Annotated in this window: 191 protein-coding genes, 1 tRNA gene and 4 pseudogenes (2 of these 196 only partly in view); 140 read left to right on the top strand and 56 right to left on the bottom strand. The window is 62.2% G+C overall.

Going from position 1 to position 230,686, the window contains the following annotated elements:
* From P3T23_RS01275 to pstS, 3 genes are all read left to right on the top strand, one after another.
* On the top strand, positions 1–717 hold the 3' portion of the coding sequence (locus tag P3T23_RS01275; protein WP_429314378.1) for an MFS transporter. 600 nt of this gene lie to the left of the window's left edge; the window shows 717 of its 1,317 coding nt (coding positions 601–1,317); the start codon falls outside the window, past its left edge; the stop codon is at positions 715–717.
* Positions 718–802: 85 nt separating this feature from the next.
* Positions 803–2,107, top strand: coding sequence for a methyl-accepting chemotaxis protein (locus tag P3T23_RS01270; RefSeq protein ID WP_429314377.1), 1,305 nt, complete (start codon positions 803–805; stop codon positions 2,105–2,107).
* Positions 2,108–2,475: 368 nt separating this feature from the next.
* Positions 2,476–3,501: a phosphate ABC transporter substrate-binding protein PstS gene (gene pstS, locus P3T23_RS01265; RefSeq protein WP_429314376.1), complete on the top strand. Its 1,026-nt coding sequence runs from the start codon at positions 2,476–2,478 to the stop codon at positions 3,499–3,501.
* Between the two features lie 133 nt (positions 3,502–3,634).
* Here the strand turns inward: pstS and P3T23_RS01260 are convergent, their stop codons facing one another.
* A complete protein-coding gene (locus P3T23_RS01260) occupies positions 3,635–4,108 on the bottom strand; it encodes a hypothetical protein (RefSeq protein ID WP_429314375.1) in 474 nt (157 codons plus the stop codon).
* A gap of 114 nt (positions 4,109–4,222) precedes the next feature.
* On the opposite strand from P3T23_RS01260, the gene P3T23_RS01255 reads away from it, so the two are divergent.
* Positions 4,223–5,587, top strand: coding sequence for a leucine-rich repeat-containing protein kinase family protein (locus P3T23_RS01255; protein ID WP_429314374.1), 1,365 nt, complete (start codon positions 4,223–4,225; stop codon positions 5,585–5,587).
* Between the two features lie 119 nt (positions 5,588–5,706).
* On the opposite strand, the gene P3T23_RS01250 is transcribed toward P3T23_RS01255, so the two are convergent.
* Positions 5,707–6,309 (bottom strand): phosphatase PAP2 family protein, encoded by a 603-nt coding sequence (locus P3T23_RS01250; protein WP_429314828.1) that lies wholly within the window; start codon positions 6,307–6,309, stop codon positions 5,707–5,709.
* A gap of 302 nt (positions 6,310–6,611) precedes the next feature.
* Here P3T23_RS01250 and P3T23_RS01245 point away from each other — a divergent pair, with 302 nt between their 5' ends.
* The gene (locus tag P3T23_RS01245; protein WP_429314373.1) at positions 6,612–8,561 is read left to right on the top strand and encodes a beta-galactosidase; all 1,950 of its coding nucleotides are present in this window, start codon (positions 6,612–6,614) and stop codon (positions 8,559–8,561) included.
* Between the two features lie 44 nt (positions 8,562–8,605).
* Here P3T23_RS01245 and P3T23_RS01240 read toward each other — a convergent pair whose 3' ends face one another.
* A complete protein-coding gene (locus P3T23_RS01240; RefSeq protein ID WP_429314372.1) occupies positions 8,606–10,576 on the bottom strand; it encodes an enterotoxin in 1,971 nt (656 codons plus the stop codon).
* Positions 10,577–10,635: 59 nt separating this feature from the next.
* Positions 10,636–11,469, bottom strand: a complete 834-nt coding sequence (locus P3T23_RS01235; RefSeq protein WP_429314371.1) for an amidohydrolase family protein — start codon at positions 11,467–11,469, stop codon at positions 10,636–10,638.
* A gap of 228 nt (positions 11,470–11,697) precedes the next feature.
* Between P3T23_RS01235 and P3T23_RS01230 the strand changes: the two genes are divergently transcribed.
* The 26 genes and pseudogenes from P3T23_RS01230 to P3T23_RS01105 form a co-directional block, all read left to right on the top strand.
* Complete coding sequence (locus P3T23_RS01230) at positions 11,698–12,441, top strand: DUF3348 domain-containing protein (RefSeq protein ID WP_429314370.1); 744 nt, start codon at positions 11,698–11,700, stop codon at positions 12,439–12,441.
* A 10-nt stretch (positions 12,442–12,451) separates the two neighbouring features.
* Complete coding sequence (locus P3T23_RS01225) at positions 12,452–14,548, top strand: DUF802 domain-containing protein (protein ID WP_429314827.1); 2,097 nt, start codon at positions 12,452–12,454, stop codon at positions 14,546–14,548.
* Positions 14,545–15,192, top strand: a complete 648-nt coding sequence (locus P3T23_RS01220; protein WP_429314369.1) for an OmpA family protein — start codon at positions 14,545–14,547, stop codon at positions 15,190–15,192. The genes P3T23_RS01225 and P3T23_RS01220 overlap by 4 nt, the downstream gene beginning before the upstream one ends.
* On the top strand, positions 15,185–15,844 hold the full coding sequence (locus P3T23_RS01215; protein ID WP_429314368.1) for a DUF2894 domain-containing protein: 660 nt from the start codon (positions 15,185–15,187) through the stop codon (positions 15,842–15,844). The genes P3T23_RS01220 and P3T23_RS01215 overlap by 8 nt, the downstream gene beginning before the upstream one ends.
* A 683-nt stretch (positions 15,845–16,527) precedes the next feature.
* Entirely contained in the window at positions 16,528–18,555 is a 2,028-nt protein-coding gene (locus tag P3T23_RS01210) for a sigma-54-dependent Fis family transcriptional regulator (protein WP_429314367.1), read from the top strand.
* A gap of 298 nt (positions 18,556–18,853) precedes the next feature.
* The gene (locus tag P3T23_RS01205) at positions 18,854–21,001 is read left to right on the top strand and encodes a hydantoinase/oxoprolinase family protein (RefSeq protein WP_429314366.1); all 2,148 of its coding nucleotides are present in this window, start codon (positions 18,854–18,856) and stop codon (positions 20,999–21,001) included.
* A 10-nt stretch (positions 21,002–21,011) separates the two neighbouring features.
* Positions 21,012–23,336, top strand: a complete 2,325-nt coding sequence (locus P3T23_RS01200) for a hydantoinase B/oxoprolinase family protein (protein ID WP_429314365.1) — start codon at positions 21,012–21,014, stop codon at positions 23,334–23,336.
* A gap of 43 nt (positions 23,337–23,379) precedes the next feature.
* Entirely contained in the window at positions 23,380–23,886 is a 507-nt protein-coding gene (locus tag P3T23_RS01195) for an acetone carboxylase subunit gamma (protein WP_429314364.1), read from the top strand.
* A 356-nt stretch (positions 23,887–24,242) separates the two neighbouring features.
* The gene (locus tag P3T23_RS01190; RefSeq protein ID WP_429314363.1) at positions 24,243–26,267 is read left to right on the top strand and encodes a sigma-54-dependent Fis family transcriptional regulator; all 2,025 of its coding nucleotides are present in this window, start codon (positions 24,243–24,245) and stop codon (positions 26,265–26,267) included.
* A 332-nt stretch (positions 26,268–26,599) separates the two neighbouring features.
* Complete coding sequence (locus P3T23_RS01185) at positions 26,600–27,136, top strand: aromatic-ring-hydroxylating dioxygenase subunit beta (protein ID WP_429314362.1); 537 nt, start codon at positions 26,600–26,602, stop codon at positions 27,134–27,136.
* Positions 27,137–27,153: 17 nt separating this feature from the next.
* A complete protein-coding gene (locus tag P3T23_RS01180; protein ID WP_429314361.1) occupies positions 27,154–28,008 on the top strand; it encodes an aromatic ring-hydroxylating oxygenase subunit alpha in 855 nt (284 codons plus the stop codon).
* Positions 27,932–28,600, top strand: a complete 669-nt coding sequence (locus P3T23_RS01175; protein ID WP_429314360.1) for a hypothetical protein — start codon at positions 27,932–27,934, stop codon at positions 28,598–28,600. Before P3T23_RS01180 ends, P3T23_RS01175 begins: the two co-directional genes overlap by 77 nt.
* Positions 28,597–29,247 carry an isochorismatase family protein gene (locus P3T23_RS01170; protein ID WP_429314359.1) on the top strand — a complete coding sequence of 217 codons (651 nt, stop codon included), beginning with the start codon at positions 28,597–28,599 and terminating at the stop codon, positions 29,245–29,247. The genes P3T23_RS01175 and P3T23_RS01170 overlap by 4 nt, the downstream gene beginning before the upstream one ends.
* Complete coding sequence (locus P3T23_RS01165) at positions 29,244–30,515, top strand: NADH-ubiquinone oxidoreductase-F iron-sulfur binding region domain-containing protein (protein ID WP_429314358.1); 1,272 nt, start codon at positions 29,244–29,246, stop codon at positions 30,513–30,515. Before P3T23_RS01170 ends, P3T23_RS01165 begins: the two co-directional genes overlap by 4 nt.
* Positions 30,512–30,703: a ferredoxin gene (locus P3T23_RS01160; RefSeq protein ID WP_429314357.1), complete on the top strand. Its 192-nt coding sequence runs from the start codon at positions 30,512–30,514 to the stop codon at positions 30,701–30,703. Before P3T23_RS01165 ends, P3T23_RS01160 begins: the two co-directional genes overlap by 4 nt.
* Before the next feature lie 104 nt (positions 30,704–30,807).
* Complete coding sequence (locus P3T23_RS01155) at positions 30,808–31,584, top strand: SDR family oxidoreductase (protein WP_429314356.1); 777 nt, start codon at positions 30,808–30,810, stop codon at positions 31,582–31,584.
* Between the two features lie 36 nt (positions 31,585–31,620).
* Positions 31,621–32,634: a hypothetical protein gene (locus P3T23_RS01150; protein WP_429314355.1), complete on the top strand. Its 1,014-nt coding sequence runs from the start codon at positions 31,621–31,623 to the stop codon at positions 32,632–32,634.
* Positions 32,635–32,673: 39 nt separating this feature from the next.
* On the top strand, positions 32,674–33,777 hold the full coding sequence (locus P3T23_RS01145) for a hypothetical protein (RefSeq protein ID WP_429314354.1): 1,104 nt from the start codon (positions 32,674–32,676) through the stop codon (positions 33,775–33,777).
* Entirely contained in the window at positions 33,774–34,664 is an 891-nt protein-coding gene (locus tag P3T23_RS01140) for a carbon-nitrogen hydrolase family protein (RefSeq protein ID WP_429314353.1), read from the top strand. Before P3T23_RS01145 ends, P3T23_RS01140 begins: the two co-directional genes overlap by 4 nt.
* Positions 34,657–34,911 carry a hypothetical protein gene (locus P3T23_RS01135; protein WP_429314352.1) on the top strand — a complete coding sequence of 85 codons (255 nt, stop codon included), beginning with the start codon at positions 34,657–34,659 and terminating at the stop codon, positions 34,909–34,911. Before P3T23_RS01140 ends, P3T23_RS01135 begins: the two co-directional genes overlap by 8 nt.
* A gap of 48 nt (positions 34,912–34,959) precedes the next feature.
* Positions 34,960–35,787: a GntR family transcriptional regulator gene (locus tag P3T23_RS01130; protein ID WP_429314826.1), complete on the top strand. Its 828-nt coding sequence runs from the start codon at positions 34,960–34,962 to the stop codon at positions 35,785–35,787.
* A gap of 4 nt (positions 35,788–35,791) precedes the next feature.
* Positions 35,792–36,535 (top strand): maleate cis-trans isomerase family protein, encoded by a 744-nt coding sequence (locus tag P3T23_RS01125; protein ID WP_429314351.1) that lies wholly within the window; start codon positions 35,792–35,794, stop codon positions 36,533–36,535.
* Positions 36,536–36,707: 172 nt separating this feature from the next.
* Positions 36,708–38,330, top strand: a complete 1,623-nt coding sequence (locus tag P3T23_RS01120; protein WP_429314350.1) for a purine-cytosine permease family protein — start codon at positions 36,708–36,710, stop codon at positions 38,328–38,330.
* A 132-nt stretch (positions 38,331–38,462) separates the two neighbouring features.
* Complete coding sequence (locus tag P3T23_RS01115; protein WP_429314349.1) at positions 38,463–40,403, top strand: FAD-dependent oxidoreductase; 1,941 nt, start codon at positions 38,463–38,465, stop codon at positions 40,401–40,403.
* 366 nt (positions 40,404–40,769) lie between these two features.
* The gene (locus tag P3T23_RS01110; protein WP_429314825.1) at positions 40,770–41,900 is read left to right on the top strand and encodes a porin; all 1,131 of its coding nucleotides are present in this window, start codon (positions 40,770–40,772) and stop codon (positions 41,898–41,900) included.
* Between the two features lie 108 nt (positions 41,901–42,008).
* A pseudogene (locus P3T23_RS01105) lies at positions 42,009–42,183 on the top strand (helix-turn-helix domain-containing protein); the annotation flags it as partial.
* Positions 42,184–42,370: 187 nt separating this feature from the next.
* Here the strand turns inward: P3T23_RS01105 and P3T23_RS01100 are convergent.
* From P3T23_RS01100 to P3T23_RS01090, 3 genes are all read right to left on the bottom strand, one after another.
* Positions 42,371–43,654 carry an SUMF1/EgtB/PvdO family nonheme iron enzyme gene (locus P3T23_RS01100; RefSeq protein WP_429314348.1) on the bottom strand — a complete coding sequence of 428 codons (1,284 nt, stop codon included), beginning with the start codon at positions 43,652–43,654 and terminating at the stop codon, positions 42,371–42,373.
* A gap of 121 nt (positions 43,655–43,775) precedes the next feature.
* On the bottom strand, positions 43,776–44,534 hold the full coding sequence (locus tag P3T23_RS01095) for a helix-turn-helix domain-containing protein (RefSeq protein ID WP_429314347.1): 759 nt from the start codon (positions 44,532–44,534) through the stop codon (positions 43,776–43,778).
* A gap of 199 nt (positions 44,535–44,733) precedes the next feature.
* Entirely contained in the window at positions 44,734–45,216 is a 483-nt protein-coding gene (locus P3T23_RS01090; protein ID WP_429314346.1) for a universal stress protein, read from the bottom strand.
* Positions 45,217–45,524: 308 nt separating this feature from the next.
* Here P3T23_RS01090 and P3T23_RS01085 point away from each other — a divergent pair, with 308 nt between their 5' ends.
* Both P3T23_RS01085 and P3T23_RS01080 read left to right on the top strand, forming a co-directional pair.
* The gene (locus P3T23_RS01085; RefSeq protein ID WP_429314824.1) at positions 45,525–46,214 is read left to right on the top strand and encodes a FadR/GntR family transcriptional regulator; all 690 of its coding nucleotides are present in this window, start codon (positions 45,525–45,527) and stop codon (positions 46,212–46,214) included.
* 137 nt (positions 46,215–46,351) lie between these two features.
* Positions 46,352–47,866, top strand: coding sequence for an MFS transporter (locus P3T23_RS01080; RefSeq protein WP_429314823.1), 1,515 nt, complete (start codon positions 46,352–46,354; stop codon positions 47,864–47,866).
* A gap of 72 nt (positions 47,867–47,938) precedes the next feature.
* On the opposite strand, the gene P3T23_RS01075 is transcribed toward P3T23_RS01080, so the two are convergent.
* On the bottom strand, positions 47,939–48,532 hold the full coding sequence (locus P3T23_RS01075) for an acyl-homoserine-lactone synthase (protein WP_429314345.1): 594 nt from the start codon (positions 48,530–48,532) through the stop codon (positions 47,939–47,941).
* Between the two features lie 148 nt (positions 48,533–48,680).
* Between P3T23_RS01075 and P3T23_RS01070 the strand changes: the two genes are divergently transcribed.
* Positions 48,681–49,004 carry an XRE family transcriptional regulator gene (locus P3T23_RS01070; protein ID WP_429314344.1) on the top strand — a complete coding sequence of 108 codons (324 nt, stop codon included), beginning with the start codon at positions 48,681–48,683 and terminating at the stop codon, positions 49,002–49,004.
* Here the strand turns inward: P3T23_RS01070 and P3T23_RS01065 are convergent.
* Positions 48,988–49,692, bottom strand: a complete 705-nt coding sequence (locus P3T23_RS01065) for a helix-turn-helix transcriptional regulator (protein WP_133666928.1) — start codon at positions 49,690–49,692, stop codon at positions 48,988–48,990. The two genes, P3T23_RS01070 and P3T23_RS01065, sit on opposite strands and share 17 nt — an antisense overlap.
* 632 nt (positions 49,693–50,324) lie before the next feature.
* Here P3T23_RS01065 and P3T23_RS01060 point away from each other — a divergent pair.
* The 9 genes from P3T23_RS01060 (at position 50,325) to P3T23_RS01020 (ending at position 61,899) form a co-directional block, all read left to right on the top strand.
* On the top strand, positions 50,325–51,257 hold the full coding sequence (locus P3T23_RS01060; RefSeq protein ID WP_429314343.1) for a dihydrodipicolinate synthase family protein: 933 nt from the start codon (positions 50,325–50,327) through the stop codon (positions 51,255–51,257).
* Between the two features lie 91 nt (positions 51,258–51,348).
* On the top strand, positions 51,349–52,929 hold the full coding sequence (locus P3T23_RS01055) for an aldehyde dehydrogenase (NADP(+)) (protein ID WP_429314342.1): 1,581 nt from the start codon (positions 51,349–51,351) through the stop codon (positions 52,927–52,929).
* A 136-nt stretch (positions 52,930–53,065) separates the two neighbouring features.
* Complete coding sequence (locus P3T23_RS01050) at positions 53,066–54,004, top strand: SMP-30/gluconolactonase/LRE family protein (protein WP_429314341.1); 939 nt, start codon at positions 53,066–53,068, stop codon at positions 54,002–54,004.
* Positions 54,005–54,278: 274 nt separating this feature from the next.
* Positions 54,279–55,448: an extracellular solute-binding protein gene (locus P3T23_RS01045; RefSeq protein WP_429314340.1), complete on the top strand. Its 1,170-nt coding sequence runs from the start codon at positions 54,279–54,281 to the stop codon at positions 55,446–55,448.
* Between the two features lie 100 nt (positions 55,449–55,548).
* On the top strand, positions 55,549–56,628 hold the full coding sequence (locus tag P3T23_RS01040; protein ID WP_429314339.1) for an ABC transporter ATP-binding protein: 1,080 nt from the start codon (positions 55,549–55,551) through the stop codon (positions 56,626–56,628).
* Complete coding sequence (locus P3T23_RS01035; RefSeq protein ID WP_429314338.1) at positions 56,625–57,500, top strand: ABC transporter permease; 876 nt, start codon at positions 56,625–56,627, stop codon at positions 57,498–57,500. The genes P3T23_RS01040 and P3T23_RS01035 overlap by 4 nt, the downstream gene beginning before the upstream one ends.
* Complete coding sequence (locus tag P3T23_RS01030) at positions 57,500–58,441, top strand: ABC transporter permease (RefSeq protein ID WP_429314337.1); 942 nt, start codon at positions 57,500–57,502, stop codon at positions 58,439–58,441. The genes P3T23_RS01035 and P3T23_RS01030 overlap by 1 nt, the downstream gene beginning before the upstream one ends.
* Before the next feature lie 53 nt (positions 58,442–58,494).
* Complete coding sequence (gene araD / locus P3T23_RS01025) at positions 58,495–60,228, top strand: L-arabinonate dehydratase (RefSeq protein ID WP_429314336.1); 1,734 nt, start codon at positions 58,495–58,497, stop codon at positions 60,226–60,228.
* A 624-nt stretch (positions 60,229–60,852) separates the two neighbouring features.
* On the top strand, positions 60,853–61,899 hold the full coding sequence (locus P3T23_RS01020; RefSeq protein WP_429314335.1) for a M23 family metallopeptidase: 1,047 nt from the start codon (positions 60,853–60,855) through the stop codon (positions 61,897–61,899).
* 257 nt (positions 61,900–62,156) lie between these two features.
* On the opposite strand, the gene P3T23_RS01015 is transcribed toward P3T23_RS01020, so the two are convergent.
* Both P3T23_RS01015 and P3T23_RS01010 read right to left on the bottom strand, forming a co-directional pair.
* Entirely contained in the window at positions 62,157–62,762 is a 606-nt protein-coding gene (locus tag P3T23_RS01015) for a short chain dehydrogenase (RefSeq protein ID WP_429314334.1), read from the bottom strand.
* Between the two features lie 224 nt (positions 62,763–62,986).
* Positions 62,987–63,442, bottom strand: coding sequence for a DUF3005 domain-containing protein (locus P3T23_RS01010; RefSeq protein WP_429314333.1), 456 nt, complete (start codon positions 63,440–63,442; stop codon positions 62,987–62,989).
* Positions 63,443–63,735: 293 nt separating this feature from the next.
* Here P3T23_RS01010 and P3T23_RS01005 point away from each other — a divergent pair, with 293 nt between their 5' ends.
* The 4 genes from P3T23_RS01005 (at position 63,736) to P3T23_RS00990 (ending at position 66,946) form a co-directional block, all read left to right on the top strand.
* Positions 63,736–63,969: a hypothetical protein gene (locus P3T23_RS01005; protein WP_429314332.1), complete on the top strand. Its 234-nt coding sequence runs from the start codon at positions 63,736–63,738 to the stop codon at positions 63,967–63,969.
* A gap of 118 nt (positions 63,970–64,087) precedes the next feature.
* A complete protein-coding gene (epsC, locus tag P3T23_RS01000) occupies positions 64,088–65,014 on the top strand; it encodes a serine O-acetyltransferase EpsC (RefSeq protein WP_429314331.1) in 927 nt (308 codons plus the stop codon).
* Between the two features lie 42 nt (positions 65,015–65,056).
* The gene (locus tag P3T23_RS00995) at positions 65,057–65,875 is read left to right on the top strand and encodes an AraC family ligand binding domain-containing protein (protein WP_429314330.1); all 819 of its coding nucleotides are present in this window, start codon (positions 65,057–65,059) and stop codon (positions 65,873–65,875) included.
* A gap of 159 nt (positions 65,876–66,034) precedes the next feature.
* Positions 66,035–66,946 (top strand): DMT family transporter, encoded by a 912-nt coding sequence (locus P3T23_RS00990; protein WP_429314329.1) that lies wholly within the window; start codon positions 66,035–66,037, stop codon positions 66,944–66,946.
* 16 nt (positions 66,947–66,962) lie between these two features.
* Here P3T23_RS00990 and folE read toward each other — a convergent pair whose 3' ends face one another.
* Together folE and P3T23_RS00980 are read right to left on the bottom strand one after the other, a co-directional pair.
* Positions 66,963–67,607, bottom strand: coding sequence for a GTP cyclohydrolase I FolE (folE, locus tag P3T23_RS00985; RefSeq protein ID WP_429314328.1), 645 nt, complete (start codon positions 67,605–67,607; stop codon positions 66,963–66,965).
* A gap of 59 nt (positions 67,608–67,666) precedes the next feature.
* On the bottom strand, positions 67,667–68,590 hold the full coding sequence (locus P3T23_RS00980) for a LysR family transcriptional regulator (RefSeq protein ID WP_133665437.1): 924 nt from the start codon (positions 68,588–68,590) through the stop codon (positions 67,667–67,669).
* 121 nt (positions 68,591–68,711) lie between these two features.
* On the opposite strand from P3T23_RS00980, the gene pobA reads away from it, so the two are divergent.
* The 6 genes from pobA (at position 68,712) to pcaC (ending at position 74,204) form a co-directional block, all read left to right on the top strand.
* The gene (gene pobA / locus P3T23_RS00975) at positions 68,712–69,893 is read left to right on the top strand and encodes a 4-hydroxybenzoate 3-monooxygenase (protein ID WP_429314327.1); all 1,182 of its coding nucleotides are present in this window, start codon (positions 68,712–68,714) and stop codon (positions 69,891–69,893) included.
* A 273-nt stretch (positions 69,894–70,166) separates the two neighbouring features.
* Positions 70,167–70,856, top strand: coding sequence for a 3-oxoacid CoA-transferase subunit A (locus P3T23_RS00970; protein ID WP_429314326.1), 690 nt, complete (start codon positions 70,167–70,169; stop codon positions 70,854–70,856).
* 13 nt (positions 70,857–70,869) lie between these two features.
* On the top strand, positions 70,870–71,532 hold the full coding sequence (locus P3T23_RS00965) for a 3-oxoacid CoA-transferase subunit B (RefSeq protein WP_429314325.1): 663 nt from the start codon (positions 70,870–70,872) through the stop codon (positions 71,530–71,532).
* A gap of 109 nt (positions 71,533–71,641) precedes the next feature.
* A complete protein-coding gene (locus P3T23_RS00960) occupies positions 71,642–73,021 on the top strand; it encodes a 3-carboxy-cis,cis-muconate cycloisomerase (protein ID WP_429314324.1) in 1,380 nt (459 codons plus the stop codon).
* Positions 73,022–73,026: 5 nt separating this feature from the next.
* Positions 73,027–73,818 carry a 3-oxoadipate enol-lactonase gene (pcaD, locus tag P3T23_RS00955; RefSeq protein ID WP_429314323.1) on the top strand — a complete coding sequence of 264 codons (792 nt, stop codon included), beginning with the start codon at positions 73,027–73,029 and terminating at the stop codon, positions 73,816–73,818.
* A complete protein-coding gene (gene pcaC / locus P3T23_RS00950) occupies positions 73,815–74,204 on the top strand; it encodes a 4-carboxymuconolactone decarboxylase (protein WP_429314322.1) in 390 nt (129 codons plus the stop codon). The genes pcaD and pcaC overlap by 4 nt, the downstream gene beginning before the upstream one ends.
* 21 nt (positions 74,205–74,225) lie before the next feature.
* Here the strand turns inward: pcaC and P3T23_RS00945 are convergent, their stop codons facing one another.
* From P3T23_RS00945 to fdxA, 3 genes are all read right to left on the bottom strand, one after another.
* Positions 74,226–74,930 (bottom strand): TetR family transcriptional regulator, encoded by a 705-nt coding sequence (locus P3T23_RS00945; protein WP_429314321.1) that lies wholly within the window; start codon positions 74,928–74,930, stop codon positions 74,226–74,228.
* Positions 74,931–75,013: 83 nt separating this feature from the next.
* The gene (locus P3T23_RS00940) at positions 75,014–76,105 is read right to left on the bottom strand and encodes an NAD(P)/FAD-dependent oxidoreductase (RefSeq protein ID WP_429314320.1); all 1,092 of its coding nucleotides are present in this window, start codon (positions 76,103–76,105) and stop codon (positions 75,014–75,016) included.
* A gap of 108 nt (positions 76,106–76,213) precedes the next feature.
* Positions 76,214–76,537 (bottom strand): ferredoxin FdxA, encoded by a 324-nt coding sequence (gene fdxA, locus P3T23_RS00935; RefSeq protein ID WP_429314319.1) that lies wholly within the window; start codon positions 76,535–76,537, stop codon positions 76,214–76,216.
* A 265-nt stretch (positions 76,538–76,802) separates the two neighbouring features.
* On the opposite strand from fdxA, the gene P3T23_RS00930 reads away from it, so the two are divergent.
* The 11 genes from P3T23_RS00930 (at position 76,803) to P3T23_RS00880 (ending at position 90,871) form a co-directional block, all read left to right on the top strand.
* Positions 76,803–78,392: a 6-hydroxynicotinate reductase gene (locus P3T23_RS00930; RefSeq protein ID WP_429314318.1), complete on the top strand. Its 1,590-nt coding sequence runs from the start codon at positions 76,803–76,805 to the stop codon at positions 78,390–78,392.
* A gap of 5 nt (positions 78,393–78,397) precedes the next feature.
* Positions 78,398–79,357, top strand: a complete 960-nt coding sequence (locus P3T23_RS00925) for a UPF0280 family protein (RefSeq protein WP_429314317.1) — start codon at positions 78,398–78,400, stop codon at positions 79,355–79,357.
* Positions 79,333–79,923, top strand: coding sequence for an amino acid synthesis family protein (locus P3T23_RS00920; protein ID WP_429314316.1), 591 nt, complete (start codon positions 79,333–79,335; stop codon positions 79,921–79,923). The genes P3T23_RS00925 and P3T23_RS00920 overlap by 25 nt, the downstream gene beginning before the upstream one ends.
* A 66-nt stretch (positions 79,924–79,989) precedes the next feature.
* The gene (locus tag P3T23_RS00915; protein ID WP_429314315.1) at positions 79,990–80,574 is read left to right on the top strand and encodes an amino acid synthesis family protein; all 585 of its coding nucleotides are present in this window, start codon (positions 79,990–79,992) and stop codon (positions 80,572–80,574) included.
* Positions 80,575–80,647: 73 nt separating this feature from the next.
* On the top strand, positions 80,648–82,588 hold the full coding sequence (locus P3T23_RS00910) for an ABC transporter permease (RefSeq protein ID WP_429314314.1): 1,941 nt from the start codon (positions 80,648–80,650) through the stop codon (positions 82,586–82,588).
* Positions 82,585–83,382 (top strand): ABC transporter ATP-binding protein, encoded by a 798-nt coding sequence (locus P3T23_RS00905; RefSeq protein WP_429314313.1) that lies wholly within the window; start codon positions 82,585–82,587, stop codon positions 83,380–83,382. The genes P3T23_RS00910 and P3T23_RS00905 overlap by 4 nt, the downstream gene beginning before the upstream one ends.
* Positions 83,379–84,092, top strand: coding sequence for an ABC transporter ATP-binding protein (locus P3T23_RS00900; RefSeq protein ID WP_429314312.1), 714 nt, complete (start codon positions 83,379–83,381; stop codon positions 84,090–84,092). The genes P3T23_RS00905 and P3T23_RS00900 overlap by 4 nt, the downstream gene beginning before the upstream one ends.
* A gap of 63 nt (positions 84,093–84,155) precedes the next feature.
* A complete protein-coding gene (locus P3T23_RS00895) occupies positions 84,156–85,355 on the top strand; it encodes an amidohydrolase family protein (protein ID WP_429314311.1) in 1,200 nt (399 codons plus the stop codon).
* 23 nt (positions 85,356–85,378) lie between these two features.
* A complete protein-coding gene (locus P3T23_RS00890; RefSeq protein WP_429314310.1) occupies positions 85,379–85,882 on the top strand; it encodes a (2Fe-2S)-binding protein in 504 nt (167 codons plus the stop codon).
* Positions 85,879–89,511 (top strand): molybdopterin cofactor-binding domain-containing protein, encoded by a 3,633-nt coding sequence (locus P3T23_RS00885; protein ID WP_429314309.1) that lies wholly within the window; start codon positions 85,879–85,881, stop codon positions 89,509–89,511. Before P3T23_RS00890 ends, P3T23_RS00885 begins: the two co-directional genes overlap by 4 nt.
* Positions 89,512–89,662: 151 nt before the next feature.
* Positions 89,663–90,871 carry an ABC transporter substrate-binding protein gene (locus tag P3T23_RS00880; RefSeq protein WP_429314308.1) on the top strand — a complete coding sequence of 403 codons (1,209 nt, stop codon included), beginning with the start codon at positions 89,663–89,665 and terminating at the stop codon, positions 90,869–90,871.
* 65 nt (positions 90,872–90,936) lie between these two features.
* Here P3T23_RS00880 and P3T23_RS00875 read toward each other — a convergent pair whose 3' ends face one another.
* Positions 90,937–91,188, bottom strand: coding sequence for a hypothetical protein (locus P3T23_RS00875; protein WP_429314307.1), 252 nt, complete (start codon positions 91,186–91,188; stop codon positions 90,937–90,939).
* A gap of 243 nt (positions 91,189–91,431) precedes the next feature.
* Positions 91,432–92,760, bottom strand: a complete 1,329-nt coding sequence (locus P3T23_RS00870; protein WP_429314306.1) for an aspartate aminotransferase family protein — start codon at positions 92,758–92,760, stop codon at positions 91,432–91,434.
* 136 nt (positions 92,761–92,896) lie between these two features.
* On the opposite strand from P3T23_RS00870, the gene P3T23_RS00865 reads away from it, so the two are divergent.
* From P3T23_RS00865 to P3T23_RS00805, 13 genes are all read left to right on the top strand, one after another.
* Positions 92,897–94,342, top strand: a complete 1,446-nt coding sequence (locus P3T23_RS00865; protein WP_429314305.1) for a PLP-dependent aminotransferase family protein — start codon at positions 92,897–92,899, stop codon at positions 94,340–94,342.
* Positions 94,343–95,216: 874 nt separating this feature from the next.
* On the top strand, positions 95,217–96,626 hold the full coding sequence (locus P3T23_RS00860) for an undecaprenyl-phosphate glucose phosphotransferase (protein WP_429314304.1): 1,410 nt from the start codon (positions 95,217–95,219) through the stop codon (positions 96,624–96,626).
* Positions 96,627–96,778: 152 nt separating this feature from the next.
* Positions 96,779–97,927, top strand: coding sequence for a polysaccharide biosynthesis/export family protein (locus tag P3T23_RS00855; protein WP_429314303.1), 1,149 nt, complete (start codon positions 96,779–96,781; stop codon positions 97,925–97,927).
* Positions 97,924–98,361: a low molecular weight protein-tyrosine-phosphatase gene (locus tag P3T23_RS00850; protein ID WP_429314302.1), complete on the top strand. Its 438-nt coding sequence runs from the start codon at positions 97,924–97,926 to the stop codon at positions 98,359–98,361. The genes P3T23_RS00855 and P3T23_RS00850 overlap by 4 nt, the downstream gene beginning before the upstream one ends.
* Positions 98,362–98,367: 6 nt before the next feature.
* A complete protein-coding gene (locus tag P3T23_RS00845) occupies positions 98,368–100,569 on the top strand; it encodes a polysaccharide biosynthesis tyrosine autokinase (protein ID WP_429314301.1) in 2,202 nt (733 codons plus the stop codon).
* A 76-nt stretch (positions 100,570–100,645) separates the two neighbouring features.
* Positions 100,646–101,791 (top strand): non-hydrolyzing UDP-N-acetylglucosamine 2-epimerase, encoded by a 1,146-nt coding sequence (gene wecB, locus P3T23_RS00840; protein ID WP_429314822.1) that lies wholly within the window; start codon positions 100,646–100,648, stop codon positions 101,789–101,791.
* Between the two features lie 33 nt (positions 101,792–101,824).
* On the top strand, positions 101,825–103,081 hold the full coding sequence (gene wecC, locus P3T23_RS00835) for a UDP-N-acetyl-D-mannosamine dehydrogenase (protein WP_429314300.1): 1,257 nt from the start codon (positions 101,825–101,827) through the stop codon (positions 103,079–103,081).
* Between the two features lie 8 nt (positions 103,082–103,089).
* Entirely contained in the window at positions 103,090–104,424 is a 1,335-nt protein-coding gene (locus P3T23_RS00830) for a flippase (protein WP_429314299.1), read from the top strand.
* A gap of 9 nt (positions 104,425–104,433) precedes the next feature.
* Positions 104,434–105,243 (top strand): glycosyltransferase family 25 protein, encoded by an 810-nt coding sequence (locus P3T23_RS00825; protein WP_429314298.1) that lies wholly within the window; start codon positions 104,434–104,436, stop codon positions 105,241–105,243.
* Positions 105,240–106,556 (top strand): hypothetical protein, encoded by a 1,317-nt coding sequence (locus tag P3T23_RS00820; protein ID WP_429314297.1) that lies wholly within the window; start codon positions 105,240–105,242, stop codon positions 106,554–106,556. Before P3T23_RS00825 ends, P3T23_RS00820 begins: the two co-directional genes overlap by 4 nt.
* Complete coding sequence (locus P3T23_RS00815) at positions 106,546–107,676, top strand: glycosyltransferase family 4 protein (protein ID WP_429314296.1); 1,131 nt, start codon at positions 106,546–106,548, stop codon at positions 107,674–107,676. The genes P3T23_RS00820 and P3T23_RS00815 overlap by 11 nt, the downstream gene beginning before the upstream one ends.
* A gap of 9 nt (positions 107,677–107,685) precedes the next feature.
* Positions 107,686–108,609 (top strand): heparin lyase I family protein, encoded by a 924-nt coding sequence (locus P3T23_RS00810; protein ID WP_429314295.1) that lies wholly within the window; start codon positions 107,686–107,688, stop codon positions 108,607–108,609.
* Positions 108,560–109,360 carry a WecB/TagA/CpsF family glycosyltransferase gene (locus P3T23_RS00805; RefSeq protein WP_429314294.1) on the top strand — a complete coding sequence of 267 codons (801 nt, stop codon included), beginning with the start codon at positions 108,560–108,562 and terminating at the stop codon, positions 109,358–109,360. Before P3T23_RS00810 ends, P3T23_RS00805 begins: the two co-directional genes overlap by 50 nt.
* A gap of 98 nt (positions 109,361–109,458) precedes the next feature.
* Here the strand turns inward: P3T23_RS00805 and P3T23_RS00800 are convergent, their stop codons facing one another.
* From P3T23_RS00800 to P3T23_RS00780, 5 genes are all read right to left on the bottom strand, one after another.
* A complete protein-coding gene (locus P3T23_RS00800) occupies positions 109,459–110,082 on the bottom strand; it encodes a LysE family translocator (RefSeq protein WP_429314293.1) in 624 nt (207 codons plus the stop codon).
* 102 nt (positions 110,083–110,184) lie between these two features.
* Positions 110,185–110,787, bottom strand: coding sequence for a hypothetical protein (locus tag P3T23_RS00795; protein ID WP_429314292.1), 603 nt, complete (start codon positions 110,785–110,787; stop codon positions 110,185–110,187).
* Between the two features lie 753 nt (positions 110,788–111,540).
* Positions 111,541–113,124 (bottom strand): alpha/beta hydrolase family protein, encoded by a 1,584-nt coding sequence (locus tag P3T23_RS00790; RefSeq protein ID WP_429314291.1) that lies wholly within the window; start codon positions 113,122–113,124, stop codon positions 111,541–111,543.
* A gap of 388 nt (positions 113,125–113,512) precedes the next feature.
* Complete coding sequence (locus tag P3T23_RS00785; RefSeq protein WP_429314290.1) at positions 113,513–114,853, bottom strand: APC family permease; 1,341 nt, start codon at positions 114,851–114,853, stop codon at positions 113,513–113,515.
* Positions 114,854–114,942: 89 nt separating this feature from the next.
* Positions 114,943–115,788: a carbon-nitrogen hydrolase family protein gene (locus P3T23_RS00780; RefSeq protein WP_429314289.1), complete on the bottom strand. Its 846-nt coding sequence runs from the start codon at positions 115,786–115,788 to the stop codon at positions 114,943–114,945.
* Positions 115,789–115,914: 126 nt separating this feature from the next.
* Between P3T23_RS00780 and P3T23_RS00775 the strand changes: the two genes are divergently transcribed.
* Positions 115,915–116,736, top strand: coding sequence for a response regulator transcription factor (locus P3T23_RS00775; protein ID WP_429314288.1), 822 nt, complete (start codon positions 115,915–115,917; stop codon positions 116,734–116,736).
* Positions 116,737–116,822: 86 nt separating this feature from the next.
* Here P3T23_RS00775 and P3T23_RS00770 read toward each other — a convergent pair whose 3' ends face one another.
* Positions 116,823–117,569, bottom strand: coding sequence for a glucose 1-dehydrogenase (locus tag P3T23_RS00770; RefSeq protein WP_429314287.1), 747 nt, complete (start codon positions 117,567–117,569; stop codon positions 116,823–116,825).
* A 275-nt stretch (positions 117,570–117,844) separates the two neighbouring features.
* The gene (locus P3T23_RS00765) at positions 117,845–119,065 is read right to left on the bottom strand and encodes an alkaline phosphatase family protein (protein ID WP_429314286.1); all 1,221 of its coding nucleotides are present in this window, start codon (positions 119,063–119,065) and stop codon (positions 117,845–117,847) included.
* Positions 119,066–119,487: 422 nt separating this feature from the next.
* Here P3T23_RS00765 and P3T23_RS00760 point away from each other — a divergent pair, with 422 nt between their 5' ends.
* A complete protein-coding gene (locus P3T23_RS00760) occupies positions 119,488–120,024 on the top strand; it encodes a carboxymuconolactone decarboxylase family protein (protein ID WP_429314285.1) in 537 nt (178 codons plus the stop codon).
* Positions 120,025–120,051: 27 nt separating this feature from the next.
* Here the strand turns inward: P3T23_RS00760 and P3T23_RS00755 are convergent, their stop codons facing one another.
* Complete coding sequence (locus tag P3T23_RS00755; RefSeq protein WP_429314284.1) at positions 120,052–121,824, bottom strand: cytochrome P450; 1,773 nt, start codon at positions 121,822–121,824, stop codon at positions 120,052–120,054.
* Here P3T23_RS00755 and P3T23_RS00750 point away from each other — a divergent pair.
* Positions 121,823–122,245, top strand: a complete 423-nt coding sequence (locus P3T23_RS00750; RefSeq protein WP_133665406.1) for a phasin family protein — start codon at positions 121,823–121,825, stop codon at positions 122,243–122,245. The two genes, P3T23_RS00755 and P3T23_RS00750, sit on opposite strands and share 2 nt — an antisense overlap.
* A 34-nt stretch (positions 122,246–122,279) precedes the next feature.
* Here the strand turns inward: P3T23_RS00750 and P3T23_RS00745 are convergent, their stop codons facing one another.
* A complete protein-coding gene (locus P3T23_RS00745) occupies positions 122,280–123,374 on the bottom strand; it encodes a zinc-binding metallopeptidase family protein (RefSeq protein WP_429314283.1) in 1,095 nt (364 codons plus the stop codon).
* Between the two features lie 321 nt (positions 123,375–123,695).
* Here P3T23_RS00745 and P3T23_RS00740 point away from each other — a divergent pair, with 321 nt between their 5' ends.
* From P3T23_RS00740 to P3T23_RS00665, 16 genes are all read left to right on the top strand, one after another.
* The gene (locus tag P3T23_RS00740) at positions 123,696–127,178 is read left to right on the top strand and encodes a DUF2126 domain-containing protein (RefSeq protein WP_429314282.1); all 3,483 of its coding nucleotides are present in this window, start codon (positions 123,696–123,698) and stop codon (positions 127,176–127,178) included.
* 26 nt (positions 127,179–127,204) lie between these two features.
* Positions 127,205–129,802, top strand: coding sequence for a circularly permuted type 2 ATP-grasp protein (locus P3T23_RS00735; protein ID WP_429314281.1), 2,598 nt, complete (start codon positions 127,205–127,207; stop codon positions 129,800–129,802).
* Complete coding sequence (locus tag P3T23_RS00730; protein ID WP_429314280.1) at positions 129,799–130,689, top strand: transglutaminase family protein; 891 nt, start codon at positions 129,799–129,801, stop codon at positions 130,687–130,689. Before P3T23_RS00735 ends, P3T23_RS00730 begins: the two co-directional genes overlap by 4 nt.
* A gap of 110 nt (positions 130,690–130,799) precedes the next feature.
* Positions 130,800–131,222, top strand: coding sequence for a MarR family winged helix-turn-helix transcriptional regulator (locus tag P3T23_RS00725; RefSeq protein ID WP_429314821.1), 423 nt, complete (start codon positions 130,800–130,802; stop codon positions 131,220–131,222).
* Positions 131,223–131,300: 78 nt separating this feature from the next.
* Positions 131,301–131,717 (top strand): MarR family winged helix-turn-helix transcriptional regulator, encoded by a 417-nt coding sequence (locus tag P3T23_RS00720; RefSeq protein WP_429314279.1) that lies wholly within the window; start codon positions 131,301–131,303, stop codon positions 131,715–131,717.
* An 87-nt stretch (positions 131,718–131,804) separates the two neighbouring features.
* Positions 131,805–132,902 (top strand): HlyD family secretion protein, encoded by a 1,098-nt coding sequence (locus P3T23_RS00715; protein WP_429314278.1) that lies wholly within the window; start codon positions 131,805–131,807, stop codon positions 132,900–132,902.
* Between the two features lie 46 nt (positions 132,903–132,948).
* Complete coding sequence (locus tag P3T23_RS00710; RefSeq protein WP_429314820.1) at positions 132,949–134,532, top strand: DHA2 family efflux MFS transporter permease subunit; 1,584 nt, start codon at positions 132,949–132,951, stop codon at positions 134,530–134,532.
* A gap of 10 nt (positions 134,533–134,542) precedes the next feature.
* Positions 134,543–136,000, top strand: coding sequence for an efflux transporter outer membrane subunit (locus P3T23_RS00705; RefSeq protein WP_429314277.1), 1,458 nt, complete (start codon positions 134,543–134,545; stop codon positions 135,998–136,000).
* An 80-nt stretch (positions 136,001–136,080) separates the two neighbouring features.
* Positions 136,081–137,265, top strand: coding sequence for a thiolase family protein (locus P3T23_RS00700; protein ID WP_429314276.1), 1,185 nt, complete (start codon positions 136,081–136,083; stop codon positions 137,263–137,265).
* Positions 137,266–137,419: 154 nt separating this feature from the next.
* Complete coding sequence (panE, locus tag P3T23_RS00695; protein ID WP_429314275.1) at positions 137,420–138,379, top strand: 2-dehydropantoate 2-reductase; 960 nt, start codon at positions 137,420–137,422, stop codon at positions 138,377–138,379.
* A gap of 352 nt (positions 138,380–138,731) precedes the next feature.
* Entirely contained in the window at positions 138,732–140,192 is a 1,461-nt protein-coding gene (locus P3T23_RS00690; protein ID WP_429314274.1) for a PLP-dependent aminotransferase family protein, read from the top strand.
* 414 nt (positions 140,193–140,606) lie between these two features.
* Positions 140,607–141,056 (top strand): HU family DNA-binding protein, encoded by a 450-nt coding sequence (locus P3T23_RS00685; protein ID WP_133665386.1) that lies wholly within the window; start codon positions 140,607–140,609, stop codon positions 141,054–141,056.
* A gap of 377 nt (positions 141,057–141,433) precedes the next feature.
* Positions 141,434–142,843, top strand: a complete 1,410-nt coding sequence (locus P3T23_RS00680; RefSeq protein ID WP_429314819.1) for a circularly permuted type 2 ATP-grasp protein — start codon at positions 141,434–141,436, stop codon at positions 142,841–142,843.
* A 113-nt stretch (positions 142,844–142,956) separates the two neighbouring features.
* Positions 142,957–143,907 (top strand): alpha-E domain-containing protein, encoded by a 951-nt coding sequence (locus tag P3T23_RS00675; protein WP_133665384.1) that lies wholly within the window; start codon positions 142,957–142,959, stop codon positions 143,905–143,907.
* 10 nt (positions 143,908–143,917) lie between these two features.
* The gene (locus P3T23_RS00670; RefSeq protein WP_429314273.1) at positions 143,918–144,718 is read left to right on the top strand and encodes a transglutaminase family protein; all 801 of its coding nucleotides are present in this window, start codon (positions 143,918–143,920) and stop codon (positions 144,716–144,718) included.
* Between the two features lie 235 nt (positions 144,719–144,953).
* On the top strand, positions 144,954–145,832 hold the full coding sequence (locus tag P3T23_RS00665) for a peptidase (RefSeq protein WP_429314272.1): 879 nt from the start codon (positions 144,954–144,956) through the stop codon (positions 145,830–145,832).
* 149 nt (positions 145,833–145,981) lie between these two features.
* Here P3T23_RS00665 and P3T23_RS00660 read toward each other — a convergent pair whose 3' ends face one another.
* Positions 145,982–147,172 carry a porin gene (locus tag P3T23_RS00660; RefSeq protein ID WP_429314271.1) on the bottom strand — a complete coding sequence of 397 codons (1,191 nt, stop codon included), beginning with the start codon at positions 147,170–147,172 and terminating at the stop codon, positions 145,982–145,984.
* 355 nt (positions 147,173–147,527) lie between these two features.
* Positions 147,528–148,823: a YhjD/YihY/BrkB family envelope integrity protein gene (locus P3T23_RS00655; protein WP_429314270.1), complete on the bottom strand. Its 1,296-nt coding sequence runs from the start codon at positions 148,821–148,823 to the stop codon at positions 147,528–147,530.
* Between the two features lie 267 nt (positions 148,824–149,090).
* Here P3T23_RS00655 and fdnG point away from each other — a divergent pair, with 267 nt between their 5' ends.
* From fdnG to P3T23_RS00640, 3 genes are read left to right on the top strand one after another with little or no spacing between them, the layout of a single operon-like run.
* Entirely contained in the window at positions 149,091–152,162 is a 3,072-nt protein-coding gene (fdnG, locus tag P3T23_RS00650) for a formate dehydrogenase-N subunit alpha (protein ID WP_429314269.1), read from the top strand.
* A gap of 10 nt (positions 152,163–152,172) precedes the next feature.
* Positions 152,173–153,093, top strand: coding sequence for a formate dehydrogenase subunit beta (gene fdxH / locus P3T23_RS00645; protein ID WP_429314268.1), 921 nt, complete (start codon positions 152,173–152,175; stop codon positions 153,091–153,093).
* Complete coding sequence (locus tag P3T23_RS00640) at positions 153,083–153,709, top strand: formate dehydrogenase subunit gamma (protein WP_429314267.1); 627 nt, start codon at positions 153,083–153,085, stop codon at positions 153,707–153,709. Before fdxH ends, P3T23_RS00640 begins: the two co-directional genes overlap by 11 nt.
* A 122-nt stretch (positions 153,710–153,831) precedes the next feature.
* Here the strand turns inward: P3T23_RS00640 and tssJ are convergent, their stop codons facing one another.
* From tssJ to tssF, 3 genes and pseudogenes are all read right to left on the bottom strand, one after another.
* A complete protein-coding gene (gene tssJ / locus P3T23_RS00635) occupies positions 153,832–154,362 on the bottom strand; it encodes a type VI secretion system lipoprotein TssJ (RefSeq protein ID WP_429314266.1) in 531 nt (176 codons plus the stop codon).
* A 15-nt stretch (positions 154,363–154,377) separates the two neighbouring features.
* A complete protein-coding gene (gene tssG, locus P3T23_RS00630; protein WP_429314265.1) occupies positions 154,378–155,541 on the bottom strand; it encodes a type VI secretion system baseplate subunit TssG in 1,164 nt (387 codons plus the stop codon).
* Positions 155,505–156,599: pseudogene (gene tssF / locus P3T23_RS00625) on the bottom strand (type VI secretion system baseplate subunit TssF); the annotation flags it as partial. The pseudogene tssF and the gene tssG, both read right to left, overlap by 37 nt.
* Here tssF and tssD point away from each other — a divergent pair.
* The 7 genes and pseudogenes from tssD to P3T23_RS00590 all read left to right on the top strand — a co-directional run.
* Positions 156,541–156,828, top strand: a pseudogene (gene tssD, locus P3T23_RS00620) (type VI secretion system tube protein TssD); the annotation flags it as partial. The pseudogenes tssF and tssD sit on opposite strands and share 59 nt — an antisense overlap.
* Positions 156,829–156,975: 147 nt before the next feature.
* A complete protein-coding gene (gene tssH, locus P3T23_RS00615; protein WP_429314818.1) occupies positions 156,976–159,711 on the top strand; it encodes a type VI secretion system ATPase TssH in 2,736 nt (911 codons plus the stop codon).
* 11 nt (positions 159,712–159,722) lie between these two features.
* On the top strand, positions 159,723–160,145 hold the full coding sequence (gene tssE, locus P3T23_RS00610; RefSeq protein WP_429314264.1) for a type VI secretion system baseplate subunit TssE: 423 nt from the start codon (positions 159,723–159,725) through the stop codon (positions 160,143–160,145).
* Positions 160,146–161,010: 865 nt separating this feature from the next.
* Positions 161,011–161,943 (top strand): formate dehydrogenase accessory protein FdhE, encoded by a 933-nt coding sequence (gene fdhE / locus P3T23_RS00605; protein WP_429314263.1) that lies wholly within the window; start codon positions 161,011–161,013, stop codon positions 161,941–161,943.
* 14 nt (positions 161,944–161,957) lie between these two features.
* Complete coding sequence (gene selA, locus P3T23_RS00600) at positions 161,958–163,400, top strand: L-seryl-tRNA(Sec) selenium transferase (protein ID WP_429314262.1); 1,443 nt, start codon at positions 161,958–161,960, stop codon at positions 163,398–163,400.
* On the top strand, positions 163,397–165,319 hold the full coding sequence (gene selB, locus P3T23_RS00595) for a selenocysteine-specific translation elongation factor (RefSeq protein WP_429314261.1): 1,923 nt from the start codon (positions 163,397–163,399) through the stop codon (positions 165,317–165,319). The genes selA and selB overlap by 4 nt, the downstream gene beginning before the upstream one ends.
* A gap of 35 nt (positions 165,320–165,354) precedes the next feature.
* Positions 165,355–165,447 (top strand) — tRNA-Sec (locus P3T23_RS00590).
* Between the two features lie 79 nt (positions 165,448–165,526).
* Here P3T23_RS00590 and P3T23_RS00585 read toward each other — a convergent pair.
* Together P3T23_RS00585 and P3T23_RS00580 are read right to left on the bottom strand one after the other, a co-directional pair.
* A complete protein-coding gene (locus tag P3T23_RS00585) occupies positions 165,527–165,754 on the bottom strand; it encodes a tyrosine-type recombinase/integrase (protein WP_429314260.1) in 228 nt (75 codons plus the stop codon).
* Between the two features lie 23 nt (positions 165,755–165,777).
* A complete protein-coding gene (locus P3T23_RS00580) occupies positions 165,778–166,662 on the bottom strand; it encodes a hypothetical protein (RefSeq protein WP_429314847.1) in 885 nt (294 codons plus the stop codon).
* On the opposite strand from P3T23_RS00580, the gene P3T23_RS00575 reads away from it, so the two are divergent.
* The 11 genes from P3T23_RS00575 to P3T23_RS00525 all read left to right on the top strand — a co-directional run bounded on the left by P3T23_RS00575 (position 166,661) and on the right by P3T23_RS00525 (position 176,783).
* A complete protein-coding gene (locus P3T23_RS00575; protein ID WP_429314259.1) occupies positions 166,661–167,707 on the top strand; it encodes an LLM class flavin-dependent oxidoreductase in 1,047 nt (348 codons plus the stop codon). The genes P3T23_RS00580 and P3T23_RS00575 overlap by 2 nt on opposite strands.
* Before the next feature lie 47 nt (positions 167,708–167,754).
* Entirely contained in the window at positions 167,755–169,227 is a 1,473-nt protein-coding gene (locus P3T23_RS00570; RefSeq protein ID WP_429314258.1) for an aldehyde dehydrogenase, read from the top strand.
* A gap of 10 nt (positions 169,228–169,237) precedes the next feature.
* Positions 169,238–169,552, top strand: coding sequence for an NIPSNAP family protein (locus tag P3T23_RS00565; RefSeq protein ID WP_154563629.1), 315 nt, complete (start codon positions 169,238–169,240; stop codon positions 169,550–169,552).
* A 78-nt stretch (positions 169,553–169,630) separates the two neighbouring features.
* Positions 169,631–170,674 (top strand): ABC transporter substrate-binding protein, encoded by a 1,044-nt coding sequence (locus P3T23_RS00560; protein WP_429314817.1) that lies wholly within the window; start codon positions 169,631–169,633, stop codon positions 170,672–170,674.
* 85 nt (positions 170,675–170,759) lie between these two features.
* On the top strand, positions 170,760–171,593 hold the full coding sequence (locus P3T23_RS00555) for an ABC transporter permease (RefSeq protein ID WP_429314816.1): 834 nt from the start codon (positions 170,760–170,762) through the stop codon (positions 171,591–171,593).
* 1 nt (position 171,594) lies between these two features.
* Complete coding sequence (locus P3T23_RS00550; protein WP_429314257.1) at positions 171,595–172,392, top strand: ABC transporter permease; 798 nt, start codon at positions 171,595–171,597, stop codon at positions 172,390–172,392.
* On the top strand, positions 172,389–173,471 hold the full coding sequence (locus P3T23_RS00545; RefSeq protein WP_429314256.1) for an ABC transporter ATP-binding protein: 1,083 nt from the start codon (positions 172,389–172,391) through the stop codon (positions 173,469–173,471). The genes P3T23_RS00550 and P3T23_RS00545 overlap by 4 nt, the downstream gene beginning before the upstream one ends.
* Before the next feature lie 91 nt (positions 173,472–173,562).
* Positions 173,563–174,255, top strand: a complete 693-nt coding sequence (locus tag P3T23_RS00540; protein WP_429314255.1) for a GntR family transcriptional regulator — start codon at positions 173,563–173,565, stop codon at positions 174,253–174,255.
* 185 nt (positions 174,256–174,440) lie between these two features.
* Positions 174,441–175,028, top strand: a complete 588-nt coding sequence (locus P3T23_RS00535; protein WP_429314254.1) for an amino acid synthesis family protein — start codon at positions 174,441–174,443, stop codon at positions 175,026–175,028.
* Positions 175,018–175,845 (top strand): alpha/beta fold hydrolase, encoded by an 828-nt coding sequence (locus P3T23_RS00530; RefSeq protein ID WP_429314253.1) that lies wholly within the window; start codon positions 175,018–175,020, stop codon positions 175,843–175,845. The genes P3T23_RS00535 and P3T23_RS00530 overlap by 11 nt, the downstream gene beginning before the upstream one ends.
* A gap of 11 nt (positions 175,846–175,856) precedes the next feature.
* Complete coding sequence (locus P3T23_RS00525; protein WP_429314252.1) at positions 175,857–176,783, top strand: flavin reductase; 927 nt, start codon at positions 175,857–175,859, stop codon at positions 176,781–176,783.
* Positions 176,784–176,833: 50 nt separating this feature from the next.
* Here P3T23_RS00525 and P3T23_RS00520 read toward each other — a convergent pair whose 3' ends face one another.
* The 5 genes from P3T23_RS00520 to P3T23_RS00500 are packed head-to-tail and all read right to left on the bottom strand — an operon-like array spanning position 176,834 to position 182,093.
* On the bottom strand, positions 176,834–178,507 hold the full coding sequence (locus P3T23_RS00520; RefSeq protein ID WP_429314251.1) for an electron transfer flavoprotein-ubiquinone oxidoreductase: 1,674 nt from the start codon (positions 178,505–178,507) through the stop codon (positions 176,834–176,836).
* A 9-nt stretch (positions 178,508–178,516) separates the two neighbouring features.
* Complete coding sequence (locus tag P3T23_RS00515) at positions 178,517–179,173, bottom strand: HutD/Ves family protein (protein WP_429314250.1); 657 nt, start codon at positions 179,171–179,173, stop codon at positions 178,517–178,519.
* Positions 179,170–180,111, bottom strand: coding sequence for an electron transfer flavoprotein subunit alpha/FixB family protein (locus tag P3T23_RS00510; protein WP_429314249.1), 942 nt, complete (start codon positions 180,109–180,111; stop codon positions 179,170–179,172). Before P3T23_RS00510 ends, P3T23_RS00515 begins: the two co-directional genes overlap by 4 nt.
* A complete protein-coding gene (locus P3T23_RS00505; protein ID WP_429314815.1) occupies positions 180,108–180,881 on the bottom strand; it encodes an electron transfer flavoprotein subunit beta/FixA family protein in 774 nt (257 codons plus the stop codon). Before P3T23_RS00505 ends, P3T23_RS00510 begins: the two co-directional genes overlap by 4 nt.
* A 24-nt stretch (positions 180,882–180,905) precedes the next feature.
* On the bottom strand, positions 180,906–182,093 hold the full coding sequence (locus tag P3T23_RS00500) for an NAD(P)/FAD-dependent oxidoreductase (RefSeq protein WP_429314248.1): 1,188 nt from the start codon (positions 182,091–182,093) through the stop codon (positions 180,906–180,908).
* Between the two features lie 186 nt (positions 182,094–182,279).
* On the opposite strand from P3T23_RS00500, the gene P3T23_RS00495 reads away from it, so the two are divergent.
* Entirely contained in the window at positions 182,280–183,245 is a 966-nt protein-coding gene (locus P3T23_RS00495; RefSeq protein ID WP_429314247.1) for a LysR family transcriptional regulator, read from the top strand.
* A 248-nt stretch (positions 183,246–183,493) separates the two neighbouring features.
* On the opposite strand, the gene P3T23_RS00490 is transcribed toward P3T23_RS00495, so the two are convergent.
* Positions 183,494–184,096: a helix-turn-helix domain-containing protein gene (locus P3T23_RS00490; RefSeq protein ID WP_429255967.1), complete on the bottom strand. Its 603-nt coding sequence runs from the start codon at positions 184,094–184,096 to the stop codon at positions 183,494–183,496.
* 224 nt (positions 184,097–184,320) lie between these two features.
* Here P3T23_RS00490 and glnT point away from each other — a divergent pair, with 224 nt between their 5' ends.
* The 6 genes from glnT (at position 184,321) to P3T23_RS00460 (ending at position 192,028) form a co-directional block, all read left to right on the top strand.
* Positions 184,321–185,709: a type III glutamate--ammonia ligase gene (gene glnT, locus P3T23_RS00485; protein ID WP_429314246.1), complete on the top strand. Its 1,389-nt coding sequence runs from the start codon at positions 184,321–184,323 to the stop codon at positions 185,707–185,709.
* Between the two features lie 11 nt (positions 185,710–185,720).
* Positions 185,721–186,629 (top strand): class II glutamine amidotransferase, encoded by a 909-nt coding sequence (locus tag P3T23_RS00480; RefSeq protein ID WP_200621254.1) that lies wholly within the window; start codon positions 185,721–185,723, stop codon positions 186,627–186,629.
* On the top strand, positions 186,617–187,306 hold the full coding sequence (locus P3T23_RS00475; RefSeq protein ID WP_429314245.1) for a protein glxC: 690 nt from the start codon (positions 186,617–186,619) through the stop codon (positions 187,304–187,306). The genes P3T23_RS00480 and P3T23_RS00475 overlap by 13 nt, the downstream gene beginning before the upstream one ends.
* Before the next feature lie 25 nt (positions 187,307–187,331).
* Complete coding sequence (locus P3T23_RS00470; RefSeq protein WP_429314244.1) at positions 187,332–188,693, top strand: FMN-binding glutamate synthase family protein; 1,362 nt, start codon at positions 187,332–187,334, stop codon at positions 188,691–188,693.
* 80 nt (positions 188,694–188,773) lie between these two features.
* A complete protein-coding gene (locus P3T23_RS00465) occupies positions 188,774–190,210 on the top strand; it encodes an APC family permease (RefSeq protein WP_429314243.1) in 1,437 nt (478 codons plus the stop codon).
* Positions 190,211–192,028, top strand: a complete 1,818-nt coding sequence (locus tag P3T23_RS00460) for a bifunctional protein-serine/threonine kinase/phosphatase (RefSeq protein WP_429314242.1) — start codon at positions 190,211–190,213, stop codon at positions 192,026–192,028.
* An 83-nt stretch (positions 192,029–192,111) separates the two neighbouring features.
* On the opposite strand, the gene P3T23_RS00455 is transcribed toward P3T23_RS00460, so the two are convergent.
* From P3T23_RS00455 to P3T23_RS00420, 8 genes are all read right to left on the bottom strand, one after another.
* Positions 192,112–194,454: a DUF1989 domain-containing protein gene (locus P3T23_RS00455; protein WP_429314241.1), complete on the bottom strand. Its 2,343-nt coding sequence runs from the start codon at positions 194,452–194,454 to the stop codon at positions 192,112–192,114.
* Positions 194,455–194,476: 22 nt separating this feature from the next.
* Positions 194,477–195,844, bottom strand: a complete 1,368-nt coding sequence (locus P3T23_RS00450; RefSeq protein WP_429314240.1) for a flavin-containing monooxygenase — start codon at positions 195,842–195,844, stop codon at positions 194,477–194,479.
* Positions 195,845–195,930: 86 nt separating this feature from the next.
* Positions 195,931–196,824: a bifunctional 5,10-methylenetetrahydrofolate dehydrogenase/5,10-methenyltetrahydrofolate cyclohydrolase gene (locus P3T23_RS00445; RefSeq protein WP_429314239.1), complete on the bottom strand. Its 894-nt coding sequence runs from the start codon at positions 196,822–196,824 to the stop codon at positions 195,931–195,933.
* Positions 196,821–197,678: a formyltetrahydrofolate deformylase gene (gene purU, locus P3T23_RS00440; protein WP_429314238.1), complete on the bottom strand. Its 858-nt coding sequence runs from the start codon at positions 197,676–197,678 to the stop codon at positions 196,821–196,823. Before purU ends, P3T23_RS00445 begins: the two co-directional genes overlap by 4 nt.
* Before the next feature lie 63 nt (positions 197,679–197,741).
* Positions 197,742–198,872 (bottom strand): aminomethyltransferase family protein, encoded by a 1,131-nt coding sequence (locus P3T23_RS00435; protein ID WP_429314237.1) that lies wholly within the window; start codon positions 198,870–198,872, stop codon positions 197,742–197,744.
* Between the two features lie 51 nt (positions 198,873–198,923).
* Positions 198,924–199,940, bottom strand: a complete 1,017-nt coding sequence (locus P3T23_RS00430) for a heme-dependent oxidative N-demethylase family protein (protein ID WP_429314236.1) — start codon at positions 199,938–199,940, stop codon at positions 198,924–198,926.
* Between the two features lie 11 nt (positions 199,941–199,951).
* Entirely contained in the window at positions 199,952–200,887 is a 936-nt protein-coding gene (locus P3T23_RS00425; protein WP_429314235.1) for a PDR/VanB family oxidoreductase, read from the bottom strand.
* On the bottom strand, positions 200,884–201,453 hold the full coding sequence (locus tag P3T23_RS00420) for a dimethylamine monooxygenase subunit DmmA family protein (RefSeq protein ID WP_429314234.1): 570 nt from the start codon (positions 201,451–201,453) through the stop codon (positions 200,884–200,886). The genes P3T23_RS00425 and P3T23_RS00420 overlap by 4 nt, the downstream gene beginning before the upstream one ends.
* Positions 201,454–201,740: 287 nt before the next feature.
* On the opposite strand from P3T23_RS00420, the gene P3T23_RS00415 reads away from it, so the two are divergent.
* From P3T23_RS00415 to P3T23_RS00405, 3 genes are read left to right on the top strand one after another with little or no spacing between them, the layout of a single operon-like run.
* Positions 201,741–202,889 (top strand): sensor histidine kinase, encoded by a 1,149-nt coding sequence (locus P3T23_RS00415; protein ID WP_429314233.1) that lies wholly within the window; start codon positions 201,741–201,743, stop codon positions 202,887–202,889.
* On the top strand, positions 202,861–203,508 hold the full coding sequence (locus P3T23_RS00410) for a response regulator (protein ID WP_429255951.1): 648 nt from the start codon (positions 202,861–202,863) through the stop codon (positions 203,506–203,508). Before P3T23_RS00415 ends, P3T23_RS00410 begins: the two co-directional genes overlap by 29 nt.
* A 15-nt stretch (positions 203,509–203,523) precedes the next feature.
* Positions 203,524–204,264, top strand: a complete 741-nt coding sequence (locus P3T23_RS00405) for a PAS domain-containing protein (RefSeq protein WP_429314232.1) — start codon at positions 203,524–203,526, stop codon at positions 204,262–204,264.
* A gap of 65 nt (positions 204,265–204,329) precedes the next feature.
* On the opposite strand, the gene P3T23_RS00400 is transcribed toward P3T23_RS00405, so the two are convergent.
* Positions 204,330–206,018, bottom strand: a complete 1,689-nt coding sequence (locus tag P3T23_RS00400) for an APC family permease (RefSeq protein ID WP_429314231.1) — start codon at positions 206,016–206,018, stop codon at positions 204,330–204,332.
* Positions 206,019–206,128: 110 nt separating this feature from the next.
* Here P3T23_RS00400 and P3T23_RS00395 point away from each other — a divergent pair.
* Together P3T23_RS00395 and P3T23_RS00390 are read left to right on the top strand one after the other, a co-directional pair.
* A pseudogene (locus tag P3T23_RS00395) lies at positions 206,129–206,360 on the top strand (DDE-type integrase/transposase/recombinase); the annotation flags it as partial.
* A 980-nt stretch (positions 206,361–207,340) separates the two neighbouring features.
* Positions 207,341–207,649: a hypothetical protein gene (locus tag P3T23_RS00390; RefSeq protein WP_429314230.1), complete on the top strand. Its 309-nt coding sequence runs from the start codon at positions 207,341–207,343 to the stop codon at positions 207,647–207,649.
* A 410-nt stretch (positions 207,650–208,059) separates the two neighbouring features.
* Here the strand turns inward: P3T23_RS00390 and P3T23_RS00385 are convergent, their stop codons facing one another.
* Positions 208,060–209,082, bottom strand: a complete 1,023-nt coding sequence (locus P3T23_RS00385) for an SGNH/GDSL hydrolase family protein (protein ID WP_429314229.1) — start codon at positions 209,080–209,082, stop codon at positions 208,060–208,062.
* 638 nt (positions 209,083–209,720) lie between these two features.
* On the opposite strand from P3T23_RS00385, the gene P3T23_RS00380 reads away from it, so the two are divergent.
* Positions 209,721–209,915: a hypothetical protein gene (locus tag P3T23_RS00380; RefSeq protein ID WP_429314228.1), complete on the top strand. Its 195-nt coding sequence runs from the start codon at positions 209,721–209,723 to the stop codon at positions 209,913–209,915.
* A 109-nt stretch (positions 209,916–210,024) separates the two neighbouring features.
* Positions 210,025–210,354 carry a hypothetical protein gene (locus P3T23_RS00375; protein WP_429314227.1) on the top strand — a complete coding sequence of 110 codons (330 nt, stop codon included), beginning with the start codon at positions 210,025–210,027 and terminating at the stop codon, positions 210,352–210,354.
* A gap of 247 nt (positions 210,355–210,601) precedes the next feature.
* On the opposite strand, the gene P3T23_RS00370 is transcribed toward P3T23_RS00375, so the two are convergent.
* Together P3T23_RS00370 and P3T23_RS00365 are read right to left on the bottom strand one after the other, a co-directional pair.
* Entirely contained in the window at positions 210,602–211,228 is a 627-nt protein-coding gene (locus tag P3T23_RS00370; protein ID WP_429314226.1) for a hypothetical protein, read from the bottom strand.
* A 135-nt stretch (positions 211,229–211,363) separates the two neighbouring features.
* Entirely contained in the window at positions 211,364–211,837 is a 474-nt protein-coding gene (locus P3T23_RS00365; protein WP_429314225.1) for a hypothetical protein, read from the bottom strand.
* A gap of 647 nt (positions 211,838–212,484) precedes the next feature.
* On the opposite strand from P3T23_RS00365, the gene pgaA reads away from it, so the two are divergent.
* The 7 genes from pgaA to P3T23_RS00330 all read left to right on the top strand — a co-directional run bounded on the left by pgaA (position 212,485) and on the right by P3T23_RS00330 (position 223,783).
* Positions 212,485–214,872: a poly-beta-1,6 N-acetyl-D-glucosamine export porin PgaA gene (gene pgaA / locus P3T23_RS00360; protein ID WP_429314224.1), complete on the top strand. Its 2,388-nt coding sequence runs from the start codon at positions 212,485–212,487 to the stop codon at positions 214,870–214,872.
* A 26-nt stretch (positions 214,873–214,898) separates the two neighbouring features.
* Positions 214,899–216,983 carry a poly-beta-1,6-N-acetyl-D-glucosamine N-deacetylase PgaB gene (pgaB, locus tag P3T23_RS00355; protein WP_429314223.1) on the top strand — a complete coding sequence of 695 codons (2,085 nt, stop codon included), beginning with the start codon at positions 214,899–214,901 and terminating at the stop codon, positions 216,981–216,983.
* Complete coding sequence (gene pgaC / locus P3T23_RS00350) at positions 216,980–218,251, top strand: poly-beta-1,6-N-acetyl-D-glucosamine synthase (protein WP_429314814.1); 1,272 nt, start codon at positions 216,980–216,982, stop codon at positions 218,249–218,251. The genes pgaB and pgaC overlap by 4 nt, the downstream gene beginning before the upstream one ends.
* A complete protein-coding gene (locus tag P3T23_RS00345; RefSeq protein ID WP_429314222.1) occupies positions 218,229–218,846 on the top strand; it encodes a Biofilm PGA synthesis auxiliary protein PgaD in 618 nt (205 codons plus the stop codon). Before pgaC ends, P3T23_RS00345 begins: the two co-directional genes overlap by 23 nt.
* A 208-nt stretch (positions 218,847–219,054) precedes the next feature.
* Positions 219,055–220,269 (top strand): hypothetical protein, encoded by a 1,215-nt coding sequence (locus P3T23_RS00340; protein ID WP_429314813.1) that lies wholly within the window; start codon positions 219,055–219,057, stop codon positions 220,267–220,269.
* Between the two features lie 40 nt (positions 220,270–220,309).
* Entirely contained in the window at positions 220,310–222,127 is a 1,818-nt protein-coding gene (gene glmS, locus P3T23_RS00335) for a glutamine--fructose-6-phosphate transaminase (isomerizing) (protein WP_429314221.1), read from the top strand.
* A 291-nt stretch (positions 222,128–222,418) separates the two neighbouring features.
* On the top strand, positions 222,419–223,783 hold the full coding sequence (locus tag P3T23_RS00330; protein WP_429314220.1) for a sigma 54-interacting transcriptional regulator: 1,365 nt from the start codon (positions 222,419–222,421) through the stop codon (positions 223,781–223,783).
* A 66-nt stretch (positions 223,784–223,849) separates the two neighbouring features.
* On the opposite strand, the gene P3T23_RS00325 is transcribed toward P3T23_RS00330, so the two are convergent.
* Complete coding sequence (locus P3T23_RS00325; RefSeq protein ID WP_429314219.1) at positions 223,850–224,713, bottom strand: Crp/Fnr family transcriptional regulator; 864 nt, start codon at positions 224,711–224,713, stop codon at positions 223,850–223,852.
* An 86-nt stretch (positions 224,714–224,799) separates the two neighbouring features.
* Between P3T23_RS00325 and P3T23_RS00320 the strand changes: the two genes are divergently transcribed.
* Positions 224,800–226,212: a sigma 54-interacting transcriptional regulator gene (locus tag P3T23_RS00320; protein ID WP_429314218.1), complete on the top strand. Its 1,413-nt coding sequence runs from the start codon at positions 224,800–224,802 to the stop codon at positions 226,210–226,212.
* 29 nt (positions 226,213–226,241) lie between these two features.
* On the opposite strand, the gene P3T23_RS00315 is transcribed toward P3T23_RS00320, so the two are convergent.
* The 3 genes from P3T23_RS00315 to P3T23_RS00305 all read right to left on the bottom strand — a co-directional run bounded on the left by P3T23_RS00315 (position 226,242) and on the right by P3T23_RS00305 (position 229,773).
* Positions 226,242–227,654: a discoidin domain-containing protein gene (locus tag P3T23_RS00315; protein ID WP_429314217.1), complete on the bottom strand. Its 1,413-nt coding sequence runs from the start codon at positions 227,652–227,654 to the stop codon at positions 226,242–226,244.
* A gap of 414 nt (positions 227,655–228,068) precedes the next feature.
* Positions 228,069–229,118 (bottom strand): diguanylate cyclase domain-containing protein, encoded by a 1,050-nt coding sequence (locus P3T23_RS00310; RefSeq protein ID WP_429314216.1) that lies wholly within the window; start codon positions 229,116–229,118, stop codon positions 228,069–228,071.
* 49 nt (positions 229,119–229,167) lie between these two features.
* A complete protein-coding gene (locus P3T23_RS00305; protein WP_429314215.1) occupies positions 229,168–229,773 on the bottom strand; it encodes a hypothetical protein in 606 nt (201 codons plus the stop codon).
* A gap of 376 nt (positions 229,774–230,149) precedes the next feature.
* Between P3T23_RS00305 and P3T23_RS00300 the strand changes: the two genes are divergently transcribed.
* On the top strand, positions 230,150–230,686 hold the 5' portion of the coding sequence (locus P3T23_RS00300) for a recombinase family protein (RefSeq protein WP_429314214.1). Its footprint extends 51 nt past the window's final position; the window shows 537 of its 588 coding nt (coding positions 1–537); it begins with the start codon at positions 230,150–230,152; its stop codon lies off the right edge, out of view.

Here is a 230,686-nt window from a genome sequence, read left to right as displayed (position 1 = left end):
CGCGTGCCTTTCGTGATCGGCACGTTGATCGTTCCGGTTGGTTGGTGGCTGCGTCGTACGCTCGACGAAGAAGTGCCTGCGCGCACAACTCAACCCAAGGCACCGAAGCTGCCGCTTGTCGACGTGCTGCGCGATCACCGGCGCGCGTTGCTCATCGGTCTCGGGCTGACGATTGCCGGCACGTCCGCGCATTTCATCATCGTGTTCTACCTGTCGATCTATGCGGTCAGAACGCTTGGGCTGCCGCAGGGCACGGCCATGCTGTCCGGTTGCGTGTCCGGCGCGATTCTCTTTGCACTCGTGCCCATCGGCGGTTACCTGACCGACCGCTTTGGACGCAACAAGCTGGCGCAAGCCACGCGCATCGTGTTGATGCTCGCGATCTATCCCGCGTTCGTCGCGTTGAACCGTTGGCCTACGCCTGCCGTGCTGCTGACCATCGTGAGCCTGCTGTCGAGTGTGCATGCGATCAATATCGGTGGCGTCGGCGCGATGCTGGGCGAACTGTTCCCGCGTCGTGTACGGGCGACCGGTGGCGCGGTGGTCTATAGCGTCGGCGTGGCGATCTTCGGCGGCTTCGCGCAGTTTTTTGTGACGTCGCTGATCGTCGCGACCGGTAGCGTGCTGGCGCCGGCGTGGTATGTGATCGGTTGCGGTGTGCTTGGACTGATTGCTGTCGCGTTCATGGACGAACGGTCTCACAAGGCACTGGACTGAGTAGGACAATGTGAGGTCGATGATGCGGCGCCTGGCTGGAACGGCGCCGCTATTTTTTGCCCGAAAAATCCGGCCCCGACACGGGATGGATATTTCGCTCGACGGCTTCGCGAAGATGATCGGCCAGGTTCGCTTTGGCGAGACGGGCTATCTGATGGTGGTCGAGGATAGCGGCACCGTGCTCGTCGATCCACGCGTACCGTCGCACAATTTCAAGCCGCTGAAAGAGATCGGCGACGGCTATCGCGAACTCGCGGAGCTCGGCAATGGCACGCGCCAGGTCGACATCGACGGTACACGCTACGACAGCGTCATCTATACGTCGCCGGACCTGGGCTGGAAATACATCGGCCTGATCCCGCATACGGAGATGATGGCGTCTGCTAACCGGCTGAGCGCGATCCTGATAGCGGGTGGCGTGCTCGTGCTGCTCGCCGCGCTGGTGTTGACGACGGCGCTAGGCAGGCGGCTTACCGCGCCGCTGCGGCAGGTGTCGAACGGCATGCAGGACATCGCCTCCGGCGACGGCGATCTGACGCAGCGTCTGCCGGTGACGAGCGGCGACGAGGTGGGTGTGCTTGCCGCGCAATTCAATGCGTTCGTCGAAAAGCTGAACGGCGTGTTGCTGAAGATTCGCGACAGCAGCGAATCGCTGCGCGTGGCCACCGGCGAGATTTCAGCAGGTAACGCCGACCTGTCCGCCCGCACCGAACAGCAGGCCGCCGCATTGCAGGAAACCGCGGCCAGCATGGAGGAGCTGACGTCGGCCGTCAAACAGAACGCCGACAATGCACGCGAGGCCAGCGCGCTGGCAGCCAGCGCGTCGGACATAGCGCGTCGTAGCAACGACGCCGTGGCGCGGGTGGTCGGTACGATGAGCGACATCAGCGAGCGTTCGAGCCGGATTGCCGATATCACCGGCATCATCGAGGGCATCGCATTTCAGACGAACATCCTCGCGCTCAACGCCGCGGTCGAATCCGCGCGCGCGGGCGAATACGGCCGGGGCTTTGCGGTTGTAGCGAGCGAAGTGCGCAGCCTCGCGCAACGCTCGTCGAGCGCCGCGAAGGAGATCAAGGAACTGATCGGCGCGTCGGTCGACAAGATCCAGCAGGGCTCGGCACTGGCGGGCGAGGCGGGGCAGACGATGTCGGAAGTCACGCATGCGGTCGGACAGGTGACCGCCATCATGAGCGAAATCGCCGTTGTGTCGGATGAGCAGAGCCGCGGTATCGCGCAGGTGAATCTCGCGATCACGCAGATGGACGATGTGACGCAGCAGAACGCCGCGCTGGTTGAAGAGGCGGCCGCCGCGTCGCGTTCGCTCGAGGATCAGGGCAGACAGTTGAACACGACAGTCGCGGCTTTCCGGTTGCGCTCGGGCGATTAGTTAGCGGTGCAACGCCGCCCGACCTTTCTTCGTTTTGTCAGACGACGGCCAGCCAGAATTATCATGAGCCTGTTCTATCATTGATCGATACGGTAGCAGCCTCGCTTGCGCGTCCATTGAGCCTGCCGATCACATCAAACTCGTCCATTCGTGACGGTTCAGACGAAGTCGCAAGCAGTCGTTGTTGGGAATGAACGACTTAATGAGGCCACGCGTTCGCCGGGCTTGCTTCTGCGCTCGATAACTTCATAGTTTCCCCCGCTTTTGCTTATCGAATCCTTAAGGCCGGGACGTCACAAAACCGTCACACGTTGTCCTTAAGGTGCAGCCCACCGAAGCTCACTCGATACACCACAAGGAGTCTGGATATGAAGCCCAAGCAATTTGCGATCGCCTTGTTCGCAGTGTGCGCCACTGTTGCGCATGCCGCGGATATCACCGGCGCGGGCAGCACCTTCGCAGCACCGATCTATACGAAATGGGCAGACGCCTATCAGAAGACGGGCGGTGGCAAGGTTAATTACCAGGGTATCGGTTCGTCGGGCGGCATCAAGCAGATCCTCGCGAAGACGGTCGATTTCGCGGGCTCCGATGCGCCGCTGAAGGACGACGACCTTGCCAAGGATGGTCTGTTCCAGTTTCCGACGGTTGTGGGCGGTGTTGTACCGGCTATCAACGTGCCGGGGGTTAAGCCGGGCGAACTGGCGCTGTCGGGTGAAGTGCTCGGCGACATCTACCTGGGCAAGATCAAGAAGTGGAATGACCCGGCAATCGCCGCGCTGAACCCGAAGCTCAAGCTGCCGGATACGGACATCGCCGTGGTGCGCCGTGCAGACGGTTCGGGCACGAGCTTCATCTGGACGAACTACCTGTCGAAGGTGAACCCGGAGTGGAAGTCGAAGGTTGGTGAAGGCACGACGGTGAACTGGCCCACGGGTACGGGCGGCAAGGGTAACGATGGCGTCGCGGCGTTCGTGCAGCGTCTGCCGGGCGCAATCGGCTATGTGGAATGGGCGTACGCGAAGCAGAACCATATGACGTATGCCGCGCTGAAGAATGCGTCGGGCGCAGTGGTCCAGCCATCCACGGAGACGTTCAAGGCAGCCGCCGCGGGCGCCGACTGGAAGAAGTCGTTCTACCAGATCCTGACGAACGAGCCGGGCAAGGACGCATGGCCGGTAGTCGGCGCGACGTTCGTATTGCTGCACACGGCGCAGGAAAAGCCCGAGCAAGGCAAGGAAACCTTGAAGTTCTTCGATTGGGCGTTCAAGAACGGCGGGCAGGCTGCTAACGATCTCGACTACATCTCGCTGCCGGAATCGGTTGTGTCGGAAATCCGCACGCAGTGGAAAGAGAAGGTGAAAGACGCGTCGGGCAAGCCGGTCGCGCAATAAGGGGGAATCCATGAGGCGCGCGTAGATGCGCGCGCCTTTTTTTCGTGGACACTTCGATATCGATCGACCTTGCAGCAAGTGTCAGGCCGCATCGCCTAAGCATCGCTGATGTCGGCAACATGTCTGTGCCAGATCAGAGATCCTCGGCCGACAGAGTGATCCGTTTGCCTGTGCCCGGGAGTGCCTTTTTCTCGACCGCCAGGAGAAGTCGTCGCTTGCCGAGTTCAAAGGCAAGCATCAGCTGCTTCGGCGTCTCGTTCGCGGCGCCGAGCTGTTCGCAAACCACTTCAGAATCCAGTGAGAAGGCGCAATATCCCCAACCGAAGCCGTATGCGGAAAACCACACGGCTGAATCGGCAGAAAGGAATGGCGCAGTGAGGCTGGTACCAGGCTGATCCATGGCGATCACCGTTCCGTCCTGTACACGCAAGTATCGATTCTCGCACAGTGACCTGACAAAGATGGGTTCGGGATATTTTCCGTTGCTGCCGGGGAGCCTGGCGTGACGCCGGGCGCAGTCGGCGATCCGTTCGGCGCGACGCAGCCGTTGCCGACTGGTTACTATCTCGTGCACCCGGTCACGGGCGAACTTCAGCCGGGCGCGCAACAGCTGAAAGCGTGGTTTACCGACAGGATCGATCTGGCGAATGAACTGTCTGGATCAGGTGAATCTATAAAACAAAGCTAACATACTGCCAATCCCCGATATATCCCCACCACTGTGACAGCCACACTCGAACAACTGCGCGCCGGACAACTGGCGGGAATTCAGCGACTGAAACTGGCTTGCGGCCTGACGGAATTTCCGCGAGAGATTTTCGATCTTGCCGATACGCTGGAGATCCTCGATCTCTCTGGCAACGCCCTGTCCTCGCTGCCTGAAGCGCTGCCTCGACTGAACCGGCTGCGCATTCTTTTCTGCTCCGACAACCAGTTCACGGAACTACCGGAAGTGTTGGGGCAATGTCCGCAGTTAAACATGATTGGCTTCAAGGCGAATCGCATCCGCAAGGTTTCGGGCAGGGCGCTGCCTGCGCAACTTCGCTGGCTGATCCTGACCGACAATCAGATTGACGCGCTTCCTTCGGAAATCGGCAACTGCTCGCAGCTTCAAAAGCTGATGCTGGCCGGCAATCAGTTGCGAACGCTGCCAGCGGAACTGGCCGCCTGTTCCCGCCTTGAACTGCTGCGTCTTTCGGCCAACCAGCTAAGCGGACTGCCTGCATGGTTGCCGCTTCTCCCTCGACTCTCGTGGCTGGCGTATGCGGGCAATCCGTTCAGCGAAGAACTGGAAAACGTCGCATTGACGAACGCGCCGATTAGCGGCATTGGCTGGGAGGCGCTGGATCTTCAGCATCGGTTAGGCGAGGGCGCATCCGGCGTGATTCACCGCGCGGAGCATCGAACCGTTGGCGACGATGCCAACCCCGTCGCGGTCAAGTTGTTCAAAGGTGCGGTGACCAGCGATGGGTTGCCTCATTGCGAAATGGCTGCCTGCATCAGTGCCGGCCGGCATCCGAATCTGATTCCGGTGCTTGGCAAGGTGACGGACCATCCAGCCGGCGCCGACGGTCTCGTCATGGAGCTGATTGATCCGCAGTTCGCGAATCTTGCCGGACCTCCGAGTCTAGAGTCCTGCACTCGCGATACTTACCGTTCCGACGTTCGCTTCGACGTGCAGTCTGCGTTACGCATTGCACACGGGATCGCTTCGGCAGCCGGTCATTTGCATCGGCAAGGCATCATGCATGGTGACCTGTACGCACACAACATTCTGCATTGTGGCGAGGGGCGGGCGTTGCTCGGCGATTTCGGTGCGGCGTCGTTCTATGCGGCCGATGATCCCGATTTTGCTCACGGGGTGCAGCGCGTCGAAGTCAGAGCGTTTGGCTGCCTGCTGGAAGAGTTGATCGAGCGATGTGACGCGCAGGGGTTGGAGCGGGATACCGTGGCGGTGCTCGGGGATCTGAAGGAGCGTTGCCTGAGCGAAGATAGTATCGACAGACCTCTGTTCGAAGAGATCGTGCGCGTGCTGTCTGCGCTGACGGGTCCCGATTGGGATGGAGCAACCGCGCGCCTCATCTGATTCTGGTGTCTGCGGAGCAGAGATATTCTCCTTGCCCTCGGGAACCGCGATTCGCCGTCCCCTGCAATGTCACCCATTGCTTCGATGGAGACGCGCCGCGCTTTTCAGGGTGCCCCGGATCAGGGGCGCAACCAGCCGAAGCCGATAGGCCAGGCGAGCAGCTTGCGGTACACCACGATCACAAAGCGCGTCACGGGAGCGCCGCCGAGTCGCCAGAGCGGCGTGATCAGCGCGCAGGCTATGTATGCGACGAGGACTGCCCCGAGCATGTCGAGCGGGAAATGCACGCCGAGAAACACACGTGCCCACGCTACGGCCGCTCCGATCAGCAGCGTCGATCCGCCAGTCCATAGCAGGCCCTCGAACAGCAGCGTCAGCGCGACACTGGCGAATACGGTGCCGTGATCGCTCGGGAACGACGAGTCCGCCGAGTGCGACAGAAACGTATGGCCGAGCCCGATCATGGACGGCCGGGGATGTGGCCATATGATGCCGATAAGCTGATTGATGCCCAGCGCGAGCAGCGCGACGAGGCATGCCCGGACCGCAGCGCTGCGCTGTTTTTCATCGCCGGAGAGCCACATGCCTGTCAGCAACAGCGGAATCAGGTAGATCAGGTCGTTGCCGATCAGCACCGCTACGTCGATCAGCCAGACTGGCGTGGATGTCGTGCCGTTGATCGTGAGAAAGAGCGCCCGGTTGAACGCTTCGAGGTTATTCATTGCAATGGGGGCGTTGAGCATTACAGGTCGGGGCGGCGCGCTGATTGATGCAGTACAGATCAGGCGACGGCCCAGATTGTTACAGAAGGGACAAAGACGTGCGTCCGCCACGATCGGCAGTCTTCACGTCGATCCGCGCATAAGATGGAATACGCTTGAGCGTTACGGGCCCATTTTAGACTCAGGAACCTTATGGGATGCTGAGGCAGGCTCTGGTGACACAGCGATCGCGGGTTACAGGGCTGTGCCACAGCGATGCTGGCCGACGGCATACGACGAGTTTGATCTGGGAGGTGAGGCAAGTGGACACGAGAGTATCCCCGGCATTCCCCGCCCTCGTGCAAATCAGGCCGGCGAGCGGCGACGGGAGAGGTCCGCGTGGCAGCGCCACCGGCACGGTCGAACCAGTCCGGACCGTGAAAGGCGCACACGCCTTTGCTTTCAGCGAAGACGGCGAGCACTTCCTGCTCGACGGGGAGCCTTTCCAGATTCGCAGCGGAGAGATGCACCCCGCCCGCATTCCGGCCGAATACTGGCAGCATCGCATCCGGATGGCAAAGGCGATGGGGATGAACACCATCTCGCTCTACATCATGTGGAATTACCATGAGACTAGGCGAGGGGTTTTCGATTTTCACACTGAAAACCGCGACATCGAAGCGTTCATCCGTCTGTGCCGGCGCGAGGGAATGTGGGTGTTGCTCCGACCTGGCCCATATATCTGCGGTGAATGGGATCTGGGTGGCCTTCCTTCCTACCTGCTGAGGCATCCGGACATCCAGCTTCGGACCGACTCGGCCAACGACCCTCGCTACATGTCGGCGGTGGCCCGCTACATCAGGGAACTGACTCCGCGTATCAAGCCGCTGCTGGTAAGCAATGGCGGGCCGATCCTGATGATTCAGATAGAAAATGAATTCGGCTCATACGCGAGCAATCCTGCCTACATCGGAGAAATCCGGCAGCTTTGGCTCGAGGGCGGGATACAAGGGCCGTTCTATACCGAAGATGGTCTCGGTCAACTGCAACAGAATCGCACGAACGTCACCGGCGGCGCGATCGCATTGAGCAACGGCGATGCGGCACAGATCGCTGTTGCGCGGCAGGCGTTTCCGGAAGTGCCGGTCATGGCCGGCGAAGTGTATCCCGGCTGGCTGACCCATTGGGGCGACACGACGCTGCAGGGTACGGCTGTCGATATCTCCGGCACGCTGGACGCGCTCATGCGGCTCAGGCTTTCGTTCAACCTCTATGTGATTCATGGTGGCACCAGCTTCGGGTTCTATGCGGGCGCTAACGTGGACGTCGATTCAGGCGAATACCAACCCGACATTACCAGCTACGACTACGCGGCGCCCATTAGCGAGCAGGGTGTGGCGACGTCGAAATTCATGAAGTATCGGGACGTGATCGGTCACCACCTGCCCACGCTCTTGCCGAGCGTGCCTGAACGGGTCGCCACGATAGGGCGCACTGGCGGCGACGCGCTGATGCCGGTTCTCTATGCGTCTATCTGGGACAACCTGCCCGCTGCGCTGCCAGCCGCACAGACCGTCAACCCGCAGCCCTTCGAAATGTATGGCCAGGCATTCGGCTTTGTGCTGTATCGCAAGAATCTGCAGGATTACCGTGGCGGCATTCTGGATATCAGGGATGTCCACGATTACGCGACCGTTTTCGTTGACGGGCAATATGCGGGAGGCGTCTCGAGGGCGTTCGTGCCAGCGCGCTGCGCACAGCCGCTGAATGTCACACAACGCGCGCCGCTCGCGCTTTCGTATGCGCCGCCTGACGGCTCAGCATCGCTCGAAATCCTTGTCGAAGGCATGGGGCGTGTCAACTATGGCCACGCGATGATCGACCGCAAGGGCATTCTCGAATCTGTCACGCTGCGGGATGCAGGAGGTTCGGGCAATACGCTCACTGGCTGGGAAGTCTTCCTGCTGCCGATGGATAGGGCGTTTATCGCGAACCTGCGGCCCGTCTGCGCGAACCCGCGCAAGGCCGGACTGTTTTTCAAGGCGAGCGTGTCGCTGGATACTGTCGGCGATACGTACGTCGACATGCGTCACTGGACCAAAGGAGTAGTCTGGGTCAACGGGCACAACCTTGGGCGCTATTGGAATATTGGCCCGCAAAAGCGCCTGTATTGTCCTGCTCCATGGCTCAGGCAGGGTGCGAACGTGATCGTCATTTTTGATCTGCACCAGGTCGAAGCGAAGCCCGTCGAACTAAGGCGCACGCTCTCCTGAACAAAGCATTCGAACCAGCGCCTGGAGCTTGACGCTCACCTCGATTACCCGTCGATACTGGCCGGTAGAAGCTCCAGAGTGAACACTTCGAATGGCGAGAGCTGGATTGGCTGTGGCCGGTCCGCGTCCATGACCGCAGGCGTATGCGACGCAGGGCCGTGCCACAGGGTGCGCGTGCTGAACCGTGCTGCCGCGGCGGACGGCAGTTCAAGTTGCAGCCGCAGGTCGAGCATGAAGCTCTGCGCCTGGCTGTCGGGATTGCGCAGCGTGACGATCGCCTTTGCCGGCGACCAGGCCGCCCAGCCATACACTTGCAGCTGGTCCGGCGCACCACCGATCCAGTGGCTGTCGCGCAGCACGTCGGCGTTCGCGCGGGCCCACTTTGCAGACTCGGCGAGGACGTCCCAGTCGCCGTCGCTCAGGAGCGATGGCGTGATGTACATCTCCTGCAACTGGGTGCCGCTGCCGAAGTACGAACGGACTTCGTTGGCAAACGCCTCGCCTCCGTCAGCGTTGAGCCGTGCGTTACCCTGCTCGTAGATGACGCCGTGAAGCATCAGCGAGTTGAGCGGAAAGAGCGGGCTACCGGTTACGACGTTGTGATACGTCTGTGCATCGCGGTAGGTGATCCAGCGCTCGCGATTGCTGCCGACACCGGCCAGGTTGTCATCCTCGCCGCCACGCCAGATCGAGTCGGCATAGCGCAGCCAGAACGGCGAAGGATGGGTGCCCGTGGTGAGATTGATGAAGGTGTCGGGCCTCGCGTGACGGATGTCCTCGATCAGCTTGATCGCCGCGTCCCAATCGCTGTTAAAGCGGCTACCCGGGAACACCTTGTCTGCATTGCCGGTACCGTCGAACTTGAAATGATTGATGCCGTGCTGACAAAGCAGTTCGAGGACCACCTCACGGAAGCGTTGGTAGTATTTCGGCCCCGACAGCGCGAAACGGCCATCGATGATTTCGTAGCCGGCGGCACGGCCGCGCGTCACGCGTTCCTGCCGGGTCAGGCCGTAGCCGCCCCACGGTGACAGCCAGATGCCGGGTGCAGCGCCGTAACGTGCGGCAGCGTCGCGCAACGGCGCAAAACCGCGCGGAAGATTCTGGCCGACATGCCAGCTGCCGCTGAGGTCGTCCCAGCCGTCATCGAACAGGAACGAATCGAGCTGCACGCCGCGCTTTTCGTGCAACTCGCGGCCGATGGCGTCGATGCGTTCGACCGCTTCCCCCTCCGTGTACGGCATGGAGCAGCCAAGATCATTCCATGAGTTGTAGTGCAGGAACGGGCGGTACGGACGGGCTCGTTCGCGTTCCAGACAGGTTGCGAAATCGCGGCGCAACTGACCGTCGCGAACCACCCCGGCCACCGCCGAATAGACAATGGTCTTGCCTTTTTCCAGCGGCAACGCCCTCGACAGAATGAACCTCACGCTGTCGTCGAGTACCTGACTCTCCGACAAGGGAAGCTCGAAGCCAAGATAGACGTTGCCTGCTACAACAGGCGCTCCCTTGAACTCGCCGCTTGCGCGGGCGCCCGCCACCTGCGTCTCGAGCAGTGACACTGTGACGATATCCTCGTTCTGGCTGATCGCGGTAATCGCCACCCGTTCGCGCAGATAGAGCGAGCCATCGTGTTGCTCCACACTCCATTCCACCCGCAGGCGATCCTGCTCGTCACCGAGGAGGGCGCTTATGCGTGTGCCCGCAATCCGTTCGGCCAGTCGAGACGCCTCGGCATTTGCCGTCAGCGCCTCTTCACGCAGTGGAGCAAGCAGTTTCAGGTTGGCAATGCCCAGTGTGCGACCGTCGGCCAGCGATAGCACGAAGGGCGCGCTTACCGATAGCGTGCGCGCATGCGCGCGGTCGGTCAGCGCAAAACCGGCCAGGTGCTGGTTCCTGATGGTCCAGCTCAGGACGATCGCCGCGTTGCCGAAGGAATGCCGGGCACCGCTCGTCTGAAACACGGGCATGCCGGGATGCATGAGCGCAGCTTCTTTCGCTTCTTTGGCGTGCATGGAAGACGGCCAGTACGCGTAAGGTTGGCCCATAGAGTACCGACAACCGCGGGTCGCGTTCAAGCCACTCCAAACCCGAACAGCCTGCGCGGCGTGTTCCACAGCACGCGCCGACGCGCATCGGAATCTGGAACCAGCTGTTCGAAGAGCATCAGCAGCGGCCCATAGTCCAGCCGCACCGGCGAGCGCAGAAACGGCCAGTCCGACCCCCATACACACTGGTCTGGTCCGAAAACGCGGAGGATTTCTCGCGCGAAGATCTGTGCGTCCTCGTAGGGATGATCCAGGCGGGAAAATTTCTGCATCCCGGAAATCTTGACGACGGTGCGACCGGTGTCGGCAAGGCGCAGCAGCGCCTGGAAACCGGGCTGGTTCATCCCAGCCGCGACATCAGGCCGGCCGCAGTGGTCGATGAGTATTCGCGTGACGGTCCGCTCGATCAACGGTTCCAGCGCAATCAGCTGATCACCCGTGACCTGGATCTGCGCGAACATGTCGAGGTCGGTCAGTGTGTTGAAGAGCGCGTCGGCATCGCTCATCGCTTCGACGCCCTCCATCGCCGGATTGAAGGCGACGCCGACGACGCTCGCGCCTTTCATCTCCACCAGTTCTGCACGGCTTACGCCATTGTCCACCACCCCGATGCCCCTGAAACGACCGCCACCTCCTGCGATGGCGTCGAGCATGCAGCGATTGTCGGTGCGATAGCCGCTCGTCGGACCGACGAGCAGCGCATGTCGCACGCCGTATGCGTCCATGACGCGGGCAAACTGCGCAGCCGTGCCGATCTCCTGCATCGATGGCCGGTACGCGGTATCGGCGCGATAGGGAAAGCGCGCAGGGTCGAAAATATGGTTGTGACAGTCGATCTTTGCTTCGTCGAAGATGTTCATTGTCGAGTTTCTCCGGCAGGTTCGCGGCTTCGGCGCACCTTTTCGCCGCTCCTGGCGGACACGCCAACGCCGATGGGCGAACGACCGCTCCGGCCGAAATCGAAGCATTGCAGGCGCCGTATCGACCACGCCGAAATTCTACTCTCGCCCCCCGCAAATCAAGATATGGCAGCCCCCACCCTGCCGGCGTGTAAACTGCTGATTTTTTGACTCTGGTTCTCTGGTTGTATGTTGCAAGTACCACAGCGCACAGCTTTCAGCGGCCCGGCGCTCATTCGCTTACTTGCTCGCCTGACGGACGTCGATGTTCCCGAATCCCGGCAATCGCTCTCTGACCGGCTGAGCCAATGGCTCGAGTGGACCGACGCCATCGCGCTGTCCACGGCGCTGAGCGGCAATCCGCCTTCCGTAGCCTCGCGCGCGCGAGCCTTCGGCAGCGCTGAAGAGAACGAGTGCGCCCGTGTGCGCACCTCGTTGGCGAATGCCATCGTCGGCGATAGCGCGTTCGCCGCCGCGAGGCGGCACGGGCCGGCACAAGCGTCCTCCCGGGAGGCCCCGACGGATGCGCCGGTCGATTACCCGGTTTTTCGTCAACGCTATCTCGCCATGCAGCAGGCGATGGAGACGGGTATCGGCAATCTACGCGGCCGCCTGCGGGGAATGCTGGCCGCCAGGACGCCCGACATGACCCGGCTCGCGGTGGTGGATGCCGTCATGGAGCGAGCGCTGGGCTCGCGCGAACGGACTCTGCTGGCCACCGTGCCCGAGTTGCTCGGAGGGCACTTCGAGCGCTTGCGCCAGGCCGGGCAGGAGACGCTGGCCGACGCCCAGGCCTCGGGAGACGCCCCGGCGGTCACGTCCGGCGCATGGCTGGATGTGTTCCGCAAGGATATGCAGAGCGTGTTGCTCGCCGAACTGGATGTTCGTTTACAACCGGTCGAAGGGTTGCTCGCGGCCCTTCGCACCAGCTGACTGGGACACTATGTCCAGATATCGTTTTGATCTCGTCGTTTTTCTGGTTGGTTTGGCCGCTGTGTGCTGGATCGGCGCCGGCTACCTCGGCTCGAACCCGCTGGCGCTGGCTGTCACGTTGCTGGTTGGCGCCTGCTACCTCACGGGCGCGTTCGAACTGCAACGCTACAGCCAGGCCACTTCCACCCTGGCGCGTGCCGTCGCGGGCCTGTCCGAACCACCGCCAGGCCTGAGCGCCTGGCTTGACCCATTGCATCCCAGCCTGCGCAGTGCGGTGCGCCTGCGCATCGAGGGTGAGCGCGTGGCCTTGCCGGGGCCGGCGCTGACGCCGTATCTGGTCGGTTTGCTGGTGTTGCTGGGCATGCTGGGCACGCTCCTCGGCATGGTCGCGACCCTGAAGGGCACCGGGATGGCGCTGGAGAGCGCGACTGACTTGCAGGCTATCCGGGCTTCGCTGGCAGCACCGGTCAAGGGGCTGGGATTTGCGTTCGGCACCTCGATTGCCGGCGTGGCCACATCCGCCATGCTGGGGCTGCTTTCCGCGTTGTGCCGTCGCGAGCGGATTCAGGCGGCGCAGCTTCTCGACGTGAAGATCGCGACGACGTTGCGCATCTACTCGCAGACCCATCAGCGCGAGGAGACCTTCAAGCTCCTGCAGCGGCAGGCGGAAGTGATGCCTACCCTGGTCGATCGCCTCCAGACGATGATGGCGACCATAGAGCAACAGAGCCTTGCCTTGAATGAGCGGCAGATCGCCAGCCAGGACGCTTTCCACGGCAAGGCCGAGGCCGCCTATACGCGCCTCGCTTCCTCCGTGGAGCAGTCGTTGAGGGAGAGCGTCGCCGAAAGCGCACGCGTTGCCGGTGCGGCGCTGCAGCCGGTCATGGAGGCCACGATGGCGGGTCTCGCGCGCGAGACGGCCTCGCTGCACGACACCGTCACACACGCCGTGCAACGGCATCTGGACGGGCTGTCGACCGGTTTCGAGGCGACGACCACGACCGTGGCGGACATCTGGAACCAGGCACTGGCAGGGCACCAGCGATCCAGCGAGGCGCTTGCCGGGCACCTGCGTGCGTCGCTGGATCAATTCACCGAAACCTTCGAGCAACGCTCTGCCGGCCTGCTGGACGGCGTCTCCGCGCAGCTGGAAGCCACCGCGGGCAGTGTGTCCGATGCGTGGAACGATGCGCTGTCGCGGCAAGAACATGTCAACGAAAAACTGGCGGACCGCAACCAGCACGCCCTGGCGGCGGCCGCAGCCACCTTCGAACAACACTCGGCGTCGCTGCTGCGCACCGTAGGCCAGTCGCATGCGGACTGGCAGACGGAACTGGCATCACAGGACCAGCGACGGCTCGCGGCCTGGACCGGGACGCTCGGTTCGATGGCCGCTACGCTGCATGAGGCTTGGAAAGAGACGAGCGTGCACGCCGCGAGCCGGCAGCAGGAGATCTGCGACACGCTGGCGCGGACCGCGCGCGATATATCGGTCCAGACGCAGGCACACGCCAGCGACACGATTGCGGAGATCTCCCGGCTCGTGCAGGCCGCATCGGAAGCCCCGAGGGCCGCGGCCGAAATCGTCGGCGAACTGCGCCAGAAGCTCTCCGACAGCGTGGCCCGCGACACCGCGATGCTGGAGGAACGTAGTCGCTTGCTGGAAACGCTGGAAACCCTGCTCGATGCCGTGAACCATGCCTCCACCGAGCAGCGCTCAGCCGTCGACGCGCTCGTGGCCACGTCGGCGGATCTGCTGGATCGTGTCGGCACCCGTTTCACCGACAAGGTCGAGGCCGAAACCGGGAAGCTGGGCGCCGTTGCCGCACAGGTCACCGGCAGCGCGGTCGAGGTGGCGAGCCTGGGTGAAGCATTCGGGGTATCCGTACAGTTGTTCGGCGAGTCGAACGACAAGCTGGTGGCCCACCTGCAGCGTATCGAAGCCGCGCTGGACAAGTCCCTCGCGCGCAGTGACGAGCAGCTTGCCTATTACGTGGCGCAGGCGAGAGAAGTCATCGACCTGAGCATGATGTCGCAGAAGCAGATCGTCGAAGACCTGCAACAGCTCGCCGGCCAGCGGGCGTCCGCCGGAGCCGAAGCGGCATGAGCGAGGAGATCGACGGCGGCGTGGAGCCGACGGCACCGATATGGGCCGTCTTCGGCGACCTGATGTCCGTGCTGGTCGGCGCCTTCGTGCTGATCCTGGTGAGCGTCATCGGCGTGCAGCTGGAACTCTCGACCAGGCTCGAGCAGGAGGTCAAGCAGCGGCAGATGGAAACGCAGCGCCGCAAGACCCTGGAGCAGGCGTTGGCAGGGCCGCTGGCGGCGGGCCGGGTGACGCTGATCAACGGGCGCATCGGCATCAACGGTAGCGTGTTGTTCGCGCTGAACTCCGATCAATTGCAGCCCGACGGCCGGGCCGTATTGAAGAGCCTGGCCGGGCCGCTGTCCGCTTACCTTCAGGCCAATGACGAGATCCTGATGGTGAGCGGCTTTACCGATGACCGGCAGCTGCGAGAGGGTAACCGGCGCTTTGCCGACAACTGGGAGCTGTCGGCCCAGCGCGCGTTGACGGTGACCCGTGCGTTGATCGATGACGGCATCCCCGCGTCCTCGGTATTTGCGGCCGCGTTCGGCTCCGGGCAGCCCGTGAGCTCGAATGCCGACGACGAGGGGCGGGCCAGGAACCGGCGCGTGGAAATAGCGCCTGTCCCGAGGCCGTCGACCGCAACGGTGAAGCCCCATGAGTAGTGGCGGGACACGCGCCCGGGCGATGCTCGACGCATGGCGCGAGCGCGGCGCCGATCGCCTGGATCCCGTCCGCTTTCATTTCATCGAGGCGCTGGATCGGCGGGCGGCCGGCCACAGCGGCGAGACGCGCCGTATCCTGGACGACCGGTTGTCCAGACTGCTTGAGACTTACGCTGGCGATCTCGAGCGCGCCGCAAGCAAGGCTGCCGATGCCGGCAGCGCGGCATCGCTATGCGAGCCTGCACGCGGAGCGCTTGCTGGACTGATCGATTACATTGCCAGCCATGCATTGGTGGATGGCGACGGTACCGTGGCGGCTAACCGGGTGACCCGGCCACCCTCCTGGCCAGAACTGGAGATGCTCGATTACTTCAGGGAGACCTGGTCCAAGGTCAGTACCGAGAGACAGTTGCGGCAGTCGCTGGAACAAGTGCCTGGGAATGCCGGTCCGCTCAACTCGAGTAGCCTCGTGCATCGGTCGCTCTCGCTGATGCGCGAGCTTTCGCCAGGGTATCTCCAGCAGTTCCTGTCGTACGTCGAGACCTTGTCGTGGATGGAGCAGATGAACGGCGGCGGCGCATTGGCAGGTAAAGATGTGCCTCGCGCCGGGAGCGTCAGGAAGAATGTTCGGGGCAAATCACGCCAGACATAGTGGTCGCTGTGGACCCCGCGGTGGTGTACGAGGCGGGGCCAACCGGTTATGGCCTGTATCGTGAGCTCACCGGTCATGATTTCCTGAAGCCGATCACACTCTCATGGTTGGCCGTTCAGTGCCGGGTGGGAATACACACCACGATCCGTCATCGTGTCTGAAGAAAAAAAACGCCAGCAGGCCGCTCGAATGTAACGCTTCGACGCACACATAGCGTCTCTGACTCGTACCCATGCGACTAAACCGTGTGACGTGAGCCGGCATCGCCGCAGTGGGCGCCAGCCACTTTTCGACGAGCAAGCGCAGGGACCTCTGACCGGTGTTCATCGTCTTCTCCTTCGACCTCTTTCCTGTCGCCCAATCGTGAGCGCTCTTCTGCTACGAGACCGAGCGCGGAAACAATCTTGCGACTCGCCTTCGCCCAGTTAAATGCATGGGTCATGCCAGCATCGCCGTTGCGATATCAAGTCGTTGATTTTATGGATATTTGTGTATGTTTTACGGCGCTTGAACGGGTGCCGTTTGCGCAAAGCGTTCGATTTTCGGACGGTGCTGTATTTCGGGCATAGAATTCAGACGGAGGTGACTGAGGCAATCGCGCCTCCATGGCAAAAAAGGAAAACGCCATAAGGCAAGGCGAACCCTCTGATCGGGTGAGGTACTCGTGCTCGCACGGAGACAGCATGAAAGAGACAGACACACCGATGGACTGGTTTTCCAGTCCCGATCGGGACGCCAGCGTCATGGCGGCGTGGGAGCGTTTGATTCAAGGTGACAAGCCGCACTCTGGTGCCCTGCGTGGGGTCGTTGACGATTCCTGGCAGCGCTGCCTCGATGGCCGGGTGGCGCCCGATACGGCAGGCGCCCCACTACCGCTGGAAGAAGGGGCTCTGTTCGACCTGCGCGGCAGGAACGACCGCCTGATGCATGCCAGCGTGCCGCTTATCCAGCAGACACGCGAGTTCCTTTCGCAGACGGGGACCATTCTGCTGCTCGCGGATCCGGACGGCATGATCCTCGAAATGGCCGGCGACACGCGCATCGTTGAACCCGCCGGCGAGGTCCGGTTGATACCTGGTTGTAACTGGACCGAGCTCAGTTGTGGCACCAACGCGATCGGCACCGCCCTCGCTTTGCAGCAACCGGTCCAGATCCATGGTTCGGAGCATTTCTGCGCGGGTATCAAGCAGTGGACATGCTCTGCTACGGTGATCCGCGATCCGCTCGACGGCACCGTACTCGGCGTACTCGATGTCTCGGGGCTTGCGCAAACCTGGAGCCAGCATAGCCTGGCGTTTATCGTCTCGATGGCCGGGCGTATCGAGAGCCGGCTCGGGAAGTTCGCAATGGAGCGCCGTCTGCGCCTGATGGAGCGTTGCATGGCTTACTGCTCCGGTCGTACGGACGGCGTCGTAGTGGTGGACGAGTCCGGACGTCTCGTCAGAGCCAACCCGCAGGCGTCAGCCGCCTTTGCGCGGCTTGGCGTATCAGGCGCACTGGACAACGCTTTTCCGATCCCTGACATCGCCAGGATTGCCGGTGGCTCCATGTCGCCGCAATCACCGGCGTGGTTGCGTCTCGCACGAATTGAACGCGTCACTGAAGGCGCCGACACGCTCGGCTTCATGTTGATTGCGCCGGCTGCCAGTCGGCGCGTCACTTCGTTGTCTGACGCGATGCCGGTCGCCGGGCCCACGCCTGCCGGGGCGTTCGCTCGCATTGTCGGCACGAGCCCTGCACTGCGGACGGCTATCCAGAAGGCGCAGCAGCTGGCCAAAGCCTCGGTCCCGGTGCTGCTCCTCGGCGAAACCGGCGTTGGCAAGGAGTTGTTCGCGCAAGGCATTCACCAGGCCAGCTCGAGGGCAGACGGTCCCTTCGTCGCGCTGAACTGCGGTGGCTTGTCCCGCGATTTGTTGAGCAGTGAGCTGTTTGGTTATGCCGAAGGCGCGTTTACCGGCGCACGCAGGTCAGGCATGACAGGCAAAATCGAAGCGGCGAATCACGGCACGCTGTTCCTCGACGAGATCGGCGAAATGCCGCTCGACATCCAGCCGCATCTGCTGCGCGTGTTGGAGGAGGGGGAGATCTACCGGTTGGGCGAGAATGCGCCTCGCAAGGTCAGCTTGCGCCTGATCGCCGCCACGCATCGCGACCTGCGTGCAGACGTCGCTGACGGTAAATTCCGCATGGATCTGTATTACCGGCTGGCCGTCACGAACATTTCGATACCGCCACTGCGCGAACGCAAGACGGATTTGCCCGAAATGATCGAGCACTGGCTGAGTGTCTCGCGCGAACGGTATGGCGTAAGCCATGCCGTCTTCGACGACGTGGCGTATGAATGTCTGCTGAACTACACCTGGCCCGGCAACGTTCGCGAGATGCGAAATGCGATCGAGGGCGCGGTACTCATGGCCCGCGACGGAATCATGACAGTCGCCGAGCTGCCGCCCGAAATCGGCGCTTTGGCCGTGTCTCCCGGGGGCGTTCGAGATACGGCGTCCTCTGGGCTGTCCGCACTTGCGCGCCAAAAAGTCCGGTCGCTGGAGATGGCGGAGGCAGAGTCGATTCGTTTTGCGATCCAGCAAAGTCAGGGCAACCTGACCCAGGCGGCTGCTCAGCTTGGCATAGCAAAAAGCACGCTCTATCAGAAGATCAGGAAGTACGCGCTGGCGCACGACCTTGGGATCACCCGGCGTGTCAGCCGGTAACGTTGAACCTGGTCGACTTCCCGCACGTCACGCTCGCCGTCAGACCTGCGTTCGAATTCCGCTCTCCAAACGGCCGACCGTTCAGGAACCGGTCGTTGCGTGAACCCCCCGTTCACCGCGAGCGCGCCGGTAGCTCCCCGAAAAGCCAATCCATTCAGTAGTTTGCCGGTGAGACGCCGATTCGGCACTCAGTGGCATATCCCTTGCCTTTAGTTCTTCCGAAGCGAATCGCAACAGTCGCTTCGCATCGCGCCTCCCCGTTGAGGCGATGTTCAATCAAGGAGAGCTGGAGACACTAATGGAACAGCAACTTTCACACGTCCAGGTACTGGGCATCGATGCCGGCGGCACGATGACCGATACCTTCTTCGTGCGCTCGGATGGCCGGTTCGTGGTTGGTAAAGCCCAAAGCAATCCCGCAGACGAGTCACTGGCGATCCTGGAGTCGTCCAAAGACGCGCTGACGCAGTGGGCGCGCGAAGTGGACGAGGTTTATCCGGAACTGGTGACCTGCGTCTATTCCGGAACGGCGATGCTCAATCGCGTCGTTCAGCGCAAGGGCCTGGATGTGGGACTGATCTGCAATCGAGGCTTCGAACAGATTCACTCGATGGGGCGGGCCATCCAGAGTTATCTCGGCTACGCGCTGGAAGAACGCATCCACCTCAACACCCACCGCTACGACGAACCGCTGGTCCCGCTTTCGCGCACCCGGGGCGTGACGGAACGCACCGATGTTCAGGGTGAAATCGTGATTCCCCTGCGCGAAGATGAAGTGCGCAAGGCAACACGGGAACTCGTGACCGCCGGATCGAAGGCGATTGCCATTTGTCTGCTGCAGTCGCACAAGAATGAGTCGAGTGAAAAACGCGCTCGCGATATCTGTCGTGACGAACTGAAGAAAATCGGCTCGGACATCCCGGTCTTTGCATCGGTCGACTACTACCCGTCGCGCAAGGAAAGCCATCGCACGAATACGACCATTCTCGAAGCGTACGCGGCTGAACCGTCACGGCAGACGCTGCAGAAGGTCAGCGACCGCTTCAGGAAGCACGGCGCCAGGTTTGATCTGCGGGTGATGGCCACGCACGGTGGGACGATCAGCTGGAAGGCCAAGGAACTCGCACGCACGATTGTCTCCGGTCCGATCGGCGGTGTCATCGGCTCGCGGCTGCTCGGCGAAAGACTAGGCTACGAGAACATCGCATGCAGCGATATCGGCGGCACCAGTTTCGACATGGCGCTGATCACCAAAGGCAACTTTGCGATCGCGTCCGATCCGGACATGGCCCGGCTCGTGCTGTCGCTGCCACTGGTGGCAATGGATTCGGTAGGCGCGGGTGCCGGCAGCTTTGTACGGCTCGATCCCTATAGCGGTTCCATCAAGCTCGGGCCGGACAGTGCGGGCTATCGCGTCGGCACGTGCTGGCCCGAAAGCGGGCTTGATACGGTGTCGGTGTCCGATTGCCATGTGGTGCTGGGTTATCTCAACCCCCACAACTTTCTCGGCGGCGCCATCAAGCTCGACGTCGAACGCGCACGGCAACACATCAAGGCCCAGATCGCCGATCCGCTTGGCCTCTCCGTGGAAGACGCCGCGGCGGGCGTGATCGAACTGCTCGATCTCAGTCTGCACGAGTACCTGCGCGCCAACATCAGCGCGAAGGGCTACAACCCCACAGACTTTGTGTGCTTCTCGTACGGCGGCGCAGGGCCGGTGCATACCTACGGATATACGGAAGGTCTCGGCTTCAAGGACGTGATCGTCCCGGCATGGGCAGCCGGATTTTCTGCGTTCGGTTGCGCCTGCGCCGACTTCGAGTACCGCTACGACAAGAGCGTGGATATCGCGGTCGCGCCGGATGCGCCCGACGAACAGAAAGCGGCGGCTTGCTCGGTCATCCAGGAAGCGTGGAAGGAACTGGCCGACAAGGTCGTTGAAGAGTTCGTCATCAACGGCTTCAAGCTGGAAGACATCACGCTGTTGCCCGGCTACCGGATGCAGTACATGGGACAACTGAACGATCTGGAGATCACCTCGCCGATCAGCGCAGCGACCACCCCCGCGGACTGGAAAAAGATCACCGACGCGTTCGAGGAAACCTACTCGAGGGTGTACGCGAGTTCTGCCCGCTCACCGGAACTGGGCTTCAGCGCTACCGGCGCCATCATGCGCGGCCTTGTCGCCACACAGAAGCCAGTGCTGCCGGAGGACCCGGAAGCGGGCGAAACACCTCCCAAGTCCGCGTATCTGGGCAAGCGCCCGTTCTATCGGCACAAGACGTGGGTCGAAGCCGACATCTGGCAGATGGAGTCGCTCATGGCGGGTAACCACATCGTCGGGCCGGCCATCATCGAGTCCGCCTCCACCACCTTCGTCGTGCCTGATGGATTCGAAACCACGCTCGACAAGCATCGTCTGTTCCATCTGCAAGAAGTGAAGTAAGGAGACGAAAATGAACCTCATGTCATCAAAGGAAGTGGGCCAGGCCGATCTGCTTGCCGACGGCAAGACCCTGAAAGCGTTCCGCGCCGAGATCATGGAGCGCACCAGCAAGACTGGCCATTACAACGGGCTCGCCCGGCTCGAGTTGCGCGAGAAGGATCCGATCGGCTACGAGAAGCTGTTCTCCAAGATTCGCGGCGGTCTGGTGCACGCTCGCGAAACCGCAAAGAAGATTGCTGCGTCGCCGATCGTCGAGCAGGAAGGGGAACTGTGCTTCACGCTGTATAACGCGGTCGGCGACTGCGTGCTGACCTCGACCGGCATCATCATTCACGTCGGCACGATGGGCGCCGCGATCAAGTACATGATCGAGAACAATTGGGAGGACAATCCGGGCATCAATCCGGGGGACATGTTCACCAATAACGACTGCTCGATCGGCAATGTCCATCCTTGCGACATTGCGACGATCGTGCCGATCTTCTGGGCCGGCAGGCTCATCGGCTGGGTGGGCGGCGTGACGCACGTGATCGACACTGGTGCGGTGACGCCGGGTTCCATGTCGACGGGCCAGGTCCAGCGCTTCGGCGACGGCTACCAGATCACCTGCCGCAAGACTGGCGTGAACGACCAGCCGCTGCGCGACTGGCTGCATGAAAGCCAGCGCTCGGTGCGCACGCCGAAGTACTGGATCCTGGACGAGCGCACGCGGATCGCCGGTTGCCACATGATCCGCGACATGGTGGAGGAGATCATCGCCACCGAGGGGCTGGAGGCCTACGAGAAGTTCAGCTACGAGGTCATCGAAGAGGGCCGTCGCGGCTTGCAAAGCCGCATCAAGGCGATGACGCTGCCCGGCAAGTACCGCAAGGTCGCCTTTGTCGATGTGCCCTATGCGCACGAGGATATCCAGACGCCCTCGGCCTTTGCAAAGATCGACACCATCATGCACTCGCCGGTGGAAATGACGATCCGGCCCGACGCGACATGGCGACTGGATTTCGAAGGCGCGAGCCGCTGGGGATGGCACACCTATAACGCCCACCACGTCGCCTTTACGAGCGGCATCTGGGTCATGATGACCCAGACCCTGGTGCCGACCCAGCGCATCAACGACGGCGCCTACTTCGGCACGGAGTTCCGCTTGCCCAAGGGCACATGGATGAATCCGGACGATCGCCGAACCGGGCACGCCTATGCATGGCACTTTCTGGTATCGGGGTGGAGCGCCATGTGGCGGGGGCTGGGCCAGGCGTACTTCAGCCGCGGCTATCTGGAGGAAGTCAACGCGGGCAATGCCAACACATCGAACTGGTTGCAAGGCGGGGGCATCAACCAGGACGGCGAGGTGCACGCGGTCAACAGCTTCGAGGCCTCGTCCTGCGGCACGGGCGCAGGTGCCATCAAGGACGGTCTCAATCACGCCGCGGCGATCTGGAATCCCGAAGGCGACATGGGCGACATCGAGATCTGGGAGATGGCCGAACCGTTGCTCTATCTCGGGCGCAACGTCAAAGCCAATTCCGGTGGCTATGGCAAGTACCGCGGCGGGTGTGGTTTCGAAACGCTGCGCATGGTCTGGAAGGCTCAGGACTGGACCATGTTCTTCATGGGCAATGGTTACATGAACAGCGACTGGGGGTTCATGGGCGGCTATCCGTCTGCCACCGGCTACCGGTTCGAAGCGCACAAAACGGGCCTGAAAGAGCGCATCGCACAGGGACTCTCGCTGCCGCTCGGCGGCGACACGAATCCCGACGCACCGGACTACGAGCGGCACATCGATGCGACTTCCAGGGTCAAGCGCGACAAGCAATGCATGACGACGGAGGATTGCTACGAAAACCATGACCTGTACCTCAATTACCTGCGCGGAGGTCCGGGCTTTGGTGATCCGCTCGATCGGGAAACGGAAGCCATTGCAAAGGATCTCAACCACGGGTTTCTGCTCCCGGAGTTTGCCGAGAAGGTCTATGGCGCGGTGTTGGCGCAGGACAAAACGGGGATCTGGACGGTCGATGCGCAAAAGACCCTGAAGCGCCGTGGCGAAATCCGCAAGGAGCGGCTTGCCCGCTCGTTGCCGACGCGGGAATGGATGAAGGAAGAGCGTGAACGCGTCCTCACCAAACATGCGTCGCGCCCGGTGCGTCACATGTTCGCGACCAGCTTCGGGTTGTCGCAGAAATTCCTCAACGACTTCCGGAAGTTCTGGGATCTGCCTGCCGACTGGAACATGACCGAGGCGGAACTGGACGTGCCGTCCTACGGCTCGAAGTACAGGATGGATCTTTCGTTGCTGCCCGACGTGACCACCGTGGTTCAGGTCGAAGAGTAATCCGTCCCGATATCGATATCGAAGCGAATCAAGGAGTAGCGAAATGTCTGCTTACACGAAAGAACAGGTCGGCAATCTGGTCGATGGACGACTCGACTGGGATACGACCGTACGCATGTTGTCCATGCCGAAGGATCATGAGCGCTTTAGCCAGTATCTCGAAGTGTTGCAGGGGAAAGTCTCGTGGCCCGACAGGATAGTCTTGCCGCTTGGACCGCACCTGCATATCGTGCAGGCCGCGAAAAGCAAACACTGGCTGGTCAAATGCGACTGCGGCCATGAGTTCTGCGACTACCGCGAAAACTGGAAACTGTATGCCAACGTCTATGTGCGCGACACGGAGGAGGCCATGCTCGAGGTCTATCCGAAGCTCATGGCGCCCGACACCCAGTGGCAGGTCTACCGCGAGTATTACTGTCCGAGTTGCGGAACCATGCACGACGTCGAAGCACCGACGCCGTGGTATCCGGTGATTCACGATTTCGAGCCGGACATCGAGGCGTTCTACAAGGACTGGCTGCAGTTGCCGGTTCCCGAGCGCGCTGACTAGCGCCTGGTCCAGGGCGCAGTTGTCTCGCGCCCGGTTCTCCCCCGCGGGCGGCGCCAATCCATCGATTGACGCCGCCGCAGTGCCGCTCGCTGTGCGGCTTTATCACAGCCCTGCAGGTCGTTTGATGCGCCGCAACGAGCGGGCTGTCCGCGCGGGCGAGCCGTTCATCCGGACCGTTCGAGAATCGAACGCAGCCCGTGCGGCCACCGTCCGGAAATCAAACGTTCGGTGGTGCGCTGAGCTTCCTCTTCCGGCGTTCTCGCGGTGGCATCGATCTTGCCCCTCCTCTTGCACGAGCCGGCTGCATCCGCCATGTTGCGGTGCGGTATAAGACGGCATGAAGAAGGAGACAGGTAATGGATATGCCGGATGCCACGCAGATGTTCTCGAACCCTGGCGACGAAGCGTTCGTCATGGCTGCCTGGGAACGGTTCCTGAGCGGAGGAGAAGCACCGCACAGTGTCGTGCGGCACCTCGTTGACACATCGTGGCAGCGCTGCCTCGACTGGCAGGTGGATCCCACGCTGGGCCACGCGCCACCGCCGCTGGATGAGCATCTTCTGTATTCGTTGCAACGCAATCACCGCGATCTGATCGAGGCGAGTGCTCCGGTGATGGCGCATGCACGCGACTTTCTTGCGCAAACCGAAACGGTCATGGCGCTTGCCGAGCCGGCCGGCACCATCCTGAATCTCGAGGGGGACCCCGCTGCCATTTCTTCCGCGCATGGGATTCAGCTCCTGCCCGGCGCGTCCTGGAACGAGATGATCTGTGGCACCAATGCGATCGGCACCGCGATCGAGGTCGGCCAGCCCGTGCAGATCCATTCTGCCGAACACTTCTGCGCCGGCATCAAGCGCTGGACCTGCTCGGCCAATGCGATCCGCGACCCGCGCGACGGTACGATCATCGGCGTCATCGACGTGTCCGGCCTGTCCGAATCCTACAATCGTCACAGCCTGGCGCTGGTCGTCACGGCAGCCAGCCGGATCGAGAGCCGTCTTGCTGCGCGGACGATGGAGCTTCGCTATCGGCTGCTGGATCGCTGCATGACGCGCCTCGCGATGCTTGCGTCCGACGGCGCCGTGGTGTTCGACCATGGCGGCTATCCGATCAAGGTCAATGAGCAGGCCGAAGCCGCGATCGCGGCAGCCGGCGGCGATCTTTCGCTCGCACGGCCTCGCCGGATCCTGGCGCTTGCCACCGATTCTGCGCTCACCAGTACGACACCTATGGATCTCCCCCAGTGGATCCAGCCTGACTGGATCGAGCCGGTGATCGACGACGGCAGGCGCATCGGCAGCCTGCTGATCGTGCCGTTCGCGCAGCGTCACAGCTCTGCGCGCAGGGTCAGCAGTGCATCCGGTTGCGACGCCGAGGGTGGATCGACAGCCGGCTTCGAACGCATCCAGGGCGAAGCGCCGGCATTGCTCGATGCCGTGGACAAGGCCCGGCAGATCGCGCGTTCACGTGCGCCAGTTGTGTTGCTCGGCGAGACTGGCGTGGGTAAGGAATTGTTTGCCAAGGGAATCCACCACGCGAGCCAGGCGAAGGAGGGGCCGTTTATTGCGCTCAACTGCGGCGGCCTGTCACGCGAACTGCTCGCCAGCGAACTATTCGGCTATGGTGATGGCGCCTTTACCGGTGCACGCCGAGGAGGCGCGCTTGGCAAGATCGAAGCAGCCAATGGCGGGACCCTGTTTCTCGACGAAATCGGCGAAATGCCGGTAGATCTGCAGCCGCATTTCCTGCGCGTGCTGGAACAGGGGGAGATCTATCGGCTCGGCGAAAACGTCCCGAGGAAGGTGACCTTTCGTCTCGTCGCGGCGACCAATCGCGACTTGAGAAAGGAGGTCTCAGAAGGGCGCTTTCGAATGGACTTCTTCTATCGCGTCGCGGTGACCAGTATCCGTATCCCGCCGCTGCGCGACCGGCCGGGGGACATTCGCCGCCTCACGGAATATCTGCTCCGGAAGTTTGCGACGGAGCTAGGCAGGGCAAGCCCGGCGGTGGACGACGAAGTGGTTGCGGCGCTCTGCGCGTATTCATGGCCGGGGAACGTCCGGGAGCTTCATAACGTGGTGGAAAGTATGCTTCTTACGGCAGGCTCAGCGGTCCTTACGCTCGCTGATCTGCCAGCGGAGTTGCGCGCGGGTGACGAGCCGATTCCCGCCGGATGCGATGAGCCTTTTTCCCGCGACGGCCGGGGCATGATGGAAGCGTCGGAGCAGGGAGCGATTCGCAGCGCGATCGCCATCTCTCGCGGGAACCTGACTTCGGCGGCAAGGCACCTGGGTATTGCGAAGAGCACGCTGTACCAGAAGCTCAGGAAATATGGCCTGGATCGAACGCTGGTTGAAATCCGGGACCAGGGCCGTTAGGAGGTCCGTCCACTCAACCTGGCTGTGAGGTCATGTGCTTCTGCTTCTTGACCTCGTCAGCCACTGACAAACCAAGCAGAAGCTGACAGAAAATAATCCAGAAGTTGGACGCCAAATCTGGCGTGCGGTGCTGTGGATTGGGGTAGCGCGACCTGCTAGCGGAATTGAGCAGCCTCGACAACAGGTGTCGACCCCAGTCCATCCCATTGATCCCTTTCGTCCCACCTGCTTGAAAGCGCCCCTGCGAGGGTAGTTACCCACTTGCTCCCAAAAGAAATGTATGCAATATTGGATCCTAACTGGACGAACACGAGGAGTTGGAGGGTGTGCGCATGAATCCCCTGCAGGCAGGACGCGACGCTGTCGCCGATTTCGCGCTGTACTACGAGATCGTTAACTGGATGAACCTTGAAGCTGAACTTTTCGATGGTCTGCGTGAGCGAGACTGGATCGATCACATGGTCAGTCGGGATATCGTCTACCAGGTGCCGATCCGCAATACAGTGTCTCGTGCGCATGGCAGCGGCTTCGTCAAGGGCAGCTTCCATCTCAACGAGAACTACGGTTCGCTGTTGGCGCGCGTCGCGCGCAATGAGACCGGCTATGCCTGGGCGGAGGACCCGCCGTCGCGTATCCGCCATTTCGTGTCGAATGTGCGTGTGAGCGCGCCTCGAGAAGACGGCGTGGTCGCAGCGCGTACGTCCCTGCTTATTTACCGTACCCGACAGGAGCAGACGGTGGCTCATTTGTTCTCGGGCGAGCGCCACGATTTGCTCGAACCTCAGGATGGCAGCTGGAAACTGAAGCAACGCGTCGTCTATCTCGATGCGACCGCGATTCCCTCGCATAACCTGGCGATGTTCTTCTGACGGTTGGAGCGCGAACCATGAGTAACGAATACAAAAAAATCAGCTGGAAGACGAATCCGGATCAACTGCTCGACGACCTCGATGCGGGTGTCGCGCACGGGCGTATCCCGGCTGCGCTGTTTGGCAACGAGGGGCTACATAAGATGGAGCTCGACCGCGTTTTTGCGCGCTGTTGGGTATTCCTTGCCCATGAGTCCGAGATCGCCTCGAATGGCGATTACGTGCTGCGCAAGATCGGCGAGGACGATTTCATTGTCATACGCGACGAAGACGGCGAGATCAACGTATTGCTCGACGCGTGCCGTCATCGAGGCGTACAGGTGTGTCGCGCCGATGCGGGCAATACCTCACATTTCCGCTGTCCGTATCACGGTTGGACTTACGACTCGAAGGGGCGCCTCGTCGGCGCGCCGATGTGGAAGCAGGCATTCAGCGGCGTAGACAAGTCGTGTAACGGTCTTGCCCGCGCGGCGCAGGTCGAAAGCTACCACGGCTTCATCTTCGCAACACTGGACGAGAATGCGCCGCCGCTGCGTGAGTATCTCGGCGGCATGGCGTGGTACCTGGATCTCGTGTTCGGCCTGAACGAGCACGGGCTTGAGATGCTTGCCGCGCCGCAGCGCTTCGTGTTCGATGCTGACTGGAAGACCGGCTCTGAAAACTTCTCGGGGGATGACTACCATCTCGGTACTCTACACCGCTCGGTGTGGGAGATCGGTGCATTTCCGCTTTCGTTCGCGGAGAACATGAAGGGGTATCATCCAGGCCGCGCCGGGCCATTCCCTGTCGTTTTCGATGGCGGCCAAGGGCGACGAGTCCGGCCCAAACTTCTTTGGCTATCCGGAGGAGTTCGCCAGGACGTTCAACACTAGCCGCATTTCCGAGGAGCAGCTTGAGGTTGCCCGCCGTTCGCGCGTGTTTATCGCGAACGTGTTCCCGAATTTTGCAATCCTTGCTTTGCCGATGACGGAAGATGGTGCGAAGCATGCCCCTACCGGCATCATCACAATTCGCACATGGCAACCGAAGGGCCCGGGCAAGGTCGAGGTGTGGAACTGGTTCGCGACCTACCGCAACATGACGCCTGAACAGAAGGAGCGCGTCTACAAATCTGGTCTCGGCACATTCTCGATGGGCGGGGCGTTCGAGATGGACGACACAGAACCGATGGCCTCCATCTGTCGCAACGGTCAATCTTCTGCGGTGGATCGGCTCGGCTTCACGCTCAACTACCAGATGGGGCTGCCAGGCGTGGGGATTGCAAAACGCGTGCCGGAGGGAGAATGGCCCGGCCCCGGGGTTGTATACGACAGCCGCTTCGAGGAAGGTGTGATGCGCAATATGTACCGTTTCTACGCGGATCTGATGCGCACGCCGGAAGGCGAATGGCCCTCGACCGAGCTCGATGCCGACCGCCAGACTTCGCCGGTGCCGGCAGGCTCCGTGCGGGAAGATCAGTCATGAGCACGCGTTCGCAGGCGGATGTATTGGCGCTGTATGCCGAGCGGGGGCTTGGTGGTGCGCTGGAAGCCGGGGGGCGGCCCGCTGTGATCGTTGTAGATCTGATCTACGGCTTCACTGATCCGACATTTCCGGCCGGCGGCAATCTCGATCAGGTCGTCGATTCGACGCTGACACTGTTGGATCGGGCGCGGGAAGCTGGTGTGCCGGTGATTTACACGACCATTGCGTGGACCAAGCCCATGCAGGCCAACAGCGTCTGGCTGCGCAAGATGCCAGCAATGCTCGGGCTGATCGAAGGGTCGCGCTGGGTCGAAGTGGATGCCCGTCTCAAGTCGACCGAAGACGAGGTCGTGATCACCAAGCGTGGCGCGTCAGCGTTCAGTGGAACCGATCTGGCGAACCAGCTGACTGCACTCGGTATCGACACACTGATCGTTTGTGGCGCAACGACATCTGGCTGCGTGCGCGCCACGGTGGTGGACGGGTGCATGCTCGGCTATACGTGCCTGGTGCCACGCGAATGCGTGGGCGATCGCGCAGTGGAGCCACACGAGGCGAACCTGTTCGATATCCAGGCAAAGTACGGCGACGTCATCGACCTGGATGGAGCGCTCAAGGTAGTAAGCGCGGCACGGGGAGCGGCATGAACGCGATCCCGCATGCCACCGCGCATTCAGGCATCGAGCCACGTCTGGTTGTGCCTGAAGCTCGTGACGGCACACTTGGTCTGGTGGCGGAGCGAGCGCTTGGCACTTATGCCCGCACGGCTCTTGATCCGCTTGCTGAGATCGAGGCGGCAGTGCTACGTGGGCGTGGCGGCGCAGGCTTTCCCGCACATATCAAATGGCGCTCGGTAGCCGAGCGGGCCGGAGCGAAAGTTGTCGTGGCGAATGGCGAGGAGGGCGAGCCAGCTTCGTTCAAGGATCGCTGGCTGCTCACACACCGGCCACACCTTGTGCTCGACGGGCTGCTGCTTGCCGCCGAGGTGGTCGGCGCTGGCCGAGTCGTCGTTTACCTCTCGCATCCGGAAACTGCGGAGACGGTTGGCCGCGCGATCGACGAGTTGCGCGCCGCCGCACTGTTCGCGGAATTGCCGGTTATCGACATTCATTGCGTCTCACCGACTTACGTCGCGGGCGAAGAAACTGCGGCATGTCAGGCGATCAGTGGCGGGCCGGCTCTGCCGAAGGCGAAGCCGCCACGGCCATTCGAAAGCGGCGTCGACGGCCTGCCGACCCTGGTTCAGAACATCGAAACATTGGCCCATGCCGCTTGGATCAGCCGTCATGGTGCAGCCGAATATCGTCGCTATGGTACTGAGACTTCACCGGGCACGACGCTTGTCACGCTCGCGGGCGCATGCCGTCGTCCGGGCGTTTATGAGATTCCGTTCGGCATGCGTGTGAGCGAGTTGTTCGAGCAGCTCGGCGGCGGACTCAGTTCGCCACTGCAGGCGTTCGCGATGGGCGGCTGGTTTGCAGGCCTGCTAAGCCCGGAGCATGCCGGACTCGTGTGCTGCTTCGAGGCCTGCAAGGAGGCCGGCAGCGGTTGGGGCTGCGGTGCGATCACCGCGCTCGGCGCAGAGGACAGCCCTATCGGTTTTGCGGCGGAGGTCGCGCAGTGGTATGGCCGCGAGACCGCGGGCCAGTGCGGCGTCTGCGTCAAAGGTACGGCTGCGATTGCCCAGACCATCGTTTCGCTTCGTGATGGGCGTGGCACGCCCGCCGACGTGAGCAATCTGCAGCGCTGGGGCACGACCTTCCCGGGGCGTGGCGCCTGCGCTTTCCTTGACGGCGCCGCAACACTGAGTCGTTCGCTCGTCGGTCACTTTGCCCATGAACTTCCCCGAATCCCACCGGCGCCCTCGTACGAAGCGAGCTCCACGCCGGATCACTCAGAAAGGACTCAAGCATGAAAGTCTTCCTCGATGCTACTAAATGCGCGGGCTATGGCACCTGCGCCGAGATCTGTCCGAGCCGTTTCCAGCTCGACGAATTCGGTTACGCGTCCGTGATCGGAAATGGCGAGGTGGCAGAAGGCGAGCAGGAAAAAGTGCTCGAAGCCGCCCGCCGCTGCCCGGAAAAGGCGATCACGACCGCGTGAACGCGGCGGCCTTACAGGCTGGAAACCGATGAACGTACCCGCCGACGGCGCACGTCGGCACAAGCTGTGCAGCCGACGATTTGGCGCACAGGGAAGGAGGATGAATGGATCTTCAACTGCAGGGAAAGGTTGCCCTTGTGACGGCTGCGAGCCAGGGCATCGGTCGCGCGGTCGGTCTGCGGCTCGCGGCCGAGGGCGCGATCGTCGTGATGGCGTCGCGTAGCGGGGGCTGCGACACCCAGGGCGAATCGTTTCCGGGCAAGGTGGTACCGTGGCAAGCCGATCTCGCCGATGCTGGCGCGACCGGCTCGCTCGTGGCGCGCGTAGTGGCCGAATTCGGCCGTCTCGACATCGCCGTCCTCAACACCCCTGGGCCGGCAATCAAGCCGTTCCTTGATACCACCGATGCCGACTGGGCCGCGGCCCATGAGATGCTCGTTCGTCCGATGACTCAGCTCGCACTCACCGCGAGCCGGCAGATGGTCGGCCAAGGTAACGGCAACATCGTGTTCCTGACCTCTACCTGGGTCAAGCAGCCAGCCGAAGGCGGTGCGTTGTCGGCGTCGATGCGCTCTGCGGTCTCGGCGCTGTCCAAGCAGATGGCACTCGAACTGGCGCCGAAGGGTGTACGCGTCAACCAGGTTCAACCCGGCGCGACCGCCACCGCCCGGATGCAGAACATCGTGAAGATGAAGGCACAGAAGAACGGCAGCAGTGAGGGGGAAGAGATCGACCAGATTGTCAAGCTGATCCCGATGGGTCGTTGGGGCGAGCCGGAAGAGATCGCAGACACCGTTGCCTTCATCGTTTCGCCACGCGCGGGTTTCATCACCGGGGCGACGCTGCAAATCGACGGTGGTGCGACTCGCACGACCATTTGACCCACCTCGACTGATAAACAAATACCAGATACCGCTATGAGTCAATCACTTCTGGAACTCTTCACGCGCCAGTTTCGCCTCTGCAAGCTGCAGCCGACGGAAATGGTCGCCATCATCAGCGAACACGGCCAGAAGCAGGATTATGTCGATGCAGCCGTCGGCGCAGCCCGCCAGATCGGCGCGGGATCACTCGTGCTGACTGCCTCGAGCCTGTCAAGTCCGTCGCTGCCGCCATATGAATCCGACGGTCGCGAAGTCGGTGCGCTGCTCGCCGCTGCAGGCGAATGCGATCTGGTGATCGATGTGACCGTGGGCGGGCTCATACACTCCGACGTGCGCACGCGCATCACGGGCAATGGCAAGCGCATGCTGTTCGTGGCCGAGCCGGTACCGGTTCTGGAGCGTCTGGTCGGCAACGACACGCTTCGTGCACAGGTGGACGCAGCGGGCGAAATTCTGCGTGCGGGTTCGGTCATGCATGTGACGAGCCGTGCCGGCACTGACTTGCGCTACGACATTTCGGGTACCGACCTGCCGATCACGCGTCAATGGGGCTATGTCGACGAGCCCGGCCGCTGGGATCATTGGCCGAGCGGCTTCATCGCGTGTTTTCCGCGCGACCGCACCGCACAGGGCACGATTGTGCTGCAGCCGGGCGACGTGATCATTCCATGGCAGCGCACACTGCAGAGCCGTGTCGAACTGACCATCGAGCGAGGTTACATCACGCGCATCGATGGCGACGGACTTGAAGCATTCCAGCTGCGCGACTACTTCGCGCGCTGGAATGACCCCGAGGTCTACGCGCTTTCACACGCAGGCTGGGGCCTGCATCCGCTCGCAAGCTGGGCAGCGCTCGAAGTCTACGACCCCCGTTCGCTCTATGGCCAGGAGTTGCGCTCAGTCTCAGGCAACTTCATGTGGTCGACTGGTGCGAATCGCTTCGCAAACCGCGAGACGCCGGCTCATCTCGACGTGCCGATGCATAGCTGCACGGTGCGTGTCGACGACCTCAAGGTCGTGTCGGACGGCGAACTCGTGCGCCTTTAATTCGATCCGGGCTGCGGCCTGGATCCATCGGGACAAGACATGGATCGCAAAACACTCGAATCGGCCATTCTGGCGCTTGGGCAGTCTACTACGCTGCTGGAACAGTTCAAGGCTGATCCCACAGGTATTGGTGCAACGCTTTCGCTCGACGCATACTGGGCCGATGTTATTTTCCGCGGTAATCGCAGTCGCTTGCGCGCGGCCGGCGTGAACGACGGCATCACGATTCTCGTCAGCCGTTGGTTTAAGGACGACCTCGCCGACTCGACCAGCTCGGATGCGTATCATGTCGAGCCCTCGCTTGCGAGTTCGCCGCGCAATGTGCCGAAGCAACTGGTGTTCGCGGGCGGCTGCTCGCATGTCCCCGACCTGCTCGCGCGTCCGGAGATTGACCCATCCGACGCCGTGGCTCGCCTGAAGGCCGGCTATGTACGCTTACGCGAGCAGCTCGGGGCGGCGCGCCCCGATGTGGTGCTCGTTACGTCCGACTGCCACTTCCAGAGCTTCAACACCGCCGCATTCGTGGTCGGAACGGCCGCACAACACACCGGCTCGATGGCCTTTTTCAAGCGTTCGGACATCGACCTGACGGTCAAGGGCGCGCCTGAATTCGCCGCGGACATTGTCGACGCGGTGCGTGCGAAGGGCCTCGAGGTCGAGGCGGCGCCGCGCGTCGAGCTCGACCATGGCCAGATCGTGCCGCTGCGCCAGGTGCTGCCGCGTCCCGACCTGCCTGTGATTCCGATCATTACGCAGCCGGCCCGTGGCTTCTCCCCGTTCAATGCACGAATGTTCGGCGAAGCGCTGCGTGACGCGATTGAGGCGAGTGGCTTGCGTGTCGCGGTATTGGCGACGGGGGGGTTGTCCCACTGGCTCGATCCAGGCAAGTACGGTCACGTCGATACCGAATTCGACAAGTACATCCTCGATATGCTCAAGAGCGGTCGCGGCCTTGAACTCGCGAACCTCGAACCGTTCGCGCTGCTCTCGCATGGCCAGTATGAGTTTCTGAACTGGCTGATCATGCTCGGTGTGGTCGGTGACGCGGTGCCAGCGGAAGTATATGCGTATGAGCCGATGCAGGCATCAGGTGGCGGCTGGACGGTTGTCAACATGCTTCTTGAAGAAGAGGTGGCGGGATGAGTGGAGGGAATGTTGCGGGCCGTGAGTTGCGTGTGGCCCTGACGCAGATGCAGCCGTCTCTGGATGTTCGACGCAACCTGCGCATCGTGCTCGAACTGGTGCGCCAGGCAGGTGAGCGGGAGGCCGACCTGATCGTGCTTCCGGAGAACGCGTTGTGCATCGGCAGTAACCAGAAAATGCGCGAAGCGGCAATTCGTCTCGACGGACCCGAACTCGACGCGCTGCGGGCGGCCGCCCGGGAGGTGCGGGCAGTCGTGGTGCTGGGCGGCGCGAAGTGTCTCGGCAGCGACGGCGAGATCCGCAATTCGGCGCTCGTGATCGATGCACAAGGCGAGATCGCCGCGTGCTACGACAAGCTACATCTGTTCAATGCGACAGTTGCCGGTACGGTCTTCAATGCCTCGGCAGTCGAGCAGGCGGGCGATCACATGCAGATCGTCGAGGTCAAGGGCGTGAAGGTCGGCCTGAGCATCTGTTACGACATTCGCTTCCCCGAGATGTACCGCAGTCTCGCCCGCGCGGGCGCTCAGGTGCTGCTGATTCCGGCGGCATTCACTTACACTACGGGGCAGGCGCACTGGGAAGTCCTGGTGCGCGCCCGTGCGATTGAAAGTGGCGCATATGTGATCGCCTCGGCGACGATTCGCGGCGATCATAGTGCGCAGGAAGGCTTTGAGACTTGGGGGCATGCGCTCGCGGTCGATCCGTGGGGGGCGGTGCTTGCCGATCTCGGTACGGCTCAGCAGGCAGTGCAGATCGTGTCGCTACGTATGAGCGAGGTGGAACGGATACGCACCAGCCTGCCGGTGCTAGGCGGTGGCAGACATGACGTTTATGGTCAGCAGCCGGCATCCGCTGTGATTTCCAAAGGAGAAGGAGATGCCTGAATCTGGGCCAGACCGCACGGGCTCCACCGGCGAGCCGAATCATGCGTTCGCCATTGCGAATGAGTTTACCGGTGTCTGGGTGAGCAAGGTACGGACCGCGCAAGGTGATCGGCTCGAGCTCTTTGTGCCGAGCCTTGGCAAGCGTATCCAGCTTGACCCGATGCAGCTCGAAGCGATCGTCACGCTGAAGGCTGAACGGTTTTCGGAATTCCTGGCCCTGGTGATGGAGCGGGATGGGCCGGATTGAAGCGATAAATAACAGAAGGGGAAGATCTTGGTAAAACGTCCAGGTAATGTGGTTGACGCCATATATCAGACCTTGCACGAACGGATTATCAATGGCGTGTATCCACCGGGCGTGAAGATGTCCCAACTTGAGCTTGCCGAGGACCTCAAGGTGAGCCGCACGCCTCTGCGCGAGGCACTCAACCGCTTGCAGTCGAATCGACTTGTGGTTGGCAATAGCAATCGTGGTGTCGAGGTCGCCGCCGTGCGACCCGAAGAGACCGAACAGTGGTACGCACTACGCCTGATGGTGGAGCCCACTGTGATCGCCGGCATCTGCAGTGATCTGTCCAGGGATGATCTCGCGACGATGCGCAGCGCGTTGGACGACATGGATCGCAATCGCGAGCGCACCAAGGACTACCAGAAGGCACACCATCGCTTTCACGCTGTGGCGCTGCAGCATTATCCGAACGTGATCCACGAGATGATCGAATCGATCTATCAGCAGATCATGCGGCACCAGCGCGCCTATTTTTCCCGTCCGCGCGCGGCGGAAGACTTCATTGATGTCGACCGGCTATTTCTCGATGCGTTGAGCGAAGGGGATGCGGTGAGTGCGCGGCACTTGCTCGAGTTCCATCTGATCGATGCCGCGTTTGGCTTGCTGTATGACGTAGATCACGACTATGTGCCGAAGTCTCTGCTGATGATTGCGCGTGGCCTCGGCATCGAAATCGAATGCGATGATTCGGGGATACCGAAGCGGCCGGCCAGAGTGACATGGACTGCCCGCGAATCGGCCGTTCTGCCCGCTCTGCGCACCAGTAATCTCGAGTTCGTGGCTCCGTCTACGGCTCGTCCCAAGGGCAAACATACAGTCACAAAACGGAGGTAAGACGATGAACTATCGCATCGGTATGGTGGTGCCGAGTTCTAACACCACGATGGAAACTGAAATTCCAGCAATGCTGCGCGCACGCGAGCTGTTCTATCCGGACGAGCGCTTTACGTTCCACGGCTCCCGCATGCGCATGAAGCATGTGACTCCAGAAGAACTCAAGGCAATGGATGCCGACTCGTTGCGCTGCGCGCAGGAGCTGGCTGACGCACAGGTAGACGTGCTGACGTACGCGTGTCTCGTTGCGATCATGGCACAGGGTCGCGGTTATCACCGGGTCAGCCAGGACAACCTCAGCAACATCACGAAGCGGGATAGCGGCCACGGCATTCCGGTCGTTTCCTCGGCCGGCGCATTGGTTGAGGCACTCAAGCATCTTGGCGCTAAACGCATCTCGGTAATCGCACCGTACATGAAGCCACTGACCGGCCTCGTCTGCGATTACATCGCGGCGGAAGGCTTCGAAGTGCACGATGCGTTGAGCCTCGAAGTGTCGGATAACCTCGCAGTCGGACGGCTCAATCCACTCAATCTCGTCGATCTGTCGAGCAAGGTTAGTACCCATGGCATCGATGCACTCGTGATCAGCGCCTGTGTGCAGATGCCTTCCCTGCCAGCTGTGCAGCCCGTGCAGGATCGTTTCGGCATTCCTGTCCTGTCGGCGTCGGTCGCAACGACCTGGCGCGTTCTCAAGCAGCTCGGACTTGAGCCGCGCGTTCCTCAGGCAGGCAACCTCCTCGCTTGACCCTCCAGGGTCGTCCCCTGCGCGACGACAACGGAGCCAACCCCCGCCAAAAATGAACCATCTTTTCAGGGTTAGTCCGGATTTTTGATGTGTATACAGTTTTGGATAAACAAATGAATATATGTAGGTGTGTGCTGGTTCCGTGATTTTGTCGATCAATAACGCAGAAGGGGTGACTATGAGTACTGTGCAGAACAGCGGGCAGTCTCCGCTGAAAGTGACTTACCAGGAGGACCCGCGGGTAGCTGAAGAGCAACGGGACACCGAATACGGTGGCCATATCGTGCCGCCTGGTGCACGTGTCAGTCGTGGCGCACTGGCTCTGTCTGCGTCGTCGCTGATCAGCGGTCTGGTGTGGCTGTTTTATGGCGCTTTGGTTGCGAGTCTGGTTGGCACACACGAAGCGATGATCGGCATGCTGGTGTCGCTGGCCGCATTTATCGTGATCAACTGGCCACTTGCGAAATGGGGCACCCGGCACGGTCTGGACGCAACGCTGATGAGCCGCCGTGTATTCGGATTCTCGGGCGCGGCGTTGATATCGTTGTTGACCGCTGCAAATGTGACGTACTACGCCGTGTTCGAAAGCAGCGTCGTGGCTTCGGCCATGAAGGGCTATTTGGGCGGACCAAATCTGCGCATCTGGTACCTGATCGTGGTCGCAGCGATGCTACCGCTGATGCGAGGGAGCGTGCAGACCTGGATGGGTAAGCTCAACGGCATCCTGCTGCCCCTGTTCCTCGCTGGTCTCGTCGCGTCGGTGGTAGTCACGGGTGTGAACAGCGGTTGGAACATGAACTGGACTTCCACGAAGGGCGTGATTCCACCGCAGGCGCTTGGCATTCCTGGATGGCTGTTTACCTGTGTGCTCTATATGGGCACCTGGTTGCAGATGCCGCTCACGCTTGATTTCTCCCGCTTTGGCCGTCCTCAGGATCTCGGCTTTCATCGAGGCGTATCGTTCGGCTTCGTGTTCTTCGCGTTCTCCTACTTCATCAATGGCGTCGTTGGCATCTTCCTGGTTCAGGCCTCGGGCCTCGATGTGGCCGTCAACGAGGCGGGTGTCGTCAGCGCGATCCTCAAGTCCCTCGGGATTTGGGGCCTGCTGTTCGTGCTCGTCACGCAGGTTCGCATCAACACGCTCAACTATTACCTCGCATCGATGCACTGGCAGCGTCTCGCGAAGCGCTACCTCCGGCTTGATTTCTCGCGTCTGACCTGGGTGCTGTTGACAGGTATCGTCGTGTTCGGGCTGATGCTGACGGACGTGTTTGGTTATCTGCAGCGTGCGCTGATGTGGCAGGGCGTATTTATCGTGAGCTGGGTCGGTATCGTGATGACCCACCTGATTCTGACACGCGAGGATCGTGAGGGCGGGCCTGAATTCCGTCCAGGCCGCTTACCATCCGTCACCGCGGGGCTGGCTGCCTGGCTGGCGGCATCGGTGATCGGCATCGCCATTGCTGAGAACAAAGCGGCGTTTCCTGTAGCCTCGAATCTTGCTCCGCTGATTACGCTGGTTGCGAGCGTGATGCTGTACCTGTTGGTGCGTCGCCAGGTGCTCAGGTCCATGCCGAATCGCGGTGATGATCCGCGCCATGCGGTGAAAGACCCCTGGGGTGCGTACATCGGCTGCCATGTGTGTGATCGCTCGTATCTGGTCATGGAAATGGACAGCGATCCGAGCGCCGGTGGTGCGGGGATCTGTGCGGTCTGTGCCATGAATCGTGGTCCATTCCGGCTGGCTTGCCTGCCGCGGGAATCCAGGCCCACGGTTGTGAGCGACGTGCATTGAGCTCTATCTCGTCATGATGTCGAGGTTCCTCGCACGCCACGTTTAACGCGCTATGCCTATTTGCACGGCAGCGTTCCCGATGAAGACATGCATGACGAGCCAGATAATTCTCCATTCACATAGGAATCCTCTATGAGTTTCGCCACGTTGTTTCGTGCCGGCCAAATCGGTAGTCTCGAACTGAAGAACCGCATAGTGAAGTCGTCGCAGGCAACGGCGACCGCGAACCCTGACGGCACCGTCACGCAGCGTACCGTTAATCACTACAAGCGCCTTGCCGAGGGCGGGGTAGGCCTTGTGATGGTCGAGTACAGCTATGTCGACGACGACGCAGCGAAAGCGCTTCATAACCAGTTGGGCGTGAGCCGGCGCGAGCATGTCGCGGGCCTTGGCTGGCTGGTCGACGAGGTACATGCGGCGGGTGCGAAAGTCGGACTGCAGATTGCGCACGGTGGTCGCCAGAAATTCCTCGCGACCGCGCCGATCAAGAGCGCGTCGGACGTATCGTGGGACGAGATCGAGCGTCAGTACGGCGTCCGCCCGACGCCGATGACGCATGAGGAAATTGATGGTGTCGTGCGCGCGTTCGGCGATGCTGCTGCGCGTGCGGTGGCTGCGCGCTTTGATGTGGTCGAAGTCCACGCAGGTCATGGCTACCTGATCACGAACTTCCTGTCGCCCCATACAAATCGCCGCACCGACGAGTACGGCGGAAACTTCGAGAACCGTGCGCGCCTGCTGCTCTCGATAGTGAGCGAGATCCGCCTGCGGATCGGCTATGTGGTGCCGCTCAATGTCCGTTTGTCTGTGGTCGATTACGAGCCGGACGGCATCACAATCGAGGAAACCGTCGAGCTGTGTCGCCTGCTTGAACAGGCCGGCGTCAGTGCGATCCACGCGTCCGGCGGTCACCATGCCGGCATGGAGTACGAGGTGAGTCCGTGGTACATGCCGCGTGCGCTGCACCGCTGGGGCTGGGAAAAGATCCGCGAGGCCGTGAAGATTCCTGTGATCGCATCCGGTTCGCTGGTCTCTCCGGTTGTCGCATCGGAAATCGTGGCTTCTGGTTCAGCGGAATTCGTGTCGCTTGGTCGCGCGATGCTTGCCGATCCAGACTGGGCGAACAAGGCACGTGAGAATCGTCTGCTTGACATCGTGCCGTGTATTCGCTGCAACGATGGCTGTCTGCACCGTGGCCTGAACGAGGGGCGAAGCACGGGCTGTACCGTCAACCCGTCGATGGCCAACGAGTACAAATTCACTCTCGAGCCCGTGGAAACATCGCAGCGCGTTGCAGTGGTCGGTGGTGGTCCCGCTGGCTTGCATGCGGCCGCTGTGCTTGCCAGGCGCGGGCATTGGGTGACGTTGTACGAGGCAGAGGAGCTCGGCGGCAAGCTCCGCGTCGCGACGCGCTCGCCGCGCAAGCAGGATGCGGCGGCGCTCCTTGCGCATCTATTGCACCAGGCAAAGCACCCGAACATCGAAGTCGTCAAGGCGCAGGCCACGGTCGAGCTGCTGCGTCAAGGCGGATTTGCCCGCGTCGTGCTGGCCACTGGCGCGAAGCCTCGTAAAACGGACTGGAAGGGGGAAGGCAAGTTGCCAACCGTATTGGCTGCGGGCCTCAAAACGACAGACCAGCTGAAAGGCCCAATCGTCGTGGTGGGTGGCGGTTTGAGCGGATGCGATACCGCGCTCTGGCTTGCCCAGTCTGGGCGCGCCGACGTGACGCTGGTTGAAGCAGAATCCGGCCTGCTGTCACACGGCGAAGTGTTCACTGACGTAATGGGCATGCCCGGTCTGCTCGATAAGGCTGGGGTGAAGATTGAGGTCGGCGCTGCGGTTTGCGGTCAGGACACAGATGGCATCTGGGTGCGCAAAGGGGAGGCTGAGCCACGCCATATTGGCGCTGCAACGTTGGTGCTGGCCACAGGTTACGAGCCTGACGGCGCGCTGCTCGAGCAGCTTCAGCGGGAACTGCCCGGCGTTGAGGCAATCAGGATTGGCACGGCACGTGCCGGGTCCCGGTTGTTCGATGCACTGCACGATGCGTTCTTTGCGACACGGATCTTGTAAAGCGCACGCAGGGCTGGCGCCGCGAGGTTTTGGGGCGGCGCGGCGATCCTGGATACCCGATGGAGTTGGTGAGAGCGAATCGGTTCGATCGAGACCAATGATTGAATCTGTAGCTGGCGGTCAGTAGCGGGGGCACGCGTGGGTATGCTGAAAGCGACGGAAGCGCTTGTCACTGGAGCTGGACGCGGAATTTGTCGGGTGTTATGTAGCACTACGCATCATAGAGGTGATCCAACTGATGTTTGAAACCTTCGCTTCCTGGTATTGCCTGTGATCGAACAACTCTCGTTGGGCATCTTGAGCAGGCATGGTTTCGACACCTTACCGAGCATCACGAAGTTTTCTTCACTAATAAGGTTACAAGCGATGAGACTGAAAAATAGGCAGTCGGTGTTATTGATTACGGCGAGTCTGGCCGCGCCCGCTGCGTTTGCGCAGAGCAGTGTAACGTTGTATGGCATATTGGATGCCGGCATTTCGTGGGTTAGCAATCAGGGTGGCCACTCTGTGACCAAATTCGACGACGGAATCAACGCACCGAGTTTCATTGGGTTGCGTGGATCGGAAGATTTGGGAGGTGGAACGAAGGCGATCTTCGCGCTCGAGTCTCAGATCGCGATCGGCAGCGGTAGCAATATCCCAGGTCAGGGCATTTTTGGGCGGCAGGCGTATGTCGGACTCTCGGACGAGCGACTTGGGACGCTAACCTTGGGTAATCAGTTTGATTTTATTTACGATTCGTTCGCTGGCGGGCACAACGAGCCGGCCGTCCTGGCCGGCGGACTTTACAATTTCCGCGGTGGTCCATTTCAGGCATTGGGTTTGCCGTCCAGTAATTCGAACGGCGCTGCTAACCCAAGCGGATCGAGTGACTGGGACCGTGGTGCAGGTGAGCAGGTGTTTAGTGCAGTCAAGTACAAATCTCCTGTTTTTCGTGGTATGTCGTTCGGACTCCTATATGGCCTGGGTGGCGTGCCTGGAGCGTTTAGTAAAGGTTCAACGTTCAGCGCGACGCTGACGTACGCATCAGGGCCGTTAGGATTGGCAGCGGCCTATACTGACGTGCGGTATCAGGGAGCTATCACGACAGGTGATGTAGAGCCGTTCCGGACATGGGGCGTAGGGGGACACTACGACTTTGGCTCGGTCACGACCGCCGCATTGTTTACCACCACGCGCAATGTCAATTCTGGGGCATCGGTCTATGCGGCGGAGGTCGGCGCAAACTGGACGATCACGCCCGCCGTATCACTGGGTGGTGAGTATTTGTACATGAAGGGCAATGATGAACTGAACAATGTCCATGCGAACCAGTTCGGCGCGACGCTGAGTTATCTGCTTTCGAAACGCTCGCTGATTTATGTGCAGGGTGTCTATCAGCGTGGCAGCGACGGCGCACATGCTCAGATCAACGGCGTTGAACTACCTGAGAGCCTGGGCGCCTCAACCACGCCGACTCAGGCGATTGCACGCATTGGCGTGCGCACCCTGTTCTGACACCGTGTTCAGGCAATGGAACCCGCCGACCTAACGGAATTTATTCAATCTGGAGAAGCGCGCTCTCAATTCTGAAGTGCAAGACCTTGACTTGTATAAAGTGTTGCGATGGAAAAAGGATACCAACATCCAGCCTGAAGAGCGGCTGACGATTGCCAGGCTACACCTGCAGGGTTCAAGCATCCGGGCCATGGTCCGGATGCTTGGGCGCTCAACTTCGACCATGAGCTGCCAACTGGCCGGAAACAGCGTGCCTGACTGCTATGTTTGGGTTCCGGCCAGGCGCTGAGCGTCGCATGACTCAATCCCATAGCAGTGGGGCGATGATGGCTGCTACGGGAGGACGGTGGCGCTTGCGCTGAAGTTGCCGTTTGTTTGATGGCTTGCAGTTTTTTTCATAAACCATAAGTCCGCATTTCTTTGCGATAAACCATAAGCCAAGTTTCCTGGTTCATATTGTGGTCTATTCGTCAGCCACGCACACAACGAAACCCCGCATACACATATTGATATCGCGGCTGAAACCAGTTGCGGAACGTCGGCCGCAACATGCATGCCGCAGTACGCGCCGAACCGCCCTTGAGCACGTAATGTTGCCCATCGAAGAAGTTGGCCGAGTAGCCCAGATAAAACGGAAACGCTTCGAAACCTGGCAGCGCGTCGAACGGGGTCGACGTCCATTCCCAGCCGTTGCCGAACTGACCTTCGACGCCGAACGCGCTCACGTTGTCCGGATGGCTATCCACAGCCTGTGGATCCCAGCGGCGGAAATCGAAATTGCCCGAGCTCGCATGCGGCGCGCCGTGCGAAGCGCGTTGCCACTGCGCTTCAGTCGGCAGCGACTTGCCTGCCCAGCGCGCGTACGCGCTGGCTTCAGCGTGGCTCACATACACCGGCCAGTCGGCTGGCAACGGGATCTCGTCGAACATCGTGCGTAGCATCCACATGCCATCCCGCTGCGACCAGCCCGCAGGATGTTCGATGTGTTCGGCTTCCTTCCACGCCCAGTCCTTGTCCGTCCAGAACGAGCGCTCGCGGTAGCCGCCCGCATCGACGAACGCGCGGTACGCGCCGTTGCTCACCATATGCCGGTCGATCTCGAACGCGGGCACGTCCACGCGCTCCTCGCCAAACTCGTTGTCCCAGCCGAACTCGCCATCTTCCCTTGGCATGCCGAGCATCGTCGAACCGGCCGGCACATGGACCATCGAGTCGGCGATCACGTGAACCGGATCGGTCGTCGCGTCTGAAATTTCCGGTGCGATTTTCTGTGCAAGCGGCAGTTGATGCAGCATGTACGCAAGCGTCTCCGCATGCATCAGGCGGTGCTCGATTGCGACATGCAGCAGTTGCTCTGCAGACCCTGTCCGCATGCCCTCATGCGCGAGTTCGAATGAAGCGAGGTGTTCATCGATCTGCGCGCGGGCGCGAGCAGCATAGTCGCGGACGGTGTCGAGCGATGGCCAGTCGCCGGGCTCGTCGGTGGGGAAGCCACCGTCGACAGGATCGATGCCGAATGCAAACAGCTGATCGAGTTGCGGACTGAAAGCGGGCAGATCGAACAGCCGCTGATCCAGAAGATTGCGGTCGAAAGCTTCGAGATGTCCGATGTAAAACACGATCCGGTGACGCTCGCGGATCGGCCGTTCGTAGAGGAATTCGGGTTTGACGACGGCGAAGAGTGCGTCGCTGACGCGGCGCGCTTCGATAAGCCGATGGACAAGCGGATGCTGGAGGGCGGGTTCGCGATTCATTGCGCCGGGTCTCCTTGTGGAGGTCAGTCTGAAACTGTACCTGCGCGCAGAACACATGCCAAGGCGAATCGACACTCCGTGCGCCGCGGCGGAGCGGCAACGAAGCGGCGCCGGAGCTGACTTACAGGTGCTGAAGACCTTCGAAATCGACGATGCGGATGAACTTGCCCTGGGTGTCGAGCAGGCCGCGCTTTTGAAATCTTGACAGCGTCCGGCTGACCGTTTCGAGGGTCAAGCCGAGGTAGCTGCCCATGTCTTCGCGCGTCATCCGCAGATTGAATTCGTTTGACGAATATCCGCGCTGCGCATTGCGTCTGGACACATCGAGCAGAAACGCGGCGACGCGCTCGTCAGCGCTGAGCGATCCCAGGACCATCATCTGCCCTGCCTCGCGGACGATCTGTTCGCCCATCAGCTTGTGAAACCGGTCCTGCATCGAGCCGATTTCCCGACACAGACGCTTGAGCGCAGCGTAAGGCACGATGCACACCGAGCTGTCCTCCAGCGCAACCGCGCTGCACGCGTGCACCCCGTCGCTGATGCCGTCGAGACCGAGGGCTTCGCCCGCGATGCGCAGGCCCGTCACCTGTTCGCGCCCGTCCCGATGTGCCATCGACGTCTTCAGCGACCCGGAGCGCACCGCGTAGAGGTTGTCGAACGGATCGCCGCCGCGATAGAGCGCTTCGCCGCGGCGGATCGTGCGCGCGGTACAGATCAGCGCTTCGAGCTTCGGCACGTCGCTGGCCTCCATGCCCTGCGGCATGCAGAGGTGCCGCATTGCGCAGGTCGAGCAGCGAGCTGCATCGCGTGCCGCGCGAACCGGACGGGCGGCGCGGCGAGGCCGGTTCGCGGTGGGCGGCGGAAAGGTTGCAGTGAGCATGATCGGAACCGGTCGAGTGATGGTGCCCTGATTGTCCCACCCGCCCGGCGCGGCCCTTCGCGACAAAACGACGCGTCGATAGGCAGCGCGCGACGTTGAGCGGCGTCATGGTTTTCCGCACCACGCGAGGGCGCATCCCCGCGCGAGCGCGCACGACCGTCTCACCGTGCGACGCCGGGCCGCTGCGGCGGCGGTCAGGCTAGACGCCGCCGGTTTTCTCCGCAGGCGGCTCCCGGCCGGCTGCCGAAGGCACGAGCAGCACAGGCAAGGTTGCCTGCCGCACGACGCGCTCAGCGACACTGCCAAGAATCAGACGCTGGAAGCCACGCCGGCCGTGTGTGCCCATCACGAGCAGATCGGCCTTGAAGGCGTCGGCGGCGTTCAGGACCAGAACTGAAACGTCTTCGAGCGAAGAGGCTTCGCCGGTTACCAGATCGCCCTCTATGCCCTTCTCGCGCATCGCCTGGACCAGCTCGGCGCCCAGTTCCTTGCCCTGCTCGACCAGCCGGTTACGCAGGATCGACGGATCGTAGCCGGGTGCCTCGAAGTACATCGGTGTGTTTTCCACGGCGTAGAACGCCTCCAGCACCGCGCCATTCGACACGGCCAGGTCGAGTGCGGCATTGAAGGCGCGGCGCGACGTTTCGCTGCCGTCGACTGCTACCAGAATACGTGTGTACATGAGACCTCCGCAGCGGATGAACCAGATGGTGCGCGCAGTCCTTCGGGGAAGACAAGACGTCCCGAAGGACCGGTGCGGGATAGATGCATGTGCAGCGCAAGCTTAAATGATCCGTGAAAAGGACGCACTTTCCCATGATGTAAATCAAGTGGTTAGCCGACGCGGAGCGTGCCGCCGGGTCCGCCAACTCCCTGTCATATGGACTTCACAGCCTGTCGGTCGCCTTTGCTGGTCAAATATTTCGGTCAGGATGGAGGCCAGTTTGCCTTACAATCATGCTCAATTCAGACAAGCTGCTGCCATCGACGATGAACGAGCGCAAATCATCCGGGTTGCCCGACAGGATCTACGGGGACATCCTGAACCGTATTCTCGAAGGCGAGTACAAGGAAGGTGAGCGGTTGCCTACCGAGCACGCGCTCGCCGAGCGTTTCGAGACGTCGCGCCCGACGGTTCGCGAAGCGCTCGCCCGGCTGCGCGCGGACGGCATCATCAGCACCCGGCACGGTTCGGGCACCACGGTCGCGCGTCGGCCCGATCCGGACGTGCGCCGCTTTGCGCCGCTCGAGACACTGTCCGATATTCGCCGTTGCTACGAATTCCGCATCGTGACCGAGGCCGGCGCGGCCGCGCTCGCCGCGCAACAGGCCGAGGCCGACGATATCGCCGCGATCCAGCTGGCCTGGGACGAACTGGAGCGGATCATCGAAACACAGGGCATCGGCGCGAAAGATGATTTCGCGTTTCACCTGGCTGTGGCGCGCGCGTCGAAGAACCAGTTTTTCATCACCGTGATGTCGTTTATCGAAGAGCAGATCGTCTTCAGCATGAATCTGTCGCGCAATCTATCGCTTGTGAAAACGGTCGAACGGCAGCGCCTCGTGCAGGCCGAACATCTGGCCGTGCTCGAAGCGATCCGGCGCAAGGATTCCGCCGCCGCCGGGCAGGCGATGCGTGCTCACCTCGAAAACGCCCTCAACCGCATGTTCGGTTCGTAATTCCCGCTGTTTTCCTGCTCTCCTGCTGGCTGCAGTCAGCTGCCTTTTGATCGCCGTTTTGTCTTTTGCGCGCCGCGAGGCGCCGTTCCGAAGTGAATCGTTCCAGGCCCCTGCCTTTCCGTGACGCGTTGCTGGCCATGCTCGGCATCGCACTCGTCAACATGCTGGTCGCGCTCGACCAGACCGTCGTGAGTACCGCGCTGCCATCTATCGTGTCCGAGTTGCGCGGCTTCGAGTTCTACGCGTGGATCGCAAGCGCCTATCTGCTGGCCTCGGTAGTGACCGTGCCGGTGTTCGGCCGCCTCGGCGACTACTTCGGGCGCAAGCGCTTCGTGCTTGCCGCCGTGATCGTCTTCACCGTGGCGTCCGCGCTGTGCGGCCTGGCGACGAGCATGCCGTTTCTCGTCGCCGCGCGCGGCTTGCAGGGCGTGGGCGGCGGGATGATGGTGGGCACCGCGTTCGCTTCGATTCCCGATCTGTTTCCCGATCCGCGTGCACGCGTGCGCTGGCAGGTCATCATGGCCGCGGCGTACGGGATCGGCACGGCGGCAGGGCCGTCGCTCGGCGGCTGGCTGAGCCAGCATTTCGGCTGGCGCTCGACGTTTCTCGTCAATCTGCCGGTTGGTGTCCTTGCGCTGTACTTCATCTGGGCGCACCTGCCGAACTACCGCCGCGAGACGACCGGCGAAGTGCGCATCGACTGGACCGGCGCGGTGCTCGTCGCGCTGGTGCTCGGCGGTTTCCAGATGTTCATCGAGGCGGTGCCGAAAGAAGGGCTGACAGGCGGCAACCTCGTGCTGGGCGCGCTGGTGATGATCGGCGCGGCAGCGCTCCTCGTCTGCGAGCGGCGCGCCACGCACCCGATCGTGCCGCTCGACCTCTTCAAGGACGCACAACTGGTCACGCTCTTCACGCTGTCGACGCTGTCCGGTTTCGTGATGTTTTCGCTGATCTTTTTCGCACCGCTGCTGTTGCAGGGCGGTTTTGGCCTGTCGCCGCAGCAGGCCGGCCTGCTGGCGACGCCGATCGCCGCGTGCATCGCGCTCGGCAGCGTGATCAATACGCGCATTGTGATTCACATGCCGAAACCGACGCTCATCCTGTCGATTGGTTTCTCGCTGCTGGTCGCCGCCTCGGTGGGGCTTGCGCTGGCCACGCCGGCCACGCCGCACGTCTATCTGGAGTTCGCCATGGCCGCGGTCGGTATTGGCCTCGGTTTCATCCTGAACAATCTGAACGTATTCGGGCAGGAGATCGCCGGCCGCGAGCGGTTCGGCATCACGACGGCACTGCTGCAGTCGACCCGAATGGTCGGCGGGATGCTCGGCACCAGTATCGTCGCGACAATCGTCAACCGGCGCTACCTCGCCGGCGTCGAGGATTCGTTGCGGGTACTGGGCGAGCCGGCGGCTTCGACTTGGCTGCCGCATCTGTCCGATCCGCGGATCCTGATCGATGAGACCTTGCGCGACTCACTGCTCGCGCATCTTGCCAAGGCAGGGCTGAACGGCGCGGGTCTCGTCGACGCCGCGCGGCATGTGCTGGTGCAGTCGATTCACATCGGCGTGATGCTGACGGGCGGCGCAGCGCTGGTGGCCGCATTCGTGGTGCGCCGGATTGCGCACATCACTTTCCGGCGCAGTGGCAGCTAGCGTCGCCCGGTGCGGGATCTGTCAACGTCGCGCCATGTTGTAGCGGCCGCTAACTGACCCGCCGGCCAGGCGTCAGGCTGCAGCCGCCATCGGTCCGAACAGCGCCGTGCGGGTCTGCGAACTCACGGCAATATCCAGCGCGACCGCGTTTTCAACGCCGATTCGCAGCGGCGGCCCAAGACGTTTGAGTTCGATGCCCGTCTTGCGCAGCAGGCGCTCGATCGGTGTCGTGGTGACCGTCACGTAGCGTGTGATGCCCATCCGGTCGGCGAACGTGACGAGTTCGTGGATCGCGTGCATCGTCAGGTCTGCGAAGCCGAATGCCTGCTCTTCGCCGTTGGTGTCGACCACAAAACGACTCAATTCCCAGATGTGGCGGCCGACCGGTGCGGCCTCGCCGTGCAGCAGTTGCGGAAACGTATCCTTCAGCATGTTGGGACCTTCTGTTGGCATCAGCCGCCAACATCCGCGAACCTCGCCGCTCCTGTTCTGGATCAGCATGTAGTGGGGACCGAGCGCGTCGTACCCGTCGATTTCCATTCCGGCGATGGTCGGAATGTCCCATCCGAGCCGGCCGTGAAAGACGCGGGCTCGCAGTCGGTACATTTCGTTGATGTGGTTGTTGTCGAAGTCTTGCCTCAAACCGATCCGGATAGCAGCTTGCATTTCGTTCTCCCATGCGAGTGGTCAACCCAATACGCATGAAAACTTATGCATTCTGGATGGAATTACTACCTACCTACCTGGATAGGTGTAGGGCGCGCACCAGTTCGGGAGAATCGTTGTGGGCAGCAGCAAACAACGGACGGACATCATGGAACAACTCGAGAATCACTGGCAGGCGAGTCATCACACGGACACCCACACCCGTACGCCGGATGGGCTGTCCGCTGTCGATCGCGTTTCGATCATCGCGTACCGGAAAAAAAAGAAGGAAAGCCAGCGGCGGTTCTGGGCACGGTTCGGCGTGACGCAGTCGCGTGGCAGCCGTTTCGAATCCGGTGCGGAAATTCCGGCGCCCGTGTCAATCCTGCTCGGGCTCTATTTCACGAAGACAATTTCCGACAATGACCTGGGCCGCGCAGAGCGCATCCTGCATGACAGCGGCGCCCGGGAACTGGTCAGTCTGGCTCAATGACGCCTAGCTGCGTGGCGATCACCGCCGCCGCGCGTCGCGAGTTCACGCCGAACTTGGTCCGGATGTTCTTCATGTGGAAGTTCACCACGGCTTCCGAGCAGTTCAGGATGTGAGAAATCTCCCAGGTGGACTTGCCTCGCGCGGTCCACCTCAGACATTCGAGCTCACGCGGCGTGAGTTTCGGAATGAACTCCTCTGCGTGTGCGTTCACATGGCGCTGGCTTGTGTCGATCACGACATCGCGCAACAGGACGAGATTCGGCAGGGCCGCATCGACGTGCCGCCAGAAGTCCTCAGTTGGCTGGCTATCGTTGACGAAGCACAGCATCCCGGCTTCCTGCCTCGGCCCGTGAATAGGCAGCGACACCCCCGCGCGCAGTCCGTAGGCGCGAGCCTCCTCATACATTGATTGCTGCGGCTCGGTCGTGAAGATTTCGGGCGACCAGACGAGTGGCGAAGCGCGCGTCGCACAATGCGCGACCGTCGGATCGATGTGCATGAGCCCCTGTTCGTCGTAGGTTCTTCGCCAGGAGGGTGAGTAGGTGCTGCGCACGAACGCGTCCTCCAGCCGGATGCCCGGGCGCGGCAGCATCGCGAGGAGAATCTGGTTGAAGCCCCAGTGATTGGCAAGGCGAGCTAGCGCCTCGAACCACGTCGCTTCATCGCTGGCGTTGAGCAGCGGCGACATCTGCTCAATGAAATTTAACGGCACAAACGGCTCCCTCAGATCGCGGCCGGCCAGGCTGCCGACATTGCGAAGCGGATTCGTGGCCCGCTGCAATCTACACGTTAATTTATCATCATTTGTATTTGGTAATTAACCCGATTCGTATCGGGTTGGGCGGCTACGCACCCGGCGTTCCGCAAGCCTCTATCCATAACCCTCCCGCGCAATGGGGCTCATTTTCCCGCTTGCCCTGCGCATATCGGTGTATTCCCCGAAAAATAGCGAATAAATGTAAGGATTGGGAATCGTTTATTAGAGTGGTTCAAGCATAAATAGATAATCAGGTCGTCACATTGTTTTGAACCCACGAATATCAGCGGGTTGACAAATCAGGGAGGCCCACTCGATGGGCCGGCGATTCTCCGTAGATTCCCTGGTGGTTGTCATACGAAATTGTTCTTCGAAGTGGCGAAATTCTGCCCGCCAGAATCCCGTGTTGGCTCTCAAGTCGTTGAAATGGTGATGTTTGTGATGTTGTCAGGCGAGCCGCTGGTCGTCTGGGGCCGCATCCGCATCACTTGATTTGTTTGACAACATTAAACGCGCGGTGCTACCTTGGCGAGCATCCTGACCCCATTCGTCCCTGAGGTGCCATGAACGTCTCACCCATTCTCGAACACGAGTTTGCCGCCAGCGTTATGGCTGTGCCTCCGCTTGCCCGCCGTGCTGACTATTCGCTCGATGCTACTGAGAACCTCAAGCTGATCCGGCATATCGAAGCGGGCGGCGTGCGTACGCTGCTGTACGGCGGCAATGCGAATCTTTATCACGTCGCCGTCAGCGAATACCGCGAACTGCTCGATCTGCTCGCCGAAAGTGCGGGCCCGCAAACGCGCGTGATTCCGGCCATCGGTCCGGACTACGGCAAGATGCTCGACCAGGCGCGCATCCTCGCGCAGACCAACTACCGTACCGCGATGGTGTTGCCGCTTGGGGGATTTACGACTTCCGAGGGCGTCGAAGCCGGTCTTACCCGTATCGTCGATGTAGCCGGCATGCCGCTCACGCTCTACATCAAGAGCGAGAACTATGTGGATGTCGATACGCTTGCGCGCCTCGTCGACCGCGGCACGCTCATCGCCGTCAAATACGCGATCGTGCGCGATAACCCGGCGGACGATCCCTACCTGCAGCGTCTGCTCGAGAACGTGAGTCCGTCGAAAGTCGTCTCGGGCATGGGCGAGCGGCCCGCGCTCGTGCACGTTCGCGATTTCGGTCTGGCCGCATGGACGACGGGGTCGGGCTGTATCGCCCCGCACTCGGTGATGGCACTCCTGCGAGCCGCGAAAGAAAACCGCGCGGCAGAGGCGCAGCGCATTTACGACGCATTCATGCCGCTGGAAACGCTGCGCGACGATATCTCGCTGATTCGCGTGCTGCATGATGCGGTGACCTTCTCGAAGATCGCCGATATGGGTGCGATCACGCCGCTGCTCAGTTCGACGCCGCAGGAGCATCATGCGAAGATCGATGCCGCGACGCAGGCGCTGCTTGCGTTCGAGCGCGAACTTGCGGAACGTCCGTGAAAAACTGAGGACGTAGTCCGACTATCTGGTTTATCCGCTGCCGGGCCGCACGCAAGTCGCGGCCCGTTCGGCGTTTCACAGGAGTTGCAAGATGCAGATTACCGGAGACATGCTGATCGGCGCCTCCGCGGTGCGCGGGACCGAGGGCACGCTGCGCGCATTCGACCCGGTGCGTAACGCCGACATCGAACCCACCTTCGGCGGCGGCAGTGCAGCCGATGTCGAACGGGCGTGTGAACTGGCCACGCGCGCGTTCGATCCGTACCGCCTGGCACCGCTTGAAACGCGCGCGCGTTTTCTCGAAGCGATTGCGGACAATATCGTCGCGCTCGGAGACGCGTTGATCGACCGCGCACATATCGAATCCGCACTGCCGAAAGGGCGCATCGAGGGCGAACGTGGCCGCACGGTCGGTCAGCTGAGGTTGTTTGCGTCGTTGGTGCGTGATGGCCGCTGGCTCACCGCAACACTTGATCCGGCGTTGCCGGATCGCAAGCCGTTGCCGCGTTCCGATCTGCGCCTGCAGAAGATACCTGTCGGCCCGGTTGCGGTGTTTGGCGCGAGCAATTTTCCGCTGGCGTTTTCAGTTGCCGGTGGCGATACGGCATCGGCGCTTGCGGCGGGTTGCCCGGTCGTCGTTAAGGCGCATCCGGCGCACCTGGGCACGTCGGAACTCGTCGGTCGGGCGATCCAGAAGGCCGTCGCAGACTGCGGTTTGCCGGAAGGCGTGTTCTCGCTCATCCTGGGCGCGGGCAATGCGATCGGCGAGGCGCTGGTTGCACATCCCGCGATCAGATCGGTGGGTTTCACAGGTTCGCGTCGCGGCGGACTTGCGCTCGTCGACATTGCATCGAAGCGTCGCGAGCCGATTCCCGTGTTCGCCGAGATGAGCAGCATCAATCCCTTCTTCCTGCTGCCCGGCGCGCTGGCACAGCGCGTCGACGCGATTGCGTCCGGCTTTGTCGATTCAGTGACGCTTGGCGTCGGCCAGTTCTGCACGAACCCGGGTCTCGTGATTGTGCTCGACGGCCCGCAGACGCAGCGTTTCATCGATGCCGCCGCGCAGGCGTTCGCGAAGAAAGAAGCGCAGACCATGCTGACCGCCGGCATTGCCAGTACCTACAAGGCAGCCATCGAGCGGCGCGCTGAAGCGGAGGGCGTCCGCAGCGTCGCACAGGGCGCTCCGACGGGCGCGTCGTGCGCCGCATTGCCTGCGCTCTTCACGACTACTGCCGCGCGGTTCCTGGCATCAGCCGAACTCGAGGACGAAATCTTCGGACCGACTTCGCTGGTCGTGACCTGCAGCGATGTCGCTGAGATGATCCGTGTGGCGGAGCACCTCGAAGGTCAGCTGACCGCGACGCTTCAGCTCGAACCCGACGACTACGAGCTTGCTCGACAACTGCTGCCGACGCTCGAACGCAAGGCGGGCCGCATTCTCGCGAACGGCTTTCCTACCGGCGTCGAGGTATCGTATGCGATGGTCCACGGCGGACCGTTTCCGGCGACGTCCGATGCACGCGCGACGTCTGTCGGCGCGACGGCGATCGAGCGCTTCCTGCGCCCGGTCTGTTATCAGGACCTGCCTGCGGCGCTGTTGCCTGAGGCGCTCCTCGACGACAATCCGCTGAAGCTGTGGCGTCTGCGGGATGGCAAGCTTGTCCAGGGTTGATCGCAGGATGATCGTTTGAAACAGCTCGTCTCTGCATGATTTCAGGTAGCAGCAAGCCTGCCAGGCAGGCGAGCGTTTGCGCTGGACGTCGCAGGCTTGCAGCAGGCGACGCGAGGCTACGCACACAAGGAGCACCATGACAGACAGCAGCCGTCGTTATCCTGATCCCGCCGTTCGCGTACTCGATCCTCGTTTCGCGGCGCTGCGTCTCGCGTCGGCCTCGGTCGAATGCCTGTACCAGGGGGCGCGCTGGTCCGAAGGGCCGGTGTGGTTCGGCGATGGGCGCTATCTGCTGTGGAGCGACATTCCCAACAACCGCATCCTGCGCTGGGACGAAGAGAGCGGCGTGGTCACGCCGTTTCGCCAGCCGTCGAACAATGCCAATGGCCACACGCGTGACCGCGAAGGACGACTCGTCAGTTGCGAGCATCTGACACGGCGTATCACGCGCACCGAGTACGACGGCTCGATCACCGTCCTCGCCGATCGCTATCGCGGCAAGCGCTTCAACTCTCCGAATGACCTGATCGTGAAGTCCGATGGGTCGATCTGGTTCAGTGATCCGACTTTCGGCATCGACGGGTTTTACGAAGGCGAGCAGCAGGAGTCAGAACTGCCGGCGTGTGTCTATCGCGTCGATGGCCAGTCGGGCGAGGTGACGGTCGTCGCGGACGACATCACGGGCCCGAACGGACTCGCGTTTTCGCCGGATGAGTCGTTGCTCTACGTCGTAGCCTCGCGCGAGGTGCCGCGCAAGATCCGCGTGTTCGATGTGCGCAGCGACGCACGCACGCTCGAAAACAACCGCGTGCTGATCGATGCAGGCGAGGGAACGCCGGACGGCTTTCGCGTCGACATCCACGGCAACCTGTGGTGCGGCTGGGGCATGGGCACCGACGAACTCGACGGTGTCCGCGTGTTCACGCCGCAGGGTCAGCCGATCGGCCATATCGCGCTGCCTGAGCGCTGCGCGAACGTCTGCTTCGGCGGCCGGCATCGGAACCGCCTGTTCATGGCGGCGAGTCATGGGTTGTACTCGCTGTATGTGAACACGCAAGGCGTAAAGGGCGGTTGAGACTGCGTGCGCAGACCGGTGCGCGTAGCAAGTTGCCAAACAAGTATTGGGGAAAATCCGGGTGGCACCTCCGGCTGCCAACATTGATTTTCAATCAAACCATTGTAAATAAAGAGATTTAATTCAATCTCGCCAAATGGTGCCATATCGGCCGTATCTTGCAATTTGCTTGACATCAACAACCCCGGTTAGCTATGTTCCACTAAGCGAGACATGTACCGCCAACTACTCAAGATGACCGGCGGACTTCCATACCAAGAAGCGAGGAGATGCAATGACTTTTGCTGGCAAGGTGTCAGTCAGGTTGGCGGCTGTCTGTGTAGCGGTCGGGGCCGCGTTTGCGCCGGTGGCGCGTGCTGCCGATCCGGTCACGTTGAACATCGTCGACGTCGCGGGCGATCTGCAACTGACCCAAAAGGGCTTTGAGGCATTCAAGGCGAAGTACCCCAATCTCGTTTCGAACATTACGTACACCAACGCGCCCGCGCCGCAATTGCCGGGCAAGATCAAGGCCATGCAGGCGGCAGGCCGGTCGGACATCGATCTGGTCCTGACGGGCACCGACGCGCTCGCCGCCGGCATCGAGCAGAATCTGTGGCAGAAGCTGCTGCCGGATAACGCAGCCGCTTTCCCTGGCGTACTCGACAGGTACGCGCCGGGTCCGCGCAAGATGCAGGACCTGGCCCAGGGCTACGGCCTTGAAGTGGCCTATATGCCTGCAGGTCCGCTGCTCGAATACAACCCCGCCAAGGTCAGCGACCCGCCGAAGACCCCTGATCAACTGCTGCAATGGTGCAAGGCGCATCCGAACAAGCTGATCTACGCGCGCCCCGCCAATTCCGGCCCGGGCCGTACCTTCCTGATGGGTCTGCCATACGTGCTGGGCGACAAGGATCCTCACGATCCGATCAACGGCTGGGACAAGACCTGGGCATTCCTCAAACAGCTGAACGACTGCATTCCGTACTACCCGGGCGGCACGTCGGCGGTGATGAAGGAACTGGGCGAGGGAACGCGCGACATGACCGTTACCGTGACCGGCTGGGACATCAATCCGCGCGCACTCGGCATCGTGCCGGCGGAATTCCGCGTGCAGGCATTCGACAACATGACGTGGGTGAACGATGCCCACTACATGGTGATCCCGAAGGGCGTGCCGAAGGAAAAGATCGACGTGCTCTACAAGCTGATCAACTTCATGCTCGAACCGGCACAACAGGCGTTGACGTATGACGACGGCTACTTCTATCCGGGTCCGGCCATCAAGGGCATGACCGAAGCGCAGGCGCCGGAACACAGCCAGGAAGTGCTGAAGAAATTCGGTCGTCCGGAGTACGCGAAGTTGCTGGCCGATCGTCCGCACGTTCTGCCGCTGGACGCCGCTGCGATGGTCGCCGCATTCCAGAAGTGGGACCGCGAAGTCGGCGCGGCGAAGACGAAGTAAGGGCAGTGCCTACCCAACGCACGTAGAAGCACGTTCACACGATCCGCGCGGCGGCCTTGCCGGTCACTTGCAAGGCCGCCGCCAGCGTCAGGAAACCGCCATGAAGCATCACTTTGAGCAGTTACGTCTCGACTCGGTCTCCCGTAGCTTCACGAATGCGGAAGGCCACGCAGTTGCGGCCTTGCAGGGTCTCGATCTCAACATCCAGCGCGGCGAATTTATCGCGTTGCTGGGGCCTTCAGGGTGCGGCAAGTCGACCGCGCTCAATTGCATTGCCGGTCTGCAGCCGCTCACGGGCGGCGGCATCTGGCTCGACGACAAGCGTATCGATGTGCTGCCGCCGGAAAAGCGCGGCTTCGGCATGGTGTTCCAGAACTACGCACTGTTTCCTCATATGTCGGTGCTCGATAACGTCGGCTTCGGGCTCAAGATGCGCGGTGTGCCAAAAAGCGAAGCGACCCGGCGCGCGCGCGAAGCGCTGCAGCTCGTGCAACTCGTCGGCCATGAGCGCAAGCTGCCGGGCCAACTGTCGGGTGGACAGCAGCAACGCGTCGCGATTGCGCGGGCGATTGTGATCGAACCGCCGCTCGTGCTGATGGATGAGCCGCTGTCCAATCTCGACACGAAACTGCGCATTGAAATGCGCGCGGAGATCCGCCGCATCCATAGCCAGCTCGAACGCGCGACGATTTACGTCACGCACGATCAGGACGAAGCGCTGTCGATGGCCGACCGCATCGTCGTGATGAAGGAAGGGGTCGTGCAACAGGTTGCCTCGCCGAAGGAAGTCTACGGCCGGCCGAAGAACCTGCATGTCGCGCGCTTCATGGGCTATCGCAACGTCGTGGAGTTCACGCTCGAAGGGATGCAAGGCGAAGGCGTGGCGGTAACGGCGAACGGCGTGCGTCTCGTCGGCACGCCGATGGAAGGGTTCAACAGCAAGCGCCTGAGCGTCGCGCTGCGTCCGGAGGATATGGAACTGGCGGCTCCTGGCATGGAGAACGCTTTCGACGCAGACGTCACAACCGTCGAATACGGCGGCCGCGATTCGCTGATTCGCGTGAAGACGGAATTCGGCGAGCTGTGGGCAAGGCTTGCCGGCGAATTTGCCGAAGGCGAGCGTGTCAGCCTGCGCGTGCCGCCGTCGCGCACGCTGGTGTATGACGGAGAAGCGCCATGAGCACCGCGCTGCTTGCGCCGCGTGCGCCGCGCGATACGAAGGGGTGGCTCGTCTCGCCCGCACTGATCTTCATTCTCGCGCTGTTCATCTATCCGTTCCTCTACGGTCTCGTGCTGTCGTTCCAGCCGACCAATGGCGGCAGCATCTGGGGCAACTACACGACGTTCTTCACGGATACGTCGATGTGGCCGACGATCATCGTCACACTGAAGCTTGCCGTGCCCGCGACGCTGATCAACGTAGGCGTGTCGATTCCGGTAGCGTTTGCGTTGCGCCGCAATTCGCCGTACCAGAGACTGGTCACGACGCTGCTGGTGATTCCCGTCACGCTCGGCACGGTGCTGATCGCCGACGGCATGCTGACTTACTTCGGCCCGAACGGCTGGTTTCCGCAGGCGTTGCAGGCGCTGCATCTGTACACGGATGAAGTGCGGCTGACGCACAACTACTGGGGCGTGCTGATCTCGCTGATCGTATCGGGCTTCCCGTTCGCTTTCCTGTTGACGCTGTCGTATGTGACCGGCATCGATCCGACGCTCGCGAGCGCCGCGGCCACACTCGGGGCCGGCTCATGGCAGCAGTTCCGGCAGATCTATCTGCCGCTTCTCGTGCCCGGTTTGACGATGGCTGCCTGTCTCTCATTCGTGCAGGCGTTTTCGGTGTTTCCGTCCGCGGTGCTGCTTGGCGCGCCCGCCGGGCCGACGCGCGTGATGTCGATTGCCGCGGCGGAAGCGGCGTTCGAGAACTATGATTATTCGCTCGCCTCGGCCATTGCGATGGTGATGGGCTTTGTGCAACTGCTGGTCGTCGCGGCGATGCTCGGCGCGCGCCGGTTCTTTTATAGCGGACCGGTTACTGGAGGGAAGGGCTGATGGCATCCGATCACCACGCCGCGCATCCCTGGCCGGCGACCACGCCGAAGGCCAACGGAAACCGCGAAGGGCGCAACGACGGCGCACAGCCGTCGCGGGCCGAAAGGCAGCGCACGAGTCTGCCCGATCGTTTGTGGAAAGCGCTCGTCTGGGGCGCAATGGGCTTCTTCCTGCTCAACGTCGTGTTGCTGATTGCGACGGTCGCGGTCAATTCGGTCGCGACACGCTGGTTCGGGACGCTGCTGCCGCAGGGTTTCACGCTGCACTGGTACGCACAGGCATGGAGCGACTTCCAGCTTGCCAGCGTGCTGTGGGTCACCGTCGAAGTAGTGGGCGCCGTCGTGCTGCTGTCGGTCGTGCTCGGGGTGCCGGCCGCCTATGCGCTCGCCCGCGTGCAGTTTCCCGGCAAGCGCTTCGTGATGCTCATATTCCTGTTGCCGTTGATGGTGCCGCCTGTCACTTACGGCATTCCGATGGCCACCGTGATGTACAAGGTCGGTCTGGCCGGGACGCTGTCCGGCGTGATCCTCGCGAACCTCGTGCCGGCGCTGCCGTTCGTGATTCTCGTGATGACGCCTTTCATCGAGCAGATCGATCCGAATCTCGAATCGGCGGCGCGCATTTTCGGCGCGAACACGTTCCGCTATTTTCGCTACGTGTTGCTGCCGTTGCTGGTGCCTGGCATGCTGGCAGCGGGGTTGCTCGTGCTGGTCCGCACGATCGGCATGTTCGAGCTGACGTTCTTCACAGCCGGGCCGGCGACGCAGACGCTTGTGGTCGCGCTGTATTACGCGGTATTTTCAACGGGTGTGCGCGCGCCGCAATCGATCGATGCGATGGCGATGATCTACATGGCGATCACGTTGATCTGGGTGCTGATCGCACTGCAGTTCGTGAGCCCGACGCAGATCGTGTCGCGCGTGAAGCAACAGAAATCGTGATGTATGCGTGTGCATGTGTCGCGTTGCTCTAATCGGACGTAGCTGGAGATAGCGTGACGAAACGAAAGACCCCCGAAGAATTGCGCAGCCATCGCTGGTACGGCGTCAACGATCTGCGTTCGTTCGGCCATCGTTCGCGCACTGCACAGATGGGCTACAGCCGCGAAGAATATGCCGGCAAGCCGGTGATCGCGATCCTGAATACGTGGAGCGAGATGAATCCTTGCCACACGCACTTCAAACAGCGTGTCGAGGAAGTGAAGCGCGGCATCTGGCAGGCCGGAGGTTTTCCGATCGAGTTGCCTGTGCAGACGCTGTCGGAGCCGTTCCAGAAGCCGACCACGATGCTCTACCGCAACTTCCTCGCGATGGAGGCGGAAGAGACGCTGCGCTCGTATCCCGCCGATGGCGTCGTGCTGATGGGCGGCTGTGACAAGACGACGCCCGCGCTGCTGATGGGTGCGATCTCGATGAATCTGCCGACCATCTTCCTGCCCGCCGGCCCGATGCTGCGCGGTAACTGGAACGGCGCGACGCTCGGCTCGGGTTCCGACACGTGGAAGTACTGGGCCGACCTGCGTGCGGGCAAGATTACCGAAGAAGACTGGCAGGGTGTCGAAGGCGGTATCGCGCGCTCGCCGGGTCATTGCATGACGATGGGCACGGCGTCGACCATGACGAGTGCAGCCGAAGCGCTCGGCTTTACGTTGCCCGGCTTCGCGTCGATTCCCGCGCCCGATTCGCGTCACGCGCAGATGTCGGCGAAAACCGGCATGCGCATTGTCGAGATGGTCTGGGAAGACCTGAAGCCGTCGGACATCATCACGACCAGCTCGATCGACAATGCCGTGACGACCTGTCTCGCGCTATCCGGCTCGACCAACGCGATCGTCCACATGATCGCGCTCGCGCGCCGCGCCGGCATCGACCTGACGCTCGACCGCTACGACGACATCTCGCGCCGCACGCCGGTGCTCGCGAACATTCGTCCGACCGGTTCGTATCTGATGGAAGATTTCTACTATGCGGGTGGCCTGCCGGCCATGCTCGCGGAACTCGGCGATCTGATCGACCGATCGCAGAAAACAGTGAATGGTCAAACGCTCGGCGAGAACATCGAAGGCGCGAAAATCTTCAACGACGACGTGATTCGCCGTCGCACTGCGCCGCTGATGCCGGGTAACGGTCTTGCGGTCCTGCGCGGCAATATCGCCCCGGATGGCGCCGTGATGAAGCCAGGCGCTGCTGATCCGAAGCTGCACGTCCATACGGGTCGCGCAGTCGTATTCCGCGACTACAACGACATGGCGGCACGCATCGACGACGACGGGCTCGAGGTCGACGAAAACAGCGTGATCGTGCTGCAACATGCGGGGCCCGTCGGTGCGCCGGGCATGCCGGAATGGGGCCAACTGCCGATTCCGAAGAAGCTTCTGCAAAAAGGCGTACGCGACATGCTACGTATTTCCGACGCGCGCATGAGCGGCACAAGCTATGGCGCGTGCGTGCTGCATATTGCGCCGGAGTCGTTCATCGGTGGGCCGTTTGCGCTGGTGCAGGATGGCGATCTGATCGAACTCGATGTGCCACAGCGCAAGCTGAACGTGCTCGTATCGGACGAGGAGCTGGCGCGTCGCAAGGCGGCGTGGGTTCAACCGGCGCCGCGTTTCGAACGCGGCTACGGCGCCATGCATCAGGTCCACGTGTTGCAGGCCGACAAGGGCTGCGATTTCGACTTCCTGCAACGCGGAGGTGCGAAGACCGAAGGGGAGCCAGAGATCCACTGAGCTTTACGCATCGAAATACAAACGGCCGTTGTGCTCCTTTCGGGAGGACGACGGCCGTTTTACTTCAGCCGAGCGTTTCGGCTTTATGATCATCCAGGGATAATCAACCACCCCCGCTGGCTGTCCGCCCATCGGCTGTCAACTCCGAGCTGGCCTCGTTTAACCGAGGCTCATCGTCCGATGGAAATGCTTCGAAAATCGCTCGTCCAGGCGTACCCGCCGTTGGACAGGGCTTACGCTGAATTTATCTCAAAAATCGGATTTTTCCGATACCCGAGACTAGCCGTGGTTCGTACAGTAAAGGCTCCTCTTACTGGGTTGTGTAGCGCGAAAAGGTAACTCTCAGTCCATTGGGTTCCGAGTCCATCTGGTGTCCGCCCGCTACCGTGCGTTTCAAGCAATGTCATTCTTGCCCGCAGCCCTTTATTCCGACTGCGAGGTTTTGAAATGATGCTGTTGCCCTATCTACGTCATGCCTGCGCCAGCGCTCAGGCCATTGCCCCCAAAGTGGGTCATTGGGTGCATTCCCGATTTAAATCTCCAGCGCGTGTCGTATTGCTGTGCGGCATGGTTGCGATGCTGGGCGCGTCGGCTTGGGTCACGGTATCGGAAATAGTCAGTCGCGTGAACGCATCCAGCGCAACCCAACCGACCCTGGAGGTGACTGTGCCGGCTGCGCAACGCATTGAATGGGCCGAACAGGTTCCCGCAGGCATTGCCAGCAGGTTTAACGGGTTAGTGAGCAAAACCAGGAACAGTCAGCTATCTGACGCTGCGCCGCTTGTCATGCCGGAGGCCGACAGTGGTTCATACGCAGGGCGGATCGAAGGCACGTTGCGCGACACCTTGGTGCGTGCCAGCGTGCCGGTCGATATACAGAAGCAGACCGCACGTATTTTTGCCACCCGGCTCGACCTCGCTGCGCCCGCGCAGGAGGGCGACACTTATCGTGTTCTCTACGAGCGCGACGACGCAACCATACAGCGCAAACGGGTAACGGCCGTCGAACTCCGGTCTGGCGGTGAGGTCTACCGGGCCGTGTGGTTTATCGCGCCGGGGCGCACCGACGGAGACTACTATTCATTCGACGGACAGCGGCTTGCCGCTGAGCCATTTTCGATGCCGCTCGACTACGTTCGGGTCAGTTCGCCATTCGGTTACCGAATCCATCCGGTCAAGGGCAAGCCTCACATGCACACAGGCGTGGACTTTGCCGCGCCGAAGGGGACGCCTGTTGGCGCCGCCGCCTCAGGAGCCGTGCAGTTCGTTGGCACCAGTCACGGGTACGGCAAAACCGTCGTGCTCAGTCATCCCCAAGGGTATACGACGCACTACGCGCACCTGTCAGCCTTTGCCCGCGAGTTGCGCGTCGGCGCGCCGGTGACTGAAGGACAACCGCTCGGCGCGGTAGGCAACACCGGCACGGCCACGGGAGCCCATCTGCATTTCGAGGTGCGTCTGAATAATCAACCGGTCGATCCGCTCACGTTGACGAGCCGAGCCGGCGCTTCGCCGCTCACGGCCAGCCAGCGCGTCGCGTTCGACAGGGTGACAGGCGTCGTGCGCGAACAACTCGCGGCGTTGCCCGTCGATACTCCGACGGCCAGGATGGCGTCGAATGCTGAAGGCACACTGAATCGCCCTGCGAACCCTGAGGGCTCGCTGGTTTGAGGCACGAGGCCGTGCGCGTCTTGATGAGCCGGTCGTTTCGCGTCCGGTGAGTGTCGGGACTCTGGTGCATACAGGTGGTGTGGCCGAAATTTTTCTTATCAACATTCCGGACGGAGAGCGCTGGGGACTCCTGCTCAATCGATAAGGTATCCATATCTATAAGAGATGTTTCGGCTACACCACCTGGCCGAAGCCAGGCGCGTCATCGTCAGCCAGCATTGCCAAAAACGAGCTTTCCGCTTGAAGCCCATCAATGATCAGTATCCGACGCGGTACACACGCCCGGTCTGTGCGCCTTCCACGCTGCGGCTATACGCCAGCGCCGCACGCGCTGCGCTGACGGGCTCAAAGCCGCGGAAATACGGCGCGTAAGCTTCCATCGATTCTTCCAGCACCGTGGGGCTGACGAGGTTGATCCGGATGCCGCGTGGCAGTTCGATAGCCGCACCGCGCACGAAACCTTCCAGTGCCAGATTCACACTCGTCGCGCTTGCGCCTTCGCGGATCGGCTCGTCAGCCAGGATCCCGCTCGTCAGCGTAAACGAGCCGCCGTCATTCAGGTACTGCTGCGCGAGCAGCACCACATTGATCTGCCCCATCAGCTTGTCGCGCAGGCCGACCCAGAACTGGTCGACGGTCATGTCCGGCAACGGGCCAAAGTGAACCTTACCGATTGTGGTCACGATCGCGTCAACTTTGCCGGTTTGGGCAAAGAGCTTCTCGATGCTGGCGGGGTTCGTGCTGTCGACCCGGTATGCGCCCCGCGTTGCGCCGACTTCGATCACCTCGTGCCGCGCTTTCAGTTCTGCAACGACTGCACGGCCGAGCGTACCCGTAGCACCGATCACGACTACCTTTTTCATTTCATACTCCAGATGAGGAATGGCGAGGGGATTGTCACCCGATCGGGCAGAAGGAAAAAGAGGTATCGATGAGCAGGTCCTGCAACCTGCGGTTTCGAATCTGACACAAACGTTAGCGCGCGATATCGTTAAACGCACCCCGCAAAACAGAACCGCGTGCCACGAGGGGCACGCGGAAAAATCGAACGCCGGGGCGAAATGCGCGACCGGTACACCAGACCGCGCTACCTCCCGCGCTGGAGTTCGATTACGCGTGTTGGCCGCTGATGGTTCAAGGCATAGTGCATCCGGCCGCGATCATGCCGGTTGCCGTAATAGCGGGCTTCATTGAATCGCTCTTCAATACTCAGTGATTCTTCCGGCGCGACCATGCCCTTGTCGATCACGGTACAGCCTGGCTCCAGCGCCAGCAGCAGATGATTGCCACCCACCCGACTGTCGAAACCCGCGAGGCCATCACGCGACTCGGGCACGCTGTTGTCGAGCGTCGCGTCGCTGGTCGTCACTTCGTCCGGGCCGATTGGGCTGTGCCCGGCAAGACGTGCCGCCTCGCGATTCTTGCCGTCGGTGTCGACGGTGCTGTCGTGCGTGCGGTCGTTGTGAAGCTCTGCACTAAGCGGACTTTTGGCGACTGGCGTCGCTGCGTCCGTTTGCGGTTTTCTCTCGTTAGCGGTGTCCATTGCGATACCTCCATTGACCAACGACAAGGTGGAAAGCTCACCTCATCCACCAGCATAAGCTGTACCCAGGCACGCCCGCTCGGGGCTCGCCGGGGCACCGTTTAGCCCATACTCACCTTCCCGAATATTTTGCTTTTTTTCCGTGGAACGCTCATTTTCTACAGAGTATGATCTTAGTCCGACGGGTTGGCGCGCATTAATGACGGTCGCTGTCAGTGACCGCTGACGGCTCTGCTGCAACAAGGCACCGCGCCTCTCACACCTTCATACGAGGCAGTCAGGGCGGGTGACTCATGCACTTCGATGCTGCATTCACACATCGCGGCTACTTGCTGAACTGTGCACCGGCGCGAGCGGGCGACGGCACGTATCAACCCTATGTCGTGATCTCGCGTTCAAGCGACGGCGAACTCGTTGCCAACCGTTTTTTTCCGACCGACCTCCGTTTTTCTGACGAAGCCGCCGCTATCGCGCACGCGCGCGACTGGGCGGTGCGCTGGATCGACGCGAGCAGCGTAACCATCTGACGGCCGTCGCTCTCCCGCGCTTCGTCCGCAGGCGCGGCGCGCGGCCTGCCGCAAAACGCGGTAATCTTGGGGACACTTCACTCTGAGCCGCGCCTCGCGCGCGGCTGCGGTCCTCATCATGTCAAACGTGTCTTCCCACAACTGGGGTCTCGAACAGATCGTCGCCGAGTTGCGTGCGTCGCGTGAACAACTCCATCGCACGCGACATCCGCGCGGCATCCGCGAATTGCCGTCGCGGGAAGGCGTGGTGAACATCGTCGCCGGGCTGCGCGCTGCGCTTTTTCCGACCCATTACGGCGCGCCGGATCTGACTGACGAAAGCGTCGACTACTACGTGGGGCATACGCTTGAAAGCACGCTGCGCCTGCTCGCGGAACAGATTCGCCGGGCGCTGCGTTTCCTGCCCGAACACGCCGATACGCCGGACGCCGAACTCAGCGTACGCGCGTTCGACGTCGCGCGCGAATTCGGCAAGCAGTTGCCGGGCATTCGCGCGCTGCTGGTGAGCGATATCCAGGCCGCATTTGCGGGCGATCCCGCCGCGCAACACATTACCGAGATTCTGCTGTGCTATCCCGGTGTGTGGGCGATGACCCATCATCGGCTTGCGCACGCGCTGCACCGGCTGGGCGTGCCGCTCCTCGCGCGCTTTATTAACGAGATTGCGCATTCGGCGACTGGCATCGACATTCACCCGGGTGCGCAGATCGGGCCGAGCTTCTTCATCGACCACGGCACGGGTGTCGTGATCGGCGAGACGGCGGTCATCGGTGAGCGCGTGCGCCTCTACCAGGCCGTGACGCTCGGCGCGAAGAGCTTTGCAGCGGACGTCGACGGCACGCTGGTGAAGGGGAACGCGCGCCATCCGATCGTCGAGGACGATGTCGTGATCTATGCGGGCGCGACGATCCTCGGGCGCGTGACGATCGGGCGCGGTTCGGTGATCGGCGGCAACGTGTGGCTTACGCATAGTGTGCCGCCGGGCAGCAGCGTGTCGCAGGGCAAGATTCGCGAAGGCGAGCGCAACGACGAGGGAAAACGCTAATGGCTGCGCGCCCGCTTTCCGCGTTGAGCGACTGAGGCGGCGATGCAACGCGGCCGCGTGCAGATGCCTCGTTGCGCGATCGACGGAGTCGAAGCGACGATCGCGGAAACCGCGCATTCGTTTCCGCGGCATTCGCATGAGGGCTTCGGCATCGGCGTGATCGTGCGTGGCGGGCAGCGCTCGGCGAGCGGGCGCGGGCCAGTGGAAGCACGCGTCGACGACGTCATTACCTGCAATCCCGGCGAAGTGCACGACGGCAGTCCGCTCGACGAGCGAGGCCGTGCGTGGCGGATGCTGTTTTTCGCGCCGTCGCTGATGTTCGATGCGGCGGGTGAACTCACGCTGACGGCGTCACGCGCCGTCGAACTGACGCGGCCTGTCACGCACGATCCGGTATTGAAGCTGCTGTTCGAGCGGCTGTTCGCTGCTGCCGTCGACGAAGCCGCGCAGGTCGACGATCTGGCACGCGAGGAAGCGCTGCTTGCGTTGCTGGCCCACGTCGGCGCGCGGCATACGACGATGAGGCCGCTTCGTCAGGCGACGGCGCCGATTGCACACGCCAGGGCGCGCATCGACGACGATCCTGCGTCTGCGCTCACGCTTGCCGATCTTGCCGCTGAGGCCGGCATGAGCCGCTTCCAGTTGCTGCGCAGCTTCGCGCATGAACTTGGGTTGCCGCCGCATGCGTACCGGATGCAGCGGCGCGTTGTGCTGGCGCGCCGGTTGATCGCACACGGCGCGGCACTTGCCGATGCTGCAGCGGCTGCCGGATTCGCAGATCAGAGCCATATGACGCGGGCGTTCGTGCGCCTCCTTGGCGTCACGCCTGCGAGTTACGCGATGGCGATGCGTCGGCGCTAAGCGGCGCTGAGCGATACCACGTGATGGCGAGCGGGAACGAAACATGCCATCGCCGCGTGGTTAAAAACGCGGGCTAAACGCCGCTGCAATATCGTTCAAGACCTTCCCTTCCTGCCCGCTCTACGCTGCGTCTTCGTTCCCCAAGGAAAAGGACGCAGCATGAACTCGCGCACGACCGGCTATCTTTTTTGTGGCCTCGCGATGGTGGGTGTCGGCAGCACGGTGGTGGTCAGCAAGATGATCGCGGCGGGGTTGGCGCCGTTCACGGCCACCGCGTTGCGGTTCGCCATCGCGTTTCCGGTGTTTGTCGCGGTGATGCGTCTGCGGCGCGCGCGCTGGCCGAAGCTCGATGCGCGCGACAGGTGGCTCGTGATCGCCCAAGCCGGCGCAGGAAGTGTCGGCTACACGGTGCTATTGATCAGCGGCATGAGACTCGCGTCGGCGGCCGATGCCGGTGTCATCACCGGCACGTTGCCCGCGGTGTCGGCGCTCGTCGCGATGATCGCGCTTGGCGAGCGCCCCGGTCCTGCGCTGCTCGGTGCAATCGCGCTCGCGACGACTGGCGTGCTCGTCTGCACGGTGCGCCTTGAGGACGTCAGCGGATCGAGACCGGCAAGCGCATGGGTCGGCGGAGCGCTCGTATTCGCGGCGGTCTTTTGTGAGGCGCTGTTCATCCTGTTGAACCGGAAATTGCGGCAGCCTGTGCCGGCACTGCAACTGTCGGCGTTGATGACCGGGATCGGCTTCATTGTCGCTATCGGCCCTGCGCTTTGCTTCGAAAAGCCATGGACGGGACACGTGAATGCGGGCGCTGTCGCGGGCGTCGTCTACTACGCGCTGGTGCCGACGGTAGGCGGTTTTGTGCTCTGGTATGCGGGCGCTGCGCGGGTGAGCGGCGCGGAAGCGGGCCTGATGACGGCGCTGGTCCCGGTTTCCGCGGTCGCGCTTGCCGCTGGGGTGCTGCGAGAGTCGATCAGCGCAGCGCAACTGGCCGGCATGGCGTGCGTGCTGGGGGCCGTGCTGCTCGCGAGCCTGGAGGGCGTCGTTCGCGCGCGCCGCGCGAACGCCTGATCCGGCCCGTCCGGGCTCAGGTATTCGGCACGCTGACCGCAGAGGGGCTCGCGACGATCGCCAGAAACTCGCGCCGGGTCGACGGGTCCGTGCGGAACGAGCCGAGCATCCGCGACGTGACCATCGCGACCCCCGCCTTGTGCACACCGCGCGTCGACATGCATTGATGGGACGCTTCGAGAATCACGCCGACTCCCTTCGGCTGCAGCACTTCGTTTAGCGTATCGGCGATCTGCACCGTCATCTTTTCCTGAATCTGCAGGCGCTTGGCGAAGGCGTCGACGAGCCGCGCGAGCTTCGATATGCCCACCACGCGATGCTCCGGCAGATACGCCACATGCGCGCGCCCGATGATCGGCACCATGTGGTGCTCGCAATAGCTTTCGAAGCGGATGTCTTTCAGCACGATCATCTCGTCGTAGCCGTCGACCTCGGAAAACGTGCGCGCGAGAATCTCGCGCGGATCGACCGAATAGCCCGCAAAGAACTCTTGATAGGAACGCACGACGCGCGACGGCGTATCGATGAGGCCTTCGCGCTCGGGATCGTCGCCGGCCCAGCGCAATAGCACCCGAACGGCTGCTTCCGCTTCGGCGCGCGTCGGACGCGCAGGCGGATTGTTGCTGGTGCTCTTCTTCGTTTTTTTAGTAGCGGCGGCCATCCAGTGCTCCTGTCAGGTGACGGTTTTCCGGTCATTGTTCCATGTTTTGGCGCGCTTCGTTATTTGGGCCATTCGTCCATCGCGTCGTTGAACAACTCTGAGACGACACTGCGCAGCCAGCTCCCGCGCGGGTCGTTATGAAACTTGCGATGCCAGTGCTGCCGAAGATCGAAGCGGGGCAGCGGCAAAGGCGGCTCGACGATCGTGATCGACGCGTGTTCGGCGACGTAGGCGAAGCCGATCGCGTGCGGCACCGTGGCGATCAGATCCGTGCGCGCGAGGATGAACGGCAGGCTCATGAAGTGCGGCGTCTCCAGCACGGCGCGACGGCGGATGCGTTTTTTCTCCAGAAACTGTTCGAGCACTTCCTGGCTGCGCCCTTCGGCACGGACGACGGCATGTCCGCTGTCGATGAACTGCTGCACCGTGAGCGGCGCGCGGGCGAGCGGATGCCCGCTGCGCAGCAGGCAGATGAAGCGGTGCGTGAAGAGCCGCTGCTGAAAGAAGTTGTTGCCCGAGAGGTCGGGAAAGTAGCCGACCGCGAGGTCCACATCGCCCGACTCGAGCCCGCGTTCGACATGCGCCGGCGGCAACGACACCGATCGCAGATTGGCATGCGGCGCGCGTTCGGCGAAAAGCTGTAGCAGACGCGGCAGGAACACGATCTCGCCGACGTCGGATAGCGCGAGCGAGAACGTATGCGTCGAGGTTGCCGGATCGAAATCCTGCGATTCCAGCATGCCTTTCTCGATGCGGCCGAGCGCCTCGCGCGCGGCCGGGATGAGCGCCAGCGCGCGGGGCGTAGGCTCCATGCCGCGCGACGTGCGGACGAACAGCGGATCGCCGAAATACTCGCGCAGCCGGCCCAGCGCGGTGCTTACGCGAGGCTGGCTGACGCCGAGGCGCTCCGCCGCGCGGCTCACGTTGCGCGTGTCCTCCATCGCGACGAGGTAGGGGATCAGGTTCAGGTCGAGTTCAGGCATGACTGCGGCGGATGACTATCTCAAGGACGGATACAGAATATCCTCAAAATCGCATTGCCGCATATTGAGGGATGCGCCCAGAATCGTTTTCATCATTCGAATCAATGATCGGGAGACGGGCATGCGCACTCAGGTCGCCATCGTCGGCGCAGGGCCGGCGGGACTTCTGCTTTCTCATATGCTGCGGCTTCAGGGCATCGATTCGGTGCTGATCGAAACCCGCTCGCGCGAGTACTGCGAGAACCGCATCCGGGCGGGCGTGCTGGAGCAGGGCACCGTCGATACGCTCAAGGAGGCTGGCCTTGGTGAGCGTATGAAGCGCGAAGGTCTGGTGCACCACGGCATCGAGTTGTTGTTCGACGGGCAGCGCCATCGCATCGACCTCACCTCGCTCACGGGCGGCCGGGCGATCACGGTATACGGGCAACACGAGGTCGTGTGCGATCTGATCGCGGCTGCGTCGATGAACGGTCAGAAACTGTATTTCGACGTTAGCGACGTCTCGCTGCATGACGTCGCGAGCGGTTCGCCACAGGTGCACTTCACGCATGGCGGCATCGCGCAGCGCATCGAATGCGATTACATCGCCGGCTGCGACGGCTTTCACGGCATTTCGCGCGCGGCGATTCCCGCCGATGTCCTGCGCACCTATGAGCGCGTTTACCCTTATGCGTGGCTCGGCATTCTCGCCGACGCCCCTCCCACCCTCGATGAACTCGTCTACGCGCATCACGAGCGCGGCTTTGCGCTTTTCAGCATGCGCTCGCCGACGGTGACGCGCCTGTATCTGCAATGCCGTCCCGACGAAGATCTCGCGCAATGGTCCGATGAGCGCATCTGGTCCGAACTCCACACGCGCTTTGCGTGCGAAGACGGCTGGACACCCGGCGAAGGCCCGATCACGCAGAAGAGCGTGACGCCGATGCGCAGCTTCGTGACCGAGCCTATGCAATACGGCCGCCTGTTCCTGGCCGGCGACGCAGCGCACATCGTGCCGCCGACGGGCGCCAAGGGCATGAATCTTGCCGTCGCCGATGTGCGCGTGCTGGCGCAAGCGTTCGCGGCGCGCTATCGGCAAGGCCGTCACGATCTGCTGGACGCCTATTCATCGAGCTGCCTCGAGCGGGTCTGGCGAGCCGAGCACTTTTCGTACTTCATGACGAACATGCTGCATCCGTCTTTCGATGACGACGCGCCGTTCGCCAACCGTCTGAAGATGTCCGAGCTGAAATACGTGACGACTTCCGAGGCGGCTGCGCGCTCGCTTGCGGAGAACTATGTTGGCTTGCCTTTTGCCTCGTAATGCGGATCATGGGGGAAGTCCCCGCCTTGACAAGCCGATCTGGCGCCTTTCATAATGCGCCAGAACGTTCGCTAAACGAATCTGCGTTCGTGTATCGAACAATTCGCAAGCTAGCCAGGCGGACGACAAGCCATAGTCAAAAGCCATCAGCCGCTAGCGGGCAGCTCGCGCGTATCCCGGAACCCGGCAACGCGCAGTCATCACGACGCGGAGACGGTGTCGCGCGCGGCCTTCCTGGGCGGCGCGGCGCAAGGCGTCCAACTGGGAACTGGCATGATCAACAAGATATTCGATTCTCTTCAGTCGGCGGTGGCCGATATCAATGACGGCGCGACGATCATGATCGGCGGCTTCGGTACGGCGGGCATGCCCTCCGAACTGATCGACGCACTGATCGAGCAGGGCTCGCGCGACCTCACTATCGTGAACAACAACGCCGGCAACGGCGATATCGGCCTCGCGGCGCTGCTGAAAGCGAAGCGCGTGCGCAAGATCATCTGCTCGTTTCCGCGCCAGACCGATTCGTACGTGTTCGACGCGCTGTACCGCGCCGGCGAAATCGAACTGGAACTCGTGCCGCAGGGCAATCTCGCAGAGCGTATTCGCGCAGCGGGCGCGGGCATCGGCGGCTTTTTCACGCCGACCGGCTACGGCACGAAACTCGCCGAGGGCAAGGAAACGCGCCTCATCGACGGCAAGCATTACGTGCTCGAAGCGCCGCTTCACGCAGACTTCGCGCTGATCAAGGCGCTCAAGGGCGACCGTTGGGGCAATCTGGTCTATCGCAAGACCGCGCGTAACTTTGGCCCGATCATGGCGAGCGCGGCAAAGACCGCGATTGCACAGGTATCGGAAGTGGTGCCGCTCGGTGGACTCGATCCGGAAGTGATCGTGACCCCCGGCATCTTTGTGCAACGCGTGATCGAAGTGCCGCAGGCAGCGCATCAAAACGCTGCGGCCTGAAAGGAGACCTGACATGAAACGACTGACCCGCGATGAAATGGCCAAGCGCGTCGCACAGGACATCCCTGAAGGCGCATATGTCAACCTCGGCATTGGCGTGCCGACGCTAGTGGCGAACCACCTCGATGCGAGCAAGGAAATCTTCCTGCATAGCGAAAACGGTCTGCTGGGCATGGGCCCCGCGCCCGCCAAAGGCGAGGAAGACGACGAACTGATCAACGCCGGCAAGCAGCACGTCACGCTGCTCACCGGCGGCGCCTATTTCCATCATGCGGATTCGTTTGCGATGATGCGCGGCGGCCATCTGGACTTTTGCGTGCTCGGCGCGTTCCAGGTCTCGGCCAAGGGGGACCTCGCGAACTGGCATACGGGTGCGCCCGATGCGATTCCGGCCGTCGGCGGCGCGATGGACCTGGCGATCGGCGCGAAGCAGGTGTACGTGATGATGGAGCATCTGACGAAGCAGGGCGAAAGCAAGATCGCCGCTGAATGCTCGTATCCGGTGACGGGTGTGAACTGCGTCGACCGCATCTACACGGACCTCGCCATGATCGACGTGACGGCTGACGGTCTCGTCGTGCGCGAGATTTTCTCCGATATCGACTTCACCGAACTGCAGAAGCTGACCGGCATTCCGCTCGTCGACGCCACGCAGCCTGCCGCAAGCGCAGCGTAGTCCGGCGTGACCGTCGCGCGGCGTTCGGCGACCATACCGTCCAGCGCCGCGCTCAACACTGTGCCGGCACATGCGGCCGACATCCCTTCCTTCGATTGTTGACGTCATCATGCTCGAAGCCAGTGCCCGTCTGACGGGCCTCATCTGCGGCACGCAGCCGATGAACGACCTCTGGTCACCCCGCGCGACACTGCAACGGATGCTCGACGTCGAAGCCGCGCTAGCGCGTGCTTCGGCGGCTCATGGCGTGATTCCGCAAACGGCTGTTGCCGCGATCGAAGCCACCTGCCACGCCGATCAGCTGGACGCCGACACGCTCGCACGCGATGCCGCGCTCGGCGGCAATCTGGCGATTCCGCTAGTCAGGCAGCTGACTGCCCGGGTGAAAGCGGTGGACGCGGAGGCTTCCAAATACGTTCATTGGGGCGCAACAAGCCAGGACATCATCGATACGGCGACCGTCCTGCAACTGCGCGACACGTTTGATCTGCTCGACACCCAGTTAAAAGGGACCTGCGCCGCGATAGCGGCGCTCGCGCGCACGCATCGCGCGACGCCGATGATCGGTCGCACGTGGCTGCAGCAGGCGCTGCCCATCACGCTCGGGCTGAAATTCGCGCAATGGCTCGACGCGCTGCTACGCCATCGCGACCGGCTCGACGCGCTGCGCGCACGTGTGCTTGTGCTGCAGTTCGGCGGCGCGGCGGGCACGCTGGCGAGCCTGCGCGACGCCGCGCCCGCGGTGACGCAGGCCCTCGCCAAAGAACTCGAACTCGCCGTTCCCACGCTGCCGTGGCACACGCAACGCGACCGCATTGCCGAGACTGCATCGGTGCTTGGCATGCTGATCGGCACGCTCGGCAAGATCGCGCGCGATATCTCGCTGCAGATGCAGACCGAACTCGGCGAAGTGGCCGAGCCTGCGGCAGCGGGGAAGGGCGGTTCGTCGACGATGCCGCACAAGCGCAACCCGGTCGGCTGCGCGGCGGTCCTGACGGCCGCGACCCGTGCGCCGGGGCTCGTCGCCACGGTGCTGGCCGGTATGGTCCAGGAGCACGAACGCGCGCTCGGCGGCTGGCAGGCTGAGTGGGACGCGCTGCCGGACCTCGCGCGCCTTGCAGGCGGCGCGCTGGCGAATATCGAACAGATTGCGTCCGGTCTCGACGTGAACGTCGAGCGCCTCACCGCCAATCTCGAAGTGACGCACGGTCTGATTCTCGGCGAATCCGTGATGCTTGCGCTTGGCGACAGGATCGGTCGGCTCGACGCGCATCATCTCGTCGAAAAGGCGTCGAAGTCGGCGGTCCAAACGGGGCGTTCGCTCTTCGAAGTGCTCGCCGCTGATGCGAACGTCACGCAACATCTTCCGATCGAGCAGTTGAAGCGCCTGCTCGACCCTGCGCAGTATGTCGGCCAGGCTCACGCCTACGTGGACGCCGCGCTGGCCCTCTACACCGCGTGCGAAAACCGCGCTAAAGATCAGGAGTAACGGCAATGCCCTACGCCGCAGTGAACGGCACCGATATTCATTATCGGGTGGACGGTGGACAGAACGGCAACGCGCCGTGGATCGTGCTGTCGAATTCGCTTGGCAGCGATCTGTCGATGTGGACGCCGCAGGTGGCCGCGTTTTCGAAGCACTTCCGTGTGCTGCGTTACGACACGCGCGGTCATGGTCACTCGGCAGCGCCGAAAGGACCGTACACGATCGAACAGCTGACGGGCGACGTGCTCGGCCTGATGGATTCGCTCAAGATCGAGCGCGCGAATTTCTGCGGCGTGTCGATGGGCGGCCTGACCGGTGTTGCGCTGGCTGCGCGTCATGCGAACCGTCTGAATCGTGTCGTGCTGTGCAATACGGCGGCGCGCATCGGTTCGCCTGAAGTGTGGGTGCCGCGTGCGGCGCGGGCTCGTACGGAAGGGATGCTGACGCTGTCCGATGCGGTCTTGCCGCGCTGGTTCACCGCAGGCTTCTTCGAACGCGAGCCGCTCGTGCTGGCGCAGATCCGCGACGTCTTCGTGCATACCGATGCCGAAGGCTACGCGTTGAACTGCGAGGCCATCGATGCAACCGATCTGCGTCCGGAAGCACCCGGCATCAAGGTGCCTGCGCTTGTGATCAGCGGCACGCACGATCTCGCGGCGACGCCGGCACAAGGCCAGGAACTCGCCGCCGCGATTCCGGGTGCGCGCTATGTGGAACTGGACGCATCGCATATTTCCAACATCGAGATGGCCGACGTGTTCACGAAGACCGTACTCGACTTCCTGACGGAGCGGCAATGACCGACGACGAACGCTATGAAGCCGGCATGAACGTGCGCCGTGCAGTGCTGGGCGATGCACACGTCGACCGGTCGCTCGCGAAACGCACTGAACTGACGGAAGAATTCCAGAACCTGATCACGCGTTATGCGTGGGGCGAGATCTGGACGCGCGATGGCTTGCCGCGTCACACGCGCAGCCTGCTGACCATCGCGATGTTGGTCGCACTCAATCGCAGTGAAGAGCTCGCGCTGCATCTGCGCGCAGCGAAAAACAACGGCGTGACGCGTGAGCAGATCAAGGAAGTGCTGATACAGACGGCGATCTATTGCGGCGTGCCGGCAGCGAACTCGGCATTTCATCTGGCCGACAAGCTGTTCCGCGAAGACGACGCCGCGAAGTCGTAGCGCGCTAACCTGACCAGGCTTTCATCGAACCGGCGGCGACACGGCAGGCGTGTCGCCGTCGACCGGCACGTGCAGCAGCACCGCCCGCAAGACCGTTTCCTTGATGACTTCACACCAGTGCGTGAGCTTCGCCTTGTCCATCAGCGGCTCACCGAGGAAGGCGCCAAGCGTGTACTGGTTGGCGTTATAGAAGTACCCGAGCGACGCGATCATGATGTACACATCACGCGCCTGCACACGCGTGCGAAACACGCCCTTCTCTTTGCCCGCGTCGAGCACTTTCTCGACGACCGAAATCGCATAGCCCGAAATCTCGCGCAGCTTCGATGATTTCTTCGAGTGCTTGCCCTGGTGCAGATTTTCGCTCGACAGCAGCGTGACGAATTCCGGATGGTCGAGGTAGTACTGCCAGACGAATTCGACCATCTGCGCGAGGCCGTGCGCCGGGTCGTCAAGATCCAGATCGAGCTTGCTCTCGGCTTCGTTGAACTGCGAGTAGATCGTTTCCAGCACTTCGATGAACAACTGCTCCTTGCTGCCGAAGTAGTAATAGATCATCCTGTCGTGCGACTTCGCGGCCTTCGAAATACTCTCGACGCGCCCGCTCGCATAACCCTGTTTCGCGAAGACCCGGATAGCGGCGCGCAGGATCTTCGCGCGCGTGTCCTGCGCCTGCTTCGCGCGGATGCCGGGGGTGCCTGGTTTGCGGGCAGCAGTCGTACTCATGGGCAGCCTCGATACGGAGTGTGGATGTGGCATCGCATGGTACACGCTCGCGTATCACGCGATGCCAGCCTTGCTGGCCGATGTCAGTCGAACACCGGCGACTCGACGCCGAGTACCTTGTGCAGCTTCGTGCTCGTCGTCGTGTACTGCATGTGAATCTTGCGGTCCGGGAAGATATACGGGGCTGCGCCGAATGCGGCCAGCGCCGCTTCATGAAAGCCCGACAGGATCAGCTTCTTCTTCCCCGGATACGTGTTGATGTCGCCGACTGCGAAGATGCCGGGCACATTCGTCTCGAACTTCTCCGTATCGACAGAAACCTGCCTGCGTGTGATGTCGAGGCCCCACTGTGCAATCGGGCCAAGTTGCGGCGAGAGTCCGAAGAACACCAGCAGATGATCGAGTTCAAGTGTGCGCGTGACACCGTCGCCGCCTGCCACCTTGATACGCCGCAGCGCTTCGTGATGGTCCTCGAAACCGTTGACCTGGCCGATCAGGCATTGCATTCGCATGTCGCCGCACAGCGCATGCATCTTCGCAACCGATGCCGGCGCGGCGCGGAACTCATCGCGCCGATGGATGAGCACGACGCTTTGCGCAATGTCGACGAGGTTGAGCGCCCAGTCGAGCGCAGAGTCGCCACCGCCGCAGATGACGATGTCCTTGTCACGGAACAGTTCAGGATCGCGTATGCGGTAGAAGAGTTGACGACCGTGATGTTTGTCGATGCCGCTTACTTTCAGCGTGCGCGGCTGGAACGAACCGACGCCCGCTGCGATGAAAATCGTCTTCGTAAAGAATTCGGTGCCCTTGCTCGTACGCACGAAGAAACGGCCATCTGTCAGGCGCTCGATGATCTGCACTTCCTGGCCAAGGTGAAACGTCGCGCCGAATGGCTCGATCTGCCTGAGCAGGTTATCGGCGAGTTCCTGCCCCGTACAGATCGGCACCGCGGGAATGTCGTAGATCGGTTTGTCCGGGTAAAGCTCGACGCACTGACCACCGACAACGGGCAGCGAATCGATGACATGCGCCTTGATTTCCAGCAGTCCCAGTTCGAACACCTGGAAAAGGCCGACCGGCCCGGCACCGACGATCAATGCGTCGGTTTCGATGGGCGATGGCGGTTCGGCGTGCGTGCGATGCTCGACTGGATGGTCGACAACCTCGTTCATGGGTTTCTCCTGCAATCGGTAGAGTGCGGAACAACGACGGAACGGCGTGCAGCGCGCGTCCGCGGCGCGCAACTGCCAGAAAAGTGGCAAGTCGACGCAAGCGATGCCTTAGCGCTCGAGCAGATGCAGCTTGTCGGCGACGTCCTTCCACGTTTCGGCATCGGCGAACGGCGATTCGGCTTTCGTGGTCACGGGAAATGTGCCTGCAAGCTCCGCGTTCAGCAGAATGAAAGCTTGCTGCGCAGCGGGCACATCCTCTTCGGCGTAAATTGCATTGACCGGGCACTCGGCAACGCAGACCGCACAGTCGATGCATTCATCCGGATCGATCACCAGCATGTTCGGCCCGGCATGAAAACAGTCGACCGGGCAGACCTCGACACAATCGGTATAGCGGCAGCGGATGCACGCTTCTGTCACGACATGAGTCACGGCGAAACTCCTTCTGCACGAGGGTGTGCGGCGAAAATTGGCGCGCCGCAGCATGACGGCCGATGGGGGAAAGACGTTGCGCAGTCTATTTTGATCGAGTAGATTTCAATCAAGTTTGGTGTAGCGGATACTACACGAACGGTTAGTGACCGCAACATTTTTCAAAATGAAAAGCGTCGCGTGTCACGCGAAAGTGCCTTGAAACAGGGGCTATTTCGTTAGCCGGGCGGGACCGAATGTAATGTCGTTGCATGGAAACCCCACCATGACTGAACATACGAAGGTCGATTTCGGTGCAGAGCGGGTCGATGGCGAAGTGGCCTCGACGCCTGGTCCCACCGTGCTCGAAAAATCGGCGCCGCGCAGCGAGCGGATGGCGTCGAACAAGATCGAATGCAATGCCTGTCCGGTGTTGTGTCAGATATCGGAAGGCCGCACCGGCGCGTGCGACCGCTATGCGAACGCAGGTGGCCGGCTGATTCGCGTCGATCCCGTGGTGTTCGTATCGCGTGCGGTTTTGGAAACGGAAAAGCCCGCGGTCGAATTCGGTGCAGCGGCCGGGGCGCAGGATCCTGTAAAGGAACAGGCACTCTTTGTCACTGGCGTGGGCGCATCGTCCACCTATCCCGACTACAAGCCCGCGCCTTTCATCGTGTCCTCGAAGCTCGACGACGTCGATATGGTCACGGTCGTCACGGAAGGCATCTTTAGCTACTGTAGCTTCAAGGTGAAGATCGACACGGATCGTTTTCTTGGGCCGGAGCAGTCGAACGTGCGCTGTCAGGGCGAAATTGTCGGCCACGTCACGACGGCCGAATATGGTTCGCAGATGTTGAGCCTCGGCGGCGTGCATCATCTGACAGGCGGCAGCAAGAAGGAAGGCCGCGTGACCTGCGACATGATGCAGGCACTTGGGAACAAGGAAGCGGTCGAATTCACCATCGACGGCGGCGCGAGTCTCGTCATTCGCGCGGGCGCGGCGCCCGTCGTGGACGGAGTCGAAGAAAAACGGATGCGCGTCGGCTGCGGGTCGGCCACGATTGGTATCTTCGCGAAACAATGGTTTGGTCACGTCGATGAAGTCGTGGTGGTTGACGATCACATTACCGGCGTGCTGACCGAGCACCAGGCGGGACGTTGCCTTGGCATGGCACGTTCCGGTCTGAAGATTCGCGGACGCAAGTCGACGCCGGGCCGCTATTTTCAGGTGGCCAATCCCGGCATCGGCTGGGGCGGCACGGATATCCAGGATCCGCTTGCGATCATCGAAGGTTTCGATCCTTCGGTTGCGCGCCCCGGCATGCGTCTGTTGATGGTGTCGACAACCGGCGAGCACGCGCAATGGTACGAACTCGATCAGAATCTCGTACCGCAGCTCGCTTCGATGCCGGACGTAGTGCAGCGGACGGTAGAGCGCATCGGCGAGAACTGCGAGCCGTCGCTTGCCACGGTGCTGTTTATCGGCGGCGCGGGCGGTAGCCTGCGCGCCGGCGCAACCGAAAACCCCGTGCTGCTGACACGCGCGATCAAGCAGCGTCTGGTGAACGTGACATGCGGCGGAGCGCCAGCCTATGTGTGGCCAGGCGGCGGCATTACCGTGATGGTCGACGTGACGCGCATGCCCGACCGTTCGTTCGGCACGGTCCCCACGCCGGCGATCGTCGCGCCGATCGAATTTTCGATGACCGTCGACGCGTATCGCGATCTGGGCGGTCATATGGAAGCGGTCCGCTCGCTGGAAAGCGTGCTGGCGAACGGGCCGGATCACCTGGAAGGCGCACCGCTTGCTCGCCGCACGCTCGCCAGGCATACGGACAACCCATGGCCGCTCGGCGTACCGCCGATGCTCGGATAAGCGCAATGAACGCGACCCGCATGCAACTCGACGACCGGCGCTGGCATTGGCAGCACGGTCCGATCGACCTGATCGTCTCGGCGGACGGCGACGCGGCCGCCGTCATGGCAGCGCATGAAGCAGGCTGGCAGCGGTTTACGACGGTCCTCGCGGAGCTTGTGTCGGAACTGCCGCTATTGAAACGCGCGATCGCAGGCGATGCCGCGCAAGCCGATAATCCCTGCCAGGGGTCCGTCGCGCGCAGAATGTGGCAGGCGTGTCATTCGCATCGAGCGCGCTACATCACACCGATGGCCGCAGTCGCAGGCAGCGTGGCGGACGAACTGATCGAAGCGTTCCAGCGAACTGGCGTACGGCGTGCGTTCGTCAATAACGGCGGCGACATCGCACTTCATCTGGGGCAGAACGAATCCTACCGCGTCGGTGTGTTCAGCGATCTTGCCACCTTCGGCGGCACGCCACTCGACGCCGCCGATGCACTGGATGCGAACATCACGCTAGACTACGCCACGCCGGTGCGCGGCGTTGCGACAAGCGGCTGGCGCGGCCGCAGTTTCAGTCTTGGCATCGCGGATAGCGTAACCGTGCTGGCGCCCACGGCGGCGCGGGCCGACGCGGCCGCCACCATGATCGCGAATGCCGTCGATGTCGATCATGCGGGTATCGTGCGGCGTCCGGCTTCGTCGCTGAAGGACGAAAGCGATCTGGGCGATATCCCTGTTACCGTCGACGTCCCGGCGCTACCGCGACCGCTGATCGATGTCGCGCTCGAGCGCGGAGCGGTGGAAGCGGCGCGTCTCTTCGACCTGGGGTTGATCGAAGGCGCAGCACTGTTCCTGCAATGGCGCACACGTGTCATTGGCACGATGAATCCAGGCGACACGTTGCGCGCATCGGGCGCAGGCGGCACGCGTCGCATCAATCAACAGACGGAGGCTCCGTGTTCGAAATACGCCGCGTGCTGACGCACGTCGAAGACATTTTTCACGAGTTCGGGCCCGCGCCCGCGCAACCGCTGCGGCGCGGTGCGATTGCCGCGGTGATGACCAACCCGTTCGCCGGTCGCTACGAACCGGAGATTCAGCATGCCATGGAAGCGCTCAAGCCGATCGGCGTCGATCTCGCGCAACGGCTGCTCGCGGCGATGAACGTGCCGCACGCGGCGATCGAAGGCTACGGCAAGGGAGCCATCGTCGGCTCGGCGGGAGAACTCGAACACGGCGCGCTGTGGCATGTGCCCGGCGGCTATGCGATGCGCGAACTGCTGGAGAAGAACGGCGTACCGACCAACGCGATCGTGCCGTCGACCAAGAAGGTCGGCCCGCCGTCCGCCGCACTCGATGTGCCACTGACGCATATCAACGCAAGCTATGTGCGCAGTCATTTCGACGCAATCGAAGTGCGCGTGCCCGGATCTCCGACAGCGAATGAGGTGGTGTATATCCTCGCGATGAGTACGGGGCAGCGCGTGCATGCGCGCGTCGGCGGGCTCGCAAAGGAAGCGATCGTCGGCAAGGACGGTCTGCGTTAAGCGGGCCGGGCGGCTTTAGCGATTCAGGCGCACATCTGGACAGATGTGGTGACGACGGAGAGAGAGATGACAGTCAAGCTTCGCAAGCTGGTTGTGCAAGTCGATGAAACACGCATTGAAATGGGTCAGACAATCGACCCGCCGGTCAGGCGCGCTGTGGCGATTGCCGTGATCGAGAATCCCTATGCGGGACGCTATGAGGCGAAACTCGACGCGCTGATCGAAGCCGGAGAGGAACTCGGCGGCCTCCTTGGCACGAAGTGCGTCGAAGCGCTTGGCATTGCGCCGGGCGACGCCCAGAGTTACGGCAAGGCGGCGATCGTCGGTGAAGCGGGCGAACTCGAGCATGCCGCCGCGATCCTGCATCCGAAGCTGGGCGCGCCACTGCGGGCCGCTGTCGAAAAGGGCGCGGCACTGGTGCCGTCAGCGAAAAAGATCGGTACGCTCGGCACCGCAATCGACGTGCCGCTTGGCCACAAGGACGCTGCCTACGTGCGCAGCCATTTCGATGCGATCGAAGCCCGCATCTCCGACGCGCCGCGTGCAAACGAGATCGTCGTGGCCGTTGCGGTCACGGCGTCGGGCCGGCCGCTGCCGCGTATCGGCGGATTGCAGGCAAGCGAGATCAAGGGCGAAGACGGTTTGCGCTGAATTAATTCGCTGATAGCGTGTGAGGGGGCGCAGCTTTTTCGACGCGCCGGATCGCAAGCCGCTGAGGGCAACGATGCTTTCGAACCTGCTGGTACAACTCGTCAACGGACTGGCCGATGCGTCAGCGCTCTTTCTCGTCGCGGCCGGGCTGTCGCTGATTTTCGGTGTGACGCGCATCGTCAACTTCGCGCACGGCTCGTTCTACATGATCGGCGTTTACGTTGCGTACAGCATCGCCAGCCGCTTTGGGGCGACAGCCGGCGGCTTCTGGTTTTCCGTGCTAGCGGCCGCGCTCGTGGTGGCGGTGCTGGGCGCCCTTGTCGAGATGATCGTGCTCAGGCGCATCTATCAGGCACCGGAGTTGTTCAATCTTCTCGCGACGTTCGCGCTCGTGCTGGTCTTTCGCGATGCGGCACTATGGATCTGGGGGCCGCAGGATCTGTTCGGCCCGCGCGCGCCGCATCTGGCAGGCGCGGTCGATCTGCTCGGCCATCCGCTGCCCACCTACGACATCGTGCTGATGATCATCGGCCCGCTCGTGCTGCTCGTTCTCTGGTATGGGTTGACGCGCACCCGCTGGGGTACGCTCGTGCGCGCGGCCACCCAGGATCGCGAGATGCTCGGCGCGCTGGGCATCAACCAGGCGTGGCTGTTCACCGGTGTGTTCTTTGTCGGCGCATTTCTGGCCGGACTGGGCGGCGCGCTTCAGGTGCCGCGCATGTCGGCGAACCTGTCGCTGGATCTGGAAACGATCGGCAATGCGTTCGTGGTCGTGGTGGTCGGCGGGATGGGTTCGATCCCTGGCGCGTTTGTTGCCGCGTTGCTGATCGCTGAAATCAAGGCGCTTTGTATCGGCATCGGCAACGTGTCGATTGGCGGCATCGATCTTTCGTTGAGCAAGTTCACGCTGGTTGCCGAATTCGTCGTGATGGCCGTGGTGCTCGTCGTGCGGCCCTGGGGGCTGCTGGGTCGTGCCACTGCGACGGTGCGCGCAATGGCTGCGCCCGAAGCTCCGCTGCGGCCGGCGGGCAAGCGCCTGGCGGTACTCGCGGTGGTGGCGCTTCTCGTGCTTGCGCTCGCGCCGCTCGCCGCGAGCGCGTTTCCGTATATGCCCGTCCTGCTCGTCGAAATCCTGATCGCGGTGCTGTTTGCGACGAGCCTGCATTTCATCATGGGGCCGGGAGGGATGCATTCGTTCGGGCATGCCGCCTACTTCGGGCTCGGTGCGTACGGCGCAGCGCTCTTTCTCAAGGTCGTCAATCTGCCGATGGAAGCCGCGTTGCTGCTCGGCCCGCTGCTTGCCGTCGTTGGCGCTCTCGTGTTCGGCTGGTTTTGCGTGCGGCTCTCCGGCGTTTATCTCGCGATGCTGACGCTCGCGTTCGCGCAGATCGTCTGGTCCGTCGTGTTCCAGTGGGATGACGTCACCGGCGGCAGTAATGGCATTCTCGGCCTGTGGCCGTCGAACTGGCTTTCGTCGCCCGTTGCGTATTACTACCTGACGCTGGTGTGCGCTGTCATTGGCGTGTGGTTGTTGCGCAGGATGCTGTTCTCGCCGCTCGGCTATGCAATGCGCGCGTCGCGCGATTCGGCGCTGCGAGCCGAGGCGATTGGCATCGACGTCAAGCGGGTGCAATGGGCGGCGTTTGTCATTGCGTCGCTGTTTTGCGGGCTGGCCGGCTCGCTGTACGCGTTTTCGAAGGGCACGATCTCGCCTGAAGTGATCAGCGTGAGCCGTTCGGTCGACGGTCTCGTGATGGTGTTGCTCGGCGGTCTGCAGACGCTGACGGGTCCGATCGTCGGCGCCGCGGTGTTCACCTGGCTGGAGGATACGGTCGCCCGTCAGACCGACTACTGGCAGGCACTGCTCGGCTTTGCGATCCTGCTGCTCGTGATCGCGTTTCCGCAAGGTATCGTCGGCTTCATTCGCGAGCGCTTCGGCGATGACGATGTCACCACCAGGAATGGCGATGCCAGCACGCGCGCACCGGGCGCCGCGGTGAAGGAGGGCCTATGAGCCTGTTGCGCGTGTCCGGACTGTCGAAGTCGTTTGGCGGCCTCAAGGCGGTCGACGGCGTGTCGTTCGATCTCGAAGCCGGTCAGCTGCTGGCATTGCTGGGGCCGAACGGCGCGGGCAAGTCCACCTGCTTCAACATGGTCAACGGCCAGTTGCGCCCGTCGTCGGGTTCGATCGTGTTCGATGGGCACGAACTCGTTGGGCGTCGTCCGCGCGATATCTGGCGGCTGGGGGTTGGCCGCACGTTCCAGATTGCCGCGACCTTCAATTCGATGACCGTGCTGGAAAACGTGCAGATGGCGCTGGTTTCGCGTGAGCGCAAGCTGTTTGGTCTCTGGAAAGCGACCTCGTCCTGGTACGCGGACGAGGCGATGAGTCTGCTCGAACAGGTCGGCATGGCTGCAGACGCGCATCGCGCGTGCGGCGTATTGGCGTATGGCGACGTCAAACGCGTCGAACTGGCGATTGCGCTCGCCAACCGTCCGAAGCTGCTGCTGATGGACGAGCCGACCGCAGGCATGGCGCCGAAAGAGCGCAACGACCTGATGGCGCTCACCAAACGTCTCGTCACCGAACGGCAGATTGGCGTGCTTTTCACGGAACACAGCATGGATGTCGTATTCGCTTACGCAGACCGCATGATCGTGCTCGCACGCGGCAAGCTGATCGCCGAAGGCAGCGCGGAGGCGATCCGTAACGATACGCGCGTGCAGGAGGTGTATTTCGGCACCGGCAAGACGTTCCAGCCGCGCGCGTCGCTTGCCGGTCCGGATTCACAGGGAGCGCTGCAATGAGCGAGCCGATGCTCAAGGTGTCGAGCCTCAACGCGTTCTACGGTCGCGCGCACATCCTGTTCGATGTCGGGCTTGAAGTCGGCCGAGGCGAAGTGGTTGCCCTGATGGGGCGCAACGGCGCGGGCAAGTCGACGACGATGAAGGCGGTCATGGGGCTCTTGCCGCGCAAACAGGGCGAAGTGCGTTTTCGCGGCACGAACATCACGACCTTCGCGCCGTACCGCATCGCGCGGATGGGCATGGGCTTCGTGCCGGAAGACCGGCGCGTGTTCGCCGATCTCACCGTGATGGAAAACCTCGATGCCGGTCGCCAGCCGCCGCGCGAGGGCGCGCCGCAATGGACGCCTGACAAGCTGTTTCGCCTCTTCCCCAATCTCGGCGAAATGCCGAAGCGCCCCGGTGGGCAGATGAGCGGCGGCGAGCAGCAAATGTTGACCGTATCGCGCACGCTGATGGGCAATCCCTATCTCGTGCTGCTCGATGAACCGTCCGAGGGCGTCGCGCCGGTGATCGTCGAACAGATGGCGAACATGATTCTCGAACTGAAGCGCGAGGGGCTGTCGATCCTGCTGTCGGAACAGAACCTGCACTTTGCCGAACTGGTTAGCGACCGTGCGTACGTCCTTGAAAAAGGGCAGATCCGCTTTAGCGGCACGATCGGCGAACTTGCGAAGAACGAAACAGTCAGGCGCGCGTATCTGAGCGTTTGAGGTCAGCGGAGCGGAAACTGGCGCACCGCACTGTCGTGGCGAACGTGGCGAAAGGAGAAGCAGATGGCAGCAGAGACGTTGACGGGCACTTCGGGGAAGGTCGTCGTCAAGAACATCGGCTTGATGTTATCGGGCGATATCGACAGGCCGATTCTCGATGCGGACACGATCGTAATCGATGACGGCATGATTGTCGCGGCGGGCAGGGAAAAGGACTGCGACCTGGAAGGTGCTCGCACAACGATCGATTGCAAGGGTACGGCGGTCGCGCCCGGGCTCATCGATTCCCATGTGCATCCGGTTTTCGGAGACTGGACACCGCGTCAGAATCAGATGGGCTGGATCGAATCGAACCTGAACGGCGGCGTGACGACGATGATCTCTGCCGGCGAAGTGCATTTGCCGGGCCGCCCGAAAGATGTGATCGGCGTGAAGGCGCTTGCGATCACCGCACAGCGTTCGTTTGAAGGGATGCGTGGTGCGGGCGTCGGTGGCGGCGTGAAGGTGCTGGCCGGCGCACCGGTGATCGAGAAGGGCATGGTCGAGTCCGACTTCAAGGAACTTGCCGACGCGGGCGTCAGGCTGCTGGGCGAAGTCGGGCTGGGGAGCGTGAAAGCTGGCGAGGAAGCAGGCCAGATGGTCGCCTGGGCGCGCAAGTATGGCATCCAGAGCACGATTCACACAGGCGGCCCGTCGATCCCCGGTTCCGGATTGATCGACAAGGACGTCGTGCTCGCCGCCGATGCCGATGTCATCGGCCATATCAACGGCGGCCATACGTCGCTGCCGTACAAACATGTCTGCGATCTGTGCGAGCAGTCCACCCGCGCGCTCGAAATCGTCCACAACGGCAATGAGCGCATCGCGCTCCTGACCGCGCGTCATGCGATCGAACTCAAGTGTCCGCATCGGATCATCCTCGGCACGGATAGCCCGGCCGGCTCCGGTGTGCAGCCGCTCGGCATTCTGCGGATGATCGCGCTGCTTTCGAGCCTCGCGGACGTGCCCGCTGAAATCGCCTTCTGCTTCGCGACGGGGAACACGGCGCGTCAACGCAATCTTCGCCAGGGCTTGATCGAAACGGGGCGTCCCGCGGATCTGGTGTTCATGGACCGCGCGCAGCACACAGCGGGCGGTACTTTGCTGGAGAGCGTGCAACTGGGCGACGTGCCCGGCGTCGGTATGGTGATGATCGACGGCCTGATTCGCTGCCGACGCAGCCGCAACACGCCGCCGGCCACCGAAGTGCCGGTCGTGGTCTGATCACCCGCAAGCACGTTCAGGCGATGAACCGTCCGGCGCCACTGACGCTCAACGTGAACGGCGCAACGCATCGCGTTGACGCCGACGTCGACACGCCTCTGCTCTACCTGTTGCGTAACGATCTGGAGTTGAATGGCCCGAAGTTCGGCTGCGGCCTGGGCGAATGCGGCGCCTGCACCGTTTTGCTGGATGGCATGCCGACGCGTGCCTGCGTGACCACCGCCAGGGTCGCGCTGGGCCGCGAGATCACGACGCTCGAAGGTCTGGGCACACGCCGCGCGCTGCATCCGGTTCAGCAGGCCTTTATCGAAGAACAGGCCGCGCAGTGCGGCTATTGTCTGAACGGCATGATCATGACCGCAAAGGCATTGCTCGATCGCGATCCGCATCCGGATATCGATGTGATCCGGCGTGAGCTGTCGCGCAATCTTTGTCGCTGCGGCACGCACGTCGAGATTGTGCGTGCCGTGCAGCGCGCGGCTGAACTGCTTGCCGCGCGGAATGAAAACGCCGGAGGCCACGCATGACCGGGCCGGACTTCAGCGTCGATCGCCGTCGCGAGCCTGTATCGCGGCAGATGTTGTTCGACAGCACGAACGTGCTGATCGTGACGCGGCCAGCGCAGCCGCCCGCGAGGCCAGCGATCGGGCAACCGGGTTCGAGGTCTTCACACGTGCCGACCGAGCCCGATCTGTTCCTCGCGGTACGCGGCGACGGCAGCGTGGTCGCGTTCAACGGGCACGTCGATCTTGGCACCGGGATCGGCACGGCGCTGGCGCAGATCGTCGCGGAAGAACTCGATGTGCCGCTGACGCGGGTCGGCGTGGTGCTGGGGCACACCGGCGATGCGCCGAACCAGGGGCCGACGATTGCAAGCGCAACGATCCAGATTTCGGCGGTGCCGCTGCGTCAGGCTGCGGCTCAGGCGCGGCAGTTTCTCGTCGGAGAGGCGGCGCAACGCTGGAATGTCCACGCGGGATCGCTCGATGTGCGCGATGGCATCGTGCACCGCCGGGGCGGCGATATCGCAGAAGGGATCGGCTACGCCGAGCTGATCGCAGGGCGGCGTATCGAATTAAAGCTCTCGCCGGAGACGCTGGTGAAGTCGCCGGACGAATACCGCATCGTCGGCAGAAGTACGCCGCGGGTCGATATTCCGGCTAAAGCCACGGGCGAACTGACTTTCGTTCACGACGTGCGCGTGCCGGGCATGCTGCATGGGCGTGTGGTGCGTCCGCCGTATGCGGGCATCGCACAGGGCGATTTCATCGGCAATAGCCTCGTACATGTCGATGAAGCGTCCGTGGGCGATATGCCCGGCATCGTGAAGGTTGTTGTGATTCGCGATTTCGTCGGTATCGTGGCAGAGCGCGAAGAGGTCGCGCAGAAAGCGGCGAAGCGGCTCGATGTGCGATGGAAACCAGTAGAGGGCATTCCCGCACTCGATAGCAGCGAACAAGTCGAAGCCGCGTTGCGAGCGAATCCGGCGAAGCGTCGCGATCTGCTAATCGAGGGTGCCGTCGATGCGGTGCTCGCGAAGGAAGCCAAAACGCTGGAACGCACCTATGTATGGCCGTTTCAGATGCACGCATCGATCGGGCCGTCCTGTGCGGTCGCTGACTATCGGGATGGGACGCTCAAGGTCTGGTCGGGCACGCAGAATCCCCATTCACTGAGGGCGGACCTTGCGCTGCTCCTCTCGCTCGATGAAGCGCAGATCGAGGTCGTCAGAATGGAAGCGGCGGGCTGCTACGGCCGCAACTGTGCCGACGACGTTGCCGCCGACGCAGCACTCCTGTCGCGTGCCGTGGGAAAACCGGTGCGCGTGCAACTGTCGCGGGAAGACGAGCACGCATGGGAGCCAAAAGGCGCGGCGCAATTGATGGACGTGCGCGGCGCGGTCGATGCGAACGGCGTGCTGACGGGCTATGACTTCGCGACGCGTTATCCATCGAACGACGCGCCCACGCTCGCGTTGCTGTTGACCGGCGCGATTCCCCCCCAGCCGCAGGTATTTGAAATGGGCGACCGTACGGCGGTGCCGCCTTACGATTATCAGTCGATGCGTGTGGTCTGCGACGACACGCCGCCGATCGTGCGTGCTTCGTGGCTGCGCGGCGTGTCCGCATTGCCGAATACGTTCGCGCACGAATCGTTCATTGACGAACTTGCTGCCGAAGCAGGCATCGACCCGGTCGAATTTCGTTTGCAGCACCTGACCGATCCGCGCGCGATCGATCTTGTGAAGGCCACTGCGGAAAAGGCCGGGTGGGTGCCGCGCGCCATGGCGCCGAAGCGGAACCAAGACACTGACGAGGAGCAGAACGACATCGCACATGGACGCGGGTTCGCGTACGCCCGCTATGTGCACAGCAAGTTTCCGGGCTTCGGTGCGGCATGGGCAGCCTGGGTCGCCGATATCGAGGTCAACAGAAAGAGCGGTGAACTCGCTGTAAAGCGCGTCGTCGTCGGGCAGGACACGGGGACGATGGTAAATCCCGACGGCGTGCGCCATCAGATCCACGGCAACGTGATTCAGGCGACCAGCCGTGCGTTGAAGGAGCGCGTGACGTTCGGCGGCACGGCGGTCACGAGTCAGGAGTGGGGCGCCTATCCGATCCTGACGTTCCGCGAAGTGCCCGTGATCGATGTGGTGATGATGCCGCGTCACGGCGAGCCGCCGATGGGCACCGGCGAATCCGCGTCGTTGCCTGGTGCGGCCGCCATCGCGAATGCGTTGTTCGACGCGACCGGCGTGCGCTTTCGCCGGCCGCCCTTTACGCCGGATGTGATCCGCGCCGCACTGGCCGATGCGCAGGCGGAAGAGAAAGCGGGCCGCCGCAAGAAACGCTGGCGTTTCGGCTTGCTCGGCGCGCTGGCAGCAGGCGCAGCGGGCTTGCTCGGTGCGATGTCGCTTGCGCCGCAACCCATCGCACCGATCGCGCCGCCGCTCGCAGGCGCGTTCGCCCCGGACCTGGTCGCACGCGGAAAAGTGCTCGCCGCCGCAGGCGATTGCGCCGTTTGCCACACTGCGCACAATGGCGTGCCGAATGCGGGCGGCCTGCCGCTCGATACGCCGTTCGGCACCGTGTACAGCACGAACATCACGCCGGACGCGCAGACGGGCATCGGCAACTGGTCCCTCGATGCGTTCGTGCGCGCGATGCGCCAGGGCATCCATCGCGACGGCCGGCACCTGTACCCCGCGTTTCCATACACGTCGTTCAAAAACGTCTCCGACGACGACCTGAAAGCGCTTTACGCGTACCTGATGTCGCAGACCCCGGTCCGCTCGCGGCCGCCCGAAACGAAGCTCGCCTTCCCGTTCAGCGTGCGGCCGTTGATGGCTGTCTGGAACGGCCTGTTTCTAGGCCGGAACACGGTTGCTCACGATCCCGCGCAGACTGCGCAGTGGAATCGCGGCGCGTATCTCGTCAACGGACTCGGTCATTGCAGCGCCTGTCATACGCCGCGCAATGCGCTAGGCGCAGAGAAGACCGGCGCGGCGTTTCTGTCAGGCGGCACCGCCGACGGCTGGCAGGCGCCAGCGCTCACGACGCGCTCAGACGCGCCGGTGCCCTGGACTGAAGACGAACTGTTCAGCTATCTGCGCTTCGGTCACGCGAAACTGCACGGTGTGGCGGCGGGCCCGATGGCGGCCGTGGTCAGCGAACTGTCGGCGTTACCCGACGCCGACGTTCGCGCGATGGCAACCTACCTCGCGTCGCTCAATCCCGCCGAACCGAACGCGGATCCGCAGGCACTCGCGCGTGAGTACGAGAAGGCCAGCTCCGCAACCGCCATGGCGTCCAGCCTCGGTGCGAAGCTCTTCGACGGCGCATGCGCCGCGTGTCACCACATGGGCGGCGGGCCGCAACTCTTCGGGGCGCATCCTTCGCTTGCACTCAACACGAACCTGCACAGCGCGACGCCGGACAACCTGATACGCGTGATTCTCGATGGGATTGGCTCGCCTGCGCAGCCGGAACTCGGTACGATGCCGGCTTACCGCGACAGCTTCAACGATGCCCAGGTCGCCGAACTCGTGGCGCACCTGCGGCAGCAGTTCGCGGGCGGCAAGCCCGCATGGCAGAACGTCGAGGCGACGGTCGCGCGGATTCGGGCCGATTCGCGCGCCGATGCGCAGGCCTATTAGCATGTCGCTTCACGCGGCGGCTCGCGCGGCGCTTCGCTTGACCAGATTGACCAGCTTGGCCCGCGCTCTGCTGGACCTTGCACTGAGCACTGAACCTGGCCGGACCCGAACTCACAGCATTCCCGCAATCCCCCTGATAACGGAGAAAAGCATGACCACGCGCGCAGGATGGATCTCTCGCTTGACTGTCTCGTTGACGCTATCGCTGACGGCGCTCGGCGCCACGGCCCAGCAGACGATCAAGATCGGTGAAATCAATAGCTACAAGGCACAACCGGCCTTTCTCGGCCCGTACAAGAACGGCTGGAACCTCGCGCTCGAGCAGATCAACGCGGCGGGTGGGGTGCTCGGCAAGCAGCTGGAGGTGATCTCCCGCGACGATAACGGCAATCCGGGCGATACCATTCGCGTCGCCCAGGAACTGATCGCAAACGAACAGGTGCAGTTGCTGTTTGGCGGCTTCCTGTCGAACACGGGCCTTGCGCTGTCCGACTTCGCGAAGCAGAAGAAGATCTTTTTCCTTGCCGCCGAACCGCTGACAGACAAGATCGTCTGGGCCGACGGCAACAAATACACGTACCGTCTGCGCCCGTCGACGTATATGCAGGTCGCGATGCTGGTACCCGAGGCGGTGAAGCTCAACAGGAAGCGCTGGGCGCTCGTCTATCCGAACTATGAGTATGGGCAATCGGCGGTCGCCACGTTCAAGAAGCTGATGAAGGCTGCGCAACCGGACGTCGAATTCGTAACCGAACAGGCGACGCCGCTCGGCAAGCTCGATGCTGGCGCAGTGACGCAGGCGCTGGCCGACGCGAAGCCCGATGCGATTTTCAACGTGCTGTTTGGCGCCGACCTCGGCAAGTTCGTGCGTGAAGGCAATACACGCGGTCTCTTCAAGGACCGCAGCGTCGTATCGCTGCTGACCGGCGAGCCGGACTATCTCGATCCGCTGGGCGCCGAAGCGCCGACGGGCTGGATCGTGACGGGCTACCCCTGGTATTCGATCGATACCGCGGCGAACAGGAAGTTCGTCGACGCTTACCAGGCGAAATACCACGACTATCCGCGGCTGGGATCGGTGGTGGGTTATTCGGCCTTGATGTCGATTGCGGCCGGACTGAAGAAAGCCGGTTCGACCGATCCAGACAAGCTGGCTGCCGCGTTCAAGGGGCTCGGTGTCGACACGCCGTTCGGGCCGATCACGTATCGCGCGCAGGACAATCAGTCGACGATGGGCGCTTATGTGGGCGTGACCGGCGTGAAGGACGGCAAGGGTGTGATGACGTCGTATCGCTACATCGACGGCGCAAGCGTGCAGCCGTCAGACGCCGAAGTGAAGAAGCTGCGCACGGCGGAATAAGCGTTGCGTGGCCGTCGCGCGGGGGCCGATGATCGCCGCCGCGCGCGGTTGGCACGCGGCGCGTGCTATTCCTCGTGATCGTGCTCGGCGACGAAGTGGCGCAGATAAGCGAGAACGGCGGCTTCCGCGGCCCGGTGATCACGGCCGCTTTTCGAACCGGCGTTCTCTTCGTCGCCAAAGAGCGCCGACGGCGCGTCGTGAACATCGACTTCCTGCCCCTCGCGAAATAGCCGGATTTCATGGGCCGTTTCGATATATTCGGCGATCCAGTGAACGCCTTCGATGTGGGTACCCGCGCGTATCGATGGTGGTTTCATGATGGCGTCTCCCGACAGACCGGGCACACGGAGCCGGCCCTTGCTTTAACAATAGGCGCTACAAGCGGCGAGCGCACCTTTTGTTGAAGTCGGGCCTGGCTGCGTGTTTCGTGCCCGCGCGGATAAATCGGGGCAAGGCGCCGAGCGGGGCGCCGCCGGCCGTTCGGCCGCCGCAAAAAAAAAGCGGCCCATACCAGGGCCGCCCGTGCTCATCACTGAGCGTGCGTAGCGCTCCCGCGTGCGTTATTGCACGCTGGCAAGCGCTTCCCGAACCGTGCTGAAAATGTGCTCGATCTGCGCTTCCTCGATGATCAGCGGCGGCGAGAACGCGAGGATGTCGCCTGTGAAGCGGATCAGGACGCCTGCCTCGAAGCATTTGACGAAGGCTTCGTAGGCGCGTGCGCCCGGTTCGCCCGCGCGTGACTCCAGTTCGACGCCCGCCACGAGGCCGAGATTGCGGATGTCCTTCACGTAGGGCGCGTCGCGCAGCGCGTGGACAGCGCTTTCGAACTTCGGCGCCATCGCATGGGCGCGCGCGAACAGATCGTCGCGGCGATACAGATCGAGTGTCGCGATCGCTGCGGCCGCCGCTACCGGGTGTGCCGAATACGTGTAGCCGTGCGCGAGTTCGATCGCGCCAGGCGCGCCGCTGTTGACGATCGTATCGTGGATCGTGCGGCTCGCCGCGACCGCGCCCATCGGAATGGCCGCGTTATTGATCGCCTTTGCCATGGTCAGCAGATCCGGCGTTACGCCGAAATATTCGCTGGCCGTCGCCTTGCCGAGGCGGCCGAAACCGGTGATCACCTCGTCGAAAATCAGCAGAATGCCGTGTTTCGTGCAGATTTCGCGCAGCTTCTGCAAATAGCCCTGCGGCGGGATCAGCACGCCCGTCGAACCCGCGACCGGCTCGACAATGACCGCGGCGATCGTCGACGCGTCGTGCAGCGTGACGAGGCGTTCGAGTTCTTCGGCCAGATGCGCGCCCCAGGCCGGCTGTCCCTTCGAAAACGCGTTGTGTTCGAGGTTGTGCGTGTGCGGCAGATGGTCGACCGAAGGCAGCAGCGCGCCCGAAAACGTCTTGCGGTTGGGCGAAATGCCGCCCACTGAAATGCCGCCGAAGCCCACGCCATGGTAGCCGCGCTCGCGGCCGATCAGCCGCGTGCGTTGCCCTTCGCCACGGGCGCGGTGGTACGCAAGCGCGATTTTCAGCGCGGTATCGACCGATTCGGAGCCCGAGTTCGTGAAGAAAATCCGGTCCAGGCCTGCGGGCATCAGTTCGGCGACTTTCGACGCCGCTTCGAACGCGAGCGGATGGCCCATCTGGAAGGTCGGCGCGAAGTCGAGCGTCGAAACCTGCTTCGTGATGGCCTCGACGATCTCAGCGCGGCTGTGTCCCGCGTTCACGCACCAGAGGCCGGCGCAGCCGTCCAGCACCTCGCGTCCGTCGGTCGTGCGGTAGTACATGCCTTTCGCCGATTCCAGCAGGCGCGGCGCGGCCTTGAACTGGCGGTTGGCGGTAAACGGCATCCAGAATGACGACAGGTCATCGATGACGGGGCGCGAAGTCATGGGTTTTCTCCTCGAAGTGGTAGCGAAACTGTAGCGTCCGCGGTTAAATGGCGGACATAAACAGTTGATTTACTGCGCTGATAACTGTGCTGGTAAATTGGCCTCAACTGTAGTGGTTATCGACACCCTCATCACCATGATCGAACTACCTCTGGAACGCGACCGCCGCAGCGCGCCTACGCTTGTCGAGCAGCTGGTACGAGGCTTTGCCGAAGCCATCGAGGCGCAGTCGCTGCGTTCCGGCGCGCTGTTGCCGTCGGTCCGGCAGCTTGCGCAGACGCATCGGCTGAGCACCTTCACCGTGATGGAGGCGTACAACCGTCTTGTTTCGATGGGGCTCGTGACCGCGCGGCGCGGCTCCGGCTATCGCGTCGCGACGGCGGGCGCGCCGGCGGCGCGCGCCAGTGCGTCCGACTGGCAGCCGCCCAGCCTCACGGCGACCTGGCTGCTGTCTGACGTGTTCGTCGATCATTCGGTGCCGATCAAGGCCGGTTGCGGCTGGTTGCCGAACGAATGGGTGAACGGCTCGGGGCTGCATCATGCGTTGCGTGCGATGAGCCGCGTGCCGGCCGGGCGGTTTGCAGACTACGGCCATCCGTACGGTTTTGCGCCGCTGCGCGAACGCATCGCCGAGCAACTTGACCGGCGAGGCCTGCCGGTCGACGTCTCCAATGTGCTGCTTACCCAGGGCGCAACCCAGGCGCTCGACCTGATCGTGCGAACGCTGCTGCGTCCGGGCGACACGGTACTGGTCGAAGATCCCGGTTACTGCAACCTGCTGCAGATTCTCAAGCTGGCGGGACTCGTCGTGCACGGCGTGCCGCGCACGCCGGCAGGCCTCGACACCGAGGTGCTCGAAACGCTCGTCACCGCTCACCGTCCGAAGGCGATTTTCGTCAACACGACGCTGCAGAACCCGACCGGCGCGACGCTCAGCATGGCGTCAGCGTTTCGTCTGTTGCAGATCGCCGAGCGGCAGCGCATGTGGGTGATCGAGGACGACGTCAGCCGCGAACTTGCGCCGTCCGGTGCGCCGCTGCTTGCCGCGATGGAAGGGCTGCAGCGGGTGCTCTACGTCAGTGGCTTTTCGAAGACCGTTACGCCGGGGCTGCGCTGCGGCTATGTCGTCGCCGAACGCGACGTGTTGCGCGAGCTGGCGCGCACCAAGATGGCAGTGGGGCTGACCTCGTCGGAGGCGATCGAGCGGATCGTCGACAAGGTCCTGCTCGAAGGCCGTCATGCACGCCATGTCGAGACCGTGAACGAGCGACTGAAGGCTGCGCACGCGCTGTTCGAGGAGCGCATCGATGCGGCTGGACTCGAGCTGTTTCACCGGCCGCGCGCGGGACTTTTCGTGTGGGCACGTCTGCCGGTCGAGCCGGAGCGCGCTGGTGAAATCGCAACGGCCGCGTTGCGTGACGGCATCTGGCTCGCGCCCGGCTCATATTTCCGCCCCGACGACGCGCCAAGCGCGTGGTTCCGTTTCAATGTGCCGTATTCGGTAGATGAAGCGCTGTGGCGCTTCATCGATAAGGTTCGGAGCCGCGAAGGTGTCGCTGTGGGTGGCGAGAAGGCGTTCTGAAGCGTTTAGCAACATTAACGACGAGCCCGACGCGCGTTTCCTCACGGCATCGAATGTCGCGTTCTTTTCATGCTCTTCGGAATACCACATGTAGATGTGGTGTACCGCGCTGCGGGGGCGAACTCGTTCTGTGAAAGCTGGGCGGTCTCATCGCTATGCGAAACTCTGCGCGCTTTCGGATTCGATTCGCTGCGCAACGGACTGCCTGAAGATGCCAGGGAAATGACCGTGTTCCAATATCCCGACGCGCACTGTGTCTGCCTGGCGCGGCAACGCTGATTTCCCATAGTGAGTCATACAATACAATGCCCCTGTCGAAAATGATCAGTATAACTATATGCTTGACCAAAGATTGAACGGAAACATGCCACCTGAGTGGCGCGCGTCGGAAGTTCGTCTTTCAAGGGGCAAGTTCACGACGCTTGTAACGATTTGATGGCGTACAGCCCTCTACGAGATGGCTGCGGATCAAGCGGGTCGTTTAAAAATATTTGATCTGATTCGGGCCTCCATTACGGGGCTTCGGATGTACCGGGACATGGCGACGCTTGCCGCAGGTGTTCGTGCCGACACATCCGCGAGGTATGGCTCGCGCTGCAGATGTCAGAAATATTTGACCTTATTCGGGCTTCCGTCTGATGTCATTTCGTGATTCCTGGCGCCAGAATGACGAACTTCGATTTAATCGGTTCAGGTTCGTTGTGCTTGCGACGTTAGAGAAGGACCAGTGCCGAGAGCAGCGCGCTGAATCAGGAAGGCACGCGCCTGATACTGAAGTGAAAGTGAATCTGACGTCGGGTTGGCCGCGCAACGGGACGAAGCTATCGTTCTAAGGCGCTTGACTCTGTCGTCCGCAACTGGTGCTTGAAGAACTATGTCCCGGATCCCGTATCTCTCGGGAAGCAGAAATACGCAGAAGTTGAAGAAGTGGCTGGTCCGCTCGATTGACGCTTTACTGATCGTGTCCAGCTCCTTCATTACATCGTTCCCACTATCCAGCAAGACGGGGTATCTCGTACAGATAGGAGCATTCGTTGCGATCGCCTTCGCGCTGATACTGTTTTCGCTATTCCACGCCTATCGCCCGTGGTGCGGTTGTTCGAAGCTCGGGATGATCGGGTATGCCGGATTTGCATGGGCAATCAGTCAGTCCTGTGCGCTCGCGGCGACGTTCGCCCTGCATCGGGGGGCGCAGGTCGAGCGGTCCTGGTGGGCTTGCTGGGCGCTCATTGCAGGTGTGGGGGTGCTTGCATCTCGCCTGATCCTGCTTGCCGCGCCTCGTTGGGTGCGCTGGGGCGAGCGTAATCAGCACGCAGTGGCGATTGTGGGCGCAGGCAAGCATTGCGACAGCCTGATCCGCAAGGTATTGGAATCGCCTGACTCTGGGTTTCGCCCAGTAGCGATATTCAACCCGCACGCGTTCGAGGAGTCATGTATTGCGGGGCTTCGGATGTACCGGGACGTGGCGACGTTTGCCGCAGGTGTTCGTGCCGGACACATCCGCGAGGTATGGCTCGCGCTGCCGATGTCAGATGAGCGCATGGTCGCCCGCGTCCTTGATGCGTTCAAGGATGATCTTGTCAACGTTCGTCTCATTCCCGACGTGCGTGGTCTTGCGACCTTCGGTGGCGGGATGGTGGATCTGGGCGGTACGCCGGCGATCAACCTGATGGCTTCTCCGTTGCCATCGTTCGGACTTTTGCAGAAGGCGATTTTCGACCGGGTGTTCGCAGCATTTGCACTGATCGCGTTACTACCCCTGATGGGCATCATCGCGGTAGCGGTCAAGCTGTCGTCGAAAGGGCCGGTGCTGTTTACGCAGAAGCGAAAGGGAGTCGACGGCGCGGTATTCCGGATATTCAAGTTTCGCACGATGCGTGTGCATGTCGAGGAAACCGGGGTGGTGCGCCAGGCTGAGAGGAAGGATCCACGCGTAACGCGGGTCGGCAGCTTTCTTCGACGCACGAGTCTGGACGAACTGCCGCAGTTCCTGAATGTATTGCGCGGCGAGATGTCGATTGTCGGGCCGCGTCCGCATGCGATCGAACACGACGGCGAGTACCAGAAAATCGTTGCGGGCTACATCCACCGTTACCGCATCAAGCCGGGAATTACCGGTTGGGCACAGATCAACGGCTTTCGTGGCGAAACCGATCTCATCGAAAAAATGGAGGGCCGGGTCGAGCACGATCTGTACTACATGAAGAACTGGTCGTTCGGATTGGATATGCGCATCGTAGTCGCGACAGTGATTAAGGGGATGGTGCATCGGAATGCGTATTGATCAATGGGTTTGGGACGGAAATGAGATCGCTCCCGGTCAATGACTCGATGTACTAGCTGAAATTGACAGACAGGCATTGAACAGGTGGCGTCGCTCGTTAGTGCATTGAGCGAGGCGTGCGGCCCAACGAATTCGGGAACAGGTCAAACAGGATGTTAGTAGCGGCTTTTGTGCGGATGATCGGTCGTTTGGGGTTTCTGGTGATGGCGTCGCTCACGCTGCTGTCCGCATGCGGGGTCGCGCCCGGCATGCGCATGAATGAGAATCCGAGTCTACCGATAGTGGAAGCAGGCGGTGGGGAGGCGTCTGACGCACTTGCGGTGCCCATCAGCGATATCAACCTCGCATTGATTCAGGAGATGCGTAAGGAGGCCGCGGCACGAAGGGCGGCCGACGGATCACCGCTGTTTTCGACCCCCGAGCCCTATACGCTTGGCGTAGGCGACGTACTGAACATCACCGTCTGGGATCACCCGGAGCTTGCCGCGGCGCAGGGCGCGCAAAGCCAGCCTCAGGTGCGGCCCGCCGATGCGCCGGCCGGTTTCGTTATCGACCAGACCGGCGATATCTCATTTCCGTATGCGGGCACGCTGCGCGCGGCCGGCCTGCGAACTGACGAGTTGCAGGCTGACCTTGCGCGCAGGCTGGCGCGCGTATTCCAGAACCCTCAGGTGACGGTACGTATCGCGTCGTTTCGGGCCAGGAAGGTTTATGTCGACGGAGAGGTTCACACACCAGGTGTGCAGCCGATCAACGATATTCCCATGACGCTCTATGAAGCCATTACGCGCGCCGGGGGCTTCACGCCGGCCGCGGACCAGAGTCGGATGCTGCTGACCCGCAAGCACGTGAGGTATCAGGTCGATTTGCCGAAAATGCTCGATCACGGGCTGGATCCGTCAAGGATCGTCTTGAAGGACGGTGATCTGTTGCGCGTCGTGCCGCGTGACGAAAACGGCGTATTCGTGATGGGTGAGATCACCCGCCCCATGACCGCAGTGCCGCAAAGTACAGGAAAGCTGACATTGAGCGATGCACTATCGCAGGCTGGCAGTGTGAACGCCATGACGGCCGACGCGTCGCAAATGTATGTGATTCGTGGCGATGGAGAGCGGACGCCGAAGGTTTATCACCTCGACGGGAGTTCGCCAGTATCGATGGTGCTTGCTAACCAGTTTGAACTGCAGCCCAAGGATGTGGTGTATGTGGATAGCACCAGCCTTGCACGTTTCAGTCGCGTGCTGAGTCAACTGCTGCCATTGATCAATGCAGGTCTGACGGGTGCTGTTGTCGCCAAATGATCGACCGTATTCTCGTCGTCTGTGAGGGAAATATTTGCCGTAGTCCGATGGCGGCAGCCCTGCTTGCGAAAGTCTTGCCCAACGTCGGTGTGACCTCTGCGGGCACACATGCCCCAGTGGGTCGCGGTGCGGACCCGGCAGCGATCGAACTGATGAAGCAGCGCAGCCTCGACATCGGTGAGCATGTGACGACGCCTTTGACTGCGGCTCCTCTGCGTGAGGCCCAGTTGGTGCTGACGATGACACGGACTCAGCGTGAAGGGATAGAAGCCCTGTATCCGTTCGCCAGGGGAAAGGTGTATCGCCTTGCCGAGCATGACCATCTCGACATCGTCGACCCGTATCGACGTGGTTCTTTCTTTTTCGAACTAGCGCTGGCGCAGATTGAGCAAGGTGTTTCGCACTGGCTCCATGCCGTCCAGCGACTTTCCTAGCGATCTATGGGTTCCAATAGCCTCAACCAGTTCGTTGTTCCGGATGCTAGAGACGAAATCGATCTATCCGGGCTTGCCAATGTCATCGTTGAGAACCGGCGTGTCATCGCGTGGTTCACTGCGGGGGCGTTGCTCATTGGTATTGCCTACGCAATCCTTGGCACGCCAGTGTACCGCGCTGAGGCGATGCTTCAGGTTGCGGATAGCTCAGATGCCATCAACGACAAACTAGGCGATCTGGCGTCCCTGTTTAGCGGCAAGGCGACGGCGGATGCCGAGATTCAACTGATCGGTTCTCGAGAGTTGCTTGACGACACTGTTCGTCGCCTGCATCTTGATATTGACGCGAAGCCCGACTACTTCCCTCTGATCGGAGGCTGGATTGCGCGCCAGGTTCCCGTGGGGCAACTCGCCGATCCTGTCCTGGGCTTGCGTAGTTTTGCCTGGGGAGGCGAGGATATCGACGTCACCCGCTTCGACGTCCCGCCGAAACTTTACGACGCGAAGTTCACGCTCATCGCGGGTAACGATGGGGCGTTCGAACTTAAAGGTCCGGACGGCGACCTTGTCCTCAAAGGGCATCTTCACGAGGCCATGACGGGGATGACACAGTACGGTCCTGTTGCATTGACGGTGACGGCATTTGTTGCCCGTCCCGGCACCGGGTTCAAGCTCGCTCGCGTGTCGACGCAGCTGACGACGGCAAAGCTGCGTGACGCGTTATCCGCGAAGGAGAAGGTCAAGCAGTCAGGGATCGTTTCGGTCCAGCTGGATGGAGACAACAGCGCGAGAGTGGCGGAGACCGTCAATACGATCGTGCAGGGATTTGTGCAGCGCAACGTCGACTGGAAGTCCGGGCAGGCCGAACAGATGCTGAGCTTCCTGAGCAGTCAGCTTCCGCAGTTGAGGAAGGATCTCGATGCGGCTGAACAGCGCTATAACACGTTCCGCACCCAGAATGGAACCGTTGATCTTGCCGATGAGAGCCGTCTGCTTCTGCAATCCATTGTCGAGACGAAGACGAGGATGCTCACGCTACAGCAGCAGCGGGAAGATCTGCTTCAACGGTTCAAACCCACTCATCCTTCCGTCGCGGCGATTGATGCCCAGGTGGCCGACCTGAAACGTCAGGAAGACCAGCTCAATACGAAGGTATCGGTACTTCCGGCTACGCAGCAGACGGCAGTCCGGTTGATGCGTGACGTGGATATCAATACTGCGCTCTACACAAACCTGATGAACAGCGCCCAACAATTGCGCATTCTCAAGGCGGGACAGCAGGGGGACGCTCGCATCGTTGACTACGCAGAGGCCGCCGAGAAGCCGGTCAGACCGAAGAAAGCGATCGTCATTGCTGGCGCTGGCCTATTAGGTCTTCTGGTGGGGACCGCCGTAGCGTTCGTGCGACGCTCGCTGTCCCGGGGCCTGGAAAATGCGGCTGAGATCGAGCAGATCGTGGGTGCACCAGTCTTCGCCGTTATCTCGCACAGCGAGCGCCAGACCGCGCTGGAGAGGCGGTCGCGCCGTGGTCAACGCGGACCGCGCGTGCTGTCGATGGAAATGCCCGACGATATTGCGGTGGAAGCTATCCGCAGCCTGCGCACTGCACTGCAGTTCAAGATGGCTGAAGCGCAGAACAATGTGGTGATGATCACAGGGGTCCGCCCCGCGAGCGGTAAAACGTTTCTATCGGTCAATCTCGCTGCCGTCCTGGCGTCAACCGGAAAGCGGGTGCTTCTGATTGATGCAGACATGCGTCGAGGTGATGTTCATCAGCACCTTGGCATAGCAAGGGAGCGAGGATTTCAGGACGTCATCGCTGGAGCTGATGTCGACGCGGTAGTGCGGCGACAGGTTCTACCCAACCTCGATGTGCTCACACGCGGAACGAACTCGCGGTCGCCTGCTGAGATATTGACCAGTACGAATCTTGGCGCACTCATCGACAAGCTGTCTCACGAATACGATCTGGTGCTTCTGGATACGCCGCCCGTTCTCGCTGTCACGGACCCGGCACTGATTGGCAAGCATGCCGGGATCACATTGCTTGTGATGTGTCAGGGCAAGCATTCAGCGGTTGAGCTCCGCGAAACCAGACGATTACTGAATGGGGCTGGTGTGCCGATCGACGGCATTCTGCTGAGCGATGTTCCGCAGCGTGCGTCAGCGTATGGAACCTACTCCGCTTACGAAACCGATAACGGATAGGCGAACCTGATATCCGGACGTGGCGCGCCGCTGGCAAGCGTATCGCCAGCGGATTTTTCATCTAACACGAACAGAAATGAACAAGAGAATTTTGCTCACGTTCGGAACCCGTCCCGAGGCCATCAAGATGGCGCCGCTCGTGAAGCGGCTCAAGGATACCGAGGGTGTCGACTGCTTCGTCTGCGTGACTGGACAGCATCGCGAAATGCTTGATCAGGTATTGGCGCTGTTCGAGATCCGGCCGCATTTCGATTTGAACATCATGAAGCGAGGTCAGGATCTTTCCGATGTGACGACATCGATATTGACAGGCATGCGCGATGTGCTGAACGACTGCAGGCCGGATGTCATGCTTGTTCATGGCGACACCACGACGACGATGGCGGCTAGCCTTGCGGCGTTTTACCGGCGTATCCCCATCGGGCACGTCGAGGCGGGCCTGCGCACCGGCAATATGCTTTCGCCGTGGCCGGAGGAGGCGAACCGGACAGTGACGGGCGTGCTGGCAAACATGCATTTTGCACCGACCGAGCGGGCACGCCGAAACCTGCTTGCGGAAGGTGTCGCCGATGAAAGCATTTCGGTGACGGGGAATACAGTCATCGATGCGTTGCTTCATGTGCGGGACGGTCTTGCGAAAGACAGGAGCCTTGCCGCCGCGGTTGATCGCGAATTGCCGTCTCTTGCGTATGACCGGCGGTTGATCCTCGTAACCGGCCATCGCAGGGAAAGTTTCGGCTCGGGCTTTGAGCAGATCTGTTCAGCGTTGTTGCAGATCGCCCTGGCGCACCCTGAGGTCGACCTTGTGTACCCGGTTCATATGAATCCCAGCGTGCGCGAGCCCGTGACCCGTCTACTGACAGGTATTCCGAACATCCATTTGATCGAGCCGCAGGACTATCTGCCGTTCGTCCGTCTAATGGATCGCTCATATCTGATTCTGACCGACTCAGGAGGTGTTCAGGAGGAGGCTCCTTCGTTGGGAAAGCCAGTCCTGGTTATGCGTACCGCCACGGAGCGGCAGGAAGCAGTGGACGCCGGAGTAGTGAAACTGGTGGGAACGGATGCGCGAAGGATTGTTGCGGGCGTGTCTGATCTGCTGAATGACGCGGATAGCTATCAGGCGATGACCCGAGGCGGGAATCCATACGGGAATGGACATGCCAGCGAGCGCATTGTCGATTCACTCATGGCAGGCTGGGTTCGGGCTCTCGCGGCTTGACGGCGACAACAAAGACGTAAGGCTAGGTACGATATGGAATTCAATGTTATTTCGGTAGTCGGACTGGGCTACATTGGTTTGCCAACTGCCGCGGCATTTGCCGCGAGGCGCAAGCAGGTCATTGGTGTTGATGTCGATCAGAACGCGGTCGAGACGATCAACAGGGGCGAGATTCACATCGTCGAGCCGGAACTCGATATGCTGGTTCACGCCGCAGTGACTCAGGGGTATCTGCGCGCGACGATGACGCCGGAGCCTGCAGATGCTTTCCTGATTGCGGTGCCGACGCCGTTTCGCGAAGGCAACAAGCCTGACTTGAGCTACATCCAGGCGGCGAGTTGCTCTGTTGCGCCCGTGCTGAAAAAGGGTGACCTCGTCGTCCTCGAGTCGACGTCGCCGGTCGGTGCGACAGAACAGATGGCGGCATGGATGGCCGAACTGCGTCCGGACCTCAGCTTTCCGCAGCAAGCCGGAGAAAACTCCGATATTCGTGTCGCGCATTGTCCGGAGCGCGTGCTACCTGGCCACGTGATCCGGGAACTTGTCGAGAACGACCGGGTAATCGGCGGTATGACCCGTAGGTGCGGCGAGTGGGCGCGTGAGCTCTATCGGACATTCGTACGCGGCGATTGCATCCTGACGGATGCTCGGACAGCCGAGATGTGCAAGCTCACCGAGAACTCGTTTCGCGACGTCAACATTGCATTTGCGAACGAGCTTTCGTTGATTTGCGACCACCTTGACATCAATGTCTGGGAACTGATCCGACTGTCTAACCGGCATCCGCGCGTGAGCATTCTGCAGCCTGGGCCGGGTGTCGGCGGTCACTGCATTGCAGTTGATCCATGGTTTATTGTCGATTCGTCGCCAGAACAGGCGCGCCTTATCCGCATGGCGCGAATTGTCAACGATGACAAGCCGCACCACGTGATCGGGCGCGTCGAGCGCGCGGCACGCCGTTTCAGAGAGCCTGTGATAGCGTGTCTGGGTCTGTCGTTCAAGGCCGATATCGACGATCTGCGTGAGAGCCCCGCGGTTGAAATAGTTCGTGAACTTACGGACCGGAATATAGGGCATGTCATCGCGGTCGAACCGAACGTGGCGGCATTGCCGGCCGGTCTCGACAACAAATGCGAGCTTGGCCGGCTGACCGACGCGGTGAGCCGTGCCGATATTGTGGTTATTCTCGTCGACCATCTACCTTTCAGGCGTCTCGATCCGCTGCGCTTCCACGACAAGATCGTGATTGACACGCGCGGGCTGCTATCGCAAGTGCAACCGGTTAATTGAGAAGCCGGATGTCGACGAGCGAGCCGACCAGCAGTAGCGCAGCCAAGGGGCCGGCGCCGGTGTCGGCTGCGGGTTCCGGCCTCGGCCGGAATTTTGTCGCGATGGTTATCTGGCAGTTAGGCAACTATCTGGTGCCACTGGCCACATTTCCCTATCTCACACGCGTGCTTGGACCTGCACAGTTCGGTTTGCTGGCGTATGTGAATGCGATGGCGGTCTACGGTACGGTGTTGACCGAATGGGGTTTCAACCTGAGCGGCCCCCGAGCCGTCATAGAGTGCCGCGACTGCCCTGAAGCACTCAGCGAACTGATCTGGTCGACTATCGGCGCCAAGGGGTGTCTGTGTCTGATCTCGTTTGCCGTTCTTCTGATAGTGCTTCATTTTGACCGGCAAGCTGCTTTGGCTACGCACGCAGTTCTGTTGTCGTGGCTGGTCGTGATCGGCAATGTGATCACATTGAACTGGTTGCTGCAGGGGCTTGAGCGGTTTTCCCTACTCGCCACGGTATCGCTTGCGGGGCGTTTCATTACGCTGCCTCTGATATTCGTGTTCGTGAAAAGCGCTAACGATGTCGCCGTGGCTGTGGCGATTCAGGCCGCAGCACCGCTGCTGACGGGTTTGCTCTCGCTCGGTATCGCATGCCGACTAGGCTTGCTGCATCGGCCCCGCACGTCATGGCGCCGAATCTGGCTACGGATCAAGCAGGGCGCTGACATGTTTGTGTCAACCGCTTCGGTCAGCCTGTTTAGTGCCACGAATGCAATCATCCTCGGTTCGCTTGCCGGTCCTTATCAGGTTGGGATCTATGCTGCTGCCGACCGACTGAAGGCAGTTGGCAACATGGTTCCTGCACAGATCAACACAGTTCTCTACCCACGTGTTTCTGCGCTCATTGCGAAGTGCGATCCGGCCTCGGGGAGGGCTGCGGCCAGGCTGACGATGGTGGGAGCAATCGCAACCATAGCTACGACAGGCGCGGGTGCCGCCGTGTTCATCGGCCTGGCCGGTCCGCTCACGACGATTGTGCTGGGTGGTTCATACCATGGCTCGGCCGCGGTGCTGACGTTGCTTTGTATGGCGACCGTGTTCGGGAATCTCGCGTACTTCCTCGGCTTGCAAGTGCTGGTCCCCTTTGAGGCAGGATGGCGGCGCTCTCGCGTCATGCTGGCAGGCGGCGTATTGAATGTCGCGCTAGCCTTCGCCCTGGTCCCATCTTTTGGCGCCGAGGGCGCCGCCTCGGCGTTCCTGATTGCAGAGGCCGCGATTCTGGCCGTCTACCTCGTTGCGATCGTAGGCACATTGCCGTTGCGGTCCCATTTCACGCAATTGCTGAATCGTTAAGTGTTCTCAATGTTTGCCATATATGTGATTTCATTGAGCTCGTCAGAGCGACGCGAATCGATCGCGAAGGTTTTGACGGAGCGGGCGGCGGCATTTCGTTTCGAGGATGCGATCGATGGCCGCGAACTCACGGACGCCCAGGTTAATGACATTTGCGACGAAGAGGCGGCCAGGGATCGCTACGGTCGACCGTTGACTCGTGGCGAATTGGGTTGTTTCATGAGTCACCGGTCCGTCTGGCGAAAGATTGCGGAATCGGGGCGCTCTGCCGTAGTCATCGAAGACGACGCGCTTCTGGAAGCTGTCTTTTTTGAACGTGTGTTGACTGCTTCCGAGGCGCCGCTTGCATCTGCAGCCGACATCGTGCTCCTTGGACGTTCGAAGTTGCGCCGCGCAAGCGCGGCACGGACATATCTTCAGGAACCGTTGAAGCGCTCACGAAAGATCGATGGCCTGATCGTCGGCGTTCCGTTCAAGCAATGGACTAGCGGTTCGGTTGCATACTGGATTGCCCACGACGGCGCGCGCAAGGCGCTTGCCCATACTGAAGGCGCGATCGGTGCATTGCTCGACGACTGGCCGTGGCATCGCAGCCATGGAGGCCTGCGCATTGCGGAACTGCGCCCATATGCCGCGTGGGAAGGGTTTGAAACGATGCAGAGCTCTCTTGAATCAGCGCGCAGCGTTTATGTGCGCCCACGCTCTGCGTCGCATTCGGCAGCGGTTTGGCCGTTGCGCCACATGCGGACGGTAGTTCGCTGGATGATGGTGCTCGCTTTCACTGTGACAGGATCGCGCGGCAGGATGTTTAAATCGTGAACAGTTCATCCCCGCCGTACTCTTTGCCGCTGCGAATTCCGGCATCAAAGGCTTCCGCGTCACCCTCGGTGGCATTCGTCTGGACGTTGGTTTTGCCTGGCTTTGTGTTATCACCAGTTGCTGACTTCCTGTCGGTGTATGCGTCGCACGGTGCGCTCCCGACCGGCGGAAGCGATGCACGCTTCTCGCTATTCTTGCGCGGGGCGATCGTGTTCGGCCTGATTGCAGCGATGCTGATAGGCGGAAAGATACGGCGGTCCGGGTTGTATCTGTCGCTGCTGGTCTTTGTGGCGATCCTGTCGTCGGGTGTGGCGTATGCACTCGACATTGCGTCGGGTCCCGAATTCGGCGAACAGTCGATCTTCGTGCTGAAAGTATTTTCGTTTTTTGTCTATTTCGGGGCGCTGTCGGAACTTGGCGACCGGAGACTCGCGAAGCTCGAGTGGTTTGTCAGGCTTGCTTTGTTCGCCTACGGAATCTGCATCGTTGCGGGCGCTGCGCTGTCGATCGAAATGTTCCATAGCTATCAGGGCGACACGCATATCCGATCGGGTTACAAGGGTATCGTCCATGCACAGAACGAGGCGTCAGCGTTGGTGACCGTCGGGCTGGCTTTCGCGTATCTAGGGGTCTTGCGATCCGGTTGGCGGGTGCGCGAGATCCTGCTTGCCGGCAGCCTTCTGGCTGCCTCGATGCTTATCGGTACAAAAGGCGCGGTAATCGGCGCACTCGGTGTGACCTGTGCGTATTTCTACGCGCGTCACAACGCGTTCAGGGCGTCCGCACGCGCGGCGTTGGTACTGGGGACGCTGGCAGCCCTGGCGATTCTGGCCTATGTGGCGATACCAAAAATACAGCAGGCGGTCGATCTCACCCTGAACTACTTCGAGTACCAGGGTGGTCGCGCCAGCGGCGACAGACTACTGACCATTTTGCTGTCTGGCCGCAACTTGAAGTTCGCGAATGTCTGGGACGGCGTCGTGCAGCAGAACTACATCGCGCTGCTTACTGGCGGGTATCCCGTCACGCGCTATATGGTCGAAATGGACATTCCAGATCTGGTGCTCACTCTGGGACTGCCTGCTTTCGTCGTCTACTTCATGGCGTTGCGCGGCGCGTTTGTTTACGGCGGGAAGCCGTGTTCCACGACGCGCTTTGGCAAGCTGTTCTTCTACCTGATCGCGGGAGTGGCGGCGACTGCCGGGCACGTGTTCGGCTCGGCTCTTGTAGCACCGTTTCTCGCTGTCATTGCTGTGATCGTAAAGCGCTACGCGTCGTCCGGTAGCCAACGGGGCAATCTCGATGTGGTCTGATGAAACGTCGTCGCAGCGCTCCTCCCTCAACCGGGTGGTGCGTGTTCTGCACGTCGGTCCCGGCTGGGGGCAGCTTGGCGGGATTGCATCGATGATGGGCGAACTCGAAAACCTCCAGGCACGGTTTCGAAGGGCGAATATCGTGTTTTCCTTCTTCGAAACGCATGGGTTTCAAAGCACCCGGAATCTGCTTGGATTTACGTTGCTCGATCTGCCCCGATTCGTATGGGTATTAATGCGAGATGTGGATATCGTTCATCTGCACGTTTCTGTACGAGGGTCGTTTTATCGCAAGTTCTTGCTCAGTCTATTTGTGAAGTTGACCGGCAGGAAAACGATCTTCCATCTGCATGCTGGAAACTTTGATCGATTTGAATCGCGGGCAGGGAAATTCACGCGACTGGCGATTTCACGTTTCGTTCGAGGAGCGGATGCCACCGTAGCCGTGTCCAGCGCGATTGGCCAGCAACTAATCCGTCTCGGTGTGCACCCTGCGAAGTTATACGTGATCGGCAACACAGCGGGTTCGGCAGAGTTCGTCGAGGACGCGGGCTTGCCGACGCTAAAGAATGATGATGGGGGCTATCTTGCCTTTGCCGGACGTCTGGTGGAAGCGAAGGGAATTGGGGATCTGCTGAAAGCGCTTGCTTTGCTCAGAGCAGCGGGGTGCGTTATATCGCTGAGACTGGCGGGCGTCGGAGATGTGCACCATTGGCAGCGGATGGCACGTGATTTCCAGGTTGATGATCTCGTGACCTTCGTGGGATGGTTGGACGGTGACGCGAAGCTGGCGTTCTATCGCAATGCGCGAATCTTCTGCATGCCCAGTCACTACGAATCGTTTGGAATTTCGACACTCGAGGCGATGTTTTCGGGTGTGCCGGTCATCGGTACGCGACTAGGCGGATTTCTGGATCTCGTGGAGGAGGGGGTGACGGGCTACCTGGTCGAGCCTTCGAGTCCGCAGGCGCTGGCTGCGCGCATTCGTCGTCTGGTGGAGGATCCGAAACTGGCGGGACGGATGGGGAAAGCCGGACTCGCGCGGGCACGACAGCGTTATTCAACCGAAGCGCTCAGCAACCTGTATGTCCGTTGCTATCGCGACGTAGTGGCGCATTAGGGGAAGCGCATGCATGACAGATTCAAACGATGGTACGGATGCCTCGCTGTGGGCGCGCTATTGATTGCGCAGTTACCCGTGCGGGCTCAGGCATCAATTTCGCTCCCGCATAGCGAATTGGGGATGCCGGGTCCGGCGGATTCATATCAGGCCGTCTATGTCGAGGACTGGCAGGGCGGCCTCGATGCTCGCATCGGTGTTCAGGCGAACCTTGGCGACATCGCCATAGTGGACGATCTGGTCTTTCCCGGAGGCAAGGTCGTTCGCGCGAGTATCAGCCGCGATGAAAACTTCTCGCATGTCGCCAACGGCGCGCCGCGAGCAGAGTTGCTGTTTCCAACGCCTGTCAGCTTTGTACAAGGCCAGGACTACCTGATTCGCTGGAGCACGTTTCTTCCTTCCAGCTTCGAATTCGACGACAAACAACTTGTGATTGTTACGCAGATTCATCAAGGATATCTTGCCGGTTCGCCCACCATCGCGCTCACGCTGCTCGGAAGCCGGTATGCGATCTCTGAGCGAGGTGGACTGCATCCGGAACGGGTCTCAGCCGCGAAATGGATTTGCTGCGCAGACATCGACCGGGGCAAGTGGGTCCACTGGGCCTTGCGTTACGTTCCCGACGATTCAGGGAAAAAAGCTTTGACAGAGTTGTGGAAGGACGGTGTTTCCGTCTTCACGAGCGAAGGTGCGCCGAACTCGTACCTCAACGATCAGCATGCCTATCTAAAAATCGGGCTGTATAAGTCCGGCTGGAATTCCCGACCATCGAACGTCACACGGATCCAGGTTTTCTTTGGGCCAGTCGACGTGTCCCGACGCTCATTGTTGCCTGCAATCGGTGAAAATCAGGCACAGGCTGCTGCTGTCCGCAGAGAAGGGGGTGAGGCAAGCCAGGAGAACCATGTCGAGAAGGACAATGAAACGTATTGAATTATTTTCCTGCCCTTTGGACGTTGCATCGATGGACGAAACGGTCGGCTGGATATCGAATCGTATCGCTACCAGGCAGTTTACCCAGCACGTTGTAGTCAACGTCGCCAAGCTTGTCAACATGCAATCGGATCCCGAACTGGCTGCGTCCGTCAGAGATTGCGATATCGTCAATATCGACGGTATGGGGGTCGTGTGGGCGGCACGTTTGCTCGGACACGAAGTGCCGGAACGTGTCGCCGGTGTTGATCTGTTCGAACGCCTGCTCACGGACGCCGCGCGCAGAGGCTTCCCGGTCTTTCTCCTTGGCGCAACTGACGGGGTAGTCAAAACTGTGGCAGCGCGGTGTGCGAGTCGCTATCCAGATCTCCTGCTTGCAGGCCATCACCACGGCTACTTTTGGGATGACGAGTCCGCAGTGGTCGACAGGATTCGTGCTTCGGGAGCCCGCCTTCTATTCGTCGCAATTACGTCGCCGAAGAAGGAGAACTTCATCAATCGCTGGAAGGGGCAGCTTGGAGTGGACTTTGTCATGGGCGTCGGCGGTACATTCGATGTCGTTGCCGGTAAGGTGCGCCGTGCGCCTCGCTGGATGCAGCGCAGCGGACTCGAATGGGTCTATCGCGTCGCACAGGAACCCCGGCGGATGTGGAGGCGCTATTTCGTAACGAATAACCGGTTCGCGCTGATGCTTCTAAAGGCGTGTATCGGTTCGATGTTCCAGCGCACTGCAGGTGGTCAAGGCCAATAAGACCGAGCTTGTCGACGCGGAGGCAATCGCTGAAGCGATATCGCGTCCCACCATGCGTTTTGTGCAGCCAAAGACAGAAGCACAGCTTGCCGGCCGGTTCACCCGAGCATGTGCAGGATGACGGGATACATCGACAGCAACAGGAGCAGTGCCATCACGATGTTGAACGTACGCAGCCTGACGGGATTTGACAGGAAGCCGCGCAGGCCCGTGCCGAACGCGGCCCACAAGCAGATGCACGGCAGGCCGATCACATAAAACAGCACTGCCATCAAGAGCGCATTGAAGCCGAAGTCGGCGCTCAGATGAATCGTCGTCGCGGCGGTGAGCACCATCATCCACGCCTTCGGATTGACCCACTGGAACGCGATCGCTTCATGGAAACGCATCGGGCGGCGCTCGCCTTTGCGGACCTGCACTTCCCCCGATGTGCCGATTTTCCAGGCGAGATACAACAGATACACGACGCTTGCAGTCTCCAGCACGGTGTACAGCATCGGCAGACGGCGGAATGCCTCGCCGAGCCCGAAGCCCACCGACAGCATCAGCAGCGCGACACCCGCACTGATACCCAGAACATGCGGCACCGTGCGGCGAAAACCGAAGTTGACGCCCGACGCGAGAAGCATCGTGTTGTTCGGTCCGGGCGTGATGGTCGTGACAAGCGCGAACAGAACGCCGGCGGGCAGGGCGCTCAGGGTGATCAAGGTGTCGAACGGCATGAAAGGCTCCGGCATCGTTGGATTTTCATGCAGTTTATCCATTGAGGCCGGTACAGTACCGATACAGATAGGCAGATGCGGTCCGGTACGGATTCCCGTTCGCTACGGTGCCGGTGCCGCCGGTTGGCGGGGCAGGCTTGGGGTGCCGCCAGGCCCGGCAGGATCGGGGTTGCCGAATCGTGGAATGCCCCCGTTCGTGCGGGCACGGTCCAGTTCCGCTCGTACCTGTGCGCGTGTTTTCGGTCCGGCATCTGGCGCTGTCGGCATTGAGCCAGGCTGGATGGTTTGTACGACCTGTCGGGCTTCGGCGTCTGGCTGCATTGGACCAGTCGACTGGGACTCTGCCGGCACGCCGGAGACAGTGGATGCTGCCTGCCGCGCGGCTGACTCCACCTGTACGGTTTCGGGGGCGGGAGTTGTCGCCTGAATGTCGGCGCTGGTGTTCGGGGCGATCCTGGCTTGCCCGGTGGCCCCGGCCTGCGGATGACGTGTAGCGCTCGTTGCGTGTTCGCGCATGGCCAGGGTGCCGCCGTGCAGGCGATCGGCTTTGGCCCGCGACCGGGGGCCAGGCCGCGGCGATTCCACCGTTTCAGGCGCCTTCTCGGGGCGCGCAACCGGCGATGCCTGCGCCGCCATGTCTTCGCGCGCCTGCAGGTCTCGCTCAAGCGCCTGCACCTGTTCATCGTCCTGATGAAGCGATCGCATCGAGTCCAGCAGGACCCTGGCCGAAACAAGATCGTTGCGTCGCAAGCTGTCCCGAGCCGCCTCAAGTGTTTGCGCCATGCTGGCGTTGGGACTGCTGTCGGCGAAAGCCGGCGCTGACCTCACCGTTCCGCTCGTCATATCGTCTCGCCCCCGCGAAGCGGAGGCGTCATCGCGCGCGAAGCTGGATTGATCTCCCGCAAGGTGCTGGTTCAAGCGCGATACATAGGCAGTGATCGCCAGTGCACTAATCACCAGGCCCGCAAGAAATATTTTCCTTGATTCGCTAATCATGACGTCTGCCTCTCGAATCACGAACATGCGCAGCCGAAGGCGTGAGATGGCGACCCGAATCCATTGATTCGTTCGCGGCAGATGGCAAATACACATGGACCGCAAGCGCCGCGGTTTACGTCACGTTTGAAGTCGAGCCCGAACTGGATGCGCGGATTTCTATTTAATATGCTCCGAAATGAGACTTTCGTCGCTTTTCGGGCGCGGCGCCTGACAGACGGATGAACCTGCGATGAAGTTTCCTCCGATGATATTGCCGCTACGCGAATTCGTCATGACAATTCGCCCAGATCGAAAGGAAGAGCCTGCTTAAAAGAACGCGGGAGTACGGCGGGCACCCGCACCGGGGTACTGCCCGAAACGCCGTTCGGGAAGCCGGGATAGTTCTCGATGCGCAGTCGATGCCAGCGGCCAGGCCGGCCGGCGCATGCGCTCCATGCGGTCCGGCCGTAGGCGGAATCCTTAGAACGCCGAGAAGAAAGCCCGAGCGGCGACCATGCAGAACGGCGCGACGAGTTCGGCATGGTAGGCCTGAAGCACCGCGGATGCGCCGCCATCTTTGGCGCCTGCGGCAACAGCCTGTGCTGCCACTGTCGCTTTCGCGAGCGCAAAACCTTGCTTGATGCCTGCATAGATGTCATTGGGTCCAGAGACCGGAGAGTCGACATCCAGCACCGAGGTGAGCCGGGGCGGCACCCTGGCGTTTTGCCAGTAGGCCTCTTCAATGAGCGTATTGAAGAAGAACACCGTCGGATCCGACTGTCCTCCGCAGAGCTGGACGGGTGCACGCGGCACCCAGTTTCGCAGATCGTTTCGCTTGAATGCCTGGCGCAGGGGGGCGGTTGGATGCGCAGCAGGCGCCATCGCAGCCGTTGAGCTGGGGAAGGCGCCGTCGGGATAGAGCGCCGCATCTTCAAGAAGGCTCAGGCGATAAGCGTTGCGCACGAGGTTTGCGCTGCCAAAACCTGCCGCAAACAGCGGCGTCAGGGCGGGCGGCACAAGCGGCGGGGAAGTCGGCGGGGTGAGCGACGCGAACTGTGGCGCAGGAGGGACGTTGCTGAAGAGTTGCGTCACAGGCAGTTTCCCCTGTGCGAACAGGGTGCCGATGGGTGTCACGTTCGGCAGCAGGGTCTCGATGCCAGGCGCGTACGCGGCTTCGTAGAGGTCGAAAGGCGTGCCATAGATGTTGTGGTAGGCATGCTGGTAGCTCGTCGCGACCAGGACCGTGAACACGGTGGAGCCAAGGTCCACTTCGCCCGCAAGCAGCGCGTCACCCATGGCCGCAAGCGCGTAAGGCCCCGATCCCGGGGCGGAGGCCGTCACGGTGACGCCCGCCGCTTGCAGCGCGCGATGCGTGGCCATGGCCACATGGCCGCCCTGCGAATATCCGGTGATGAAGAGCTTGCCGTTTTCACGGGTCTTTCTTCCGGAGCGCCTGTCGTCCATGACCTCGCGCGCTGCCCGCAACGAGTCGATCATGTCGGCCGATTGCTGGTCTGCGTTCAGGTAGGGGTGATAGCCCAGATCGGAGCCTGCGTAGCCGGCGTAGTTGCTCGCCACCACGATATAGCCCTGGGCCGCGTACATGGCCGCAATGCTGATGCCCTCGGATGCGCCGTCGCCGTTGGCAGGATCTGTCTGCGTGACGTCGGCGATATTGTAGTTGCGATACGTCGTGGTCCCGTGCGCATACATCAAGGTCGGGCGTGGCCCGCTGCACGCCCGGCTGCCGCCCGGAATCATCAGCGCGGCGCTGGAGGTCGTGTGTTCCCCCGCACCGCCGATTGTCCGGTAGCGGAAATACACGATCTCGATATCGCAAGCTGGGGTGCCCGCGATTTGCAGGAGCTGCTGACCCGAAGCGCTCGACGCAAGCAATGTCGAAAGCGCGCTGGCGCTGAGGCGCAACGTGGTCTGCTGATCGAGGATTCGACTACGGGCGTTGCATGCCCCATCGCAATCCGGGCTGGCTTGCACGTAGACACTCGTGCCCAGCATGAACGATGTCAGCAGTGCCAGGCCCGTGTTTCGTATCGTCTTCGACATGTCAGGCTCCGTCTCGTTGGAATGCGTTAGTTTGGGCTGCTTCGCATGGTTGGATGAGTATAGGTAAACGGACTGGCGGATCGCCAGCCTTGTCTTTTTCTCGCTGTGTAAAGTGAATGCTTCACACGGCGTAGTGGGTGCTGGCGATCCGGCGTGGTCCGGCATTCCCTGTAGAGAGGCAGGAAGCCGGGTTCGTGAGATTGCTGCGGCGAAGCAAACGCCGATGCAATCGCGTGCAGTGCATGAAGAAGCCGGGTTCTTCCGCGTTAGCCCGACGATGGCCGGTCGCGACGGCGGGTCGCTTTTTTGAATGCCCCATACCCGCTTAAGAATGCAACGCCGGTCAGATACCGCGAAGCCTTGGGATGGGGCCCGTCCGCAAAGTGGGTCAGATTGCGACTTCCGGCGGCGCCCGGCGGAACAGACGCGTAATCCAGCCCAGATAGACGAGGCCGAGCACAAACCAGATCGCGCCGAGCACGAGCGCCGTCTTCTCGAGACTCGCGAGTAGCCAGATATCCGACACTGCCCCGATCAACGGAAAAACCAGTCCGCCAATCACCCCCATCTTCCGGTCGCCGTGATTGCCCGACAGATACAGGCGAATCACGCACAGGTTGACGGCCGTGAACGCGAGGAACGCGCCGAAGTTGATGAACGAGGTCGACGTCGCGACATCGAGCTTCAGCGCGATCAGGCCGACAATGCCTGCAATCGCGATGTTGAACGCCGGTGTCTTGAACCTCGGATGGATCGAACCGAAGATGCGCTTCGGCAGAATCTCGTCGCGTCCCATTGCATAGAGCAGCCGGCCGACGCTCGCCTGTGCGGAAATACCCGAAGCGAACTGCGCGAGGATCAGCCCCGCGAGAAACACCGTCACGAAGATATCGCCGCCGATCATTTTCGCCACTTCGAAGGCGGCTGAATCGGTATCCTTGAATTCGACGCCCGGATGCGCCAGCTGCATCGTCCACGCGGCCAGCACGAAGATTGCGCCGCCAATCAGCGCAATCAACAGGATCGCGCGGGGCATGTTCTTCTTCGGATCGATCGTTTCTTCGGTGAGCGTCGACACCGCATCGAAGCCGAGGTACGAATACGCGGCGATCGCGGCACCCGCCATCGTTGAGGCGAGCGGCACGTGCGGCTTGAAGAACGGCTCGGCCATGGCGATTCCGCCTGGGCCCGCTGCCGCCGCTGCATAGTGCCAGCACAGCGCGACGAAGAGCGCCACGATCGCGAGCTGCACGACCATCAACACGATATTGAAGCGCGCGGCCAGTTCGATGCCGACGATGTTCAACGCGCTGGTCAGGACGATGAACGCCACGATCCAGATCCACGTCGGCACATGCGGGAAGGCTGCGTTCAGATACGCCGCACCGATGAGCCAGATGACCATGGGCAGGAAGAAGTAATCGAGCAACGTCGCCCAACCGATCATGAAGCCGAGATGCGCATTGAACGTCTTGCGCGTGTAGCTGTAGGCAGAACCCGCGACCGGGAACAGACGTGCGAGCTTGCCGTAGCTCAATGCGGTGAAAGCGATCGCAACCAGCGCGATCAGATAGGCGAGCGCGGCGGTGTCGTCGCTTGCCTTGGCGAGCACACCGTAGGTTCCATACACGATCAATGGCGCCATGTAGGCGAGCCCGAACAACAAGACCGATGGCAGGCCGAGTGTGCGTTTCAGGTGTGACTGCCCTTCTGTGGACGACTCTTGCATGACTTTCTCCTCTATTACGACGGGCGTGAACGGTCACGCTCGAGGCGGGCGCCCCGAACGCTACATGGACAAAGGAACTGCGGAAAGCTTCAGTCGATGCGGCGGCGCCGCTCTTCGATCACCAGCGCGCGGGATCCATCCGGGTTGGCGACGCTTGCGAGTCCCAGCGGGATACGCGCGTCGTGAAGATAGCGGTAGTGCTCGCGGCTGGCTTCGAGCCGTGTCAGGTCGATTTTGGCCGTGATGCGCGCCTCCTCTGCGCCGGCTGCGGCGACGATCTCGCCGAACGGATCGACGAGGGCGGATTCGCCAGGGAAGGTCAGGTCGTCGTCGCCGGAACCGCAGCGGTTCACCATCAACGCGAACATCTGGTTCTCCATCGCGCGGGCCGTGATGGCGCGCCGATGGACCGGGCCGAAGGGATCCATGTTGCCGTTGGTGACGATCAGCAGATCGGCGTCGAGCGCAGCGACGGCGCGCGCGGTCTCCGGAAACTCGATGTCGTAGCAGATCAAAAGACCGACCGTGACGCCGTTCCATACGCAGGTCTCAAAGCGGTTTCCTGGTGTAAACACGCCCACGTCCGATGCCCACAGATGCGTCTTGCGATAGCGCAGCGCGATTTCGCCGCGCTCGTCGATGAGTACGGTCGTGTTGTAGAACCTCGAGCCTTCGCGTTCGGCGAGGCCCACGACCACTGCCACGCCAGTGCGGCGCGCCGTATCGCGCACGAGGTTCAGCGCCGGGCCGTCGATGGGTTGCGCCACGTCGGCGATGTTCTCGCGCGTCGGGAAACCCGACAGCGTCGTTTCGGGAAATACGACCAGTTTGGTGCCGCCGGCTACGTCGGCGCGGCCGATCGTCTCCATGACCTTGCGCGTGTTGTGTGCTACATCGCTGTCGATCAGCGAGAGTTGCGCGAGTTCTACCTGCATTTGTCTTGCCTCCTTCCAGATGCCTTTCAGCGCGGGCCTTGGCGAGCGCTTTATCGTCAGGGGCATTATCGGGGTATTATTTTTGTCCAGAAATTACCCACGAGGGTTACCCCACCGGAGTAGGCCATGGAGTTCGAATGGCGCGATCTCGCGTTTCATCGGGAGATTGGCTCGGCCATCGATGCACTCGATGGCCCGCATTTCTGGGCGCGTCTCACGCGCGTGCTCGAACGGCATATCGGCTTTGACAGCTGGGTCGCGTTGCGTTTCGCGCGCAATGGGCCGCCGCTCGTGTGTGCCGAGCAGGCCATGCCGGACGGCAAGATCGACCTGATGTTTCAGGACTATCTCGCGGCGCTCTATCAGCTCGACCCGTTCTATCTCGCCGCTTTCGAGCAGCACGTGTCGGGCTTTTATACGCTCGCCGATGTTGCGCCCGACAACTTCCGGATGACGGAGTACTACCAGCGCTACTTCAGGAAGAACATCGTCGGCGACGAAGTGCACTTCAACGTCGTGATCGATACGGATCACACGATGGGTTTTTCGCTCGGCAACACGCGTCGATATGACGAGCGCGAGATTGCGTTGCTGACCTTGTTTTCGCCGTGGGTGCTGTCGCTTATGCAGCAGCGGCTGCGATTCGAAAATTTCGCGGCTGCGACGGATGTATCGCCCAATATCGAAGGCGATCAACCGGATCTGCCCGCGCGCCTCGGCATGCTGACGGGAAAAAGCGGACGCAGTGCGCTGACGGCCCGCGAGATCGAAGTGGCGATGTTGTCGTTGAGCGGGTTTTCGTCGCGTGCGATTGCGGAGAAGCTGGCGATTTCATTCGAGACCGTGCGTGCCCACAAGAAGCACATCTACGCCAAGCTCGGCGTCGGCTCGCAATCGGAGCTGTTTGCGATGTTCTACGAGCCAGGCCGCGCCGAGTCCGATGGATGACGGCCTGACCTTGTGGTCGTGCCCCACTCAAGGCGCACGTCAAAGACGTTGCGCCTTGAGGGGGCACGCGGTCTGATCCGCGCGAATCAGCGCGTACCGCCGCCCGCCAGGAGCTGCTCGCCGGTGAGCCAACCGGCATCATCCGACGCGAGGAAGGTGACGATGGAGGCGATATCGTCCGGCTTGCCGATGCGTCCAAGCGGCGTCTGACTGATGGCCCACGTCTCCAGGTCCGAGCCCATAAAGCCGCCGCTGCGCGTGCCTTCGGTCTCGATCATGCCGGGGTTCACCGTGTTGACCCGAATCTTCTTCGGACCGAGTTCGCGGGCGAGCACGCCGGTGATGGCGTCGACCGCACCCTTCGTACCCGTGTACACCGCGCTCCCCGGAGGCGTGATGCGGGTGACCACCGAGCCGATATTGACGATGCTGGCGCCTTCGCCGAGATGCTTCACGGCTGCCTGCGTGACGAGCAGGAGGCCGAGCACGTTGACGTTGAAGTGCTTGTGGAAGTGCTCTTCGGTGATGGTCTCGATGGGCGAGAATTCGTACACCCCCGAGTTGTTCACGAGAATGTCGAGGCGGCCATAGGTTTCGATGGCCGCATCGATGATGCCCTGGGCGTCGGCAGCCTTGGACACGTCGCCCGCCACGGAGACAGCCTTGCCGCCGGCTGCGGTAATGGCGCTCACGACTGCTTCCGCGCCGGTCTTGCTGGACGCATAGTTGACGACCACCGATGCGCCTTCCGCGGCTAGCGATCCGGCGATTGCGGCTCCGATACCCTTCGATGCGCCCGTGACAACCGCTACCTTTCCTGTCAGTTTGCTCATGATTTTTCCTGTCGATGTAATTTGTGTCGGGGTGAAGGATTCACCGCGGTGGAAGTGCGGCGACGCAGTGACAGTTGCCAATCTAGGCAACTAGCGAGGCCGGATCAAGCCGCTGAAGGCGAATAGATACGGCGGGATATCCGAACAATCGAAACGGGACTTGCCGGGTCGCCCGCGGCACGAGAGGAAGTTCTGTCAACACTTACAACGAACGGCTCGTTTGCCGCGAGAGACTACCGCGCGGCCTGGCCTTTGTAGGCAGAACGGCCATCGGCTTAGAGATTGGTGAAGATGTCCGGACCGAAGCTCACGAGGCCGGCCTGAGCGGCATAGCCGAGGTAGTCGAGCCCGAAGATGTCTTCAATGCTCCTGAGCAGCGAATAGTGGTTGTACGGCACCGTCGACACCGTGCCGGGCTTGATGAACTTCGAGATCATCACTGCGCCCGTCTGGTCGCCGCCATAGCTCTGCCTGGTCAGGTTGATCGTATGCCCCTTGTAGGTGAGCGACGAAGTCTGCGGGAACACGCCCAGGTTCGGACCAGGTTGCTGGCTGCAGCAGGTCGTGCCGGCGAATGTGAGGTCTTCTCCGCTGGCTGACGTGGTCACCGTCGCGTAGCTGCTTTCGTCGAAGTTGATGATCAACAGGCCGTCCTGCTGGAATGCCGGCGATGCGGTAATGATTGGCACCCACTTCTGCAGGAATGCGTCGGCGCTCGTGAGGCCGCCCGGCTGGCCGTTCACGCATGGCGCATCGTGGCCGTCGTCACACAGGTTCGGCGTGATCAGGTTGAAGTTGGCGGTGGTCGAGATCGACTGCAGATCGGTCGTCAGGTTGTTCAGGTTCACGACGCGCTGCCCGCAATCCGGCGAGTCGATGATCGAGTGGAAGTACATGAATGGGTTATGCCGCGTCGCGTACTGGTCGCCCAGCGGCACTGCCGCGCTCGGCGCTTCGGCGGACTGCGTCAGATCGGTCGTATTGAGCGTCGGATGACCACAGGTGGCCGCTTCGCGAGCCGGGTCGTTGCCCATGTCGCCTTCATAGCCCTTCCAGGTGTAGCCTGCCGCCGTCAACTGATCGGGCAGCGTCTTCACGCTCGCCGGATACACGCAGCCCGTGCCAATTGCCTGGCCGTCGGCAGTCATGCCGGTGAGGCTGAAATCCTGGTAGGTTGTGCAATCGTTGGCGGTGTCGATTGTCGACGACTGTCCGCTGATCATCGAAATGTAGTTGTCGAGACTCACGTGCCCCGTGCCGTAGTACTGCTGAACCATTGCGCCTTGTGAGGCGAGCGTCCGGGCGAGATACGGCGCCTCGGTGTTCGCGCCAAAGGTGGTCGCGTAGTTTTCGTTTTCGAGCGTAATGACGAAGACGTGTTTGATCTTCTGCAGTCCTTGCGGATCTGACGACGAATGACATGCCGCTATGACGGCTCCAATGATGGCCGTCAAAACGATAGCGAAAAGCGCGCGCATCCAGGTGTGTTGATACATGTTTTCCCCACGGTTGAATTCTTTCGGAGGTCGCAACTATGGGGGGGAGATATGACGGTATCGTTAAAGATAGGCATGCTTATTATCTCAATAATGTCCATAACTGGACCGCATAGAATCGCCCGCCAGGGCCTGGCGACATGCAAATGGTGCGGAAGGAGAGATGGGGAGATTGCGGGGCCCTTTGATACCGCTTCTCTGCTGAGTGCAAAGGGCGGGGGGCATCGAAGCGGCCGCGCGGATCGAACCGGCCAGCGAGACGGGCGTCGGTGGCGTGAAATCAGCTGGCTCGATCCGCGTGAGACGTTTGAGCATGAAGTTGCGGCGGTGGGGCATTAAACAACTGACGCTATCTGCCTACACTGACCTCCACGCCATACGACATGGCTAGCTGATGAACCCAGACACTCAAGGAGTCGATCATGTCCCGTCTTACCGCTATCAACCCCAACGAAGCTACTGGCAAAACCGCTGAACTGTTCGCCGCGATCAAGAAGGCCGCGGGCAAGGTGCCGAACGCGTACGCGACGATCGGCACGCACAGCCCCGAAGCACTCGGCGCCATGCTTTCCCTCGACGGTGTCGTGTCGCACGGCAGCCTGGCCAAAGCCGACATCGAAGCCATCAAGCTAGCCGTCAGCGAAGTTGCCGGTTGTGACTACTGTGTCGCCGCACATACGCTGATGGGCAAGTTCGCCGGCCTGTCGCCGGAAGCGATGAAGCAGATCCGCGCCGGCTCCGCTACCGGCGATGCGAAGCGCGACGCGCTGGTGCGCTTTGTCCGCACGCTCGTCGATACGCGTGGCACGGTGCCGGCGGCCGAAGTTGACGCTGTGCGCGAAGCGGGTTACAGCGAGCGTCAGGTGATCGAAATCGCTCTGGCCGTGACGTCGATCACGTTCACCAATCTGGTCAACCGCGTGAACGACACGACGCTGGATTTCCCGGCAGTCGAGTAACAGGCAGAAGCGGCCACGGCCCGCAGGCTAGGGCCTTGTCGCCAGCCTGACCGGCATCGAACTGGGCACCATCGTAAAGGCTGAAACTTCCTTGATGGTGCCCGGATCGACCGCCAGTTCGACGGTGAAGTTCGCCATCAGCATCGACAGCACGAGGCGCATTTCCACGCTGGCGAGATGCCGCCCAGGACAGACCCGCGGGCCGCCGCCGAACTGCAGGTAAGCGCGCGTTTCGTGCGCGCCGCGCGACGGATCGCGCTGGTGCAGCCAGCGGTCCGGGTCGTACCTGAGCGGCTCCACGAAATTGCGGGCATCGAGCATCGCGGGACGGTTGAGGAAGAACATCTTCGTGCCGGCCGGCAGCATGACATCCTGCAGACAGACATCTTCCAGCGGTTCGAACGACTGGATGGCCGCCACGGGACGTAGCCGGCCCGTTTCAGTGCAAAGCGCCTCGAACAGATCCAGCTCTTTCAGCGTGGCGTAGTCCGGGCACACCGGCGACGCGCCCAGCGCACTTCGCGCCTGTTCGGCGAGGCGCTGTTGCAGCGGCTGGTCGGTGGCGAGATACAGCAGCGTCCACGCGATCGAATTGGCAGTCGTGTCCTCGCCGGCCAGCAGCAGCGTCAGCACATTAGCGGCCACCTGGTCGTCAGTAATGCCGGAATCGGGCGCGTCGCGCATGGCCAGCATGGCTTCGAGCAGATGGCGCGGCGTCTCCGACGGATCGTCGCGCATGCGCTGCCGCGCGCGTTCCATCATCTGACGCACGTACCGGTGCACTTCGGTGAGCGCGCGATCGAAGCGGCGGTCGCGCGGCAGCCTGACGTAGCGCCAGTAAGGGAAAGGCGTATTGATGCGCGTCATCACCATGGGCAGGATTGTCGCAAGCTGTTCCTGGATGACGCCGCTGTCCTTGTCCAGCGTACGGGGATCTTCTCCGAATGCGAGTGCGCTCGTGACGTCGACGGTATAGCGCTTGAGCTCCTCCGTCATTTCCATGACCTTGCCTTGCGCGGCGGCGCGCGACCAGCGTGCGTGCAGCCGCTCGGTGATGACGCTCAACGCCGGGTAGAACGCCTTGATATGCGGAATCGACAGCGCCTGCATCACCAGCCGGCGTTGCGGTTCCCAGACCGCGCCCTCGGCGGAAAAGAGACCGTTGGCGCCGATCTCTTCCAACACCGATTCCAGCGTCGAATAGCGGCGATAGCGATGCGGCCGCTCGCGCATGATGCTCTGGACGAGTTCGGTATCCGTCCAGACGATCACCGGCGAGCCGGCAAACTGGAACCGATAGGGCGTGCCCAGTTCTTCGGCCCATTTTTCCAGGATCAAATGGAGTTTTTCCGGCACCAGCTGATGCAGGTTGCCGAGAATCGGCAAGCCCTTCGGACTCGGCAGGTCGGCGATAGTCCGCCGGGCGGTGGTTGCGCTATTCGTCGCTGCTTCCATCGATGAGGCCCTCTGTGCGGCGCCGCTGATGCGTTTTGCATCCGGCGCATCGGTTATACCGGTTGGGGCAACCGGCTTTCTCGTAGAGAGGATAGTGCATTGCGTCACGGATGCGTCGCTCAACCCGGTCGGCAGATCGCCCGTAGCGTCGATATCGGTGGCTGGCGCAATGCGGACAGAAAGCGCATGATCCAGGAACGCGCCGCCGGGATTCAGCAAGCGCTGTGTCTGGATGAGCAGAGCGGGCAGTGTGGCGCCACCAGGGTTGGCCGACGCGCAAAGAAGGACCAGACAGCGTTTCAACGCGCACGGCTGTGTGTTCGCAATCTCGGGAGGATCTAGCATGGAAAAACCTGACGCAGCCAATCCGTTTGGCGATTTCACCAAAATGCTCGAGCAGTTCAAGCTGCCTGGCTTCGACGTGCCCGCCATCATGGAAGCGCGGCGCAAGGACGTCGAAGCGCTGGTCGCGGCAAACCAGACCGCCTTCCAGGGCATGCAATCACTCGCGCAGAAGCAGGCTGAGATGTTGCGCACGACGCTGGGCGAACTGCAGGCGCTTGCCAGCCAGATGTCGAGTTCAGGCGGTGTGGCGTCCCCACAGGCTGCCGAGCTTGTTCAGCAGACGTTGCATAAGGCGCTCGCCAACATGCAGCAGCTTGCGCAGGCCGCCTATCAGTCGCAGGCCGAGTCATACGCGGTCATCCAGAAACGCGTCGAGGAAAATGTCGAAGAGTTGAGGGCGCTTCTGCAACAGAAGAAATAGCCGCGCCCGCTCCTGCCGGTGAGGGCCGCTCCAGTCAGATGGAAGCGGCCTTTTCTTTGGGCGCCGCTTCCTTCGCCGCCGATGCCGCAATGACGCGGTGCACGAAGCGCAGCTTGTCGATGACGGGCGTCGCCAGCGCGAACGGGTAACCATCGGCCACACCGACGCTGCGGTTCAGGCTGTTCAGCACGTTGGTCAGCGGAAACCAGCGCTTCATCAGGTTATCGAAACTCGTTATCTCGACAGGCGTGAGGTCGGTCAGCCTCGGTTCGTCCGGACTGTCGGGCAGCAACGCGAGGTTGTACGACGCGGCGGTGTCAAGCGCGTCGATCATCAGCAGATAGTGCGCCCAGGTTTCCGCCCAGTCTTCCCAGGGATGCATCGTGGCGTACGCACTGATCGACCGTTCGGCCCAGTCGGCGGGTGGCCCGTCGCGGTAGTAGGCGTCGAGCGACTCGGCATAGTCCGCCCGTTCGTCGCCGAACTGCTGGCGAAACAGCTCGACCCAGCGGGTGTCGGCCACCAGACGGTCGAAAAAGTAATGACCGCTTTCGTGCCGGAAATGGCCGAGCAGCGTCCGGTACGGTTCGCCCATCGACGTGCGCACGCGCTCGCGATACGCGTCGTCGGCTTCGGCGATGTTCAGGGTGATGAGGCCGTTGTCATGGCCAATCATGACCTTTTCGCCATCGCCGCCGTCTTCCAGAAACTCGAATTCCAGACCATGCTCCGGATCGGTCTGCCGCGATTCGACCGTGAGTCCGAGCGCAGCGAGCGTATAGAGCAGGCGCCGCTTGGCCGTTTCGAGGCGATACCAGTACAGCCGGTTCTCGGGCGCGCTCAGGTTGGGGATCCTGCGGGTCAGCTGGCAGGCGGCGCACAGCGTGTCGGGCGATTCTGCCGGGATCATCCAGTTGCAGACTTTCTCCACTTCGTAGTTGTGGCACTGCCGGTACAACGCGCCATCGGCGCGCGGATGCAGGCTGCGCCACTGGCCATCGCCCGCGTCTTCGAAGGCGCTGATTTCAGCGAGTTCCGGCACATAGCCGAGCAGTGCGTCGCAGCGTTCGCACCGCACGTTCTCGAAGAAAACGAACTGCGCGCACCGGTTGCAATGGAAAGTTTTCATCGTTTTCGCTGAGGAGGTGAAGAGGCTGCACCACGCGCGGGCGACAGGGTGGATGTCATGGCCTGCGCGCCGGGTGCCGGTGAACTTCAGCAATCTCCATGCCGTAGTTGTCGCCGGACATTTCTTTCTCACGCATTATGTGCATGATGGGGCATGAGCGCTGCGCCGGATTGGTGCGTGGGACGCAAAAGCGCCGGCCGCATCGCTCGAATCTGGTCTGGTTCGCCGGACCGCCTTGACTGGCGGGGCGGCGAGGTCTCGAAACAAACGGCATGAAGCTTGCTTTTTTGGCGGCTGCCATCCTTTGCGCAGGAGTCCGGTGTGTCCATACGTGTCGCGTTGACCCATGTCACACATTACCGCTACGACCGTCCGGTCGGGCTGTCCCCCCAGGTGGTTCGCCTGCGGCCCGCACCGCATTGCCGCACGCCGATCCTGTCGTATTCGATGCGTGTCGAGCCGACGGAGCACTTCATCAACTGGCAGCAGGACGCATTCGCCAATTATCAGGCGCGGCTCGTGTTTCCTGAGAAAACGCGCGAGTTCAAGGTAACGGTCGATCTTGTCGCGGAGATGGCGGTCTACAACCCGTTCGATTTTTTCCTCGAGCCGTCCGCCGAGAAATTCCCGTTCGAGTATGCGCCGGGTCTCGCGCTCGAACTCGCGCCGTACCTGGTGAAGCCCGAGCTGACGCCGCGTTTCGCGGAGTTTGTCGCGAGCATCGACCGCACGCCGCGCATCACCGCCGATTTCCTGGTCGACCTGAACCAGCGACTGCAGCACGAGATCCGCTATCTGATCCGGATGGAACCGGGCGTGCAGACCCCGGAGGAAACGCTCGTCAACGCTTCGGGTTCCTGTCGCGATTCGGGCTGGCTGCTGGTCGAGACGCTGCGCCAGCTGGGTCTGGCGGCGCGTTTCGTGTCCGGTTACCTGCTGCAGCTCGCGCCCGACACCAAATCGCTCGACGGCCCGAGCGGCACGGAAGTCGATTTCACCGATCTGCACGCATGGTGCGAGGTCTACCTGCCGGGCGCGGGCTGGATCGGCTTCGATCCGACCTCCGGCCTGCTGGCGGGCGAAGGCCATATTCCAGTCGCCTGCACGCCGGAGCCAGGCAGCGCGGCGCCGATTTCGGGCGCCGTCGACGAATCCGAGGTCGAATTCGAGCACACGATGACGATCCAGCGCGTGCTTGAAACGCCGCGCGTGACGAAGCCCTACACGGAAGAAGTCTGGTCCGAGGTCGTCGAGATGGGTGAGCGGGTCGACCAGCATCTGGCCGACATGGACGTGCGCCTGACGATGGGCGGCGAGCCGACCTTCGTTGCCGTGCGGGACCGTGACGCCGCCGAATGGAACACCGACGCGCTCGGGCCGACCAAGCGCGGCTATGCGGTCGCGCTGATGGACAAGCTGCGCACGCGCTACGGCGCGAACGGCTTTGTGCACATCGGGCAGGGCAAGTGGTACCCGGGCGAGCAGTTGCCGCGCTGGGCGATGTCGCTTTACTGGCGGGCGGACGGCGAGCCGTGCTGGCACGACCCGTCGCTCTTCGCCGACGAGCGCGACCCCGGCCGCTATACCGCCGAAGATGCGCAGCGCTTCATCCAGCATCTGGCTGGCAAGCTGTCGCTCGATACCAGAACCATCCAGCCCGGCTACGAGGACACGTTCTACTACCTGTGGCGCGAACGCCGCCTGCCGGTGAACGTCGATCCTTTCGAATCGAAGCTCGATGACGAACTGGAGCGCGCGCGTTTGCGTCGCGTGTTCGACGCGGGCCTCGCGAGCGTAACGGGTTATGTGTTGCCGCTGTCGCGCTCGGACCGCACGCCGTTGCAGGGGCCGAAGTGGGTGAGCGGCGCGTGGTTCTTTCGCGACGAGCGCATGTTCCTGATACCCGGCGATTCGCCGATGGGCTACCGGCTGCCGCTCGAATCGCTGCCGTGGGTGTCGAAGACCGACTATCCGTGGCAGCACACCCACGACCCGTTTGCACCGCCTGCGCCGTTGCGCTCGGCGGCGCAGTTGCGGATGCAGTACGACGCGGGCGGTGGGGCATCGAAAGCCGCGTTTCGTGAAGAGGGCGGGGTGACAGGAGCGGGCGGCGGAATGGGCGGCGGAATGGGTGGCGATCGCGCCGGCCGTGGCGACCCGGGCGCCGCGTGGGCGAGCGCGGCGGAACGCATGCCCGAGCGCGGCGAATCGGCAAGCTGGATCACACGCACGGCGCTGTGCGTCGAAGCCCGCGACCCGGCGCGCGCGGCCGGCCCGAAGGTGGAGATCAAAAACTTCGGCAGCGGCCGCACGCTGCTTCATGTATTCATGCCGCCTCTGACCGAGCTTGACGACTATCTCGACCTGATCGCCGCAGTCGAGGCGACGGCGGCCGAGCTGCAGATGAAGGTGATCATCGAAGGCTATCCGCCGCCGCGCGATCCACGCCTGAAGATGCTGCAGGTGACGCCCGATCCGGGCGTGATCGAAGTGAACATCCACCCGGCTTCGAACTGGGAGCAACTGGTCGATCACACCGAATATCTCTATCAGTCGGCGCACGAGTCGTATCTGTCGACCGAGAAGTTCATGCTCGACGGCCGCCACACCGGCACAGGCGGCGGCAATCACTTCGTTCTGGGGGGCGCCACGCCCGCCGACAGCCCGTTCCTGCGCCGGCCCGATCTGCTTGCGAGCCTGATCGCCTACTGGCACAACCATCCGTCGCTGTCGTACCTGTTCTCCGGTCTTTTTATCGGACCGACGAGCCAGGCGCCGCGCGTCGACGAAGCGCGCAACGATCAGGTGTATGAACTGGAGCTGGCTTTCCTCGAACTGCAACGCCAGATCGACCGGCTCGGCGGACGCAATGGCGGGCAGTTGCCGTCGTGGCTGGTCGACCGGACGCTGCGCAATATCCTGATCGATGTCACCGGCAACACGCACCGCGCCGAGTTCTGCATCGACAAGCTGTATTCGCCCGACGGTCCGACCGGCCGCCTTGGCCTGCTGGAACTGCGCGGCTTCGAAATGCCGCCGCATGCGCGCATGAGTCTCGTGCAGCAACTGTTGCTGCGGGCGCTCGTCGCGCGCTTCTGGGAAACGACATACACGACGCGTCTCACCCGCTGGGGGCCGGAACTGCACGACCGTTTCCTGCTCGGCAGCTTCGTGCAGATGGATTTCGACGACGTGCTCGCCGATCTCGCCGAAGCAGGCTACGCGTTCGATGCTGCATGGTTCGCGCCGCATTTCGAGTTCCGTTTTCCGCTGGTCGGCGAGATCACGACGAACGGCATCGCGCTGACGATACGCAGCGCGCTCGAGCCGTGGCACGTGATGGGCGAAGAGGGCGCGCCCGGTGGGACGGTGCGCTACGTGGATTCGTCGGTGGAGCGGGTCGAGGTGCGGGCGCTCGGTCTGAACGATAACCGCCATGTGGTGACGGTCAACGGGGTGCCGCTGCCGATGCAGCCGACCGGCCGGACCAGCGAACACGTTGCGGGTGTGCGGTTCCGCGCATGGTCGCAGCCGTCGGCGCTGCATCCTACGATAGGCGTGGACGCGCCGCTGACTTTCGACCTCGTCGATACATGGACCGGCCGTTCGATCGGCGGATGCCAGTATCATGTCGCTCATCCGGGTGGACGCAACTACCAGACGTTCCCGGTGAACGCGTACGAAGCCGAGAGCCGGCGGCGCTCGCGCTTCTTCACGATCGGCCATACACCTGGGCCGCTCGCCGTCGAAGTGCCGCAACGCAGCCTGGAGTTTCCGTTCACGCTGGATCTTCGTTACTGGTGAATCGAACAAGTTAACTTCATACGACCTTGGCCTTTCAATCGACTTTTCCCTTCGAGCCGACCGCAGGCCTCGCCGACGCGCTAGCGGTGCTGCGCGCCCTGCCTGCGCGCGAGGGCCACTGGGACGAGTTGCGCGACCCGGACGGCGCGTTGCGCGAGCCGTGGCGGCGGTTTTTCGAACTGATGGGCGAAGACGGCATTGCGGGTCTCGATCACGATGTGGCGTCGGTCGCGCAGCAGATCCGCGATAACGACATCAGCTACAACGTCTACGCAGATAAGGGCGAATCGCGCGCGTGGGCGCTCGATCTGCTGCCGTTCCTGATCGACGAGGACGAGTGGGCGGAAATCGAACGTGGTGTGACGCAGCGCGCGCATCTGCTGAACGCGATCGTCGCCGATATCTACGGCCCGCAGACGTTGCTGCAGCGAGGCCTGTTGCCGCCGGCGCTGGTGTTCGGCCATCCCGGCTATCTGCGTCCGGTAAAGGGCTACACGCCGCCGGGCGGCCAGTATCTGCAATTCGTGGCAATCGATCTGGCGAAGGCCGACAATGGCAGTTGGACGGTCATGTCGCATCGCACCGAAGCACCGTCGGGACTCGGCTACGCGCTTGAGAACCGTGTGATCGTGTCGGGCCTTTTCCCCGAGCCATTCCGCGAGATGCGCGTGTCCCGCCTCGCGCCGTCGTTTTCGAAACTGGTGGGAACGCTTGCGCATCTGGCCCGCGCCACGATGCCTGAAGGCGAAGACGGGTCGCCGCATATCGCGTTGCTGACGCCGGGGCCGTACAGCGAAACCTATTTCGAGCACACCTTTCTCGCGCGCTATCTGGGCGTGACGCTGGTCGAAGGCAAGGACCTGACGGTGCGCAACGACATGCTGTATCTGAAGACGCTCGGCGGTCTGGAGCGTGTGCATGTCGTCCTGCGCCGGCTCGACGATGCGTTCTGCGATCCGGTCGAACTGCGGGCTGACTCTACGATTGGCATTCCGGGGCTGCTACAGGTGATGCGGGCGGGCAACGTGGTGGTGTCGAATGTGCCGGGCTCTGGTTTCGCTGAATCGCCTGCATTGCATGGCTTCTTGCCGGGCATTGCCGACGCGCTGCTGAACGAAGAACTGGTGTTGCCCGGCGTGCCAACGTGGTGGTGCGGCGAAGATGCCGCGCGCGCCCATGCGTTCGCGCAACAGGAAAGCGCCTTTCTGATTCCCACGTGGCCCGACGCACAGCGCGATGGCGCGCCCGGTGTGGCGATCGGTCCGCAGCGGCTCGACGCGTGGCGCGAGCGCATCGAAACGACACCCGACGCGTTCACGATCCAGCAGCCGCTTCCCTACTCCTGCACGCCGCGCTACGAAGAGGGCAGGATCGGCGGGCGCCCGTCGGTGCTGCGGGTGTTCGCGATTGCCGACTTCAACGGCGCGTGGCATGTGATGCCCGGCGGTTTCACGCGACTTGCCGCCGAGCGGCAGTCCACCGTGTCGATGCAGTTCGGCGGCAGCAGCGTCGATACATGGGTGTTGTCGAGCCAGCCATTCTCGACCTTCTCGCTGCTGCCTTCGCCGATCAAACCCGGCGATCTTGGCCGCAAACATCGGACGGTATCGAGCCGCGCGGCAGAAAACCTGTTCTGGTCGGGGCGCTACGGCGAACGCGCGGAAAACAATGTGCGGCTTTTGCGCCTGATACTCGGTTCGCTGGAAAACAACGATGCCGATGTGATGTTTTCGACGCTCGTCGAACTGGCGCTGCAAAGCGGCCTCGTTCCGGCGGTCGACATGCTGCCCGAACGCTCGCCGCAGGCTTTCGAACGCACGCTCGTGGCGAACCTCAACGAGCATACCGGCGCGGCCAGCATCGGCCAGAATCTCGCCGCGCAGGCGCGTGCGAGCGGTGAGATTCGTGGCCGGCTGTCGAGCGATCACTGGCGCACCATCGTGGCGGCGCGCAACGATTTCCGCGACGCGCTGACCACGTTGACGCCTTCTACCGCGTTCACCTCCTTGCAGGAGGGGCGCCGCGACCGCTACGACCGCGTGACGCTGATGAACGCGCTTGAACATCTGTCGACGCAGCTTTCGGCGATCAGCGGGGCGCAGGGCGACCGGATGACGCGCGATGAGGCGTGGCGGCTGCTCTTCGTCGGGCGCCACATCGAACGTATCTCGGCGATGACGACAACCCTGCGCATCGTCGCCGAGGGCAGGCAACTGGCGACACCCGAAGGCTTCGATCTGCTGCTGCAACTCTTCGACAGCACGCTGACTTACCGCTCGCTTTATCCGGGGCGCTTTGAATTGCCCGCGCTGCTCGATCTGCTGGTGGTCGAGCCGACCAATCCTCGCGGCTTGTACGGCGTATACGAACGCCTGTGCAAGAAGCTCGACGAGATCACGGTTGCGGCCGGCAACTCGCGGCACAAGACATTCGTCGCGTTGATGCGGCCGGTTGATACCCTGCCGACGCTCGAGCATCTGTGCTCCACGGACGCGAACGGCGACTATCTCGAACTGATCGACCTGTGCAACGACCTCAATACGTTCGTGGCGGTCGCGGCCAACGAGATCAGCGCCCGTTATTTCAGCCACGCGAATACGCTGGCATCGCGGGTGTCGTCATGACGGCTGGGCATACCGTGTTGTCGGTGCTGCACCGGACGACCTATCACTATTCGACCTTCGTCGAAACCGCCCAGCATCTGGCGACGATCCGGCCTCTTGCGTGCGAGTGGCAGCGGGTGGTGAACCACGCCGAGCGGATCGAGCCGACACCGTCGTATCTGCATAGCCGCATCGATGCGTTTGGCAACGACGTGCTGTATTTCGCGCTCGACACGCCGCACGAACGCCTGCAACTGGTCAGCGAAACGACCGTGCAACTGACACCGCGCTGGGCCACGCTCGATCCGGAATCGACGCCCGCATGGGATGTCGTGGCCGACGAATTGCGCTTTAGCGTCGGCGGGCAGTTTCGGCCGGAGACGGAGTTCTGCTTCGCGTCGCCGAATATCGTGCTGCTACCCGGATTGCGCGCCTATGCGCTGCCAAGTTTTCCGCCAGGCACGCCAATCGCAGTCGGCGCGGTCGATCTGATGCATCGCGTACACGCGGACTTCGATTACAGGCCGTCGGCCACGATGTTCGATACGCCGGCCGAGCGCGCATTCGAGTTGAAGGGCGGCGTCTGCCAGGACTTTGCACAGGTGATGATCGGCTGCCTGCGCTCGCTCGGGCTGCCGGCGCGCTATGTGAGCGGCTATCTGCGCAACGATCCGCCGCCGGGACAGCCGCGTCTGATCGGCGCGGATGCGTCGCATGCGTGGGTGTCGGTGTATTGCCCGGGTAGCGGCTGGATCGACCTCGACCCGACCAACGACGTCCTCGCCGATATGGACCACATCACGCTCGCCACCGGGCGCGACTACAGCGACGTGTCGCTGCTGCGCGGGATGATTCTTGGCGGCGGCGCGCATCGCGTAGAGGTCGGCGTCAGCGTGATCCCGCTCTAGCGCGCTGACGCGAATCCGGCCTCGGCGCCGGTAGGGTGCCCGTCGTGAGGGACGATCGCGCGTGTACGGAGTACTTGACCGAGTGCGTATGCACACATATACTGTCTCTCATGAACCGACCCATCTCCTACGACGAATGCAACTGTTTCGCGCTGCGGCAGGCGGCGCGTCACGTGACGCAGATCTACGAGCGCCATTTGGGGCAGGTCGGTCTGACGGCGGCGCAGTTTACGATTCTGGCGAAACTGGCCCGTACGCCAAAGCTGACGATGTTGGACCTCGCCGACGCCATGGTCATGGATCGCACCACGCTGGTCCGCGCAATGAAGCCGCTGCAACGCGACGGGCTCGTCGAGACCGAATCGGCGGAGCATGACGGACGGACCTTTGAGTTCAGTCTGTCGAAAAGCGGCGAAAAAACCTTCGATCAGGCTTCCGTCGCGTGGCGCGCGGCGCAGGACGAGTTCGAAGAGAAATTCGGCCGGGCACGCGCCAAGGCGCTGCGTTCAGAACTGTTTGATATCACCGAATAGCGAGCCGGGTGCGTAGCACTTTGGCGACTTTGCGACGATTTAATGTGTGCATACGCACTTATTAACCGGCTAACGAACATGCCCTTTGCACCTGAAGACGACTGTTTTGCCATCCGCCAGGCTGCGCGCCACGTATCGCAGCTGTACGACCGGCACCTCGCGAACGTGGGCCTGACGATCACGCAGTTTTCGATCATGGGAAGGATCAGGCGTGCGGGCCGGCTGACGATGAAGCAACTGGCCGACGAGATGGTGTTGCAGCGCACGTCGCTGGTCAGGGCGATCCAGCCGTTGCGGCGCGACGGGCTGGTATTCACCGAGTCGCTCGAACCGGAGCAGCGCGCCCTGCTTCTGGGTCTGACGAAAGACGGCGAAGAGCGGATTCTCGCGGCACGGCAGCATTGGTATGCAGCGCAGGATGAATTCGAGCAGCGCTTCGGCCTCGCGCGCGCAGCAGCGCTGCGCCGGGAGCTGTTTGCGTTGACGCAGGAATAGATTCGAAGCCCGCACGAAGCGGGAAATGTCCGGCGCAGATCAGTGCGCCATTTTTCAAAGCAACGGAGTGCGTACGCACATATCAACATGTCCACTACCCCGTCGACTCTCGCCCCCGCCAGCGCCCCCGCCGGCACCGTTGGCAGCGCGCGTGCAGCGCGCCGCATCCCGTGGATGCTGCTTGCTGTCATCGCTGTGCTGGTGGCGCTCGTCGCCGCGGGGTCGTACTGGTTCATCGTTGGCCGCTTCGTGGAGACGACCGATGACGCGTACATCGGTGGGGACGTGACCGTCATGTCGCCGAGGGTGAGCGGCTTCGTGACGGACGTGCTGGTGAAAGACAACGAACACGTGCACGTCAATCAGGTCCTGATCCGGCTGGATGCGCGCGACTACGATGCGCGTCTCGCTCAGGCCAATGCCGAAGTGGCAGGCGCGAAGGCGGCAGTCACCGAGTTGCAGGCGAAGAAATCGCTGCAACTCGCGACCATCAACGAGCAGTCCGCTGAAGTTCGCGCGTCGGGCGCGGAACTGACGCGCAGCGCCTCGGACCAGGCACGCTATCGCGAACTGGTGAAGGACGACGCCGTGTCGAACCAGGTGGTCGAACGTGCGGACGCCGACCTGCTCAAGGCACGTGCCGCAGTGGATCGCAGCAACGCCGCGTTCACCGCGGCGCAGCGGCAACTGGTCGTGCTCGACGCGCAGATCGGCGATGCCGAGGCCCGCGTGGCGACGGCCGAGGCGGCACAGCGCGTCGCCGCACTGAACGTCGAGTACACGACCATCCGCTCGCCGATCGACGGCTATGTCGGCAACCGCACGGCACGCGTCGGCCTGCTGGCGAATGTAGGCGTCTCGCTGCTGACGGTCGTGCCGTCGAGCGGCCTGTGGATCGATGCCAACTTCAAGGAAGACCAGCTAAAGAAGATGCGCGTCGGCGACACGGTCGATGTCGATCTCGACGCCTCCAGCGGCAGGATTCACGGCGTGGTTGAAAGCCTGGCTCCCGCAACCGGTGCGACCTTCAGCGTGCTGCCCGCAGAAAACGCAACCGGCAACTTCACCAAGATCGTGCAGCGCGTGCCGGTGCGCGTCCACCTGAATGTGTCGAAGGAAATGGAAGGCGTGCTGCGGCCCGGCCTGTCGGCGACGGTGAAGGTGCACCTGGCTGGTCAGGCCTGACGAGCGAGCAGGCGATCCGATCATGAACCGCACCAACGCCTTCTCCATGAACTCCGCTTCTGCCGCTCTCCCGGCCAATCCCGCCGACCAGCCGACGCGCGCCAAAGTCTTCGCCTTCGCGCTGATGTGCCTCGGCTTCTTCATGGCGACGCTCGACATCCAGATCGTTGCGTCGTCACTGAGGGACATCGGCGGCGGTCTGTCGGCCAGCCAGGACGAGTTGTCCTGGGTGCAGACTTCATATCTGATCGCCGAGATTCTGGTGATCCCGATGTCCGGCTGGCTCACGCGTGTGTTTTCGACGCGCTGGCTCTTCACCGCCTCCGCGTTCGGCTTCACGGTGACGAGCATGCTGTGCGGCATGGCGTGGGATATCAACTCCATGATCGTGTTTCGCGGCCTGCAAGGCGCGCTCGGCGCCGCGATGATCCCCACCGTCTTCACGACCGCGTTCGTGCTGTTCCCCGGCAAGCAGCGGCTGATCGCTTCCACGACGATCGGCGCTCTGGCATCGCTCGCGCCGACGATCGGCCCGGTGATCGGCGGCTGGATCACCTCGCAATGGTCGTGGCAATGGCTGTTCTATCTGAACGTCGTGCCGGGCATCTTCGTCACCGTGCTCGTGCCGAAGTTCGTGCACATCGATGAAGCCGATCTCTCGCTGCTTAAAAAGGGCGACTATCTGGGCATTTTGCTGATGTCCGGCTTTCTCGGTTGCCTCGAATATGTGCTCGAAGAAGGCCCCCGCAAGAACTGGTTCGGCGATGACGTCATTGTTCTGTGCACGTGGATTTCCGCGATCTGCGGCTTTCTGTTCATCGTGCACGCCTTCACGGCGAAGGAACCGATTGTCGATCTCCGGGCCCTGGCGATCCGCAACTTTGGCATTGGCAGCCTGTTGTCGTTCATTACCGGCGTGGGCATTTTCTGCGCGGTGTTTCTGACCCCGGTGTTTCTGGCGCGTGTGCGTGGCTTCGACTCGTTGCAGATTGGTCTTGCGCTGCTCTCGGTCGGTTGCTTCCAGTTGATTGCACTCGTCGCGTATTCGCTGCTGGCGCGCGTGATCGACATGCGCCTGCTGATGATATTCGGCCTCGTTTGCTTTGGTGTCGGTCTCTACCTGTACGTGCCGTTGACGAGCCAGTGGGGCTGGCGTGAACTGCTGATCCCGCAGGCGCTGCGCGGTATCGGGCAACAGTTCTGCATTCCGCCGATCGTCACGATGGCGCTCGGGTCCCTGCCGCCTTCGCGGCTCCGCTCCGCAAGCGGGCTTTTCAACCTGATGCGAAATCTCGGCGGCGCGATTGGCATCGCCGTCGCCAGCACGATGCTCAACGACCGGCTGAACCTGCACTTCGAGCGCCTCGACGAACACGTCACGGCGGGGCGGCCCGTCGTCGAATCGCTGCTTCATCAGCAGGCGGCGCATCTGGCCGCAATCGGCGGCGATGCGCTCGACTCGGCGAGCGCCGGCCTCTACGTGCTGCATTCGCTCCTGATGCGCGAAGCGCTCGTGCTGACCTTCTCCGATGCCTTTCTCGCTGTGGCGCTCTGCTTTGTCGTTGGCCTCGCAAGCGTGGCTTTCTCGCGCCCGTTCGGCAACACCGCACCGCCCCCTGACGCTCACTGAGAGCCCCGACATGAAATCGACCCTTGCAAAGATCCTCGCAGGCATCGCGGCGCTGACTCTCGCCGCCTGCGCGGTCCAGCCTGCAACCCACGCCGACCTTCACGAGACCGTGCAAACTGTCGCGCCGGACGCGTGGAGCGTCGCGGCTCCCGAGGCGGCCGTGGCCACCGACGCGTGGTGGAAGGACTTCGGCGACCCGGTGATGCATCAGCTCGTGACATCGGTGCTGGACGACAACCTCGACGTTAAGGCCGCGGCCGAGCGCGTCAAGCAGGCGCAGGACCTGGCGAAGCAGCGTCACGCGGATCTGCTGCCGGAACTGGATGCGACGGCGACGGCGTCGGACACGCGGCAAAACACCCCGCCGCCGCTCGGCTACGTGCGGCAGGCCGGCATTGGTCTCGCGGCAAGCTGGACACCCGACGTGTTCGGCGGCGAGCGGCTGGCGTTGCTTGCGGCGCAGGCCCAGGTAAGCGGCAGCAAGGAAGCATTGAACGAACTGCGGCTTGCGCTCGCCGCCAATACGGCGGCCGCGTATATCGATCTGCGCTGGGCGCAGTCGCAAATGCAGATCGTCAAGGACAACGAGCAGATCCGGGCGCGTGCGCTGCGCCTGACCCAGGAGCGCCTGCACTACGGGCTCTCGACGCAGCTTGACGTCGCCCGGGCGCAAAACCAGCTGTCCGATCTGCAGGCGCAGATTCCGCGCGTGCAGTCGACGATCCAGCATCAGTTGAGCCTGATTGCGGTGTATTCGGGCCGCACGCCGGAGAGCGTCGATTCGCTGCTGCTGGCCGACGCACGCGACATTCCGGTGCCCGCGCAAAGCGTGCCGCAGACGGTGCCGTCAGAGGCGTTGCTGCGCCGGCCCGACGTTCGCACCGCTTATGCCGGCGTCGAACAGCGCGCCGCGGAAGTGGGCGAAGCGAAGGCGGAGCGTTACCCCAAGTTCCGCCTGAACCTGACGAACGGGCTGCTTGCCTCGTCGTACCTCGGCCTGCCGACCCTGACCGACAACCTCTTTAGCGCGGCGCTGAACGCGACGAGCCCGATCTTCAACGCGGGCCGTATCACCGCAGGCATCGACAGGAGCGAGAGCCAGATGCGCGAATCGCAACTCGGTCTGCATCAAACGATGCTGCAGGCGCTCAAGGAAATCGAGGATACGCGCAGCGATCTGGTGACAAGCGGCGAGCAGGTCGACCGGCTCGGCGGCGCACTCGACGCATCAAGCCAGGCGCTGCGGCTCTCCAGTGAACTGTACAAGGGCGGCGCAGCGAGCTTCCTGGATGTCCTCGCGGCGCAGGAGGCCTATCTGCAGGACGCGGAATCGCTGAACCAGGCGAAGCGCGAACGCGCGCTCGCGGCAGTGGCGCTGTATCGCTCGCTCGGCGGCGGGTGGGATGCGCAGGATACGTCGGCGGTGGCGAGCGTGGCGGCGACGCCTGCGCCCGCAAAGGCGAACTGAGCCCAACGGAACACGAAAGCCAGCCTCGGGCAAGCGAGGCATCAGTCAGTGCGTTTTACCTCAACCAAAGAGAGATGACGATGAATACGCGAGATGTAGTGATCTGTAACCCCGTGAGAACGCCGATCGGCGCCTTTGGCGGCTCGCTCAAGGATGTTCCCGCAACGGATCTTGGCGCCGCTGCGGTGCGGGAGACGTTGCAGCGCAGCGGCCTCGACGCGAAGGAACTGGCGTCGGTCGTGATGGGTAACGTGGTTCAGGCGGGCAACCGGATGAACCCGGCACGCCAGGCTGCGATCGGTGGCGGCGTGCCGGTGGCGGTGCCCGCGCTGACCGTCAACCGCGTGTGCGGGTCCGGCGCGCAGGCGATCGCTTCCGCAGCGCAGGAGATCTGGCTCGGGCTGGGCAACGCGGCCATTGCAGGCGGCATGGAAAGCATGGAGCGCGCGCCCTATCTGCTCCCGGGCGGCCGCTGGGGCTACCGGATGGGCAACGCCGAGGTGTACGACAGCATGCTGCGCGACGGGCTCGTCGATGCGTTCTCGAATGAGCACTCGGGCTGGCACACGGAAGACCTGGTCACGCAGTTGTCCATCACGCGCGAGGCGCAGGACCGCTGGGCTGCGCGTTCGCAGCAGCGCTTTGCCGCGGCGCAGGAGCGTGGCCTCTTCGACGCGGAACTGGTCGCCGTTGAAGTCGCAGGACGCAAGGAACCGGTGCGCTTCGCCCGGGACGAGCAGCCCCGCGCCGATACCACAGTCGAAACGCTCGCCAAACTCCGCCCGGCATTTCGCCGCGACGGCACCATCACGGCCGGCAATGCGCCGGGCCTGAACAGTGGTGCGGCTGCCATGGTCGTGGCAGAGCGCGGCTTTGCCGAGGCCCGTGGCATCGAACCGTTCGCCCGGCTGGTGGCGTTCGGCGTCGCGGCAGTCGAGCCGGGCATGTTCGGTCTTGGACCGGTGCCCGCCGTGCATATGGCGCTCGAACGCGCCGGCTGGAAGCTCGCGGATGTCGAACGGGTTGAAATCAACGAAGCGTTCGCCGCAGTGCCGATTGCCGTCGCGCAGAAGCTTGGGCTGGCGGAGGACATCATCAACGTCGAAGGCGGCGCGATTGCTCACGGTCATCCGATCGGGGCGACAGGCGCTGTATTGACCACGCGGCTCATCCACTCGATGCGACGCGATGGACTGCGGCGCGGTATCGTCACGCTGTGTATCGGCGGCGGCCAGGGCATCGCACTGGCGCTCGAGATGGTCTGACCGCAGGCGAACGCGTTGCGCTTCTGCGGCCGGGTTCGAAAGGATCCGGCCGCGGATGCGTATGAAGAATCTTTGCTACATTCCGCGTAGACAGGGATGAACGCAGCAGCGCGTCCGTGCGCGGCGAGTCAATTGATTATCTGAGGGAGATACGATGCGAATTCTGGTGGTAGGGGCAGGTGCGGTAGGCGGATACTTCGGCGGACGTCTTGCTGCGGCTGGCCGTGACGTGACGTTTCTCGTGCGCGCGCAACGCGCGGAAGAACTGAAGCGTGCGGGTCTCGTGATCAGGAGCCCGCGTGGCGACCTGCTGCTGCGCGACGTAAAAACCGTGCAGGCCGGCGACGCCAGTCAACCGTTCGACCTCGTGATCCTGAGTTGCAAGGCCTACAGCCTCGACGACGCGATCGAATCATTCGCCCCGTTCGTCGGGCCGTCGACTGCCATTCTGCCGCTCCTGAACGGCATGCGGCACATCGACGTGCTGACGGAGAAATTCGGAGCGTCGCGCGTGCTGGGCGGTCAGTGCGTGATTGCGGCAACGCTCAATCGCGAGCGCGAGATCGTGCATCTGAACGACCTGCATGCATTGACCTTCGGCGAACTCGCCAGTGGATTGACTGACCGCGCGCAGGCGATCGACGCAATCATGCAAGGCGCCGGTTTCGACGTGACGGCCAGCGACGACATTCTTCAGCAGATGTGGGCAAAGTGGGTGTTCCTTGCGACGCTGGCGGCCAGCACGTGCCTGTATCGCGCATCCGTCGGCGATATTCTTGTGGCGCCGGACGGCAAGCGCGTGATTGAAGGCTTGCTGTCGGAATGCCGTGCGGTCGCCGCGCATAACGGCTATGCGCTGGGCGAGGATTTTGTTGCGCGGGTGAGCGGTACGCTGTTCGCGGAGGGCTCGACAATGACGGCGTCGATGTTGCGCGACGTCGAGAACCGCTCGCGCACGGAAGCGGACCACATTCTCGGCGATCTGATCCAGCGCGGAGGCGAAGCACAGCATGAAAGGCAGATTTCGCTGCTGCGCGTCGCCTACAGCCATCTGAAAGCCTACGAGGCCCGCCAGGCGCGGGAAGCCTGGGCCTCAACTGAAGGCATCGATTGACTCACGCTGCTGGACGGGTCGATCGATACAATGCAACCGGCTATGCGCTGAGCGCCATTGACGCTCGATCCGCCGGTTCATCTGCATGCCGCGAGTTTACGCCGGCATCTTGCGGAACGACGCCGCAATCCGGTTCCACCCGATGATCGCGACGCTTCCCACACGTGATCCGTCACATGCGTTTCTCCGACGAGCGTCACAGCTTCAGCACACTCCCGCGCGGTGCGTTCACGCTCAGTGAAGAACAGCGGTTGTATGAATCGCCCTCGAAGCGGGACGACGGAGGTAACCTTGAAGTCTGCAGTGGTCAGCAGAATTAGCCATTTCCAGAATCTTTCAGGTAACCAGCCGGATGGACATTCACATCACGATCGAAGGGCGGCACGACCTTGCCGGACAGATCTACCGGCAGCTCAGGGCGGGCATTGTCGAAGGGCGTCTGGCCGGCGGGGTGCAACTGCCTTCCACCCGCGATCTGGCAACGCAACTCGCCGTTTCGCGCAAGACGACGCTCGATGTGTTCGAGCGCCTGCTTTCCGAAGGGTTTCTACTGGCGCGGGCCGGCGCGGGCACCTATGTCGCAGAAGGACTGCAACGCTTGCCTGGCGAAAAATCCGCGCATGCGAAGGCGGCCGAAGCGGCGAAAGCCACCGCGCGGGCGAAGGCACGTCCGGTCTGGGACGAAGTCGCGAAATCGATTACGTTGCCGCGGCCCGACGCGCGCGCGACCTTCGATTTTGTTGGCGGCATGACGGACAAGTCGTTGTTTCCGTTCGATGTCTGGCGTACCTGTGTGAATCAGGCGCTGCGCGCGCAGGCGCGTGGCCGTGGCGTCTATCATGATGCCGCCGGCGAGCAGGAACTGCGTCTCGCGATCTCGCGTTATCTCGCGTTTAGCCGGGCGGTCACGAGCAACTGGGACGACCTGCTCGTGACACAGGGTGCACAGCAGGCACTCGATCTGATCGCGCGCGTGATGCTCCAGCCAGGCGACGTCGCCGCGATCGAGGATCCCGGCTATCCACCTGCGCGAGCGTGCTTTGCGGCGCTCGGCGCGAAGGTCGTGCCGGTGCCGGTCGACGGGCAAGGTCTCATCGTGAGCAAACTGCCGAAGAACGCGCGGATCGTCTACGTCACGCCATCGCACCAGTTTCCGCTCGGCATGCCGATGAGTCTGGAGCGCCGCGTCGAGCTGCTCGAATGGGCGCAGCAACGCGGCGCGGTCATCATCGAAGACGACTACGATTGCGAATACCGCTTCGAGGGGCGACCGATGGAGCCGCTGAAAAGCCTCGATCGTGCGGGGCTCGTTGCGTACGTCGGCACCTTCTCCAAGACGATTTTTCCCGAGTTACGGGTGGGATACGTGGTGCCGCCGGCATCGCTGATGGGGCCGCTCTATCGCGCTCGCCAGGTCGGCGACTGGCATGGCTGCACGCTCACGCAGACCGCACTCGCGAACTTCATGCTCAATGGCGACTTCGCGAAGCACCTGCGGCGCATGCACAAGCACTACGCAGGCCGCCGCGCGATGCTCATTTCGCATCTGCAAAAAGGGCTCGGAGAATGGTTCGAGCCCATCGTGCCCACTGCCGGGATTCATCTTGCCGCGCGGCTCAAGGCGCCGTTGACGGAAGCCGCGGTCATCGAGGCTGCAGGCCGCGCATCGATCGGTCTATATGGCCTCACGCCTTTTCATGTGCGTGTGCGGCCGCAGCCCGGCTTGATCTTCGGCTATGGCGGCATCGGTGTCGAACAGATCGACAAGGCGTTGACGATGCTCGCCCGACTGATGCCGCAGCTAGCGCATTAACGCTGCCAGTGGCGTAGCAGGGGGGCGGCGCTACCTAGGGCAACGCGAAATCTCCCGTAATCCACGGGTTTTCCAGTACTTGCGAAAGAGCACGCCGTCCGCTTTTGGCATCGACGTATAGGCGGATTTGCGTCGCCCGTGTCAGGCCGATGTTGCGAATCAGGCGTTTCGAGAGCAGCGCAAACAGCAGCGCAGCAGACACTGGAACGAAGCAGCAGACAGCAGTCAAAATGCGTTTGACCCGCTAAAACAGGTATCAAAACGTGTTAGACAGTCAGCTCCGCGCAACAAACCTGCGCTCTTATACACAAAAGATTCGCGCGAAATGCCTGAGCGCTTGTAGAATCCGGCCTTGAAGTGCTCGCATACCGCGTGTGCTTCGTGCATTCACTGACCACAACAGGTAGGAGAAACATGCCGACTTCCGCAAAAAAGGTGGCCAAGAAGGCTGCCACTGTACCGGCCAAGAAAGTTGCAGCGAAGAAAGTGCCTGCTAAGAAAGCAGCAGTAGCTAAGAAGGTCGCCGTGAAGGCGTCCGGCGCACCGTCGCCGATCAAGGACACCTTCACGAAGGCCTCGCTGGCTGCGCACATCGCTGATCGCGCTTCCGTCGAACTGAAGTCCGCCAAGGCCGTCCTGGCCGCGCTCGAAGACACGATCCTCGGCGCAGTGCACAAGAAGGGCGCTGGCGAATTTACGCTGTCCGGTATTCTGAAGATCGTTGCACAAGCTGTTCCGGCGAAGAAGAAGCGCTTCGGCAAAGACCCGTTCACGGGTGAAGAGCGCTGGTTCCCGGCCAAGCCGGCCAGCGTGCGCATCAAGGCACGTGCGCTGAAGAAGCTGAAGGACGCAGCAGCAGGCTGATCGTTACGATCGTAGCGTTCGTGACCGCCGCTTTCTGGCGACGGTCGCGCCAGCCTGGCAGTATAGGGATCCCCGCGGACTCGAGCCCGCGGGGATTTTTTTCGCCCGCAGGTTCTCCGCCGCCGCGCCGGCTTTGCCTCGCAGCAGATCCCGGGCGAGCACTCTGGCAGGCGCAGGTGCACCGGAGTAGCGCATTGGTCGCGCCAGCGGTAGGATGATGTCGTCGTCGTGCCTGCCGGATGCGCTGTTCAGGTGCATTCGACGTCAGTTTGCGCAGGGAAGAGAATGGCATAACGCTTGCTTGAAGCTAGACCGTTGTCGAACACCGAATGCGCAGCGCATTCGCCTTCTATCCGACAAAAAGAGCGGGGCGTGACATGCGATGCTATGACGAGATGCGTCATCACGACGAGGCCGTGCGGCCGCACTATGCACGGTTCGAGCGTTGGCTTGTACAACAGGGCGGCGATGCGATCGCCCGCAAGCGTGCCGAAGCAGATCTGCTGTTCCGGCGGGTGGGGATTACGTTCGCGGTTAACGGCGACCTGTCCGGAACCGAGCGGCTGATCCCGTTTGACCTCATTCCGCGCATCATTCCGCGTAGCGAGTGGCAGACGCTCGAAGCGGGTCTGCGCCAGCGCGTGCAGGCGCTCAACCTGTTCATTCACGACGTCTATCACGACCGCAACATCGTCAAGGCCGGCATCGTGCCCGCGGCCCAGGTCTACACGAACGCGCAGTACCGGCCGGAGATGCAGGGCGTCAACGTGCCGCTTGGCGTCTATGCGCACATTGCGGGCGTCGATGTGGTACGCGCGGGTGACGACGGACAGTTCTACGTGCTGGAAGACAATTTGCGCGTGCCCTCGGGCGTCTCCTACATGCTCGAAAACCGCAAGATGATGATGCGGCTGTTTCCTGAGTTGTTCGTGCAGAACCGTGTCGCGCCGGTTGCGCACTATCCCGACCTGCTGCTCGACACGTTGCGCTCGGTGGCCCCGGAAGGCGTCGACGACCCGATTGTCGTTGTCCTCACGCCCGGCATGTACAACTCGGCGTATTTCGAACACACCTTCCTCGCGCAGCAGATGGGCGTCGAACTGGTCGAAGGCAAGGATCTGTTCGTCGACGACAACTACGTCTTCATGCGCACGACGCAGGGACCGAGGCGCGTCGACGTGATCTACCGCCGCGTCGATGACGATTTTCTCGACCCGCTCGCATTTCGCAGCGACTCGGCGCTGGGCGTGCCGGGTCTGCTCACCGCTTACCGGGCAGGCCGTGTCGCGCTGGCAAACGCGATGGGCACCGGCATCGCCGACGATAAATCGATCTATCCGTATGTACCCGAGATGATCGAGTTCTACCTCGGCGAAAAGCCGATCCTGAACAACGTGCCGACCTTCCAGTGCCGCAAGCCCGACGACCTTGCGTACACGCTCGCGAATTTGCCCGAACTCGTCGTGAAGGAAGTGCATGGCGCGGGCGGATACGGGATGCTGGTTGGGCCGGCAGCGACGACAGCTGAAATCGAGGCGTTCCGCGAGCGGCTCATCGCACGGCCGGCCGGTTACATCGCGCAGCCTACGCTCGCGCTGTCGGCTTGCCCGACTTTCGTCGAGTCGGGCATTGCGCCTCGCCATATCGATCTGCGGCCCTTCGTGCTGTCGGGCAAGACCGTGACGATGGTGGCGGGCGGTCTCACGCGCGTGGCGCTGCAGGAGGGCTCGCTCGTGGTCAATTCGTCGCAGGGAGGCGGGACCAAAGACACCTGGATGACCGACTGACAGGGTTGCATTCGCAACGAACGAGGCAAGCCGGCGAAACGCATCGCCGGCGAGAAACCGGTAACCAGCGCAGGCCGTCCGCGCCCTGCGCTCATCAACAACGGAAAGCCGTCATGCTAAGCCGCACTGCCGACCACCTCTTCTGGATGGCCCGTTACATGGAGCGCGCCGAGAACACCGCGCGCATGCTCGACATCAACCTGAAAGCCCTGCTGTTGCCGCAGACGGCCGAACAGGAGGCGCGAGCGCAGCGTTCGGTGCTGCGCATTTCCGAACTCGAAGGCGCTTTCGCGCAGCGCTACGACGAACCGACCCGCGAGCACGTGCTCCACTTCATGGTTGCGGATGCCGGCAACCCGTCGAGCATCTATTCGTGTCTGCAGGCGGCGCGTGAAAACGCCCGCGCCGTACGCGGCACGCTGACCACCGAATGGTGGGAAACGATCAACGACACGTGGCTCGAATTCACGGAGCGCACGGCCTCGGGGCAACTCACTGCACATCCGGTGGCGCTCTTCGAGTGGGTCAAGTTCCGCTCGCATCTGTCGCGCGGCGTGACGCTCGGCACCGCCTTGCAGGACGATGCGTTCTTCTTCACGCAACTCGGCACGTTTCTCGAGCGGGCGGACAACACCGCGCGGATTCTCGATGTGCGCTTTGCCGACGTCGAGCCAAATTCACGCGATGCCGCGCGTCAGCTCGAGGATTTCTATTACTGGACGTCGATCCTGAGTTCGGTGTCGGCGCTCGAAATCTACCGCAAGGTCTATCGCGACGTCGTCACGCCAGCGCGGGTGGTCGAACTGATGATCCTGAATCCGCAGATGCCGCGTTCGCTGCTGGCCTCGCTCGAAGGCGTGTGCGCGAATCTCGCGATGCTGCGCACGTCGGGATCGAATCAGTGCGAGCGTTTTGCCGGCAAGCTGCGCGCGGAGCTGGTGTATTCCGATATCCGGCAGATCTTCGAGGCAGGCCTGCATGCGTATCTGACGCAGTTTCTCGCCCGCGTGTTCGAACTCGGCGGACTGGTTGCGCGTACCTATCTGATGCTGCCAGTCGCCTGATGGAGGTTTTATGTATTTGACGATTCGCCACGACACCTCCTACCGCTACGAAGAGACGGTCCATTACTCGATCCAGCAGCTGCGCCTGACGCCCGCGAGCGGGGCATCGCAGGTAGTGCGCCGCTGGAGTATCGAGGCGCCCGGCAAGCTCGATGCTGCTTTCGATGCCTACGGCAACGTGTTGCACACACTCGTGCTGAACAAGCCGCACAGCGAGATCCGTTTGCGCGTATCGGGGGAAATCGACACGTTTCCGCTCATCGACGGCCTGTTGTCCGATGGTCCCGGCCCGGTTCCGCTCGAGCATTTCACGTGTTCGACGCCGTTGACCGACGCCGATGCCGCTGTGTGCGAACTGGCGCGTTCGGTGCCTGCGCTCACGTCGCCGGCTTCGTTGATCGCGCTGTCGGAGAGAATCATTGAGCGTGTGGAGTTCCAGTCCGGCGTGACCGAGGTGACCAGTACCGCCGCGCAGGCGCTCGCGCTCGGCAAGGGCGTCTGCCAGGACCACGCGCATCTGATGCTTGCCTGTTGCCGCGCGCGCGGCGTGCCGGCGCGCTATGTAAGTGGCTACATTGAGCCCGGCGATGTGCCGCACGGCGCAAGCCATGCATGGGTCGACGTGTGGCTCGAGGGGGTGGGCTGGACGTCGGTCGACGTGACGCACGCCGCGTTCGCCAGCGAGATCTACTGCCGGCTCGCGGTGGCCCGCGATTACGAGGCGGCGGCGCCGGTACGCGGCCGCAGGATCGGTGGCAGGGAGGAGAAGCTGAACGTGTCGGTGACCGTCAGCGCACAGACTCCGCAATGAGCCGGGTTCAGGCTCAATCCAGGTTCTGGTCGGGCTCCAGCGACAGACCCGACGACCGAGCCCGAACAGGCCCGACCCGGCCCGAACAGGCTCAGGGAGGCCTATCAAGGCTCCACCAGGAGCATCCGCCCTTCACAAAGCTCGCCACGCAGCCGATATCACGCAGGAAGCGTCAAGGACACGGCCTCGGCGCATTACAATAGCGGCGTTCGGTCGTTTTCTGGATTTTGCAAACATGACTTACTGCGTGGCGATGTGCGTGGATGAAGGCCTCGTGTTCCTGTCGGATACGCGCACCAACGCGGGCGTCGATCACATCAGCACGGCGCGCAAGATGTCCGTGTTCGAACAGCCCGGCGAGCGCGTGCTCGTGCTGCTTGGCGCGGGCAATCTATCGCTGACCCAGGCGGTGCTGCATGCGCTCACTGAGCCCGCCGACTCCGCCAGGCCGACGCTGTGGACGGTCGCGACGGTTGCCGAGGCGGCCCGAGTGGTCGGCGAGGCGGTGCGCCAGGTCTATCAGCGCGAGGCCCAGGCGTTGCAGGAATTCGGCGTCGACTTCAACTGCAGCTTCATCCTGGGCGGTCAGATCGCTGCGGTTGGGGGGGCGGCAACGATGCCGCGTCTCTTCATGATCTACTCGGCGGGCAATTTCATCGAAGCGTCGAGCGTGAGCCCCTATTTCCAGATTGGTGAATCGAAGTACGGCAAGCCGATCATCGACCGCGTACTGACGCCTGCGACACCGCTCGACGAAGCCGCCAAATGCGCGCTGATCTCGATGGACTCGACGCTGCGCTCGAACCTGTCGGTGGGCTTGCCGCTCGACCTGCTGGTCTATGAAAAGGATGCATTGCATGTGACCCGTTTCGTCTCGGTCGATCAGGACAACGCGTACTACCAGATGATTCATCGCACCTGGGGCGATCAATTGCGCCGCGTGTTCAGTTCGATTCCCGATCCGGCGTGGGAGAACTCGGGCGATGTGCCGCTGCGCCAGCGTGGCCACGCACCCGTGGTGCAGCACAACGGCGCCGATGGCGCGCATGGGCAGCCGGATCACCAGCCTGCACAGACGCTTGCCCAGGCGGACAGGCACAAGGCGCAGCACTAAGCACCAGCACCCGCGCGTTCATCGAGCCACTTTTGCTATTCAGCGATACCGCATGCAGCCTCGTCGCCGGAAACAAAAAAGCCAGCCATCGGCGGATGCCTCTGGCTGGCTTCTTACTACGTTTGCTTCAACTCGACATCAAGCTCTGGTTAGAACTTGTGACGGATACCGAGGCTGACCATGACCTGGTTGTCGGTGCTCGACTGGTTGCCGTACGAACCGATCGAAGCCGTAGAGGAAACGAGGAGGCCCGTGGTCGGGTCGCGCTGTTCGCCGCTTGCATGCTGCCAGGCGCCAACCAGGTAGAAGTCCGTGCGCTTCGAGATCGAGTAATCGCCACCCAGCGACACCTGGTTATACGTCGCGGACGAGTCGCCGTGTCCCTTCGTGTAGGCGTAGCCAATACCCAGCAGCGCTGCCGGCGTGATCTGATAGCCCAAATAGGCGCGGCCGACTTCGTACTTCTGGGTCTGACCGAAGGTCGAACTTCCGTCATGGTAGTACTGCGCGTTGCTGTAGCTCAGATTACCCGTCCACGGACCGGTAACGTACTGAACAGCCACCGAAGCGATGCCGATTCTCGACGCAGTAGCGTAGGCGGCGTTGATGCCTGCGAAGGTCGGGAAGGCTGAGTCGAACATGCCATCCGACGTGCTGCTCCAGCCCGTGCGCAGCACCGGCGAGTTGAGGTTGTGCATCGAGACGTAGCCACCAGCGACGCCGAGCCCACCCGCCGCCCACGTTGCCGCAGCACCCCACGTCTGGCCCGAACCCACTGCGCCTGCAACACCGCCCAGTGCGTACATGCCCTCGAACTGGAAGCCTGAGAACACCGGCGACACGTACTTGAGAGAGCTGCTCGTACGCGAGCTGTTGTCGTTGTTGTCGACGTCGCCCGGCGTTGCGAACGTGCTGCCGAAGTAGTTGTCGCCGGTCAGCGGCTGAACCATGTCGACGAGCGGGTCATACTGACGACCAGCCGTGAACGTACCGTAGGCATCGTGCGTCAAGCCAACATAGGCCTGGCGACCGAACAGCAGGCTTTGGCCGTTGAAGCCGTAGGTGCCCATCTTGCCGTTGTTCACGTTAAAGCCGTTTTCCAACTGGAAAATGGCCTTCAGACCGCCACCCAGATCTTCCGTGCCCTTCAGGCCGAAGCGGCTGCCTTGCAGGTTGCCGCTGAACAGTTGAAAGACGTGGCCGCCAGTGGGCGTGGCGTTGTTCACGTACTGGATCGATTCATCGATCAGGCCGTACAGCGTGACGCTGCTTTGAGCATGGGCAACACCTGCAGTGCCCAGCAGTGCCAGCGAGAGGGTAGACAGCGCGATTCGTTTCATCATTTCTCCACGCAAATGATTGGTTTTCGTAGTTGCGATTGGAGAATAGCTCAGGGTGACTAAACGTAAGAACTGAAAAAAATTCACTGTCTCGAAAATGTGACACCTGGCCGGAAACCGCATAAATACGCCGTGCGCGTCGCTATTGCTGATTTGGCAATAGTGAATGCTTGGCGCTGCAATATTATTGTTTCAATGAGAGTGATCGTATGGAAACGGCAAAAACAGATTGATACGATGAAAGTAGGGTGTAATGAACTTGTATATTCCGCGCGATGATTGCAGCGGTCATGTAAACACCGAAAGGGCACAGATAAAGCACTGCGGACTGGACTTTTTCCGCAGATCGTGACTGCTACGAAGATTGGCGACCGTCGTCGGCTGCGCCGTTCGCCGGGGTAGGGTTTTCGGTACCCCGGCGCCCCGCCACCGTCGTGACGACGAAAGCTGCGCCAGCCGCGATCAGCATCGAGCCCCACGGATGCCGCCTGACGTAACGGTCGGCGTCGGCGGCCGTACGTGCGGCCTGAACGAACGTAGCGGCAGCGGCGCGCGTGGCCTGCTTTTCCGCACGCGCCAGCGAGCCGACGAGGCTGATCAGGACAGGCGGGGACGGCTGCGACCCGCCAGACGCCGGTTCCGGATTGACGGGCGCAGCGTCAGCGCCATTAGTCGACGCGGCGCTTTTTGAGCGGTTGACCGAAACCGTCGACGCCGCGATCGCCGAAGCAAGCATGGCCCGGCTGCCAGGCAACACCTCTTCCTGCATACCCCACGGGCCGCGCGGATCGTGCAGTCGCCCGCGGGCCGCCGAAAATTCCGCACCGAGCAGCAACACCAGCGCCGAAAAATAGAGCCACATCAGCAGCACGGCGAGCGAGCCGGCTGCGCCGAACGAGTTCGCCATGCCAGCGTGCGCGAGATACAGCGCGAACAGCTTTTTGCCTGCGGAGAACAGCAGCGCCGAGACGAAGCCCCCCACCAGCGCATCCCGCCACTGCACCGGCGCGTCAGGGAGGAACTTGAGCAATGCGGCGAACGCCACGGCCAGCACGAAGAGGCCGACGGCCAGCTGAAGAAGATTGCCGATCATGAGATAGGGTGAGTCGCCGAGCAGCCATCTGCCGACGAACGTGATCGCCGCATCGAGCACCAGCGAGACGATCAGCAGAAACGCAACCCCCAGCACAAGACCGAACGAGATGAGCCGCACCCGCACAAGCGCGAGCACGCTCGACGTGCGAGGTCCCGAGAAGGGCCAGACTATATTGAGTGCGCTGTTGAGCGACGAGAACGTCGCCGAGGCACCAATGGCGAGCAGCACAAACGAGATGATCGCGGCGATGCCTCCCGCGCTGCCGCTGTGGTGCGCGTTCTGAACGATGGTTTGCACGCCGGCGGCTGCGTCGTCGCCGAGTACACCGTGAACCTCGCGAAACAGTTCGCCGCGCGCTGCATCGGCGCCGAAGAACCAGCCTGCGACTGCAATCACCATGACAAGCGTCGGTGCCAGCGAAAACGCGGCGTAGAAAGCGATGCCTGCCGCCATCGCCGCGCAACGGTTTTCCGCGAACTGCCTGAAAGCGCCGACCGCCCATGAGGCCTGCTTGCGTGCGGCGGTCTGAAGCTTGTCGGTGGAAAGCGTGTCCATGCGTGCTGTTCCTGACTGGATCAATGCAGTGAACGCGGCGGCCGTGGGCGCTACGCCGGCGAGCCTTAACCTTCGTAGACTTTGCGCAAACCCTATCCCTCGTACTATAACAAGGCACAAGGCGTTGCCCCGCGTCCCGTTGCGCGCCGCAATAAATCAGAGAGTAGGGGATTCGCAGTCGGAGAAACTGTGCGCTTTGCACTGCGATTGCGCATTAATCGACTTATACTTTTCAGTACCCCCACAACAAACAAGCCGAGGGCGACCATGCTCCAGATGTCCCGGCGTCAGTTCCTCAAGGTCACGGCGACTACGCTGGCCGGATCGAGTCTAGCCTTGATGGGCTACTCGCCGGACGTCGCACTCGCCGAAGTCCGGCAATACAAACTGGCGCGTACAACTGAAACACGCAATACCTGTCCGTACTGTTCCGTCGGCTGCGGCGTTTTGATGTACGGTCTGGGCGACGGCGCGAAGAACGCCATCACCAGCATCATCCATATCGAAGGCGACCCGGATCACCCGGTCAATCGCGGCACGCTATGTCCGAAGGGCGCGAGCCTCATTGATTTCATTCACAGTGAGAGCCGTCTCACGCATCCGGAATACCGGGCGGCCGGTTCGGACAAGTGGGAGCGCATCTCCTGGGAAGACGCGCTCGACCGCATCGCCAAACTGATGAAGGAAGACCGCGACGCGAACTTCGTCGAAACCACCGAAGACGGCAAGAAGGTCAACCGCTGGCTGACGACAGGCATGCTGGCCGCGTCGGCGGGCAGCAATGAAGTCGGTTATCTGACGCACAAAACGGCCCGCAGTATGGGCATGCTCGCATTCGACAACCAGGCGCGTGTCTGACACGGCCCGACGGTGGCAGGTCTTGCCCCGACGTTTGGCCGTGGAGCGATGACGAACCATTGGGTCGACATCAAGAATGCGGACGTCATTCTGGTCATGGGCGGCAATGCAGCCGAGGCTCACCCATGCGGTTTCAAATGGGTCACCGAAGCGAAGGCACATCGCAAGGCGCGCCTGATGGTGGTCGATCCGCGCTTTACGCGCACTGCATCTGTCGCTGACTTCTACGCGCCGATTCGCACCGGGACGGACATTGCTTTCCTTGGCGGGATCATCAATTACCTGCTGACGAACGACAAGATCCAGCACGAGTATGTGAAGAACTACACGGACTTCCCGTTCATCGTCCGTGAGGATTTCGCGTTCAACGACGGCATCTTTTCCGGCTATGACGCGCAGAAGCGTCAGTATCCGGACAAATCGACGTGGGACTACGAACGCGGCGACGACGGCTTCGTGAAAGTCGATCCGACGCTGCAGGATCCGCGTTGCGTCTACAACCTGATGAAGCAGCACTACTCGCGCTACACGCCCGAGATGGTCGAGAAGATCTGCGGCACGCCGAAAGAGAAGTTCCTCAAGGTCTGCGAAACGCTCGCGACCACGGCCGTGCCTGGCAGGGCGGCAACGATCCTGTACGCGCTCGGCTGGACCCATCATTCGGTCGGCGCGCAGATGATCCGCACGGGCGCGATGGTGCAGCTGCTGCTCGGCAACATCGGCACTGCGGGCGGCGGCATGAATGCGCTGCGCGGTCACTCGAATATCCAGGGCCTGACGGATCTCGGCCTGATGTCGAACCTGCTGCCCGGCTACATGACGCTGCCGAACGAAGTCGAACAGGACTTCGACGAGTACATCAAGAAGCGCGCGCCGCAGCAGATGCGTCCGAACCAGTTGAGCTACTGGAAGAACTACCGCGCGTTTCATGTGAGTTTCATGAAGTCGTGGTGGGGCGATGCGGCGACCGCGGAGAACAACTGGGGCTTCGACTATCTGCCCAAGCTCGACAAGCCGTACGATCTGTTGCAGACGCTCGAGCTGATGAACCAGGGCAAGATGAACGGGTACATCGCGCAGGGCTTCAACCCGCTCGCGGCTGCGCCGAACAAGGCCAAGAGCACGGCGGCGCTCGGCAAGCTGAAGTGGCTCGTGATCATGGATCCGCTCGCCACCGAAACTTCGGAGTTCTGGAAGAACCACGGCGAGTTCAACGACGTCGATTCGTCGAAGATCCAGACTGAAGTGTTCCGTCTGCCGACCACCTGCTTCGCGGAAGAACGCGGTTCGCTCGTGAGTTCCAGCCGCGTGCTGCAATGGCACTGGCAGGGCGGACAGGGCCCGGGTGAGGCGAGGAGTGACCTGGAAATCATGTCGGGCCTGTTCCTGCGCATGCGCAAGGCGTACAGGGAGCAGGGCGGCAAGTATCCTGACCCGATCGTCAACCTGTCCTGGCCGTATGCCAACCCGGAAAGCCCGACGCCGGAAGAGCTGGCGATGGAGTTCAACGGCAAGGCGCTCGCGGACCTGACGGATGCCAAAGACCCGACGAAGGTGCTGTTGAAAAAGGGCGAACAGCTGTCCGGCTTCGCGCAGCTTAAGGACGATGGCACGACGTCGAGCGGCTGCTGGATTTTCTGTGGCGCGTGGACGCAGGCTGGCAACCAGATGGGACGTCGCGACAATTCCGACCCGACCGGGATCGGTCAGACGTTGGGCTGGGCGTGGGCGTGGCCGGCGAACCGGCGAATCCTGTACAACCGCGCGTCTTGCGACCCCAGCGGCAAGCCGTTCGACCCGTCGCGCAAGCTGATCGCGTGGAACGGCACGGCATGGACAGGCCCGGACATTCCTGACTTCAAGGCCGACGAGCCGCCCGAAAACGGCATGGGACCGTTCATCATGAATCCGGAAGGCGTGGCGCGTTTCTTCGCCCGCGACGGCATGAACGAAGGTCCGTTCCCCGAGCACTACGAGCCGTTCGAGAATCCGCTCGGCTATAACCCGCTGCATCCGCAGAATGCGCAGGCGACCAGCAATCCGGCCGCACGCGTGTTCCCGGACGACCGCGCGGCATTCGGCAAGGCGCCGGAATTCCCGCATACGGCGACGACCTATCGTCTGACTGAGCATTTCCACTTCTGGACGAAGCACGCGCATCTGAACGCGATCATCCAGCCGCAGCAGTTCGTCGAGATCGGCGAGGACCTGGCGAAGGAGGTCGGTGTGGTGGCGGGCGACCGCGTGAAAGTGTCGTCGAATCGTGGACACATCGTCGCCGTGGCCGTGGTGACGAAGCGCATCAAGCCGTTGATGATCGACGGGAAGAAGGTGCAAACGGTCGGCATTCCGCTGCACTGGGGCTTCAAGGGGCTGACAAAGCCGGGGTATCTCGCGAACACGCTGACGCCGGTGGTGGGCGACGGCAATTCACAGACACCGGAATTCAAGTCGTTCCTGGTGAAGGTCGAGAAGGCATAAGGGGCGCGAAATGGCACTGCAATCTTTGGATATCAAGCGCCAGTCGGCTACTACCACGCCTTCCGCTTCGGTGCGTGAGCCGGCCACCGGCAGCGTCGCAAAGCTGATCGACGTCACCAAATGCATCGGCTGCAAGGCCTGCCAGACGGCGTGCATGGAGTGGAACGATCTGCGCGATGAAGTCGGTGTGAACGTCGGCGTCTACGACAATCCGGGCGACCTGACCGAGCATTCGTGGACGGTGATGCGTTTCGCCGAATACGAGAACTCGGACGGCAACCTCGAATGGCTGATCCGCAAGGACGGCTGTATGCATTGTGAGGATCCGGGGTGTCTGAAGGCGTGTCCTTCGCCGGGTGCGATCGTGCAGTACACGAACGGCATCGTCGATTTTCATGAGGAAAACTGCATCGGTTGTGGATACTGCATAGCGGGCTGCCCGTTCAACATTCCGCGCATTTCGAAGAAGGACCATCGTGTGTACAAGTGCACGCTGTGCTCGGATCGCGTCGCGGTAGGCCAGGAGCCGGCCTGCGTGAAGACGTGCCCGACCGGTGCGATCGTGTTCGGCACCAAGGAAGACATGAAGGAGCACGCAGCCGAGCGTATCGTCGACCTGAAAGAGCGCGGTTTCGAGAATGCCGGGCTGTACGATCCACCGGGTGTCGGCGGCACGCACGTGATGTACGTGCTGCACCATGCAGACAGGCCGTCGCTCTATCACGGCCTGCCGGACAATCCGAGAATCAGCCCGTTGGTGGGACTATGGAAAGGGGTTGCCAAGCCGCTGGCGCTTGCGGGTATTGCGTTGACCGCGCTGGCTGGATTCTTCCATTACACGCGTGTCGGTCCGAACGAGGTGACGGAAGAGGATGAACTGGCTGCGCGTGACGAGGCACGTCGGATCAAGGAGCCGTCAGATGAAACATGACGAACCGAACCTGATCGTTCGTTATACGCCGAACGAGCGCACCAACCACTGGATTACCGCGATTACGTTTGTTCTGCTCGCGCTGTCCGGGCTGGCGCTGTTTCATCCGTCGATGTTCTGGCTCACTGCCCTGTTTGGCGGCGGGCAGTGGACGCGAATCCTCCATCCGTTCATTGGCCTTGTGATGTTCGTTTCTTTTCTGATTCTTGTGTTGCGGTTCTGGCATCACAATTATCTGGATCAGAGCGATATTCAGTGGCTTAAGCAGATCGATGATGTGCTCGCCAATCGCGAAGACAAGTTGCCCGAGATCGGGCGCTATAACGCCGGGCAGAAGCTGCTGTTTTTTGTCATGGTGGCGTGTCTGGTTTTGTTGCTTTGCAGCGGGATTGTGATATGGCGGCGGTATTTCTCTTTCTACTTTCCCATCGTCGTGATTCGGTTGGCTGCTGTCGTGCATGCTTTTGCCGCATTCGTTTTGATTTGCGGGATTATTGTGCACATCTATGCGGCTATCTGGATCAAGGGGTCTGTCGGCGCGATGATGCGTGGGACTGTCACCTATGGGTGGGCGCGGAAGCATCATCCGCGATGGTTTCGGGAGAGTGTCAAATAGGAGTTTGACTTGCTGCTTTGATTGTTGGCGGTGGGAGGGGCTTTTGGCGTTCCGCTACCCCTGGTTCTACCCCCAACACAATGCGTAGTGCTCGCGCAGTGGCTCCGCAATGAGGCTCTTCATCATTCCGGCCTCGACTTCGCGGGATCAGTGGTTGCTACCAGTTCCCTGTCGACGAGTTCGAGCTTCAGCGGTGCATCCGCTGAGAGTTCCTTATTCGGCACTACGCGACGCCAGGCCCCATTCGAATCCGGGTCGCGGTAGAACGCGACGATACCCACATACTCCGTGTCGGGCTGCATTGGCTGCGAAACGCTGGCGGACGCGCCGGGATTCACAACGGTCGCAGTGCTCGCCTGGAGATCCTGGGCCAGGAGCGTCTTGTCGTTCTTCAGCAGATCGTCATACGAGGCCTTGTCGAAGAGCTTGCGGTCCTTGAGCTGGTACACGCGCACGGCAACCGAAGTCGATCGCATCGCTTCATCGGGATTGACCGAGGCACGCGCGGTCAGGTCAACCTTCAGCACCTTCACCTGTTTGAAGAAGACCGCGTGATACGCGCTCGAGGTCGAGTCCGACACGGTCTGCCACGCGCCGCATGCACTGAGCAGCAGACTGGCGGCAAGAACGGTCGTGGTTAAACGGATGGGCATAGAGGTACTCCAGAATCAGGCAAGCGACGCGAGGAACGGGTTCGGTCCCGGCGCCGGAAATGCTTCGTAAGAACCGAGTGGAACGATGATGAGACGTTCATCGGCTGAAGGCAGGACGGTGGTCCAGGCAAGACGCGGCGCCGGACCTTCGAGCGCCGCGCCGATTTTCGGAGGAGGCGCGATTCGCGACGATACTTCCATGCGCAGGAACACGTCGGCCCTGGTACCGACGTACAGTCGGATAAGGGCCATCAGCTCGCTGTGCAGCCACGCTCCAGGTAACAGATCGTGGGCCTGTTCCGCATCGGCTGGCCGCAAGGTCACGCGGGTGGCCCGGCTCCGGTATGCGAGGCGCTTGCCCAGCACGTAGCCGCCACCGAGTCCCCGGCGCTTGCCCTCGCCCTGTGTGCTGTCAACACTGCCCGCAGACGTGAGCGGTTGCGGCTGGCCCGCGCCCTTAAGGGTCGGAAAGAACTCATCGACACGGACTTTGACGCCCGGCACCGCCAGCGCGACGACCCCGGCTAGCCCTTCGGGCGTGCGCGTGCGCTGGATCAGCAGCCCTAGCAGCGCCAGGACACGCGAGTCTGGCAGCCCGGCGCGCGCGGGCTTCTCACCCCAGCCGAAGCCCGCCAGAGACAACAGCTTGCGCGAATGCGCATCGGTGCCGCCTGGACGGAAGCCGATCGGATAGCGGTATTTCTTCCATGCGCGGTAGAGCAGCGTGACAAGCCGGTGATTGAACTGATCGAGAAACGCTTCCAGCGCTTCGTGTCCTTCCGTTCGCAGCACGATATCGTCGATCATGTGCGAGGGCATTGCGGCGTCCACACCGTACAGGCCCATGAACGTCGTGCGTACGGTTGGCGGGGCGTTTGGTCCGTACGTGACGCCCTCCTCGTCAAACTCGACCGAAGCGATTTCGCCGGCCGGAAAGCCGACGCGAGGGCGCGGGCGGAACCTCACGGGTTCGTGCTCCGGCGTATCGCGCGTCCCGAAGCCGGGATGTTCCCCCAAGGGGACTTCCTTCGGGGCCTCCGGTACGCGCACTTCGAGCAGCTGACACAGCTGCATGAAGTTCATCATCGGTGCGCGGGCGAGCAGCGACGCGACCAGCGGTTCCAGATTGGGTAAATCGGGCTTCATAGCGGGGAGTGCCGCGCCTTGCTGCGCGGCCATTCAGTGCGTTGCTGCGATGGGAGGCTCACAACGGCAAGTTTTGTGAACAGGTTGATTTCCGCATACAGCGCGAAGAACCGGTGCAGCAACTCGCCGAATAGCATCACGTCGCCTTCACCCGCGAATGCGTGGCCGTCGAGCGTGACCTCGATCAGCACGCCCCGCTCGACCGAACCACCTGACACCTCTTCGAGCAGTTCCTCCGACACGTGCAGGATGCCCGCGAGGCGGCGGCGGTTCAGCTCATCATTGGTCCAGTCATAGAGCGCCAGTGCACCGCGAAGCACTTCAGCGTCCATCATCGACAGAAAGTTCGGCGCGAGGTGCGACAGCACGCGCCACTGGAAGCGGTCGCCGGTGGGCGGGTAGAGCGGCAACGTCGGCGCTGCCAGATTGCGTACGGCCGACACGTTCGGCGTGCTCTCGCCCAGTTCGTTGATGTTCGCTTCGCGCAGGCCCTTTCTCGGCAGCATGCCGTTCGTGCCCGTCACGCGTAGCGACAGATTTTCGGCTGGCAGATCCTCCATGGACTCCCACGCGTGGCCGCCGAGGATGACCCACGTGTCATGCAGACCTGTCACGCCCTGCCTGACCCGCGTATGGAAGTACCGCTCCGGTGCCTCATGGCGCAACATCCCGCCGCGGTGCCGGAACGTCGCGAACGGTACATACTCATAACGCTGCGCGCTGGCGTGATCGAACGATTCGATCGCATCGACCGAGTAAGTTTCGACGTTGGCCCCCTGATGGCCGGCGGCCACGACCCGGTATTCCGTCTCGTGGTGGTTCACGTCGATCGGCTCGGCGTCGAGCGGAAACAGGTTGATGACCGGCGTACAGAACAGCCGCACGTTCTCCGCCGTGAAGCGCTGGTCGGACGGGTAACCGTGTTTGAGCAGGATTTCCAGTTCGAAGCTGAACGCGTTCGCGGGCAGTTTTGCGATATCCAGACCACACAGATCAACGAACAGGAACTTCTCCCGGAACGTGAAGTATTCGAGCAGCAACTGGTACCTGTATAAGGCAGTGACGAGCGGCCAGACCCTGAAGTCGATCGAGATCAAGTGGTACAAGATCGATGATGCTGGCAAGGAAAAGGAATACTTCAACACGAAGCTCGACAACGTGAAGGTCGTCGCGGTCCAGCCGAAGATGCACGACATCAAGGATCCGGCGTTCGAGAAGCATAACCACCTCGAAAAAGTCGAACTGCGCTACGAGAAGATCACATGGTCGTACAAGGATGGCAACATCATCCACACCGACACCTGGAACGAACGCTCGTAAGGTGCTCTGAGCGGCTGGCACCGGCCACCTGATCCCCGGATCGGGATGTGTGTCGCCTTCTTTCGCCAGTCCGCCTGGTATCGGCTGGCGCATTTTATTCATGCCCGCAAGCCATTAGGCTTCGGGCTCTCTTTCCTCCTGACGATCATGACGCTGCGGGACTCCACGCATCTGCTTCGCAAGCTCAACCCCCACTGCGCGAGCGCGCTGGCCGATGCAGCCAGTCTGTGCAACGCCCGCCTGCACGGTGAGATCACGCCCGAGCACTGGTTGCTGAAACTGATTGAGCACGGCGATGGCGATATCCCGGTGATCCTGCGACACTACGAAATCGACATCGACACGGTATGGGATGCGCTGCTAGCATCGCTCGAGCGCTTGCGGCGCGAGCTGCGCGGCAAGCCTGCCCTCGCTCGAACGCTCGCCGAGGTGCTGCAAGGCGCGTGGCTTCACGCATCCGCCGCCGGCGATGGAACATCGATACGCTCGAGTCACGTGCTGCAGGCGCTGGTGGACGCACCCCATTGCCTGCGTGCCACCGACGCGTGGCCGCTGCTGTCCATCAGTGCCGCCCAGATCCGCCGGCTTGCTACTGTGATCGACCGCCAATCGGTCGAAGTCAATGACGATACGGCTGCCGGGACGACCAACAACGTTTCGCCCGCGCGGACGACCGGTACGGAAGACGAAGCGCATCCCGGCGCAACGATGAAACCGCACCTCCGCACGCGTGCCAGGCAACCGGAGGGCGAGGCGCTCGCCCGGTTCGCAATCGATCTGACGGCGAAAGCGCAACGCGGCGAAATCGATCCGGTGTTCGGGCGAGATCGGGAAATCCAGCAGGTTGTCGACGTGCTCGCGCGGCGCCGCAAGAACAACCCGATCCTCGTCGGTGAGCCTGGCGTGGGCAAAACCGCCCTCGTTGAAGGCCTGGCGCTCCGGGTCGCAGAAGGGTCCGTGCCGAACGTGATCCGCGACGCGCGCATCCTGACGCTTGACCTGGGGTTGCTGCAGGCCGGTGCCGGTGTGAAGGGCGAATTCGAGCAGCGCCTGAAAAACGTGATCGACGAAGTGCAGCAGTCGGAAGTGCCGGTGCTGCTGTTTATCGACGAGGCGCACACGCTGATCGGCACCGGCAACGCAACCGGCAGAGCCGATGCGGCAAACCTGCTGAAACCGGCCCTTGCGCGCGGCGAGCTGCGTACGATCGCCGCGACCACCTGGTCCGAGTACAAGGAATTTTTCGAGCGCGATGCCGCGCTCGAACGGCGCTTCCAGGTGATCAAGGTCGACGAGCCGGATGACGCCGCTGCGTGCCTGATGCTGCGTGGCCTTGCGAGCCGCTATGCGAAGCACCACAACGTACACATTCTCGATGAGGCCATCACGGCGGCGGTCAAGCTGTCACGCCGTTATATCCCGGCCCGCCAGCTACCCGACAAGGCGGTCGATCTGATCGATACGGCAGCGGCTCGCGTGCGTATGGGGTTGGAATCTCCTCCGGCTGAACTCCAGCGGGCAGGCGCCGCGGTCGCCGCGCTTGAACTGGAAATCGACGCACTCGCCGCCGACCAGCGGGCCGGCGCGCAGAACCTGCAGGAGCGGCACGATGTCCTGCAGGCCGCGCTCACCGATGCGCGTGCGGAACGGGATACGCTGCAACAGCGCTACACGCGCGAACTTGAACTGGTCAACACGGTGCACACGCAACGTGGTGCTGATCGGAAAGCATCGGGCCACGGCAATCAGGCGCTCGCCATCGCCAGGCGGGCCGTGATCGACGCACAGGGCAAGACACCGCTCGTCTTTGTCGACGTGGACTCGCAGGCCATCGCCCGCGTGGTCGCCGAGTGGACCGGCGTGCCGGTTGGCAATCTGCTCGAGGACGAGCTGGCCGGACTGCTCTCGCTCGAAGAGAGTCTAGCCATCCGTGTGGTCGCCCAGGACGACGCGCTGGCGGCACTTGCAGAAAGCCTGCGCACGGCGAAAGCCGGCCTCAAAAACGAGCATTCGCCGCTCGGCGTGTTCCTGCTGGCGGGACCATCAGGGGTAGGCAAGACCGAAACGGCGCTCGCACTTGCTGACCTGCTGTTTGGCGGCGAAGCCGCGCTGACGACAATCAATATGTCGGAGTATCAGGAAGCCCATACGGTTTCGCAGTTGAAGGGCTCGCCTCCCGGTTATGTCGGGTACGGCCGCGGCGGGATTCTGACCGAGGCTGTGCGGCAGCGTCCCTATAGCGTCGTGCTGCTCGATGAAGTAGAGAAAGCGCATCGGGACGTGCTCGACATGTTCTATCAGGTGTTCGATCGCGGCACGATGCGCGACGGCGAAGGCCGCGAGATCGACTTCCGCAACTGCGTGATCCTGATGACGTCCAACCTCGGCAGCGCGCAGATCGACGAGGCCACGGCGGAGAATCCTGCCATCTCGCGGGCCGAACTGCTCGGCACAATTCATCCCCAGTTGGTCGCGCACTTCCAGCACGCGCTGCTTGCCCGCTTCCAGACGCTCGTCTACCGGCCGCTCGACGCCACGGCACTCGCGTCGATCGTGCGGCTGAAGGTCGCGAAGGTTGCCGAACGTCTGCGCCGTCTTTACAACGTCGCGCTTACCTGCGATGACGCGTTGACCGGGTCGCTGGCACAGCTTTGCCTCGCGCGCGAATCCGGCGCCCGCAACGTCGATGCGGTCCTCAACCAGCGCATTCTTCCTGCCGTTTCGCGCGAGCTTCTGGCGAGGATGGCCGAAGGCCTGCTGCCGGCTGAAATTCAGCTGTCGATGTCCCAGGACGGGAATCTGACCATCGACTTTGCCGACCGGTACGACGCGCCATCTTCCGTCGATGCGACCACTGACGATCCGGTCGCGGCAGGCATGTGAAGGAGCAAGTGATGCCAGTTGGCCCTTCGCTGTACGACAAGCTGCTTGGCCAGATCGGCGGTGAGCCACTGGATGCGTACGACGACAGGACACTCGAGATCCTGAGCGTGCAGCAGAACATTCGCCGTATCCTCAATGCACGGGCGGGCGCGCTCAAGCACCTGCCCGATTATGGACTACCGGATCTCACAAACATCTACAAGGCGCTGCCCGCCTCGGCGCATCTGCTCAGGCAGCAGATGGAGGCGACACTGCTCGCGTACGAGCCGCGTATCCGGTCGATCGACGTGGAATACATCGACAATCCTGACCCCGACGTCCTGGTGAGCTACGAAATGACGTGCCATCTGAAGAAGGCCGGACTGGTGCGCTTCGGCACATACTTCGAGCCGCCGGGCCGCATGCGTGTGCAGCGGATTCAGGGTGAACGCTGAGGCCGGACCGGCAGGCGAAACGAGCTGAAACGTCACGCTGGATTATTAATAGTTGCCTTGACGACTACAGAGACATTGCCTTGGACAGGATGTAACCGATGCCGGGTTTGATCAAACCCAGGCATCGGATAGTCGAACGTGCCATTGAATCGATGCCAGTGACGCATGCAGACGCATCTGCATGCAACCAGCTTGCGCTCTTCGGCGCTGAGTTTGAGCAAAGGCACTTCGCGCCGCGCGCCGTGATTGAATGAACACCAATGACAGAAAATCAAGTGCGGCACCCACATCCCCTGGCATGGACCGTGGACGAAATGCGCGCACTTGCGGCGACTCGCGGCGGCCGTTGCCTGTCGGATTGCGATACAGGGGTAAAGGCGAAGGCGGAACGGGAGTGCGCGGCGGGGCACCGCTGGTTCGCGACGCACGACAGGATTTTCAGACACAGATCGGCGAGGTCGATAGCTTTTTTCATGATGTTTTCGGCGTGTGAGTACATCATGATAGTTGGCGGTTACGTGGACGCTTGAAGGGTATACCCGGCGCGAATCCGGGGTCGTGGCGGGGCTACCGTGCGCCGGGTAATATGCTGGCATCCCTGCGGCCCGCGAACGGCGCTGCCTGATTTTAAAATCCGGTTGTGGGATTTTCGCCAAGAATTGTGTTGGGGTAGAACCAGGGGAGTGGAACGTATTTTTCCAGAAAACCCCGCCCCGTAAGGCTTTGAGGCCAACGTTCAGCTTTGGCAGGAAAGAAAGGCAGGTGCCGCCCCGCACACGGGCAACGCTAATAAACCGACAAGATAATCGGCACCCAACGAAAAGAAAGGCCCGCAAGCAAGGAAACAAAGGAAAGAGGCAAAAACATGGTGCAACGCATCCTGGAACCAGGCCAGATCGAATCTCTGGACGCGTCAGCGATCCCCCGAATCCGCCTGCCCGAACGGGCAACCGTATTCGCGACCCGGGCCGCGCGCATGCGCAAACTCGCCGACAGTAATCCGATCGGCGGATACGTTCGCCTGATGGCTTCACTGGCCGACGCGCAGCAAAAAGTGCTATCGAGCTTCGAGGCTACGATGCCACCAAAAGAATCGATCGCGAAAGCGCAGGAACATTCGATGCCGCTAGTCCCTGCACTGGCGTCAGACCGTGATCCTGCCTGGCACGACGTGCTGCATCGCCTGTTGGACAAGGTAGAAGCCGCAGGCGCGGTCACCCCGGCATTGGCAAAAGTCCTCGACACGCTGCGCGCAAAGACCGACGCAGATCTCGACACGCAAGCCGACGCCATCCTCGCACAACGCTACAGCGAAATCGATCCTGCCGGCGCGCCGTTCATCATGGCTGCGCTGCAGGTCGTATGGACCGATCTGGCGAGCCGTCTCGATCAACGCGACATCCCGTACCTCGACACGCCTGGTCTCTGCCCGGTTTGCGGTTCGCTGCCGGTGGCGAGCATCGTGCGCATCGGCGGTCAGTATGAGGGCTATCGCTACCTGCAATGCGGCCTGTGCGCGAACGAATGGCACATGGTCCGCACGAAGTGCTCCAACTGCGATTCGACCAAAGGCATCGCCTATCACGGCATCGCCGGCGGTAACGAGGCACTGAAGGCCGAATCGTGCGACGAGTGCCACACGTATCGCAAGATCGGCTATCAGGAAAAGGACTACGACATCGAGCCGCTCGCCGACGATCTCGCCAGCCTCACGCTCGACCTGCTGATGAACGAAGCCGGTTATCAACGTAGTGCGCCGAATCCGCTACTATGGCCCGAAGTGCCATCGGACGCATAAGCGGAGGATCGCGTGTGAGCGAAGTATCGGGTCACGAATTGAACGCGCTGCTCGCGCGGGTACCGTCGGTCGAGCGGGTGATGTCGTCGGCGGCGCTAGAGCCGTGTATCGGCACATACGGCCGCACGCAGGTGCTCGCCGCCGTCCGCGCGACGCTGGATGCCTGGCGCAACAGCGTGCTGGCCGGCGTCGCGGACGCCGCGACAACGCCCGCGACGCTCGACGAGGCCCGGATTGCGGCCGAAGTCGCCCGCATGCTGGCCGAGCGCGCGCAAAGCCGCCTGCGCACCGTGTTCAATCTCACGGGCACGGTCCTGCACACGAATCTCGGTCGCGCATTGCTGCCCGACGAAGCCGTGCGCGCGGTCGTCGACGCGCTCACGCGGCCCGCCAATCTCGAGTTCGATCTTGCAACCGGCCGCCGCGGTGATCGCGACGATCTGATCGACGGTCTCATCTGCGAACTGACCGGCGCTGAAGCCGCTACCGTTGTGAACAATAACGCAGCGGCCGTGCTTTTGACCTTGTCGGCACTGGCGTCGAGGAAAGAGGTGATCGTGTCGCGCGGCGAGCTGGTCGAGATCGGCGGCGCGTTCCGGATTCCCGACATCATGAGCCGCGCGGGCGCACGCCTGCGTGAAGTCGGCACGACCAACCGCACGCATCTGAAGGACTATCAGGAAGCCATTGGCCCGCGCACGGCGATGCTGATGAAAGTCCATTGCAGCAACTACGCGATCAGCGGCTTTACGAAGACGGTCGAGCTTCAGGAACTGGTGCCGCTCGCCCATGCACATGGCTTGCCCGTCGCCGTCGACCTTGGCAGCGGGACGCTCGTCGACCTCGCGCAATGGGGGCTGCCGGGCGAGCCGACCGTGCGCGAGACGGTGGCGGCCGGCGCCGACCTCGTCACGTTTAGCGGCGACAAGCTGCTTGGTGGCCCGCAGGCGGGGCTGATCGTCGGTCGCAAAGAGTTGATCGGCAAGATCAGGAAGCATCCGCTAAAACGGGCGCTGCGCGTCGGCAAGCTCACGCTCGCCGCGCTCGAACCAGTTCTGCGTCTGTATCAGGCGCCGGAATTTCTGCGTGAGCGCCTTACCACCTTGCGTCTGCTCACGAGGCCTTCCGAGGACACGCGTGCTGCTGCCGAGCGCGTACTGCCGGTGCTGCAGCAGGCGCTCGGCGATCGATACGCCGTGACTGCCGAACCGATGTTCAGCCAGATCGGCAGCGGGGCGTTGCCGCTCGATCAACTGCCAAGCTACGGGCTCGTCGTGCGCAATGCGTCGGGCAAACGGAGCGGCAGTGCGCTGCAAAAACTCGAAAAAGCACTCCGCGGATTGCCGCGTCCGGTGATCGGTCGTGTCGCGGACGATGCTGTGCGCCTCGACCTGCGTTGTCTCGAAGCCGACGACGAAGCCGTCTTCGTCGCGCAATGCCAGGAGTTGCGCGCATGATCGTCGGCACAGCCGGCCATATCGATCATGGCAAGACAACCCTGGTACGCGCGCTGACTGGCGTCGATACGGATCGGCTCAAGGAAGAGAAGGCGCGGGGCATTTCGATCGAACTCGGTTACGCCTACACGCCGCTCGACAATGGTGATGTGCTGGGTTTGATCGACGTGCCCGGTCACGAGAAGCTCGTGCATACGATGGCGGCGGGCGCGTGCGGCATCGATTTCTCCCTGCTGGTGATCGCCGCAGACGACGGCATCATGCCGCAGACGCGCGAGCACCTCGCGATCCTGCAACTGCTCGGCGTCGCGCGAGGCGCAGTGATCTTGACCAAGACGGATCGCGTCGATGCGGCGCGGCTCGCCGAGGTTCGCGGCGAGATTGACGCGTGGCTCGCATCGACGTCGCTCGCCGGTGCACCGGTCTTCGCAACGAATGCGACCCAGCTTGACGACCCAGGCGTAGCTGCACTGAACGCGCATTTGCGTGCGGCCGCGATCGCGTGGCGTGCGCGTCGCGACGACGGCCTGTTCCGGCTCGCCATCGACCGCGTGTTCACGCTGGCGGGACAAGGGACGATCGTCACCGGCACGGTGTTCGCGGGACGCGTCAACACAGGCGACACGATGATGCTCACCCCCGCCGGCACGCCGGTCCGCGTGCGCAGCATTCACGCCCAGAACCAGCCCGCGGATACCGGCCGCGCCGGCCAGCGCTGCGCGTTGAATCTCGCCGGCATCGACAGGGACTCGATATCGCGCGGCGACTGGATCGTCGATGCACGGCTCGCTGAGCCGTCGGAGCGGCTCGATGTCGATCTGACGCTGCTCGCGGACGCCGGCATCACATTGCAGCACTGGGCGCCGTTGCATGTTCATATGGGCACGACGCATCGCGTGGCGCACGTTGCGCTGCTGGAGGGCGACACGCTGACGGCGGGCAATACGGCCCGCGTGCAACTGGTGTTCGACACGCCGGTAAGCGCGTTGCCGGGCGACCGCTTCATCGTGCGCAATGCACAGGCGATGCGTACCGTGGGTGGTGGGCGCGTTCTCGATCCGTTCGGCCTCGCGCGTAAGCGACGCACGCCCCAGCGACGCGCCTGGCTCGATGCGCTCACGACGTGGCTCGACGAAGCGAGCCTCGGCGAGCTGCTCGAACAGTCGCCGCGCGGCGTGCTGCGCTCGACGCTGATGCACGTGACCGGCTTGCCTGCGCAGGCGTTCGTTCTGCCGGCCGATGCGATCGAAATCCCCTTGCACGGCAAGACTGCCGACGATGCGTTTATCGTGATGCGCCGTCACTGGGGGGAGATGCGTGAGCATGTTCTCGATGCCTTGCAGAACTTTCACGCGCGCTCGCCTGACGAGCAGGGACCAGACGCGGCCCGCCTGCGACGCATCGCAGCGCCGCTACTGTCCGACGCGTTGTGGCGTGCCTTGATTGACGCGATGGTCGCGGATGGTGTGGTGCTGCGCAGCGGCCCGTGGTTGCATCTGCCGAACCATACCGTCACGCTCGATGCGTCGGAGGAGGTGTTGGCGCGCGCTCTATTGCCGCTCATCGCTGAAGGGCGCTTCGACCCGCCATGGGTGCGCGATCTGGCCGCCGCCGTCAATGAGCCCGAGGATCGCGTGCGACAGTTGCTGCGCAAGCTCGCACGGCAAGGGGACGTCTATCAGGTGGTGCGCGATCTCTTCTATCATCGCGACGTGGTGCGTGAACTTGCTGGCCTCGTTGCCGAACTGGCGGCGCGAGGCGGCGGCGGAACAGGCGCGTCCGCATTTCGCGATGCCGCGGGTCTTGGCCGCAAGAGATCGATTCAGATTTTGGAGTTCTTCGACCGCGTTGGGTATACTCGCTTCCAGCGTGACGTCCACCTGTTGCGTGCCGATAGCCGCCTGCACGATGTCCTGTGAACTTTATGACTACGTGGCTGAGGTTTCTTCGTTGAGGAAGGCATCCGTATCCGGTGGTGCGGCTGGGCTTCAAACCCAGTTGGGGGCGTCAGACGTTCCCAGGATGGTTCGACTCCATCTGCCTTCCGCCCCAAGGCTTTCCAGCAATCCGGAGTCTGTTTTTGCCCGATTCTTTTTTCCGCAAAATCCAGTCTTTTCCGCAATCCGTCACCGGGTTGGCTTGACCTTTTCACCGCGGCGGTTGCGGACATAGTGTTCGGTCATCGCAACTGACGTGTGCCCGAGCTGCTTCTGCGCCTGACGAATATCGCCCGTGCTGTCGGTCTTGTCCGTGCCGGCTTTCGCTCGCAGATCCCGGAATTGGAAGTCGCCGTCCGGCACACCGGCCGCGCGTCGCGCTTCGCGAAAGCGTCGCTGAAGTGTGTCGAGCGTCATCCTTTGGCCGTTCTCGTTGACGATCAGAGCGGTGCTAACGACCTTGTAACCCGCCCCCTGATGCGCTCAATGACCGCCTTCAGTTCTCCGGTCACTTCGATACGCAGCTTCATGCTGGTCTTTCCCTGCTGGATGTGTAGGAAGTTGTCACGGATATCGCGCTCATCGTGCAGAAGCGTGTCCTGCGGGCGTTGTCCCGTGAGGTATGCGACGTCCATTGCATCGCGAGTCGGCGCGTCCGCTTGCGCGTACACCTTCGCGAACATGTCGTCTTCGACGTATACGTCGCGGCCCGACTCGGAGTACTTTCTGACACCGAGGCACGGATTCGCGGCCTTCGTCAGCCCGATCTCTCTGGCAACCGCGCACGCTCGCGGGCGGACTCGCCCTCGGCTGCATACAATGCCCGACGTGCCATCGGGCAGGCGGAAAGGAGTGCAGGGCATTAGCTGATCCTCCTGAACTCGACCACCCACACCCACCGCCGCCGAACTGCCGCTGCTCAGGCGCGGCGCGGTGCGGTGCTGGTCGGCTTGCTCGAACCATTCAATGCGGACAATGCCGCGCAACTGGCCCCTGCGGACCCCGGACCCCGGACCCTGATCCCCTCGAGACGAAATCGACCCCGCACCCAGCCTGAACGTGACCAGTGCCGCTCGCTGCAGCAGGTTCGGCGAGTACTGTTCTTCGCCGACCACGCCTACACCATCGCTTTGGGGCGCCCCGCTGGCGGTCGTGCGAGATATTATGGTATTCCATAATATTGAAACGCTTGATCTGAACGCTCTGGTGGAATACCGTAATACCAACCGCGGCGTCCCAGCGGTCGACACGGAGCGGCGGCGTCCTTCAATGAGCGCCGGTCGCGGCAGGACCGACTCCCAGCTTTCTGCATACAGGTCGATCATGAAATTCTCGCTGTTTGTTCATATGGAGCGTTACGACTCTGCCACGCCCCACCGGCAACTCTTCGACGAGCTGACCGAGCTCGTTCAGATCGCGGAAAAGGGCGGTTTTGAAACCGCCTGGATCGGCGAGCATCACGCGATGGAATTCACGATCGCGCCCAATCCCTTCATCAACCTTTCGTATCTGGCCGCACGCACCGAGCGGATTCGGCTCGGCACGGGCACGGTGATCGCGCCGTTCTGGCATCCGATTCGCCTGGCGGGCGAGGCTGGCATGGTCGACGTCGCGAGCAACGGGCGGCTCGACCTGGGCATTGCGCGCGGCGCCTACTCGTTCGAATATGAACGTCTGTTGCCCGGACTCGATGCTTTCGGCGCCGGCGCCAGAATGCGTGAACTGGTTCCTGCGTTACGCCAGTTGTTCAAGGGCGATTACGCGCATCAGGGCGAGTTCTGGTCGTGGCCGTCCACCACGCCGGTACCGCGTCCTGTCCAGCAGCCCCATCCGCCGATGTGGCTGGCCGCGCGCGATCCGAACTCGCATGAGTTTGCGGTGCGCAACGGCTGCAATGTGCAGGTGACCTCGCTAGCCGCGGGCGACGGCGAAGTTGTCAGTCTGATGGAACGCTTTAACGCAGCATGCAAGGCGAACCCCGATGTTCCGCGGCCGCAGATCATGATGCTGATGCACACCTTCGTCGGCGCGGATGCCGCCGAAGTCGACACGGCCGTCGAAGACCTGTCGCGCTTCTACTGCTACTTCAGCAAGTGGTTCAAGAACGAGCGTCCGGTGACGCAGGGCTTCATCGAGCCGTTGACCGACGCCGACATCGCGTCGTTCCCGCAATACGCGCCGGAGCAGATTCGCAAGAATCTCGTGATCGGCCAGCCCGGCACCGTGATCGACCGTCTCAAACAGTATGAGGAACTCGGTTTCGATCAATACAGCTTCTGGGTCGACAGCAACATGAGCTTCGAGCGCAAGCGCTGCTCGCTCGAACGCTTCATCTCCGATGTGATGCCCGCCTTCGCCGCGCACGGCTGATTGCCGGTCGTCCTTGAATCGACGTTCTGCACTCAGGAGCAGAAGTTATGTTGAAGTCGTTCCAGCATTACATCGACGGTGAGTTCAGCGAGGGGGCCGACACCTTCGACAGCGTGAATCCCGCGACCGGCGCCGCATGGGCGACGATGCCCGCGGCCAGCGCGGCGGACGTGGACCGCGCGGTGAACGCCGCGGACCGCGCGTTGTTCGCGCCGGAGTGGGCGGGTCTGACGGCTAGCCAGCGCGGCAAGCTGCTGTACAGGCTCGCGGACCTCGTCGCGGCGAATGCGCAGGAGCTCGCGCAACTCGAAACGGCGGACACGGGCAAGATCATTCGCGAGACGCGCAGTCAGATCGGCTACGTCGCCGAGTACTACCGCTATTACGCGGGCGTCGCCGACAAGATCCAGGGCGCCTGCCTGTCCGTCGACAAACCCGATATGGACGTTTTCCTGCGACGCGAGCCGGTGGGTGTGGTCGCCGGTATCGTGCCGTGGAATTCGCAGCTGTTTCTCTCGGCCGTGAAGATCGGACCGGCGCTCGCCGCCGGTTGCACGATCGTGCTGAAGGCGTCTGAGGAAGGCCCCGCGCCGCTGCTCGCATTCGCCAGACTCGTGCATGAGGCGGGCTTTCCGCGGGGCGTCGTCAATATTCTGACCGGTTTCGGCGTGGACTGCGGCCGCGCGCTGACGAGTCACCCGCTCGTGTCGAAAATCGCGTTCACGGGCGGCCCCGACACCGCGCGTCAGATCGTGCGCAACTCCGCCGAGAACCTCGCAGCGACGTCGCTGGAACTGGGCGGCAAATCGCCGGTGCTCGTCTTCGACGACGCCAATGTGGACAGCGTCAGCAACGCGGTGATCGCAGGCATCTTCGCCGCGAGCGGGCAAAGTTGCGTGGCGGGTTCGCGCCTGCTGGTGCAGCGCGGCATCCGTGACCGGCTGCTCGCGCGGCTCGTCGAAAAAGCGCGTGCGATCAGGATCGGCGATCCGCAGGACGTGGATACCGAAATGGGACCACTCGCGACGCGCAAGCAACGCGATCACATCGAAGCCGTGCTCGCTGCCAGTCTTGAAGCGGGCGCCACGCTGCTGACGGGTGGCGGCCGTCCAGAAGGACACGGCGAGGGCTTCTTCTTCGAACCGACCATCGTCGATTGCCCGTCATCCACCGTTCCAAGCGTCGCGCAGGAGCTGTTTGGTCCAGTGCTGAGCGTCATGACCTTCGACACCGAAGCCGAAGCGCTCGCGCTCGCCAACGATACGAAGTACGGCCTTGCGTCGGGCGTGTTCACGCGCGATCTGACGCGCGCGCATCGGCTTACGCGGCAATTGCGTGCAGGCATCGTGTGGGTCAATACCTATCGCGCCGTGTCGCCGATCGTGCCGTTCGGCGGATATGGCTTGAGCGGCCTCGGGCGCGAGGGCGGCCTCGATGCGGTGCTCGACTACACACGTACCAAATCCGTCTGGATCCGCACGTCGGACGACCCGATCGCCGACCCGTTCGTCATGCGCTAAAGAGGCTGACATGTACTACGAAATCCGCACGTACAAGATCAAAACAGGCGCGGTGCCCGCGTATCTGAAGCTGGTCGAGGAAGAGGGCATCGAACTGCAGAAGCGCTATCTGGGTGAACTCGTTGGCTACTTCTTCTCGGAGATCGGGCCGCTGAACCAGATCGTCCACATGTGGGCATATCCGAGTCTCGACGAACGCGAAGCGCGCCGTCAACGGCTCGCGGAAGATCCCGCATGGCAGGCTTTCATTCCGAAGATTCAGGCGCTGATGGAAACGATGGAAAGCAAGATCATGAAGCCCGCCGCGTTTTCGCCGCTGAAGTAAGCACCGCATTCGCAAGCCGTCCTCTCGAAGCCAGCCGTATCCTTTCAAGGAGCAGTCGTCATGAAGCAAGCGCTACGTATGCCCGCGCGGGCGCGCGCAGTGGCCGTCACAGTGGTTACCGCCGTGGCCGCCGCATCGGCCGTGTTGATCCATGCGCCGGTGTCAGCGGCCCCCGCGCCGATCGTATTCGCCAGTTGGGGCGGGACGACGCAGTCGGCTCAGCAGAAGGACTGGACGCAGCCGTTCACGCAGGCATCGGGCATTCAGGTCCTGATGGACGGCCCGACCGATTACGGCAAGCTGAAGGCCATGGTCGACAGCGGCAACGTGCAGTGGGACGTGGTCGACGTCGAAGGCGATTTCGCGTATGCGGCGCTGCGGGACGGCCTCGTCGAACCGATCGACTATTCGGTGGTGAACAAGGCGCAACTGGACCCGCGCTTCATGTCGGCGGGCGCTGTGGGCAGCTTTTACTATTCGTTCGTGCTCGGCTACAACAAGGCGGCGTACAAGAGCGGCGCGCCGGCGAACTACGCGGATCTGTTCGACACGAAGCGCTTTCCCGGCAAGCGCACGTTCTACAAGTGGTCTGCGCCCGGCGTGCTCGAAGTCGCTTTGCTCGCCGACGGCGTCGCGCCCGACAAGCTCTATCCGCTCGATCTCGATCGGGCCTTCAAAAAGCTCGACACGATCAAGAGCCAGATCGTCTGGTGGAGCGGCGGCGCGCAGTCGCAGCAATTGATGGCATCTGGCGAAGCGCCGATCGGCGTGTTCTGGAACGGCCGGCTGCATGCATTGCAGCAGACCGGTGTGGACGTGGGCATATCGTGGAATCAGAACCTGACCGCAGCCGACATGCTGGTCGTGCCGAAGGGCACGAAACATAAAGCCGAGGCCATGAAGTTCCTTGCCAGCGCGACGGGTGCGCAGGCCCAGGCGGATTTCGCGGCGGCAACCGGTTATGCGCCCGTCAATCTGAAATCCGCCGCGCTCCTGCCGCCGGATGTCGCGAAGACCCAGCCGGATCAGTACAAAGCGACGCAGATCAATCTCGACATGAAGTACTGGGCCGATCACCGCGATGAAATCGCGAAGCGCTGGTACGCGTGGCAGTCGAAGTAAAGCGCGGCCGGACGAACCCAGCGAAGGAGTCATCATGTCGAATGCAGTCAGTACGATCGCGGAACCGCCGGTCGTGGCGCCGAAGATGACCGTCGGCCTCAGGAAAATCCGGCTGATCGCGCCGGCGCTGTTGCTGCTGGTCGTGTTCTTCCTGTTGCCGGTGCTCTCGCTGCTGCTGCGCAGCGTGCTGGAGCCGACGCCCGGCATCCAGAACTACGCGCAGCTATTCGGCTCGACCACCTATCTGCGCGTGTTCGGCAATACGTTTTTCGTCGCTTCGGTGGTGACCGTCGTGACGGTTGTGATCGGTTTTCCGACCGCGTGGCTGCTCGCGATCGCGCCGCGCTGGATCGGCAAGCTGGTGTTCGCGATCCTGCTGCTGTCGATGTGGACCAATCTGCTTGCGCGCACTTTCGCATGGATGGTGCTGCTGCAACAGACGGGTCCGATCAACCGTCTGCTGATGTGGCTCGGCGTGATCCATGAGCCGTTCACGCTCGTGAACAACCTCACCGGTGTGACAATCGGCATGACCTACATCATGTTGCCGTTTCTCGTGATGCCGTTGCATGCCACCTTGCGTGCGATCGATCCGACCACGCTGCGCGCCGCCGCAATCTGCGGCGCGACCCGCTGGCAGGCATTCTGGCGGGTGCTGGTGCCGCTCGCGATGCCTGGCATTGCCAGCGGCGCGCTGATGGTGTTCGTGATGGCGCTCGGCTACTTCGTCACACCCGCGCTGTTGGGCGGCCCGGAATACATGATGCTTGCCGAATTGATCGCCCAACTTGTCCAGCAGTTGCTCAACTGGGGGCTGGCGGGGGCGGCCGCGTTCGTGCTGCTGCTCGTCACGTTGTCACTGTACGCGGTGCAGCTTCGCTTCTCGAGCCGCGCCGTGAGCGCCTCAGGAGTTCAGTGACATGCTGCTCGATTTCGATCGTCTTGGCCCGTTGCGCTGGCTGCTGCTGAGCGTCGGCGGCGCAGTGTCGCTGTTCCTGCTGCTGCCGGTGCTGTTCATCGTCGCGCTCTCGTTCGGCAATTCGCAATGGCTGATGTTTCCTCCACCCGGCTGGACGCTGCAGTGGTACGGCATGCTGTTTGCCGATCCGGGCTGGCTCGACTCGCTGCTGACGAGCGTCGAACTGGGGCTCGTCGTGATGGTGCTGTCGGTGGTGCTGGGGCTGCTCGCGTCGCTGGCGCTGACACGCGGCAATTTTCGTGGACGTGCCTCGCTCAAGGCGTTCTTTCTGACGCCGATGGTGCTGCCCGTCGTCGTGCTCGCCGTCGCGCTGTATGGCTTCTTCCTGCGTATCGGCTTGACGGGCACGCTGGTCGGTTTCGTGATCGGCCATCTGATCATCGCGTTGCCGTTTTCGATCATCGCGATCAGCAACTCGCTGGAAAGTTTCGACACGTCGCTCGAGGATGCCGCGCTGATCTGCGGCGCCGGGCCGCTTGAAGTGAAATGGCGCGTCACGCTGCCGGGTATCCGGCTCGGCCTGTTCGCGGCGGCGATCTTCTCGTTTCTTGCGTCGTGGGACGAGGTCGTCGTGTCGATCTTCATGGCCAGCCCGACGCTGCAGACGTTGCCGGTGCGCATCTGGAGCACGCTGCGGCAGGATCTGACACCGGTGATCGCCGCCGCGTCGTCATTGCTCGTCGGTCTGACCGTCGTCCTGATGTTGCTGAGCCTTGTACTGAAGAGAGGTAAATCGTGAGCTCACCGTTTTTGCAGATTCAGCGTCTTCGCAAGACCTACGATCAGGTCGTCGCCATCGATCAGGTGTCGCTCGACATCGAGAAGGGCGAGTTCATGACTTTCCTCGGGCCGTCTGGCTCGGGCAAGAGCACCACGCTGTACATCGTCGCGGGGTTCCAGTCACCGACCGACGGCCGTGTATTGCTCGACGGCAAGCCGCTGCTGTCGGTCGCGCCGAACCGCCGCAACATCGGCATGGTGTTTCAGCGCTACACGCTGTTTCCGCATCTGACGGTCGGCGAGAACGTCGCGTTTCCGTTGCGCGTGCGACGCTGGCCGGAGGCGAAAGTGCGTGCGAAAGTCGATGAAATGCTCAAGCTCGTGCATCTGGCTGATTGCCGTGACCGGATGCCCGGGCAGTTGTCGGGCGGCATGCAACAGCGTGTCGCGATTGCGCGTGCGCTGGCCTACGATCCGCCGGTGCTGCTGATGGACGAGCCGCTGTCCGCGCTCGACAAGAAGCTGCGTGAGGAACTGCAGACCGAACTGCGGCGCATTCATCAGCAAACCGGTGTCACGATCCTGTACGTGACGCATGATCAGGAAGAGGCATTGCGCCTGTCCGACCGGATCGCGGTGTTCAACAAAGGGCGCATCGAGCAGGTCGGCACGGGTGAGGATCTGTACCGAAAGCCGGCGTCGCGCTTCGTGGCAAGCTTCATCGGCAATTCGAACTTCCTGCCGGTCACGCTGGCCGGCGGCCATGCGGACTCGCATGCGGTGTTCCCCAACGGCAGGCCGGTGCCGATCGCGGGCTGGGACCACGCGCTTAACGCGGGCGACGGCGGCGCGCTGATGCTGCGGCCCGAACAGATCCGTATCCGCATGCAGGCGCCGCACGTGGCGAACGATGGCTTGCCGGTCGTCGTGCGTGACATCACGTATCTGGGCGACACGATGCACTATTCGGTGGCGACGCCCTGGCAGCAGGAGATCGCGGTGCGCACAGCGGCGGGCGCCCACGAGGCGGGGCTCGCGGTGGGCGCGCAAGCCTGGCTCGACTGGGACCGCGCCCACGCGCAGGTGTTTCCCGCATGACGCGCGGCATCGCGGTCCGTAGCCGACGACTGTGCGATACTATGGTATTCCAAAAACCAACTGACCCAGAATCTCGCTTGGGAAGCTCGCCATGATCGAACAGATGCGCGTTGACCGTAGTGCACCGACCCTTCGCGAACTCACGCTCGAGAAACTGCGCGAGGCCATTTCGCAGGGCTTTTATCGTCCCGGCGACCGGTTGATCGAGCGAACATTGTGCGATCAGCTTGGCGTGAGCCGCACCGTGGTGCGCGAAGTGCTGCGCCATCTGGAAACGGAAGGGCTGGTGGAGACGGTCGCGCATTCCGGTCCTATCGTCGCGCGGCTCGACCCGGAACAGGTGCAGGAAATCTACGAGATTCGGGCGTTGCTCGAGTCGGAGGCGGCCCGGGCCTGCGCCGAGCTTGCAACGCCCGCGCTCGTGAAGCAGTTGCGCGAAATCCGCAAGGAAATCGAAGACGCTTTCGACAAGTCCGACTTCCGCCGGGTATTGGCTTACACCGAACGCTTTTACGAAGCGATGTTCACGGGCGGCCACAAGCTGATGATGCATCAGGTGGTCAAATCGCTGAACGGCCGCATCAACCAGTTGCGTTCGGTGACGATCTCGTCGCCGGGGCGCGGTGTGGATTCGAATCGCGAAATGAACAAGCTGTTGACCGCGATTGCAAAGAAGGACGGCGCTGCGGCCGCTGCCGCGTCGCTCGAGCATGTGCGGCGCACGGCAGCCATCGCCATGGCCGCGCTCGCCGGGCAGGTCACGGATCAAAGCGAAAGCGCCTGAACACCTCGTTTCGTTCGCCAGAAAAACCGTCGCGCGCGACGGTTTTTTTTCGTCCGTGCATCGAAGGGAGTCTCGTAAACCCGTCATCGGGATGAAAAATCTTGCATACGCTAATATGGAATACCATAATACTTCAGACGCGTCGTGCACTGAGCCAAGGCGCACCTGTCTTCGGAGGAAGTCTGATGAAGCTCGAGATTCGCAAGCTGGTCACCTATGTGGAAGACACGTTCATCGAAGGCGGCAAACCCGCAGCCCGGCCGTTGAAACTGTTCGCGGCTGCGGCGGTGCTGCGCAATCCATGGGCCGGGCGCGGCTTCGTCGAGGACCTGAAGCCGGAGATTCACGCGCTCGGGCCGCAGCTCGGTGAAGTGCTGACGGCCGAGATTCTTCGCATCGCCGGTTCGGGCGAAGCGGTGGAGGGTTATGGCAAGGCGGCGATCGTCGGGACGTCGGGTGAAGTCGAGCACGCATCGGCGCTGATTCATACGCTGCGCTTTGGCAACAAGTTTCGCGAAGCGGTCGGCGCCAAAAGTTATCTGAGCTTCACGAACCTGCGTGGCGGCCCGAACTGCCCGGTCACGATCCCGCTGATGCACAAGGGCGACGAAGGCATGCGCTCGCACTACCTGACCATCCAGTTTTCGATCATCGACGCGCCTGCGCCGGACGAACTCGTGATTGCGCTCGGCGCGTCGATTGGCGGGCGGCCGCACCACCGGATCGGCGACCGCTATCAGGATCTGAAGGAGCTGGGCTCCAATGAAGCGTGAAACCGACATCGCAAATGCGTCGATGAACGGCGTGTTCGACGGCACAGCCTACAGCGTGGCCGGCGAGGGTGATGTCCTCGTGCTGATCCATGGCGTGGGGATGAATCGCTGCGTGTGGGAACCGCAGGTCGCAGCGTTGAGGGCGCACTTTCGCGTCGTCAGCTACGACATGCTGGGACACGGCGCGAGCCGGCTGCCGGCCGCGTCGCCGCAACTGGACGAATACGCGGCGCAGTTGCTGGCGCTGCTGGATCACCTCGGCATCAGGACAGCGCATGTCGTCGGTCATTCAATGGGTTCGCTGATCGCGCTCGAATTCGCGTTGCGTTACCCGTCGCGGGTGACGAGCGTCACCGCGCTCAATGCGGTGTACGACCGCACGCCGTCGCAACGGGCCGCCGTCATGCAGCGCGCGGCGTCGCTGAACGGCGGGCTCGACCAGCCGAGCATCAATGCCACGATCGCCCGCTGGTTCGACGATCCGGTGCCGGGTCATCTGGCGAACGTCGCGGAGCTCGTGCGCTCGTTGCTGGAGAGCGTCGATCTCGAAGGCTATGCGCGCACGTACCGGCTGTTTGCGAGTTCGGACCAGGCGCATCTGGGCCGCTTGCCGCAACTCGCGATACCGGCGCTGTTCATGACCGGCGAATGCGATCCGAATTCGAGTCCGGCGATGTCGGAGTCAATGGCGGCCGCAGCGCCGCTCGGCCGCGCCGAGATTATCGCCAACGAACGGCACATGATGAACGTCACCGCGCCGTCGATTGTGAATCAGCGGCTTCTGCACTTTATTCGCGATGTGAGCCGTCAGTCCTGAGGAGCAGCACCATGACCGATTCTTCTTTTGACGTCATCGAGTTTCGCCGCGCGTTGGGCGCGTTCGTCACCGGCGTGACGGTGGTGACGACGATCCAGCCGGACGGCACGCCGCGCGGTTTTACAGCGAATTCGTTCACGTCGGTGTCGCTCGATCCCGCGTTGATCCTCGTGTGCATCGCCAAGACCGCGTCGAGCCATCCGGTGTTTTCGCAGACGCAGCGTTTTGCGGTCAGTGTGCTTGCGGAAGATCAGCGGCCGGTGTCGGGCGTGTTCGCGTCGAAGAGCGCGGACAAGTTCGCACAGGTCGCGTGGCACGCGCGGCGCACCGGCAGCCCGGTGATGGACGGCGCAGCGGCGAGCTTCGACTGCGAGACGCATCAGGTGGTGGACGCCGGCGATCACATCATCCTGATCGGGCGCGTGGTGGACTTCACGCATTCCAGCGCGACGCCATTAGGGTATTGTCGCGGCGCGTATGTGGATTTCAGTTTGTCGCAGGAAGCGTTGGCGGCGACTGGCCAACGTGCGCAGGTCGGCGCGATTCTCGAACATGCCAGAGGGCTCGTGCTGACCAGGACCGCGAGCGGATTGCAGTTGCCTACCGGCACGCGGCTCGAACCGCTGGCGGACGCTACGAGTTTGCGCGGTGTGCTTGACGGTCTGAAACTGAACGTCAACCTCGATTTTCTGTTCGCAGTGTTCGAGGAGAAGGGCGTCACACACATCTACTATCGCGGGCGCGTGGTCGACGACGCGCCGGCAGTCGCGGACGTTCGCTATGTGCCGCTCGACGCGATACCATGGAACGAGATTCGCGACCCGGCCGTGCAGTCGATGCTGCGCCGCTATGTGAAGGAGCGGACCGAAGATGCGTTTGGCATCTATGTCGGCGATGTCGAAAAAGGCACCGTGCAATCGCTGGTGGCAAATGCGTGAATGCATAAGAAAGGCGGCTTCGAACTCCGAAGCCGCCTTTTTGGCGGCGCTCACATGTTCGCGTAGTTCGGTCCGCCACCGCCTTCCGGCGTGACCCAGACGATGTTCTGCGTCGGGTCCTTGATATCGCAGGTCTTGCAGTGCACGCAGTTCTGCGCGTTGATCACGAGCCGTTCGCTGCCATCGTCGTTCTTCACGAATTCATACACCGCGGCGGGGCAGTAACGCGCTTCCGGTCCGGCGTAAGTCTGCAGGTTCACGTTCACCGGCACCGAAGGATCCTTCAGCGTGAGGTGCGCCGGCTGGTTCTCTTCGTGATTGGTATTCGAAATGAACACCGACGAGAGACGGTCGAACGTCAGCTTTCCATCCGGTTTCGGGTAGGTGATCGGCGTGCATTGCGAAGCGGGTTTGAGCATCTCGTGATCGGAGTGCTGGTGATGCAGCGTCCACGGCACGTTGCCGCCGAACAGCTTCTGTTCGATGCCGACCATCAAGGTGCCGAGGTACAGGCCCTTGCTCATCCACTGCTTGAAGTTGCGCGCGCGATGTAGTTCGGTGTGCAGCCATGAAGTCTTGAACGACTCCGGATACGCCGTGAGTTCGTCGCTCTGATGGCCAGCCTGCACGGCATCGAACGCCGCTTCGGCGGCCAGCATGCCGGTCTTGATCGCCGCGTGACTGCCCTTGATCCGCGATGCGTTGAGGAAGCCCGCATCGTCACCCACCAACGCACCGCCCGGAAACACCAGCTTCGGCAGCGACATCAGGCCACCCGCGGTAATCGCCCGCGCGCCATACGACACACGCTTGCCGCCTGCGAGAAACTCGCGGATCGCCGGATGCGTCTTGTAGCGCTGGAATTCCTCGAACGGCGACAGATACGGATTCGTATAACCGAGACCGACCACAAAGCCCACCACCACCTGGTTGTTGTCCATGTGATAGAGGAACGAGCCGCCGTACGTATCGGTGTTCAGCGGCCAGCCCGCGGTGTGCATCACGAGGCCCGGCTTGTGTTTCGACGGATCGATTTCCCACAGTTCCTTGATGCCGATACCGTAGACCTGCGGATCGACGCCTTCGCGCAGCTTGAATTTATCGTTCAGTTGTCGGCCGAGATGTCCACGCGCGCCTTCGCAGAACAGCGTGTATTTTGCGTGCAGCTCCATGCCCAGCTGGAAGTTTTCGGTAGGCTGGCCGTCCTTGCCGATGCCGAGGTTGCCGGTCGCAACGCCTTTGACCGAGCCATCGTCGTTATACAAAATCTCAGCAGCCGGGAAGCCCGGGAAAATCTCCACACCCAGCGCCTCAGCTTGCTGCCCGAGCCAGCGCGTCACATTCGCGAGGCTGATCACGTAGTTGCCGTGATTCTTGAAGTTATCCGGCAGTGCCCAGGTGGGCACGCTCTTCGAGCCGGTTTCGGTGAGGAAGAGGAATTTGTCTTCGGTCACGTCCACCGTCAGTGGCGCGCCTTTTTCCTTCCAGTCGGGGATCAGTTCAGTGATCGCGCGCGGATCCATCACCGCGCCCGACAGGATATGCGCCCCGATCTCCGAGCCTTTTTCCAGTACGCACACGCCAATCTCGACGCCTTTCCTGGCCGCGAGCTGTTTCAGGCGGATCGCCGCGGACAGGCCAGCCGGGCCGCCGCCGACGATCACGACGTCGTATTCCATCGACTCGCGCGGGTCGTACTGTTCGATCAGTGCGTTGCTTGCCATAGGGTTCTCTTAGCGGTCCGCCAGCGGTTCAATCGCAATCGACAGCAGTTTCGCCCCCGGTCCGAGCGGACTGAGATCCAGCGCTTCGTGCCGTTGTTCGAGCCATATTCCATTCATCGGCGCCAGCGAGACGTTGCGAAGCAGAGAACTGGCGAGCGTCCATTGACCGTCGACTGATAACAGCAACTGACTGGCTGCGGGCGTCACGCGCAACGAATGCGTGTGCATGCTGACGGTCGCGCGGCACGCCTCGCGCCGTGTCATGACATTGAGCACATGAACCGGCTTGACAGCCAACGTGACCCACACATGCAGATCGCCGGAAAACTGCACCGGTTGCCCCGCGCGGGCGATTAACTGGCCATCCTGCGAATGCAGATCGACTGAGCCGTCATCGAGCAGCACCAGCGTTCGATCGAATCCGGGAAACTGCGAAAACCTGGCCGCGCCACTCAGCGTTGCCAGGCTGACGCGCCAATGGACACCCGTGTCATCCTCGGGCCCGCGTGCGATGGTTCGTGTGACGCCGCCGCCGTTCGCCCACGGTTCTTGCGCCAGACTGGCGCAATTGAAAAAGCGTACGGCAGGCTGTGATCCCGTAGCCGGATGCGGCGATGCCTTGCCATTGGCCAATGAGGTTGACGCGTCCGGCAGATGAAGTGTCATCGTCTCGTGCCTCCTGCGCCGACATGCGCTTCGATCTCGCCCACCACCTCGAACAGATCGCCCACGAGCCCGATGTCCGCGACCGAAAAGATCGGCGCGTCCGGATCTTTATTGATTGCGACAATGGTCTTCGAGTCCTTCATCCCGGCCAGATGCTGAATCGCGCCGGAGATGCCGAATGCAAGGTAGACGTCGGGTGCGACCATCTTGCCGGTTTGCCCGACCTGTGCGGTATTCGGCGCATAGCCGGCATCCACCGCGGCCCGCGATGCGCCGAGCGCCGCGCCCATCTTTTCCGCCAGTTCGCCGAGCCGGTCCATACTGTCCTTCGATGCCAGACCGCGCCCGCCCGCGACGACGATCCGCGCGTCAGGCAGCTCGCGGCCGGTTTGTGCCGATGCCTGGCGCTCGACGAGCTTCGTCCGGCTAAAGCCCGCAGCCGGTTCGAGCGTCACGCGTTGTCCGTTGCCGCCGCTGTCGGCCGCCGGCGCGAACGACGACGCCCGAAATGTCACGAACGTCACGGCGCTGGCCGTGTTCACGTTGGCGATGACGCTTCCCGCATAAAGGCTGCGCACGAACGCGCCTTCGCCTTCCGCGGCGATCACATCTGGAATGAATGCACCGCCTACAAGCGCCGCGGCGCGCGGCAGGGCGCTACGGCCGAGCGTCCGATGACTCGCGGCGATCAGCGAATACGGTCCGTGCATCGCGTACAACTGCGCGGCGAGCGTTTCAGGCACAACGTCTTCGCTCGTCGCGCCAGCCATCACGAGAGCGCGCTCGACACCGGCGATTCTTTCGACCGTGGATGCAAGCGCGGCATCCGGCAAGAACACATCGACCGGCAGGCCGCGTTGCATCACCGCAGTGATAACGCGTAGCGTCGCCTCGGCAAGGCGGCCGTTTTCGCTTTCAGCTACGACAAGGCTTCTCATGCGGGGACTCCTGCTTGATCGAATACGCGCCGTTCTGTGAGCGCTGCGATGAGCGCGGCGCTGTCGGCGACCCTGATGCCGGGCTGGCGGACCGGCGGATCGCTGAGCTTGACGATATGGCTCTGGGGCGTCAGATCGATTGCCAGCGTGGCGGCGTCCACGATCGCGAGCGGCTTCTGCTTCGCCTTGACGATGCTCGGCAAGGTCACGCGGCGCGGGTCGGCGAGGCGCAGATCCGCGCTGACGACAGCCGGACCCTCGAGCAGCCACGTCGCCGTGCCGGTGTCGTCGTCGCACCTGACGGACCAGCCTGTGCCATCCGCCGAGAGTGCGCCTGCGTTCAACGCCTGCGGCCAGTCGAGCAGGGCGGCGAGCATGGCGGCGACACCGCCGATGTCGCCGTCTATCGCTTGCTTGCCGCACAGCACGAGGCCGTATTCCCGACTCGCCATGTGAGCGTTCAGCAGACGCGCCACCGCCAGCGAATCGAGCGTGGAAGTCGCCGTTGCGGTGTCGATCAGCACGGCATCGTCCGCGCCCATTGCCAGCGCCGTGCGCAAGACGTCCTGGCTGGTTTGCGTGCCGCACGTGATCACCGTCACCTTCGATGCAGCGCCGGCTTCCTTGAGTTGCAATGCCTTTTCGACCGCGCATTCGTCGAACGGGTTGAGCGACATCTTGAGGCCGGTGGTGTCGATCGAACCGTTCGCCGAGACCCTCACGCGTACGTTGGCATCGACGACGCGCTTGACTGGAACCAGAATGTTGATTGTCATGACGGGAGCATCCTTCGATCAGGAGACCGCGCCCGAGCCGTACTTGCCCACCAGCAGCGCGCCACTGGCGAACCGGTCGAGCGCGTAGGGCGCGAGGGAAACATCGGTGGGCAGGCCGAGCGCATGCTGGGCGAGGATCTTGCCGATGCCCGGCGACAGCTTGAAGCCGTGCCCCGAAAAACCGAAACCGATCACGAGACCCTCGATATCGCCGACCTCGCCCAGCACCGGATTCCAGTCGGGCGTCACGTCGTACACACCGGTCCATGACGAAGCCAGCCCCGCGGCTTCATAAGCCGGGAAGCGTTCGGCCACCTGGGCGCCGACTTCGGCGACATAGTCGAGCGAGATATCGCCCTGTTCCGTTTCCGGCGAATTCAGCGTTTCGCCCACCACACCTTCCGACACCAGCATCTGGCTGCCGCCGTAACTGCGGTAATAGAGCATGCCGGCCGAGCCGAGGTCCTTGAACGCGGGCATCTTGAACGAATACGCGGCGCCGTCGCACTCGAGTGCGAGCACCGTGTGACGCTCCGGCTTGACCGGCAGCGGCACACCGATCCAGCCGGCGAGTTCCGGCGTCCAGATGTTCTGCGTGCTGATCAGGGTGCCGCAGCTGAAGTTGCCCGCGCTGGTTGCGACCCCGGTGATCCGGCGTCCTTCGCGGACGATGCCAGTGACCGTCACGCCTTCCATGATCTTGACACCGCGCCGGCGCGCCGAACGGGCGAAGCCGGTCGCCACCAGATAGGCATCCGCAAAACCCGCCTCCGGCTCATGGCCGATCAGCGCGGCGTCGTCGAAGTTCGCGATCGGCAGGCGCTCGTGCGCCTGCGCCTTGTCGAGTAGTTGCACTTCGATGCCCATATCCTGCTGCGCGGCGAGCGAGGCGCGCAGCGGCTCCAGCTTGTCGCCGTCGGGCGCGCAGATCAGATAGCCGCATTTGACGAGACCACAGGACGCTTCGTCGTCGCCGAGATACTCGGCGAAATTATTGAATGCCCACCACGAAGAGCGCGCGAGTTCCACGTTCTGGCGCACCGAATAGTGCGTGCGCAACAGGCCGGACGACTGTGATGTGGTGCCCGCGCCGATCGTGCCCTGTTCGATAACCAGCACGCTTTGCGCGCCCAGGGCGGCGAGATGATGGGCGACCGAAGCGCCGATGACACCAGCGCCGATCACGATGAAATCGTAGTGGCTCATGTGGACCTCTGTGTGGGCAATGAGGCGAATTCTAGGAAAACGTTGGCCGCGCCAATTTTGTATTAGGCAAACTTATGGCGAGCCAATGCAATTTCTCATCCTGCACACCAACCCTGCGAACCTCGGCACCATGCTGTCGTACCGCACAGGATGACCGGCATGTCACCCACGCGAGCGGAGCATTTCATGAGACGAACCCCGACCCCGATCGATCTGCGCGCGTTGCAGGCTTTTGTGGCTGTCTGCGACAGCGGCTCGATGACGGGCGCGGCGAAGCAGCTCGGCGTGAGCCAGAGCGCCATCAGCCAGTCGATTGCCGCGCTGGAGCGCGATCAGGGCCTGACGCTGTTCGATCGCGAGAGCCGTCCGCCGCGCCCGAATGTAGCGGGGCGCGCGTTGCTGGAGTTGGCGGGGCCGTTGATCGAACACGCGCAGATGGTGAGCGCCCGTATCGGCGATGCCTCGCATACCGGCAAGATGCCGGTGCGCCTCGGTTGCGTCGATTCGTTCGCGGCCACTGTTGGGCCTGAGTTGATTCGTGCGGTGTCGAATTCAGAGCGGCAGATTTCGATGTGGTCCGGTCTCACGCCGGGCCTGAGCAAACAGTTGCACGACCGCGAACTGGATATCGCGATCTGCACGCAGACCACGCTGAACGACGCACGGATCGTCGAAGTGCCGCTGTTTTCCGAGGCGTTCGTGGTGGTGGTTGCGCGTAGCCACTTGAGCGGGCGCCGCAATATAGACTGGCGCACGCTCGCGCTCGAACTGCCACTGATCCGCTATACGGCGCGCTCAGTGATCGGCCAGCAGATCGAGCGTTTCGCGCGACATCTGGGTATCAACAGTCCGCGGCGTTACGAGTTCGATGCGACCGATCCGCTGCTGAGTCTGGTGGCGGCTCGCGCGGGTTTTGCGATTTCGACGCCCTTGTGTCTGTGGCAGGCACGGCACTATCTGGACGATATCGCGGTGATGCCGTTGCCGCCGAGCCGTCTTGGGCGGCGCGATTTCTTTCTGTTGCATCGCCAGGGCGAATGGGATCAATTCGCCGCCGACATCGTCATGCTGACGCGCGGCGTGCTGGACAACGCGATCCAGCCGTCGCTGGCGCGGACGCTGCCCGATTTGCCGGATGATGCATTGCGCTGAATAGCGCCCGTTTGTATAAGCGTTGCTTTTAACGCTGCTTAACCGCACACCTCATTTTTGTGCAAAGTCGCACCAGTCACAACGACGATGTGCACCGCAGTCAGGCTGATGAGCCTTTCAGCGTCGATATCAGGAACAGTGCATGGTGCCCAAAGCGTTTATTGGTGGGAATCTTTGATTCACTCAGATAAACATGGCATAAACGTTGCATTGATAGAGGCGTCGACTGCGACGGCCGCGGCGAGAGATCAGTCAGCGCTCGACTGCGGATACACAAAGATCGACAGGAATTGAATGGGCGTCTTGATCAGACGCTCAGGACCGTGCGGTATCTCACCCTGGAAGGTGAGCGTGTCGCCTGGATTAAGGATGTAGGTTTGCTGACCATGGCGGTATTCGATCACGCCTTTGAGCATGTGGATGAATTCGGTGCCCGGGTGCTCGAACACAGGAAAACGTTCAGCCTCGTCCTCCATCGTGATCAGGAAGGGTTCGAAGAGCTTGCGCGGACCCTGGTCGTAGGCAAGCAGGTGATAGGTGTGACCGCGTTTGGTGCCTTTGCGGACCACCTCCATGCCGGCGCCTTTTTTGACGAGTTGTGCACCGCCTTGCGGCACGTCGAAATTGCGGAACAGCGTGGAGAGCGAAACGCCGAGCGCCTGGGCGATGCGGTTGAGCACCTCGAGGCCCGCGGAGGTCTGCGCGTTCTCGATCTTCGAAAGCATGCCGCGGCTGATGCCGGCCTGCGCGGAGACCTGAGCGATCGTCAGGCCGTGGCGCTGGCGTAGTTCGCGGATGGTGATGCCGAGGTAGCGCTCGAGCGGCGTTTTATTGTCTTCACCGGTTTGCATGTAGGCCTCACGGAAAAGGCAAGCGTAGCAGATTGCAGCGCCGGGTCGCGCGCGAAGAGTTTCACAGCGGGAAGCCTGGTGGCGCACCAATAAAGTTTCTGTTTGATTGAAGACAAGCTTGAAGCGCGCCGAAACCGGCGTTCGGAAGCGTGTTGCATAGCCTGGTCACATGCGTTGCGTGTGGCTTTTCCAAACCACAAAGGATGTTGTTGCAAGGAGTGGCGATGAACCTGAACGATGCGAGCAAGCTGCCGGTCAACGAACTCGGATGCGTGCCCCGCTTCGGCTCGGCGGAAGAGGCGCAAGCTTATCTGACGCAGCAGGGCGTGAAGTACGTGCTGGCGCAGTTTGTCGATATTCACGGCGTGGCCAAGGCGAAATCGGTGCCGGTCAGCCATCTGAAGAGCGTGTTGAAAGCGGGTGCCGGTTTCGCGGGGTTTGCGATCTGGGGCGTAGGTATCGAGCCGAACGGCCCCGACTATATGGCCGTCGGCGATCTGGCGACGCTCACGCCGGTGCCGTGGCAGCCGGGCCTGGCACGGATCGTCTGCGACGGTCATGTGGACGGCGAAGCGTGGCAATACGATTCGCGCGTGACCTTGAAGAAACAGGTCGCACGGATGACCGAGCGCAACTGGACGCTCTTCACGGGCCTCGAACCGGAATTCTCGTTGCTGCGCCGTTCGGCATCGGGCGTGCTGGAGCCATGCGATCCGAGCGATACGCTCGCCAAGCCGTGCTACGACTACAAGGGACTCTCGCGTACGCGCGTCTTCCTGGAAAAGCTCACCGAATCGATGCGCGCGGTCGGGATCGACGTCTATCAGATCGATCACGAAGATGCGAACGGGCAGTTCGAAATCAACTACACGTACACCGATTGCCTGACGTCGTGCGATCACTACGTGTTCTTCAAGATGGCAGCCTCCGAGATCGCCAATGAACTCGGCATGATCTGCTCGTTCATGCCGAAGCCGTTCGCGAACCGTCCCGGCAATGGCATGCACATGCATATGTCGATCGGCGACGGCGAACGCAACCTGTTCGCCGATGCTGCCGACAAGCTCGGCATGGGGCTTTCGTCGCTCGGCTACCAGTTCACGGCCGGCCTGCTCGCGCACGCACCGGCGCTGACCGCGCTGTGCAATCCGACGGTGAACTCGTACAAGCGCCTCGTTGTTGGCCGCTCGCTGACAGGCGCAACGTGGGCGCCGGCCTACATCAGCTACGGCGACAACAACCGTTCGACGATGGTGCGCATGCCCGGCGAGCGCATCGAACTGCGTTTGCCGGATGGTGCGTGCAATCCGTATCTCGCGACGGCGGCCGTGATTGCCGCGGGGCTGGACGGCATCGACCGTGGTCTGTCACCGGGCGAACCGGCTAACGAGAACCTCTACGAGTGGTCGCCCGCGAAACTCTCCGAACACGGCATCGGCGTGCTGCCGCAAAACCTCGAGCAGGCGCTCGATGCGCTCGAAAGCGACCGCATGATCTGCGACGCGCTCGGCCCGGTTGCCGATGAATTCCTCAAGCTCAAACGGATGGAGTGGCTCGAATACATGCGCCACGTCTCGGACTGGGAACTGAAGACCTACCTCGAATTTTTCTAAGGAGAAGCACTATGTGCGGAATTGTAGGCTTGCTGGTCAAGACGCCGGCATTGCGCGAAAGGCTCGGCGAACTGATGGTGCCGATGCTGATCGGCATGACCGAGCGCGGACCGGATTCGGCGGGCCTCGCGGTGTTCGGCAAACAGGTCGATGCGAGTCAGCGCAAGCTGAGCATCTACGCGGGCTTCACCGACGAAGGCGCGGACTTCGCATGGCAACCGCTGCTGGACGCATTGAACGCGGCGATGGACGTGACCGCCCGTGTCGATGCGAAGGGCAATCATGCGGTACTGACGGTGCAAGGCAATGTCGAGCGCGTGAAGACGTGGCTGCGCGAGCGCTATCCGAAGCTGTATCTGCTGTCGAGCGGCCGCTCGATCGATCTGTACAAGGATATTGGCTCGCCGTCGCAAGTCGCCGAGCGTTATGACTTTGCGAACCTGAAAGGCTCGCACCTGGTCGGCCACACACGCATGGCGACGGAATCGGCGGTGACGCCCGACCGCGCGCATCCGTTCACGGCCGGCGACGACTTCTGCCTCGTCCACAACGGTTCGCTGTCGAACGCGCATGGCGTGCGCCGCAAGCTCGAACCGCAAGGCATTCACTTCGATACCGACAACGACACCGAAGCCGCCTGCCGCTTTCTCGAATGGCGGCTGCGCGAAGGCGACACGTTGCCGGTCGCATTGCAGAAGGGTTTCGAAGAACTCGACGGCTTCTACACGTTCCTGATGGGCACCTCGACCGAACTCGCGCTGATTCGCGATCCGTTCGCGTGCAAGCCGGCGGTGGTCGCGGAAAACGACGACTACGTCGCTATCGCTTCCGAGTTCCGCTCGCTCGCGCATCTGCCCGATATCAAAAACGCCAGGGTCTTCGAACCTGCACCTGAGGAGATGTATGTATGGAAAGCCTGACTTTCGACCTGGAGCGCGCGACGGTCCGTGAGCTGAACCAGTTCTTGCACAAACCGGCGAGCGAACTGGAGGGCCAGACGGTGACGGTCGTCGCGCCGAACGGCGCGCATAACCTCGCAGTCGGTGTGGATGCGCCGGTGCGAGTGACGATCGCCGGTCACGCCGGCTATTACGCGGGCGGCATGAACAAACACGCGACGATCGAGATCGACGGCAGCGCGGGCACCGGCGTCGCGGAAAACATGATGAGCGGCAAGGTGCATGTGAGGGGTTTCGCGTCGAACGGCGCGGGCGCTTCGGCGCACGGCGGCCTGCTGGTGATCGACGGCGATGCGGGCCTGCGCTGCGGTATTTCGCTGAAGGGTGGCGACATCGTGGTGGGCGGCTCGGTGGGCAGCTTCTCGGCGTTCATGGCGCAGGCGGGCCGCATGGTGATCTGTGGCGATGCGGGTGATGCGCTCGGCGACTCGCTTTACGAAGCGGTGCTGTACGTGCGCGGCGAAGTGAAATCGCTCGGCGCGGACGCGCAGTACGAGCCGATGACGCAGGCGGATATCGACGCAGTGCGCGCCCTGCTCACCGCCGCCGGCATGGACCACGACCCGGCGTCGTTCAAACGGATCGCCTCCGCTCGCACGCTCTATCACTGGAACGCCGACGCGAACCAGGAATATTGAACACACGCTCTCGAAGAAGGTCCCCATGGAAGCCAAACCCGTTCAATTCGTCCGCTTGCAGCAGGAAGAGTCGCAAGGCTACGACCGCAAGACGATCGACTATATCCACTCCGCCGCGCAGCGCGGCCTCTACGAAATTCGCGGTCTGGGCGCGAAACGCCGTGTGCCGCATTTCGACGATCTGCTGTTTCTCGGCGCCTCGCTGTCGCGCTATCCGCTCGAAGGGTATCGCGAGAAATGCGCGACGCAGACAGTGCTCGGCACGCGCTTCGCCAAAAAGCCGGTGGTGCTCGACATTCCGATCACGATTGCCGGCATGAGCTTCGGCGCGCTGTCCGCGAACGTGAAAGAAGCGCTCGGCCAGGCCGCGACCGCGATGGGCACCTCGACCACCACCGGCGACGGCGGCATGACGCAGGAAGAACGCCGCTCGTCGAAGACGCTGGTCTATCAGTGCCTGCCGTCGCGCTACGGCTTCAACCCGGACGACGTGCGCCGCGCCGATGCGATCGAAATCGTGATCGGGCAGGGCGCGAAACCGGGCGGCGGCGGCATGCTGCTCGGGCAGAAGGTCAATCCGCGTGTCGCCTCGATGCGCACGTTGCCGGCCGGCGTCGATCAGCGTTCGGCGAGCCGTCACCCGGACTGGACCGGCCCGGACGATCTGGCGATCAAGATTCAGGAACTGCGCGAAATCACCGACTGGGAAAAACCGGTCTACGTGAAGGTCGGCGCAACCCGCACGTTCAACGACGTCAAGCTCGCGGTGCATGCGGGCGCGGACGTGGTGGTGATCGACGGGATGCAGGGCGGCACGGCGGCGACGCAGACCTGCTTCATCGAGAACGTCGGCATTCCGACGCTGGCCGCGGTTCGCCAGGCTGTGGACGCGCTCGAAGACCTGAATATGAAAGGCCAGGTGCAACTGATCGTCTCGGGCGGCATCCGCACCGGTGCTGACGTGGCGAAGGCATTGGCGCTCGGCGCGGACGCGGTGGCGATCGGGCAGGGCATGCTGATGGCGCTCGGCTGCAACAGCGATACGTACTTTCAGGACGGCGCGCTGCATTCGGCGGCGGCGGACTACGCGGCGCTGAACACGTCGCCGGGTTTCTGCCATCACTGCCACACGGGCAAGTGCCCGGTCGGCGTGACCACGCAGGACGCGGTGCTCGAACAGCGCGTGCAGCCCGATGAGGGTTCACGCCGCGTGCGCAACTACCTGAAGACGCTGAACATGGAACTGACGACGATCGCGCGAGCGTGCGGCAAGCAGAACGTCCATCACCTCGAACCGGAGGATCTGGTCGCGCTGACGGTCGAGGCCGCGGCAATGGCGCGCATTCCGCTCGCGGGTACTTCGTGGATTCCCGGATGGACCAAATGAATTGAGTTGTTTCGAGATTTTTGACTGTGGAAGAGTTGAGTGCATTCAACCTTGACTCACCAATCTATCAGGAGCCCAACATGAGCACTCCGCAAAGCACCACGCAAGCAGCACCGGCATCATCCGGCGGCCTGCGTGCCGGTACGTTAGGTTTTCCCGAGGTCATCGGCCAATCCATCGCGAACCTTTCGCCTACCTTCACGCCGTCGATCAACGTGACCGCGATCGCGGCGCTGGCCGGCGCGGGGACATGGTTGATTTATGGTCTTTCGACGCTCGGGCTGCTGCTGGTGAGCATGAGCATCATCGCGCTCTCGAGCCGGATCGCGTCGGCTGGTTCGTTCTTTATCTATATCTCGCGCGCGCTTGGGCCGATGGCGGGTGGCATTGCCGGCTGGGGCCTGATCGCGGCTTACGTGGGCACTGCAATGGGGGTTGGCGCCGCAGGCGTAGTGTTCGTGCAGAACGCTTTTTCGGCCTGGGGTATCAATATCCCGTCGTGGGCGGTCTACACGATCTTTGTCGGCCTGGCCTGGTTCTTCTCGGCACGTGACGTGAAGCTCTCCTCGCGCCTGTCGCTGGCAATCGAAGCCGCTTCGGTGGTGATCGTGGGCGGTGTGCTGATCTATGTGCTCGCACTGCATCCGGACCATATCATCGACCATACGCAACTGGGGCTGCAGGGCGTGAGCGGTAAGGGCATGGCACAGGGCATGGTGCTCGGCATTTTCTCGTACGTGGGTTTCGAGAGCGCGGCGTCGCTCGGCCAGGAAACCAGGAACCCTCTGCGCGTCATTCCGCGTGCGGTGGTCTGGTGCGTGATCCTGTCGGGCCTGTTCTTCATGTTTGTGGCCTATTCGATGACGATCGCCTACCACGACGACGCAGCCAAGCTCGGCGGCGATTCGGCCGTGCTCAGCACCTTGCTCACGAGCGTCGGCGCCTCGCCGCTCGGTCCGGTGTTTTATCTGATCGCCTCGGTCAGCGCGTTCTCGTGCGTGCTTGCGTGCATCAACTCGTCCAGCCGCCTGCTGTATTCGATGGGCCGCTATCAGTTCGTGCACCGCTCGATGGGCATGGTGCACCGCACGCACCAGACACCATACCTCGCCGTTGCGTTTTCCTCCATCGTGACCTTCGTGGTGTGCATCGCGATGCTCGGCACGGGGCCGCTCAACACCTTCGGCTATACCAGTACGTTTGCGACCTTTGGCTTCCTGGTCGTGTATTTCCTGGTCGCAATCGCGGCACCGGTTTATCTGAAGAAGCAGGGCGAGCTCAAGACGAGCAACGTCGTGTGGGGCGTGCTCGGCGCACTGGCGATGGTCGGCGCGGTGATCGGCAGCGTGTATCCGGTGCCCGATTATCCGTATAACATCCTGCCCTATCTGTTCGTTGCGTATATGCTGGTTGGCGCAATCTGGTTGATGATGCTCAAGAAGCGCTCGCCGCAGGTGCTCGAGAAGATCGAGCACGATCTGGAAACAAGCGACGTGATGACCCACGGCAAAAAGTAAATGAGTGAACCCTTCTCCCGGGATAGCTTGCCCGCACCGAACTCGGGCCGGATGCCAGACGATCCAGAGGGAAGGCCCGCTAGCGGTCGCGGAATGGGCGGCCAGGAAATCGATCTGCAGTTGCGGCCGGAGCGCGGCGAGTGCGCCGCTCTCGAGATCGGTTGTGTTTCTTTCCCTGCCCGCGCCCGCGGGCAGGATCACATCAACGAAGACTACGTCGGCGTGATGCTCGGCGATCTGGCGGCGCGCGCCGCGCGTGGCAGCGTGATTGCCCTGGCCGATGGCGTGAGCGGCAGCAAGGGCGGGCGGGTCGCGGCCGAACTCTCGGTGCGGACCTTTATCGATGCCTATTACGGGCTCGCCGACACCTTGCAGCCCGGCGTGGCCGCTGCGCGCGCGCTCGACGCAATCCACGGCTGGCTGCATCAGATCGGCCGCGTCGACCCCGCACTGAAGCAGATGGCCGCGTCCTTTGCGGCGCTGATCGTGCGCCGCGCTACCGCGTATCTGGTAGCGGCTGGCGATGTGCGGCTCTATCTGCTGCGCGATGGCCAACTGATCCAGATCGGTGACGACGACGTGGTGCCGGTCGCCTTCGGTTCTTATGTGGCGCATGCGGTCGGCATGCTTCCGACGCTGGTGACGCGCATCGAAACCCTTGAGCTGCGCGAGGGCGACCGCCTGCTGCTGTGCTCCGACGGACTCTATCGCCGCGTGCCGATGCGCGAACTGCAGACGGTGCTGGCGGCGCGCGGCGGTGCGCTCGAAACTGCGCGCCGGCTCGGCGCGCTGGCGGTCACCCGCGGCTCGCAGGACGACGTGACGAGCGCGGTGCTCGATGTGGGCGCCCTGCCTTTGCTCGATGTCGGTTACCTTGAGCGGGTGGTCGGCGCCCTGCCGATTCTGGCGGTGCCTGATGCCGGCGATGTGGTCGATGGATATCTGCTCAAGAGCGTGTTGAGCGATGGCTTCTATTCGCGGATTTTCACCGGCTACGATCTAACGGAGCCGAACACGCCGCTGGCGCTCAAGTTTCCCAAGCCGCGTGTCGAGCAGGACGAGAACGTGCGGCAGTCGATCGTGCGCGAGCGCTGGCTGGCAGGCAAGATCGGCGACGATGGCGTGCTCGCGCCGATGCCGGTCGACGCCGACCGGCAAACCCGGCTCTATGTGGTGATGCCGCTCGGCGCAGGCGTCACGCTCGAAAAACTGCTGGCGGCGCCTCAGCCCATGGCGCTGCCGCGTGCGCTCGAGATCGCGCGGCAGCTAGGCCATTCGATCGACGTGCTGAATCGCCGCAATATCTTCCATCGCGATATCAAACCCGAAAACGTGCTGGTGATGCGGGGCGATAGCACGCGCCTGCTCGATCTCGGTTTCGGTTATATGCCGGGCATGCAGTTGCCGGGTCCCGACGCCGCACCGGGCTCGCCCGCTTATATGGCGCCTGAGTTGATGAAGGGCGCACAGGGCGACGCGCGCTCCGAGGTGTTCGCGTATGGCGTGACCCTGTACCGGCTGTTCAGCGGCGGCAAGCTGCCCTACGGCTTCAATGGCCGCGTGCCGCTCTATCAGTACCGGCCGGACGCGCCGCAATGGCTTGACCTGGTGCTGGAGAAAGCGCTGCAGCCCGATCCGGCGCGCAGGTATCAGGACGTGCTCGAAGTCTGCGCTGATCTCGAACGTTTTTCGAGCGGTCGAGACGCGATGGCGCCGATTCGGCGCAAGCCCTTGCTCGAGAGCGATCCGGTGCTGTTCTGGCAGGTGGTCGTGGTGCTGTTGCTGGCGCTGCTGTTGTGGTCCTTGATCCGGCATTGAGCGGGGTTGGTGGCGCAGCCCCGCTGCGCTACCTGGCGCAAGCCGCGCGCCATTGCCCGCGCCGGGGCCCGTGCTGCAGCCGTTCAGGCGCGGACACGGCTCTTGTCCGGATCGTAGAAGATCGGCGCCACGACCTGGGCGTCGATGCGTTTCTGATGCCCGTCGATCTTGCCGACCTGTACGCGTGTTCCCGGTTCGGCATGGGTGATATCGATACGGCACAGCGCAATGATCCTGCCGAGGATCGGAGAACGCACGCTGCTGGTGACCACGCCGATCTGCGCGCGCCCATCGTGCACGCAATCTCCATGATGCGCGGGTTCGTTGCCGTCGAGTTCGAGTCCGACCAACTTGTGCCGCGGATGCGCGCTGCGGGCAAGCAACGCTTCGCGGCCGATGAAGTCGTCGGCTTTGCTCTTCAGCGGCACCGAGAAGCCGATGCCTGCTTCGAACGGATCGGTTTCGTCGGTGAACTCGTAGCCGGCGAAGATCAGGCCGGCTTCGACGCGCAGCATATCGAGCGCGTTCAGTCCGAGCGGAACCATTCCTCGCGGTTGCCCAGCCGACCACAGGCGGTCCCACACGCGTTCGGCATGCTGCGGATGACACCAGACTTCATAGCCGAGTTCGCCGGTGTAGCCGGTGCGCGAGACCATGATCGGACAGCCTTCGTAGTCGTCGAGCCGGCCGACCAGAAAGCGGAACCAGCCGAGGTTATCGAGTGCCGGCTGGGTGGGCGGCGTCCACACGATCTGCGTCAACAACTCGCGACTCAGCGGTCCCTGAATCGACAGATTGTGAATCTGGTCCGAGGCCGATTTGATCCACACTTTCATGCCGAGCGCCGCCGCCTGCTCGCGCAGCCAGACACCGGCGTAGTCTTCGCCGCAAATCCAGCGGAAATTGTCCGGGCCGAGGCGCAACAGCGTGCCGTCGTCGAGCATGCCGCCGTGCGGATAGCACATCGCCGAATACACGACCTGGCCGACCGCGAGCCGCCGGACGTCGCGCGTCAGACAGTATTGCAACAGGGCTTCCGCGTCGGGACCGATGATCTCGAACTTGCGAAGCGCGGACATATCCATCATGGCGACGCGCTCCCGGCAGCCGAAGTATTCTTCGACGGTACCGAAGCCCTCGTAGTGCGTGGGCAGCCACCAGCCGCGATAGTCGGTGAAATGGCGGGTGAGCGCGGACGTCTTTGCATGAAAGCCTGACTCGCGGGTCAGTACCGGTTCGGCATCGGGCGTGGTTCGGGTAGCCATGGCAATGGAGAAGCGTTCCTTGTTCGGATAGACGCGGATCTGGATATCGGTCGGATTCCAGCCGTTCGCGGGATCGATGTCGTCGGGACAGGACGAACTCACGCACACGAGGTCGGTCAGCGCGCGCATCAGCACGTAGTCGCCTGGACGCGACCACGGTTCATCGAGCGTCATCTGCTGATGTGCGTTGATGCGGGTATTGAAGAAGAAATTGATCGCGGGCCAGCCGGGGCGCGGCGCCACGTTAAAAGCGGCGAGGGCGCGGCTCATGTTGTCGCTGCAGTTGCTATGGCCGAAGTAGCCCTGGCTTTCGTAATAGCGCGCCGCGCACGCCAGTGCAAATGAGTCGTGACGGCCCACCGTGTCGCGTACGACTTCGAGCATGGGCTGCATGTTTCGATTGAAGAACTTCGAGAACAGGCCGGGAGCGGGATACGCATTGCCATTCAGCGTTCTCGTCACGGTCTGGTCGAGGTCGAGTTCTTTGTTTCTGTCCAGCGCGGCGAGATCGAAGGCGACGAAATCCGAACATTGGCGACCTGCGACGTCCAGTACCTGGATGTATTCTCCCGCGCGCACCGTGTACGCGGTGGCGGTGCCGGGCTGGATCGTGAAGTCGTTCAGCGTGTCCGCCAATGGTGCTGGAAGCGGCGGCGCGGCAAGCAGCGCGGGATTCGCGCGATCGATCGTGAGAAGCAAGCCAGTGGGCGGGTTCTGCGAATCGATCGCCCTTGCGGCACCCGGCGCGGCGACGATGACGAGCAGTGCTTCGGAGGCAATGAGTTCTCGCGTAAAGCCCGCCGGTGTGTCGCCGTTCCAGATAGTCGCCGCGGACTGCAATGCGCTCGCATCGACGCCACGCTTGAGCAGACCGGTCAGCACATGCGAGGCCGCGCTGTTATGCAACAGACTCGCAATGAACGAAGCGCCCGCCGACGCTTGTAGCTCGAGCGCGGCCAGCGCCGCTTCGCCATGTGCATCGAAAGCCATGAGTTCGCAGGGCTGCAGGCCTTCGATATCCATGATCTGCAAAGTATCGCCGGGCGTGAGCGCGACGACCGTGAGGCCGCCGCCCGCCACGCGATATCGTTCGCATCCGGCCGCGCGAGCAAACAGCGCCGGCTCAGCGGGACGCGAGCTTATGGGGGTGCGTATCAGCATGTTCTTCCCTGGCTCGCGCCGGTTAGCCGGCGGTTTTCAACGCCGGAACGGGTTCGCCAAGATACGCGTCCATCGAGTCATCGAGTGCCGACAGCCACGGCGTGTGATGAGGCGGGGATTGCGTGCCGGTCATCAGCGAGCGATAGGACTTGTTGCGGTAGCCCATGATGTCGTCATGCTTGTCGTGTTTCCATTCGAGGAAGGTTTGGTTCACCCCTTCGATGTCGAAACTCGGGTAGTCGGTCGCATCGAGCAGCTCCTGGATGTAGCTACCCTGAAACTCGAACATTTCCTGATTGGTGACGAGCTTTTCTTCTTTCGCGCGCCATGCGAGGCTGTGTGCGGTCATTTCCGCTTTCGGCGGCAGCGTGATGCGTCCGAGGATCACATCGCGCGCATACCAGGCTTGAGCGTCGAACATGTTGAACGAATACCAGAGGTCCTGCATGCCGAGGTAGATCAGGCCTGGATTGTCTTCCCAGAAAATGCCTTTATAGAGGTTCAAAGGCCACAGGCGATTACCGGTCTTCAGGCGTAGTTCGTCGGGCAGGAACGGAAAGTGATGCTGATATCCTGTGCAGAGGATGATCGCGTCGATGCGCTTGTGTGTGTCGTCGGCGAAGTAAGCGATATTGCCGCGCACGCGCTGCAATATCGGTTTCTCTTCCCAGTTTTCGGGCCAGTGATAGCCCATCGGCGCCGTGCGATAGCAACTCGTGATGCTCTTCGCACCGTACTTGTAGCACTGGGAGCCGATGTCTTCCGCCGAATAGCTGCTGCCGACCAGCAACACATCCTTGTCCTTGAACTCCAGCGCGTCGCGGAAATCGTGTGCATGCAGGATGCGGCCGCCAAAACTCTCGAAGCCGGGGAAGGTTGGCGCATTCGGTGTCGAGAAGTGGCCGCACGCGTTGACGACATAATCGAACTCTTCCGACGCCGTCGTGCCGGCGGAAAAGTCTTGCGCAGTGACGGTGAATTTTCTGGTTGCGGCGTCGAAGCTCACCTGACGGACCGTCGTATTGAAGCGGATATAAGGCCGTACGCCGGCTTTCTCCACGCGTCCGCGAATATAGTCCCACAGCACCTCGCGCGGCGGATACGAGGCGATCGGTTTGCCGAAATGCTCCTCGAATGTGTAGTCCGCGAACTCCAGACATTCCTTTGGCCCGTTGGACCACAGGTAGCGATACATGCTGCCGTGCACCGGCTCGCCATTCTCGTCGGTGCCGGTGCGCCACGTGTAATTCCACATGCCGCCCCAGTCCTTCTGCTTCTCGAAGCAGACGATATCGGGAATGTCTGCACCTTTTTCTCTCGCGGACTGGAAAGCGCGCAATTGCGCCATCCCGGAAGGGCCCGCACCTATGATTGCGACGCGCTTTTTCATGGTTTTTCACTCACTGGATATCTCGTACGACAACACAGGATCTCCCGCTGGAAAGCGATGCTGATACGCCAGCCAGGAACACGGATTCACCGATACGCGGCAGCGTCAGCGGCCTGTTGCCGCGACTGGCGCCTTGCAGCCAGAACGGTGTTCTTCATCAGAAAGCCGATCGTCATCGGACCCACACCGCCGGGAACGGGCGTAATGGCGCCGGCCACACGTGAGACGCTCTCGAACTCCGTATCGCCGACGAGGCGCGTTTTATCGCCGATTTCGATGCGGTTGATGCCGACGTCGATGACCGTCGCGCCCGGTTTGATCCAGCTTGCGTCGACCATCTGCGCTCGTCCGACAGCGGCGACGACGATATCGGCTTGACGGCACAACTCGCGAGCGCCGATGCTGCGCGAGTGGAGCACGGTCACCGAACAGTTCGCCTGCAGCAGCAGCGAAGCCATCGGTTTGCCGACGATGTTCGAGCGGCCGATCACCACCGCATGCTTGCCGGACAGATCGCCAAGCGTCTGTTTCAGCAGGAACAGGCAGCCGCTCGGCGTGCATGGCGTCAATGCCGGCTCACCGAGCACCAGCCGGCCGACGTTCTCGCGATGAAAGCCGTCCACGTCCTTTTCCGGGTCGATCGCATCGATCACCGCGCCCTCGTCGATCTGCGCGGGCAAGGGCATCTGCACGAGAATGCCGTTCACGCCGATATCGGCGTTCAGCGTGCCGATCAGCGACAGCAGTGCGTCCTGCCCGGTATCGGCAGGTAGCCGGTGTTCGATCGAACGGATGCCGACTTCGTTTGCACGCAGCACCTTGTTGCGCACATAGATATGGCTCGCAGGATCGTCGCCCACCAGCACGACAGCGAGCGTCGCCATCACGCCAGAAGCCTGAAGCTGTGCCACGTCCTGCCTGACCGTCTCGAGCAGTCCCGCAGCGGCGGCTTTGCCGTCAATGAGTTGAGCCTGAGTCATCGGAAGATCACGGTGCGGTCGCGATTGAGGAAGACGCGATGTTCGGTATGGAATTTCACCGCACGCGACAGCGCCACCGTTTCCGTATCGCGCCCGATCGCTACGAGGCCGTCAGGTTGCAGGACGTGATCGACACGCTGCACTTCCTGTTCGATGATCGGTCCTTCGTCGAGATCTGACGTGACGTAGTGCGCTGTGGCGCCGATCAGCTTGACACCGCGTTCGAATGCCTGGTGATACGGCTTCGCGCCTTTGAATCCCGGCAGAAACGAGTGGTGGATATTGATGGCCCGGCCGGCGAGCTGCTTGCAGAGGTTGTTGGAGAGAATCTGCATGTAGCGCGCGAGCACCACGAGTTCCGTCTCCGTCTCGGCGACGATCTTCAGCAGTTCGGCTTCCTGCTGGTCCTTGGTTTCCGGTGTCACCGGCAGATAGATGAAACGGATGCCTTCGCGCTCCGCCATCGGCCGCAGGTCCAGATGGTTGGAGACGATGGCGGTGATCTGCATGTGCAGCTGGCCTTTGTGATGCCGGTACAGCAGGTCGGCGAGACAATGGTCGAACCTGCTGACCATCAGCAGCACCTTCATCGGTTGCGCGGCGCTGTAGAGCTTCCATTGCATCGCGAAGTCGTTTGCGATGCTGCCGAAGTCGGTGCGTAGCTTGTCGATGCTGCCGGTCTTCGCTTCGTTGAAGCGGAACACCGCACGCATGAAGAATGTGCCGTTGGATTCGTCGTCGAATTGCGCCAGCTCGCTGATATAGCAGCCCGATTGCGCGAGATAGGACGAGACGGCCGCGACGATGCCGGAGGTGGCCGGGCAACTGATCGTCAGTATGTAATTCGGGGTCACTGCGACACTCCTGAAAATACGTGAGAGACGGCGTGAGAGATGTAGCGGGAGACCCGCAAAGGATTAGCCGATCGCGGTGCGTTTCTTCTTTTCCGGATCGTCGAACGGCAGTTCGGCGGCGCTTGCACGGGCCTTGATGCTGCCGCGCACTTCGAGCGGCGCGCCGGGGCGTGCGTAGTCCACATCGAGGCGTGCGATAGCCATCGAGGTGCCGGTCAGCCGTGAGTACATGCCGCATGTGACGACGCCGACCTGCTTGCCGTCGTTCCACAATGCGTCGCGGCCGTTGGCCGCTTCGGTGGAGTCCACCAGCACGCCGAAGATCTTGAAACGCTCCTTGCCTTGCAGACGGAAGTGTTCGCCCGCGCCACAGAACTCGGTTTTTCCCGGCGATACGGTGAAGTCGAGCCCGAGTTCCCACAGCGTGTCGCCCGCCTTTTCGTTCACGAACGGGTACATCTCGGAGTTGTCGTAGGGGAAGAACAGCAGATAGCTTTCGACGCGTAACCAGTCGAGCGCCGTGAACGCGCACGGGATGATGCCGAACGCCGCACCTTTGTCGAGGACGGTGTCCCAGATGAAGGGTGCATCCGCGGCCTTGCAGAAGATTTCGTAGCCGCGCTCGCCGGTGTAGCCGGTGCGCGAGATCATCACCGGCTTGCCGAAAAGCCGCGTTTGCAGGTGATGGAAATAAGGCAGATCGCGAATGCCCGGCACATGTTCCGCGAGGAAGTCCACGGCGGCGGGACCCTGTAAAGACAGATCATGCAGGTCGTCGTCGAACAGCACGGCGACCTGGCGGCCATGCGCGGAGCGCACGAGGCGTTCATAACCGGTTCCGGAGCCATGCACGACCATAAACGCATTTGGCCCGGTCCGGTAGACGATGCAGTCGTCGATAAACTTGCCGTCTTCATTCAGCATCGCCGCATACACTGACTTGCCGGGGTAGAGCTTGCTGATGTCGCGCGTGGTTGTCCAGTTGAGCAGACTTTCCGCGTGTGGGCCGACGTAGTGGACCTTCTTCAGGCCGGATACATCCATCAAGCCAGCCTTGGTTCGAATCGCCTCGTGCTGATCGGCGAGGTCGCCGGAGTATGTCCATGCGGTGCCCATTCCGTTCCAGTCTTCGAGGTTTGAGCCCAATGCGCGATGACGGTCCGCGAGCGCGGAAATACGCCATGAATTAGCCATGTTTGCTACTCCAGAGGTCAGGATGTGTTTGGGTACGAAATCGGCAAGGCATCAGATGCCGTTGTCGAACTGGCTCAACCAGTCGACCAGGGTTTTCCGGTAACGCGTCATGCCCTTGTAGTCGGCAATTGGCTCAGGCAGGTCACGCAGCACCCGGTGAAGACGGCGCGCCCACGCGGGATGGGTCACGAGCTCGGCCATGCTGGCGAGATACGTGCGGATGCTGAACATCAGCGCGTTGCTCTGTGGCAGCCGCGCCATGAACTGCAGTTCGACGCGCAGATGCACGCATTGCGCGACGTTCTCCGGCGTGACCTGGCCGCGCTCCGCGCCCCACAGGTGGTAGTTTTCGGGTGCGGTATCGAGGCGCGGGTTGATCGTGAGTGTCCAGTTCAGACGCCGTACCGGACGGTCTACCTGGATATGCAGCAGATACCTCAGCGCGCGATCGAAAATGCCCATGTCGTGCGCCATCGGCACCGGCGAATGCCATTGCTTGAAACTCATTCCCGCATCGAATGCGAGCGACCAGTCGGCAGGGCCGGTGATGACACCGGCATCCATGAAGAGGTCGCCGTCGCGCTGATCGAGCAGCGCGATATCGCCTTGCGTCTGCCGCATGATGTATTCGAGTGGCTCGCACGGCAGCGTCTCGGCATCGCCGAAACGAAACGCCTGCTCGATGCCGAGCGCTCGATTGCGCCACAACCACTGGTCGCCGGCGCGGGTTAGCGAAAACAGTTCGGGATAGTCCTGGGCGAGATGCTCCATGATCATTTCCAGCGCGTCCCACGACGCTTTCTGCATGTGCGGCATTACCATGCAGCGGCGCGAGTCTCTCTGCAGCACGATCGCGCGTTCAGCGACTTCGGAGCGATAGTGCTCGTCGATATCGAACCAGTGCTCGAAGACCGAGCCTGGATCGCGTGACGTGGCCGGCTCGATATTCACCGAATACATGTAGGCGTCTTCGGGAAACGGGAAGGGGAAGCGGGCGATGGCGGCTTCGCCGTTGCGAAACGAAAACGCTTCACGATAGCTTTCGGCGGGCTTCAGAATGACGCTCATGGAGGCGTTCCTCAAAGATCCAGGAAAAGGGAGGTGCTGTGGGCACGCGAGACACACGGCATCAGGTGCGTGGCGCGCTCGGATTCGTGAAGGAACAGATCGCGGTGGTCGACTTCTCCGGCAACGTGACGGGTCGAACACCGACCGCAGACACCGCCGCGGCACAGGTTCGGGATGTCGAGTCCGCTCGCTTCGAGCGCTTCAAGCAGGCTCTGGTCTGCCGCCACGTCCAGCCTCGAGCCACTGCGCATGAGTGTCACGACGAACGGCGTGCCGGGCCGCGGCGCAGCAAAAGCTTCCCAGTGCACGCGGCCGTCCGGCCAGCCGAGGGCACGGGCCGTGTCTTGCACTGAATCCAGAAGGGCTTGCGGACCGCACACATAAACATGCGTACCCAACGGGCGACCACGCAGCACCCGTTCGATATCGAGGCGCGCGCACTCGCTGTCGTATCCATGGAAGCGGCTGCCCAGGCGTTCGCTCAACTCGGCGCGATACGCGTCAGTGAGCCCTTGCCGGTAGGCGTAGTGCAGTTCGAAATCGGCGGCATCACGCTCCAGCGCGGCGACATGCGCGACAAACGGCGTGATGCCGATGCCCCCCGCGATCAGGATGTGAGCGCGAGCGCCTGAATGCAGAGCAAACAGATTGGCCGGCGGCGTGATTTTCAGTGCCGAACCTTCACGGAGCCGCTCATGCATGAACACCGAGCCGCCGCGCGAATCGTCCTGTTTGCGCACGGCAATGCGATAGCTGGATGCGCTCGCCGGATCGCCAAGCAACGAATAGGCGTTGCGCAATGGGCGCTCATGCAGCGGCAACTGCACCTGGATATGGCTGCCCGAGGAAAACTTCGGCAGCCGGCCGTGCACGGCGACCAGGGTGAACTCGCGTACCACCGGCGTCAGCAGCCGCGTTGCTTCGACTCGAACCTCGATCGTGTTCATGCGTGGCGCTCCAGGTAAGGACGATCCGGATCGGCGCAGACGCCCAGATAGGCGCCGACGCGCTGCGAGAAATGCTGGCGCACACTCAGGTTGATTCCACAGCCGGCACATTCGACTTCGGGCAGCGCGTCGTACACATGCGATGCGCTGCAGTGGACGCAATAGACGGCGCGTGGTGCGGCATCGAGCTCGGAGGTGATTTCTTCCGCCAGCATGCCCGCCTCGCCGGCGAGGCGGCGGACGCGCCAGATGAACGCTTCGTCGCCGCATACATAGAGCCGCAAGCCGATTGCCGCGCGATCCAGGGTCGCGAGAAGATGGCGCTCGAGCGCGTCGTGTGTCGGGAAGAACGATGCACGGCGAGTTGTTGCTGACGTGTCGCCTTGAACGAGCAGTGTGCTCACGTCAGGCTCGACCGGCAGTGTCGCGATGAAAGCTTCGATCTTCGTGAGTGCGTCGGCTTGAACGACCACAACGTGTTGACGCGCATCCTCACATATCCGGAGCGCCTGATACCGCGGAAGGCTCGGAGGAGAGCCAGGTGTTCTGTCGTGCGTCGATGTCATGTCTTTAGTCGCCGGTTCTGTCGATGCGGGTAAAACACGTGGATCATGTTTCGCTTCAAACGTGTGCATTTGCATCTGAACTAAAACGGGGCGTCTGCTCCATTCGAGTGCGTTGCGAAGCGCTGGTCTGACGGATAAAACACTCGGAAAGCTGCGTTCCCCACGAGCAAAATAGTTTCTTAAAGGGAAACGCCGTTCAATCCTGATAACGAGGTATGTCCAAAGGAGTAGTGCCGAAAACGGCACAGTTCTTGCCTCTAAAGAACTTTTCTCACGGGATGCCCTGCATGGCTTTGAGCCGGACCCTGGTGCGGCGACACGCCTCCTCGCAAGCGGCTGGTGAGGTCGATGGCATCGATCTTTCGCTGCGCTTCCGGGATGCGCTATTGCGGGTCTTCGTCGACATCGCGGGCGGGCAAAGGTCCACGCAGCCGTTGCAGTGTTTTCTTGGCTGGCTCGAAGCGGACATTCCCGGCAGTCGCGCAGCGCTGGTGATCGCGGGCGAAATGTTGCTTACGGGGGCGTCCGAAGGTTCCCTCTCATGCGATGAACATCGCGACTGTGCGCTGAAAGCGTCTCATGCCGGACCGTTGAACCGGTTGTGTTCGGCGTGCTCGCTCGGCGGCCGCACGCGGCTGGTCTCGATGTTTGGGGGCGCAGCGCTTCTGCTCGAACTGACGTCACCCGCGAGTCAGGCGCTGGCGGCCGAAGTCGGCAATGCCGGGCAGGCGCTCGGTGCTGCGATCGGTTTGATCCACGGGAGACGGCAGGACGAAACACCCGCCACCGACGGCGGCACAGGGGCGCTGATCCGCGAACTTCACGATTCAGTTGCGCAGCAGCTTGGCTTCATGTCGTTTCTCGTCAGCCGGGTGCAGCAGCAATCACGCAAGCCAGAGGTCGCGGAGCCGCTGATCGCGGAGTTGCGGACCACGATGACGCGACTGCAGCGCGACGTTCGCCAGTTGATCACCGGTGCGCGCCTGACGCTCGAAGGGCGCTCGTGGCGCCAGGCGCTGGCCGATTCCGTCGATGAATTTTCGCGTCGCTGCAACGTGGTCTTCGAACTGGATAACCGCATGCCAGAAATCGAACTCGCGCCGGATGTCGCACTGCACGCATTGCAGATCGTGCGTGAAGCGTTGTCGAATGTGGTCCGCCACGCGCATGCAAGACATGCGCGGATCGAAGTGATAGACGACCCCGCAGGCGCTTTGTGTGTGACCGTGACTGACGACGGGCTCGGATTGCGGCCTGCATCGGTGGAGGAAAATCACTATGGGCTGGAGATCATGCGCGAGCGGGCGCGTGCGATAGGCGCGCGAGTCGCAATCGAGAATGTGCAGCCGAACGGCACGCGGGTGCGCCTGCTTGTCCCGAATGACGATGCCAGAAGGGAGTCCCTTGATGGGTCCGACGACGTTGCTTCTGATTGACGACCACCCGCTGTTCAGGCGTGGCCTCGCCGAGTACTTCAACTCGACCGGAGAGTTTCAGGTAGTCGGCGAAGCTTCCAGCGGCCGGCAGGGCATTGCGCTCGCGGAGCAGTTAAGGCCCGGCCTGATCCTGATCGATCTTCACATGCCGGGACTCGGTGGATTGCACGTGCTCGATGAATTGGGCCAGCTGGAGATCGAGAGCCGCAAGATCGTGCTGACCGCCTCGCTCGATCGCAACGAGTTATTGACCGCGCTTCGCCTCGGTGCCGACGGCTATATGCTGAAGGAAACCGAGCCCGAAGATCTGCGCTTATACATACGCAACTGCGTGCAGGGCGTGATCGTGCTCGACGATTGTCTGGTCACGCTCCTCGCGAAAGACGACGATGTTCCCGAAGGTGAAAGAGGCGCTCGCCAGGTCGAACTCACCGAGCGTGAAGCGCAGACACTGGCGCTCATTTCGGAGGGCATGAGCAACAAGCAGATCGCCCGGCAGTTGGGCATCAGCGATGGCACCGTTAAGGTCTATGTAAAGAATCTGCTACGCAAGCTGAATTTGCGTTCTCGGCTTGAACTGGCAGCGTGGGTTCACCGCGATGCCCTTACGCGTCAATGATGAAGGCGTAAACGAATGCAAGACAATGCTGTTGTGAGCGAATTCGCCGCAGCCGCGATGAGCCTCGATGCCTATCCGGTCGCGTTGCTTCAAGTGGATAACGAGGGCAGCATTCGCAGCGCGAACGCTGCATGGGCCGAACTGATGGATGCAAGCGCCGTGGGCGTCGAGATGGCCGCATATGTACATCCGGAAGATCGCCTGATCTGGCGCGAGATGCTGGAGCGGCTGCGTAACGAAGCCGGTGTCTGCAGTCGCGAGCGGATACGCTTTGTTCATCCTCACGGTCAGCTTCGCTGGTTGGAGGTGGCATGTCGCCGGCACGAAGACGCCTTCTTTATCTCCGCGTTCGACACCACGGCGCAAAAGCGTCAGGAGACTTCAATCGAAGCCAGGTTGCGTAGTGCGATGGGACTCCTGAACGGCGTACCGGGATTGATCTATCGCGGCCGCAACAATCCATCGTGGTCAATGGAATTCGTCAGCGACGGCTGCGAAGAGTTGACGGGCTATCCAGCCGCCTGGTTTGTCGACAGTCACGAACATAGCTACAGCCAGTTGATCGTGCCGGACGATATCGATTACGTCTGGCGTGGGGTGCAGGAAGCACTGGCGGATCGCAGGCCGTTCGAACTGCGTTATCGCATCCGTGGAGCGAATGGCGATCTGAGAAACGTATGGGAGCGCGGCATCGGTATCTATTCAGCGAGCAGCGAGGTGCTGGGTATCGAAGGTGCGATCTTTGCCGTGCGATGAACTTCGCCCGTGTTGCGCGGAGATTCACGCAGCGCGGGCGGTCGGTCTTCAGCAACCGTGCGCAATCAGGTTGTGATCCAGTGACTCACGAAGACGACTACCACGCCGAGCACTAACGCCGCATACGGCAGGAAGCCCGCGCGCCGTTTGGTGCTGGCGTTCGACAGATCCATGTCGTCCAGCATCGCGTCCGGGAAGCGGCCTTTGTCAGTCACGTAGTGGCGCCAGATGAACACCGGCACGATCAGCGCCGAGAAGACGATGCCCGAAATCAGGGTGCCCTTGCCCCATACATCCGCCCCCAGTCCCATCAGTGCGAGATTGACGAACGACAACACGGCGCCGGCGCCGAGTACCCATTTTGGCGCTTTGAAAGGGCGCTCCCAGGTTGACCGGTCGAGCCGATGGATCCACGCGGCATTGAGATTCAGGAAGTTGAAGATGATGTAGCCGACATTCGACATCGCGAGTACGACGACGTAGTCGGACATCAGCAGCAGCACAAGATTGAATATGAGGTCGGTCCACATCGCGCGGGTCGGTGCGCCGTTGTGGTTGACGTGCGAAAGATATTTGGGCAGCCAGCCGTCGACGGAAGCCTGGTAGAGCGTGCGCGACGAGCCCGCCATCGAGGTCATGATGGCGAGCACGAGCGCGAACACCAGCATTGGCTTCAGAATGAATTCGCCCCAGCTGCCGGCATGCACGATTTTCGCCATCGCTTCGGAAACACCCATGCCGCTGTAGATGCCAGGCGAAAGAATGCCGTCATAGACAGCGGGCTGCGTGATGTTACCAGCGGCATCCTTGACTTCGGGCGAGACGAGTTGACCGAGACCGAGGGCGCCCTGGAACGCGAGTGGGACTAGCGTGAAGAACACGAGGCACAGGAGTCCGGAATAGACAATCGCCTTGACCGTGTCGCGGCGCGGATCCTTGAATTCGCGCGTATAACAGACTGCCGTTTCGAATCCGTAGGTGGACCAGGCCGCGATAAAGAGTCCGCCGGCCATCAGTTCGATACCGCTCAGATTCCACGTGCCGTCTATAACACGGCCGCCGGCGTCTTTTGCCAGCGGATAGAGTGGGAAAAGGTTGTGCATGGGCAGATCGCCCGTCAGCAGCGGATAGACGCCGACCAATAGGAGCGGCAGCAGCGCGGAGATCGCGAGAATCATCTGGAGCCGCGCGGCTTGAAGAATGCCGCGGTGCTGGATCGCGAAGGTTGTCAGCAGAATCGCGGCACCGATCACGAAGGTGGCATTGATCCGTAGACTCAGGCCGCTCGACAGCCAGCCCAGATCAACCAGCGTGATTTGCCAGGTGTTGATCGCGGCGGTCGCCGGGAACAACATGTTCAGCACGTAGCCTGCGCCCAAGCCTGAGCCGATTGCCAACACCGGCGACCACGCGAACCAGTTACACCACACGGAGAGCGGAGCGAGCAGCTTGCTGTAGCGCACCCAGGCGACCGCGCCATACACCGATGCGCCGCCGGACTTGTGCGGAAACAGCCCGGCGATTTCAGCATAGGAAAAGGACTGGATGAAGCCGAAACAGATCGAAATCGCCCAGATGATCCACGACGGCTTGCCGACGGTCGCCGCAATCGAGCCGATCGAGAACAGCACCAACGCCGGTACGCCGCTGGCTACCCAGAATGCGCCTGCCCAGCCGATCTTTCTATGAAGTCCTGTTGCGTCTATTGGCGCGGCAAGATGAAGCTCCTGACCTGCATCGTTTACTGAACTCACGTTCGGCTCTCCAAAGGTGTCATCACTCTGGCGACATTCACCGGCCAATATCGGTGGGGCAAGGGGCGCGAAGAGGTACTCCCTCGGAGGGGGGCGTAAGAAATCCTCGATGGCGGGTGGACAGAACGTATATCCAGGTCAACGGCCAGTGGAACTATCTCTACCGGTCATTTGACAAGGCCGGTCAAACCATCGATTTCCTGTTCAGAGCCAAGCGCGACAACGTGGGCGCGAGGCGCTTCCGTGAAAAAGTCGATCGCTCAGAATGGTGCGCCTGAGACGGTAACCATCGACAAGAGCGGCTCCAACCTGTCCCGGCTGGACGCTGTGAATGCCGGGCGGTAAACGCCCATCCAGATCCGTCAAGTCAAGTATTTGAACAATGCAATTAATGTCGGAAACGACACGAATTGGTTGTTTTTGGACGGATGTCTGCCCAGATTTCGACTGGAATCGAAGCCCAGTCTCGTCGCTTCCCATCAAACTGAGCCACTCGAACGAGGTGCCGTCTCCGCTAGATGGAGCGCCTTCCTGTGGAACCTGGTAGCTTCGAGGGAGCCGAGTATCCTCCCGGTGTGCTGATACATCCGTGCCTGCCCTTTGTGCTCAGCCGGGTAGCTATTCTCAAGGCGTAGTTCTTGGAACGATTGCCAGTAGTCGTCAAAGCGGGCTGCTTCGCGTTGAATCTTTTCTCTGCGCCTAGTCTCCTTTCCCCGTTGGACCAGCCTTGCTGCGACGTCCGGCGCCAGCCTGCGCAAAAGGCCTTCACTTACGTCGAGAAGACGCGCAGCCTGACAGAGATTTAGCGCCGATCCCGATTCGAAAACTTTATCTAGTTCCGCAAGCAGTTCTTCGGACGCTTTAGCTGCCCCACAGCGCTGCCTTGTTACCAACGGATTAGCGCCAGACGTTCGATATACCCTTCTCAGCATCACTTTGTTTCCAAGGACGACATCGGACACACCGCAGCCGCAGCAGTACGCGATAAGTATCAGCCGAGGAAGGCTCGGGTATATCTTCCCACAGCGCCAGCCGTACACTTCGGCGTTGGCAATCCCGAGATGATTTGCAAGTCGCAGTTGCTCGTCGCCTTCGAGCTACATGGGCGCTTCGGCCCCGCCTGCCTGCAAGGGCATCTTTTGATTGTCGATGTGCAGAAGCACTGGCGCGGATCTATAACAGTATTGCAGCCTGAAGACAACGTGCTGCCTGCTCGCCGGCCCCGACGTCGGCAATTCAACCTCGGAGGTTTAGCGGATACAGCCTGATAAGTCCATGCTTTGCCTGCTCGAATCTCGATTAGCCAGGTATCGGAGGTAATCATGGAGTACGAGTACCGCGGCTGGGTCATTGACGCGACCCCGGATTTCTCGCTTGGTCGGTTCTTCGCGCACGCGCGAATCATCCAGGCGTCGCCTGACGATGATGTGGACACTGAAATGCATATCGAACGCAATCTTGCCTGGTTTGATAGCGAAGACGAGGCGATCCAGGTTGCGCGCCACTGGGCGATTGAGTGGATCGACAAACGCGAAGGTAATATCGCCAGCCCGGACGCTGGTTCATCGACGCAGTACTACGATTTCCCGGCGCAGGCCCGGCCAAACAAAAGTCCGGATTCGCGATCCTGATGCCGGACGAGTGGCCCTGTGGCCATTCTGCAACGCCTGCGGCCGCGATTGACAGAAGCCCGCCCCACGGTAGATGCGGTAATGCGGCCTCTCGCATATATTCAGACGAGATACCTGATTGCTTCGGAAACGCGGATGTGTACGATGGAACCTGCGTCAGCGCCCCTTGCGCGACGTGTGTGTTTCGGGCCGCGGCGATGTCTGCGGCCTTTTTTACATGCGGAATCGCTTTTCAGCGCTTATGCAAGCCATTCGGCGTCGCTAACTTCGTCGTCGTCCGTTACCGCATGACTCGACATTCCTGAAAATCGGCTAAAAATCACTCGCCGCTCAATGCGATAGCAAGACGAGGTCGGACGGAACGTGCGAGACCCCGACGATTCTGTGGACGAGTCGCCATTTTCCCAGGCTCAGTGACCAAGACCGCTCCTGGCGATCTGCTGCTCCACGAACTGGGCAAACAGTGCATGCAGACGCGTCGTCGGATGAAGCTCGTCGGCGAACATGTACGTCTGATCGGCATTGGCCGTGACGTAGGTAGCCTGCGAGCACAGCAAGGCCGTGTCATCGGGCGTTTTCGCAGGGTCGCAGGCGACGCTGGTGTTTGACACGGCGAAGCCATTGGCCTGAAAGTTCGCGATGATCTGGTTCACCCATGTATAAGAATCGATCTGGATGACCTTGCCTTGCAGGCCATTCGCCTGCAAGGCAGCGTTCAAGCTATCGTTGAAGATCTGCGATAACTGGGTCAGATTTGCCCCGCCGTCGGGCGAGGCGATGCCTTTGGGCGATAGTCCAACATTCGGGACATTGACCACCACGACATGAGTGGCGCCGTTCTGGGCGATCTGTCCGACAATCTGGGCCAGAGTGGTTGCCGCCGTCTGCACGGTCGGCGCCGCGGCCGGCAGCGACCCGGCGCGAAGCACGTCGTTCGAGCCAGCCCAGACCAGCACCAGTTGACTGGAGCTGAAGCTCCCGTGGGCGGCCAGATAGCTCGAAACCTGCTGGTTGACGGGCATTTCGACATTGCCGATCACGTCGGCAAGAAAGTCGTACAGGCTTGCTGGCGTCGCCACCGTGGCGCCGCCCTCCGCATAGCCGAGGCCGCTTTGCGCACTCAATTTATGAGTGATGTCGATCGTAAACGCCGCGCTTAGCGTATCGCCGTAGTATTGCGCGACATCCTGGGTCCACACTTGCCCTGGATTGGTCGTGAAACGCCCCCCGCCCAGCGCGCTGGCGATTGGCGCATAGGTCCCGACGTCCGACAGGCTGTCGCCGAACGAGACAACTTGCAGATGAATGCCGCCCGCCGGGGTGGCCGCGCCACTGCCGTTGCTCGAGCCGCCTCCATGCCCGCCGCATGCTGTAAGCAGTGCAATTACCACGGCAAGAATGGCAGCACATACCTTGTCATTGATTCCTTGCATAGCTCCTCCCCCGCTGGTCGGCAGGGCAGCTGCGTTCACGTGGCGGGCTTACCGCCAACCCGCAAATCAAGCTTGCGGTAAGCACCCTCGTTCAGCAAAAAGGATGCGCGATCGATCAAGTGACCGAGAGAGTCCTTAGCTGAGTGGGCGTTTGCTGGTCGAAGCGTTCATCTGAATGTCCTGACTTCACAATTGAAGCGGGCATTGAAGTGGCGCCAGCTCCTCGAAAAATTATAGAAGATACCCTGCGCCGGGCACCCGGTTCGTTGGCGGCTCGCTGTACGTCAGCTCTGCAGGGCGGCCAAGGACTATCCCGACGCGCGAAATCCTGTAATAACAAGCGTCCACTCGCTCGCAGGTTCCCTTCAAAAGGGAGACGCGACGATGAAGCAAGCGCTTAATCGCTGCCGCATCTCTGGAAGTGCGCTATGGCCAATATGTCCAATATGCGGGACGTCCCGAATTGCCACGCTCCCGGATCTCCGCCTACCATCAACTCCCAGCTGCATATCGCAGCCAGACGCGCCACGGGTAATGCGTCGCCGAAAGCGAGCGCTATAACCTGGCGGGCACGGCGCACAAGCCAGTAGCCGGCGCATTCCATGTACAGCACCTACTCGAACGCTCAGGAGACAGGTATGCTCAGCCCCCATGAATTTGCGACATTGATGCTCGTCAAGGACTCCGCCGAACAGATTGCCGACCGGGACGAACTTGACGCGTTGCTCGAACGTCAACTGGTCGCCATGGAGCAACTTGGGGGCGGTGCCGTGCTTCCTTGCGTTACACAGGACGGAGATTCCCTGCTTCGTACCCTCGCGCGAATTCACTGACACGTCGGACCGTGTGAGCCCGCAGGCGACGGTGACGTGCGGGCTTGACCGTCCTCCCAGGCCCTTGCCGCGGTCCCAGGATTTCCGAAATGTTCTTGAGGAGATCGCCATGTCTCGCGAGTCCGAATGGGTCAAATTCGTGCTCCACGAGGAATTCCCGTCTGACGTTGAATTTCTTGAAGGAAGCGCGCCGAACCACGTAGTTGTCGAATGGCAGGTGGTCGGGCCAGATGACGCGCCGAGACGCAACGCTCCCTTTGTCATCGTCATCGATACGGAGGCAATCGACCGCTACGAAAGCAGCAATCAACGAGAGCAGACGAGGATTGCCTCGCGTATTCGAGAAATCGTGCAGCATCGAGGCGTTCACTATGAGCCTTCTGGTCCGGTTGACGTAGCCGAACCATTCGTTGTCGAGATTGACGGGGGTGACCTCTAACATTCAGTTCGCGCATCCACAGCCCGTCACGCGGTACGCCCAAAGGGCATCGCCGCGGCGGCGTTTCATCATCGCACCTGCATCGGCAACGCTCCGCACCTTTAAGCACGACGACGACTATCAGGGCACCCGCTACGCCGCGTATCGTCGGCTATTCCTGCGGGTACCAGTCGGATGTGATCCGCCGCTTTCGGCACGCAAACCTGTGTCGAGACCGCAGCGCGGCGACTTACCTTGCGCGACTCGTCTAGTGCCGGAACGGGTCTACTGGGTCTTTGCCCGATGTGGCGCGCGTATCCGGCGAGTGCCGGGTAAACTGCGTTCGCTGTGGGTACCGGCGCCCGTGTTTCGCATCTTGTGACGTCCTTGATGGGAAGGCCTGCGTAGTTGGAGCGTGGGGCACATAACCACCCTGTGAGCGCGGCGCGGCCTGGGTAGGCGTCCACCCTCCCTTGATCACTGCCTGTTCGAGCAGGGCTCGCGTTACGGTTGTGTCGCCGCGCAATGAATGGATGTTGTTGGTCGTCTCTATCACGCAAGTCCATTCGCCGGCTGCGGCGCAGTCGTGCGCGCGGGCAAGCAGAGCGCTGGCCGGATCGGACGACTGCGCGGGCGTACCTGAACTGGCCGTCGCATCGATCGCACTCACCGTCGAAGCCGCGGCCAGTGTGTCCGTCGCAGCCGTGTGCGTGCTGCGGAAATGATAGTCACCGTCGAGGGTCACGCTCACCGCGAGCGCAACGAGAAAGAACGTTACACTCAGCGCGACGCTCAGCCCTGGCCCCCATGTGAGACGGAAAGAACTGCAACGATGCGCGGATGCGATATCGTGGGGCGCGTCTTTGTCGATGGCCTGTCGATCGGATGGATTCACGATTCTTACTGGAACGAGGTTTCCTCTCTCAGTGATCGTCGCGCCGGTAGCCTGAGGATCGTACGTTCGGGCTGCACGGCTCGGCCACGAAAGCGCATGGCGACATACCGCACGCGCACTGCGCCGCCTACCTCACTACCACTTGATCTGCGCGTTCATGTTGCCGGTCTGCACGATTTCGAATTTCATCTCACCGCGATACGTGCCCTCGATCCGGTAGTCCGCCTCAGGCACCGAAAAGAGACAATGCGGGCCTGCCGCGATGAAATCCATCAGCACACGTCCGTGCCGCCTCAACTTGACCGAGACTTCGGAAAGTGGCGCTCCATTCGACGCGGAGATGAACGACACGCCAAGGTTGAATGGATGCGCAGGGTCGGGTGATGTTGCACGACCATCGACACCTGCGCCGCCGCACACGTAATAGAGCATCTGTTGCGGTGCAACTGCACCTGATGCGGGTGCGGTGGGCTGTGCGGTTTGCGGTGAGGCGGGCTGCATGGTCTGTGATGTGGCTGGCCTTGCAATCTGCGATGCGGCGGGACCGGTGCCCACGAGGAGCATCGCGCCCGCAAGCGCCAGAAGACCTTCTTTGTTCAAGGTTCCCATGATGACCTCCCTGGTTCACTTGCAACAAGCATAGGAACGTCGCGAGCGAAAAGCAATCATCGGTGCATGGCGAAAAATCTACTCAAATAAAGTATGTAGGAATGCAGATTTACAGATGAAAAATAGCAAGCTGGAAGACCTGTTTGTAACGAGATGAAACGTGCCGACGTTCACCCGGCAGCGTGACCATGTACCACGTAACCAGCTCGAAAGAATGAATCGAAAATGAAACGGGAGCGGAGGCCCGGGGTGCTGCTGGACCCCAGATAACGTAATAAGAAAAAACCCGAAGAACCCGTATGAAAAATGCACGGTGGCGCTGAGACGCGTGCACGCCCTGCGTCTTCCCGATGCGAGGTATGCCGCGATATGTGGCTCACAGCCTGCCGATTCTGTCCGTGCGGTGTTTCCGTTTTAGGGGATCTTTCTGCTTTGCGCGCCAAAGTCCGGTCTGGCCGAGGGATGACGCCTTGCGGCTCCGTTGTCAGAGTTGAAACACGCGCCCCGCCGGTCCGCGCCTCTTAACCCCGTTCTCGTCCAGAGGTCCAGACGCTGTGCCGTGGCATGGATGCTGCACAACGGTGTGGGTCATTGATGTGCTGCGGCTGCGCTTTCCCGCATCAGACTACTAACAGGGACACACCGTAATGGCTGAGATCAAGTGTTTCTTTGCGCCGCGTTGCCGGCCACTCACATCCTGCGCTCCCGCAGTGATTCTGCTTCTGTCTGCCTGCGCCGCACTTGAAAGTGAGGACAGTGCGGCGCATGAAGCCGACGACGCGAAGCCGGTGGTGTTCGCGGTCGCGCTGGCCGACGACCCTGTGAACCAGGACCCGAGCGGGCATCCGGTACCTGTCAGCGTGTCGGACGCGCCCGCGCACAGCGAAGCGGCGGCGCAAGCACCCGCTGACAGCGCGAGCGACGCGCAAAGCATTGCGTCGGTACCCGTCGAGACAGTCACGCAAGGAGGCAATGAAGTAGTGGCGACCTCAACTACAGCTCCAACTACCGATCCAACTACAGCTCCAACTACAGCTCCAACTACAGCAGGTTCCCCGCCAGGCAACAGCCAGCCGGCCAACGATCCCATACAGAATCCGCCCGCGACGACGGACAGCCAGCCATCGCCGGGTGGTACAAGCCCGCAGTCGAACGACGCTGTGCGCAAGGAGGTCTTTGGACTCGCGACGAGCGGCGGCGCGGTCCGGGCGCTCGACGAGGCGAAGTCGAGACCCGACGTATTCTCGCCCGTCGATATCGCGCAGATTGAAGAGCTCGCAATACGGCAACAGGTGCGCGGCGGCCGCGACAAGGTGCGGGCGATGACGAGCCCCGACCGCTTTGACGCGATCGACACAGCGCTTCACCAGGCGGACGAGTTCGACGCGCGTCTGCCTCAAACACCGGAGTATGCGGAGGTCCGCGCATCGCTCGCCGGAGATCGCACCGTTGCCTATGCGGCGCGCGGCAGAATGAAGGCCGCGGTTGCCGCCTTCGAGACGATTCCGCCGCAATCGGACATATCGGTCGAAGCGCTCGCCGCAGCCGGCGATGCCTATAGCTACCTTCAGCAACCCGACAAGGCGGAGCAGGCTTATACCCGGGCCATCGACAAGGCGACAGCGGCAGCCGCCGACCCGGCGACGCGCGGGTTTCAGTACGGTACCCGCACGCGGCCGATCGATCTGCGCGAGGGCCTTTTTTACGCGCTGACCGACCAGAACAAATACACGCAGGCGGGGCACGTGCTCGACGACATCCATGCCTCGCTACCGCCGGCTGACCAGGTTCGCCCATGGGATCTCGCTAACGACGACTATCTGCGCTTCTACCGGCTGCGGGTGCAATACCTGATCTACACGGGTCAGACCAAAGCCGGCATAGCCGAGTTGCAGCGCCTCGAAGAGCAGGTGCCGTTCAGCGCGGAGGTGCGCAACGCGCAGGCCGACGCGACGCTCGGCACGTCCCAGACGCGGCGCGCGCGCGACATGTACTCGGCGACCTTGAGCGATCACCCGGACAACGTCGAAGCGCTCGGGGGGCTCGGCCGCACATCGCTTGCGGTGGGCGATTACGCGAACGCGCGGCGCATCAACGACGCCCTCGACGACACGTTCCCCGAGAACGGCGCCGTGCGAACGTTCAAGCGCGACTATCAGGCGTTTCACGCGCCCGTGCTGACCGTGGACGTAAACGGCGAACACGGCAACTCGGTACTGGCCGACAACGAATTCAGTATTGAAACGTTCCTGTATTCGCCGCCGATCTACGACAACTGGCGAGTGTTCGCGCACACGTTCTACGGCCATGCGAACACCGACATCGGCGACATCAGCCGTACGCGCACCGGCGTCGGCGGCGACTACCGCAACGGTCCGCTCACAGTGAGCGCCGAGGCTACGCGCTCGCTGGGCAGTGATGCGCGGACCGGCGGCAACGGCGAAGTGACGTACGCGTTTAACGACTATCTGTCGGCGACGGCCGGCGTCGATAGTGACTCCAATTCACTGCCGTGGAAGGCCTACGTCAACCATATCTGGGGAAGAACGGCGAACGTGGCCTTCAACTTCACCGACACCGATCGCCGTTCCGCAGCGCTGGCTTATTCCGCAGGACGCTATAGCGATTCGAATTTTCATCAGGAGATTACTGCAAGCGGCACACAGCGCGTTTTCACCGCGCCCAACCAGTTGTTGAACGTTACGCTGACCTTCGATACGAGCAGCAACACGCGGGCCAATACGCCGTACTTCGCGCCATCGCGCGACTACACGGCGGAGGTGACTGCGATGCACCAGTGGTCGATCTGGCGCAGCGGCGAGAAGTCGCTGCAGCAGCGTATCTACCTGAGCGCCGGCGCCTATAACGAGCGCGGCTTCGGCACGAGTGGCGTGTGGAGTGCACGGCTTGAGCACGCATGGGTCTTCAGCCATGACGTCACGCTGACCTATGGCATCGGCGTGGGAAGCCACGCTTACGACGGGTCGCGTGAACTGTCCGAAACCGCATACGCCGCGCTCACGATTCCTTTCTGAGGTTGAACTTTGAAACGAGGTCGACGATGCAATCCCGTAGACGTCTCATCTGCGGCTGTCTGGGCGCCATGGCGGGCTGTTCGCTGTTCCCGTCTCTCGCTCCCGCGAAGCTTATCGACATCCTACCGCCCGCCGACCCGGCCGACGGCAAGACCTTTCGCGTGATCTGCTTTCACGACGTCCGCGACAATCTGCGCGCCCATTTCGACACGAGCAACATGATCGACCCATACGCGGTCGATACCGGCACGCTGACAGCGATCTTTTCCTGGCTGGAAGCGAATGGCTACCACCCGATCACCGTCAGCGCAATCGAGGCGTCGCGCAACGGTGGCAAGCCACTGCCGCCGCGCTCGGTGCTGCTGACCTTCGACGACGGGTTCAAGAGTCATTACACGAAGGTGCTGCCGCTCCTGAAGCGGTTCCGTTATCCCGCTGTGATGGGCATCGTGACGTCGTGGATCGACACGCCGGCCGATCAGGGCATTCGTCTGTCGGACAAGCTGGTCGTGCCGCGCGATACGTTCATGTCGTGGGACGAAGTGCGCGAAGTCGCCGCATCGGGGCTCGTCGAGCTGGGCTCCCACACGCACGACATGCATCATGGCTCGATCGCCAATCCGCAGGGCAATGAGCTGCCCGCGGCGACTTCGCACCTGTATCTGGCGGATCAGAAGCGCTACGAAACCGACGCTGAATTCGAGTCCCGGGTGCACGGCGATCTCAACGAAAGTATCCGGCAACTGAAGGACCGGACCGGTCTCTCGATCCGCTCGATGGTGTGGCCTTACGGCGCCGAAAACCAGCCCGTCCGCCGTATCTCGACGAACCTGGGCATGCACACGCAGTTCACGCTCGAGTCCGGGCCGAACACGCCCGATGTACCGCTCGACCGCCTGCGCCGCATTCTCGTGACGTACGAGATCGACGTCGGCGGCCTGGAGCGCTCGATGCGCGAACCGGCGGAGAACCGCGGCGAAATCAATCCGGTGGAGCGGGTCGTCGTGGTCTCGCTAGACGATGTCTACGACCCGGCGCCAGAGGTGCAGGAAAAGAAACTGGGCGACCTGATCGAGCGGATCTACAGGCTGCAGCCAAGTTCGGTGTACCTGCAGGCGTTCTCGGATCCGAAGCGCTCCGGTCTCGCGCAGGCGGTGTACTTCCCGAACCGGCATCTGCCGATGCGCTCCGATCTGTTCTGTCGCGCGGCATGGCAACTGAACACTCGGGCGAACGTGCAGGTGTATGCGTGGATGCCGGTGCTCGCCTTCGCGCTGCCCGCGGCGCTCGACGGGCGTATCGAGTTTGTCACGGCTGGCGCCGACGGGGCGCCCGCGCGCGACACGTCCGCGGTGCGGCGGCTGAGTCCCTTCGATCCTGCCGCGCGGTCGTTCGTGCATGAGATGTACGAGGACCTGGGCAAATACGCTGCGTTCACCGGCCTGCTGTTCGGCGAAGACGCGACGTTAAGCGACTTCGAGGACTCAGGTCAGAACGCCCGTCAAATGCTCGCGCGCTGGAACCTGCCGCGCGATATCGGCCAGATCCGGGCAAATCCGGCCTTGATGAAGCGCTGGAGCGATCTGAAGACACGCCATTTGATCAACTTCACCGGGGAACTTCAGCAGATCGTGTTCAACAGCCAGAACGGCGGCGACGTGCTAACCGTGCGCGCGATGTTTCCTGAAGTCCTGCTCGACCCGAACGCGGGGCAGCGCTATGCGCAGAACTATGAGGCTTTCATGCGCGCGTACAACTTTGTCGGGCTGCTCGCGATGCCATCGCGTGAGGGCATCCCTTCGGTGGACAGATGGCTCGATTCGCTGGGAGAGGCCGCGCGTTCGGTGCCGGATGGCGCGCGGCGGACCGTCTTCCTGCTTGAGGCCGTCGACGCGCGTACCGGCGCGAGCGTGCCGACAGCCCGTCTGACAGACCAGATGCGCCGTCTGCGGCAGTCCGGCATGGTGAGCTACGGCTACTACCCCGACAACTTCTCGCAAGACCTCCCGCAGGCGGTCGCGCTGCGCGACGTGATGTCGATGCGCTCGCGACTCGACCCGACCTCGATCAACGCGCTGCTCAAAGGCGGCGCCGACGGAGTGCCGCGCTGATGATGCATATTCTGATCAACAGGGTGCAGGACTTCGTCTTCTTCTACCCGTTCTTCATGTCGTATCTGTGGATGATCGGGGGCGTGGTGCATTTCCTCGCACTGGAAGAGGGGCGGTCCCGCTCGCAGCGCGCGCTGACGATGGCCGGGATGCCGAAGGTCGCCGTGATCGTGCCGTGCTACAACGAGGAGTCGAATGCACGGCGCGTACTGCAACATCTCGCGCAGCTCGGGTATCCGAACTACGAAATCATCGCGGTCAACGATGGCAGCCGCGACCGCACGGGTCAGATCCTGAACCAGCTCGCGGCTGAAATCCCGCATCTGACGGTGATTCATCACGCGAAGAACGAGGGCAAGGCGATTGGCCTGACGACTGCCGCGACGGTTACCGATGCCCCTTATCTGATGTGTATCGACGGCGACTCGCTGCTTGGCGAGGATGCGATCGAATGGATGCTCGAGCACTTCATCTCGGACCCGAACGTCGGCGCGGTGACTGGTAATCCCCGTATCCGCACGCGCACGTCGCTGCTCGGACGCATGCAGGTCGGCGAATTTTCGTCGATCGTCGGCCTGATCAAGCGCACGCAGCAGGTCTATGGGCGCATTTTCACCGTGTCCGGCGTGATCACGATGTTCCGCAAGAGCGCGCTTGCCGATGTCGGCTACTGGAGCTCGGACATGCTGACCGAGGACATCGACATCAGCTGGAAGCTGCAGTGCAACGACTGGCGTGTCGCATATGAACCGCATGCGCTCAGCTGGATCCTGATGCCCGAGACGCTGAAGGGACTGTACCGTCAGCGCCTGCGCTGGGCCAAAGGAGGCATCCAGGTACTGTTCAGGTACGCAGGGACGCTCATACGCGGGTCGCAGATCATGATGTGGCCGCTCTTCATCGAGTACACCATCGGGATCGCGTGGGCGTACTCCATGACGATCATTCTGCTGCTCGGACTGGTCAATGTCATTTATCCGTTGCCCCTTGACTGGCACGTCTCGCTGCTGCCGCACTGGCACGGAATGTTGCTGGTAGCGACCTGCGTGCTGCAGATCATCGTCGGCTGCCTGATCGACCGGCGCTACGACGAAAAGCTGCTGCTGTATCTGATGGACACCGTCTGGTATCCGCTCGCTTTCTGGTTGATCAATATGGTTACCACCGTCGTTGCGTTGCCCGCGATCGTCTTCAGGCAGCGTGGCAAGCGTGCAGTTTGGACTAGCCCTGACCGAGGAATCCAGCATGAACAACACGCCCGTGATTGACCTCTCGCTTCGTCCACCGCATCAGATCATCGCCGACAAAGGCGTGAAGCGCGGCCTCGTGCTGGTCTTATGGTTCCGCTTGATCCGGCCGGCTTTGGTCGGCTTGATGTGGGCAGGGATCACCATCTATGTGTACCGGTACCTGTTGCCGTTCGAACAGGGCGATCTGTCCGTCGATCAACTGGTGTCGTACCTGGCGGCGATTGGCGCAATCGCATCGGTGCTGACGATGTGGATGGTTCTCGCCCGCGTGGCACACCCGTTCGCGTCGAGATCGCGTACCCAACGCCTGCTGCGGCGCAAGGCCGGTCTCACCGTCGAGCCCGGGCCCTTTGCGGCCGCCGGGATGCGTGAACGGAACAGGGTGTCGCGCGTGTTCGTCGCATCACACGATGCAAACGGATTGATTGCGGCATTGAAGGCACTCTCCGACCAGATGCCCACTGGCCGCGACGCGGTCGAGGCGAAGCCCGCCCACGTCGGTCATGACCTGGCACCGCCAGTGCCGTCCATCATGTTCGGCACGCTCGGTGACCGGCCGCTTCGGTTGCGCTATGTGCTTCAGGCGGGGCCGCTGGCGCGCAAGAGACCGTGAGCGGGTGCCTGTACGGGTCATGCAGTACCACGACAACGATAGCGGCAGCGTGCAGAACCACCACGCCGGCACGAATCAGGGAGGCGTCGAGATGGACGGGCTACGCGAAACATGGCAAGCCACGCGGCGCGCCCGCGGAGGCTTGCGCCGCGGGCGCGACAGGCTGGGTGTTTTAGCGCCGGCTGCTCTCGTCTTGACGATTGCCACGATGTCGGGTTTATGTCGTTCCGCCGATCTGCAGGCCGTCAGCGCACGGCGTGCGCCCGCAGGCGAGGTGGTTGCGGTGCCTGCACCGGATGTTGGCGACGAACGGCGCTTCATGCACGGCATTGGCTATGCAAGCGTCGGTGGTGACAAACGCTGGGTCTTTTTCAGCAGTTCAGGTCTGCCGCCGCGCGGCGCGAATCGGGACGGGAGCTGGCCGCACGACGTGTACGTCGGCGAGTGGTCGCCGGGTCAGTCGCAGATCTCGAAAGCGCATGTGTTCATCAGCCGTCCGGAGGCGCAGGAGCCGGTGTCGGTTGCACAGAATACGTCGGGCAACATCTTTGTCACGTTCGAAGACGGCTGGGATGCGCCGCGCAACGTCAGCCAGCGTTTCGGTGTCTATCGCGCGGATCTTTCGCCGATCGAAGCTTATCCGCACGATGTCGAGTCTGGCGGCCACTCCGGTCATGTGGCCGCCGTTGGCGAACGCTTTGTCGTGTTCTATTCCGAGGACTGGGTGGACGGCGGCGGCGTCGACAACCTCGGCACGGGCGGCGGTGTGTATGCGAAGGTCTATAGCGGCTGGGGCAAGCCGCTGTTGCATGTCAATGTGGCGTCCCATGTCCGCGAGTGGTGGCCGATGGTTGCAGGCTCGCCGAAGCGCGCGCTGCTCGTCTGGCAGAAGTACATCCCCGGCGACACCATCGCGCAACTGGAGTATGCGGTGCTGGACCCGGCAACCGGCAAGCTTGTCCGACCCGAGAGCGGGGTGGATACCTACCGGGTCGAGTACTACGTGTATGCCTCGGCCTGGGTGCCGGCGGTCGGGCGCTTTGTCGTCGCAACGACGCTTGCGACGGGACGCTCGTCCGTGCTGCTGATCGACGAAGAGGGCCGCATTACCGCGCGCCTCGAATGCCTGCCGGCTTCCGTGCGGGAATCGGGCATCGCCGTGAACGGCAATGTCGCCTATGTGCCCACGCGCGATGGCCGCCTGATGGCGCTCGCATTGAGCGGGGACTCGATCTCGTTGCGCGGCCTGCAACGTGCGCCATTCGCATGGGGCAACACGGGCGCGATCGGCATGCCGGTCGGCGCCGACTCCATCCATTTTGTGTCGCTTTCGCCTGGCGGTTTGCGCGAGGCGGACTTCGACGCGCGCAGCGAAGTGGCGGCGTCGGCAGCGGATCGCTGTATCCGCCAGGCCGCGCAATAGCAGTGGGATTCATCGATGGATCAAAGAAGTGGAGGCGGATATGTGTGGAATCGTGGCGGGCGTGTCCCGGCGCAACATCATTCCTTCGTTGCTGGAGGGATTGAAGCGCCTCGAATATCGGGGGTATGACTCATGTGGTGTCGCGGTGCTCCAGCGTGGAGAGGCGCGTCGGGTCCGCACGCTCTCCCGCGTGTGCGCGCTCGAGGCAGACGCGCGCGCCGCCGAACTGGACGGCTTGACGGGCGTCGCCCATACGCGATGGGCGACCCACGGCATGCCCGTGATCGACAATGCACACCCCATCTTCTCCGGCGAGCAGATCGCGGTCGTACACAACGGCATTATCGAAAATCATGAGGCGCTGCGGCAGTCGCTGACCGAAAAGGGTTACGAATTCAATAGCCAGACCGACACCGAAGTGATCGCGCATCTGGTTCACGAGCACTATTGCGGCGACATCCTCGCCGCGGTCCGCAATGCAACGAGGCTGTTGCAGGGCGCCTATGCGATCGCCGTAATGTGCCGCGACGAACCCAACCGGGTCATCGGTGCGCGGCAGGGCTCGCCGCTCGTCGTGGGCATCGGCAAGGACGGCGTGTTCCTCGCATCGGATACCTTCGCCCTTGCCGGGTGTGCCAGCCGCTTCATCTATCTCGAGGAAGGTGACCTTGTCGATATCAACGGTCTCGACGTCCAGATTTGCGACGCGCAAGGCCAGGCCGTCGCGCGTCGTGAGATCGCGTTTGTACAGCATGCATTGGGCACGGAACTGGGCGCCTACCGGCACTTCATGCAGAAGGAAATCTTCGAGCAACCGGTAGCGGTCGCGCGTACGCTCGCAACGATCGTCGATCTCGATCCGTTGCAGGTCGGCATGCCGCGCGAAGGCGAACTGGCGGATGTGTCGAATCTGCTGATGCTGGGTTGCGGCACCAGTTACTATGCCGCGCTGACCGCATGCGGCTGGTTCGAACGTTTCGCCAACGTGGCGGCGCGAGCGGAGATTTCGAGCGAATACCGCTATCGCGAGCACGTTTCGCAAGGCAATACGCTCGTCGTCGCGGTATCGCAGTCGGGTGAGACAGCTGATACGCTCGCGGCGCTTCGCTACGCGCAGTCGATGGGCGAAGAGAGAACGGTGGCGATCTGCAACGTGGCCGCAAGCGCGATGGTGCGACAAAGCCGCTGGGCGTTCATCACCGAGGCCGGAGCCGAAGTCGGTGTTGCGTCGACCAAGGCGTTCACGACGCAACTCGTCGCGCTGTTCCTGCTTGCGATCGTCATCGGCCGGCAGCGCGGCCGCGTGAGCCAGAGCGAGGCCGTGGTCTATATGCGCCAGCTCGCCGCGTTGCCGGACGCGCTGCGCAACGTACTCGCCCGCGAGCCCGAGATCATGGCATGGGCAGAAGAGCTCTATCAGAAGGAGCATGCGCTGTTCCTCGGCCGTGGCACGCACTATCCGATTGCGCTTGAAGGGGCGCTCAAGCTAAAGGAGATCTCGTACATTCATGCCGAAGGTTACCCTGCCGGCGAACTCAAACACGGCCCGCTCGCGCTTGTGACCGATGCGATGCCGGTGATCGTGACCGCGCCCAACGACGTGCTGTTGCACAAGCTCAAGTCGAACATGGAGGAGGTGCGGGCGCGGGGCGGCCGGCTCTTCGTGCTGGCCGATTCGGACACGGGCCTGAAGAGTGGGCCCGGTGTCCGGCTGATACGTCTGCCCGCCTGGTTTGGACCGCTTTCACCTGTTCTTCACGTCGTGGCACTACAGTTGCTCGCATACCACGTGGCGTGTCTGCGAGGGACCGATATCGATAAACCTCGCAACCTGGCCAAGTCAGTAACAGTGGAATAGGGGCGAGTTCTGACCCGTAAGTTTTCCTTAGGTCTGACTTGATAGCCGGCGCATGCCGGCTATTTTTTTCCGGTCTTTTGCCGAAGGGCGAGATCGGCTCGCTTCCGGGCCTGAACTATTTTCCCGGGCGATGCTCGCATCGGCCGGTTTTACCCGTTCCCCTCTGGACGCTGCGAGGCAAGGACTCCGCGCCGGAGTGATGGTCTTGAGGTACCGGTTGCAACTACGCCATGCACTCGAGAAAATAGTACATGTCGACGATCGCCAGTGGGTTTACTCAGGAGGCGACTCATGAGCGGGATGGGAAGGCGGCTCTATCATGTATGCAGGTCGGAGGCAGCGTTTGTGCATACGCAGTTTCAGGATCGCGCGTGGATCTTTGATCAGATCGATGTCCGCAAATGGCGAAAGCACTCGCGGCGGCTTGAACGCGACGCGGGCGGTCTACTCGAATTTTCCTCGCTGAAGCTGCCGGACGATCTGCCCGAGCTCGCGCAGTTTCTTCGCGGGTCCGGTGTCCCTTGGGTGGCTGTGCTGGAACCGGGTCACCTCGAGAGTGGGGACATTCGCCAGCTTGTGCGTAACGAATGTCTGAGCTTCGTGACGCTGCCGAGTTCGAGCGAACGCCTGGCGCATGCGGTTGGACACGCCTGCGGCATGGCCGCGCTCTGGCGGGCGGCGTCGAACGATGTCGGGACAGGCGACTGTGAGGATGAACTCGTCGGCAACTCCGATTCGATGCATGCGCTCTTCCGCGCGATTCGTAAGATAGCGACGAGCGACGCGCCGGTCTATATTTCCGGGGAAACTGGCACCGGCAAGGAGTTGACCGCAAAGGCGATCCACAAGCGGTCATCACGGCGCGACAGGGCATTTGTCGCTGTTAACTGCGGCGCTATTCCGCCCCATCTGTTCCAGTCGGAACTCTTCGGGTATGAGCGCGGCGCGTTTACCGGCGCGGTGCAGCGGAAGATCGGCCGTGTCGAAGCAGCTCAAGCCGGTACGCTGTTTCTCGACGAAATCGGCGACCTGCCGTTCGAGAGCCAGGCGAGCCTGCTGCGCTTTCTTCAGGAACAGAAAATCGAGCGACTCGGCGGAGAAGGATCGATCGACGTTGACGTGCGCGTGATCTGCGCAACCCATGTCGACCTCGAGCAGGCGATCAGCGCAGGCCGCTTCCGAAGGGACCTGTATCACCGGCTCTGTGTACTGCAACTGGACGAGCCGCCGCTCAGGGACCGTGCCGACGATATCGAACTGCTCGCGCATCATGCGCTCGAACGCTACCGCAACGATGCCACGCGCCGCGTGCGCGGGTTTTCGTCCTGTGCACTGGCAGCGCTTGGTGCGTATCACTGGCCCGGCAACGTGCGGGAACTGATGAACCGTGTGCGGCGGGCGATCGTCATGTCCGACGGCACGGTGATCACCGCCGCCGATCTCGGGTTCGACAGCGGCCCGGACGTTCGAACAAGGTCGATTTCATACGCGCGCGAGGAAGCGGAGCGCCGCGCAATCGAGATTGCACTGTTGAGAAACGGCGCCAGGCTCGCCGACGCCGCAACGGATCTCGGCGTATCGCGCGTCACGCTGTACCGTTTGCTTCGTGCGTACGGATTTGAGAGGACGGGGCTGGAGACAGGGACCGGCGAATAGTGGGAGCGCGCACACATCCACGACACGAGCAGGTGGCGTGTCGTGCTGCTGGCTGCTTAAGACACCTTAGCGGGTCCCATCGCCCTGCGGGTGGCGATAGAAGCTGCGCAGCACGCGATAGCACTCGCACGAACGCGCTTCAAGCCGGGCACGGTCGAGAATCGAGACAGCACCGCGTGGCGAGGCCACGATGCCGTCGCTCACCAGGCGCCGGAGGGCTGAGCGCACTGAACGGTCTGTGACGCCGAGTGCCCGCGCGAGACTCGCGGCGGAGATATCGAGTGTCGTGTATGCCGACCGGTCATGGAGCGTGAGCAGACAGCAGGCAACCTGCTGGTCCACCGTGTGGAGTTTGATGCACGCTGCCCTCTGGGATATTTCGGCGAACAGCACATGGATGCAGTCCAGCATGCGCGTTTCGAGTGACGGTTCCGCGAGCAGGCAGGCGCTAAGAGCGCTCGCTGTGCAGCAGAACGCCATGCCCGCGACGGATACCGTCGTACGAAACGGCATGGAGTTGCCGCCCGTGATTAAAGGCCAGCCGGCAAACGAGTCGTCGCCAGCGCTTGCGAGTTCGATCGAGCGGCCATCATCGAGTACGCATTCGTAGGCAAAGCGCGCCGTCAGTGGGAAGTAAACATATTGAAATATTTCGTCGCGATCACAGACAACCTGCCCCCGGTGCAGGCTGATGAAGGTGCCTTCGCTGTCGCGCGCGAGCAGACGAAGCTGGCGCAGCAATGCGAGCAGCGCAGGGTTCGCGGCACCGAACCGGACCGGTTCGTCCAGCAAGTCCGTACCGTGGGCAGGTGCGTGCTCCAGGGCGGGGGCAACAGGCTCTCGCCTGCGCCCCGCCGCGCCGGGAAGAGGACGTTGTGCACTGCGCCCGGAGGGCGCGTTGTCGTCGCTGGCCACCACACTGGCTCCCATAGATGAATCAGTACATCTGAGCACAAACATGTATCAGACGATGTTCGGGGTAATACTAGTGAGCATCAGGCAGGGAGGGCCCGGCTGTGTCCAGAAGAGGTCACGAAGCGTTATCGCTCGTCTACGCATCTGCGCAGCACGATGCGGACCTGTGCAATGAACTGCGGCAACGCGGGTGGTCGGTCGAACTCATCGATTCGGCGGCGGATCTCAGCCGGGTGTTGCAACATTCCCCGGAGCCGCGCGCGGGTCTGATCGACCTTGCCGACCTTTCCGATCTCGCGGCAGGCGGCAGCGAACGGGAGTTGAACGCGAAGAATATCTGTCTGGGCGCACCGCAGATACACTGGGTCGCCGCATTGACCGCTGACCAGTTGCGCGTGCCCGAAATGCGCGAGTTGGTCGGCCGCTGCTGTATCGACTACGTGGTGCATCCGTTTGCGTTCGATGTCGTTGAGCCGGCGTTGCAACACGCGATGCGGCTTGTGCTGCTGATCGAACAACCGGCGCATGCGCCCGCCACGCCTCACGAGGGGGCCATCGTCGCGCGAAGCGCGTCGATGCGACGCGTGTTGCGCGATCTCCGACGGGTCGCGCAGAGCGACGCACCTGTTTTTATTTCGGGTGAATCGGGGACCGGCAAGGAGTTGAGCGCCCGCGCCCTGCACGAGGCGTCCGCGAGGGCGAGCGGCCCCTTCGTTGCCATCAACTGCTGCGCGGTGCCGCCGAGCCTGATGCAGGCCGAACTCTTCGGCTACGAGCGCGGTGCGTTCACAGGTGCGGAACGGCGCAAGACGGGCCGCATCGAGGCGGCCAACGGCGGCACGCTCTTTCTCGACGAGATCTGCGACCTGCCGCTCGAATGTCAGGCCACGCTGCTGCGTTTCGCCGAGGAAGGCACGATTCAGCCGCTTGGCAGCAGCGTGATCATGCCAGTGGATGTGCGCATCATCTCAGCGACACACGCCGACCTGGACGCTGCAGTACGGGAAGAAACGTTCCGCCTCGATCTCTTCCACCGGCTCTGCGTGGTGCGCATCGATGTTCCGCCGCTGCGCGAACGCAGCACCGATATCCATCTGCTGGCTTATCACTTGCTGGCGGTGCACTCGGCTGAACGGCGCGCGCGGCTGCAGGGCTTCACGCCGTCGGCGCTACGTGCGATGCTGAGGCACGACTGGCCGGGCAACGTACGCGAGCTTGCTAATCGCGTGCGCCGCGCGGTCGTCATGACTGAGGGCAGTTACATTGATGCAGCGGATCTTGGGCTCGCCGAACCGCCACGATCTCAGCCGACAACGCTCGCGCAGGCGCGCGATGAAGCCGAGCGAAACTGTCTCATCGAGGCGCTGATCACGCACGGCAACCGGCTTGGCGAAGTGGCGCAGGAACTCGGAATCTCGCGAGTTACGCTGTACCGGTTGCTGGTCCGCCATGACCTCAGGGACTTTGCGGCGGGCGCGCTGCGGGCGGACGTGCCGAACGGCTCACACACCTGAGCTCGCCGCGCGCATTGCAGCCTGACACGTCAGGAGCCCCAGACCTGCATTTCGTACAGCGAGTAGCCCCACTGCGTGGCCCGTTGCGTGCCAAGCATGCGCACATATCGCCCACTGCCGTTCAGGTTGGCGAGCGTGACATGCGTGTACGATCCGCCGTTGGACGTCGAATAGATCGTCGTCCAGTTGACGTTGTCGTTTGACGTCTGGATCGAGTACACCTTCGCCCCGGCGTCCCAGTACAGCTCAACCCGGTCGACATGCTTGACGGCGCCGAGATCGACGGCGAGCCATTGCGAGCCGGCGCCGCTGCCTTCAACCGAGTCCCAGCGCGTGCTGGTCAGGTTGCCGTCGAACGCCTGGCTGGGGCCTAGCGACGCGCTATAGCTCGAGGACGCCGTCGCCTGCTTGCCCTGCGACAGCAGCGCCGACTGGGGTGAACCCGAAGGTGTCCAGTAGTTCGAGCCGAGCTTCGCCTTGGTGTTGTCCGCATTCACGCCGAACTGCCCGAGATTCCAGCGCTTGCCGCTGCTCACGTCGCCGAGGTATAGCTGATATCCGCCTGCGGTCGTCGAAGAAAAGAATACGTAGCTGGTGTTATTCACCGGTGACGGATCCGAGTTGTTGCTCATGCAGTCGTCGATTGACAACTGGCTAGGCGTGTCGGTCGGATTCACCTTCGTATAGATCTGATCGAGCTGGCTCGTCGCGTCCTTCCAGCGTGCGTAGAACACGGTACCGTCGGCGCGCACGATCGGGTAGTAAGCGTCGATGCCGCCTGGCGTGTCGAAAGCCACGCGCGTATGTGTCGCGATAGTTTCCTTGTAGAGTCCGGAACCGGCGCCTGCGCCGACGGCGAAATAGACGGCCGACGTGTCGGGAGAAGGGAACGGCATCGAGCTTTCGACCGACGCTGCGGAGTTCGTCACGTCCGTCACCGAGGTGAAGGTCGGACCCGCGCTCGTGAACGATAGCGTCGCCTGCATGACGTCGCCGTTTTGCTTGAAGAAGAGCGAACCGCCGTCCGAGCTGAACTTCGGGTCTTCGTTTCGCGTCTGGCCCGAACTGTTGGTCATGTTGACCGGCGCGTTGTTCGAGCCGACCTGCCAGACGAACACATTCCAGGCGTTGTTCGTGACGCCCATGAACGCGAGCCATTTCCCGTCAGGGCTGAACACGGGGTTCATCGGGTCCTTGATGCCCCACGAAGACCTGGATATCTGGGTGAGCGTTCGCGCCGAGAAATCGTAGACGAAAATCTGGCTCGTACCGTCGCCGTAGCTCACATAGCTGTGATAGGCGAGCTTGCCAGTGAGGCTGGCCGGAAATGTGGAATCGGCTTGGGCGGGCGGGTTGTTGATACAGGCGGCGTAGCCTGAAACGCAGAAGGTGGAGAGTCCGATTCCGGCCACCAGGATGGATAGTACATTTCTTAACTTCAAAACAATAGTACTCCTACGGAATGGCCTAAGCGTTCCGTGATCTTGACCTGGAGGGCTAGACCCACCACGGGTGAACGGCTAGAGGGGAACTGGAGGGAATGACGGCCTGTGTGCAGGCAATCGAAGCCCCGTGCGCAGAAGGTGGTAGCTTGCGCGGTCGTTCGGAATGGGGATGTCCGGAAGACGACTACTCGCGCTCATCGCTCAGATAAAAGCGTCCAAAGAATAACCCGCTGCAGTGCGGAAAGAAAGTATTTTCGAGAAAGAATTGCGGGGAAGAATTGCTGGGATGAAGATTTTACCCGTCAAATTCTCACGCGACCCCCATTTGGGTTTTGGCAAGAAATACCCCTCGAAAAAGGGGCGGCAGGATAGCGCGTCCCACTGGATGAGGGTGAACGTCTGACAGGACGATCATGTCACGGGAACAGCGAATGCGTACCCATTTTTTCCATTGCGTTTGACGTCGTACATCGCCTTGTCGGCCGCCGCGATCAGCAGACGATGATCGAAAAATGGATCCGGATATGCAGCAATGCCGATGCTTGCACTCACAATGCCGAGCCCCATCTGGCCATCAATTTCCTTCACGCAGGCAAGGAGTCGCATCGCAATCGTTGTCAGTTCGACGTCGCCTGCACCTTTGACGAGTACTGCGAACTCATCGCCGCCCAGCCTCGCCACGATATCGTCGGGACGCAGCGATTGCCGGAAACGCTTGGCCACCAATATCAGAAACTGGTCGCCGACGCCGTGGCCGAACGTGTCGTTCACGTGCTTGAATCCGTCGAGATCAAGGTAAATGAGCGCGATCGTGGCGGGCGGCTCGACGGCCGGCGCTGAGGCCACGGTCGCTTCCAGAGCAGAAAGCAGTTTTTGCCGGTTCGGCAGACCGGTCATGCCGTCGTGCTGCGCGGCGTGAGCGAGTTGGTTTGTCATGCCGGCGAGGCGCTGGTGGCGCCGCACGTAGACGGCGAGCGCGTTCAGCAGGGCGCCGACCACGACGATGGTCAGGACTGCGAGCGCGCAGGCGATCCGCAGGGTGCGATGGCGCATGTCATTGCTCAGTTCATCGTGCCGCGAGCGCCAGTGTTGCCCGGTGGCTGCCAGTGCGGCCCGTATTGCATCGGGACCGGCCCCGGTTACTGCGACGTCGCCCGTGAAACGCGGGGCGGGGACAGGACTGTGGCCAGCAAGCGCGTCCACCTCGGCAATACGGTCGCGCAACGCAGCGATCGCGCTCTGGTAGGCGGCAGCGTTCGCGGCGCTTTGCGGCATGCGCTGCCAGGCGAGCGCGGCGTTCTGTGCAGCATCGGCACGAGTGACGGACTCGAGCACGAGCGCGACGTATTCCTGCTCTATCTGGTCGGAGAAGATCGCCCGCACCTGAAGCGCCATATACAGGAGCCCGAACACGAGACAGATCAGCGAAGCGACGCCGACCGCGAGCGGAGACGGCGTCAATCGTCTCCGTGGGACAGCGTGGCCGCCAGGTTCCGGACGATGAGGCGTATCACGGGTGAGAGTACGTGCCCTGATCGTGTCCTGAGTCATGATGGCGAAAACCTACGCGACGAGATGCGGATCCGATACGGGAAAACAACGTCGGTGGTTTCGGGGGGCTGGCGGCGCGGTGGCGGCTAGCTGGATAGGCAGGGCCCGCCGGGTACGAGGGCGTGCGGATTCCCTCTGCCCCGACCGGGGTGGCGCTCGCGTCTCTTTCCGTTCCTGCTTCTCCCTGCGCGCCGGCGAAAATCGGCGTCGGCGAACCCGACGCAGAGGCAGCATTCGGTGCCGACGATGCGGGATCAGCCGCCATCGTTGCATCCGCATGAATGACCTGCCCCGCAGCCGATGCGCTCCATCCGGAGGTGCCGGAGAGAGCTACCGGCCCTTCGCGGGCCGCCTGAATGGCCTGCTCATACGCTTGCATGTCCCGGCTGAACCACATGATGTACATGGCGGTACCGAGCACGCCGACTCCAACGCCAATCGAGGATATGAGCCAGAGGTGCAGCCAGGGCGAACGGGCCGCCGGCGCATCGAGATCCGCGCCGTGCCCCGTACCCTCTCGCTCGGGATCGCGCATCTGGTCAGATGATACCTGGTCACTGTCCATTCCAACGCCTCCACCTGGTTAGAGATCGTGCGCGACCCTTGTCGCGAACCACCCGCCGGTCAGTGCAACCCGATACGCAAGCAAGTTGCGGTCCCGCATCCGAAACCTGGGCCGGCATGGGCGGATGTGGATCGCATGCGAGTACAGCCTGAAAAAACTGCAATGGACGGGTCACTGTTGCCTGCTAGGCAGGATATTCGTTACAAGGCGAAATCTCCACTTCCTGGCGGGGCTAATCCTGCGTCAGGGTCAGCGTACTTAGGAGGTCGGCCAGTGACAATCAGTTTGCCAGCCGGGTCAGCTTGCTCTCATCGTCCGGGAAGGCGAACAGTTGGGTCGACGACTTTGCGGGGTTTTTGGCCATGTAGGAAACGCCATGCGTGCAGCACTCTACGCCCGTGTCTCCAGCCACGACCAGCAGACCTTGCCCATGCAGACGGCCGAAATGCGCGAATACGCGGCGAGACGAGGCTGGGAAGTGGTTCTGGAAGTTGAAGATGTTGGATTCGGTGCCCGGGTCCAGCCGAAACGGGAGGAACTGATCAATGCGGCCAGGCGCCGCAGGATCGACCTGATCGTCGTGTGGCGCCTTGATCGATGGGGCCGATCGCTGCTCGACCTGATCTCGACACTACAGGCGCTGCTGTCACTCGAGGTCGGCTTCGTCTCCGTGTCGGACGCGCTCGATATGACGACGCCAGGCGGCCAGGCACTGACCGGCATGTTGGCGGTGTTTGCGGAGTTCGAGCGCGATATCCTGCGCGAGCGTGTCAAGGCCGGTATCGCTCACGCACGGCGCCAAGGCAAACCTCACGGACGGCCGCCCACCGTGACGTCTTGCGCTCCGCAGGCGCAAGCCCTTTTTGCGCAGGGACTCAGCAAACGGGAAATTGCCAAACGGTTCAACGTCAGC

Origin of the sequence: Paraburkholderia sp. GAS448, from assembly GCF_050435685.1 — a bacterium.
Classification (GTDB): Bacteria; Pseudomonadota; Gammaproteobacteria; order Burkholderiales; family Burkholderiaceae; genus Paraburkholderia.
Note: the sequence above shows the minus strand (reverse complement) of the source record. Positions and strands in the feature narration are given on the sequence as shown.

What these genes read in the sequence shown, in the direction of transcription:
- P3T23_RS01270 (WP_429314377.1), top strand. Translation starts at nt 803, where the DNA reads ATGGATATTTCGCTCGACGGCTTCGCGAAGATGATCGGCCAGGTTCGC.
- pstS (WP_429314376.1), top strand. Translation starts at nt 2,476, where the DNA reads ATGAAGCCCAAGCAATTTGCGATCGCCTTGTTCGCAGTGTGCGCCACT.
- P3T23_RS01250 (WP_429314828.1), bottom strand. Translation starts at nt 6,309, where the DNA reads ATGAATAACCTCGAAGCGTTCAACCGGGCGCTCTTTCTCACGATCAAC.
- P3T23_RS01240 (WP_429314372.1), bottom strand. Translation starts at nt 10,576, where the DNA reads ATGCACGCCAAAGAAGCGAAAGAAGCTGCGCTCATGCATCCCGGCATG.
- P3T23_RS01235 (WP_429314371.1), bottom strand. Translation starts at nt 11,469, where the DNA reads ATGAACATCTTCGACGAAGCAAAGATCGACTGTCACAACCATATTTTC.
- P3T23_RS01230 (WP_429314370.1), top strand. Translation starts at nt 11,698, where the DNA reads ATGTTGCAAGTACCACAGCGCACAGCTTTCAGCGGCCCGGCGCTCATT.
- P3T23_RS01225 (WP_429314827.1), top strand. Translation starts at nt 12,452, where the DNA reads ATGTCCAGATATCGTTTTGATCTCGTCGTTTTTCTGGTTGGTTTGGCC.
- P3T23_RS01220 (WP_429314369.1), top strand. Translation starts at nt 14,545, where the DNA reads ATGAGCGAGGAGATCGACGGCGGCGTGGAGCCGACGGCACCGATATGG.
- P3T23_RS01215 (WP_429314368.1), top strand. Translation starts at nt 15,185, where the DNA reads ATGAGTAGTGGCGGGACACGCGCCCGGGCGATGCTCGACGCATGGCGC.
- P3T23_RS01210 (WP_429314367.1), top strand. Translation starts at nt 16,528, where the DNA reads ATGAAAGAGACAGACACACCGATGGACTGGTTTTCCAGTCCCGATCGG.
- P3T23_RS01205 (WP_429314366.1), top strand. Translation starts at nt 18,854, where the DNA reads ATGGAACAGCAACTTTCACACGTCCAGGTACTGGGCATCGATGCCGGC.
- P3T23_RS01200 (WP_429314365.1), top strand. Translation starts at nt 21,012, where the DNA reads ATGAACCTCATGTCATCAAAGGAAGTGGGCCAGGCCGATCTGCTTGCC.
- P3T23_RS01195 (WP_429314364.1), top strand. Translation starts at nt 23,380, where the DNA reads ATGTCTGCTTACACGAAAGAACAGGTCGGCAATCTGGTCGATGGACGA.
- P3T23_RS01190 (WP_429314363.1), top strand. Translation starts at nt 24,243, where the DNA reads ATGGATATGCCGGATGCCACGCAGATGTTCTCGAACCCTGGCGACGAA.
- P3T23_RS01185 (WP_429314362.1), top strand. Translation starts at nt 26,600, where the DNA reads ATGAATCCCCTGCAGGCAGGACGCGACGCTGTCGCCGATTTCGCGCTG.
- P3T23_RS01180 (WP_429314361.1), top strand. Translation starts at nt 27,154, where the DNA reads ATGAGTAACGAATACAAAAAAATCAGCTGGAAGACGAATCCGGATCAA.
- P3T23_RS01175 (WP_429314360.1), top strand. Translation starts at nt 27,932, where the DNA reads ATGGCGGCCAAGGGCGACGAGTCCGGCCCAAACTTCTTTGGCTATCCG.
- P3T23_RS01170 (WP_429314359.1), top strand. Translation starts at nt 28,597, where the DNA reads ATGAGCACGCGTTCGCAGGCGGATGTATTGGCGCTGTATGCCGAGCGG.
- P3T23_RS01165 (WP_429314358.1), top strand. Translation starts at nt 29,244, where the DNA reads ATGAACGCGATCCCGCATGCCACCGCGCATTCAGGCATCGAGCCACGT.
- P3T23_RS01160 (WP_429314357.1), top strand. Translation starts at nt 30,512, where the DNA reads ATGAAAGTCTTCCTCGATGCTACTAAATGCGCGGGCTATGGCACCTGC.
- P3T23_RS01155 (WP_429314356.1), top strand. Translation starts at nt 30,808, where the DNA reads ATGGATCTTCAACTGCAGGGAAAGGTTGCCCTTGTGACGGCTGCGAGC.
- P3T23_RS01150 (WP_429314355.1), top strand. Translation starts at nt 31,621, where the DNA reads ATGAGTCAATCACTTCTGGAACTCTTCACGCGCCAGTTTCGCCTCTGC.
- P3T23_RS01145 (WP_429314354.1), top strand. Translation starts at nt 32,674, where the DNA reads ATGGATCGCAAAACACTCGAATCGGCCATTCTGGCGCTTGGGCAGTCT.
- P3T23_RS01140 (WP_429314353.1), top strand. Translation starts at nt 33,774, where the DNA reads ATGAGTGGAGGGAATGTTGCGGGCCGTGAGTTGCGTGTGGCCCTGACG.
- P3T23_RS01135 (WP_429314352.1), top strand. Translation starts at nt 34,657, where the DNA reads ATGCCTGAATCTGGGCCAGACCGCACGGGCTCCACCGGCGAGCCGAAT.
- P3T23_RS01125 (WP_429314351.1), top strand. Translation starts at nt 35,792, where the DNA reads ATGAACTATCGCATCGGTATGGTGGTGCCGAGTTCTAACACCACGATG.
- P3T23_RS01115 (WP_429314349.1), top strand. Translation starts at nt 38,463, where the DNA reads ATGAGTTTCGCCACGTTGTTTCGTGCCGGCCAAATCGGTAGTCTCGAA.
- P3T23_RS01110 (WP_429314825.1), top strand. Translation starts at nt 40,770, where the DNA reads ATGAGACTGAAAAATAGGCAGTCGGTGTTATTGATTACGGCGAGTCTG.
- P3T23_RS01100 (WP_429314348.1), bottom strand. Translation starts at nt 43,654, where the DNA reads ATGAATCGCGAACCCGCCCTCCAGCATCCGCTTGTCCATCGGCTTATC.
- P3T23_RS01095 (WP_429314347.1), bottom strand. Translation starts at nt 44,534, where the DNA reads ATGCTCACTGCAACCTTTCCGCCGCCCACCGCGAACCGGCCTCGCCGC.
- P3T23_RS01090 (WP_429314346.1), bottom strand. Translation starts at nt 45,216, where the DNA reads ATGTACACACGTATTCTGGTAGCAGTCGACGGCAGCGAAACGTCGCGC.
- P3T23_RS01085 (WP_429314824.1), top strand. Translation starts at nt 45,525, where the DNA reads ATGAACGAGCGCAAATCATCCGGGTTGCCCGACAGGATCTACGGGGAC.
- P3T23_RS01080 (WP_429314823.1), top strand. Translation starts at nt 46,352, where the DNA reads ATGCTCGGCATCGCACTCGTCAACATGCTGGTCGCGCTCGACCAGACC.
- P3T23_RS01075 (WP_429314345.1), bottom strand. Translation starts at nt 48,532, where the DNA reads ATGCAAGCTGCTATCCGGATCGGTTTGAGGCAAGACTTCGACAACAAC.
- P3T23_RS01070 (WP_429314344.1), top strand. Translation starts at nt 48,681, where the DNA reads ATGGAACAACTCGAGAATCACTGGCAGGCGAGTCATCACACGGACACC.
- P3T23_RS01065 (WP_133666928.1), bottom strand. Translation starts at nt 49,692, where the DNA reads ATGTCGCCGCTGCTCAACGCCAGCGATGAAGCGACGTGGTTCGAGGCG.
- P3T23_RS01060 (WP_429314343.1), top strand. Translation starts at nt 50,325, where the DNA reads ATGAACGTCTCACCCATTCTCGAACACGAGTTTGCCGCCAGCGTTATG.
- P3T23_RS01055 (WP_429314342.1), top strand. Translation starts at nt 51,349, where the DNA reads ATGCAGATTACCGGAGACATGCTGATCGGCGCCTCCGCGGTGCGCGGG.
- P3T23_RS01050 (WP_429314341.1), top strand. Translation starts at nt 53,066, where the DNA reads ATGACAGACAGCAGCCGTCGTTATCCTGATCCCGCCGTTCGCGTACTC.
- P3T23_RS01045 (WP_429314340.1), top strand. Translation starts at nt 54,279, where the DNA reads ATGACTTTTGCTGGCAAGGTGTCAGTCAGGTTGGCGGCTGTCTGTGTA.
- P3T23_RS01040 (WP_429314339.1), top strand. Translation starts at nt 55,549, where the DNA reads ATGAAGCATCACTTTGAGCAGTTACGTCTCGACTCGGTCTCCCGTAGC.
- P3T23_RS01035 (WP_429314338.1), top strand. Translation starts at nt 56,625, where the DNA reads ATGAGCACCGCGCTGCTTGCGCCGCGTGCGCCGCGCGATACGAAGGGG.
- P3T23_RS01030 (WP_429314337.1), top strand. Translation starts at nt 57,500, where the DNA reads ATGGCATCCGATCACCACGCCGCGCATCCCTGGCCGGCGACCACGCCG.
- P3T23_RS01015 (WP_429314334.1), bottom strand. Translation starts at nt 62,762, where the DNA reads ATGAAAAAGGTAGTCGTGATCGGTGCTACGGGTACGCTCGGCCGTGCA.
- P3T23_RS01010 (WP_429314333.1), bottom strand. Translation starts at nt 63,442, where the DNA reads ATGGACACCGCTAACGAGAGAAAACCGCAAACGGACGCAGCGACGCCA.
- P3T23_RS01005 (WP_429314332.1), top strand. Translation starts at nt 63,736, where the DNA reads ATGCACTTCGATGCTGCATTCACACATCGCGGCTACTTGCTGAACTGT.
- epsC (WP_429314331.1), top strand. Translation starts at nt 64,088, where the DNA reads ATGTCAAACGTGTCTTCCCACAACTGGGGTCTCGAACAGATCGTCGCC.
- P3T23_RS00995 (WP_429314330.1), top strand. Translation starts at nt 65,057, where the DNA reads ATGCAACGCGGCCGCGTGCAGATGCCTCGTTGCGCGATCGACGGAGTC.
- P3T23_RS00990 (WP_429314329.1), top strand. Translation starts at nt 66,035, where the DNA reads ATGAACTCGCGCACGACCGGCTATCTTTTTTGTGGCCTCGCGATGGTG.
- folE (WP_429314328.1), bottom strand. Translation starts at nt 67,607, where the DNA reads ATGGCCGCCGCTACTAAAAAAACGAAGAAGAGCACCAGCAACAATCCG.
- P3T23_RS00980 (WP_133665437.1), bottom strand. Translation starts at nt 68,590, where the DNA reads ATGCCTGAACTCGACCTGAACCTGATCCCCTACCTCGTCGCGATGGAG.
- pobA (WP_429314327.1), top strand. Translation starts at nt 68,712, where the DNA reads ATGCGCACTCAGGTCGCCATCGTCGGCGCAGGGCCGGCGGGACTTCTG.
- P3T23_RS00970 (WP_429314326.1), top strand. Translation starts at nt 70,167, where the DNA reads ATGATCAACAAGATATTCGATTCTCTTCAGTCGGCGGTGGCCGATATC.
- P3T23_RS00965 (WP_429314325.1), top strand. Translation starts at nt 70,870, where the DNA reads ATGAAACGACTGACCCGCGATGAAATGGCCAAGCGCGTCGCACAGGAC.
- P3T23_RS00960 (WP_429314324.1), top strand. Translation starts at nt 71,642, where the DNA reads ATGCTCGAAGCCAGTGCCCGTCTGACGGGCCTCATCTGCGGCACGCAG.
- pcaD (WP_429314323.1), top strand. Translation starts at nt 73,027, where the DNA reads ATGCCCTACGCCGCAGTGAACGGCACCGATATTCATTATCGGGTGGAC.
- pcaC (WP_429314322.1), top strand. Translation starts at nt 73,815, where the DNA reads ATGACCGACGACGAACGCTATGAAGCCGGCATGAACGTGCGCCGTGCA.
- P3T23_RS00945 (WP_429314321.1), bottom strand. Translation starts at nt 74,930, where the DNA reads ATGAGTACGACTGCTGCCCGCAAACCAGGCACCCCCGGCATCCGCGCG.
- P3T23_RS00940 (WP_429314320.1), bottom strand. Translation starts at nt 76,105, where the DNA reads ATGAACGAGGTTGTCGACCATCCAGTCGAGCATCGCACGCACGCCGAA.
- P3T23_RS00930 (WP_429314318.1), top strand. Translation starts at nt 76,803, where the DNA reads ATGACTGAACATACGAAGGTCGATTTCGGTGCAGAGCGGGTCGATGGC.
- P3T23_RS00925 (WP_429314317.1), top strand. Translation starts at nt 78,398, where the DNA reads ATGAACGCGACCCGCATGCAACTCGACGACCGGCGCTGGCATTGGCAG.
- P3T23_RS00915 (WP_429314315.1), top strand. Translation starts at nt 79,990, where the DNA reads ATGACAGTCAAGCTTCGCAAGCTGGTTGTGCAAGTCGATGAAACACGC.
- P3T23_RS00910 (WP_429314314.1), top strand. Translation starts at nt 80,648, where the DNA reads ATGCTTTCGAACCTGCTGGTACAACTCGTCAACGGACTGGCCGATGCG.
- P3T23_RS00905 (WP_429314313.1), top strand. Translation starts at nt 82,585, where the DNA reads ATGAGCCTGTTGCGCGTGTCCGGACTGTCGAAGTCGTTTGGCGGCCTC.
- P3T23_RS00900 (WP_429314312.1), top strand. Translation starts at nt 83,379, where the DNA reads ATGAGCGAGCCGATGCTCAAGGTGTCGAGCCTCAACGCGTTCTACGGT.
- P3T23_RS00895 (WP_429314311.1), top strand. Translation starts at nt 84,156, where the DNA reads ATGGCAGCAGAGACGTTGACGGGCACTTCGGGGAAGGTCGTCGTCAAG.
- P3T23_RS00890 (WP_429314310.1), top strand. Translation starts at nt 85,379, where the DNA reads ATGAACCGTCCGGCGCCACTGACGCTCAACGTGAACGGCGCAACGCAT.
- P3T23_RS00885 (WP_429314309.1), top strand. Translation starts at nt 85,879, where the DNA reads ATGACCGGGCCGGACTTCAGCGTCGATCGCCGTCGCGAGCCTGTATCG.
- P3T23_RS00880 (WP_429314308.1), top strand. Translation starts at nt 89,663, where the DNA reads ATGACCACGCGCGCAGGATGGATCTCTCGCTTGACTGTCTCGTTGACG.
- P3T23_RS00875 (WP_429314307.1), bottom strand. Translation starts at nt 91,188, where the DNA reads ATGAAACCACCATCGATACGCGCGGGTACCCACATCGAAGGCGTTCAC.
- P3T23_RS00870 (WP_429314306.1), bottom strand. Translation starts at nt 92,760, where the DNA reads ATGACTTCGCGCCCCGTCATCGATGACCTGTCGTCATTCTGGATGCCG.
- P3T23_RS00865 (WP_429314305.1), top strand. Translation starts at nt 92,897, where the DNA reads ATGATCGAACTACCTCTGGAACGCGACCGCCGCAGCGCGCCTACGCTT.
- P3T23_RS00860 (WP_429314304.1), top strand. Translation starts at nt 95,217, where the DNA reads ATGTCCCGGATCCCGTATCTCTCGGGAAGCAGAAATACGCAGAAGTTG.
- P3T23_RS00855 (WP_429314303.1), top strand. Translation starts at nt 96,779, where the DNA reads ATGTTAGTAGCGGCTTTTGTGCGGATGATCGGTCGTTTGGGGTTTCTG.
- P3T23_RS00850 (WP_429314302.1), top strand. Translation starts at nt 97,924, where the DNA reads ATGATCGACCGTATTCTCGTCGTCTGTGAGGGAAATATTTGCCGTAGT.
- P3T23_RS00845 (WP_429314301.1), top strand. Translation starts at nt 98,368, where the DNA reads ATGGGTTCCAATAGCCTCAACCAGTTCGTTGTTCCGGATGCTAGAGAC.
- wecB (WP_429314822.1), top strand. Translation starts at nt 100,646, where the DNA reads ATGAACAAGAGAATTTTGCTCACGTTCGGAACCCGTCCCGAGGCCATC.
- wecC (WP_429314300.1), top strand. Translation starts at nt 101,825, where the DNA reads ATGGAATTCAATGTTATTTCGGTAGTCGGACTGGGCTACATTGGTTTG.
- P3T23_RS00830 (WP_429314299.1), top strand. Translation starts at nt 103,090, where the DNA reads ATGTCGACGAGCGAGCCGACCAGCAGTAGCGCAGCCAAGGGGCCGGCG.
- P3T23_RS00825 (WP_429314298.1), top strand. Translation starts at nt 104,434, where the DNA reads ATGTTTGCCATATATGTGATTTCATTGAGCTCGTCAGAGCGACGCGAA.
- P3T23_RS00815 (WP_429314296.1), top strand. Translation starts at nt 106,546, where the DNA reads ATGTGGTCTGATGAAACGTCGTCGCAGCGCTCCTCCCTCAACCGGGTG.
- P3T23_RS00810 (WP_429314295.1), top strand. Translation starts at nt 107,686, where the DNA reads ATGCATGACAGATTCAAACGATGGTACGGATGCCTCGCTGTGGGCGCG.
- P3T23_RS00800 (WP_429314293.1), bottom strand. Translation starts at nt 110,082, where the DNA reads ATGCCGTTCGACACCTTGATCACCCTGAGCGCCCTGCCCGCCGGCGTT.
- P3T23_RS00795 (WP_429314292.1), bottom strand. Translation starts at nt 110,787, where the DNA reads ATGCGATCGCTTCATCAGGACGATGAACAGGTGCAGGCGCTTGAGCGA.
- P3T23_RS00790 (WP_429314291.1), bottom strand. Translation starts at nt 113,124, where the DNA reads ATGTCGAAGACGATACGAAACACGGGCCTGGCACTGCTGACATCGTTC.
- P3T23_RS00785 (WP_429314290.1), bottom strand. Translation starts at nt 114,853, where the DNA reads ATGCAAGAGTCGTCCACAGAAGGGCAGTCACACCTGAAACGCACACTC.
- P3T23_RS00780 (WP_429314289.1), bottom strand. Translation starts at nt 115,788, where the DNA reads ATGCAGGTAGAACTCGCGCAACTCTCGCTGATCGACAGCGATGTAGCA.
- P3T23_RS00775 (WP_429314288.1), top strand. Translation starts at nt 115,915, where the DNA reads ATGGAGTTCGAATGGCGCGATCTCGCGTTTCATCGGGAGATTGGCTCG.
- P3T23_RS00770 (WP_429314287.1), bottom strand. Translation starts at nt 117,569, where the DNA reads ATGAGCAAACTGACAGGAAAGGTAGCGGTTGTCACGGGCGCATCGAAG.
- P3T23_RS00765 (WP_429314286.1), bottom strand. Translation starts at nt 119,065, where the DNA reads ATGTATCAACACACCTGGATGCGCGCGCTTTTCGCTATCGTTTTGACG.
- P3T23_RS00760 (WP_429314285.1), top strand. Translation starts at nt 119,488, where the DNA reads ATGTCCCGTCTTACCGCTATCAACCCCAACGAAGCTACTGGCAAAACC.
- P3T23_RS00750 (WP_133665406.1), top strand. Translation starts at nt 121,823, where the DNA reads ATGGAAAAACCTGACGCAGCCAATCCGTTTGGCGATTTCACCAAAATG.
- P3T23_RS00755 (WP_429314284.1), bottom strand. Translation starts at nt 121,824, where the DNA reads ATGCTAGATCCTCCCGAGATTGCGAACACACAGCCGTGCGCGTTGAAA.
- P3T23_RS00745 (WP_429314283.1), bottom strand. Translation starts at nt 123,374, where the DNA reads ATGAAAACTTTCCATTGCAACCGGTGCGCGCAGTTCGTTTTCTTCGAG.
- P3T23_RS00730 (WP_429314280.1), top strand. Translation starts at nt 129,799, where the DNA reads ATGACGGCTGGGCATACCGTGTTGTCGGTGCTGCACCGGACGACCTAT.
- P3T23_RS00725 (WP_429314821.1), top strand. Translation starts at nt 130,800, where the DNA reads ATGAACCGACCCATCTCCTACGACGAATGCAACTGTTTCGCGCTGCGG.
- P3T23_RS00720 (WP_429314279.1), top strand. Translation starts at nt 131,301, where the DNA reads ATGCCCTTTGCACCTGAAGACGACTGTTTTGCCATCCGCCAGGCTGCG.
- P3T23_RS00715 (WP_429314278.1), top strand. Translation starts at nt 131,805, where the DNA reads ATGTCCACTACCCCGTCGACTCTCGCCCCCGCCAGCGCCCCCGCCGGC.
- P3T23_RS00710 (WP_429314820.1), top strand. Translation starts at nt 132,949, where the DNA reads ATGAACTCCGCTTCTGCCGCTCTCCCGGCCAATCCCGCCGACCAGCCG.
- P3T23_RS00705 (WP_429314277.1), top strand. Translation starts at nt 134,543, where the DNA reads ATGAAATCGACCCTTGCAAAGATCCTCGCAGGCATCGCGGCGCTGACT.
- P3T23_RS00700 (WP_429314276.1), top strand. Translation starts at nt 136,081, where the DNA reads ATGAATACGCGAGATGTAGTGATCTGTAACCCCGTGAGAACGCCGATC.
- panE (WP_429314275.1), top strand. Translation starts at nt 137,420, where the DNA reads ATGCGAATTCTGGTGGTAGGGGCAGGTGCGGTAGGCGGATACTTCGGC.
- P3T23_RS00690 (WP_429314274.1), top strand. Translation starts at nt 138,732, where the DNA reads ATGGACATTCACATCACGATCGAAGGGCGGCACGACCTTGCCGGACAG.
- P3T23_RS00685 (WP_133665386.1), top strand. Translation starts at nt 140,607, where the DNA reads ATGCCGACTTCCGCAAAAAAGGTGGCCAAGAAGGCTGCCACTGTACCG.
- P3T23_RS00680 (WP_429314819.1), top strand. Translation starts at nt 141,434, where the DNA reads ATGCGATGCTATGACGAGATGCGTCATCACGACGAGGCCGTGCGGCCG.
- P3T23_RS00675 (WP_133665384.1), top strand. Translation starts at nt 142,957, where the DNA reads ATGCTAAGCCGCACTGCCGACCACCTCTTCTGGATGGCCCGTTACATG.
- P3T23_RS00670 (WP_429314273.1), top strand. Translation starts at nt 143,918, where the DNA reads ATGTATTTGACGATTCGCCACGACACCTCCTACCGCTACGAAGAGACG.
- P3T23_RS00665 (WP_429314272.1), top strand. Translation starts at nt 144,954, where the DNA reads ATGACTTACTGCGTGGCGATGTGCGTGGATGAAGGCCTCGTGTTCCTG.
- P3T23_RS00660 (WP_429314271.1), bottom strand. Translation starts at nt 147,172, where the DNA reads ATGAAACGAATCGCGCTGTCTACCCTCTCGCTGGCACTGCTGGGCACT.
- P3T23_RS00655 (WP_429314270.1), bottom strand. Translation starts at nt 148,823, where the DNA reads ATGGACACGCTTTCCACCGACAAGCTTCAGACCGCCGCACGCAAGCAG.
- fdxH (WP_429314268.1), top strand. Translation starts at nt 152,173, where the DNA reads ATGGCACTGCAATCTTTGGATATCAAGCGCCAGTCGGCTACTACCACG.
- P3T23_RS00640 (WP_429314267.1), top strand. Translation starts at nt 153,083, where the DNA reads ATGAAACATGACGAACCGAACCTGATCGTTCGTTATACGCCGAACGAG.
- tssJ (WP_429314266.1), bottom strand. Translation starts at nt 154,362, where the DNA reads ATGCCCATCCGTTTAACCACGACCGTTCTTGCCGCCAGTCTGCTGCTC.
- tssG (WP_429314265.1), bottom strand. Translation starts at nt 155,541, where the DNA reads ATGGCCGCGCAGCAAGGCGCGGCACTCCCCGCTATGAAGCCCGATTTA.
- tssH (WP_429314818.1), top strand. Translation starts at nt 156,976, where the DNA reads ATGACGCTGCGGGACTCCACGCATCTGCTTCGCAAGCTCAACCCCCAC.
- tssE (WP_429314264.1), top strand. Translation starts at nt 159,723, where the DNA reads ATGCCAGTTGGCCCTTCGCTGTACGACAAGCTGCTTGGCCAGATCGGC.
- fdhE (WP_429314263.1), top strand. Translation starts at nt 161,011, where the DNA reads ATGGTGCAACGCATCCTGGAACCAGGCCAGATCGAATCTCTGGACGCG.
- selB (WP_429314261.1), top strand. Translation starts at nt 163,397, where the DNA reads ATGATCGTCGGCACAGCCGGCCATATCGATCATGGCAAGACAACCCTG.
- P3T23_RS00585 (WP_429314260.1), bottom strand. Translation starts at nt 165,754, where the DNA reads ATGACGCTCGACACACTTCAGCGACGCTTTCGCGAAGCGCGACGCGCG.
- P3T23_RS00575 (WP_429314259.1), top strand. Translation starts at nt 166,661, where the DNA reads ATGAAATTCTCGCTGTTTGTTCATATGGAGCGTTACGACTCTGCCACG.
- P3T23_RS00580 (WP_429314847.1), bottom strand. Translation starts at nt 166,662, where the DNA reads ATGATCGACCTGTATGCAGAAAGCTGGGAGTCGGTCCTGCCGCGACCG.
- P3T23_RS00570 (WP_429314258.1), top strand. Translation starts at nt 167,755, where the DNA reads ATGTTGAAGTCGTTCCAGCATTACATCGACGGTGAGTTCAGCGAGGGG.
- P3T23_RS00565 (WP_154563629.1), top strand. Translation starts at nt 169,238, where the DNA reads ATGTACTACGAAATCCGCACGTACAAGATCAAAACAGGCGCGGTGCCC.
- P3T23_RS00560 (WP_429314817.1), top strand. Translation starts at nt 169,631, where the DNA reads ATGCCCGCGCGGGCGCGCGCAGTGGCCGTCACAGTGGTTACCGCCGTG.
- P3T23_RS00555 (WP_429314816.1), top strand. Translation starts at nt 170,760, where the DNA reads ATGACCGTCGGCCTCAGGAAAATCCGGCTGATCGCGCCGGCGCTGTTG.
- P3T23_RS00550 (WP_429314257.1), top strand. Translation starts at nt 171,595, where the DNA reads ATGCTGCTCGATTTCGATCGTCTTGGCCCGTTGCGCTGGCTGCTGCTG.
- P3T23_RS00540 (WP_429314255.1), top strand. Translation starts at nt 173,563, where the DNA reads ATGATCGAACAGATGCGCGTTGACCGTAGTGCACCGACCCTTCGCGAA.
- P3T23_RS00535 (WP_429314254.1), top strand. Translation starts at nt 174,441, where the DNA reads ATGAAGCTCGAGATTCGCAAGCTGGTCACCTATGTGGAAGACACGTTC.
- P3T23_RS00530 (WP_429314253.1), top strand. Translation starts at nt 175,018, where the DNA reads ATGAAGCGTGAAACCGACATCGCAAATGCGTCGATGAACGGCGTGTTC.
- P3T23_RS00525 (WP_429314252.1), top strand. Translation starts at nt 175,857, where the DNA reads ATGACCGATTCTTCTTTTGACGTCATCGAGTTTCGCCGCGCGTTGGGC.
- P3T23_RS00520 (WP_429314251.1), bottom strand. Translation starts at nt 178,507, where the DNA reads ATGGCAAGCAACGCACTGATCGAACAGTACGACCCGCGCGAGTCGATG.
- P3T23_RS00515 (WP_429314250.1), bottom strand. Translation starts at nt 179,173, where the DNA reads ATGACACTTCATCTGCCGGACGCGTCAACCTCATTGGCCAATGGCAAG.
- P3T23_RS00510 (WP_429314249.1), bottom strand. Translation starts at nt 180,111, where the DNA reads ATGAGAAGCCTTGTCGTAGCTGAAAGCGAAAACGGCCGCCTTGCCGAG.
- P3T23_RS00500 (WP_429314248.1), bottom strand. Translation starts at nt 182,093, where the DNA reads ATGAGCCACTACGATTTCATCGTGATCGGCGCTGGTGTCATCGGCGCT.
- P3T23_RS00495 (WP_429314247.1), top strand. Translation starts at nt 182,280, where the DNA reads ATGAGACGAACCCCGACCCCGATCGATCTGCGCGCGTTGCAGGCTTTT.
- P3T23_RS00490 (WP_429255967.1), bottom strand. Translation starts at nt 184,096, where the DNA reads ATGCAAACCGGTGAAGACAATAAAACGCCGCTCGAGCGCTACCTCGGC.
- glnT (WP_429314246.1), top strand. Translation starts at nt 184,321, where the DNA reads ATGAACCTGAACGATGCGAGCAAGCTGCCGGTCAACGAACTCGGATGC.
- P3T23_RS00480 (WP_200621254.1), top strand. Translation starts at nt 185,721, where the DNA reads ATGTGCGGAATTGTAGGCTTGCTGGTCAAGACGCCGGCATTGCGCGAA.
- P3T23_RS00475 (WP_429314245.1), top strand. Translation starts at nt 186,617, where the DNA reads ATGGAAAGCCTGACTTTCGACCTGGAGCGCGCGACGGTCCGTGAGCTG.
- P3T23_RS00470 (WP_429314244.1), top strand. Translation starts at nt 187,332, where the DNA reads ATGGAAGCCAAACCCGTTCAATTCGTCCGCTTGCAGCAGGAAGAGTCG.
- P3T23_RS00465 (WP_429314243.1), top strand. Translation starts at nt 188,774, where the DNA reads ATGAGCACTCCGCAAAGCACCACGCAAGCAGCACCGGCATCATCCGGC.
- P3T23_RS00460 (WP_429314242.1), top strand. Translation starts at nt 190,211, where the DNA reads ATGAGTGAACCCTTCTCCCGGGATAGCTTGCCCGCACCGAACTCGGGC.
- P3T23_RS00455 (WP_429314241.1), bottom strand. Translation starts at nt 194,454, where the DNA reads ATGCTGATACGCACCCCCATAAGCTCGCGTCCCGCTGAGCCGGCGCTG.
- P3T23_RS00450 (WP_429314240.1), bottom strand. Translation starts at nt 195,844, where the DNA reads ATGAAAAAGCGCGTCGCAATCATAGGTGCGGGCCCTTCCGGGATGGCG.
- P3T23_RS00445 (WP_429314239.1), bottom strand. Translation starts at nt 196,824, where the DNA reads ATGACTCAGGCTCAACTCATTGACGGCAAAGCCGCCGCTGCGGGACTG.
- P3T23_RS00435 (WP_429314237.1), bottom strand. Translation starts at nt 198,872, where the DNA reads ATGGCTAATTCATGGCGTATTTCCGCGCTCGCGGACCGTCATCGCGCA.
- P3T23_RS00430 (WP_429314236.1), bottom strand. Translation starts at nt 199,940, where the DNA reads ATGAGCGTCATTCTGAAGCCCGCCGAAAGCTATCGTGAAGCGTTTTCG.
- P3T23_RS00425 (WP_429314235.1), bottom strand. Translation starts at nt 200,887, where the DNA reads ATGAACACGATCGAGGTTCGAGTCGAAGCAACGCGGCTGCTGACGCCG.
- P3T23_RS00420 (WP_429314234.1), bottom strand. Translation starts at nt 201,453, where the DNA reads ATGACATCGACGCACGACAGAACACCTGGCTCTCCTCCGAGCCTTCCG.
- P3T23_RS00415 (WP_429314233.1), top strand. Translation starts at nt 201,741, where the DNA reads ATGGCTTTGAGCCGGACCCTGGTGCGGCGACACGCCTCCTCGCAAGCG.
- P3T23_RS00410 (WP_429255951.1), top strand. Translation starts at nt 202,861, where the DNA reads ATGGGTCCGACGACGTTGCTTCTGATTGACGACCACCCGCTGTTCAGG.
- P3T23_RS00405 (WP_429314232.1), top strand. Translation starts at nt 203,524, where the DNA reads ATGCAAGACAATGCTGTTGTGAGCGAATTCGCCGCAGCCGCGATGAGC.
- P3T23_RS00390 (WP_429314230.1), top strand. Translation starts at nt 207,341, where the DNA reads ATGGAGTACGAGTACCGCGGCTGGGTCATTGACGCGACCCCGGATTTC.
- P3T23_RS00385 (WP_429314229.1), bottom strand. Translation starts at nt 209,082, where the DNA reads ATGCAAGGAATCAATGACAAGGTATGTGCTGCCATTCTTGCCGTGGTA.
- P3T23_RS00380 (WP_429314228.1), top strand. Translation starts at nt 209,721, where the DNA reads ATGCTCAGCCCCCATGAATTTGCGACATTGATGCTCGTCAAGGACTCC.
- P3T23_RS00375 (WP_429314227.1), top strand. Translation starts at nt 210,025, where the DNA reads ATGTCTCGCGAGTCCGAATGGGTCAAATTCGTGCTCCACGAGGAATTC.
- P3T23_RS00365 (WP_429314225.1), bottom strand. Translation starts at nt 211,837, where the DNA reads ATGGGAACCTTGAACAAAGAAGGTCTTCTGGCGCTTGCGGGCGCGATG.
- pgaA (WP_429314224.1), top strand. Translation starts at nt 212,485, where the DNA reads ATGGCTGAGATCAAGTGTTTCTTTGCGCCGCGTTGCCGGCCACTCACA.
- pgaB (WP_429314223.1), top strand. Translation starts at nt 214,899, where the DNA reads ATGCAATCCCGTAGACGTCTCATCTGCGGCTGTCTGGGCGCCATGGCG.
- P3T23_RS00345 (WP_429314222.1), top strand. Translation starts at nt 218,229, where the DNA reads ATGAACAACACGCCCGTGATTGACCTCTCGCTTCGTCCACCGCATCAG.
- P3T23_RS00340 (WP_429314813.1), top strand. Translation starts at nt 219,055, where the DNA reads ATGTCGGGTTTATGTCGTTCCGCCGATCTGCAGGCCGTCAGCGCACGG.
- glmS (WP_429314221.1), top strand. Translation starts at nt 220,310, where the DNA reads ATGTGTGGAATCGTGGCGGGCGTGTCCCGGCGCAACATCATTCCTTCG.
- P3T23_RS00330 (WP_429314220.1), top strand. Translation starts at nt 222,419, where the DNA reads ATGAGCGGGATGGGAAGGCGGCTCTATCATGTATGCAGGTCGGAGGCA.
- P3T23_RS00325 (WP_429314219.1), bottom strand. Translation starts at nt 224,713, where the DNA reads ATGGGAGCCAGTGTGGTGGCCAGCGACGACAACGCGCCCTCCGGGCGC.
- P3T23_RS00305 (WP_429314215.1), bottom strand. Translation starts at nt 229,773, where the DNA reads ATGGACAGTGACCAGGTATCATCTGACCAGATGCGCGATCCCGAGCGA.